We start from the raw sequence: 199675 nt of genomic DNA, 5'->3' as shown, positions 1-199675 counted from the left end.
AATGGTGACTCGTATGGGATTCGAACCCATGTTACCTCCGTGAAAGGGAGGTGTCTTAACCCCTTGACCAACGAGCCAAATTTAAAGTTTTTCTTTGTGACAACAAAAATGAGTATATCAAACGTCGGCGGATTTGACAAGCCTTTTTTTGAAGGTCGCATTTCCCGGAAAATACGGGGAGAACTGCAGTGTGCAGCCTCTGCTTCTCCCCTCTTAAGATCAGCTATCCCGGCCCGCAGCCAGCACCTGGATTCCATCCGTATATTCATACCCCAGACTCCCGGCCACCGCAGCATTGGTCACTTGTCCTGCCACTACATTCAGGCCGCGCGCAAGCGCCGCGTTATTCACCGCAGCCTCACGGATGCCACGGTTAGCAATCTGCAGCGCATAAGGAATAGTCACATTGGTCAGCGCCAGTGTCGAGGTCCTGGCGACCGCTCCAGGCATGTTGGCTACGGCGTAATGAACTACGCCATGCTTCACATACGTCGGGTTCTCATGGGTGGTGATCCGGTCAATCGTCTCGATCGACCCGCCCTGATCAATCGCAACGTCCACAATTACAGAGCCCTCTTCCATCTGCTGCACCATATACTTTTTGACCAGCTTGGGGGCACGGGCACCGGGAATCAGCACCGCTCCGATCAGCAGATCCGCCCGGCGCACAGCCTGCTCCAGATGATAGGAATCCGACATCACGGTCACCAGCCGCCCGCCAAAAATATCATCCAGCGCGCGCAGACGGCCCGCATTCAGATCCAGCACGGTGACACGTGCCCCCATGCCCAGCGCTATCTTGGCCGCATTGGTGCCAACGATTCCGCCGCCGACAATGACCACCTCACCCGGCTGTACGCCAGGTACCCCGCCCAGCAGAACGCCCTTGCCGCCATGCGGCTTCTCCAGCAGACCGGCGCCGATCTGCACCGCCATCCGTCCGGCGACCTCACTCATCGGAATCAGCAGCGGCAACGAGCCGTCTTCAAGCTGAATCGTCTCATAGCCCACAGCAGTCACACCGCTATCCACCAGTGCTTTGGTCAGCTCTGCTTCAGGTGCCAAGTGCAGATAGGTGAAGAGGATCAGCCCTTTGCGGAAATAACCGTACTCCTCCGGTAGTGGCTCCTTCACTTTGATAATCATCTCCGCCTTGCTCCAGACCTCAGCGGCCGTATCCAGAATCACAGCGCCTTTATCCGAATATTCCATGTCGCTGAAACCGCTGCCTATGCCGGCAGAAGCTTGAATATACACTTCATGCCCTGCCTTCCGGAGCGCTTCCACCCCGGCCGGGGTGATGGCGACGCGGTTCTCGTTATTCTTGATTTCTGCGGGTACGCCAATAATCATGCCGATTCCCCCTCAAAGTTGTGTTAGCATAGTCTTCCTTGATATCTCACCGCCACAACTCGCTTCGGAAGCATCTGCTTAGTTGTGTAAGTATAGTCAACATTCTATCCCTGTGAGATGCGAAAAGAAAGGCTCCCATTCGGGGCCTTCCTCTTCACGGTTAAGGTGAGGCAAGAGACACCCTGGCCTCCTGCGGACCGGCTCCCCGTTCCTTCACCTTAGTATATGCAATTTCGCAGCTTAAGGATTAACCTTGGTTTCAAAGGTTTGCTTCCCGTCCACGAATTTCAGCACAACTGCGGCTTTGACCGGGTCATGCTTGTCGTTCAGGGTGATTTTACCTGTAGCGAGCTGCAGATCCTTAGTTGCTGCCAGTGCTTCTGTAATCTTGGCCGGATCAGCTTCACCCGCACGGGTAATCGCATCAGCCACCAGCTTCAGGGCATCATAGCCCAGGGCCGCCATACCATCGGGAACCGCTCCTCCGTTAGCCGCTTTGTAGGCGTCTACGAAGCTGGTTACTTCAGGAGCTGTATCTTCAGGCGAGTAGTGATTGGACATGAACGTATTCTCCAGCGCTTTGGCACCGGCGATTTCCGCCAGCTGCGGGGAATCCCAGCCGTCGCCGCCGAGGAACGGAACGGTAATGCCCATCTCACGGGCCTGCTTCACAATTTTACCTACTTCTTCATAATAACCAGGCAGGTAGATGACATCCGGGTTCGCTGCTTTGATGCGGGTCAGAACTGCTTTGAAGTCAGAATCCTTCTGCTGGTAAGACTCCTGGCTCAACACTTCGCCGCCTTTGGCCTTGAAGGTCTCTTCGAAGAACTTCTGCAGACCCTTGGAATAGTCGGAGGACGTATCAGTATAGATAACTGCTGTCTTGGCCTTCAGGGAATCGAGCGCAAAGTTAGCCATAACCTCACCCTGGAACGGATCGATGAATGCGGCGCGGAACACATATTCATTCACATTGCCGCTGCGCTCATCCACGGTTACCTTCGGATTCGTAGCGCCTACCGAGACCAGCGGGATCTTCTTCTCCGTAGCTACCGGAACGATCCCAAGTGTGTTGGTCGATGTGGATGCGCCGATAATGGTCACGACCTTGTCATTGGTGATCAGCTTCTGCGCCGCTTGTGTAGCTTCCTCCGACTTCGATGCATTGTCTGCAACTACCAGCTCCAGCTGCTTGCCGAGTACACCGCCTGCGGCGTTGATCTGGTCCACCGCCAGCTTCGCGCCCTTGGAGGCCGAGTCGCCGAAAGAAGCCTGGCCGCCGGTAAGCTCCAGGTCAGCCCCGATTTTGATCGTGCCTCCGGCACTGTTCCCGCCGCTTGCAGAGTTACCGCTGTTCTCTGTGTTGTTGCCGCAGCCGGATGCTAATACCGCAGTCAATACTGTCGACAAGATAATGGCCCCAATTTTCTTCATAGTTTCTCCCAGCCTCCTGATTATTTAGTTTATATATGTTGTTTCTGTGATGCTGCTGTAGTATGGATAGCCTGCTAGTGCCCGAGATAAGCCATTTTGATCTCATCGGAATCGGCCATTTCCTTGGCATCCCCTTCAAGCACTACCCGGCCTGTCTCCAGGACATAGGCACGGTCGGCGATTTTGAGCGCCTGGTGGGCATTCTGCTCAACCAGCAGGACAGTGGTTCCGGCATCGTTGACTTCCTTGATAATCCGGAAAATATCCTGGACCAGCAGCGGCGCCAGCCCCATCGACGGTTCATCCAGCAGCAGCAGCTTCGGGTGGCCCATAATAGCCCGGCCCATTGCCAGCATCTGCTGCTCCCCGCCGGATAAGGTTCCGGCCTGCTGCTTCTTGCGTTCAAGCAAACGCGGGAAGGTGTTGTACACCTTCTCGAAGTCAGCAGCCAGGCTGCTTCCATCCTGCAGGTAAGCGCCTAATTCGAGATTCTCCTCGACAGACATATTGGCGAATACGCGCCGTCCTTCGGGACAATGGATCAGCCCTTCTTTGACAATCGCCTGAACACTTTGATTCGCTATGGATTTATTCAGGAATTCAATACTTCCTGTCTTAGGCTTCAGTAGCCCCGAGAGCGTCTTGAGCAGCGTTGACTTGCCGGCGCCGTTGGCACCGATCAAGGTCACGATCTCTCCCTGCTTCACGGTGATGCTTAGCTCCTTCAAGGCATGAATCGCTCCGTAATAGACATTAATCCCTTGTACTGTAAGCATAGCGTTACGCCTCCTGTCCCAAATACGCTTCGATGACCTTCGGATTGTTGCGGATCTCCGCCGGTGTTCCGTCAGCAATAAGGATTCCGCGGTCCAGCACGTAGATGCGGTTACAGACCCCCATAACCAGTGACATATCATGCTCGATCAGCAGAATGGTCAGGTCGAACTCCTCCCGGATCCAGGCGATCAGATTCATCAGGTCACGTGTCTCATTCGGATTCATCCCGGCTGCCGGCTCATCGAGCAGCAGCAGCTTCGGTCCGGCCGCAAGCGCCCGGGCAATCTCCAGACGCCGCTGATTCCCATAGCTCAGGTTGCTCGCCACCTCTTCACTCTGGTCAGCCAGATTGAAGATTTTGAGAATATCCATCGCCTTCCGGGTAATCTCCTCTTCGCCCTGGAAATGCTTCGGCAGACGTAGCATCGAAGAGAACAACGAGTGCTTCGCATGCTGATGGAAGGCAATCTTGACGTTCTCCAGCACGGTCATAGCCGTAAATAGGCGGATATTCTGGAACGTACGCGCAGCGCCTTTATGATTGATCTTGTAAGGCTTCATCCCGCCGATAGACTCATTGTTCAAAAGAATGCTGCCCGACGAAGGCGGGTACACTCCGGTCAACAGGTTGAACAGTGTTGTTTTACCGGCACCATTGGGTCCGATCAGGCCGATCAGCTCGCCTTTATCAATATGAAGGGATACCTCACTGACCGCCTTCAGTCCTCCGAAGGCCCGGCTGGCCGCTTTTACATCAAGGAGTACCGCTGCTCTCGATTGCGTCATTTGCCTTCGCCTCCTTTTTGCCGAACTTGCCGAGCGAGAATTTGCTTACGCCAAGCAGGCCACTTGGACGGAAGATCATCATCAGAATGAGCACAATTGAGTAGATAATCATGCGCCATTCCGGGAATTCACGTAAGTAGGTGTACAGCAGGGTAACGAACACCGCACCCACGATAGAACCCGCCGTACTGCCCAGCCCCCCAAGAACCACCATGACGATAATTTCAAAAGACTTCAGGAAGTTGAAGCTGCCCGGCGTAATGACATAGAACGTATGGGCCGACAGGCCGCCCGCCATACCAGCAAACAGTGCACCGATGGTGAAGGCGATGATTTTGTAGCGTGTCGTATTAATCCCCATCGCCTCAGCGGCAATCTCATTCTCACGGATCGCAATGCAGGCCCGGCCGTGAGTCGATCTAATGAAATTATTAATCAGTACGACTGAGATCAGAGTGAAGAAGAAGAGCATGGTCCAGGTCGTCTTGGCCGGAATACCGCTGAGCCCTGAAGCTCCGCCGACATATTCCGTATTCAGCATAATAATGCGGATAATCTCACCGAAGCCCAGCGTCGCAATAGCCAGATAGTCCCCGTTAAGCCGGAGCGTAGGCATCCCGATCAATACACCGAATACCGCTGCCAGCAGTCCGCCCGCAAGAATCGCAGGAATGAACGGCACATTGTAGTCAAGGGTAAGAATCGCCGAGGTATACGCACCCACCGACATGAACCCGGCATGACCAATGGAGAACTGCCCGGTAATCCCGGTAATCAGGTTCAGCGACACAGCCAGCATGATATTAACCCCGATGAGCAGCAGCATAGACTGATTTACATCACTAAGTATTCCTGTTGTTAGAAGAACTTTTACGATTCCATAGAACGCAAGGGCAAAAAGAATGCCCAGCCAGAATTTTTTATTTATCTTTTTCACGGCAGCTTCCCCCTACACTTTCTCCCGGACATTCTTGCCGAACAGCCCGGATGGTTTGAAGATAAGGATTAGAATCAGTACCGCAAAGGCTACACCGTCACGCCAGGAGGAGAACCCGAGCGAAGAAATCTCTGTCTCAACCGTTCCCAGCAGTAATCCGCCGACAAGCGCACCCGGTATACTGCCAATTCCTCCAAGCACTGCCGCGACAAAAGCCTTAAGCCCGGGCATTACGCCCATGAGAGGATCAACCGAATTGTACGTCATGCCGAAAATCACGCCCGCCGCAGCGGCCAGCGCCGAACCGATGGCGAAGGTGGCTGAAATGGTGCGGTCTACGTTGATGCCCATCAGCCGCGCCGCTTCTACATCGAAGGATACGGCCCGCATGGCTTTGCCCGTTCGGGTGTACCTGACGATATATTGCAGCACTAGCATAAGAATTATGGTTGTTAGCAGAATCATAATCTGATTGGATTCGACCTGGATGGAAGAACCGAACAGGTGATATTGCTTCTTATCCATAATATCCGGGAAGCCCTTGGCCTGCGGCCCGAGGATCAAGACTCCGGTATATTCGAGCAGGAAGGATACGCCAATCGCAGTAATCAGAGCCGCTATCCGTGTGGACTTACGAAGCGGCTTATACGCCAGACGTTCAATGCTGATACCTAGCAGCGCACTGATCGTCATCGAGATCATCAGCGACAAGAGTAGTACAACGATAGGCGGCAATCCCGCATTCGCCAGGTATTTGGCACTGTACAGTCCGATGAACGACCCTACCATGAATACATCGCCATGCGCAAAATTAATCAGCTTGATGATACCGTACACCATTGTGTAACCAAGGGCGATCAGAGCGTAAATGCTGCCTACGGATATTCCGTTTATTAGTTGCTGAATGAAGTACTCCATCGCCATCCCCTTCTCCCCATATTCATCTTGTATACCCCTTTCTCTGTGCTGCTTCTCTTTTCTTGGATTATGATGTCATTTATATTAACACAAGGTCAGAGAATCGTCACTAATTTTTGTGGGAATTAATACAAAATTCAATAGTTGGTGTTATATTACATAACATGATATATGTAGGATTCGGTAGGTTATTGTAGGTTTACGAAAAATGCGCAGAAAACAGGAGAAAAACAGAGGATTTTTAAGCAGGAACGTTTTAGAAGTTGTTTCCTTTTCTTATACAATACTTTTTTTCTGCGGAATTAATATAACATTTGTCTCTTTACAGCATCATTCCTTCAATTAATTAAAGGGGTAACGGATTGAACCGGTAAATAAGCCGGCCCTCGATCATCGGAGGTCCGGCTTCTTGTCAGATATAGTCTTGCAAGGGTCGTGTAGCGTTAATCCAAATAGACCGCCTTCCCCGTCTGGGCCGATTCATAGATTGCCTCCAGAATCCGGGAGACCACGTAAGCCTGTTCAGGAGTCACGACCGGATCTTTATCCTGTTCGATCGCTTCGATCCACTTTCTTAATTCGATATCCGTAGATTTCTCTTCTTTGCCTTCATAGAAGGCTACTCCCCCGGCGCCAAGCTCAATTTCGTTCGTGTATAGCTTGCTATGCTTCTCCCCGTTAATCCGGAGACCGTCCTTCATGTCCGCACCCGCTTCGGTTCCGCTTAAGCTGCACTTGGCTTCATCCACATCCAGCGAATTCAGCGCCCAGCTAGCTTCCAGCGTAATCGTTGCGCCGTTCTCCATCACAATCATCCCGAACGCCGAGTCTTCGACGGTGAATTTTTTCGGGTCCCAGGGTCCCCAGGCGTTGGCAGCGTCTTCTTTTTGGGAGAGCTCGTGGTATTTGGTCCCCAGCACAACCTTCGGTTTGTAGTTGTCCATCATCCAGAGCGTCAGATCCAGCGCATGGGTTCCAATATCGATAAGCGGGCCGCCCCCCTGCTTCTCCTCATCCAGGAATACACCCCAGGTAGGGACCGCTCTGCGCCGGATGGCATGTGCTTTCGCATAATAGATATGGCCGAGCTCGCCAGCTTCACAGACTTTTTTCAGATACAAGCTGTCTTGCCGGAACCGGTTGTCGTACCCAATGGTCAGCTTCTTCCCTGTACGTTTCGCTGCTTCAGCCATACGTTTGGCGTCTGCTGCTGTTTTGGCCATTGGCTTCTCACACATCACATGCTTGCCCGCTTCCAAAGCCGCAATAGATATTTCCGCATGCGCATCATTGGGAGTAAGGACATGAACAATATCAATGGAAGCATCCTTCAATAATTCCTTGTAATCCGTATAGACAGCAGCTTCTGCACTGCCGTATTGTTCAGCAGCAGCCTCAGCCCGTTCCTTGATAATATCGCAAAAAGCTACCACTTGAACCTTATCCTGTCTGCTTAAGGCAGGCAAATGTTTCCCGTTCGCAATCCCTCCACAGCCGATCACTCCAACACGATACACTTTGCTCATCGCCATCTCATCCTCACTGTTCATGTATTTTTCGGGCCTTGCGGTAGGCAGCCGGGGTCATGCCCAGCCGCTTGCGGAATACCGAATGCAGATAGGTCGCATTGGTGAACCCCTCGGACTCCGCGATGTGTTCGATCGACAGGCTGCTGGCTTCAAGCTTGCTGCACACTGCCTTCAACCGGATCTCTTCAAGAATCCGGCTGAAGGGTTGATCCGGATCAACCTGCTTAAATATCCGCTGTAGCTGCCTCGGGCTGATATTCAGCTTCTCCGCAACATTCTCCAGCGTCACGGCTGCTGAATAATTCGCTTCCATGTACTGAACAGCATATTGATAGCGGTAGGCCAACATATCCCGTACGGGTGCCTCAGCTCCCATCCCGCCTGTATCATAAGCTCTGGTTACCTTGAGCAGGATACTGATCACGAGATGCTTGATGGATGTGTAATATCCCGCAAGCTTGCCGTCACAGGCTTCATAGGCTTCCAGAAAACACTTCATCGCCCTGTGATAATCCTGCGCCGGGATAAGCGGCAGCCTCCTCAGCTTCTCCACACATTCCTCCGCTTCCGCAACCTCCCATGGGTCTGCATCGTCTCTCTGCTTCTCCGCAATATGGATATGCAGACATAGCTCCTCCATCGATTCTTCCGCATCTGCTTCCTGACGATGCATAACGCCCGGTCCGGTCAAATAGAGCATTCCCTCCGATAAAGGATACTGCTGATCGCCAAGAATGACCGTTCCCTTGCCCCGTGGTATGAAATGAAATTCAAATTCAGCATGGTTATGGAAATCAATGACCTTCCCCGGCGGAAAAGAGGTCAAATGAAACCGGAGAACAGAAATTTCATAATGTCCCCATAGGATGGAAATATCCAGTCTTTCCAGCAGATCCATCTTCTCAAACATAATCTCGAAAGGAAAAGGGCTCATGTTAACCTCCTGCTTAAGCTACGTCAGGTATCGGGTAAGTGATCAAGACTTCAGTTCGGCTAACCGGACCACCCGTCCTGCCTTCGCCGAGAGATTCGCCGCCTCCATTAACCGGGTAAGCTCCGTTGCCGCTTGAATATTGTCAGAAGCAAGCGTGTTGTTCTGGATGTGGGCAACCCACTGCTCAAAAGCGTTGTCACGGTTGGCCAGCATAGGCGTATCGTTCCAGGCAGCCCCTTGATCTGCCGCTTTGGTACTTCTGACGAGCAGCTTCGCTTCAGGCGTTCCATAGAGCAGAGTTCCTTCCGTTCCATGCACTTCTATGGTAAAAGGGGAGTAGCTGTTCACAAAGCCGGCTTCCACCACACCGATCGCTCCCGAATCGGTATAGAGCGTCGCTACTGCGTTGTCTTCCACTTCCTTGCCCGTCACATATCCGAAGCTCGCGCTTACTCCGGTCACCTCTTGACCCAGAAACAGTCTGGTCAGGTACATGGGATGACATCCCAGATCAATCAAAGCCCCACCCTGGCATTGCTCCAGGCTATAGAAATGCTCGGGAAGCCAGTTGGCCGTTGCGCCGTTATGGGATAAACGGACTCTGACATAAGTGATCTCCCCAAGCAGTCCCTGGCTTAGAATGTCTGTAACCGATAACGTGTAACCGTCATTTAGCCGCGGCAGAGACACGGTTAGCTTCACTCCATGATCCGCGACCTCGGAGAGGATTTCGTTAACCTCATTCAGCGATGCAGCTACAACCTTTTCGGTAAAGATGTGTTTGCCTGCTCTGGCCGCCGCAATTATGACCTCCCGGTGCATCTGGGTTGGCGCGTCGACAATCACGGCATCGATATCCTTCCGGGCAAGCATGTCCTCCAGAGAATCATAAAACGGGACATTCAAGCTCTCTGCCGCCTTCCTGCCCCGCTCTGCATCCTCATCCCATACCGCAGCAATTTCCGTATCGCCATGCTCCTGAGCCTGCTTCGTATAATCCCAGGCATGTACATGCCAAAAGCTGATCTTGCCAATCCTAATGCTCACCCGCCTGCACCTCCATATACATTATTCTGACATCACCTATAAAGTATCATATAATAAGCAGGATTTTTAGTAGATAAATGCGACATCGACTATATGGAATTACGACATCAGACAGGGAGATCGTATCGTTCAGAGATTCAGCTGCTCCCGCTGGGTGGACGCAAAAAAGGAGCTCGTTATGAGCTCCTTATGTAACGGAGAGAGAGGGATACTCTCGCTACGCGAGAGATTGCGAAGCAAACCTAACGAAGCTTATGCTCCAACGAACCACTGAGGGTTCTCATCCCTAACAGGGAAGTAATATCAAACGGAGAGAGAGGGATTCGAACCCTCGCACCGCTTACGCAGTCTAACCCCTTAGCAGAGGGTCCCCTTATAGCCACTTGGGTATCTCTCCAAGTAATGGCTCCCCGAACAGGACTCGAACCTGTGACAACTCGATTAACAGTCGAGTGCTCTACCAACTGAGCTATCAGGGAACATTAACATGAACAAGGATTAATTTATCATGATTCTACAGGTTAGTCAAGCGGGTAGCGAGAGATTATGAGATCGTTTACAAACTCTACCTATCTGTAGGGTATCCCTATAGGTGTCGCTTATGTCAGACCCACTCTCCATCCAGCGGAACAGCCACGCGGCTCAGTAAGCCCTCCTGTTCAAGGCGTTGCTTCAATAGTTCCCTCGTCACATGGCAGTGGTTAATCGTATCCATATGCACAGCAATTACCGAAGCAGCCGGAGCGGCATGGCATACCTCCACCACATTCTGTTCGTTCATGGTAATGGGGCCTCCGTTCAGGAAGCTGGCACCTCCGGCATTGACTATAATGACCTCCGGTGTCTGCGCCGTTATCACCTGCTGAACCTCTTCGCACCAGATGGTATCTCCCGCCAGGTACAGCACAGGTTCGCCTTCCGCCCGGAAGACGAAGCCGGAGACCTTGCCCATTAATTCCCCGATCTCCCCTGTCCCGTGATGCCCGCCTGTACGTGTCAGGGTCACACCGCCGACGGACACAGAGCCGGTATCCATAATTTCTGTAACACGCCCAAAGCCCTGGGCAGCAATTCGCTCCCCATCACCTTCCTGGCAATACACCGGCAACTCCTTGGACAACTGCTCTACTGCTGCAGCATCCCAGTGATCCTGATGCAGATGCGTGACCAGTACAGCATCCGGCTCCAGCCACTGCTGGACAGGCCCCGGCAGAGGCACCAGCGGATTCCGGCGGTCATCGCCCGAATTCATAATCGGCGGATTCACGCCCTGCGTACTCAGCATGGGATCGATCAGAAACGTCGCACCGCCGTATTCCAGCCATAGGGTGGCGTGGCGGATCAGCTTAATTTTCATCATATGCACCTCTTCCCGGATGTCTTACTTAAGATCAATTTCTGATACAATAAGTATAAATCAGGTCAAGAACAGAAGACATTGTGCCGCGAAAGAGATTCTTACGTTCTGCTTTCAGCCGGAAAGGAATTCATGAATATGCCCCCTAATCTCATCGACAATACCGATTACCACATCCTCCAGCTCCTTATCGGAGACTCCACCTTAAGCCATAAGGATATCGGGGCGATGGTCCATCTGACCGGCCAGGCTGTAGGCGCACGTGTCCGCAGATTGCGGGAGCTTGGCATCATTGAAGGCTACACCATCCGTTATAACCCGCTGCGGATGGGTCAGAACATTCATGCCTTTATAACGGTTTTTCTCAGCAGCAACAAGGATCATCCGCCTTTTCAGGCTTTTGCGAAGACCCATGAGAGTGTCACCGAGCTGTACCGCATCAGCGGGGAAGGCTGTTATTGGATGAGGGTGCGCACTGTGGATCAGGACGCGCTGACCGCTTTTTTGGACGAATTACTGAAGTATGGGAATTACCGGATCAACCTGGACATGGGCCAGATTAAATAGCATTAAGTATAAGAACTGCAAGGAGGCCGACATGAGTAACAAGATTGAACCACCCAGAATCCCAGATCCCGGGCAACTTATGCCGCAGGACGTTCACACCCTTGCTTCCAAAGACGAATTCAGCCGCTGCCTCATTGAAGGAGCGCTCATTGAATATCAGGAGGCTACGAGGGTAGCTTTCGACAAGACTATTTTTAAAAACATCACCATCACGGAATCCTCGCTGCAGCGCATTGAGCTTACCGATGTGGTCTTCGATCATTGCGACCTGTCCAATGTGGATTTCAGCGACGCCTTCATACACCGGACCGAGTTCAGGGATTGCCGCTTGACCGGCACAGACTTCACCAGAGCGCGGTTTCAAAATGTATCCATTACCGGATGTATCGGGGAATTCGCGGTGTTTCGTTTTGCCAATTTCAAAGGAGCTTCCTTCGAGCGCAGCTCGCTGGCCAGCGCAGATTATTACCAGTCCACCCTGAAAAACCTGTATTTCTCGGAATGTAATCTGGAGCAGGCCACGCTGGCAGGATGCAAGCTGAAGGGCGTTGACCTGAGCGACTGCGAGTTCACCGGCCTTCTAGTGGATCTCCAGGATTTGGAGGGCTGTATCATCTCTGCGGAGCAGGCGGCTTCTTTTGCCGGACTACTAGGTCTGGTTATCAAAAATTAAGTAGCCGGACCCGCGCCGGCTTCTAGCGTAATCAGCTTCAGCTTGCCGGAGCATTTACCGCATCGATATCGCCCGGGATCGGCCCGGCGCTTACGCAGATATTCAGTGGCACAGACGATGCATACCAGCTTATACCGGTAAGGCTGCGGCTTACGGGCCTTGGCGCCCGGCAGGGTCTGACAATACCGGCTGCCGCCGACGCGGGCCAGCAGTGTTTTGAAATCGGCATCCCGGTGCATGTACCCCCGCTTCGCCAGATGCAGGTGGTAGTGGCAGAGCTCGTGCTTGATGATCTTCTCCGTCTCCTCCCGTCCGTACATCGCCAGCTGCTGGGGGTTAATCTCTATATTATGGCTCTTGGTAAAATATCGTCCGCCAGTTGTCGTAAGTCTGCTGTTAAAGCTCGCCGTATGCCGGAAAGGCACGCCAAAGCTCTTAAGTGACACCTGCTCAATCCATTGCTGCAGCTCTTCGTTGCTCATACTGGTCATAGCGTTCCTTCACGGTCCTCTCCACCTGAAATTAGATCACTACTTGAATTGTAACTTGCCCATACGCTACACTGTCAAGAAGGAAGACAAGTCCGGAGGGAGAATGAAAGATGCCTAGAATGCGTTACGTAATTATGCAGCAGGATCAGGAATTGCTATTCGTGGAGATGCCGGAGGAATATGCTTACCAGCTAAGTGCCCTCAATCTTCGCCTGAACAAAGAAATCGACAAGCTGACAGCCGAGAATGTACCCGGGCTGCCGCGGGCGGTGGCCGAATGCGAGGCGCTGGAGCTGCTGCGCGAGGAGCATCACCTGGAGTCGGGGCTGGCGTATATTAACCGGCTGGAGCAGGCTTTTGCCTCCATTAAGGAGGAGCATTACCCGCTGATCTCACTATTGACCGAAATCCGGGCGCTCCAGGCCCAGCTCGAACAATGGTATGAAGAGGAAGAAGAACGGGTGCAGTAACGCTGGTTCCGGGCGGCCTTGTGAAATTCGGCTTGGCTACCTGAAACTAACCGTGCACCTTTGGGCGTATTCCCCCATATGCTATCTATACACAGGAAGCATGCAGAGGAGGGGTACCCTTGCCACAATGGCTTCGCCAACAGCTCATGAAGGCCTATTTCAAGAAGGACTGCCGTCAGATTAGACTGCTGAATGAATGCTGGTTCTTTTACCGGAATACCGCCGATTCCCACGAGATGATCCAGAAGAACGTATAGGTTATGTCAAAAAAAAGCCGCGATCCCCTAAGGGGCATCGTGGCTTTTTGGCGTAAATCCGGCCAAGTCTGCGCTTGGCAGCCGGCTTATTTAAACATCGGGAATACGTATTTCACCAGGAAAAACAGAACTCCGAAGGTGATTATAATGTAGGCTGCATATTTAATGAACGTGGATGCGACCAGACTGGAATCCGATTTGCGGTGCACCTCTGTCCGTTCAACCTCAACACTTCTGTCCTTGTAATTCGGCTCCATCTTCAATCTCTCCTCTCGGGGTTTAGCTGCATGTCAACCATTAACCCGGGGATTTGGAGCTGAAACAGTAGTATAGAGACGCAGACTGCTTGTAAAATATGACTGTCGTCTTAATCGAAACGGCGTGTGCCCGGCCAGGAGCCCTGCAGCTTGCGGACCAGTACAATCTGTCCCGTATGATAAGCATCATGCAGAATCAGGCTCATTACCTCTTCCCCCGGCGCATGTCCGGAGCCACCCCATTCATATGCGCCTTCCTCCAGAGCTACAATAATCTCGCGCAGCGAGGCATGAATGGACTTCAGCTTGTCTACCGCCTGCTTCCAGTCCTCTTCCCCGCTTCCTGTTACAGTGAATGTAGCATCATTGCTCTCCAGATCAGGCAATTTCTCCAGTCCCTTAAGCTTACGCAGCAGACGCTCCTTATAATAAGTCAGATGATTCACATTCTCCCAGATTGAATTACCCGCAGCGCCCTCCGGCTTCCAGAGAGCCTGCTCACTGGTCACACCCTCCAGCGCAGCGCTAAGCGGCGGTGCCCAATCCTCAATATCCATCGCATAATCCCAGTTCTCGATCAGCACATCGCTAATTTTGTTTTCCACCTGTATCCCTCCTGTAATTTGTGGGTGTACATGCTTCGGTAACGACTAAACAACCCGAATAACAGTTACATGAGCAATGTAACATATTTGCCGGAGCGGATCAAGTAACTAGCAAAACTTATGTTGAACTGTTACAATCAAGGGAAGGAAGAAACGAAAGGACCGATGAACGTGCTGTGGGTAGATTTCATGAACAGCTATTGGCGGAATTGGCGGACTAGTGACCGGAGCACGGACCAGGACCGGCTGGAGGACCCCAAGTGGCTGGGGGAATGGCTGGAGGAGCATAAGCTGCCGGCGGCCGGGCCTATGTTGCCGGAGGAGCTGGAGCAACTCAAAGGACTGCGCGGATTGTTGTGGGACGAGCTGCAGCGGCTGGTCGCGGGAGAATCTCCGTCTACAGCGCTGCTTGCGCAGCTCAATGTATACATGGGCAACGGGCCGGTTGTTCGCCGTGTGGTCTGGACGCCCGCAGGTGACGCAGAGATCTCCCTCCAGCCTCAGGGTGCGGATTGGGGGCAGGTGATGGCGGAGATTGCCGCCTCTTTTGCGGCTGCGCTGCTGGAGAAGGAGCTCTCTCGCTTCCGCATTTGCGGGAATCCTGACTGTCTCTGGGTCTATTACGACGATACCCGCAACCGCTCGAAGCGGTACTGCGACGACAAGCTGTGCGGGAATCTGATGAAGGTCCGGCGGTTCCGGGCACGCAAAAAAGCAGCGGAGGGTGAAGCTTCAAAGGAGTAATCTACACAGCGTTCCGCTGGGTCATCGGGGTCAGCGTAGTATTTTTGCCGGAGTGCTTGGCGGTATAGAGGAGATTATCGACTTCTTCGAAGAGCGTTTCTTTGGTGGTGCCTTCGTCATAGCTCTTGAGGCCAATGCTGACGGTCACCGCCCCGCGCTCCATCTCTTCATGGAGCGTCTCCGAGAGCTGGTGGCGTATCCAATCCATGAGCGTATAGGCCTCCTCGAAGCTCTTCTCGAACAGCAACACCGCAAACTCCTCGCCGCCGTAGCGGGCAGCAATGTCTGCCGCAGAGAGATGGTCCTTGATGACCTGCGCGACCCGGGCCAGCACCAGATCCCCCGTACGGTGTCCATATTTATCGTTAATTTGCTTGAAATTATCGATATCCACCAGCGCAAGATGGAACGGGGCGCCCTGGCTGCCGTATTCCAGCGCTTTTTCATAGAATTCGTGAAAAGAAATATGGTTATACAGCCCCGTCAGTGCATCGGTGGTCGACAGCTTGCGGATCACCGCGTTCTCGATCATCAGATCCTGCTTGGCCGTTAAGGTAGCTTCCAGATCGCTCGCCAGCTCACGCCCGTTAATGATAATAATCCCCGCGACCAGTGTGCCGACCAGCAGAAAGAGCGGGATCGCAATCAGGTCGAAATCCGTCAGATAATACTTGAACCAGTAATCCCAGCGATACAGAATGAAGAATGCGGCCGCCTGGAGGGCAGACGTAAACAAGGTCAGATCCAGCCGAAAAAAGATCGCCGACGCTATAATCGGCAGCAGCATCAACGCCCCGATAATCCGGATATCCATATTCAGATGAATAATCATCATCGCGATAATCGTCCCCGCCACAAACAGCAGCACGAAGGAATACTTCGGTGCCGCAACATCCACCAGCTGCGTCAACCCGACCACCGCACTCATCAGCAGCGTCGGATAAAGCAGCACATCATAGTAGAATTCATGCGCTCCCATGGGATACGGCAAACATACAAAAGACCCCAGCTGGGCCAGGAAATGCAGAGCAATCACCAGCCAATACGTATACAGAAACCGCTTGACCCACTTCGCCTGCCGGTGTGCAGAAGTCTCCGAAGGGCCCATGTAATCTCTCAATCTCAACGCTCTCACCTGTTGCCCCCCGATTAAATTCACACATTAGATGTACACATTTCTCCTATTTTAACATGCCAGGGTCCGGGTCGGATACTCACTTGTGGGATATGTACGGGGGGGTGGAGGAGTGGAATGGCAAGTCTCTCCACCAGCTGATTCATTGCTGTGAAGGCAAGCTCGATTCACGCTTCTGTATGAGGAGCGATAATTAATCGTATAGCATACCTTTCAATGCATGCTCCTGCACCAGGAACGATCTTACCGGTCTGTGACCGATTGAGATTTCAATCCAAGCCCCTAGAGAAGGAGCGAGACTCCATGTAGTCCATCTCAGGTTTAAAATAGTGGAGCAGACGCAATTCTCCTTCTAATTACATATTTTCCAAGGGGGAGTTGTTCTTCAGTGGGGATTGGCTTAGTGTAACGGACTGACGCGCTCTTATTCAGGAAGAAAGAAAGTCGTCATTTGGGCGAGTAACGGACTCCACAGGCCTTATCCTTCACACTTCGACTCCGAAACGTCTCATAGAGAAACAATAAGGTCGCCTGAGTCCGTTAAGCTGCAAAAAGTGGCGTTTTTGCAAGGATAAGGTCACTCCGGTCCGTTAGATTTTGGGTTGCTAGGGTTCCACAAGCTTATCTATTCTTTTAAATCTGATGCTGTACTAGTTCTTTGGCACAGAGCTTACGTTACTTTCAATGCACGCTCCTGCACGAGGAGCGACCAAATACGACGCAATTGGCAACAACGGCGTTTGTCGTATTTCAATCCACGCACTCATGTAGAGTGCGACAGCGGCAAAGAGCATAACCAATGCCTTTCACACATCGTTTTACTTCTTTTTCCTTAATATTATATCAGAAGAGTATGTATCACACCTTGACATTCAACTAGCACTATCGACCTGTCAGAAATTCGACAAATTCCGAGGTGCGAACCCCCCCGGGATTTCATGGGATCTTGGCATTCGCACCGATTCTCTTTTTCTATTTTAATTCATCGCAAGTAATTCTGCATAAATATAAATCTCTCAATATTGTAGTTTTTTTGTTGTGTCCAAGGTATTACATGTTCATCAATCCATTCGCTATACTAGTGAAGGTACACGTACTAAGCTGAAACACATGAAGAGGAAGGGAATCTGACTCGATGAAAAAACTAATAGTAAGGTCCGTAGGTATTGTTGCCCTTTTAAGCTACATAGTGGGGTGTAACGCTCCTTATCAACTTCAAACTGCGGAGGCAAAAGCAGCGCCAACCCATACCCCAACACCGGAAGCCAAAGCAAATAACATTAATGCACTAATTCCGGCAGGTTGGCACATGTTAGAGTCAAGTCTGGGAGAGAAGGCTATCGCCAAAGGGGATTTGAATAAAGATGGTATCCCCGATCTGGCAATGGTCATTGAGAAAAATGCGCTCAAGGACGAGGCGTCTCCCCGGTCACTCTTAATCGCTTTTGGCAGCAAAAACAATTCTTATACCCTCTCGATCATCGCAGACAATGTCATTCTAAAAGCGGATGAGGGCGGGATATGGGGCGATCCTTTTGATAGCCTTACCATTAATCGGGGGTCTGTCCTGGTTAGCGATTACGGAGGGAGCAACTGGAGATGGTATAACAAATACAGATTCCGGTACCAGGATAAGGATTGGTTTCTAATCGGAGCGACAAGCGGAAGCTACTTCACCGGAGCAGCCACTATGGATCAAGCGGACGAGGATGATATCAATTTTTTGACCGGACAATTTATAGAGCGGAGAACGGACGAACAAGGAAATACCACAACGAAAAAAGGAACTCGGAAGAAAAAGCCTTTGATCCGCCTAAAGGAATTTAACCCGGAAAATATGCAATAACCGAGGGACCCTAGCGAAACAAAGCGGACAACGCAGTTCTACTCAGGCGTGGTCCGCTTTATTGTGCTAACCAACCATTTTGCCGCATCCAGAAGGTCTTTCGCGATGTAATCTGGTTCTGCCTGTTCATACCACAGGTGACGGTATTTATCCAAAGACTGCATCCCCCAGCCTGTCTCTACCAGAATTCTTCTGGCTCCCACTGCTGCCGCTGCAAGCATATCAGTCGAACCCACATCGCCAATCACCGCACACCGGGTTAAATCTAATCCATGATCAGTTGCCGCTTGCTGAAGCATTCCAGGTTGCGGTTTATGGCATACACAGCCGTCTTCGGGTTCATGCGGACATATGTATGCGGCGTCAAATCCGTAACTGTCAAATTCATTCCTAAAGTCTAATTCTGTAGCCCGCCCCTTCGATATATTGTGCTGATTTGTAAGGGCGATAATAGGAATTCCATGTTCTTTGAGTAATTGCAATGCTTCTAATGAGTATGGGTATAATTCAAAATCCCTGGGGTGAATGAAATGGCCGTTCCCGCCCAAGGTCCCATCTCGATCCACAAATACAGCTTGAAGGGTCACGCGGAATCACCTCTAAATTGATCATTTACTAATTCCCAGTTAATCATCCCGTTCTCTATTCCAGTTCGTGTAAAATTCAATTTCTCCAGAACTCTGATAGATGTAATGTTATCGATAAGACATTCAGCCACAATTTTTTGGACTTTTTTTGAAGATAAGGCCCATTCTATAATAGCTCCTACCGACTCAGTGGCTATCCCCTTATTATGCATCTCAGGAATAAGGCCAAATCCAACTTCTACAATTCCTTGATGATCGGGCTTTCCCTTGAATCCAATGTCACCGATAATTTGATGATTATCCGTTAAGGTCACAAACCACGCACCCCAGCCTAATAATTCAGGGTCCCCTTTAAGATTATCCAAATAGTTAATGATATGATTTCTGATACAATAGGTTTCTGATACTTTTATGTAGTTTTCTTGGTTAAAAGCAGCAATGCTAAGGCGTTCTGTCTGTATGTGCATAATTCACTTCTCCTCTTGGCTAGCCGTGTATGGAATAATTATACAAACAGGCATCTTTAAAAACCAGGTGGAAGTTGAATAAAACTAAACTAAACTGCCTGAACTTGGGGGCTTTAATTTAAAGAATATCAATATAAATTCACTCTTCATTAAATTTGATTACGAAATGTTATAATCAAAATTTATCCGGATTTTTAATTCTAATGGAGGCTACTTCTCCGCACTTTTTACAAAATGTATAGATAACCGGGGAGCCAAAAGAAAAAGTTTTACCGATCGGCATCACTCTAGCATCCACTGCGTTCACTTCACCTTTTACAAAGGTAGTACTTCCACATGCTTTGCAAGTTAAATTCTCTGGATTCGTCATATCTTAACACTCCCACCAAACGTAGTAGGTGCCTAGCAGCTCTGTAAGTTGGTTTATCGTGGCGAGGCAGTCTTGTGAATATTCATCTGAATATTCAGTGATCACAACACCACCCTGGATGAGCGGCATTGCAAGATAGAGCTTACTCAAAACTGCCGTTTCCACTGGAAAAGATGGCTTTTCCCGCGACACGCGAATTCGCCATGATTCCATGAGCAACTGCTCATACTCTTCCCGTGTGTCTGGATCACTACAAAGCAACTGCTCGATATGTGTATCCGTCATGGCCGGCAACTTTGCTGCTTCAATTTCATCCTTATGTATTAAGCGGCCAGCCAGTTTCCTCATTATCGCGTTTACGCCGATGTTAGCCGGGGAAGCGTGCATACGGGCTTCTTCCCATATGAGCTCGGTGACCTGCTTGCCAGCTTCCAGTGTGAACTGAAGACTTCCATTTCTATAGCTCATCGCTTCTAAAAGTTCCCCAGTTGTAATAGTCAGATAACCGCCGACAAATGCACTTCTGACCCAGGAGTCCAGATGATCTGCATGAAGAATTCCGTCCTTGTTCCTCAAGAGGCTACGCTTCGAACCATCAATATAGTCCATAACATCTGTCGTATGAATATTTGCACGGGCTAGGATGTCAACGATCTCCTGTGAAAACACGGCCTCCCGCGTCCATTCATGATGATCCACGCCTGGAAGGGATTCTAGTGTATGACTGAAAGGCGCATGTCCGATATCATGCAGCAATGCAGCTGCCCGCAACGTACGATTATCCGGCTCAAAATGCGCTGTAAGCGCAAATACACCTAACGTATGCTGTAAGCGGCTGTAGGTATGGTGGGTATTAATAAAAGAAGCTCCTCCATGCCGAATGTAATGAAGCCGTCGCACCTTTTTGCTTCGGAGCAGTGCTTTTTCTTCATCAGTGAGCTGAATCCTGAGCTTCCATAGAGGTTCATAGATTTCATCTAAAGCACCATCAAGTCTCAACCGAAAGTCCATTCCAAGGTTTCCTCCTGTGTTCTTAAATTCTAGATACGGACCAGTGAACAGTAGACGCAAACTGTGAAGTAGAAGTATTTACGAATTAGATTTCTCTTTGTACTTTGACCAATTTATCCAAGAGATGCATAAAAGACCTAAAGTCATAATAAGAAATTGCATTGGACCTCGATTAATATCGAATACAATTACGATGCCAGCAGTGAGAGGTATTAATATAATACTAATTATGGAGATCCATTTATATATATTTTGATTTTCCTTCTTTTCGTTTTTCATATTTTAACCTCATTTTCAAAAAAAGTAATTAACCTATTATATCATGCTAACTTGATCTGATGTCCACATACTGCACAGTACGAAGATAGGGCTTAGCAGAAAGAGAATTTTTTATGTACTCTACACCAGATACGGCCAGTGAAAACTAGACGCGTATTAATCAGTAAAGAGGCCCCTCCACTCCCTGTGAGAGAAGAGGCCTCTTCGTGCGTAGGATCAGAACTGATTTGCAGCTAAGTTTTGTAGCAGGAGATTGTTATATTTAGTCGCATGTTTTTGCTCATCCAGAATAATGCCATACAGAGTATCCTTGTAAATGCCGTACGGAAGACCGAACCATATCTTTCGATATTTCTCAACAGCAGATAATTCACCTTGGAAGGCTTGTTGCAACCCGGCAATATAAGAATTAACATTATCCGGAGGTTCGTTGCTAACTCCTGTTACTTCATGCCCTGTTAATTCCTTATACATTTGTCGGAACATTTGATTATGTCCTCTTTCATCATTCCGAATAGAGGTAATCACTTCAACTTGTTCTTGGTTCGGGGCAAGTCTGATGAGTTGATCATAAAAAAGTTCATCATTTCGTTCACCTTGTACGGCATTCCTCATTAATTCAAGTGCTTCTTGTGTTGTAGTGGCCCAAACGGGGACGAATTGTGATCTAAACCAATACGGATAAATCCTATGCATGAGCTAAACCTCCAGAAATGCAAATAATCACATCATCAATTATATGCACATAAGCCCAGTATGTGATTATTCGAAGAAAGGTTTAATGCACAGTTCCTAGATTAACACTCCCACCAAACGTAGTATGTGCCTAGCAGCTCTGTAAGCTGGTTAATCGTAGCGAGACAATCTTGCGAATATTCATCTGAATATTCAGTAATCACAACACCCTGGATGAGCGGCATTGCAAGATAGAGCTTACTTAATACTGCCGTTTCCACTGGAAAAGCTGGCTTTTCCCGCGACACGCAAATTCGCCATGATTCCATGAGCAACTGCTCATACTCTTCCCATGTGTCTGGATCACTACAAAGCAACTGCTCAATATGTGTATCCGTCATGGCCGGCAACTTTGCTGCTTCAATTTCATCCTTATGTATTAAGCGGCCAACCAATTTCCTCATGATCGCGTTTATGCCGATATTAGCCGGGGAAGCGTGCATGCGTGCTTCTTCCCATATGAGCTCGGTGACCTGCTTGCCAGCTTCCAGTGTGAACTGGAGACTTCCATTTCTATATCTCATCGCTTCTAAAAGTACATCAGTCGAAATAGGCAGATAACCGCTGATAAATGCACTTCTGACCCAGGAGTCCAGATGATCTGCATGAAGAATTCCGTCCTTGTTCCTCAAGAGGCTACGCTTCGAACCATCAATATAGTCATAACATCTGTCGTACGAATATTCGCATGGGCTAGGATGCCAACGATCTCCTCTGAGAACAAGGCCTCCTGAGTCCATTGATGATGATCCACGCCTGGGAGGGATTCTAGTGTATGACTGAAAGGCGCATGTCCGATATCATGCAGCAATGCAGCTGCCCGCAACGTACGATTATCCGGCTCAAAATGCGCTGTAAGCGCAAATACACCTAACGTATGCTGTAAGCGGCTGTAGGTATGGTGGGTATTGATGAAAGAAGCTCCTCCATGCCGAATGTAATGAAGCCGCCGCACCTTTTTGCTTCGGAGCAGTGCTTTTTCTTCATCAGCGAGCTGAATCCGTAACTGCCATAGCGGTTCATATATTTCGTCTAAAGCACCATCCAGTCTTAACCTAAAGTCCATTCTAATGGTTCCTCCTCAATGTCACCTAGTCATAATTATCATCTATTTCATTAAGTTCTTCTAACAATAACTTTGCTGTATATAGCACATTAGCCTTATATGCTTCAAGTTCATTTAGTCTTTCCCTTAAAGCATCTTTGTTCCACAACTTATATTGGGCAGGTAATGGAATATGAGATAAATTGGTATAATGATCCCCGAAGTCTATTCCAATAAAATCGTGTCCTTGAATCCATAAAGTATCTAGCTCATGACACCCAACAATAATATTTGTCTTTCCATTTAACATATCATTGAGAATCTGAACTACCTTTTTTCTAACGACATCATCTATCATTAGCATACTACCCCTTAATTCATATATTCCATAATATATTTCATCGAAACACAGTCACAGGCTTCCGCTTCATTTACTGTAAAAGCAACGCTTCAATCTCTGACTGTATTTCAATGGTTCCGTCGTTGCTTCGCATACTAACTCGTAATCATACACTTATTTTCTGAATCTTCGAGCGGGATATTAAATATACCGGTCCCATTATTTCGATTGCGCCGTCCTTCACACGCATAGCACTCTCCTGTTCTGCCGCATATACGTCCATCTCCTCCGATAAGGGGAACAGATAACCTTGAACGAACGAGGCGTAATCGCGTTTTGAATGAGATTCATAGGCAAACGGATCAAATCCCAACCCATTCTGAATCGTATCTATTTCAACTGTATGATCGGCGCTCTGCGAGGTTACCCATTTGGCAGCCATGTTCAACGAACCGGCGCTGGCCCCCAAGATAACGGCATTGCTGTTCTTAATCACATCGGTTAATTCATATTCCGCCAAAAAGTTGTTCTGTTGAACAGGATCTCCGCCGCATAAAAAAATGACCGACGCGTTCTGAATCCATTGCCGGGCCTCATCCTTCGGCATGCGGTAATCGATGAAATGGTTCTCCTTAAACATAAGATTAGCCTGATGGAGCCATGTCCATTCCGTTATATCCTCAAAGTGAATCTGCCCGTCTTCATAATCAGAGGGTTGAGCGCTGATCATAACAAGCGATTGTCTGTCTTGTAGATCCTCCTGCAGCCACTCCACCAGCTTCTCTGGCAAACAATCATTAAACCAACTGAAATAATAGTGAGTACTCAAGCTTCATCACCTCCATATGCAGGGTTTGCCCCGTTAAAGCGGTTTAATTTAGCTTCAGCCGCCAGCATGGCGCTGGTAAGTCTCCGATGATTCCCGTCATGCCGGGCAAGTGTTCTGAAATACAGGCTGCGCACCATATTTTTCCCGTTCACTCTGGCAACTCTCTGTGCGCGTGTATCCGGCCATTCCATACACTGCGCCAAACTATGAATCCAGTCGGCAATCTCCTGCTGTGGTAGCAGCGATTCACTGATCATCGTGTCCACAACGTTAGCCATACGTTCGTCTTCCTCCTCGTCAAAAATCCGGACACCGTTATGCAGCATTCCTGTAATCGCCATAAGCACCTCGTGCTGCACCTCAATGTCACTTTCCTTATAGCGGATCAGCTCCTCCAGGGCATCTGCCCCGTGAGCTGCGGCATGAGCCCAGCCTTCGGCTGCCAGATAACCGCGCAGGTCCTTCTCCTCCTGATAGTAGCGAAGCAGCGAGCGCTTTAGATGCTGGAAGTCTTTTGGCGTCAAGAATGGTTGAATCCTGTCCCGTTGCATAATAAGAGCGATCGGCAGAACCGCGAATGCCCTGGTGAGTACGCTGTGGTCATCCACGCTTCCAATCCGGTAGAACAAATACCGGTCGTCCATCAGGACAGTCAATAGATGCCGCATTTCCTCATCTGTGAACTTATTATCGCGCTTCAGCCATATGTAAAAGGTAGAATAAATATGCTCACGAAGCTCAGGCTCCGGGTCACCAATATGCCGCAGCATCAGATCGGTAAAGTCTTGGATGCTTTCTCCCTCTCGCAGGATATACTGTTCTTCCTCCAATCTGTGCAGCTTGTGTATCAGCTCTGTACGCGTGTCCTTCGTACCCCATTCATTGACATCTTCGTCCAAAATGCAGGCTTTCATTTAGTCGGTTCACTCCTAACCCAGTTATAGCGGCGTTATGTATTTCTCCAGCCGATATGACTACTTTAAAACACAATGACTGACACCAGGGGGTCAGTCATTGTAGGATAGAAGCATATTTTGCATATATTGCTGCAGCTCCGCCCGTAATTCACGAGGCTCCAGCAGCTCGCACTCCTTGCCGAAGCTTAAAATGAACTTCAGCAGACCCTCCTCATGAGGAAATGTATCCGTAACGAGATAGAAGCCATCTTCACCCCGGCTAATCTTCTCTTTCTCAAAATACTCGGAAAGCTGCGCGCCAATTCGCGAAGTGAATCTCAACACAACCTGTATGCCCGCCTGCGAATAATTGTGCTCAATGACATCGGCGATCCGCTCTGCCGACAGCTCTCTTTTTTCAAACGGCAGCCCCTGCTCCAATTGCCTGATCCGCACGAGCTTAAATCTGCGGTAGTCCTTTCTGACCCGGCAGAATCCGACCACATACCAATGGCCGTGACGAAAGTCAATCCAGCCCGGCTCTACCGTTCGCTCCAGGTATTCCATATCCCTGTTGATATAATCGAACACTAGCAGCCTGTTATCCGTGATGGCCTCGCTTATGATCCCGAGGTACTCCTTAATCTCTTGCTCCATGCTGAAATGGGACAGATCCAGAGTCAGTTTATCCTTACCCGGCTCCCGCCTATAGGTATGTTCCACCTTGAGCAGGATGTCATTGAAAGCTTCGTTTCGGCCAAACAAGCCGTGTAAATTCTTCATTACAGCTACAAACGTATGAGCTTCATCCCGGTTTAAAAAGAGGCTGCTTATATTATAGCTGTCCATAATATAGTATCCTCCACCCTTGCCGCTGGACGATGCAATAGGTATTCCGGCTTCGCCTATTTTCTCGATATCCCGGTAGATCGTCCGCAAGGATACCTCGAAATGCTCAGCAAGCGCCTTGCCCGTTACCGTACCTTGACCGGAGATGATCAGCAGCATGGAGAGTAATCGATTGACTCGCATGATTGGTGTGTGACGCTAAGTAACGTCTCCTCCTCTGGGTGGGATTTTTTTCATATTACATCTTTGGGAAACACCTTATTCATTATCGACAACGGATTCAAGTTAGACAGATATAACTTTTCTTGCTACATTTCCAACAGCTTTACGTATTAACATTTTAATGTGCATATTCATTGATCTGTATTAAACATTTGTTATACAATTTTGGGAGGTTTGATATGCCTGATTTATTGTTGTTACTATTCTTGTTTAACTTGTCTTTATTTCTGCTGCACGAAATGGATGCAATTCGACGTTCGGAATGGAAACTATTTCTCGTTCTACAAGATATGGATGATGCAAAAGCCTATAAAGTGTTCACCTTTATCCATCTCCCCCTGTACACCATCATACTCGCTTTACTTTTTAGCCAATATCAGACGATTACGTTTTGGGTGCTAGATATCTTTCTCATGATCCATGCGATCCTGCACTTTTTTTTCGAAAAGCACTCCCGCAACGAATTTAAGAATACATTCTCTCGTTTCATCATCTATCCGATGGGAATTATTGCCGCTGTCCATTTATTATTGATTGCGAATCCGTGATTTTCTCGCTTAACTTGCAGCCATCACATATAGTCACATTAAATCGCTTCAACTATCCTGCCAGTTAGCTTAATCACTTCGCTGGTTAGCAACCAAATGGATGTCTTCAAATGGTATGTACTTGTTTTGTCTGAGAGCTTCATTTCTTGCCCCCTATGGTATGGTGGCTTAATTCCGCTTACATAATGATATGTCTTCGTTCAATGCCAGCCACTGCACCGCCAACCCGAACCTGATTGATTTCACCGCTCTCGCTTAGGCGCAGTCCTGCCCTGATTTCAGAAGGACAATCCATCGAATACCCTTGCCTGAACATGACATTCTCTACTTCCCGCAAGGATCGTTGCCCATGTTGGTACAAATAGCTGAGCAGGGCACCGTTGGATGTTCCTGTCGCGCTCTCCTCGGGAATATCGTACAGCGGCGCAAAATTCCGGCATTCCGCAGCAGCATCGTCTGGAGTATCCATCGTGAACAGATGATATCCAACTACATCATATTTTTCGCTGATGGCGGTTATGGCATCAAAATTTGGCTGAACCTCATTCAAGAGCTTCCTGCTGCGGATCGGGATCATAATGTCCCGCAAGCCCGTCGAAACAATCTGGATGGGCAACCCGGTTTCCAGATCCCCGGCGTCCATCCCCAAAGATGGGGCGATTTCTTCACAGGATATCTTTTCAAGAAATTGAGGTAAAGCCTGTGACAAATAAACAAGACCCTCGGAGCTAATATCGACATCCAGAATCCCTGCCTTGGTTTCAATCGAATAGGAGGTCCCTGCCTTTGACAAACCCAGCGAATGCATTAGTCCAAACGCAGCAATCGTGGCGTGTCCGCACAGATCAACTTCGCTGGCGGGGGTGAAATAGCGGATTTTGTAATCCGCAAGCAGGGATTTTTCCATAAAGGCCGTCTCCGAAAAGCCCAATTCCTTCGCTATGAGCTGCATTTGAGCAGCATCCAGAGAAAGGCCATCCTCCAAGACAACGCCTGCCGGATTACCGCCACGCCCCCCTTTCGCAAACGCATTTAACGTATACACTTCCACATTCATGTTCTGATCGTCCTCTCTTTATCTTCGAAAAACTGATGTGCGTAACCGCAATCTTCTCTCTATAACGTCCTAATAGTGCCATTCTTCTTTTGCAAGCAGAACAGTTAATTTCTTACCCACCCTTTCGACTGCTCCCGGACCAGTGAGAGAAATGCTGCCGCCGCTGGCGACAATGCCTCCTGCTTCCGGGTACAGACGGCAATCGGATTCAGCAGCGAAGTGCCGTTAACCATCACACGCTCCACTTCCCCGCGTTCCACATTATCCCTAACCGCCAGGGAGGAGATGAAGATGGCCCCGTAGCCCGCGATGACGGCCCGCACCATCTCGTTCACCCCATTAAATTGTAGACCGACCTTGGGAGGACTCACGTTCAAAGCCCGGCATAAAGAGAAGAGACGCTCCCGGGTAGAACTTCCCTCTTCACGCAGAATGAAGGGAACCTTCATCATCTCCGCTAAAGTAATTTCCTGTCCGCCGTATGGATGGTTTCTCGGGACGATGAACCAGAGCTCGTCCTCCAGAAGTTCTTCCCATTCAATGCCCGGTTGCTCCTCCCAGCCGCCTCCGTATACGGCTACCTCGGCATCGTACTGTAGCAGCCCCTCCACCGCTTCCCGAGAATTTGCAGTATTCAAGACCACCTCTACGGAAGGATGCTCTTGCTTGTAGAGGGCCAGCCATTCCGGCAGCAGCAGATTAGCGGGCAGATAGGTTGCTACAATCCGCAAGATGCCGCTGAACCCGGCCTTGTATTCACGCACTGCCTCATCCAGCTCACGCTCCAATGCAAACAATCGTTTGGCATGGCTGGCCAGCATCTGACCCGCATCGGTCACTAAGATACCACGCCCCTTGGGGGCTAACAGCTGTATGCCTAATTCCTTTTCCAGATTACGGACCTGGGCCGTAACCGCAGGCTGACTGATCCGCAATTCCTCCGCAGCGCGGGTGACTCCGCCTTTTTCAGAAATGGTGTGAAATATTTTAAGGGCATGAAGATTCATAAGATGACCTGCCTCCTACATCAAAATTGATGAAGAACGAAATTATATATATTTTTCTGATGAATCGTTATGCTTTATTGTAAAGATAAGGGAAAATTTTCACAAGGTTAAATAATTTATCAATGAAGGAGAGAATTCCATGAGTAAAACTAAAATCGTCTGTACCATCGGCCCCTCCAGCGAAAGCCCCGAAATGCTCCGTAAGCTGATCCAAGCCGGTATGAATGTCGCCCGCCTGAACTTAGCCCACGGTGAGCTGGAGGAGCACGCGGAGCGCATCCGCCACATCCGGGAAGCAGCCAAGGAACTAAACCAATATGTGGCCGTCCTGCTCGATATCAAAGGTCCGGAAATTCGTATCGGCAAAATGGCCTCGGACTTTGTGGAATTGGTACCAGGAGAAACCGTGGTTCTAACCACAGAGGAAGTGCTCGGCACGAAGGACCGCATCCAAGTCACCTATAAGCAGTTACCCCAAAACGTGAAGCCTGGCAGCAGCATCCTGATCGATGACGGTCTAGTGCGTTTGGAAGTCGTAAATTCCGAAGGCACCGAGATTACCTGCCTCGTCAAGAACGGCGGCAAGCTGAAGCCACGCAAGGGCGTCAACGTTCCCGGCATCAAAACCAGTCTTCCAGGCGTAACTGAGAAGGACATCCTGCACATCAAATTCGGCGTTGAGCAGAATATCGACATCATCGCTCAATCCTTCGTCCGCAAAGCTGCAGATATTCTCGAGATTAAACATATTCTGAGTCAACACAAGGCCGACGATATCCAAGTCATCGCAAAAATTGAAAATGACGAGGGTCTGGAGAACCTGGACGCCATCCTGAGCGTAGCCGACGGACTAATGGTTGCCCGCGGCGATCTGGGCGTGGACTTGCCGGTAGAAGATGTGCCGCTGGTTCAAAAAGACATGATCAAGAAGTGTAACCTGGCTGGAAAACCGGTTATCACCGCCACTCACATGCTGGAGTCCATGCAGATGCACCCGCGTCCGACCCGTGCAGAAGCAAGTGACGTCGCCAACGCTATTTTTGATGGCACCGATTCTGTCATGCTGTCTGGTGAATCTGCCGCAGGTAAATACCCGCTGGAGTCCGTCGAGACCATGGCCCGCATCGCAGCCCGCGCTGAGTCCGTCCTGGGGAGCTATGGCCGCTGTAACTGCATGGGTAATGAGGCTGCCGTCAACGTAACAGGTGCCATCGGCGAATCTGTTGTCCGCACTGCCCTCACGCTCTCCGCCAAAGCTATTCTCGCCCTGACCGAAAGCGGCTTTACCGCCCGGATGATCGCCAAGCATAAGCCCGTTGCACCTGTCATCGCCGTATCCACAAAGAAGAACGTGCTGCACGCCCTTTCCTTGACCTGGGGTGTAATTCCGCTGCTCCGCGACGAATCTGCTTCCAGCACTGATGCAGCCGTAGAAGCTGCCGTTGAACTGGCGAGGTCTGCCGGATACGTGCAAAATGGCGACTTGGTGCTCATCACCGCCGGTGTCCCTGTAGGCTTTGCCGGAACCACTAACCTGCTGCGGGTTCACCGAGTTGGGGAAGGGATATAAATAAAAACGGAGTTTGCATTTTACTCCAGCCTATTAGAAACGCAGATTGCCCCCGATCAAATCTTTGGTCATTGGATCAAAAAACATTGTAATCGGTCCCAGTTGGCCGTTCATTTCCGTATCAAATTGAACGGATACAACAACATCTAACTTTCTGTCATCCATCCAATAGCCAACGTTTTTTCCAGACTCTAGGATCACTTTGGCTTTCTCTTTCGGCGTGGTTAAAGTGCTTCTTTCCTTGTCTGAGATTTGGGCCCAAGCTAGATTCCGAAACTCATCTTCATTTTTAAGTTTGTCATAATGGAAGACATAATAGTACCAGCCGCCGCCCAGATTTTTATAGTCATTCACATAGCTGAATTTCGAAGGATCCCCTTTGGCCATCTCTGGTAGGCTGAGGTAGGTTATGCCTTGTTGATACAAGTTGTCTTCGGCATCAAACAAAAAGTCAATACTTTTACTAGGGTTATCATTTAAGGAGGATATCCTTTGTACAATGCCTTCTTGAAAAAATGTTTGAACGATTTGTCGAATTTCAGGGTCTTGGATCTTCTCTATGGAATAATCTTGTTGAAGTATGACAGGCCGAGACTGGAACACTTTTTCATTCTCTAACAGATAACGGCCTAGAATATCAAAGTCCTCACGACGGTTCTGAAAATATTTAATAACCCCAGTCTCTGGACGCTTCAGCACTTCGCTAACGTTCAGGGGAATAATGAAGTCACTTGCCATAACATGCTCAGTTCCCTTGCTTTTCAAGCCAGCACATCCGCATACCGTCATTGCAAAACAAATTAGAACTGAAATGAATTTCATCGGCCAAAAATTCATAATGCGGCCCCCCATTAAGACAAGAGTTGTGAATTCATGTCACGAAATGGCTTCTAGGTGGTGTTGTAACATTGATGCTCACCTTAGGTATGACGGTTGCAGGGAGCGGGCTTCCTGTATATGATTTCTTCAGTTTCTCTATGGTCAGTATCTATGTGTTCTTGAAATCTACTCTCATTAAATGTAGTTATACCTGCTTTTGTATGCTGCTGGTACCAAGCATCATAAGTGTTCCCGCGTTTTTCAATAACTACTACGCAAACCTGCCCGTAAGCTCAGTGAAGTTATCCACACCAGATCAATATCTACAATGAACTTTACTCCTCAACCTCAAATATCGAATCAATAATGATGGGAAGATTGTCTCTAACCGAAACAGCTCCAAAGACTGAACGGGCATGAATACCTTTTTCTCCGAAAATATCCAGCATCAGATCGGAACAGCCATTAAGCACTTTATGGTGCTCTTCAAAACTGGCGAGCGCATTAACAAAGCCCTGAATTTTAACGACCCGTTTCACTTTATCCAGTGTATCTAAAGCTGTTTGTAGTACAGCCAAAATCTCAATCCCCGTTTGCCGGGCAAACTCATAACCTTCTGCGGTGGTATACTCCTGACCTAACTTACCTTTAGGCGTACCAGCAGGCCCCTTGCCTGAAACGAACAACAACCCGTTCACTTTTACGTAATTTGCGTATTTGGCTGCCGGTTCGCTTGCATGGGGGAGAACGATTCCTAATGTTGCTAATCTACTAGCCACTGTTTGATCAGTCATTTTTCAATCTCCTCACTCATTAGATATGTAAGAATTATAGCAAGGTATCAAGGTATGGCGTACTTCTCTGTAAACTCTTTGATTAATTCATCCCTTTTATCTTTTCCAACTAAAGAACAAGCTCGGAAATATGTCTCGGTTTGCCTAGATGAATGGTGGTTTGGGAGTTGTTTTTGTATGCTGAAATATCATAAAACTCCCGGGAGGTGTGACGATCCTCTTCAGGTGGAGTGACTGCGAAAATGAGCGTGATTTTTGTGGTTTTATCTTCCTTGGGCGAAATATTTAACGTGAGGCGGGAACCACCCACATGCCAGTATACAAAAGGCCGGTCTTGGACGGTTAGCTGTCTGATCTGAGTTTTTACTGTAGGACAATCCCCCTCATCATCTCATTGTTGTATTTTAACATATTAAGGAATCACCGTCGTCCCAATCCCATTAGTAAATAGGGTATCTATCAGCTTGACCAATTCTTCCGACGACAGATCTTTGTCATTCCGTATCCACAGGCGAAACATCGACATTAGTGTGGATATGTAAAACTCAATGATATAGGGTGCTAAAGCTTCATTTGCCGGAAGGTCGACAATTAATCGCTCAAAAGGAATTTCTCTTTTCAGATGTTCGATAAAATGAACAGAACCATAGTCGCCCAAGAGGGCTTTCAGGATTGAAATTTCCTCTGCATTCTCCAGGCATTGAAGTGCATCTTGGAAGGTATGTGTGGAGAACTCTCTGCTTGCCATTTCCTCTTTAATGGATCTAAAAACACGCTCTTCCACGTAATCCAACAACTCATAGATATCCGTAAAATATTGATAAAAGGTACTGCGGTTATATCCTGATCGCTTAGCGATCTCTTGGATGGTTATTTTTTCAATGGGTTTCTGGCTATATAAATCGCAGAATACATTGATGAAGGTTTGTCTTGTTTTATCCGTAATTTCAGGTTGCTTATTCATTATTGGCCTCCAGGTTCTGTACACCGATTACACGACAGATTTTAAAAATCTGATGGTTGATGGTCCTATAGCGCTTCTATACAATAAATTATACAACACGTTGTTGGATAATCAACAAGGATTAATATATAGGCTCAGGAGGCTAATATGAGAATTTTATTTTTCGGCAGAGGTGTCATATCGGTCCAATATGCTTGGGCTTTTGAACAGGCAGGACATACAGTGGAGTTCTACGTTAGACAAGGGAGAAAAGAAACCTTCGGCAGCAGCATCGAGCTTGAAATGTGGGACGCACGAAAAGGGAAACAGCTCATAAAAGAACACTGGAACGTCAAACTGCATGAGGAGATTCGACCTGATTATGACCTCATTATTGTAAGTGTCAACACGGAGCAGCTTCCGGCAGCAGCACAACTATTATCGACTACTGCTGGGAACACGCCTGTCCTCATCTTTAATAACCTTTGGCAGGATTTGAAATCATCGATCTCACCCTTGTCTATGAACAATGTCGTCTTTGGATTCCCGGGAGGCGGCGGTGGCATTGAGGACAACAGGCTTAGAGGCGGCTTTTTAAAAATGCTGTTTCTGGAACAGCCACGGGTAGGCACTGAAACTATTAATAACAAGGTCAAAGAGCTATTGGAAAGTGCCCATTTTAAAATTCGTTGGATCAAGGATATGCAAAACTGGCTATGGAATCACTTTGCCATGAATGCGGCGATGGAGACCGAGGTGTTGAGACGGGGAAGTTTTCCGGCAATCTTGGATCATAGCGACTCCTTCGCAAATGTTGGCAGGAGTATGAGGGAGATGATTCCGGTAATAAAAGCCAGAGGCGGAAAAGCTGATGCGACTTCTCTGCTGCTGACTAAGATCCCGCCGGCACTGCTCGGCACGCTGTTTAACAAGCTGGTTTTTGCAAAGGGCAGCTTAGCACGGCTTTTCATGGAATACAACAATAGCAAAGCAGGCTTTGCGATACATGAAGTTGTGCGGGAAGCGAAAAAATTAGGTATAGCTTTGCCGCGGCTTGCTGCGGCTTTGGAAAACAGTGGGCAACACAAAGAAGACGTATCGGGATAAGAGTGGTTTAAGATATTTATCGAAACAGAGTAATTCTGAGTTCAATCCACGCACTCTACACACGTAGAGTGCGACTGCATCCAAATTAACAAATACATAAACACAAAACACTGCAAATAAGCCGGACCGCATACTTATGAATGCAGGCCGGCTATCTCTGTTACTTTAACTTGACTAGGGCCTCGGTATGGTGCTCTCTTCCACTCTTCCAAGTGGACTCAGAGGCCCTTATTTCGCGAAAAATCCAACTTTTCCAGCATTCGCGGACTACAGGGCGCTTATTGATGGATATGCCACCTGAAAACGCCTCGCAGAGAGACAATAAGCGCACTACAGTCCGCAAACCGGTAAAGAAGTAACCATTCTTTGAAAATAACGTTCCTCAGGTCCGCGAAGGAGCATGGAGCAGCAGAGTTGGGTAACCAGACGGGTTCGCTCCCTCAACAAGCGTATTTCTCAGGAGCCTTACGCCGCAGCCCCTCCAATCCCCCACGAAGCGCCTCATTCCGCCCCCGCTCCCCCATCAAGCATTCATCAACACCTGAATGCGCTCCACATCCTGGCTGAATTTCTTCGCAAGGCGGGCTTTGCCGAGGTTGGACTTCACGATCTTCTGCATCCGCTTGTCATCCGTTACTGCGAACTTGGCGAGCATGCGGAAGCCTTGCTCGGGGGCGCGTTCCACGAAGACGCTAAGTGCGTACTCCAGACCTTTGGAGAGAACGCGGAATGCTTCCGCGCCGTAGCGGGTCTGTCCGGCGGCAATCTGGTCCAGGATCTCCTCAGACAGCTCCAGCGCATACAGGACATTGGCCTGCTCCTTCAGCATCGGCGGGTGGGCCAGGGCGGCAACGAAGGCCCGCTGCTCCAGCGCGTTAGCCGTGCCTTTCATGCCATCGAACAAGGCGCGGAGCGCGCCGAAGTCCTGCTCACCGATGCGCTGCAGCGCCATCGCTGCCGCCTCGCGCATCCGCCAGCGGGCGTCATTCATCGCCGCCCGGCAGCGCTCCAGAATGGTCTCCTGGCGGGCAGGCTCCGCATAACGGTAATAGCTGCCCATCGCCTGGAGCGCGCAGAACGGCAGGAACTCGCGGGGATCGTCCGTCGGCGCTTCCGCCTCCGTCTTGCCGGTCCACTCCACAAGCAGCTCCCAGGCTTCGCTGGCCACCCAGTCCGATGCGAAAGCATCCGCGAAGGTGGAAGCCGCGCCCAGATTCGCCCGGGGTCCCGGCAGGTTCGACTCGCCCATGAGACGCTGCTCCAGTTCCCCGAACCTCCCGGCCTCCTGAAGATCCTCATAGAAGACGTTTTTGGTTACTTTACTATTCATCTCAGTACCCCTCCATCATTTTGGAAAAGCCATCTTGATCTGCTCCTCGCAGAACTCCTTACATACATTGTTGCCCCAGAACAACCCGTGGAAACGCGTGAGCGCAATCGTGTCCTCGCGGATCTCCACCAGCCCTTCCTTCACGAACTTGTCAAACAGCTCGGGGAAATGCTCCTCCGGGAAAACGCCGAATTTGCGGCGGAACTGCTGGCGGTCAATCGCTGTACGGCGCAAGCCCATCGCCAGGAACTGGTTGGGCAGATCCTCTGCCTTCACTTCGTAGCCTAAAGCAATGGGCAGGTCGCCGGATGTAATCTTTTTCACATATTCAGGGAGTAATTTCACATTCTGGTAGGCATACCCGCCCACATCGCCGAACGCCCCCAGTCCCACAGAGAGCAGGTCCAGGTAATCGTCAAAATGCTTGCGGCTATACACATGATGGCCTCCCGGCCGGACGAAATCATAAGTCGATTCCACCGAATAGCCCTGCGACTCCAGATAAAGGCAAGCCTCTATATACATCTGCTGCTCCAGCTCAAGTCCGCCGCAGGCCGGAAGCTCGCCGCTGGCAATGCGCTTCGCCAGACCGAAGCCGGGAATAATCTTCAGCGGAAACAGCGTGACATGACCGATATCCAGCTCCACTACCTTCGCCAGATCCTCAAGCCATTCCTGCATCGTCTGGCCCGGCAGATTGTACATCAGATCCAGGCTGACGTTCGCGATGCCCGCCTCTCTGGAATCCTGAATCGCCCGCAGGGAATCCTCCCCGGTCTGAAGCAGCCCGAGACGTCTGCCCAGCTCATCGTTGAATGTCTGCACCCCGAGACTGATCCGGTTCACCCCAAGCGCCTGAAGCAGCTTCAGCTTGGCAGCGGTGAACGAGGCAGGATTGCCCTCGAATGTGATCTCTTCGATATTATGCATAGGAAGTGTAGCCTGTAGCTGCTCGAATAATGCGGTAATCTCTTCCTCGTCCAGCACGCTTGGCGTCCCGCCGCCGATATATAGCGCCTCCACTGAGCAATTGCGGATCTGCGGCGTCATCCCGTACATCTCCAGCTCGCGGAACAGTGCAGCCAGATAATCCTTGCGGGCTCCCTGCTCGTTGAACGCCTTGGGGTACGGGCAGAACGGGCAGATCGAGTCACAGAAGGGAATATGTACATAGACCAGCTTGGAGCTTGCCGCGGCTTGATTCAAGTTCATGAGTGACGGCAGCCGTTTGCTGTCCTCTGGCGACACCGGTGTGTTCCCCATGGGATAGTGCCCTATCCCGATCTCCCGGAACGGGTACACAGGCTTGTTCATTCTATCAAGTCCTTCCTCCAATTGAATTCATAAGCATATCTTTATAGATGTGGCGTGATGCGGACAGAGCATCGGTGAGCAGGTCAGCGCTGTAGTCCTTGGACTGGTAGTAGGCTGGAAAAAGCAAGTTATCCTCAGCCCGGATCACCTGCTCCTGTAGAGCGATATGGTAGAGTGCGGTGTGAGGGTAGACACGAATGCCTTGGCTGGCCAGAATATACACAGGGTTCATCTGATTGACCACCTGGACCGTCTCTTGCACCGTCTCCGCATTCTCTCCCGGCCCGCCGAACAGCAGCGATACCGAATAGGGAAGCTGATAGTGTTCCAGCAGGTGTCCCAGCTCAACAAGCTGCTCCGTGGTGAATTGCTTGCCCATCCGCCGCAGCATCTGCCGTGAACCCGAGTCGGCCCCGATGTCCACGAAGCGGCAGCCGTTCTCCTTCAGCGAGCGGATCAATTCCTCCGTAACTTGAGCCGGGGTCAAGGCGCAGCTCCATTCCAGCGAGGGGCTTGTGCAGCCGATCAGCTTACAGAACTCTACCGTCTCCTCCACCTCATGATTGAATACCCCGTCTACAAAAGTGATGTTATGCACCTGATAGTCATTCTCCAGGATCTTCATATCTTCACTGAACTGCTCCGCAGGAATCCGGCAGGCACCGGCATTCATGTAGCCCTCCGAGCAATAGATGCAGTGCCGGCTGCAGCCTCTGGAGGCCTGGTAGCCCATCGAGGCTTTTTTGATGCGGGGGTTCGGGATAAAATACTGCGGAGCGAACAGCGGCTTCGGCGGAATACGGCTGTACACCGGATGATAGGCGGGATCTGCATTACGTACCGTACCTGTCTCCGGGGCCTGCCCCCGCTCGATCTCACGGGCCAGCCGCACCGCTTCCGCTTCGCCCCCGCTCCCTTTGATGCCGTAATCCGCCCCCAGCTCCTTCACCAGCTCGCCCGGCATTACCAGCATTGCAGCCCCGCCAAGCAGTACCTTGGCTGAACTGCAGGTACGGCATACCTGCATGACTTGCTGTAAGAAAGAGAGATAGCTCTCCGGCTGCTGGATCACCTGATTATCGATGTTGCGCACCGAGAGGCAGATCAGATCCGCTCCGGTGACCCGCAGCTCCTCGCGGAGCGCCTCCAGCGGCTCAGCCACAAAAGCCAGATCCAGAAAGCGTGCCTTAAATCCGGCAGCGGTGAGGGCCGAGTAGACCATCCCCGCCCCGACAGGCAGGACCGGCAGCGGCTTCAGCAGCGTATTCGTAGACACCACCAGTATTCTCATGCTTCACTCCACCCGCTCTTCCTCATTCAAATGAACATCCAGTCCGGGTTGCGCTCCCGGTACGGCGCACAGATACTGTTCGCCTGCTCCAGGCTCAGCTGCGGGGACATGAAGAATTTCGGATGAAGCAGCTCATCCGGCTCCGGCGAACCTGCATAGCTGTACATATCGGTGGACGGCAGAATACGGATGCCGAACAAGCCGAAGATGCGCTGCACCGCAAGCTCCTCCATCAGATCCAGCGTCTCGTGCAGGGTCTCCGACGTCTCCTCCGGCCCCCCGATCAGCAGGCAGAAGCTGAAGTCCAGCGCCTGATCGCGGCAGAGCTGGACCACCGACCGGATCTCGGCCTGCCGGAAGTTTTTCTTGAACGACCTGAGACAGATATCGCTGCCTGAATCGATGCCGAACTCCACCTCCCTACACCCGGCCTGTTTAAGCAGCCCGGCGAATTCTGCCGTAAAGAACCGCGGATTCAGAAAGCAGCCCCAGGATAACGGAAGTGTCCGCCCGATCAGCTCCCGGCAGATTTCTTCGGCATGCTCCAGGGGATAGTTGAACACACTGTCCACGAAATCAAATGAGTCGATGTCATACTGCACCACCATCTGCTCAATCTCATCAGCCACCCCCTTAGGCGACCGCAGGCGGACGGCCCGGCCCTCCAGTGACGGGTAAGCACAATAGGTACAGCTTAGCGCACAGCCCCTTTTGGTCAATACATTATGACGGACCCTACGGTCCACATCATAGCTGTGCAGAAACCCGCTGCGGCTGGGGTAATACTCCTGATCCAGCTGTTCAGGCGCATACGGCGACCAGTAATTCCATTCCCCGGCCCTTGTCCTGAACATGAGCCCGCTTACTGCGGATGGCACCTGCCCCGCTTCCAGCTGGCTAAGCAGCTCCACGATGCTGTCACAGCCGTCACCGACAATGCCGTAATCGGCTCCCGTCTCCTGCAGCCACTGCCTGGGCAGGAGCGAGAAGCCCGCCCCTCCCAGAATGATACTGGCCCTGCTATTCCATTCCCGGACCCAATCCACCATCAAGCAGACCTGATCCACGAAGCTCCGGGGATACTGCATGCAGCAATTATCCAGGTTACGGATCGACAAGCCGATGTAATCGGGCGCATAGGCGTTAAGGTAATTCGTAACGGCCTCCCGGGTGTACTCCAGCTGAGTCATGTCCAGCATGCCTGCCTCCCAGCCGGAAGCGACAAGACTGGCGTGAATATAGCTAAGACCCAGCGGGAATACAGGGGGCCGCTTCTCCGTATTCGCCGAGATCAGCAGCACTCTGCCCATGCTCACTCCCCCTTAAGAAAAGTGAGCGCGGCAGCAGCTACGTCTTCGCCCGCCTCAAGAAACATAAAGTGTCCAGCGCCTGGAACCGAATGCATCCGGGAGTCCGGCAAATACCGGTTCAGCTCCAAGGCCTTGTGCAGCGGCGTAATCCGGTCCGCCTCACCGGTAATAATCAGCGATCTCTGCCGGATGCCCTGAAGGATCGGCCGGAGATCGGGATGCTTGATCTGAATCATCAGACGGTGGGTCGCGGCAGGCAGCCGGGACCAGCCCTCCAGAATCTGATGCTGAACCTCCTCATGGCCCTCGGTGAAAAAATACGGAACCGCCGCCGCATTCGTCTGCCGCACAGCATCCGGCGTGATCTCTTCCCCATGCTCCGGCCGCTTGAACGGAACCGCGAAGGTGGCGGCGGCCCCCATCAGCACCAGCTTCTTCACCCGGTCCGGCTCACGCGCAGAGAGCAGGAGCGCAAGCGTGCTGCCCAGGGAATGCCCGATGATCGAGACCTGCTTCAGCCCTTGCTCATCCAACAGCCTGAGAATATCATCAACCATGTCCTCCAGGGTGAAGGCCGGACCGGCGTATTCCGATTGGCCGTGTCCGCGCAGGTCCGCGCGGATCACCTGGTAATGAGGCTCCAGTGCCCGGGCCAGGTCCCCGAAGACGAGCGAAGAGTCCCGGTTGCCGTGCAGACACAGCACGGCCTCCCCGGCGCCCTGCCGGCTATAAAATAAAGGTATCCCCTTAGTCTTCAGCATGTAGTGTGTATCCTCCCTTGAACTTCCCGGCCGGGCCGCTCATACGACAGCCTCCTCCAGATAGTCCACGACCTGGTTTATATCCCGGCCGTCTGCTTCATCTACCGCAAACAACCGCCACTCCCCGGGGCTTCTGCCTACCAGAATAGCCGGCTGTCCAGGCGCCAGGGTGCAGCGTGAGGCCAGCTTATCCTCCCAGTCATAGTAGAGCATGAAGCCGGGAACGGTCTGGCTCGTCTTCTCCTTCACGAATTCATGCGTGATGAAGTGGGGCAGTTGCCCCACTCTTGCAATCAGCGCACAGTCTGCGCTCCCGCCGAACTGCTGCTCCAGCTGTTCCAGCAGCGGCCCGCAGCGGAGGCTGGCCTGCTGATCGCCGATAACGAAGATGCGCGGCTGAATCGAAGCCAGTTCACCGAGCGTAACCTCCTCATCCCGGACGTCCTGCACAGTGAAGGCAGACCAGACTTCAGCCTGCACCCCGCGTTCCTGGCTCGGCTCCATAGGGTCCTGGCTCGGCTCCATAGCATCCTGCCCCCCGCTTCCCTGCTCTCGCCCTGCCCCCGACTGCCCGGGAAGGTCGAAGTAAGAGAAGCCCAAGGAGGAGGCCACCCGCATCCCGACCGCCCGGGCCATCATCTTCGCCTCTTCCGCTTCTTCAATCGGCTTGCTCCAGGAGCGCTTGCGGATACCCGGCTGGCCGTCATATTCAATCAGGCTGATGCCCGCGCTGGCAATCATCGACAGCTTGATCGCCGTGAAGCAGGGCATCAGCGAGGCCAGCGCCCATTCATGCCCCGGTCCCGCTGCGACAACAATCTGTCCGGCGACCTTGCCCTTGAACGCTTTGCCCTTCACTCCGGCTACCCGGTCATAATTGTAGTACTCGAAGTCCAGATCCTCGTCACTGCACGGCTCGCAGCGGTCAATCCAGTTCTTCCAGACGGCCGGAAGCGAGAGCGCATAGACCGGGGAGGCAAAGACGAACCCGTCCGCCTCCTTCAGCTTGTCGTACAGCTCCGTCAACTGGTCCTCCGGGTCCTTCAGCAGGTGGCAGTGCTTGCCGTTCATGCAGTTGCCGCAGCCGTCACAGGGCAGAATGTTGTAATCATTCAGCCTCAGCAGCTCCGTCTGCACCCCCTGCTCCGCTGCGGCTTCAAGCGCAACGGAGAGCAGATATTCGCTGGAGCTGTGATGCTTCTTCATGGACCCGGCAAGCCCGATGATCTTCTTCATCCGGCTGCCTCCTCTAAGTCCAGCTCAGCCGTATCGAAGCCCAGTGCCCGCAGATCGCTAAGCGCGAACATCCGGAAGTCTGCCGGGGTGCACAATACATTGGCCTTGGCGACATCCTGCCGTAAGACCTGGGCACTTCCCCGGGCTGCTGCCAGCTCCTCGGCCTTCTTCCGGATCTCAGGCCCGGCCATATCGCGGATGAACTCGGGCTTGCGCCCAATGACCGCACCCAGAAGACTCTCGCCCTCCGCGCTCCAGACCGCCTTCGCCCCGGCCGCTGACTCGAAGAAGCTTCCCGAAGCAAGCGCCGCGAACAGCTGCTCGAATTCCTTCAGCGCCTCATCCCCGGGTTTTGCCATGGACACGGTCCGGCTGGCCCATTCAGCACAGTAGCCGCACTTGTCACAGTCCATCCGGTCGCAGCGCTTCGAGCGGAAGCCCTCCAGGAAGCCTTCCATACTCTTGTTGTCGATGCTGGCCTGGAAGCTGAACAGCAGGCGGTAGACCTGTCTCATTTTGTCGGACGGTGCGAAATCCTCCTTGATGTTCTTCGAGAAGTTCGGCATTTCGAAATCGGCTTCGGCCATCCGCGAATTAAGCAGGCTAAGCAGGTTCCCCTCATACTTCCGCTCGGAGTAGGACTGCGCAGTCGCGGCAATCTTCTCCGTGGTCTTCATCCGCTCGGTCAGCTTGAACTTGTGGTAGCCCAGCTCTTCATAGATATACATGTCCTCCGGGCGAATCCACTGCGACTTCAGCAGCTCCTCCGGGTGCTGGAGCTTACGCTCCGTACAGCGCAGCATATAGTAATCCAGCGCGAAGCCGTCCGTCACATGGTTACACTGCGAGGCATGGCTCTGAAAGTTCGCATGATTCTGGCGCATCGGGCAATCCAGCATACAATCATTGGTCGCAATGAGCTGATAGTCGAGCCGGGTATTCTTGCTCAGGCTCTCCAGGAAGGCGAAGTCACGGTTCCGGCTCTCGGGCAGGGTAATCTCGCTGACACCCTTTTCCTCGAAATACCGGGCTTGTCTGAGCGTATTCACATTAGCAAAGGTAGACAGGCTGATCTTCACATCCGGCAGCGCGGTGCGCACCATATCAATCAGCATCGGGAGCGATACCGTCACATATTCCGGCTGCAGCGTGCCGATCCATTCCAGCAGCTCGCGCAGGCGGTAATGGAAATCCTTCGTGGTCTCCAGGTTATCCAGACAGGTAGCGTTCAGCAGATAATTGAACTTGAACCCGTAGGCATGCAGCAGCTTCACATGCTCCTCCACCCTCGCCCGGTCTATGGTTGGCAGTGCAAAGGTTGGTCTTCCGCCGCCCACCAGATCAGAGGACAGCTTGCCATAGAAAACATCCACATGCGAATCCTTCAGCAGGATAGGCAACCGGTCATCAAAGTTCGTGCCGACAGACAGCTTCATCCCTTCAGCTCCTCTCCGGCAGCCTCAGCCGGCTTTTGTCCGCGTGCCAGCTTCACACGGCTCTCGAAGGTCTGCTGGTTCGCTTCCGAGAAGAATTCCTTGCAGACGTTGTTGCCCCAGACAATACCTCTCGCCGACAGGCGGATCTCATGCTCATCCGTTTCCAGCAGGCCTTTGGCTACCAGCTCGTCGATCGTCGTACCGAAGACCTCCTCCGGCTGGAATCCGAACATGCCGGTGAAATCCTTCCGCTTCACGGACAGCATCCGCAGGCCCTTGGCCATCATCCCGTGCATCGCTTCCAGATCATCCGCCTGGCTGGCGATGAAGACGGACAGGAGCTCCTGCTGGAGCCGGTCACTGTACTCCTGGATATCTCCCTGGTTGATATACATCAGCTTATTGACATAACCGAAGGCGGCCGGGCCGTGCGCGAACAGATCCTTCTGCTGGGTATAGTACAAGAGGACATGCCGGTCCTCGAAGCCCGGCTTGGCGAAATCCCACACGCTGTACTGGACATAACCCTCTTCCTGCAGCAGCCGCTTGGCCTCCAGGTACATATCCACTTCCAGCTCGACACTGCCGGTTGGCGGAATCTTGCCTTCCTTGATCATTTTGAACAGTGCTGTGAAGGGTACTACACACAGAGAGAATACCGTGATATGGTCGATGCCGAGCCGCACCGCTGTTCGCACATCCTCCAGCCACTCCTCCATGGTCTGCTCAGGCAGGTTATACATCAGATCAATCCCGATGTTCTCGAAGCCCGCCTCCTTCGCTTCCTCCAGCACCTCGAAGGCCCGCCGGGAATCATGGCTCATCCGCAGATGATGCCCCATCTTGTCATTGAAGGTCTGGATGCCGATGCTGATCCGGTTCGCCCCCTGGGCGCGGATGGCCTGCATTTTCTCCAGCGTCAGGGTTGCCGGGCTGCCTTCAAAAGAGATCTGCGCATCCGGCGTCACCCGGTAATTCGCCTGGACGCTCTTCAGCATCTCCACCATCCGTTCAGCCGACAGAGCCGAAGGCGTCCCGCCCCCGAACGTCACTGCACTGATCGTGGACTGCGAACCATACGGGGAAGAGGCATAGATGCCGATTTCGGCCTTGACAGCCTCCATGTACTGCTCCACCTGCTTTTCCTGATAGGCCATCTTGTTGAAGGGGCAGAAGATGCAGACCGAGGCGCAGAAGGGAACATGGACATAGACTGCGCCGACATTATGCGCCGGAGGCTGGTCACCAAGGCCCATTGTTCCGTAAATATCAGCCGGGGGAACCTCGGTCACAGGATTGGGATAGTGGGACACACAGATAGGATCTCTATGGGGATAGACGTTGTAGAAGGATTCACGGGTTGTGGTCTTAACTGCCATGATGAACACCCCGCTTGGCTTCCACAGCCGACAATGCCGCAGCCAGACCGGAGGAGACAGCCTCAATCCCTGCCACCGGCAGACAATTCATCACGGTCTCTGTCACTTCCTCCGCGCTCGCACCCAGCTCATAAGCCTTCAGCGCATGCAGCCGGATGCCGTAGGCAGAACGGTCTGTAACTACGCAAGCCAGCCGGATCAATTCCCGCACCTTAGGCTCAAGCGTCCCCGTATCCTCAATCGACTTGCACATGCTATCAAAAGCGGCCCCTACCTGCGGATTAACTCTCATCAACATATCGCTCATCAGCTATACCCTCCTTATGATTGAACCGATTGTACCGATTGCACCGGGCGTCCCTTAGCCAGCTTCATCCGGTGCTGCAGCCCGTAATCCGCATATTTCGCGGAGAAAAATTGCTTACTCACATTGTTGCCCCATATAATGCCGTCGTCTGTCAGCCGAATCCCTTCGGCATCTTGAATCAGCAGCCCGTCCTGCACCAGACGCTCTATCGTCTCCGGGAACAGCTGCTCCGGCTCCTGCCCGAACATCTTCACGAACCCGGCACGGTTAACGGATAGCATTCGCAGCCCCTTGGCCATGGCCCCGTGTGCCAGCTCCCGCTCGTCCGCCTTCTCCCCGCAATTGACCGGCAGCAGCCCGTCCTGCACGCGGGTCATATATTCATTCAGATTGCCGCTGTTGATATACATGTAGCCGTTGATGATGCCAAAAGCAGCCGCGCCGATCCCGATCATATGCGCCTGCTCCGAGAAGTACAGGGTGGCGTGCCGGTCCGTCTTGCCCGGCTTGGCGAAATCAATCACGCTGTACTGCTCATACCCGGCTTCCAGCAGCATCTCCTTGGCGATGGTATACAGCTCGATCTCCCGGTAGACATCCCCTATGCCCGGAATCTTCCCTTCCGCTATACGCGAGGCAATCTGCGTATGCGGGACCACACAGAACGAGATTACGCAGATATGGTCAATCTCCTGCTCAATGGAGGTGAGGATATCCGCCCGCCATTGATCCAGCGTCTGACCTGGCAGATTGTACATCAGATCAATCCCAACATTCTCAATACCGCTGTTACGCGCATTCTTCACTAACGCGAACGAGTCCTCCACACTGTGGTACAGTCCCAGCACCTCGGCCAGCTCCTCCTGGAAGGTCTGCACGCCCACGCTGATCCGGTTCAATCCCTGCAAGGCCAACGTCTCCAGCTTGTCAGCGGTGAAGTTCCGGGGGTTGCCTTCGATGAAGATCATGGCATCGTCGTCCACACGGAAGGACTGCTTCATATATTGCAGGAGTCCGGTCAGCTCCTCCGAGGACAGGCAGGAGGGTGTCCCGCCGCCCAGATTAATGGAGGAGACCGTAATACTGCTGCCGAACGGCGTAGCCGCATAGCTGTCCATCTCCTGCCGGACAGCGACCAGGTAGCGGTCCACCTGATCCTGCCGCTTCAGATAACGGTTGAACGGGCAGAACGAGCAGGTCGCATCGCAAAAGGGAATATGCAGATACAGCGCCACCGGCGTATCCTTGGTATTCACCTGATCCAGCTCCATCAGCGACCGGACCTCAGGCTCTGTGTGCTGCGAAACAGGCACCGGATAATGCGAGACGCAGATCGAATCTCTCTCCTTGAACATTTCAACGTATGGCTTCGCATTATTCATATGGAGCGGTCTCCTTTCATTTGGATTGCAGCATCCGGCCCGCATATGGGGAATCTTCGGACGGCTCCACCGGAATCCGGCGGATCTCCATCGTCATCTGGTTGCGCATATCCGGGCAGGCCGAGTGTACAATATTGCCCTCCGGGTCCCACGGCAGCTTCGCATCCATGTTCAGCGCCAGCAGCATCGGGAAGACCGCATGAAAGGCTGTTCCGCACAGATTGCCTGCGTTCAGCGGGGAGACCTTCATAATATCCCCTTCCTTATGCCCTGCCCGGCAATGCCCCTTAACACCCGTAACCTTAAGCTCAAATTCATAATTCATCCCTAATTCCTCCTCTTGGATTATGTGATTCGTTTCACTTATACTGTAATGACCTACTCTTTAGCCTACTCAACAATCGCTACTGCCCGTACCCAGGCCGCACCGGCCGCTCTGATCTTGATCGGAAAGCAAGCCACCTTGAACCCGTACGGTACCGGAATCTGCTCCAGATTCGCCAGGCGCTCCATGTGGCAATACGTCTGTTCTCTGCCCCAGAAGTGAGCGGGGAACAGATAGGCGTTATCCCCGGTCCGCTTATAATCACTGATCATATGCTTGAACGGACGGTCGAACCCGTAGCTGTCGATGCCCATCAGCCTAATGCCTTGGCCGGTCAGGAATGCCGTAGCCTCCCTGCTCATCCCCGGATAATCCGTGAGATACTTGGAGGTCCCCCAGTGCCGGTCCGCACCTGTACGGATCAGCACAATATCCAGCGGCTTCAGCCGGTAACCGATCCGCTCAAGCGCCTGCTCCACATCCTGCTTTTCAATCGCCCCGCCCGCCTGGATATGGGTGAAATCCAGCACCACCCCGTCGCCGAAGCACCACTCCAGCGGCACCTCGTCAATGGACGCTGCCGGCGCTCCCTCACTCCTGGAGCCGAAGTGCAGGGGGGCATCGAAGTGGGTTCCGGTATGAGTGGACGCGGTGATCATCTCCATATTCAGGAACTCTTCGCCCGGGAAGTCCTTCCGGCTCCCGTCGAATTGGCGGGCGAAGCGGTCCGCCCCCTCCTGATGGCCGGTCTGCTCGAACCCATACGGGGCCAGCTCGCCCGGATTCTGCTCCATAGGCACACTTAAATCAATGAACTGAACTACCATGTCCTCACCTACTTCATAATTCTGAGTGCGTTGCGTCCCAGGATGTTCTGGACATCCTCCCGCTTGATCTCCTTCACCCCCATCATCAGCTTCATGGGCAGCGGGATCACTACCTTTTGCATGTAATTCAGCACCTCGGCGATATTCGGGGTAACCGTCCAGTCCGAGCCCCAGAGGATCTTGTGGCTGCCGCAGACCGAGATCATCTTGGCCAGCTCCATCCGGAATACCTTCGGATTATTGTGAATCAGGATATTGGCTACCGCCGTGATCGTCACATACATATTGTCGTGTCTGCCGACCATGTAATAGCACAGGTCATTCCAGGGATGGCCCATATGCTCCACAATCAGGGTCAGGTCGGGAAAATCCACAGCAACATCATCGAGCAGTATCGGGTAGTTATGCTTCATCCGAAAAATACTGCCCGGCGTAATTCCGGTATGCACGCTGACCGGAACGCCCAGCTCGCTGCACCGCTCATACAGTGGATACAGCAGTTCACGGTCGTTCAATACGAAGCCCCCATAATCATTGGGATTCAGCTTGAAGCCCTGCATGCCCAGCGTCTTAATGGCATAATCCAGCTCCGCCAGCGCTTCCTTCCCCTTATAGGGATTGACGCTGGCGAAGCCGCGCAGCTTGTCGGGGTGGGCACGGACCGCCTCGGCGATTTTCTCATTGGACAGCACCTCATAGCCGTAGACATCCTCGAAGCTCAGCTGATGAACCCAGCTCATGGCGATCTGATTCTCGTCCATACAAGCAAGGTAATCCTCCAGCATATTGTTCTCGTCCACGAAGCCGTCTCCGCCAGCGCCCACCATCTTTTTCAGATATTGCAGGTCATCGAAGCCCTTCTGCTTCTTGTAATCCGGGACGGTCCCGGCCGCGGCCAGGCTAAGCTCCAGGCTCTTATTCTCCTTGACGGCGAAATGGGCATGGGTATCTACAATCACAAGATCACTCTTCACGTTTGTCTTCTCACCACTTTGCTTAGAATTGGTATTGCCTAGAAGGGAGGTCAGACCTCTCTGTGCCCGATCTCCGGCCTGGGGGCCAGCGGCGCTGTAGCGAAGACCAGCTCCAGCTCGCCCGGACCCTCATTGACTACCCGGTGCCGCTCACCCCTCCGCGCAATGAACAGGCTATTCTCCCGGATGGCATGCGGAATATCCTCAATGAACGCCGTTCCCCGGCCCCGGACGACGTAGACATTCTCTTCGCCGTAATCATGAAGATGCTCCTTGATCTCTTCTCCCGGCTGGAGCAGGACATGGCCCATGATCAGCTGGGTGGACCCGACTGTCGCCGGACTCGCCAGTACGCGCATCTGTCCTCCTCTGGAATGAACCACCGGCACTTCATCCATATGGACCACTGTTTTCGTGTAGACCTGGTTCATACTGCACCCCTTATCCCGCAGATTTATATTCGGTGACGCCAGCTTTTTCCTTCTTGCCAAGGCTCAGTGAGATCAGCAGCGTCAGCACCATCAGCCCGGCGGCCACCAGATAGCTGGGATGCGTTCCGATTCTGCTGTAGAAGAATCCGCCAAGCGTGGACCCCAGAGCAATCCCGACCCCCTGAAGAGTCCGGAAGGTTCCCAAGGCCGCGCCCATCTCCATCGGATTAATCTTAATGACCTTATCCGTAATAATCGTATTGACCAGGGTAATAATTGGCCCTTCCGTAAGTCCGATCAGGGCATATCCGAAGGTTAGCAGCCAAGGATTGAAGTCAAGTGCATACAGCAGCACAAGCGCTCCTACACAGATCGACTGGGCCCAGATCAGCGGTGCATGTCTGCCTACCTTGTCTGAGATCCAGCCAACGAAGACTGCTCCGAACGAGGCTACTGCTTCATACGGAATGAAGAGCAGACTGAGCAGCACCAGGGAGATATCCTGTTCCTTAGCCGCGAACGGCACCAGGAAGGTGGTGAAGACCCCCACCATGAAGCACAGGGTTCCGACAATACCCGCCAGCAGAATTTCGCGGACGCCCAGCCATTTGAAGGAGCTTTTGAAGGCTTGCCCGATGCTTCTGCTTGTATTCTTGACCCCGGTCTCCCTCAGCAGCACCGTGGTAACCAGCGTGGACAGCAGCAGCAGTGAAGCCAACACCGCGAAGGAGGTATGCCAGCCGAAATAATTGCTCAGCAGGCCGCTAAGCACATACCCCAGCACCGACCCGGCACCGATGGCCCCGGACACAATGCCCATCGCTCTGCCCCGCTCCTCGGGCTTGCACACATCCATCACCACCGCGAAGATCGGTGTGGACACGAAGCCTCTGGCGAAGCCGAACAGCAGCCACCCCGCCGTGAACAACAGGACTCCGTGGGATGCAGCTACCATGAATACGGCCACGGCCGACAGAGCCATGGAAGCGATAATAATCTTCTTCCGCCCGTAGCGGTCCGCGAACACGCCGGAGGGAATCGACAGAAAGGTCATCACCAGCGAGGCAATCCCCGCTATGGTTCCAATCTCACCGGAGGTCATGCCGAGATCACTGCTGATCAGGGGTGCGATGGGGAAGATGCTGACCATAATTGAAAATACGAGTAGAATGTTGATGGCCAAAAGTGTGAATATTTTGTTGTTGCTCATGTGACTCGTCCTCCTCACAGTCATTGACTGCTCTCAATAATGATGAATGCAGCAGCATAATCACCGTGATGACTGATGCTTACATGGATGGAATCCTGCTGCTGTACATAAGGCTCCAGGCTGCGGCTGCGGACCAGATAGGGCTGGCCGCCGGGATGGTTAAGGAACTCCAGCTCATTCCAGTCCAGCTCACAGTTCATTCCGGTGCCGATGGCCTTCAGCAGCGCTTCTTTGGCGGCGAATCTGCCGGCCAGGAAGTGTTCGGCATGTCTTTTTTTACAGGCGAACAGCTCCCTCTCTTCCATGGAATAATACTGCTGTACGAACAGTTCACCGCATTTCTCCAGCATCTGCTCGACAAAGCTGATACTGACCAGATCCATGCCGATCCCTCTAATCATGCCTTCAAGGCAACGGCTTCGATCACTTGAGCTACAGAATAGGTCTTAAGCACCCTACTCTCAATGAAGATGCCAAACGCCTTCGCAAGTGCTGTAGAGACCAGCGCCAGCTCTGTTGAATCCAGAGCCAAATCGTCATAGAGCCGCGATGATTCGATAATCTCATCCTCAATGCCAATATCCTCAATGATTGCTTTTACCTTCTCGAATACCATTAGATACACCCTCCCGGTTAAGTTAATGTGCCTTAATGTTCATCCTTCACAAGCCTTCAGCGTTCACAACCAGTGCCGAAGAGACACCCCCCCTCCCTCTGGACAGAATCAGCGAAGACTCCACAGCGGTCCGGCGGCTGATCCCCGGCACGAAGTTCAAGCCATTGTCCTGAACCGATTCTGCCAGATACGGAAGGCCGGGCAGCTCCCCGTGATTCATAGCCAGCACGCTCAGTGCGACATCGAACGCCCCTGCCGCTCCAATCGAGTTGCCGAAGACGGTCTTGGGGCAGCCCGCCCACTTGGCTTCTGTACTACTGCCGAACACCTCCTGAATGGCCGAGCATTCAATTCCGTCTTCGCGGGCGGAGGCGGCCCCATCTAGCGACAGATAGCCGACCTGCTCCGGTTGCGTCTCCGAATGCCCGATCGCCAGCCGGATCGCCCTGGCACACTGCGCTATACTCTCCTCAGGCGGAGCGGCAGCCTGGCCGTCATTCGTGAAGCCGAAGCCCTGGATGCTCGCCCGCACCCGGCGGGACGCCTCGCGCTTCTGAAGGCTGCGCTCTGATTCCAGGCAGAGAAACGCGGCTCCTTCAGCCAGGGCCATCCCGCTGCGCCCCTCCACGAACGGCCGGTATGCCGTCTGCGGGCGGTCCGCACTCAGATTCAGCAGCCCCTCCGTGTTATAGAAGGACAGCGCCCACGGATCGAGCGGCGTCTCAGCTCCGCCCACAATTGCCGCATCGATGATCCCGCTGCGGATGGCTCTGGCCGCATACGCAATGGCGAGCAGCCCGCTGCTCCGGTCGGCGATCACCGTCTTGCTGTAGCCCTTGATATCGAAGGCCAGGGACATATGCCCTTGTGCCGCCGCCGGGAACCAGTTGCTCGCCAGATTCGGGTCAATGAAGGGCGCCCCTTCGGTATGCAGGACACGCAGACCGTTCCGCGCACTCTCCCAGCCCCCCGAGTTGTTGCCGACGAAGATCCCGATCCGCTCGCGGCTCATCTGATCAAGCTCCCAGTGCGCATCATCCATGGCATCCTTCGCAGCCAGGATCGACATGACAGAGAAGCGGGAGCATTTCTTGAGCAGACGCTTCGAGATGATCTGCTCCGGCTCCATTCCGCGGACTTGTCCAGCGAAGGGAGGCGCGTTACCAGTCGTACCCTCAAGCTGGAGCGGAGTCATATAATTACGGCCGCTCAGGAGTCCTTCCCAGAAGGCCCCGGCACTATTCCCGCACGGCCCCACCATCCCTACTCCGGTTACGAATACTGTATTCTTCATAGGCTGCACATCCATTGTTCAGTCTGAAGCTTGCCTGCCCGATTGCTGTATTCGTTCGCGGCCAGAATCATCGCGGAGTGAATCCCGGAGAATCCGCTGGCATTGGTCAGAATATGGTACAGGTCGCGCTGGATCGCCTCTTTCGGCACATAATTCAAATCACAGGCCGGGTCCGGCTCGTCCAGATTGGCGGTTGGCGGGATATAGCCCTCGTTCAAGGCCAGCAGGCAATGCACAATTTCAATGGCACTCGCTGCCGAGAGCGGATGACCTACCATGGATTTCGTGGAGCTGATCGGGATGGAGTAGGCGAGCTCTCCGAACGTTCTTTTATAAGCAGCAGTCTCAAAAGCATCGTTCTGAGGAGTCGAACTACCATGCGCGTTGATATATTGAATGTCCTCCGCTGTCAGGCCCGCGTTGCCCAGCGCCTCGTTCATCGTCAGACTGAGCGCATCCCCGTCCTGTGGCAGATCGGTCATATGAAAAGCGTTATTCGTACTGGCGAATCCGGTCACCTCGCCATAGATCGGCGCCTGCCGCCGGAGCGCATGCTCCAGCTCCTCCAGCACAACGACGGCACACCCCTCGCTGAGAACGAAGCCGCTGCGGTTCTTCTCAAAAGGTCTCGAAGCCCGCTGCGGGTCATCGTTGAACCTGGAGGTCAACGCACCGATGGCATCGAAGGAGGATATGGTCATGGAGCTGACCGGTGCTTCCGCTGCGCCGCAGATCATGACGTCATGTTCCCCGGCTATAATCGACTCATAGCCATATCCGACAGCATCAATGCCGCCCGTGCAGCCTGTAGACATGACCAGTACCTCTCCCTGAAGCCCGAATTCATGCGCCACTTCGAAGGCAATATAAGAGAACATGCCTTTGCGGTACAAATCCTCCTGACAGAGTCCATGATCAATCGGCCCCTGCCCGCCCTCCGTCATCCGCAGGAAGGTCTGCTCCGAGAATGGGGTGTCGGCAATCGCATTGGCGATGCAGACCCCGGAACGCTCCCGCAGCTCCTTCGTGAACGTAAGCCCCGCATCGGCAACCGCCCTTATCGCGGCGTTGACCGCCAGAATACCCGGCCGCCCCATGCCTGCCCGCTGCGCTTCATCAGCCGTCCGGCCCAAATGCTCGAACTGCGGTATGGTGCCGGTAACGCGGCTTTTCAACGCCATATGCTCATAGCCCTGCAAGCGGTCATATCCCACCTTGCCCTGCAGGCTGTTCCTCCAGAACTGCTCCAGCGTATTCCCTAGCGGGGTAAGCAGCCCCATGCCAGTGATCACGACTCTTTTTCTTGTCACATTCTCCATATAAGCCCTCAGCTCCGAACCGTTTGCTTCTCGATATTGTGCTTGATCGCCGTCATCTGCTCCTTGGTCGTGCGGTTCAGATGCGCTTCTACCTGCTCCCCGGTCAGCCCGCTTGCCGGATCTACCTCGAATTCCTGAATCCAGGTCATATACGTCCCTTCGTCCTGCTCCTCATAGAGCCATTCGAGATTCATATGCTTGAACGGCAGCAGCGGCGCCAGGCGTCTGGCCGTAATCCGGAAGTTCGGCCGGTCCAGCCAGCGTTCAGATTCCCACGTGCGCGAAGGCCGGTTCCCCTCGGGATGTGTCGTCAGCTCAAACCGGATGTAGGCCTCCCCTTGCTCCAGCACCCGCGTTTCCTTATATTCCGTGAATAATTCTGTCCAGTGCGCAATATCATTCGTCCGCTCAAATACGGTGATCCGGTCTGCGTGAATCCAGATACTGTTCTGAATCGTTGCCACTTCATCTGCCTCCCCATTCGTATTAATGACATCGTAACGCCTAAGCCCGGAAGGGGACATAACCCGGCTGTTAAGCTTGCGTTAATTTACAGTTATTGTTGATTTATGGGAGGATACGGAAGAGTACAATCTATTTATTTCCCGGGCACAAAAAAAGACCTGACAGAACTCTGTCAGATCAATGGGTTCACCGAATATCCGATCCCCCGGCGAAACAGGATGATGTCGCTTCGTCCGGAGATGATCTCGATTTTGTGCCTCAGCTTGTATACGTACTGCCTCACAATTTCAGGGGATGTATACCTGTCCCACAGCTGGTGCAGAATCTGCTCGGTGGGGATGTACTGGCCTTGGCATTCCAGCAGCAGCTCCAGGAGTTCGAACTCTTTACAGGTAAGCTCAATGACGAATTCTCCGACCTTCAGGGATTTGGAGTGCAGATGAAGGGCGATATCCTTGATTTGTCTGGTGTGGTGTGTGTGAGGGGCCAGTCCTTCGTCGAACCAGCAGCGCAACCGGCTGAACAATTCCTCCTGGAAGCCGTTGCGCTCAAAGCTGCTGATGTACATATGATTGGAAGGAAAAGGGACAGGTGTACCCTGCGCGCTGATCTCCTCTACAATGAAGAATATTCTCAGCGTAAGCATCTGTTGCAGATACTGCATCGTGTGAATGAAGCCCGGGTTGAAATCAGGGGTGCTGATCACTACACCATCCAGCTGTAGGCCTTCCTTCACAATATCGACCAGCGCCTCAAGCTCCTTGAAATGCAATACCTTACAACCGTACACCTGTGAAAAAAAAGAATGAACATTCTTAAACCTGCAATCCTCACAAGGCTCTGTGGAATCTGCACAACACACCAGCGCAACACGCATGAACTTCTCTCCAATCCCATTCTTCTCAAATACTACCGGTTTCACAAAGATTACATTTTCTATAATATAGTATTTTTTGGGATATAAAAGGAAAAATATCATAGCTTCTTACTTGAAAAATGAACAAAAAAGGGCCGCGCATTTTCGCTACGGTCCTCAGTTTTACGGACAACCCTCTATCTGCATTACTTACCCGCTGTTTCTCCCCCCTCTGCCTGCTTAGCTACAGGGTAGTCGAAGCGTAGACGAAGCGCTACCAAGGCCGCCAGCATCAAAATCAAACCGGATAGCATATAGACAAAGATAAGCGAGCTTTGCGCCACCAGCATACCAGAAAGTCCTGTCCCGATCAGCGTACACCCGATAAAAATTGGAGTGATGAGGCCATTAATCCGTCCGATATATTCAGCTCGAACCAAAGTCAGCATATACGTGCCAATTACAGTCTGCGTTAAAGCCAGGAACAGACCGGTAATCAGCCGCATCCCGCCGGTTAGAATGGGCCAGACCGACCATACTTCAATCATCGTCCCCGCCCCGAGCAAAATCAAACCGGCGAAAACCACCCCTTTGCCCTTCAGGCGACCGGACAGGCTGGCCGCGATTATTGCCCCGATCAGGAGGCCCAAGCCGGACAAGGCGGTAAACCACTGCAAGTCTGCTTCTGCCAATCCCAGCCGCTCCGTAACCAGAAAGATGTCAAGCGGAGCGGTCAGACCAGCTCCCAGAGCAAGGACGCCAAACATCACCATCAACACTTTCAAGTTGGCATGTTCCCGCAGGTAGAGCAGTCCGCCGCGTAAATCCCTGACCACAGCCTGCACTGACAACCTTTCCATGGAGCGCGGCGAATCCGGCAGGAAGAGCAAAAAACAAGCGGAAAGCGCAAAGATTACCAGCAGGCTGCTCAAGGAAACCATAACTCCGAAGGTGTAGTAAACAAAGGTGCCGAGGATGGGGCCCAGAATGATAAACAGCGAGCCGACCATCTGGGTCATCGCCATGGCAGCCGTCAACTCTTGTTCAGGAACATGGGTTTTAAGCAATTTGGCCGAGGATGGTTGGGAGAACTGCGACACAATCGCGGAGATCATCGTCACAATAAAAACCGCCTGCCAGTATCCCCATGCCACCACAAATAAAATTGGCACAATGGAGAGAAAGCTTAGAACATCGCCCCAGATCATGGTGCGCTTAGGGCGCCAACGGTCAGCCAGCACACCGCCCACCAGGGAAAATAAGAAAATCGGCGCGTATTCCACCACCGTAAGCAAGGACACAGCCACCGGGTCACCCTGCGTCTGCTGCACCACATAATAGAGCAAAGCCATATTTCGCACCCAAATCCCCACCTGCTGCAGCACATCCGAGGCCATCACCAGCAGAAATACCCGATTTCGCAACAATTCTTTCATCGTATTACCTCCTTTTTCAATAAAACTGACCGTTCGGTTTAATAATTCTCAAATAAAGCGTGCCTGCCCGAGTAGTGCGGTTCAACGACTCGAACAGGCTGCGCTTCATTCATTTCTTCTTAATTCCCTCCAATAACACAGCCACCGCTTCTTGCGTATGCTGGTGCATCCCGTCTTTGGGGAACACTTGGGGGTACAGCGTCAAGCCGCTTAACATACTGGTGAATAACACAGCCAGTCGGCTCGAGTCCGCCTTAGTAAAAACCTGCTGCTCCATTCCCTCCCGGAAGATCTCGGTAAATACTTCAATCTGCACCATTGAGATCTCAATCAGCCGCTGATGTATCTCCTGGTAACCATCCTGCATATTCATGGAGAACTCTTCAGCCACCTTCGTCAGAGGACTCTGGAAGCTGTTCACAAAATGCAAGCTTGCTCCCATCAGTCTGCTTCCGACCTCCGGAAATTGGCGGCGAATCTCCGACCACTCCTCCACCCATTCGCGGTTGATTTTTTCGACCATACTCACAAACAAATCATCTTTGCTGGAAAAGTGGTAATAAATGCTGCCCTTGCTGACCCCGGTGTGCTTGACGATATCCTCCATCGAGGTGGCGGCATATCCCTTCTGCACAAAAAGCTCCAACGCCTGGTCTAGGATCATACTCCGCTTTACCGAACCTTTTGGTGTACTCATTTCATTCCTCCTAAAAAACCGACTGTTCGGTTTAATTATATGGGTTCATATTTGGGAATGCAAGCCTGATTATTATACGGAGTGCGACAGCGGAGAAAAGAGCATAATCCATGCTATCTCCGGATTATTTTTTTGCTTTTCTCATAAAAATCCTACGAAGTGCATCCGTCTCGATTTTCTTTCCCAATGATGATTCGTTGCCTTCTTATGCTATAATCGTTGACCAAGAGGGCTGGTTATACGAACTCAAACGGAAAGGAAGATGCGAAATGGAACATTTCGTTTTGAATAACGGAGTCCAGATGCCGAAGGTGGGTCTGGGTGTGTATAACATCAAAGACAATAATGAAGACGCTCTAGTATGGGCGCTTCAGAACGGGTACCGGCATCTGGATACGGCGGCAGCTTACCGCAACGAGGAGCTGATAGCCAGGGCTATTCAGAAATCGGGTGTACCTCGAAGCGAGCTCTTTATTACGACCAAAGTATGGAGCACGGACCTGGGGCGAAAGACCCGTAAAGCCTTTGAAGCCAGTCTTCAAAAACTCCAAACGGATTATGTCGATCTCTACCTGATCCACTGGCCCGCCAAGCACTATCTGGAAAGCTGGCATGTCCTGGAGTCTTTATACAAGGAGGGGAAGATCCGGGCGATCGGGGTATCCAATTTTGAGCCGGAGCATCTGGACAAGGTCATGAAGCAGGGAACGATTGTCCCCGCAGTGAATCAAATTCAGACGAACCCGCTGCTCCAGCAAGGGTCGCTTCATGATTATATGAGGGGGCACGGTATCCAGCATGTTGCATGGAGCCCTTTTGGACACGGTAACCTGGAGATGCTTGCGCACCCTGTACTCACCGAAATGGCAGAGAGGTATGATAAAACAGCGGCGCAAGTCATCCTGAGGTGGAATCTGGAGCGGGATATCGCTGTGATTCCGAAGTCGGTTACTCCTGCCAGGCTGAAACAGAATCTGGAGCTGTTTGATTTCTCCCTGTCCGCTGAAGAGATGAAGAGAATCGCAGCCCTGGATCAGAATAAAAGAGGATTTACCGATCCGCAAAATAAATTTTACCTGTGGACCACCCGGTTTACCCCGTTGTCCTAAGTTTTTTCGTATTATTTTCCGGACAACTGCAACCTTTCGCCGTAAAGAACCATCTGAGTATATAGAGGTGATGCACAATGAAACCAACTAATCTAACGAAGCACGCAAAAAAAATGAGCATCGCGTGCGGAATCCTGGCTGCCAGCTTATCCTTCGGAGCGTCCGCATTTGCCTTTTCGGACCTCAAGGGAAATTCAGCCGAAACCAAGATCAATACACTGCATAGCGCTGGTGTAATTAACGGAATTACGAACGACCTGTTTGCTCCCAATGCCAAAGTGACGAATGCGCAAGCCGTACAGTTCCTGGTAAAAGGATTGGCGCTTGCACCGAAAGCCGGTTCCGACAGCAGTACTAAGGCCAGCCAGCTTTTTGACAATGTAAAAGATAATGCCTGGTACGCCTCCTCCTTCGCCCTTGCGAAGCAGAGTGGCCTGACGCTGGCCAAGGATATCAACCCGAATGCACCGATGACCCGCGCGGAATTCGCCCATCTATTGACCCAAGCCTTGCAGAGCAAGGGCAATTTCCCGGTAACCAAGATGTTCTTCATGATTGAGGATGGCGATAAACTTACTCCAGAGGTTAATTACAGCCTGCAGGTGCTGCTGAACACGAAGGTGCTCACACTGGATAACGGGAAATTCCGCCCGTCCGATGCGATTACCCGCGCTGAAGCCGCTGTTATGATCCATGATGCCGCTGAATTCGCCGACCGGGTGATTACGCCGAACAATCCGGGCAATGAGCCTTCTGAGCCGGAGCCGGTTCCGGCTAACAATTACGTCTCTGATGTAGTCCTGGACAAAGTCGCTGAAGGCGTTAACAAAGCCACCATCACCGTTGACAATCTGCCGAACCCCGGCTACGGTCTCGCGGTAGAGCGTATCGAGTTCACCAGCGCCACTAAGGCGGTAATCTACTTCAAGGTAACCCTGCCTGACCCGGATAAAATGTATCCGCAAGTGATCACCAAAGGCTCGGTATCCACATACCTGCCCGCAGGCTACACTGCAACGGCTGAGCCTGTAATGGGTTCGCGCTGGCTTGAGCCGTCGGCTCCAGCGAAGTAAGCTTCTCTATCTATAGGTAGATAAAAGCAGTTCCCGTATAGGGAACTGCTTTTTCTTGTTTTACGCCTACTTACTCAACCGCAGCCGGTTCCGGTAATCCATCGGGCGGCAGCCGTAGGTCTTCTTGAACATCTCCGTGAACCGGTTCACATTGCTGAAGCCGGTCATGCCGGAGATCTCCATGATCTTCTTATCCGTGGTCTCCAGCAGGCTGACCGCCTCCGAGATCCGGTATTCGTTCAGGAAGTCCATCGGGGACAGGTCGAACTGCTTCTTCATGAACCGGCAAAAGTAAGACGGGCTCATGTTGACCTGCTGCGCCATATCGGAGAGCGTGATCCGCTTACTGTAGTTCTGCTGGACGTAGGCCAGCGTTTTTTTGGCCAGCATCGAGCTGTTGCCGCCCCGGGACTGCCCGGGCAGTCCTGCCTGCGGATGCTCAGCCGCACACTTTTCCAACCGGTACAGCACCTCGAACAGCCTGGCCTTAATCAGCATCTCATAGCCGTGCGCCTCCTGCTGATAGAGATCCCGCACCTCCTCCAGCAGTGGAATCAGCCGCAGCTTCTCCTCCAGCTCCCGCCCGATCAGCAGCGGATAACGCCGGTTGTCCAGAAAGAGCGGGAAGACATACTGCTGCTGAATCTGGTCATTCTCCAGGCTCGAGAGGAAATTGAAATGCACCAGCACCGCGCAGAAAATAATCTCCTCCTGATCCACCCGGATCGCCGAATGCAGCATATTGGGCTGAATGAAGACCGCCTCTCCGCTCTGGACGACCAGCTTCTCCTGCCCCACATGGAATTTGGCCGTGCCCTTGATCATGAACAGCAGCTCCAGCTCTTCATGCCAGTGGGAATACAGCACCAGATTATTGAGCGAGGATAGCTTGGTTACATGCACACTCATGCGGAATTGTCTGCTGCCATGCATAAGCTTTTCCTTCATATCCTGAGATACGGGTTCGCCGATGGAATCGAGCAGTTCAAGACTTTTTTTCACTGAGGTTCCCTCCTCCCGGCCCACTGGATGCTGCACGCAGCGTCAGCTATACGCTCAGCCCTTCACCGCACCGATCATTACGCCCTTCTCGAAGTACTTCTGGATAAACGGATAGATAATCAGCACCGGCACCGTCGATACGATAATGACCGCATATTTGATCTGATCCGCGAACTGCTGGGCATAGCTGCCCGCACCGGCCCCGGCACCTGATCCGGCTCCGCCCGCAAACGCCTGATTGGATAATAGAATATTGCGCAGGACGATCTGCAGCGGCTGTAAGCTATCCGTATTGATATAGAGCAAGGCGTTGAAGAAGTCGTTCCAGTGCCCCACCATATAATAGAGCGTGATGACGGAGATCACCGCCTTGGACAGCGGAACCACCACCGAGATGAAGTAGCGGAAGTGCGAGCAGCCATCCAGGGTAGCCGCTTCGTGCAGCTCCTCCGGTATAGAAGTCTCGAAGAAGGTTCTTGTAATAATCAGATTGTATACACTAATGGCGCCGTTCACAATCATTACCCAGGGCGTATTCAACAGATTCAGGTCACGGATAAGCAGATAGGTAGGAATCATCCCCCCGCCAAAATACATCGTGATCACAAACAGCGGCATAATGAACCTGCGTGCCCGGAATTTCCGCTGGGACAAGGCATACGCTGCAGGGAGCGTGACCAGCAGATTGAGCAGCGTGCCCAGCACCGTGTAGATAATCGTATTTTTATACCCTTGCCAGATCCGGGTGTCCTTGAATATCTGCTCATAGCCGTACAGATTAATGTCCTTAGGCCATAGAATAACCTGTCCCTGGTTCACCATGGTGGAGTTGCTGACGGAAGCTATGATGATGAAATACAGCGGGTACGCGACCATGATGAACGCGGCGATGCTTATAACCGCAACCACCAGCGTATACAGCCTGTCTGCGATACCGCCCGAATGCTGTATCTTTTGCGAATGAGCGGCTTGACTGTTTGACATCCCATTTCCTCCTCACATCAGACTGATTTTTGAAGTTTTTTTGGCCAGTGCATTCGCCAGCATCAGGAACGTGAAGTTGATCAGGGTATTGAATAGTCCGACCGCTGAACCGAAGCTGAACTGGTTGGATTTCACGCCCACATTGAAGACATACGTGGAGATGACCTCCGAGACGGGCTTGTTAAGACTATTTTGCATAAGAAAAGTCTTCTCGAAGCCCACACTGAGTATGCTGCCCATATTCATAATCAATAAAATAATAATCGTCGGCAGGATGGCCGGAAGCTCCACGTGCCAGACGGTCTGCCAGCGGTTAGCCCCGTCAATCCGGGCGGCGTCATACTGCTGCGCATCCACCGAGGACAGGGCGGCGATGAAGATAATGCTGTTCCAGCCGCAGGCCTGCCAGATGGCAGAGATGACATACACCGGAACGAAGGCACCAGGGTCACCTATCAGATTCGTATCCGCAGGGATCAGGTGCAAGGCCTTCAGGAAGCCGTCGATCAGTCCGGTGGTAGGAGACAGCATAATCTGCAGCAACGCAACCAGAACAACGGTAGAAATGAAGTAAGGCATATACACCGTAGTCTGCAGGATACGCTTGCGTCTGTTGCTGCGGATCGAGTTAACCACCAGCGCCAGCAGAATCGGCATCGGGAAGCCTAGCAGGATGGAGAAAAACGCAATGATAAACGTATTTCGCAGCGTAGGCCAGAACATCGGGCTGTTGAAATACTGCTCGAAATATTTGAACCCGGCCCATTCCCCGCCCGTCAGTCCTTTACTGAAATCAAATTCACGAAAAGCAAGCTGGATACCATACATCGGACCATAACAGAAAATGGCGATGTAAATGACCGCAGGAAGCACCATCAGCCATAGCTGATAATGCCCCGCTTGCCTACGAAGCCATCCGTTCCCGCGCAGCGTCTGATGCGGCACCGTGGTCTGTGCTGGTTTCATTTGGGAGCGCCCCTTCCATTCAAATCCACTATTTCAAGGTCGAGAGGTATTCGTCATAAGCCTTTTGGCGGATTTGCAGGTTCTGTTCAAGACCGGAGCTATTGACGGAGGCGACATACGCAGTCCACTCCTTCTCAATGTCAACCTTGGTGGTCAGCCAGTTGGCCCACTTTTGATCCGTGATATTATTGACGTTCGCCTGATTCATTGCCAGGGTGTTGGTGTCCTCCGTGCTGTACTTCATGAAGTTCTGCGGGTAGACATTGCTCTTCTCGTCCGCCTTATTCAACAGCTCATCATAGACAGCCTTCTCCTTCAGCACATTCTGCATATCCGAGCCAAGCGTCACCTTGTCCTTCAGCGCATCGGCAATGTACATCGGACCATTATCCGCGAACGAATTCGTCCATTTCCACGAGCCCGGGTCGAGGGATGCATCCGCCGGAGGAAGAATCGCATACGTGCCGTCCCCGTTATCCTTGATTCCCTTATCTGTGTCATTCATCCCGCCGAACAGGACCTGCAGACTAACCTCCGGCTCATAAAAAGCATCAATGAACCGCATCGCGGCTTCCTTGTTCTTGGAGCGGGCACTGACCGACACCGCATTGGAGCCGTAATTCTGGTAGTAGTAGTCATTGCTCCAGTACAGCTCATTCGTAGAGTCTGCATGCTGCTTCAGCTGCGGCAGGGTAACATATTGATCCTTCAGCTCATTGCCGAATCGGTCTCCTGTCTCCCAGCCCCAGGTGAATCCGACCTTGGCTGTAGTTCCATTCCCGCGGGCAACGGACTGGTATTTGGAGTAATCCTGCGTGACCACTTCCTTGCTGATCAGGTTCTGGCTGTACAGCTTCTGCAGGAATTGCATGAGTGTCTTGAACCGCTCATCTACATAGAAATTCTTAACCTGCGCCCCTTCTGTAAAATAGCCGTCGCTCGCCCCGTTGGACAGAGGCAGCCCAAGGCTGCCCAGCAGCAGCTTCGGTGTGAAATCCCAGCCGATCGGGTTGAAGTCCATCGGAATCTCATCCGTCTTGTCCCCGTTCTGATTCGGGTCTCCCTCGCGGAAGGCAAGCAGCACAGTCTCTAGCTCATCCCAAGTCGTAGGCACCTGAAGGCCGAGATTGTCGAGCCAGGTTTTGTTAATGAACATTGAGGCGGTGGAGCCGGGCCAGATCCCCTTATAACGCGGAGTACCGTAGAGCTTCCCGTCAATTTGAGTAGCAAGCGTTTTCAATTCCGGGTGCTCGCTGAACATCTTTTGAATATTAGGAGCGTCCTTCTCAATCAGCGGGCCCAGATCCTCGAACAACCCGTTGAATTGCACAAAATCGGAGTTAGAGGTCGCATTGAACAGCAAATCCGGAATTTCACCGCTGGCAAACAGGGCACTTTTCTTCTGATCCCAGTCCGCAGAGATTTGCTGCCATTCAATTTCGACATTCGCCTTCTCTTCTATTTCAGCGAGCCATTTCATTTGCGTGACATCTTTGGTCAGTGAATGCTTCACGATAATCGCCTTCAGCTTCGTCTTCCCCTCCGGCGTGTTGCTGCCGTCGTTCCCCGCATCCGGGCTGTTCCCCTTACTGCTGCAGCCTGTGAGTGATAGTCCTGCCAAAGCGCCTGCCAGCATCAAGGCAAGAATACTCTTTTTTCTCATTTGACTTACCCCCTTAGTAGGAATTCATAAATGATCTATGCTTAAGAGCGAAGCTCTGTTAGCCGGGAGACTTGGAACTATTAGGTCACAAAACACTCAGGTAATACAAGCTATTCCTGCTTCGCATTATTCACGAAAGCGTTATCATTATTATAATTTTTCTTCCGCACCCTGTCTCACCGTATATTACCTTTTAATCATCGTATATTGACCTTTTTGGCTGCAAAAGTAGCTGAATTCAGGCGAAGATTCGACTTTCGGTAGGTGAAAATTGACACATGATGAATTTTTTTCGAGTGTGGAGAATCAGTGCTGCGGGGTTAGAGAATAATAATTCCATCTATGGAGTGACGGGCTGCAACCTTTTGCTCCTAAATCCCATCTAAGAGGATACGAGGTGATGTACAATGAAGAATACATTAACCCGGATGCGCACGGCCAAAATCTCGCTGGCCTGTAGCATTCTGGCGGCAACCTTAGCTATCGGGGCACCGGCTTCCGCTTTCTCAGATTTGAAGGGCCATGCGGCCGAAGCCAAAATCAATGCCCTTCATCAGGAGGGCATCCTTAACGGAGTGACCAGCGACAAGTTCGCGCCGAAGTCCAGCCTTACGTATGCGCAAGGCGTGCAGTTCATGGTGAGCGGCCTGAAGCTTGTTCCGCAGCAACCCTCTGGCAAGAAGGCCAGCGATTATTTTGACAACGTAAAAAATACCGCCTGGTATGCTTCCGCATTCCTGAAGGCCAAAGAAAGCGGCTTGTCGCTGGAGCGCTCGGTTGACCCTAATGCTGTGATGACACGGGTACAGTTCGCACAATTGCTGCTTCAAGCGCTTCAGAACAAAGGGGACTTCGCCTATACGGAGATGTATGCCAACATTACAGACGGCGGCAAGCTATCCCCTGCGGAGATGAACAGCCTGCAGATTCTGATCAACACCGGACTGGTCACGCTGGAGAAGAATAACACCTTCCGTCCGAATGAGGCGGTTACCCGTGCAGAAGCTGCCGTCCTGGTCTACGATGCCGCCAAATTCGTGAAGGAAGTGATTATGATGGATGAGAACATTTCGGCCCCGTCCACCACATACGATGCCGCCGTTACGCTGGACAAAGCCGCCGCTGGTGTGAACAAAGCTACGGTGACTGTATCCAATCTGCCGAACCCGGGATATGGCCTGGTCATTGAACGGATTGAGTTCGGTGCTGACAAAACCGCAGTGATCTACTTCAAGGTCACCTCACCGAAGCCCGGTTCCATGAACCCGCAGGTCATCTCGGCAGGCACCGCCGTCACCTATCTGCCGGAAGGCTATACCGCAGTAGCCCAAGCTACACCAGGCTCGGCAACCTCGGCTGCTTCCAGAGTGACAAAGTAACAGCCTCCACCTAACTAGATGCATCACAAAGAGCGCACCGCCGGATACCCGGCCGGTGCGCTCTTTGTGGTGCTTGATTTCACAATATCCATGAACCAGTAAGTCCACCCGTTGCGGACTGAAGATCTCACACTCTGGATCGGCTGGTTAGCGCGGCCTGCGGCTGGCTGGTTAGCGCTTAGTCCAGCTCCTTATAGTACCGGATCTCCTGACGCCCGGTCTGGAACCCGGCTGACCGGTACAGAGACAGCGCGGAATCATTCGTGGTCAGTGCGACCAGCTGCACCTGCTCCAGCCCTTTCTCCTGAAGATACATTAACGCATGATTCAGCAGCGCCTTGGCAATGCCCCTTCTTCTCCAGGGCTTGCAGACAAATACATCTTCAATGATGCCAAGCTCCTCTTCCTGCCAGACCATCAGACTGCCCGCCACCCGGCCTGCATCCCGCACAACCATCCATGTCCAGAGCGGATGCTCCTGATATTCCAGCAGACGCTCCATTCCGAGCGGGGTCTCCGGCCAGATCTCCGCCTCCAGATCCAGGTAAGCCGCCCGCTGCTCCGGCGAATCCATAGGCGCATTGGTCAATTCAAGGCCTTCCTCCAGCTCTACCGCATGGACGGGTTCACGAAGGTCGCGCTGGAGCGTATACAAGCAGCTATCCGGCAGGTAACCAAGATGCTCTGCGAAATAAGCATGGTAGCTCTCCTCCGGCGCATAATTGCCTGTGCACAGGAGGGTTCCATATTCCGGGGGCAGCGTACGCTTCAGCACCTGGGCCCGTTCCAGCAGAAGGGCGTAGACGCTGTCACGCAGCTCCAGATCCTTTTCCCGTCCGGGCCATGTCTTCAGATTCACGAAAATCTTGTGTTTACTCTCCGCCGCGCGTCCCGGGGGCACCACATTAAAGAGCTGCAGCTGGCCCTTGGCCACCATCTGCTCCCCTTCAAAAGCGCAGAAGACATTCTCCCAGTTGTCCGCATCCCCGACCCACCAGAACAGCACATCCTCCTGCGCCGACACCTGCTCGTACATCGCGCCAAGCGCCGCCATATCCCTCTCTTCAAACTGCCGGATCACTCTTTTGCTCAATTCCCAACCGCCACCTTCTGTTTCTGTCCATCATAACACCACCTGGCAAAGGGCTTCCGTTCTTGAATAACTATAGTTGTTTTATACTGCTGAGCTGAATCTCCAGCTCAAATTCATAAGACCCATCCTAGAATAAAATCACCCTTACGGGTGAATGAGATTACCTGCGCGCCAGCAGATGTATGCTGTTTTTCGCATACATTCGGATCGTGTGCCTACTTGCGAGCACAATGTATGCTGTTTTTCACATACATTCAGGTCGTGGACTGCGTGCAAACACATTACTATTTTTCATATACATTTGGTCCATATGCCGCTGTACCAGCCAATTGTATACGATTTCAAGCAATTTACACTCACCTTTTCCACAGCAGCAGGATACTATAGTTTCCTATACAATAAAAAACTGTGCAATCCTGTTGAAGGAAAGCACAGCTTATTTGCATTCTCCGGTCTTTGCGGACCAGGAGGCCGTTATTTGCAATAAAATGCCTCTTTTGTCAGCCTAAACGGACTCAGAAGACGCTAATGAGGCTGTCAGGCCTATTTACAGGCTCCGAAGCCTGACTTAACGGCTCCTGAGTCCGCAAACGATCAGCACAACGCCGATTTCAGCGAAATAAGGTCCTCTGAGTCCGTAACGTCCTCTACTTCTACTCCCCGCTGCCCGCCGCCTCACGCGGCTGACGCATCGTCAGGCTGACGCGGCCCTTCTTCACATCCACGCCGAGTACCCATACGGTGACATTGTCGCCGACGGAGACCACGTCCATCGGATGCTTCACATAGCTGCCGCTAAGCTGGGAGATATGGACCAGCCCGTCGTTCTTGATCCCGATGTCGACGAAGGCACCGAAGTCGATTACGTTGCGCACCGTGCCCTGCATCTCCATGCCGGGCAGCAGGTCTTCCATCTTCAGCACATCCTTGCGGAAGATGGGCAGCGGCAGCTCCTCGCGCGGGTCGCGGCCCGGACGCTGAAGACTCTCCAGGATGTCGCGCAGCGTAGGCACGCCCACCGCAAGCTTCACCGCAAGCTCCTCCGCATCCTGAGCGCTTAGCTGCTCTGCAACCTCCTTGCTGCCGAGCTGCTTCACATCCAGCCCCAGCTCGCGGAACAACTTGTCGACCACCGCGTAGGATTCCGGGTGGATCGGCGTGCGGTCCAGCGTATTGTCGCCTCCGGGGATACGCAGGAACCCGATGCACTGCTCGTAGGATTTCGCGCCCAGGCGCGGCACCTTCTGCAGTGCCTTGCGCGTAGTGAACTTGCCGTTCTCCTCGCGGAACTTCACAATATTCTTGGCAATCGTCGTATTCACTCCTGCCACATAGGAGAGCAGCGAGGCCGAAGCGGTATTCACGTCGACGCCGACATGGTTAACCGCCGACTCCACGACGCCCCTCAGGCTCTCTTCCAGATGCTTCTGCGACACATCGTGCTGGTACTGCCCGACACCGATGGCCTTCGGGTCGATCTTGACCAGCTCCGCGAGCGGGTCCTGCACGCGGCGGGCGATGGAGGCGGCGCTGCGCTCCGCCACATCCAGATCCGGGAACTCCTCCTGCGCCAGCTTGGAGGCCGAATACACACTGGCCCCTGCCTCGTTAACGATCAGGTAGGCCAGCTCAGGGTCGCCGACCTCGGCAATCACCTCGGCCGTGAACTGCTCCGTCTCCCGCGAGCCGGTGCCGTTGCCGATCACGATGAGCTGGATGCCATATTTGGCGATCAGCTCCTTGAACTTGGCCGACGCCTCGCGCTTCTTGTTGTTCGGCGGCGTCGGATACGTGACCGCTACCTCCAGCAGCTTGCCGGTATCGTCCACTACGGCCAGCTTGCAGCCGGTACGGTAGGCCGGGTCAACGCCCAGAACATGCCGTCCCTTCACCGGAGGCTGCAGCAGCAGGCTGCGCAGATTGCCCGAGAAGATGGAGATCGCCTGCGTCTCCCCCTTCTCTGTCATCTCCCCGCGCACCTCGCGCTCAACGGAAGGGGCAATCAGCCGCTTGTAGGCATCCTCGGTCACCGCTTCCAGCAGCTCCTTGACCGGAGAAGGCCCCTTCACCAGCTTGCGGATGATGAACGTATGAATCTTGTCCGGCACCACCTCGATGCCGACCTTGAGGATATTCTCCCGCTCCCCGCGGTTGATCGCGAGAATACGGTGCGGCGGGATCCGGTGCACAGGCTCCCGGTACGCATAATAATTCTCGTATACACTTTCCTGCTGGGCATCCTTGGCTTCGGAGACCAGAATCCCCTGACTCGCTGTATACTGGCGTACCCAGGAACGGATGGCCGGGTCATCGGCAATATTCTCGGCAATGATGTCCATCGCCCCTTGCAGCGCCAGCTCGGCACTCTCCACACCTTGGTCCGCATTGATATACTTCGCAGCCTCTTCCAGCGGTACTCCTTGGCGTCTCTGCTCCATCACCCAATCCGCCAGCGGTTCAAGTCCCCGTTCCTTGGCAACACTGGCCCGTGTCTTGCGCTTCTGCTTGAACGGACGGTACAGATCCTCCACTTCCTGCAGCTTCACCGCCTTCATGATGCTCGCCTGCAGCTCAGGAGTAAGCTTGCCCTGCTCCTCGATGCTGCGGATCACATCCTTCTTGCGGTCACCGAGGTTACGCAGATATCCTAGCCGTTCTTCGACATCGCGGAGGACATTCTCGTCCAGCTCCCCGGTCATTTCCTTGCGGTATCTGGCGATGAACGGAATGGTGTTGCCCTCATCTAGCAGCCCCACCGTAGTTCTTACCTGCTTCAGACTGATGCCCAGCTCCTTCGCAATAGCTGCAAGTATCAGTTCCTGCTCCTGACGGGCAGCGGCATCTTCCGCCGCCTTCGCCGCCTGATTCGTATCAACGCTCAAGTAGATCCCTCTTTCTATACACAGTCTGAGTTCATAACTCTCTACTGAAATACTATCACAGTTTGCCGCAGGACCAAAGTTTGTCCCGTACACAAGAAGAAGCGGCTGCACCGTCCCCACCGGGATAGCGCAGCCGCAATCATAATCATAAGTCCGTTATTCTATTCACGCTCCGGATACTAGCGCACCGCAGTAACCTGCTTGCTTCTTCTCCGCCGGGCATAGCCAACCGACAACATGAAGCTGATGAACAAGACCAGCGCAGCCACCGCATAAGGGAAATTGATATCCAGGTCGAACAGGACCCCCGCCACAATCGGGCCGGCAATGTTGCCAAGGCTCGTATACGCGGAATTCATTCCCATCACCAGGCCTTGCTGCGAATCATCTGCCATCTTGGAGAGCTGGGTGCCGACCGCCGGGCGAAGAATATCCATAGCCAGAAAAACAACAAAGGTCACAGAAACAATCGCTACGAAGCCATGCACGAACAGGGTCAGGAGAATCGACAGGCCCGCGATCAGCAGACAGGCGGAAATGACCCGGCTCTCCCCGAATTTGTTCAGAATCCAGCTGAAGGCGGTAATCTGCACCACCGCCCCGGCAATGGAGCCGAAGGTCAGAACAAACGCAATATCCTTAGGGGTGAACGCGAATTTATGATCTACGAACAGTCCGAATACCGTCTCATAATTGGCCAATCCGAAGGACAGCACGAATACAATAATTAATCCGAAAAAATAAGGCTCACGATACGAGCGCATGAGCTGCATGATTAGACTATCATTATTCCCTTCCATCGTTCTTGATTCTTCGCGCAGCTCCGCTGAACGCGATTCCGGCAGGACTAACAGGGTGATAACCGCAACAATGGCGGCTGCCCCCGCAGCGACGAAGAAGGGGACGCGAATGCCCAGCTCCGCAAGATAGCCGCCGATTCCCGGCCCGATGATGAAGCCGGTGGTAATGGCTGCGTTAATAAAGCCCATGCCCTTGGCCCGCTCCTCTGAAGTCGTGGTGTCTGCCACATAAGCCATAACCGCAGGCATAATCATCGCCGCACCGATACCGCCAAGCATTCTGGATACGAACAGCACCCAGGAGGCATTGGCCAGACCGAACAGAAGCTCCGAGAAGGCGAATACGGCCAGCCCGCCGACAATGATTTTTTTGCGGCCCATCTTATCCGACAGTCTTCCGGCGAAGGGCGAGACCAGCAGCTGCGTCAGCGAGAAGGCTGCCACCAGCAGTCCGACCACACTCCCGCCAATGCCCAGCTCGTTCATATAGGTAGGCATAATAGGGACAACCAGACCAATCCCCGTGAACGCCAAAAAGATATTCAACATCAGGAGCAGCATCGCTCCCCGGTTTTTTAACAGTAATGACATGGTGTTTCCCTCCGTATATCCAGAGCCTTGCTGTATGCTCTAGTTGCAATTCATCAGTTATCTCTATTCATTGCTCAATCTTCCCGGACCCAATCCCCTGAAGCAGGATCTGAATTCCCGCACGGTAGTATGCCCTGATCGTCTCCGGGGTATCGGTCTTACCTGTGATCTCATGGACCCTGCTGATTCCCTCCAGCATAGCGCTAAGCGTGATCACATAGTTATCCAGGTCACCACGGATCAAGTAACCGGAATCCATCCCCTCCTGCAGCAGCACACGGCAGGCCTCTGTTACCGATTCGAAAATATGTGAAAGGCGCTCGCTGATCTCCTTCGACAGTGTATGGGATCTGCCGTATTCCTCCAAGGCATGAATCAGCGGATTCTGGATATCCTTTGCATAGTGATCCCCCAACGCGTATAGACGGGCCTCCGTTCCGCTAATCCCGCTCCGCAGCTCCTCCCACTCATTGAGCCAATTCTGGGTATCCACCTCCACCACGTACAGGAACAATTCATCCTTGCCCGGAAAATGGTGATACAGACTGCCCTTGCTGACCTTCGCGGCTGTGCAGACCTCGTTCATGCTTACAGCGCCGTAGCCCTTTTGCGCAAATAAACTGGTGGCATGCTCCAGAATCCGGCTCTTCGTTTCTTCTCCATCTGAACGTCCCTTAATAGTTAACCCTCCTCTAGACCGACCGATCGGTCCAATTATAGCACGCAGTTATGCCCTCGCACAACCCCCATCATCATCACTCATCTATCCTCGGGTATATCAATAAGTATATATCGGTTAGGCGCCAAAAAACCCCACCAAGTGGGGTTTTAGCTTCGATAACTCAGGTACTTTGCGGGGACCCCAAAACATCAAAAAGGCAGCACCGGAGTTGATCCGGCCTGCCTTTTGTTACGATGATTGATGTTATATCCCCGTAGGGTTCAGAAATCAATCAGCCCCAGGCTGATTTGCAGCGAATCATCCACCAGCTTCATGGTCTCATCGTCCAGGTGGGTGATTTTATCCGTTAAGCGTTGCTTGTCAATGGTACGAACCTGCTCCAGCAGAATCACGGAATCCCGGTCAAAGCCATGTGCAGCCGCATCAATCTCCACGTGAGTCGGCAGCTTGGCCTTCTGGATCTGGGCAGTGATAGCTGCCACAATCACAGTCGGGCTGAAACGATTGCCAATATCGTTCTGAATAATCAGTACCGGCCTTACTCCACCTTGCTCAGAACCCACAACCGGTGAAAGGTCGGCAAAAAAAACGTCGCCGCGTTTAACAATCAATAGTTACACCCCGCTTACTAAGCGGCCAAGAGTACTGTCTGCATCTTCCTCAGCGAGAAAGGCCTCGCATGCCATGGTCAAATTAATCTTAGCCATTTCCATATAGCCCCGCTGCATGGACTCGCGGATGGTGCGTTTCCTCCGATCGCTCAAGTACAGCTTCATGGCCTGCCTGATCAATTCACTACGGTTAGAGTTCTCCAGTTGAACGATCCCATCTACTTCCTGCAAGAGATGATCGGGCAAGCTGATCATGATTCTTTTGGTGTTCTGCAAATTGGCCACCTTCTCTTCCACCCCCACAAACCTTCTGCCCTTGTGTTCCAGTGTTACAATATACAAGGAATTTTATACAAGGAATATATGCCGCCAGTATATCAAGTATGCTGCATCCCATTATAAACTAGAAATGGCGGTTCGTATAGACTATAAGTCACAAGCTCTATACGGTACGTTCCTTATATTCAGTTCCTGTACTAGGTATCTAGTCAGGGTATTAGGCTTGCAGCAAGGGATTAACGAGGTTGGGTAGCATACCTTGGCGTACATACACGCGCGGTACCCGGTGAGCCAGCATACAGATTACTTCGTAGTGGATCGTCCCTAAATGGAGCGCCAGTTCATCTGCCGTGATCGACTCGGTGCCCTGGCGGCCGATGAGTACAACCTCTTCGCCTGCTTTGATTTGTTCCGCTTCTAGAGCGAAAGATTTCAGTGATACCATACACTGGTCCATGCAGATCGTTCCGACGACAGGAACGCGGCGTCCGCGTATTAGCACCTCCGCTTTGCCTGTTAGCATGCGGGAATATCCGTCAGCGTACCCCACGGGGAGCGTAGCGATAACCTCATCGCCTGCCGTGAAGTACCGGGTGCCGTAGCTGATGCCTGAGTCAGGCGGCAGGGTTTTGACATATACAGCCTGCGTCTTCAGCGTCATTACCGGGTGCAAGGCCACCAGCTCACGGTTCACCTCAGCCGAGGGGTAGAATCCGTACAAGCTTATGCCTACACGCACCATGTTAATGGATAGTAGAGGTGTATCAATGGCCGTAGCGCTATTGCCCGTATGTATGATCGGGATGGTAATGTTCATGTCCCGAAGCGCTTCAACCACGCTCATGAAACGTCGGTGCTGCATTAGTGTATAGCTTTTGTTGTGTTCGTCTGCTCTGGCAAAATGGGTGAACATGCCCTCCAGCTCCGCCTGTTCCACCGCATGCACCTCAGCGATGAATGCGGGCGCATCCTCCGGCAATAATCCCAGTCTGCCCATTCCGCTGTCAATCTTGATGTGTACCTTCAGCCGGTGCTCCTTCTCAACAGGAAGGGCGCTAACCGCTTCCAGTACCTCCGGTGTGAACAGTGTAACGGTAATATTGTTCTCCCAGGCTACGGCAATGCCTTCCGGTGAAGTATAGCCCAGCACCAGGATAGGAAGTAGTATTCCCGCCTGACGCAGCTCCAATGCCTCATCGAGAAAAGCAACACTGACGTAGTCCGCTCCAAGCCGCTCCAGCTCCCGCGTCACTTCCACTGCCCCATGTCCATACGCATTTCCTTTGACGCATCCCATGAACTTGGTCTCCTGCGGCAATACGCCGCGAAAAGCTTCGTAGTTGGCACGCAAATCATCCAGGTTAATCTCGGCTGCTGTCGGCCGATAGCTTGCCTTCACTTCAGGTCACCTTCTTACATTGTAGTAAAACATCTCTGCCTTATTCGCACAGATCAGAAGTCTTACTGCCAATGGTAATGCTCGTGAAGGCCGCTGTCAATGTGAGCAGATGTAGACAAAAAACGGATACCGCGGGTAGAGGAATGATTCCCACCTTGCGCAGTATCCGCCCACTGTTTTTTATTTACCCGATTGTTCCTCCATAGAAGCGGCTATTTGCATCATTTCCGTAACTGGCAGATTTGCGCTTGTAATCCGGTACTCTACACCCTCGCTCATCCAGGTCAGTGTCTTCTGCTCATCCCCGCTAAGCAGGCCTGCCGTGAAGCCCAGATCGACCAATGTTCCGGGAGCCAGAGACACCGCACGGTCCAGCGGACGGGCTTCCATAATCGTATACTGGTAGACGCCGTCATAGCGGATCAGCACCGCATGGTCCTTACTGCCTTCAATTTTGTTCGTGTCCTTCAGCTTCACACCGGCCGGAATGTAAGCCGGCTCAATGATCCCGAAGTCGCCCAGCTCGGCCGTAACCGGCTCACCGGCCTGTTCACCATCTTCAGAGACCACCGGATTACCTTCTTGGTCCACTTCCGCCATCGTGTTCTCGGAAGGGCTGCCAGCCGCCATATTCTTCTGCATATCGAAGGAATCTGCTGTGAATTCCGGATCGAACTTGAAGCTGTCGAAGGTCACATTCACCACAACCTTGGCTTCGGAATCCGATACCTGCACCTGCTTCGGCTCATAGGTCTTTTTGTTCAGCCAGATCTTCTGGCGGACCAGCGCACTGCTCTGATAGTTCGCAGCGACCTCGAACACATAATTATCCCCGTCCTCCACGAACTGCCGGTTGTTGTCGGAGACAATTCCCTTCAGCAGCGTCTGGTACAGATACACCTGACCCTGGCTGTCCGGCCAGTCGCTCTGGAAGCGGAAGCTTTTGCCCAGGCTTGGGGTAAGGACGAATACGCCCTCATCATTGCGCAGCACAATCTGCTTCACATCCTTCTGGACGTTCGACAGGCTGATCCGGTAATACGAAGGATTCTTATACCATACCTCCACCTTGTAATCCTGCGGCTGCTCCCCGGTGTACAAGGTCATCGTGCCTGAGCCCTGATAAGCTCCCTGCTTGCTCTCCAGCTTGTCAGACACTTGATTCAGATCCTTGACCACAGAGGCGGCATCCTTCTTCCCGCACCCCGCCAATACTAAGGCCACGCTCATAATGATCGCGAGTACCCATGTTATCCGGCGCATGACATCATCCCCTTAACCTGTTTTGAATGCATTGATTAGTACATGTCTATGAAGGACTTGGCCTCAATATGCAGACGGGCATGACAAGCATGAAGAGAAGTGTTATTCCAGCCACGAATCCGCTCCCGCCACCCGGGCATCTAACAATCTATGTATGGTTCCTCTTATTTCCTTCTATATAGTAGAAACACTATTGCAAAAAGCACCAGCCCGCGATCCCCGCCACGCTCCGGGGTTGCAGTCTGGTGCTCTGATTCATCCCATGCCTGTCTATGCCTCTTACCTGTTCCCTTATCCGCTGCTCAGCGGCTTACCAGTTAATGGATTCTGCAATCTTCAGGACCTCTGCACGGTCAAGGCCGCGGGTGCTGAGAACGTACAACACGCCATTTGCTTCCCAGTCCAGGCTTCTGTCACTGACCAGAGCCGCATCTGTCCCCTTAATCTTCACTTGCTCCACCTTATCATCCGTTGCCATTGAAAAGGCATTCTCCTCATTGGCCAAGCGCAGCTGCATCCAGATTCGCTTATCCTTATCTTTGCTAGCGAAGAACAGTTCAACAATCTGCCCGCTTACACCCGCCTCGTCCTTATAGAACTCCCCGTGGTCAAAGGCAAAGCCCTCTGGCAGGTATTCCGGCAGCTTCACCTTGAAGAGAGCGTATTGATCCAGCTTAACTGCCTCCTTGACGGTAAACTTCTGCTCTGAAGCTTCCTTGTCAAGCTGCTCCTGCTCGCTCAGGGTAATCAGCTTATCCCCGTCGAAATTGACGATGGCCTCCCCGGCAGCATTGAAGATGGCTTCCGGCATGGGGTTAAACGAAGTGACGGGATTCCCCTCCTGGTCAAATATCTTGCCCTTCCAGGCATCCGGGAACTCCTTAGGGTGACTCCCGTCCATCTGAGCGACCTCAATATGTCCCAGATGGACTGAATTCAGCACACGCTCCAGCATTTCCTGTGCGAACGAGGGTCTGACGAAGGACACGCTCACCACGGCTGCCACCAGCAGAGAAGCTGCAATCATCACCGGACGTCTGATTCGTTGTTTGTTCTTCATTCTATCATCCTCCTGTTGTTTCTGAATGGAGCGGCTCCTCACCTGGCTGAGAACCTCCGCCGGATCGGACTCCCGTGAGAAGTCCTGGCGGGCCAGATAGTCCCCCAGCTCCTGAAGCTCAAGCTCATCTGCCTGTGCGGCGCTCTTCTTGTTATTCATAGCTCTTCCACACTCCCTATTTCAGATTTCAGTTTTCGCATGCTGCGATAGAGAATGACTCCGACATTGCTCTCCGAGATTCCGGTAATCCGGGCAATCTCCGTATTCTTCAGATCCGCCCCGAATTTCAGAGCGATGAGGTTACGTTCCTTCGGGCTGAGCGTATCCAGCGCATCCTGTAGCCTATCGCTGCGCTCTCTGCCGAGGATGAGCGTCTCCGGCTCTTTTTTGCCCGACACCAGCTCCCGGATACTGTCCAGTGAGAAGAAGCGCTGCCGCGCGCGGCTCCGGTAATAATCATTCACTACGTTGCGGGCAATGGCGAACAGCCACACTTCCAGCGGCGCTTTCTCCGGGGAGTAGGCGGGCAGCTTGGATAGCGTCTTCTGGAACACCTGGCTGGCCAGATCCTCGGCGGTGTAACGGCAGCTCACCCGGTAGGCGATATAGTTGAATATCCGTTTATAATAGACTTCGAAAACGGCTGAAAACTCCAGCTCTGTCTCTATATGGGATGAAACCCTGTCATGTATCAAAGGCAGCAATGCGCGCTCTTGCATTCCTTAAGCCCTCCCTTCCAGGCTGAATTTACTTGGCCAAGTATTTTACATGAGCTAATACGCTCTATCTATCAAATCCATTACATATGCAGACGTAAAAAGACAGAGGATCGAGCTCCTCTGCCGAGGCCACTGAAAAACTACCTATTCCGCGAAAATACCAACATTTTAGGGGGTCAAATATGATCCCCGAAATGCGAAACGAGCCTTAGAAGCGATTCTAGCGGCTCGTTTTTTTTGACGTTTTTAAAAAAGAGACTTTTTCAGTGGCCTCCCTCTGCCTACTGTAGTTTTTTTAGGAATGACTGGCTATGCGGATTATTGCTGAACGCCATGTCTGCTTTTCTCAAGCGTGCTCCTTCTTCTCGGTCAAAAAGTAGATCAGCGCCAGCACTGGCAGTGCCAGCCCGATTAGAGTTGTCAGACTCCAGCCGCCGTAAGCATATGCCCAGCCCCCGAGTGATGATCCCACGGCTCCTCCAATGAAGAAGATCGCCATGAACAAGCCGTTCAGCCGCCCCCGGGTCTCATTGCCAAGTGAATAGATCGCACGCTGCCCCAGCACCAGATTACCGGACACGCTCATATCGAGCAGAATGGCCGTCAGCACCAGCAGGCCTAGAGTAAGATTGGAGGTATCCCGCAGCAGGTAAGCCAGGATAAAGGAGAGAACGGCCAGTGAAATGCCAAGACCAGTCAATAGCCGGGTCCAGCCCTTGTCAGCCAATCTGCCCGCAATCGGCGCAGCTACGGCTCCGCCCACACCTGCCAGGGCAAACAGGGCGATTCCTTGCTGGGACAGGTGATACTCACTGGACAAGTGCAGCGGAACAGTCGTCCAGAACAGACTGAAGGCACCGAACAGGCTGGCCTGGTATAAGGCGCGGCGCCGCAGCACCGGCGTATGCATGAGCAATGTGCCCAGAGAGCGGAGCAATTGTCCGTATCTCAAGCCGGGAGCGGGCTTCCGGGCGGGCAGGACACGGGCTAGTAGCAGCGTCAGCAGCGCAGTTACGACAGCCGAGACGATGAAGATGGACTGCCAGCCCCAGAGTCCGGCCATGAAGCTGGCAACCGGGCGGGCGAACATAATGCCCAGCAAGAGGCCGCTCATCACATTGCCGACGACGCGGCCGCGATCTTCCTCAGTGGCCAGATAGGAGGCATACGGCACCAGGACCTGTGCGGCTACCGAGCCCAGCCCAATCAGCAAGGAGGCGGCCAGGAACAGCGGTGCATTTGGTGCCAGAACGGACAGCACCAGGGCGGCCACCACCAGAATCAGCGACATCACAGTCAGCCGGCGGTTCTCGATAATATCACTGAGCGGGACAATGAACAGTAGCCCGGCTACGTAACCGATCTGCGTCAGGGTAACGATTAGCCCTGTCGCTCCGGCGGACAGATGAATGGCCTGCCCGATGGGCCCAACCAGCGTCTGGGTATAATAGAGATTCGCCACGATCAGTCCGCAGGATACAGCGAGCATAAAAGTGATCCAGCCGGGGACAACTTTTGGGATAACGGGGGATACTGTTTGTTGTTGCGCAGGAATTCCATCTTTCATTTGAAGCGCCACCTTCCAGTTTTTAAATAGTGAACGTCAAGTACATTAATTAACCATGACCAAATAATATACTAAACGTTCAGTATTGTAAATAGGCAGTTTTATGGTATACTCCAATTATAGTTGAACTAGCACTGTCAGGAGGAATCACCATGGAGAAAAAAAGAGGCCGCCCGCGCAATACCGAGGCCAAGAACGCTATTCTGAACGCTTCATATGAATTATTGCTGGAGACGGGCTTCGGCGCAGTTACAGTAGAGAGGATCGCGGAGCGGGCCCAGGTCAGTAAAGCAACCATCTATAAATGGTGGCCGAATAAGGCGGCCGTGGTCATGGATGGATATTTGTACGCCGCTAACGCCAGACTGCCAATCCCGGATACAGGTTCCGCCAAGGAGGACATTCTGATTCATGCGGGAACGCTCGCGCAGTTCCTCACCAGCCGGGAAGGTAAAGTCATTACGGAGCTGATCGGTGAAGGGCAATCCGATGCCGGACTGGCGGAGGCGTACCGGAGCAGATATTTCGGCCCGCGCCGCGAGGAAGCCCGGAAGCTGTTTGAACGGGGGATTGCCCAGGGGGAACTGAAGCAGGGACTCGATATCGGGAGTTGTATCGATTTGATCTACGGCCCAATTTTTTACCGGCTGCTGCTGACCGGGGGAGAGCTGAGCGAAGACTCTGTCAGAGCGCTGGTGTTACTTGCCCTTCAGGCGCTTGAAGCTTGAGGTTTCTGCAAGTCTTCTATTAGGATATGGCAAATTGCATTTGTCCAGGCACAATGCAGTATGGGCAGTATAAGCTAGGGCTGTAACAGGCTTGTCTTATCTTTGTTAACAGAACGTGACCCGCAGGCGGAGTTTTTCATTTATAATACAAGAGATTGGAATTTCCAGACTCCGGAGGTTATCTTATGAAAAAATTAATTACCGCTGCCGCTATTGCCCTGCTCCTCGCAGGCCATGCGGCGGGTTCATCCATAGATATTGCCCATTCTGCTGCTGCTCCTCTATCCCTTGTTGTGGACGGACAAGCCGTTCTCCCCGGGGCTCCCCCCTTCCACTCCGGCGGCACATTATACGTACCTGCCCGCGCGCTGCTGGAATACTTCCCGATAGAGCTGCAATGGAATAACACCCTCAAGCAACTAACCCTGTCCACAAGCTGGGACAAGACTATTCTCACGCCCGGCAGCGCTTCCATGCAAGTGACTTATACGCAAACGGACGGAGGATACCAAGAGGATCTGGACGCCCCTGTGCTGCTGAAGGCAGGCCGTGTATACATCGCGGCAGCTGCTCTGGATTCCCTTACGGGAGCTGTTACAGAGCTGAATCCGGGAGGAAGCCGGGTTAATATTACCCCAGGCAGTCTTAGCACAACCGTCAGAGTACCCGCTGCCCCCCTTGCCGTTGCAGAGAATAATTCCAAGGTGAAGCTGTACGCCGCGCTTAAGGACGGCGATACCTACAAAGGATTCATCCTTGAAGTGAACGGGAAAAAGCAACACTTCAACTGGACGGTATCCAGAGACTACTCGCATCCGCCTCAGCTCTTCTATGCTGATATAGATTCTGACGGCAAACCGGAGGCTACGGTTGTGTTCACCCTGGGAACCGGAACCTCGCTGGTTGCACAGGAGGTTCATGTCGTGAAGCCGGAGCAGGGGAAGGAGCTCTCCGTGCCTGCTGCGGACGAGGCCGCCCGCGCAGCAGTCTCATCCAGTATTGTGCTGGATCAAAAGGACGTCCTGCTGAAGCTTGAGCTTACAGGACTCAAGCCGTCCAAGATGACGCTCAGAATTCCCGGCCGCGCCGGAGACGGCCTGAAGTATTTCGGCAGCAAAGCGGCTATTGGCGCAGTGACCTACTACTCAGTAGAGAATAACAAACTGCTTGCGGACACCAGCTTAATGGTCGGCATGACCGAGAGTGTCGGTACCCTGAAGCTGGAATATAAGGCAGGCAAGACGGGGATGGAGCTGGGGTCTATTGCTTTTGAGCCGGATGAACGCGGTGAAGCCATTTTGGAGAAATAAGAAGGTTGCCGGGGAAGGAGCTTAGCCATGATTGATGCCCATATTCATCTAGACCAATATGAGGATCACGTAGTGTCCTCGCTGCTGGAGGGACTGCCAGAGCAGGGCATAGAGTCGCTGATAGCCGTCTCGATGAATCTCGCTTCGAGCAAGCGAACTCTGGAGTTAGCAGCCAGCTATCCGGGCCTCGTGAAGCCTGCGTATGGCTTCCATCCAGAGCAGGCGCTGCCTGCGGAGAAAGAACTGAACGTGCTACTGAAATGGATTACAGACCATGCTGGAAGTATGGCCGCTATTGGTGAAATCGGCCTTCCCTACTACTCCCGGACCGAGGCTGTGGAGCGTGGCGAAGCTTGGGATATGGCACCCTATATTCAGCTTCTGGACAGACTTCTTGGACTGGCTGCACGTTTGGGCAAGCCTGTAGTACTACATGCCGTCTATGAGGATGCGTGGACCGTATGCGATCTGCTGGAGCAGCATGGCCTTACGCAGGCCCATTTCCACTGGTTCAAGGGCCCCGCCGCTACCGTTGACCGGATGATTAGCCACGGTTACTACATTTCCTTCACTCCCGACATCCTCTACGAACCGGAGATTCAGGAGCTGGCACGCCGCTATCCGCCGGAGCTGGTCATGGCAGAGACGGACGGCCCGTGGCCGTTTGAAGGACCGTTCGCCGGGCGCACCACCCATCCGGCTATGGTCCATGACGTTGCTGCCGCCTGGGGGGCGCTGCATGGATATTCCGTTCCAGAGGCCCAGGCCCTGCTGACGGCCAACACAAAACGATTCTATGGGCTATAGGGTTAGCAGTTCCACTTAAATACAGCACCAGACTTAAATCTGTTAAGGTACAAACTAAGCTATATACTTAAGTGCATTCCGTACAACTAAAACGTTTGATTCACTGCCAAATATACGTTTAGTTGTATTTCATACATTTAAAATAGCTCATTATCGGAGATCTCGCCCACTCGGGCAGATTTAGTTGTACAAACTACAGTTAGAAGAGCAAATCCTTCCTTTTGACTGTTTTTAAATGTACATAATACAACTAGCCCTGAATGTTAGCTTCGACCAAACTAATCCAATTTCCCTTAGGGCCCGTAACGCTGGTCCCGATAATCAATTAACAGCTGCTGCATTTTTTCCACCGTGCCGTCTTGATGAGGAACATGGATGGATACGGTCAAATTTGAGTCGTTCAAATACTGAAACGATACAAGATCGAAATTCAATTTCCCGAGATTCGGACAATGCAGCGTCTTCGGAGCATCTATGGCATCGAGAATCTCATGAGAGTCCCAAAATTCACGAAACTCACTGCTAACCTTGGACAGTGCCTCGAACTGCTCAGACCACCAAGGGTCTTCGCCGTGACGGGCGTACCCGGCATGGAAAGTAGCAACGATTCGCCTGGCATGCATTTCCCATTGCTCTCCCTTAACGTAGCGGAAACGGGCAGAAGTAAACGTCATCCAGACAAAATTCCGTTCACGCTCCGACATAGCCGCGAGATCCCCATTCATTGCACAGTAGGCTTCATTCCAGGCAATGATATTCATATGCGCATCCATGACATTCGAAGGTGACAGGGTTTGGCTATCCAAAAAACGTTGAAGTTCCGCTGTTACCTTGGAGGGTTGATGAGTATTGATCAAGGGAAATTGCTTTCGAGCCAGATGGTACAGATGCCTGCGTTCTGCTTCATCTAACCGAAGCACTTCTGATATTCGGTCAAGTACCTCAGCGGATACGTTAATAGGACGCCCTTGTTCCAAGTAGGTGTACCAGTCCAATCCTACATCTGCCAGCTGGGCTACCTCGCTTCGGCGAAGTCCAGGTGTACGTCTGCGTCCGGTTTCCGGCAAACCCGCTTGCTTAGGAGTCATTCGTTCACGGCGTAAGCGCAAAAAACGAGACAATTCCTCGTAACGGTCCAATCTGTCCGCCATAATCTCCTCATGCCTCCTATCTATTCTTGAATGTAGGATTTCCAATCCTACGATAACCAGATATCTCCCTAACCTCGTTAGGCTCATGTACACTAGTCTATGTCTTCCATAGGAGAAGAGCAAGAATGGTTAGGACAAGTTGATATTAGTTTTGGGGGGATTAAGATGTTTGAGCATATGGTGCTATTGAAATTCAAGCCTGATGTTTCTATTGCAGAGCAAGAAGACGCTGTTAGGCGCGCGCAGAACTTTAAGGGGGAAATTCCAGGTATCGTAGATCTTAGCGCGGGGATTAACGTGACTGAGGAAATCGAGCACACCCAGGGGTTCACGCTGGGGATCAGAGTTACTTTTGAGAATCAGCAAGCTTGCCGTGAATATATTCAACACCCGCTACATCAAAATTTATTGCAATCCATAGGCCCATTTGTTGATGGAATCATCGTTATTGATTATCCGTTTGCGGCCAGTTGATCACGAAAAGCTAAAGAGGCAGCCACCACATTGGTCGGCTGCCTTCTTGAGATTATTATTGAGTATCATTCAGCTTCGGCTGTTTCAAACCCTTTATAACATTGTGGAATCACCTCGGACTCTACTCAGCTTAAAGCGACATCCGCCGGACCGACACTTCATCTTCTCCGAACTCCATGACATAAATATCCGGCTTGGTCGTCTGTAGTAAGAAGTCCAGACCGTATCCCGGGGCAAAATGGCCCATCATCAAGGACATCACCATGCCGTGGGTTCCGATGACCACCCGCTCCCCTGCATGGGTCCGCAGGATTTCCTGTAGTGCCTTCACAGCACGTGCCTGGCACTCCCGGTTCGATTCCCCGCCCGGCAGGGCATAATCGGGATCGGTGTACATCTTCTGGAGTTCATCGTATAAGCCTTCGTCGGATAGCTGCTGGTTGCCCTCCATCCAGACCTTTTCTCTAAGATCATCGATCAGAATGATTTCCTGCTCCAGTTGATCCGCCAAATCCGCAATCGTATCGACCGCCCGGATATACGGGCTGCTGTACAACACATCTATCCCTTCATCCTTCAGGCATTCCGTGACCTGCAGGGCATCCTCCTCCCCCTTGGGCGACAGGCCGCGCGTCCATTCATCCACCCCGGTACGGAGCGAGTCTCCGTGCCTTACCATGTAGATATAAGTTGTCATAAGCTCCTCCTAATCGTACATACAGAAATTAGTGATCCGTTAACCTTCTTAGCTACTCTCTACCGCTGGCTGAGCGGCTTTCGCTGTAGACCTCGCCACCGGCCAGAGCTGCCGTCTGAACGCCACACCCATCAGACCCAGGAGCAGCTGCAGTAAGCCAATGTTAACAAAAATGCGGGCCGGACCTGCATATTGCACAAGCACGCCGCCCAGCAAAGGTGCCACAATGAGTACCGTGCTGAGGACGGTGTTCTGAATGCCGAAGATGCGGCCGGTCATGTGCGGCGGGGTTTCTTTTTGCAGACAGTAATTGAAGGTAATCATGAATACCCCGTTGCCGATCCCCAGCACAAACCCGATCAGCAGCACCCAAATCATAGATGCCCCTGGCTGAAGCATACCCAGCGCCGCAATTGATCCGCCGATCAGGACATACCCAGATCCCAGCTTCCAGCCATAACCGGCTTCCAATTTCAGCTTGTTCAGGATTAGGATGATGAGCACAGCTCCAGCTCCGGTAGCAGCTACCATCCAGCCGAGGAGGGATTCCCGGTCTGGTGCGAATACCCGGAACAGGCTGGTGAATTGAAAGTCGACGACCTGAATCACTAACGACCCGGCAAGCCCGAACAGCATCGTATTCAGCAGCAGCCGGCTGCGGAGCATGAAGCTCCAGCCTTCCCGCCACATGGTACGGAGCGGAATTTTGTTGTCCGGCGCTTCCGGCTGCTTGCTGTCTTCTTCCTCCGTATGGATGTTTTTTACGGACAACAGCAGCAGATAAGAACAGCTGCGCAGCAAGGCATTGAGCAGGATGCACCACTGCGGCGTAAGGAAGGCGAGCGCCAGACCTCCGAGCAGCGGACCGGCGATTTTGGAGCCTTGGTTGACCAGTCCGTTGAGTGACGAGGCATGCAGCAGCTGGTCCTCTCTCACAAGACTGCGGGTCAATGACTGCTGGGCCGGCATATTCAGCGTGGACAGCGCGGAGCGCAGGGCCAGCAGCGGCAGCAGCCAGACCATGCTCGGTGCGAACAGCACCAGCAGGGTCAAGAGCGCTGTCAGCAGGTCGCAGATGCGCATCAGCTTCAGCTTGTTCAGCCGGTCGGCGGCTACCCCGGCAATCGAGCCGAGCAGAATACTCGGCAGCGCCAGCGCTACCGGAATGAGGGCCAGCATCAGCGGCCCGGCCTGCCAGCGGTAACCGACCAGCACCTGAATCGCCAGTGCATCGAACCAGTCGCCGAAGCTCGCTGTGGCAAAAGCGCTGTACACCCGCATATACGTTTTGTTATGAAGCAGACTGTTTCCCTGCTTGGTTGATCGTTCCATCTGACACTCCTCCAGGTTACCTAAGATCGTAGATGAAGCTCCATCTATGATTCTAAAGTAACGGAGAATTGTCAGAGAATTATCATGGGGTCTCCAGCAGCGGCAGCAGGATGCGCTCCAGAGTGTGTTCCAGTCTGTCCAGGCCACAAGCTTCAAGCTCGGCCGCAAACAGGCTACTATACTTTCGGTCCAAGGCACTTCCGGTCAGGAACATCCGGCTAAAATGATGAATCTTGTACAGTGCATAGAAGCGCAGCGGCACGAATCCCGACATATCCAGCACCTGCAATCCCTCATTGATGAGCCGCTCCCCCTCTGCCCACTGTTCACGGCGCAGCTTCCAGAGTCCCTTCACTACCTTGTAGTTGCCAATCTCCCGCAAAAAGGGCTTGTCCTGCAAAATCCGGCTGACGGCTTCATCCATCCGTTCCAGCTCTTCATCGCAAGCTCCCGCTGAGAGATGGATGAACAGCTCTGTAATTACCGTGACCGGGATGAAATTCTCGAAGCCGGGTCCGGCGATCACCTGGTAGGAACGCTTCAGACGTTCCAATGCTTTTTCCGTCTGACCTGCAAGGGTGTACATGTCCAGCATCGTCAGAATCTCAAGCTCGGTTTGTTCTGGCGGGTTCAGCAGATTCCGCGCAATCAGGCGCTCGGCGTACGCCACCTTCTCCCTGGGATCACCAATGAAGAAGTAGAACAGATTGAGGTAAAAGAGCCGGTCCTTCAGCGGAATCTCGTCCGTGTGGACCAACCAATCCAAATCTCCCTGCACAAAATGAACAACCATAGAATAATGCGGGTCCAGCTCGTAGCCGAGGATGTCCTGCTGGCGGGCAAGAGTGAGCATGGAGTTCCCCTGACCGTAGACATGGAACTTCATGAACACCTCACGCATCGTGTCGCGCAGCTCCGGGTCATTCGTTGCCGGATTTACCGCTACGCCCGCAAGGCCGCCCGGAATTGCCAGACTGTACCCGAATCCGCGAATCGTCTTAATGTCAATCCCGCCCAGTAACCGCAGCTTCTTGCGCAGCCTGTAGATATGATCGTCAACGGTCCGCTCCACCGGATACTCCATGGGCCAGACTTTATCCAGCAGCTGCTCCCGGCTGAAGGTCCGCCCCCGGTTACGGTACAGAAACTGCAGCAGCGCGAACTCCTTGGGCAGCAGCTCTACCGTTAATCCTCCGGCGGATACCTTATATTCACTTCCGTTCAACTCCAGATGCATGGCGGTGCCTCTTTTCTTCTTCTGCTAATGAATCCACAAGTCGATTATATCAGCTTGCACTTGCTTGCACGATATCCCACTCACCCTCTCACTGGCCTATTGTATTCGATTCACAAAAAATCCCCCTACAGTTGCCGCTGTAAGGGGATTTCTCATTACAATATTGATGTGACTACAGTCGCTCTAATCGGCCCACCTGTTGACGCGAGGCTAGCCTGCCATATTATTAATGGAGTCCTGCTCCGAGAACACCGAGATATGATCTACCGTTCCTGTTGATTCCGGGATGATGAATTTGAGCTGATACTGCTTGTTGGCCTGATAAATATAGATATTATGCTCGCCATTCACGGTAGTAGCATCCGGCTTGCCGAGGACTTCTTCAATCTGCTTCAGTGTCAGGTTACGCAGGTCCGGGGCGCTGGAGCGCACATCAAAAATCTTCATACCCTTGTTAAAACCAAACACCACACTCTTCTTGGAGTAGGTGGAATAGACTCCCTTGCCTGCCGATTCCTTGAGGTCCGGCTCTCCCCACGCGGCTTCCACCTCATCAATAAGTCCGGTGTGTGCAGCATATTCGACGCCGGGCACCTTGCCCTGCTTAGCAAGCTCCAGCAGCTCCTTCAGCTGCTTGCTCCGTTCCTGCGGGGTGGCTCGAGCTACGGTATCTGCTTCAGCCCCTGCAACCTCAGTAACCGTAGACTCTGTTGAGGCTCCCGCTGCGGCTTCAGAGTCAGCAGTTACAGGCTCTGCGCCCGCAGCAGCGCCGTCATCTGTACCGGATTCGCTTACCTGCGCACCTTCTGCTGCCGATGAAGCGCTATCCCCTGGCTGTACAGTTGCTGTAGCCGCAGCCGTATTGTTAAGCGATGGTTCCGTTTTGCCGGAATTACAGGCTGTAAGGCTGAGCATCGCCCCAACGATAAGAATACCTGTGATTGTTCTAATTAATGTAGTCATGCTGCCATCTCCTTCGTTATGGGAACCATCCTCTTTTGTCTAAACTGTACCCTATGACGCAGGGGCTGTAACAAAGGTTGCAGGTGCAGACCTCCTGTTTCAGGTATTATACGCATTGCCTTATGCTATGAATTTCCCTGTCTGATAACGGTCCAGCGCCGTTTTGTTCACCACATAAGTTCGGGCCATCAGATCATGCAGCGCCCGCTTGCGCTGGGTGAATGCGACGAACAGGCAATCCACAATCACTACCCAGCCAAAAAACACATTTATATCGGCCGCAAGCGGACTCCAGTTCACGAGACTGCTTGGTATGGCAGATAACGCCTCCGTATTCAGACTCACAACCACTGCCAGGAAGCTGTTAACAATAATAAAACTATCCCTGATCAAAGCCTGCCGGAGCACCGGGTATCTTCCATTCTCATCAACGATTCTTGCCCCCAGAAGCAGCCTGCCCGGCGTCCCGCCGTATCGGACAACCATAAATATATTGAACACCATAAGCAGTGCAAACTGTATAAAAAGCGGGAACGCTGACCCTGCCGACTCTGCCGCCGGCACTGAAATCCTGGTCAGTAAATAGGTAGGAAGAATAAGAATAAGTGAGTCAATGATATTAATCAGCACTCTTTTCCAAAAGCCTACAAATTCGTATAAATTAAGTTCTTCCTCAATCCACGGCTCCATACTTTCACCCCTTACGCAAAAGTAGTCTCATCATTCATGTTAATCACTCGTTTCCCGCACACTCTTCCCCTGCACATACCTGCCCACATGCTGCAAAATCTCATGATTCTGCTGCACGATGATCCGCTTAGCCTGATACTGTTCGGTTAATGCCATGATCGCAGGAATCCCCTCTCTCCTGAAGCTGCGGTTCCATTCCAGCAGCATCACCCGGAGATACTTGAACGACTGCTTATAATTCCCTTGCTCCAGCCCCAGCCTGGTCTTCATGAACCTGCTGATGACCCGGGCATCCTGTACATAAGGCTTAGGCCGAATCAGAAAAATCAGATCCGCTTGCCGGAAGCTTTCGGTTCCCCACTGGTAATGTACGCCCTCTATGATCCATGACTCCGCATCCATAGCTTCCGCGAGCTTGCCATCCCGTACCTCCGGGGAGTTCTTGGTGTTGTCCCTGCGATCCCAGACAAAATTATCCGTTTCATAGCACGGAATTCCGTAACTTTGAGCTAATTTCCGGGCGATATACGTCTTCCCGCTCCCGCAGCCGCCTATAATACGTACTCTAATCTTCAGTCCCTCCCCTGGAAGATCAAGAATATAACAAATCTCTCTCATATTACTATTCTCTATGTATCCTGTCACTCTACTCCACCCGGTTAAACACTGAAGCCAGCCCATCAATAATCGATCGGCTGGCTTCTGGAGCCGCAGTATACGGCGGCATCTTGGTTGGATAATCTGGCCTTGTGCAGCCACTACTACTTTACAGCTTCACTGCTCCCTCTTTAGCATTCCAGGTGAACGGCAGGCCGAACAACGGCGTTAAGCTGCCCAGCGGAATGTACAGGCGGCCGTCTACACTTTTGGAGGCTAGCATCTCTACTGTTTTGCCGTTCACTTTGGCCTTCGTGCTAAGCGGCTTGTGAACTGCTGTCTTCTTGCCGATTGTGATGATAAGCGCTCCGGTTCCCGCCTCCTGCATCAGGCTTCCGCCCAGCAGCTTCACGGATTCACTCAGTGGAATGTATACCCGCGAATCCTCCAGCAGGAAGGAATTCTTCACCGGCAGCTTCTCCCCGCCCTTGACAAAAGCTCCCGCAATCATCGTAGATCCCAGACGGTAGCCGTTCTTCTCGGCAATGGCCGCCATCTCTAGCCCGGAGGTTGTAATGATGACCCGGGTGTTCTTCGCAATCTTCGGATACAGCCAGTGAATATCGTCATTGTGCATGCGGATGCATCCGGCGCTGACATATTTACCGATAGAAGATTCATTGTTGTTACCGTGAATGGCGTAGGTGGTGCCGTAAGTGTCATTGACCTCCAGCCCCAGCCAGCGGTCCCCCAGCGGATTGGCCGGATCGCCTCCGGGAATCTTCTCCTTGTAGTAGGGTCTGTTTTTGATTTTGACCACCATCTTGAAGCTGCCTTCAGGCGTCAGGCTTTTCGTTTTGCCGGTAGCGACCGGAAAAATCTTCACCAGCTTGCCATCGCTGTAATACGCCAGTTTGTTCGTTTTTTTGTTCACAATGATCAGATCTGAGGAAGACGATGCCGCCGCAGCCGATCCTGTGAAGCATGCGGTCAAAAGCATTACAAATACCAGTATTAGTGCGATGCTTTTGGGAAAATACGTTTGAATCCGGCTTACCTGTTCACGCTGACTCATAGTTGCCCCACCTCCAGGTTATGGATGATTCTGGATTGTCTTTTCTACATAGACGTTCATTTGCCGCAATAGTTGCAGAGCAGCCTGTACCTATTCTTATCAACTCGTCCTGCCCGGAGTGACGCAACGTTTGCAATATTGTAACCGTTCTGGGCGGAAGCGCCTCCCTTGCACACCGAAGCATGAATATTCGCCAGCGCCATCAGAGATAATAAGCCCGCATGACCATAACACCCATCTCAAGGAGGCCAACTATTTTGAATACCAACTCATCTGCACAGATCCGGGAATGCGAGCAAATCGTTCAGCAGCTGATGGCACAGACCCAGCAGGGAACGCAGAATTACCAGCAGCTTCTTCAGCAGGAGCAGCAGGATGCCGCCAAGCTCCAGGAGCTTAGCCAGCATAACAGCAAGGCCATTCAGATGATCCAGCAGGCGCTGCAGGGCCATCAGACCGCGATGCAGCAGCTACAGCAGATCTCGCAGTCGGTCAGATCGATGGAGCAGTTCCCGCAGACTTCCGGCTTCAATACCCATACAAGCATTCCAAGCTTCAATTCGGGGAACCAGATGGGACTAATGCATTCTATGGGACAGAACCAGCCAATGGGCCAGAGCCACAATACAGGAATGGGAGGGTATAACTCCTCCTTCAGCCCGTCCTTCACTTCAAACAGCCAGCCGGTGAACTCACTGCATAGCCCGATCAACGCGGGGATTAACCACCAGCCGATGCATACGCCAATGCAGACACAGATGTCCGCAGGCTCCTCTTATAACGCTCCAATGAACCAGGGACGAAGCTTCCAGTAGGAAGAGCGGGGAGCATAGGCAGCTTCGCTTGAACGGCTGTTTTGTATGCTAAAAAGGGTTCTCTCAGACCGCAGCAGCGGAAGCTGAGAGAACCCTTTTGGCGTACCCGCCACGCCATGAACGGTCCGCGCCTCGTCTAGACTACCAGCCTGCCGGTCTTCTCCGCGAGCCCAACCGTCGCTTCCACCCCGGAGTTGAACTCCAGATAATCGCTCTCTACTCCGTCGCTGAAGATCACGCCATCCTCTGGCATCTGCGACGTAATGCGCAGCGGCAGACTGCTGCTGATTCTCCCGAATACCAGCTCTGCTGAAGTCGTCCGGCTTGGAAAAGGCTCCCGCACAGTGAAATACAGCTCGGGATGATTCCAGGCCAGCCCGCTGCCCGCACTGACTGCAGCAACCTCCGCAGACACCCGGGCTGTCCGTTCAGCAGCTGAATCCTGCATTTGTGCGGCACGGCTGACGATACCTGCGGCTCCGGCGAGCACACTCTTGAGCCAGCCCGTGGAGCCCAGACCGGTCGAGACAATGATGCCGCTGGAGGATTGCTGCTCCAGCTGCCCGTTCAGCTCCAGCTGATACCGGGCTGAGACATGGGTCCGGCGGCCGATGAACAGATCGTTCACCCCGTACAGGCTCTGGCCGTCATTCAGCTCCACCTTGGCAAGGGTAACCTCACGGACCTGGCGCTGGGCGCGCAGCACCTCACTCACCACTTGCCGCACCTCCTTGACTCTGAAGGGCAGCAGCACGCCATCCCAGCGCAGCGGGTCAGGATTCACTCCGATCAGCGGCTGCTCCTGAAGGTATTTCAGCGTATTGGCGACCAGACCGTCCTGGCCCAGGACCACTACGGTATCCTTAGCCCCGAAGATGAAATTCGGCACATGCTGCCGCTCCAGCACCTGGAGCCGGCCGATGGCGCTGAGCTCGGTTACTGCGGTCTCCACCGCTTTGCGGTATTGGAAATCCTCGCTTAAGTAGTCGCTGAAATCGGCTCCCAGCCGTTCAATATAGAACTGGGCCTGCTGGATTGTGTTGTAGCGGACCACCAGCTCCTCCAGGCGTGTCTTGCGCTTGATCAGTATGATTTTGTTCTCCGAACCCCGGCTGCTCATCGTCCGTTACCTCCTCTGTCTGCTCCGGCTCCACCTCCTGCCGAGCCGGCCATGATTCCTTGCAGCAGATCCGGTGTAATGTTAAGCTGGCCGATCTTCCCGGCATTCACCGCTAGCTCCTGGAAGGCGATGGCGATCAGCTTATCCGGGTTCATGCCGACATTCGTCAGCGCCTGCAGGACGTTAGGCGATACATTTTGCAGCGAATTCATTACCGCCGTCAGCTCGTAAGCCTTGGCATCCGCTTCGGCTCTCTTATTCGCTATGGCCAGCTCAATCAGCGCCTGCTTCTTCTCCTCCAGCTCCGTATCAAAAATCAGCTGCTCTTCCTTCATCTCATTCTGCTTCTGCTTCGCTGACCGGTCAGAATCAAGCAGCGCCTCACGCATCTGTCTCTTCTTCGTCTGAACGGCGATCTCCGTATTCAGCTCATTCTCCTTCACCCGCCGCTCCTGCTCAATCGAAGCATTGCGCCGCTCATATAGCGCGTTATCCGCGCTGCGGAGCATCTCCTCCCTGGCCTGCGCTTCCAGGGCCCGCAGCGTCTCCTTATTCGGTACAATCGCCAGAATGGACAGGCCCATCAGCTCAATGCCCAGCTTCTCAATCTCCGCACTCTGGCCGATTTCATGGGTAATCATCTTGGCAAGACGTTCACTCGACTGGATAGCCTCCTTCAGCGGGAGCTGCCCGAGCTGCTTCTTGGTCAGGACCTTGGCGATATTAATTACCCGCTGGGCCAGCTTGTGCGGATCGTCGGAGAGATAGGTGTTCTTTTTGAGATTATAGGTGTAGTTGAGGATCTGGGTGGTCTTGCGGTAATCAACAATCCGGTAGGTCAGCTGCCCCTGGACGGTTACCGTCTGATAGTCCGCCGTAATTTCCTCGAACATGAATGGAACATCGATCGAGGAGACAGGCACGACAACCACCGAAGTTGTCGGCGCATAATAATGAAAAGAAAGCCCGACCCCTTCACGCACTACCTTGCCATTCTTCACCTTGAGCACATAATCACTAGGCTGAAATTTCACGAACCGGAATCCAAACATGGTCATTACCTCCTAGGGGTTGTATTCTGAGTCATCTGTTGAGCAAAGGTGAACTCAGTTATTAATTAATTGTTATTATTAATTTGTTATTAACAACATCATAGCAGACCTCCTTGATATTATCAATATGTTATTAACAAAACAAGCAAAAAAATATTGTACAAATTCAAATCCTGCCTCGTGTTTTGTCCATTGAGTAACAACTGGCTATAATTTATGATGGTCTAAACGATAATGATTATCATTATTGGTAATCACAATACCTTTGGGAGGCATACATACAATGAACAAGACTCGACAACCCTTCGCTATCCTGGGCATGCTCTTCCTGATGGGCACTTTACTGCTCGCCTGCAGCAGCAATAAGAATAATCAGGAGAGTAGTGCAGCAACCACCGCACCTGACGCGCAAACCACTGCTGAAGCTGCAGCTACTACCCGTTCACACACGGATTACAAAGGCCATACGGCAGAGATTCCAGTGAATCCGCAGCGGATTATCTATTCCGGAGAAACGTATGGCGATCTGCTGGCACTTGGTGTACAAGCCATCGGCTATCCGCTCTCCATGGGGCAGGGCCAGGTCTTCGAGGACAAGCTGACCGGAATTGCAGATGTCGGGTTCCCGATCAATCTGGAGAAGACGCTGGAGCTTCAGCCCGATCTGATTATCTACGCCGGTATTGATGAAGCTGATTACGACGCTCTCTCCAAAATCGCTCCAACGATTATCTTCGATACCTTCGCCCCCCTGAAGGAGCGGATGCTGGATATTGGAGATATTTTAGGCAAGAAGCAGGAAGCGGAGGCTTGGCTGGCCCAGTATCAGGCGAAGGAGGATGCGATGTGGGCCCAGCTTAAGGCTTCAGGGATAAAGGACGGTGAGACCGCTTCGGTCTTCACTTATTATCCGGGGGACCGGCTGTTCGTAATGGCAACAACGGGCCTCTCGCAGGTACTGTACGGAGAGCAAGGCTTCAAGCCTACCCCGGCTATTCAAAAGGTGCTGGATGCCGATATGGGCTTCCAGGAAATCTCGCTGGAAGTGCTCCGGGAATACGCCGGAGATCGTATCTTCCTGCTGACTCCGGTAGCAGACGAAGCCAAGCAATCGACCGGCAATCTGCTGAAGAGCGCGGTGTGGAACAGCCTGCCTGCCGTTAAGAACGGCTACGTCTACACGCAGGACATCACGAAGACCTCCAGTGATGCTACCACCAGAGAGTGGCTGCTCGGCGAGATTCCTACCATGCTGGGCAAGCAATAATTCCGGGGCAGACAGACTGAAAAGCAGCTTATCAACGCCTGTTGATAAGCTGCTTTATTTTATATACAATATTGTTTATTGATAATCGTTCTCAATATAATTCAATTCTAAGCTGTCTGAAAGGAGTGCCTGCCTTGCGCGAGCCTGACCACGACCACCTGCCTGCACTCCCGTCCGCCCCTCTCCGTTCCCTGCTGTTTCAATTCAGGAGCATTGAACTGGTGATGCAGAGCGCTGACACTATATCGGCTGTGCAGACAGCGGAGCAGCATACGCTACTGCTGTTTACGGGCGGGCGCGGTGAACTCGGAATCACTGAGCAGACCTCACTCTCTGTGCATGCGGACAAGTGCTGCCTGCTGCCTCCCGGAACCTCATACAGTCTGGATAACCGGGAGCTGACGCTTTATTTTTATGTGTTGACTTTTGCCGCTTTGACTACAGAGGATTCCCCTGCGTTCTACGTAGATGAACTGCTCCCGGGGCAAAAAGAGCTGATTGTCCACCCCTTCACCAGAGTGATCCGGCTGGCGGAAGAGCTGCTTGCGCATCATAATGGCAGGGATGAGCTCCAGCATGTCAGACAACAGCTCCAATTCCAAGAGCTGCTGCTCCTGCTGCTTGAACAGAACTACTCCACCCGCCAGCTGCCAAGTCCGGCGCAATCGGTGGAGAGTACGATACACTTCATGCAGCAGCATTATAGGGAGAGTATCACGGTGAAGCAGCTCGCGGAGCTGGCCGGTGTCTCCCCCTGGCAATACACTCCGATCTTCCAGAAACTGACCGGACAGCGCCCGCTCGATTATCTGACGGATCTGCGCATTGGGCACTCGAAGACTTATCTGCTTGAAGCCGCCGAGCCGCTGCGCGAGATTGCCCTGCGGGTAGGCTTCTCCGACGAATACTACTTCAGCCGCCGCTTCCGGCAGAAGACGGGAATGACTCCCGGGCAATATGCCCGGTCGCAGCAACGCCGGATTACGGTCACGGACTGGACCGGACATTCGGTGGACATCCCTGAGCGTCCGAAGCGTGTTGTCTACCACGGGGAGACACTGGGCGATGTGCTGGCGCTGGGGGTGAAGCCTGTCGGCGGTGACGAAGCGTTCGCCCGGGGCAGTGTCTATAGCCACCGGGTCAAGCGCTTAGCCAATGTCGGATTTCCGCTGGACCCGCAGCTGACCCGGTCCATCCGGCCTGACCTGATTATCCTCGCAAGCCCGGATGAACAGATCTACCGGGGTGTATCCGGCATTGCCCCAACACTCACCTTCGACTCCTTCGCACCGCTGGAGCAGCGGCTGCGGATTCTTGGAGAGTGGCTCGGGAAGCAGCGCGAAGCTGAGGTCTGGCTGCAAGCCTATCATGCCAAGAACGCAGCCATGTGGCAGCATCTGTACGCCGGGGGACTCTTGAAGGGTGAAACAGCTTCGGCGCTGTTCTATGACCATGGCAACCATCTATACGCCATGGGAATGACCGGCTTGTCCACGGCCTTGTATGCCCCTGGCGGCCTGCAGCCGACAGCGGAGATCAAGGACATTCTGGACAAGGATCTGGGGTTCCGCGAAGTGGACCCGGCGATGCTGCACAGCTACGCAGGGGACCGTGTCTTCATGCTGATTCCAGAACGGGAGGACTCCCGGGAGGCCATGGAGCAGCTGCTCCAGACGGAGCTCTGGAGCAGTCTGCCTGCCGTGGAGCAGGGCCATGCCTATATGCTGGATGGAGCCAAATGGAATTCCGGCGATGCGCTGACCCGGGAGCGGCTGCTGACGCTGCTGCCCAGACTGCTGGGCCTCTAACAGGGCTTGAGAAGCGCACGGATGGCTTCAAGCCGCTCCGGGTCAATAGGCTTCAGCGGATCGCCCTCCTCCCGGACCGCCGATCCGAAGTGTACCCGGCGGACTCCGGTCCTTGTAACGAAATCCTTCAGATCTGCGGCATTCAGACCGCTGCCTGCCAGGATGGAGAGCGAAGAACCGGCAGACAGCCGTTCCAATACGGCGAGCCTTACCATACCGCCGGGTGTATTGGCCGCAGCAGTCCCGCCGGAGGTCAGGATATCGGTAATCTGCGGATACCGCTTCAAGACCTCAAGGGCTTCAAGCTGGTCCTGCACCTCGTCGAACGCACGGTGGAAGGTAACCTCCATCCCCCCTGCCCGCTCCAGCAGCCGATTCAGCAGTTCTTCATCTATTGTCCGGTCCTGGCGGAGCATGCCCATAACCAAAGACAGCCCGCCTACCCCGGCTATATGCCGGATATCGCGCAGCATGGTCTCCACATCGGGTGCGTCATACACGAAGGAGCGGGCGTGCGGTCTGACCATCACTCTCACAGGAATACTGACCTTCTCCCGGACCGCTTCGATCAGTCCCAGACTGGGCGTTAATCCGCCCTCCCGGATACCCGTGACCAGTTCAATCCGGTCAGCACCATAACGCTCTGCTATGACCGCATCATTTACTGTAGTTGCTATAACCTCTAACAGCATAAATTGCTACACTCCCCTTCTTAGTCGTAATCCTTATAAACCGCTCTACCCTTAGTATAAAGATAAACATTGTAAATAGCAGGAAGATTCCTGACTATGTCAGTACTAGACCTGCGACCAGGAATTTTCCCGCCTTTTGGAGAGTGTGTTCTCTGGATGAAGCCTCTATACTGAAGAAGTTGAAATTTGGAAATCCGGAATGGAGCGCCCTGAATGATAAGACAAAGTATACACGCGTGGAAAATGCTGATCCTCTCTCTGCCCAAAGGAATCATCGCCTTCGTAATTGCTGTTACAGGTATATGTGCAAGCCTGCCCTTGATTATTGTATGGGTAGGTCTGCCGCTGCTGGCCCTGACCTTGGCCTGGTGCCGCAGCATGATGTCCAGTGAACACAAAACAGTTGAAGCCTGGTCCAGCGGCAACAGCCGACGTGGAACAGGGCTGCATGCTGCCGCAGATCATGCTCCCGCCTTCCGCTGGGAGGGGCTGCGGGCATTAGGACACCAGCTCCGCGAAAGGGAGTCGTACCGGGGAATCCTGTACAGTCTCCTCCAGCTGCCCGCAGGTATTCTGGGGTTCACACTAGCACTGGTTCTGCCTGCGGTGGCCTTCAGTGCTCTTATGTCACCTGTGGCCCAGCGAATCAGTTCATCCGTATTCTCCTATGATCTGAATATGCTGGACCCGGAGTTCTTCTTCTTCCTGTCCGGCACAACCTCAGATGAACGCTCGTGGATTCTATGCGGAACCGGATTTGTACTGCTGCTGATTCTGCCGCTGCTGCTTGTGGGTCTTGGACGTCTGTACGCGGCCTGGATCAACGCAGTTTCAGGAACACCTGTGAATTCCGCCAGTACCCCGCTTGAAGTCATACATACCTGATCTCTTCCCGCATATCTATTAATAGTTCACTTGCCAAAGCTTACGAAGCGGGTTGTGCCCGAAGTGATTGCAGGAAGGGCAGCCCGCACAACCTTGTGAGGAGGCGGTTCAGTGCTCATGATCCTGGTGTATCTGTTTGCTGTGCTTGGCGTGTCTCTCCTGCTGTTGGCTGCGGTTCTTCAGTACAGACTCTCCCGTCCCAGGGCTGCGGGCCATAGCGGGGCTACCCATGCCCTGTCCGCCTTCAGCCTGAAATTCCCCCAGCGGTTCATAACTCCAGACGAATCCCATCTGATTGCCCTGGACGAAGAAGGCCAGGCGCTCGCCATCGGGCTGCTGCATCCGGGGAAGCCGGAGCCGGCGACAGCCACCCTGTATACGTTCGATGCCATCCTTGGAGCAGAGATTGTCGAGAATGCTCTGACTCTCAGCAAGGTAAGCAAGACCAGCCGGATTACCACCAGTGCACCGAGAATACGGGCAGGTGCCGCCGCAAGCTATGAATTCACAGAGCCTGTCCAGGGCGGCAGTCCTGCCGAAGAGATCCGCGAGCTGACGCTCAGAATCTATTTTAGCAGCGCAGATACGCCTGTGGTATCCATTCCTTTTCTCCCGGCGCGCCTGCCGGCCCGCAAAACAGATCTTCAATATTCCGCAGCCTTCCTGGAGGCGCAGCAGGTACATGAGAGAATCCGCGACATCGTCTCTGCATAAGGGAAGCCTTAGCCTTCAGAACTCGCAATTACCGGACAACCGCTGTAAAATCCTCCAGAGCCCTCCCCTGTCTCAGCTTATCAATAATTGTAAGCAGGAAGCTCTCCGCGAGGCTGCCTGGTAATATGGCGTCCGCAGCTTCATCCAGGGTGAACCAGGCTGCGTGGTCCAGCTCGTCGCTCATGGCACTCAGGTCCTCCGTGTCAGCCACACTAATGTAATTGAGCATTAATGTATTAGACGGGGCGAAATACTGGCTGCGCATATATTCATAAGCAATTACCTCAAGCCCCGCTTCTTCCTTCACTTCACGGATCAGGGCCGCTTCGGCGTTCTCTCCCTTATTCACGTACCCGGCGAGCAGAATGTAATCCTTGCGCTTATACTGCTGTATAAGCAGGATTCTATCGAGTCCCCGGTTCAGTACGGCTGTACTCATCGCTGTGCTGAACACAGGGAATCTGAAGACGGCGCATGAATCACAGTAGGGTACCTCACCTTCTCCATTGCATTCCTTCATTACCAAGCGTCTTCCGCATTCCAGACAAAACTTCAAGCTTTATCGCTTCTTTCTGTAGGTAGTATAGTTGTTGTCTATTCTAAGCGATTGCTTCCGAACGTACCACGGTAAAATTCAAGAAACCCGTCCTTTATAGAACAGGGGACAGGGTTTCTTGACGTGATGTGGAATATACTATAAGGGGCCCGGACACTACGGGCTGCATTACATCATAGAAATGGAGGGAACTACTCGACATGAACATCATTAATTTCGCGCATCGCGGCGCATCCGCAGCCGCCCCGGAGAACACAATGGCGGCCTTCCGCAAGGGTCTAGAGCTTGGTGCAACCGGCATTGAGACCGACGTACAAATGACCAGTGACGGAGCAGTAGTAGTGATCCATGATGAGAGTCTTAACCGCACCACTTCAGGCAGCGGTTATGTGAAGGATAAGACGCTTCGTGAGGTGCTGGAGGTGGACGCAGGCTCCTGGTTCAGCCCTGAGTTCGCAGGAGAACGGATTCCGACACTGGACGAGCTGCTGGATCTGCTGCAGGGCCGGGAGACGATTCTGAATATAGAGCTGAAGAACGGGACCTTCCTCTATCCCGGCATGGAAGAGAAGGTAATCGCCGCTGTCCGGGAGCAGGGTATGAGTGAGCGGGTGGTAATCTCCAGCTTCAATCATTATTCCCTGGCCTACTGCAAGTCGCTGGCACCGGAGATCCGTACGGGTATTCTCTACGGCGAGGGGCTGTACCGTCCTTGGAATTACGCGGCTACCCTGCAGGCGGATGCACTGCATGCCCATCATTCCTCGGTCCTGCCGGAGTTCGTGAATGCTGCTGCGGAGAAAGGCATTGTCTATCATCCGTGGACGGTTAATGATCCCGAGCGGATGCAGGCTCTAATCGATGCTGAGGTGGCGGGGATCATTACCGATCATCCGGATGTTCTGGCCGGGCTGCTGGCTGCCAGAAGCGTCTGACTGATGTAACACGGCTGCGCTGTCCATAGGATGGCGCAGCCGCTATTGTCAAAAAAGCCCCACAAAGTGGGGCTTTAGACGAAATATTTATTGTGCCCTTGAGCTGCTGACCAGCTTCACGGAAGGAATACGGCTCTCCTGCTTGTATACGGCATAACGCCCGCTTCCCAGCTGCTTGGCACTGTACATAGCCGAATCCGCCTCCTGAAGCAGCTGCTTCGGGTCAATCCGGCCCTGGCTAATCGTCACGCCTACACTGGCGGACACGAATAATTCATGGCTCTCCAGCTTATAGGTCCGGGTGATGCGCTCCAGAACCTTAAGGGCAAGCTGCTCTGACTCCTTACGGCTGCAGCGTTTGGCGATAATGACGAATTCATCTCCGCCCACCCGGAAAATATGCCGCTTGCCTTTGCAGGTAAATTGCTGCAGGCTGGTTCCTACGGCCTCCAGTAAAAGATCCCCTGTATGATGGCCGAGGGTATCGTTAATCGATTTGAACCGGTTCAGGTCCAGATATAATACCGACAGCTGCTCGCTCAATTTGCAGTGATCCCAGAAATGATCCATTCCGTTCTTGTTCAGCAGGCCGGTAAGCGTATCCCGGTATGCCAACTCCTTGAGCTGGTCACGCTCTCCAAGGATCATGCGGATCCGCAGGAACAGATACAGAATACCGGCAAGTGTCAGCATGTACAGGAACAAAGAGATCAGCAGGCTTCTGCCTTCTGTAGTGAAGCCGGTTATGGCTCTTCTGCCCAGCAGATGCATGCCGCCAAGTCCGGCACTGATTACCAGCACCACAAGACTCGAGCGGACCGCCCGGGTTCTTTGCGTTTGTCTGGAGAAATCCTTTGTCAATCTGAGCGTGCTATATACGGTCAGGACCCCTATAAGTATGGATAGAATCGTCAGCATATAATTGCGGGCCTCTTCCACTAGTCTTACGCCCTCCTTCAGCCTATCAATGAATTTATGGTTTTATCGCTTTCAAGCGCTACTGTACAGGATCCGACTGAACATATTCTGAACAACTCCGGCAGGGGATGCTGGACATTAATACCCCCACCGGATCAGCACTAAGCATATTATCGGCAGGACCGGCGCTTTATTGTAATGAAATGCTCGGAAATATCCCGTCCTATCGGTCCATATGCTCCGCGCTGTTGTACAATTCACAGCTCCAGCTGTCATTCTCATTGACCAGGCAGGTGATAGAGGTGTTCTTCAGCAGCACGCTCACATCCAGGGAAGGCACAAGTCCGGCCAGCGTACTCCGCAGAATAGCCCCGTGGCTGACTACCAGCACATTGCTGCCGGGATGGCGGGCAGCAAGCTCTTCAATCGCCCGGACTCCCCGTTCGCGGGCCAGTTCCTGGCTCTCCAGCTTCAGATCCATCGTCTTCCACTGGCTGCCGAAGCGCTCGATCCGCTCGCTCTCTGTGGTTCCTTCAATCAATCCGCCGTTCATCTCCCGGATGTCCGGAAGGAGACCGGCCAGCGGGATGCCCAGCCTCCCGGCGATAGTCTCCGCCGTCTGTCTGGCCCGCAGCAGGTCGCTTGAATAGATATAATCCCACGCTTCGCCGCTAAGCCGCTCCGCAAGCACGCCGGCCTGCCGGAAGCCTTCCTCGTCCAGAGGATTATCCGTGTGGCCCTGGACCCGGCCCTCCTGATTCCAGCGAGTGCTGCCGTGCCGGATTAAGCCTATTCTTGTCATGATCGCTACCACCCTTATATGCAGATATTCTAATGTGTTCCCATTATAAACTAACCCGCTGCTGGATGCATGCTCCATTGACGGTAACGGAAGACGATTATATGATGGTAGCTCAAGTGCTGCATTCTGGGGCCTGTTCCAGAATCATCCTAACCTGCAGATCAACCTGCTATAAGCAAAGGAGATTTTGTGTATCATGAAAAAACTGCTCACCCTCTTTACCGCCTTCTGTCTGCTGGCTGTCCTTCTTCCAGCACTGCAATCCGGTGCCGCTGCGGCGCCGCAGGCCAAGCTTGCCGTATATGTGGACAAGGAGAATCACTCCTTCATCCCGGCCCGCTTCCTGAACGGCTTCGCCGGTATCCAGTCTGTGCTTACCGCTTCCGGCGGCCAGATTGAGATATCACGCGGCGAGAATTCCATTAGCTTCACTCCAGGCAAGCCCGGGGCTTCCGTCAACGGCAAGCCCGTTACCGCAAGTGTACGGCCCTTCAGTGAGAACGGGACTACCTACGTTCCCTTATCTCTTGTAAGCCAGACACTTGGCATACAGCTCCAGTGGAACAAGGAGGCCGGTTCACTTACGCTGACAAGCGGGGCTGAAACAGGCACCGCTGAGACAGCCACCCTGCCTGTACAGAACGGCAGCCTGATCAAAAGCGGATCGCCCGCTGTAGTAAGCGGACATCATACCTACAAGGTCGGCGGCCGCTCCTTCAGCGTCCAGACCGTCACGGTCTCCCTGCTGCATCCTTCAGTGAAGCTGGATGCCGTTCTGGCCGGGAATACCGTCGGCAAGACAGAAGCTCTTGCCAGCATCGCCAAGCGCAGCAATGCCGCTGCAGCGATCAACGGCACATTCTTCGCCGCCTATACTGACGGCGCCTTCAAGGTTCCTTACGGCTACATCATCAGCGGCGGGAAGATGCTGAAGAACAGCTCCGGAGATAAACGGGCTGTCTTCGCTTACGACAGTAATATGCTGGCTGAGCTGATTCCGGGCAGTGAATTCAAGGCACGCTTCGATTCCGGTTCCGTTCTCGGCGCACTCCAGGCGGGACCACGGCTGTTGGTCAACGGGAAAGTCGCGCTGAATGTGGCGGCCGAAGGCTTCCGGGACCCCAAAATCCTGACTGGCGGTGGCGCCCGCAGCGCATTGGGCATCACCCGCGATCATAAGCTGATTCTGCTCACCTCCGGAGGGGCAACTATTCCCCAGCTGGCGGAAATTATGAAGCAGGCCGGAGCCTACCAGGCGATGAACCTGGATGGCGGTGCCTCCAGCGGCCTGTACTATAACGGCAAGTACTTGACGACTCCGGGACGCCTGATCAGCAACGCGCTGGTCGTACAGACTAAATAATGCACCAAGCTTAGAATGTAAATCTTAAGTGTGTTGATGAAACTGCCTTTATGGAATGCTGCAAAGCTACCATTAAGGGGCAGTTTCTTTTTTTGATCCAGCGGCTCCTCAAGCGGGCTCAGTTCAGTCTGTAATCAGGCAGAATAAGGAATACGCCTATGGGGGATAATACACCAACACATCCAGATTTCAGCAGAAGGGAGCCCCCGAGATGCCTCAAGAGCCGAAGAAGAGCCGCCAGACTACCAAAGATCCTGTAGAAACCTCCGTGCCTGCACCGCTTCCGCTGAAGCTCTCCCTTGAGGATAATTTACAGGAGTTCAGCCGCCGGATCGGCAGCAGCTCGGATATTGTTATCCGCCATTATAAGAGTGAAGCCAAGCCTCCACTTACCCTTGCCTTCATTTATATTGACGGTCTGGTCAACGCAGATACGGTCAACCAGGCGGTGCTCCAGTCTTTGATGGAGAACAGCACGCTGAACGGAGATAGCATTACCACAGAAGCTGCCTTCAACCTAATCAAGGAGCACATTCTGCCGGTTGGGGGAGTGAAGGAGGCCCGGACCCTGGAGGTGCTGCTGCCCCTGCTTTTTGACGGCTATACCCTGATTCTGTTCGAGGGGCTTCAGGTCGCATTGGCCGCCGACACCTCCGGCTGGGAGAAAAGAAGCATTAATGAGCCGACCTCCCAGGGGGTTATCCGCGGGCCCAAGGAAGGCTTCACCGAGAGCCTGCGCACCGGGACCGCCATGCTGCGCCGCCGCCTGAAAACTGCTGATCTGCGGATTGAGGAATATACCATCGGACAGCGTACCGGAACCGGAATTGCCCTCGTCTATCTGAAGGGCCTCGCCAGTGAACAGGTGCTGACCGAAATCCGCCGCCGGCTGAACGCCATCAATACCGACGCCATTCTGGAGAGCAATTATATTGAAGAATTCATACAGGACGGCGGATTGACGCCTTTTCCCACCATTCAGAATACCGAACGTCCCGACGCCATGGCCGGGGGCATTCTGGAAGGCCAGGTGGGGATTGTCATTGACGGCACCCCCTTTGCCCTGCTGGCCCCGTCCACCTTCTTCAACTTTTTTCAATCCAGCGAGGATTACTACCAGCGGTATGATATTTCCTCCTTTCTGCGGCTGATCCGCTACGGTGCGTTCTTCGTCTCTATGCTGCTGCCTGCACTCTATATTGCCGTTACTACCTTTCACCAGGAGATGCTGCCGACCACGCTGCTGATCAGTCTGGCTGCCCAGCGGGAAGGCGTTCCGCTCCCCGCCTTCGCAGAGGCACTGCTGATGGAGCTGACCTTCGACGTCCTGCGTGAAGCGGGGGTACGTATGCCGCGGACCATCGGACCGGCTATCTCTATCGTCGGTGCGCTGGTGCTGGGGCAGGCTGCTGTTCAGGCCGGGCTGGTCTCGGCGGCGATGGTCATTGTGGTTTCTTTTACCGCCATCTCGAACTTCGTGATTCCGTCACTGGCCATCGCCAACTCCATCCGGCTGATCCGCTTCGTGATGATGTTCATCGCTGCCTCGCTCGGCCTGTTCGGCATTATGTCCTTCCTGATGGTGCTGCTGATTCACATGGCGGGCCTGCGCTCCTTTGGTGTGCCTTATCTGTCTCCGGTGGCGCCGATGATTCCGCGTTATCTGAAGGATATCTTCATCCGCGTTCCGCTATGGGGCATGAATATGCGTCCCAAGACCAATCTGGGCAAGGAGACCCGCAGACAATCACCGCACCAGAAGCCGCAGCCCGTTGACAACGCAGCTAATCCATCACCGCCACAGCCTAAGCCACAGGGAGAGGGTCCAGCATGAATGGAAAAATCGGCACCACCCAAGCCGCCATGCTTGTCGTCAATACCATCCTGCCGACGGCCACTGTCGTACTGCCTATCATTATCAGCACCTATGCAGAACAAGACGCTCCGCTGGCGATCATCATGTCTACTGTGGCGGGGCTGCTTATTGCGTGGATCGTAGGGGCGGTGATTCAGAGCAGCAACGGTGCACCTTTTCTGGAGTGGGTGGGGGAGAAAAGCTCCCCTGTAGCTGCAGTGATCCTGGGTCTGCTGATGCTCCAGTTCTACCTGGACACCACTGCAACCATCCTGCGGGAATTCGTCAATTTCCTGAAAGAAAACGTTCTGATCAACACCCCCATCACGGTGCTGGTCATACTCATTCTCTTCATCACTATCTATATGGTTAGGCAGGGCATTGAAGCGATCGCCAGAGTGAACAGTCTGGTGATTCTGCTCTATCTGTTCTTCGTACCGCTGTACCTGTTCGGGCTCTACAATGATCTGAATGTGCATCATCTGCTGCCCATGTTCGATCATAATCTGGCTGAAATCACCCTGGCGAGCCTGACACCGACAGCATGGATGTCTGAGGTGGCGGTGCTGCTGTTCCTGGCCCCTTACCTGCAATATCCGCAGCGGGCCAAGATTATCGGCTGGACAGGCCTACTGTTCGTTGCTGCACTGATGATGTTCTCCCTGATCACAGCCCTGATGGTCTTCGGCCCGGAATTCATTAAGCTCAGCAGCTACCCTGGCTTCGCTACCGTCAGTATCCTCCGGATCGGCCGGTTCATAGAGAAGCTGGACATTCTCTTCATCTCTTATTGGGTGCTGTCGATCTACCTTAAATTTGCGATCTTCCTGTTCGTCACGGTGGAGTGCTTCAAGCAGACCTTCCGGGTCAGCAGCAGCAGGCCCTTCATTGGCGCTCTGGGTCTGATCATTGCCCTGGAGTGCCTATTCTCCTGGCAAAGCTCTGCCAAGCTGAATGTCTATAACGAGGAAGGGCGGTTCGTGGTCTTCTTCCTGTTCAACGTGCTGGTGCCGTTGGGCGCCGTCTTGCTGAGCAGGGTACACAAGGCCCGATCTAAGCGGAAGGGGCTGGAGACATGATGAACAAACCGGGCAATCTGTTGCGCCTCCTGCTCACCTTCCCGCTTCTCACCCTCCTGCTCTCCGGCTGCTGGGATGACCGGGAGCTTAACGAGCTGGGCATTACCTCCGGCTCCGCCTACGACTGGGAGGATAATCAATGGAAGGCGACCTATCAGGTCATTAACCCCTCCTCAGGCGCCAGCGGGATGGGCAGCAGCGGAGGAGGCAGCACCAGCTCGCCGCCCTTCCTCACGTTCACCGTCAAGGGCCGGACGATTATGGAGGCCATTGAACGAACCAATCTGACCAGTACGCGGGAGATGTTCTTCTCCCACTCCCGGATTGCCGTAATCGGCGAGAGCCTGGCCAGGCACGGAATCAATCAGCTAATTGATATCTTCCTGCGCAAGCAGGATGCCAGAGAAACAGTGTATGTATTCATATCTGAGGGGGAGGCCGGTGTCATTCTGGATCAGCTGATGCAAATGACTAAGAATCAAGGGGCAGGCATCCAGCTTATGATTGAACAAGAATCACGGCTCTTGTCCTACTATCCGGGAATCCGCCTGTATGAGCTGGCAATGGCGCTGTCCTCCGAGTCCAAATGCGCGGTATTGCCGGAGATTCTGCTGACCGGCCCCCGGACGATGGATGAGACCAGTGAGACAGCGGTTACCGATCTGCCCTCGCGGTTGGCACTGGGAAGGCTGGGCGTCATTAAGGGGGACACGTTCGCGGGCTGGCTCAGCCAGAAGCAGGCGTTCGGGCTTTCTTTTCTGACCGATAACATTGATTCTGCCACCATCGCCTTCCCCTCCCGGCCGGCAACAAGCGACAAGCTGGATGCTTCATTCATCCTGCAGAATTCGGCCACCACCGTCCACCCTGTCTGGGACAAGGATCATTATGTGATGGAGGTTAACGTCAAGGGCAGCGGTGTGCTGACGGAGCTTGGCAGTGTCATGGATCTGAACGACCGCAAGGCGATCAGTGAAATGGAGGCCTCGCTGGAGCAGCGGGTGCTGGAGCTAATGAATAACGCCTGGGCGGAGGTCAAACGGCTGGGGGCAGACGTCACCGGATTTGCTGTGAGAGTACACCGGAGCGATCCGAAGCGCTGGAAGCAGATTGAGAAGGCGAAGAGCTGGGATAGCGTCTTTCAGGAGATCGAGCTCCGCCCGCAGGTCTCCATCGAGATGGAACGGACCGGACTCAGCAATAAATCGTTCAAGTCTGTCCAGCAGAAGTAAAGGGGCATATCTATGAAAATAGCTATTACTCTTATACTCTATGCGCTTGCCTATGGTTGGGGGTGGACGAAGCTACGCGGAGAAGAGCGCCGCCGGCGACGGCTCTTACTTGGCTGCATTATGGGGTACGGGGCGTATCTTAATCTATGCGGAATTACCAATACCCCTCATGTATCGCTGGGCAGCCTGTATACGGCGTTCTTCCAGCCTGTCGGCAGAGCCATTATCTATTGGTTAGGAGGCTAAAGATGCAATCATGGTGAACAAAGAACAGGTCTCTTCCCTGCAGATTGCGTTCATGATTATGCTGTTTGAAATCGGCAGCACGCCGCTGTTCCTGCTTGGGGGCACCGCTAAGCAGGATTCCTGGCTGGCGATGTGTGCAGGTTCAGCGGCGGGCTTCGCCCTTCTCCTGGTGCTGATGTGGATTCAGCACCGGTCTCCGGGCACGGACCTGATCGGAATGCTTAAAGCTCATTTTGGCACAGCTCCAGGGGCGTTCATCGGCGCGGTCTACAGCCTGTATTTCGCCTATCAGTCCATGCGCAATGTCCGCGACCTCGGCGAGCTGACGGCGATGACCATGCTGCCGAGAACCCCGATGGCCATTACGATGCTGGTGTTCGTGCTGCTGGCCCTATATGCGATCTGGAAGGGGGCGGAGGTTGTCTTCAGGCTGCCTGAGGTGCTGCTGCCGGTCATGCTGTTCTTCTATTTCCTGCTTGTTGTGATGCTGAGCATCATGGGGGCGATTGATCTCAGCCGTCTGGCGCCGGTTATGGAGGGCGGGCTGATGCCGGTCCTGCAAGCGGCACTGCCGGAGATCGTCTCATTTCCCTTCGGGCAGATGATTGTTTTTCTGATGCTGTGGACGCTATGGGAGAAGCCCGGTGTGCCTGTAAAATACACAGTGAACGCCTATCTGCTCATCAGCGCATTCCTGATCTTCATGAACGCGCTGAATGTGGCCGTCCTCGGCCCGGCGATAGCGGGAGTGAGCCAGCTGCCTTTTCTCAAAACCGTCCGGGTGCTGTCCAATCTCAAATTTGTCGAGCGGCTTGATATTCTGGTCACGATCCAGCTCTTCCTGGGGCTGCTGATCAAGATGATGCTCTTCTACTTCTGTTCCGTAAAAGCTCTTGCAGAGCTGACCGGCAAACCGGCCAAATGGTGGGTCTTCCCTGTGGGGGCAGTCATCTACGGCTCCTCATTCCTGGAACGGGATTACACCCAGCATATCGCCGTCGGCCTGGGGCCGAGTCTGAAGCTTGACCCGCTCTTCCAGGTTGCCATTCCGCTGCTGCTGGCCCTGTCGATCTGGGTGCGGGGCCGGTTACAGCGTTCAGCTTGAAGCAGAGTGCTCCGGCTGCTGGTCGAACTTCAGATTCTGCGGCCCGGACGGAAGGTTCTCCGCACCTGTAGAGCCATCCGTTACGGGAACATCCTTGCCTACTTCCTCGAATTCACATTCCCCCAGCCATACCTGTCCGCTTCCGCTCAGCAGAATTCCGATATTGATCACATCGGCTTCGGACGGAATATCCATGACGCAGGCATAGTGGTTCCATTCTGTGGTTCCTTGTATGCTCCGGTTCTGCATGTTGTCAAATGCCAGCATATTCTGCTGATGATCATCCACCCTCATCCACAGGCCGCTCCAGCCGGTGACATCCTCCGTTCTAACGAACCCGGAGAAGCGCATCCGTCTCCCCCGATACTCTCTTGCCTGAAACTGCTGCATCAAGGTTCCAAAACCATTGTCGTCCTGCGCAGCCTCTTCTTTGGAGTGAAGATGCATCGAGGGACTTGTCTTATAGCAGACGCGGGGATCAATCTCGACCTTATATTTCTCCTGGTGGGTACCTGTAATATACCAGCCTGTAATCTCTGACATTGTCAATACCTCTCTTTCTTGAATCAATAGTCTCACCTGCGATCTGTACTGAGCAGGCGGCAAATCATAAATTTCCTTGAAAGCTCTTGTAAAAGCCTCCTGGCTCTCAAAGCCGCACTGCAGCGCAATCTCAAGAATACGTGTCTCGGAGTACAGCAGGAGATTGGCTGCTTGGCTGAGACGGCGGGCCCGGATATATTCATGGACATTTTTATTCACATATTTCCGAAAAATCCGGTGAAAATGATATTTGGACAACCCTGCTGCCTTAGCCACCTTCTCCAAATCCAACTCCTCTTCCAAATGCTGCTCAATAAATTCGATGCTCTTGTGAATCAACTGATAGTGCATGACTCTCACCCCCTCCACAACTCAAAGTATATAGCAGACACCGGAAATACTTTTGATAAATCTTGCTGTATCTATCTTTCCCTAGGGAAACATTATTGTTGCAAGGACAAATTTATTTACGTATACTAATCTTGTGGCAGGATGCAATATTCTGTGCCGTGCACAATATACTATACAAGTGCATATTTCATACTTAAGGATAACTATAACTATTCATTCATTATTCATACGAAAGTGGGAGAGCTTATGGCCGGAGCCGTAATTCCATTGTCTGAAGCTACGAACGGCAGCACGCTGCGGATCAGCGGCATCGAGGTCCAGGGTGTGCTGCGGAGAAGACTGCTTGATCTCGGATTTGTTGCCGGGAACCGCGTAGAAGTGCTGCGGCGCAGCCCGCTTGGAGACCCTACGGCTTACCGGATCAGCAATACGACCATTGCCCTGCGGCGGGAAGAGAGTTCCCTCATTTATGGCGAACTGATTGGAGGCGGAGAAGGATGAGTGAGTATACCGTAGCTTTTGCCGGCAACCCCAATACAGGCAAGAGCACGCTGTTCAACCTGCTGACCGGGATGCGCCAGCATACCGGCAACTGGGCCGGTAAAACTGTAGTCACCGCCGAAGGGCGGTTCACCCACAAGGAGCATACTTACCGGGCCGTTGACCTTCCCGGCACCTATTCGCTCTACTCCAATTCCGCCGATGAAGAGGCGGCCCGGGACTATATTATTTTCGAGGAGCCGGATGTCACGCTCGTGGTTCTGGATGCAACGTCGCTGGAGCGCAACCTCAATCTGGCCCTGCAGGTGCTGGAGATAACGGGACGCGCCGTAGTCTGCATCAATCTGATCGATGAAGCCAAGCGGCTGGGCATTGATATTAATCTGAAGCGGATTGCGGAGCGGCTCGGGGTGCCTGTCACGGCCATTTCGGCCCGCAACGGGATCGGTATTGAAGCGCTGCTGGATCAGATCGCACGCGTAGCGACCGGTGAATTCAAGGCTGAGCCGCTGAAGATCACCTACAACGATGAGATTGAGCGGGGCATTGCCGAGCTGATCCCGATGGTGGAGCAGACGGTCGGCGCAAGGTATCCGGCACGCTGGATTGCCCTGCGCCTGCTGGACGGTGACCACAGTCTGCTGGCTTCCCTTGCGTCCCATATGGGACGCAAGGGAATATCTGTAACGAAGGAGGTGGCCCGTCATGGAGTCACCGCATGCCATTAACGGCCAAGACCCGCTCGATTCCCTGCTCGCTACCGCGAAGAAGCTGGCAGACAAAGGGGCGGTCCGCGACGAGATCGTCAGCGGAATCTACGGCGTATCGGCTGGAATCTGTAGCGATGCCGTTACTTATCACGACAAGAAGAAGCTGGGCAGCACCTACAAGCTGGATAATATCGTCACCTCGAAGATCTGGGGCTTCCCTATTATGCTCGCCGGTCTTGGCTTGGTATTCTGGATTACCATTGCCGGAGCCAACTACCCTTCCGGCTGGATTGCCTCCCTCTTCAGCTGGATCGAAGGCTATCTGACCGCCGGCTTCGAGGCTGTTCATGCCCCGGCCTGGCTGCACGGCGTCCTTGTGCTGGGACTGTATCGCGGAACCTCATGGGTCATCAGCGTCATGCTGCCGCCTATGATGATTTTCTTCCCGGTGTTCGCGCTGCTTGAAAATTTCGGCTATCTGCCCCGGGTCGCTTTTAATATGGACCGCTTGTTCAAGAAATCCGGGGGGCACGGCAAGCAGGCCTTGACGATGTCGATGGGCTTCGGCTGCAACGCTGCTGCTATTCTGTCCACCCGCATTATTGAATCGCCCCGCGAACGGATGCTGGCCATTCTGACCAACAACTTCGTCCCGTGCAACGGCCGCTGGCCTACGCTTATTCTGCTCTCCTCCATGTTCATGGTCGGGGCGGCAACCACCGGAGCACTGCGCACCTTCGCGACTGCGCTGGTGTTAATGGGCATCGTACTGGTCGGAATTATCGTCACCCTGAGTGTATCGTGGATCATGTCCAAAACCGCGCTGCGCGGTGTGCCTACCCACTATACCTTGGAACTGCCGCCTTACCGCCGCCCGCAGATCTGGAAGACCATTGTCCGCTCCTCCAAGGAAAAATCCCTCAATGTGCTGACCCGCGCCATCATCGTGGCCGCTCCGGCAGGGATCATCACCTGGATTCTCGGCAATGTGTTTGTCGGCGGTGAGAGTGTGCTGAATCATATGGCGGCCTGGTTCGATCCGTTCGCGCAGCTGCTCGGCATGGACGGCTTCATTATTATGGCCTTCATCCTCGGCCTGCCCGCCAATGAAATTGTGCTGCCTATCCTGCTGATGGGCTACATGTCCTCGGGGGCCATGGTAGATATCGAAGGTCTCGGCAGCATTAAGGACATCTTCCTGAGTCACGGCTGGACCTGGCTGACGGCGCTTAATATGATGCTCTTCTCCCTGCTCCACTATCCTTGCGGCACCACACTCGTGAACATCTACAAGGAGACCAAAAGCCTGAAGTGGGCCGTGCTCTCCGCTGTAATCCCGCTCGCTATCGCTATCGGCGTAACCTTCGCGGTGGCTTCGGCAGCCCGGCTGTTCGGTTGGGTTTGAGCGCAGGGGAGCTGCGGGCGGCGGTAGGGCAGAAGCTTACGTCAAGTACCGGCTCCTTCAAACAGAGCACTATCTCCCGTCCGGGCGGATAGTGCTCTTTTGCGCTTTTGTGCGCGCGGCGGTTCATATCGGCTGGGGTGTGAGCGCGGGCCTGGGGCGCATTCTTCGCGGTAAGCCCTGGCACGCCTGCCACATTCTCTGCAGCCCCCGATTGTGATCGGTTTTTCGATTATATTCCGCTCATTCGCCTCCGCCACGCCCAATGTGATCGGTTTTTCGATTACATTCCGCCCACGCGCCTCCGCTACGCCCAATGTGATCGGTTTTTCGATTACATTCCGCCCACGTGCCTCTGCCATGCCCAATGTGATCGGTTTTTCGATTACATTCGGTCCACGGGCCCTGCGCTGGCACATTGTATGCTGTTTTTCGCCTATATTTGGTCCACTCGCCCCCCGCACTGCCCATTGTGTTCGGTTTTTCGACTACATTCGGCCCACTCACCTCGCGCCTGCCCATTGTGTTCGGTTTTTCGACTATATTTGGTACACTCGCCGCACTGCCCATTGTGATCGGTTTTTCGACTACATTCCGCCCACGTGCCTCTGCCACGCCCATTGTGTTCGGTTTTTCGACTACATTCCGCCCACGTGCCTCTGCTACGCCCAATGTGATCGGTTTTTCGACTACATTCCGCCCACGTGCCTCTGCCACGCCCAATGTGATCGGTTTTTCGATTACATTCCGCTCACATGCCTCTGCCATGCCCAATGTGATCGATTTTTCGACTATATTTGGTCCGCACACCCCCGTGGTTACAGGAGTTAACGGGCAAATAGGGACACCTGCTCCTCTGCTATTTGACTCTCCCTCTCCCTACATGTTAGGGTGATTTGGAAGCTATTATTTTCCGGGAGGGATTGTTCATGACAGCAGTGAAGCTCAGTATTGATTACGATGGATTTGAGGAAGGCAAACGGATGGAGACGGAGATTGAACGCTTAAGCGAAAATCCTGAAGCCGCCGGGCTGACCAGCCTTACGATTGGCGACTGGGGACAAGCTTACGAGAACACCTCGGAGGAAGCCGTCCAGGCCCTGGTGAAGCACAGCGCCAGCTTCCCTGCGCTGCGCAAGCTGTTCATCGGGGACATGAGCTATGAGGAATGTGAAATCTCGTGGATTAACCAGACCGATCTCTCGCCGCTGCTGCCCGCTTATCCTGAGCTGCAATCCCTGACTGCACAAGGCGGTACCGATCTGCGTCTGAGCCAACTGCAGCATGACAAGCTCGAAGAACTCATTATTATTACCGGCGGACTCAGTAAGGCCGTGCTGGCGGACATTGCCGCTTCTCGCCTGCCGAATCTGCGCAAGCTGGAATTATACCTTGGGGTGGACAATTACGGCTTCGACGGCGGGCTGGAGGACCTTCTGCCGCTGATCGAGCCCGGTAAATTCCCTAATCTAACTTATCTTGGACTCAAAAACAGTGAGATCCAGGACGAAATTGCCGCAGCCCTGGCGGATGCGCCGATTCTGGACCAGCTCCATACCCTGGACATGTCACTGGGAACGCTTAGCGATATCGGCGCAGAGGCGCTGCTCGCCAGCGAGCGGGTGAAGGGACTGAAGCTGCTCAACCTGAGCCATCACTACATGTCTGACGAGATGATGCTGCGCCTGAAGAACAGCGGATTGCCGGTGGATGTCAGCGACCAGCAGCAGGCCGATGACGATGATGACTGGCGCTATCCGTCGATCACAGAATAATGCAGCCCGCAGCACCGCTGATTGTCTTCTGCCAGCCCGGCGACCGGCGCTCAGCCGGTATCCAGCAGGCGCGCTCGCGTCTCGGGATGCCACCGGCGCTGCTGATTCCCTACGCCGGGCTGCTGGAGGGCCAGCCGCTGGCTGATCTGCTTACGCTGGCTGTGCAGCGGCAGATTCAGGACGGAGGCCCGGGGCAACCGCTGCTGGAACAGTGGGAATCCCTGCGCGACTACAGCAGCGGGCCCTCCGAGCGGGAGTCCGCTGGCGGCAGCTCCAGCGGGCATCCCACGAAAGAGTCCGCTGGCGGCAGCTTCAGCAGGCATCCCACACAAGAGCCCGCTGGCGGCAGCTTCAGCAGATCCTCCGAAGCGAAAGCGCAGCACCTGCTGCCGGATTCTCCGGGCGGCAGCTTCAGCAGGCACGCTGCGCCGGAATCTGCAGCGTGCCCGCCACTGCTGCGGCTGGAGTCCCCCGGCGGCAGCTTCGCGCTGGAGCGGGCGCTGATCGCGCTGGGCGCACCGGATGCGCCGGACGCGGATGACTCGCTGCACCCGTTCGGGCAGCAGCCGGACCTGAGGCCGCTCAGCTTCAAAGCGGCCTCAGCCCTGAAGGACCTGCCTGGCGTGCTGCATCACCCGTCCCAGTGGTTCCGCGGCTACTGCCGCCTGCTGGCGCGGCTCCGGCAGGAGGCCGGGCAGCTACTGCCCGCCTCCCGCTGGACCAACGATCCGGCGGAGATCGCAGCCATGACGGACAAGCGCCGGACCCAGCAGATTCTCGCCGAGTCCGGCGTGTTTGTTCCCCGGCCGCTTCGCGGCAGCGGCGGACAAGTCCCTGTGGACTATGCCTCCATGCGCGAGATGATGCTGTCGCAGCGGATGCACCGCGTGTTCATCAAGCTGGCCAGCGGCTCCGCCGCCTCCGGCGTGATCGCTTATCAGCTGAACCCGGCCACGGGAGCTGAGTCGGCAGTTACCACCATCGGGGTCGAGAGCTATATCACCCGGCCCCCGGTGTATTTTAATTCCGGCAAGCTGCAGCGTTATACCGATTCTGCCCGCCTTGCCGGAATCATTAACTGGCTCTACCGCCACGGCGCCTATGCCGAGCAGTGGATTCCGAAGCCCGGCAAGGACGGACATTCCTTCGACATCCGTCAGCTGGTTGTCGCTGGTGAAGCCTGCCATGCAGTCGCTAGAGTCAGCACCACACCGATTACGAATCTGCATCTGCGCAGCCGGCGGATGACTCCGGCGGAGGCCGGGCTGAGCGAGGCACAGCAGGCAGAAGTACGCCGGACAGCGGAGGCTTCGCTGGCCGCTTTTCCAAATTGCTCGGTTGCGGGCATCGATGTGCTGGCGGGAAGCTCCGGGCGGATGTATACGGCGGATGTGAATCCTTTTGGCGACTTGTTGTACGATGTTGAATACCAAGGCTGCAGCACCTACGAATGGGAAATGAAGCAGCTGTCTTAGGAGGAATCCGGCCCCATGACCGATATGAACGCCATTGTCGGCACCCACGATATCTTAATGATTACGCTCGATACTTTGCGCTACGATGCGGCTGTGCTGGAGGAGGAGAATTGCCCCAACCTGTGCGGCAGCGGTCCCTGGGAGAAGCGGCATACCCCCGGCAGCTTCACTTATGCGGCCCATCATGCCTTCTTCGGCGGCTTCCTGCCCACTCCGGCTAACACGAATAAGGCTGAGCATGTGCGGCTGTTCCACTCCAGGAATACCGGGCTGAAGACCCATCCCCATACCTGGCTGTTCGATACACCGGATATGGTGTCGGGGCTGGCAACGGCGGGTTATCAGACGGTGTGTATAGGAGGCGTAATCTTTTTCAGTAAAAAAGTGCCCCTCGCCCGCGTCCTCCCCGGTTATTTCCAGCAGAGCTATTGGCGGATGACCTTCGGGGTCACGAACCCGCGCTCGACGGAGCATCAGGTGAATCACGCGCTCAAGCTGCTAGGCAACACCCCGCTGGACAAGCGGCTGTTCCTGTTCATGAATGTCTCGGCGATCCATGGCCCGAACCATATGTTCCTGCCGGGTGCCCGCAAGGATTCGGTGGACAGCCAGCGGGCTGCGCTGCGTTATGCCGACGGAGAGCTTGGGCGTCTGTTCGATGCGTTCCGGAAGCGGGGTAATCCGGTGTTCTGTCTGGTTTTTTCCGATCACGGCACAGCTTACGGCGAGGACGGCTATCAGGGCCACCGGCTCGCGCATGACACGGTATGGAATGTTCCGTACCGGGAATTTATTTTATAAGCATGGAACTGAAATTCGATCCCGCACAAGGAAGGAGAACGTATGACGTCCATCCGGCAATCTCTGCATCACATGAACCAAGACGGACACCCTCCCTTCTCCGCTGGGGAGCTTCAGCAATGGACGGAGCAGATCACGGCCCATCCTTACCGCAATTATCTCTATTCCTATCCGCACAAAACCGCTTACCGCGAGTTCGCGTCCCCCCTTCCTTTAGAGGAGCTGTGGCGTGACGAGCCTGCGGAGAGTTTGTTCTTATACATGCATATTCCGTTCTGCGGCGCGCGCTGCGGCTTCTGCAATCTGTTCACGCTGCCTGATAAAAGAGCGAATGTGCACGCCGAATACGTGGATGCACTGGAGCGGCAGGCGAGGGAGTGGGCGGTCTTCACGGGACATAAGCCTTACGCGCGCTTCGCCATCGGCGGCGGGACGCCCAGCCTTCTCGCTCCCGCACAGCTGAACCGGCTGTTCAGGATTGCAACGGATATCATGGGAGTTGATCTTAGAACCACCTCTATCTCCGTGGAGACCTCACCCGAAACGCTGACGGAGGAGAAGCTAACGATTCTGAAAGATCATACCGTGGACCGCGTCAGTATGGGCATCCAGAGCTTCGTAGCCGCCGAGTCGGCTGCGATCTACCGCCCGCAGGACCCCGAGGTGGTCTACCGTGCGCTGGAGCTGCTGGGGCAGTTTGATTTTCCCATTCTCAATCTGGATCTGATCTACGGACTCCCGGGGCAGACGGTGGACTCCTGGCTCTATTCGCTGAACCAGGCGCTATTGCATGAACCGGAGGAAATCTTCCTCTATCCGCTCTACACCCGTGAGCATACGATTGTGAAGCCGGGCGACCTGGTGAACCAGCTGGATATCCGTCACGAATGCTATGAAGCGGCACGTGCAGTGCTGGCAGAGCGTGGCTATCGCCAATACTCGATGCGCCGGTTCGCCAAGGAGGATGCCGGGACCGGCAAGAATATTCTCGACTACAGCTGCCAGGAGGAAGGGATGGTCGGCCTCGGGTGCGGCGCGCGTTCCTATACCCGGAATGTTCATTATGCCTCCCGCTACGGCGTCAGCCGCAAGGCCACGGAGAGCATTATCGCGGATTATGTTGCAGCCGAGCGTTATGATACAGCCGATTATGGCATCGTGCTGAGCCTGGACGAGCAGAAACGGCGGTTCATTCTAAAAGCAATCCTGCACAGCGAAGGACTGACAATTGCGGACTATAACCAGCGGTTCGGGACTACCCTATGGGAGGATCACCCCGAGCTTGGCCTCTTGGTACAGAGCGGGTTCGCCACGGATGATGAGGGCATTCTGCGGCTGACTCCTGATGGGCTGGGCTACTCCGATTCCATCGGTGACTGGTTCATCTCCGGTGAGATCCGCGAGCAGATGAAGGAGTTCGTCCTGCCATGAAGGCAGTCCTCTACTACAGGGGTTCCCTCTCCTCCTGTAATTATGACTGCCCATACTGCCCCTTCGGCAAAACCAAAGACAGCGCCGCCACCCTCGCCAAAGACCGCGCAGGTCTTGAGACCTTCGTCCGCTGGGTGGCGGAGCAGGGGGCTGCAGGCCACCGCCTGTCTATTTTTTTCAATCCGTATGGCGAGGGCTTGACGCACCGCTGGTACCGGGATGCGCTGATCACGCTGTCCCATATGGAGCATGTGGACAAGGTCGCCATCCAGACCAATCTGTCTGCCCGGCTTGATTTCACCGCTGAACTGAACCCGGCCAAGGCCGCCTTCTGGGCAACCTATCATCCGGGTCAGGTCAGTGAGGAGCGGTTCCTGGCACAGTGTATGAGCGTATACCGCCGGGGAATTCCTTTTAGCGTAGGCAGTGTGGGGGTGCATAGTGCCTTCCCGGCTATCGCCTCGCTGCGTGCGGCCTTGCCGGAGGACGTGTATCTGTGGGTTAACGCCTACAAGGACAAGCGGGATTATTATACGGCGGAGGATATAAGCTTCCTGAGCGGGATAGACCCGCATTTCCAGATTAATGCCATGGACTACGACAGCCTCGGCGCCAGCTGTAATGCCGGCAGCAGCGTATTCTACGTGCAAGGCCCCGGCCTGGTGAAGCGCTGCTACAAGGACCGTGCGGTCATCGGCAACCTCTATCGTGACGGACTGGAAGGGCTGGCGGCCCAGCGTAGCTGCCGCATGAAGGTCTGTGACTGTTATATCGGCTATATTCATATGCCGGAGCTTGGCCTGGAGCAGATCTACGGCTCCGGCCTGCTGGAGCGGATTCCTTACGGCGCAGGGAGGACAGAGTAATGACTACTGGTAAGCTACAGGCACACAAGACCTCTGCCGGGTTAACGATTTGGCTTACCGGTCTGTCGGGAGCGGGCAAGTCTACGCTTGCCGCGCTGCTGACAGACCGGCTCCGGGAGCAGGGGCAGGCGGTGGAATGGCTGGACGGCGATGAACTGCGGCGCAGCTCGGGCCGTGGACTCGGCTTCAGCCGTGAGGACCGGTTCGAGAACATCCGCAGAGCGGTCTACCTCGCAGGAATGCTGAACCGGCATGGCGTGATTACCGTGGTCTCGGTAATCAGTCCTTATGCTGAGATGCGCAGCTATGCCCGGCAGGAATTGCCGGGCTTCGTCGAGGTCTATGTGGACTGCCCGCTTCCCGTCTGTGAAGCAAGGGATGTCAAAGGGCTGTACGCCAAGGCCCGCTCCGGTGAGCTTCCGGCCTTCACCGGGATCTCAGACCCTTATGAAGCTCCGGCTGACCCGGAACTAACGCTGCACACAGCGGAGCGTACACCGGAACAGTGCATGGAAGAGCTGATCAGCTGGCTCACAGAGCATCGGCTGTATCGGCTATGATGGAATAGGTGTATACGGAATAAGGAGGGGCATTATGCCCCTCCTTTGTTTATTTAGCGTGTATCCGGGGAATTCAAGCGCACTAGTGCACCTCATTTGCTCGTTTAGCCAGCATCTGGGGGATTCAGGGGCACTAGTGCACCTCATTTGCTCGTTTAGTGCGCATCTGGGGAATTCAGGGGCACCAGGCACCTCATTCGCTCATTTAGCCCACGTCTGCTGAATTCAGGGGCACCAGGCATCTCACTCGCTCATTTAGCAAACACCCAGATAATTCAGATGCACTTCAGTCCTTCCTATGCACGTCACTCCCCATCCGCTGCATTCTGGAGTTACGGATACTGCCGGTACTCCAGATTATTTGCGCGAGTTAGATTGGCGGCGCAGGAGAATCACTGCGGCGGCTCCAAGGACTACTATACCGATACCTGCTCCAGCGTAAATCAGCCAAGCTGCAGAGTTTGTTTCAGGCACGGCCGTTGGATTATTTTCAGTTGTTGGGTTATTTTCAGAAACTGGAGGGTTTGCTGAGGTTGGGTTGTTACCAGAGACCGCCCCTGGATCATCAGCGATCCCGGGCGGCTCCGTGGGAGAGCCCCCTGACATTCCGGCGCCAAGCTCATTCAGATCCTCCTGGGCACCAGAGAATAATGCGGTCCGGCTGCACAAGCTGACTGTAAGCTTAGCTGTCCCTCCTTCACCCGCTGTTTCCTCTCCGCCTGCATACACGATGTAGCGTTCCCCCTTGGTGAACTCGAACCCGCAGCTCGCCCCCGACAATGCCGTAGTTACAGTAACCTTCTCTCCCACTTCACCCTTCCAGCGGGAACCTACTTGAAAGGTTACTGACACCGGGTCCATACTGGACTGCATCGGCTTAACTTCCTCTTTAATCGAAACTACTGTTCCCTCAAAAACAGCTGCACTCTTCTCCATTGCTTCCAGCGGTGAAGGAGACACTACGCAAGAACAGGCATAGGTTACCTGCGGGCGTACAGTCAGCAGTGTCATGAAGACAATCAGCGTACAGAGAGTCATCAGACAGGCGCTCCGTATTTTCCTTCTCGTTACCATCATCATCACGCTCCTCATAACCCTCAGACGGAAATTTCCAGAGAAAGGTTACACACGCCCGCTATCTACTCCCCCGCTTCAATCTCCCGCGCAATGGCAGTGAGCCGCCGCATTCCCTCGCGCAGCAAGGCTTCACTGGCAAATGAGTAGCTGAGGCGCAGCCAGGACTTCATCTCCCCCAGCGGATCGCAGAGCTCACCGGGAACGAAGGAGATGGACTGCTCCAGACAACGGGCCAGCAGCTTAGCTACCGGAACACTGTCCGGCAGCTTGACCCACAGATTAAGCCCACCTTGCGGAGTTGTCCATTCCCAGCCGGTGGCGGCGAGCTCCTCCTCCATAATCTCCCTGTGCACCTGAAGGGCAATCCGCAGCTTGCCGAGATGCTGCTGTAAGCGCGGCGAGGTGTAATAATGCAGGAAAATCTTCTGATTCAGCAGGGGCGTCCCGTTATCCGCCAAGGACTTGGCGGCGATCAGCCGCTCCATGAACGGATAACGGCAGGCCACCGCACAGATCCGTAGGCCGGGGGCCACATACTTGCTGAAGCTGCTGATATACATGACCCAGCCCTCTGTATCATAAGCGAAGAACGGCGGGGGCGGCTCCTCTAGGAAGTACATGTCACGGAACGGATCATCCTCCACGAGCAGACAGCGGTAGCGCTCTGCAAGCTCCACCAGCAGCTTGCGCTGCTTCGCCGGAATCGTATACCCCGTCGGGTTATGATGGGTCGGGTTGATATAGAACATCCGCGGCTTATTCTTACGCATCAGCTCCTCCACCGCCGCCAGATCATAGCCCTGCGGCGTGATATCCACAGCTACCAGCCGCGCCCCTGCCCGCCGAAAAATATCCAGCGCCACACTATACGTAGGCCGCTCCACCAGCACCGCATCCATCGGACCGAGCATGATCCCGGCAATCAGATTGATGGCCTGTTGTGCCCCTGAAGTAATCAGCAGCTCACGGGCCGACAACTGGAGCTTATACCGCTCCTCGAAATGGCTGCTCAGCGTAACACGCAGCTCTTCATCCCCTTCCACGGAGGAGTAGGTGCCCATGACCTTCGGGTAGAGATCGAATACTTTTTTGACATAATCGGACAGGAACAGGTTCGGCAGCAGCCCCGGATCAATCAAGGCCTGAGAGAACTGGTACGTGACCGGCATCCGCTGAATGTCCGACATCGGGCTCCTGACCATATACCCCGGTACTGCCGCCCCTTCGTCCACCGTAGGGTCCAGCCTGCTGCCCAGGGCCACATAATAACCGGATTTGTCTTTGACATACAGCTTGCCGCTCTCGGTCAGCGCACGGTAGGCCTTGAACACTGTCAGCCGGTGAACTCCCAGCTCCTCCGCCAGCAGCCGGATCGACGGCAGCTTATCACCGGCCTTCCACTCCCCGCGCTCCATCCGGTTCAGCATGAACTCATAGACTTGGCGGAATAAGGGATTATTCTGCTCGGCACCCGCTATTTTTTTCATCAACCTGCCGCCTTTCTGCAACATATACCGGGGTCGCCCCCGCTCCATCGCTCAATCTTCACTCGACACAGCTCCCTCTGACGCTTGCTGACTTCTACACATCCGCGCACACCCAGCAGCTAACTTCTCTTTGCCCTATTGTACAGCATTCCCTCCCGCAACTGTTCTACTATCTCCAATCTGTTCTGTGGCTATGAGGCTATGATTAACTGAAATATTGTAAGAGGGTGGCACATTACCACCGCAAAGGGGAACTGAACCATGATTCTGTTAGCTTATTCACTTGTCTGTCTGATCTTCGGCACTACCTTCCTGGCCATCAAAATCGGCGTAGATGCCGGAGCGCCGCCATTCTTCTCTGCGGGTCTGCGTTTTTTCACGGCGGGTGCGGTGCTGTTCCTGTTCATGGTTCTGCGGGGCAAAGCCCGCTTCTCCCTGCTGCTGCGCAAAGAAATGCTGCTCACAGGAGCAGCCCTGACCTTCGGCACCTTCGCCGCGCTCTACTGGGCGGAACAATATGTATCTTCCGGGCTTGCTGCCGTATTGTCAGCCACCGGACCGATGATGATTCTGCTGATGCAGACGGTCTTCATGCGCCAAAAAGCTCCCGCCTACTCCCTGCTCGGCTGTATTATCGGGTTCACTGGAGTCCTGCTGCTGGTGCTGCCCAGCCTGGCGGCTGACGTCACTCCGCTCTGGCTGATCGGCTGTGTGGTGGTGCTGATGGGGGAACTCTGCTACGCGGCGGGGGCGATCTATTCCAAAAAAGTAATCACCACCTTCTCCGCCGAGTCCCCCGTGGCTCTGAACGCTGCCCAGATGATGTACGGCGGGGCGCTGCTGTTCATCATTTCCCTGTTCACAGAGCCGCTGCACCCGTCCTTCCTGTTGTCATTCAAGACCGCAAGTTCCCTGCTCTACCTGACCGTTGTCGGCTCCATGGTCGGACATACCCTGTTCTACTGGCTTGTCTCCAAGACGAATCCGGTTTTTCCATCCACCTGGCTGTATATCTCTCCGCCGATTGCCGTCGGGGTAGGCTTCCTGTTCTATAACGAGACCGTGACCTGGGTAACGCTGCTTGGCGTGTTCACGATTATATTGGGAACCATCCTTGTGAATGCCGGCGCACTGAAGCAGCTGTTCTTCAAGCCTAAACCGGTAATACCCGTTCTTCCAAAAGCAAGCGTTGAACCCCTGGTTCAGGAGTAACTGCTGCGCTTCTCCCCGAACACAAACAGCCTGCACCCTGACTTAAAGGGATCCAGGCTGTTCTGTTATTTTCACACACTTCACGCCAATGGGCGTCTACGGCTGCTCTTCTGAACTGAAATACAAATTCAGCGGCAATTCCTTATCGCTCTCGGAGCTATTGACCATTCTGTAGGTGATGAATAGCTTATTCTCACCCTCGCCGTGCGTCCAGGACTCTTCTACTGCCCCTGTCAGCGGCTTCAACGGAAAGGTCATCCCGTCAATCGACTGGAGTGATTCCTCTACTTTGTCAGCCTCTGCCTCATCCCCTGGTTTGTATTGGCTCAGGAAAGCACGTACCAGTTCTCTCGCATCCTCATACCCGCTGTCCGATCTGGGAAAAACCGTCCCGATCCGGTAACCGGTAATCTTACCGTTTGTGACATCTGCTGTCATCTGCTGGATGAATTCTTTTTGATTGACGGTCAGTTTTTCGTCCAGCATCAGTGTACCCAAGGTTGTATCGTACGCTTGAGCAGCATCCTTCATTCCCAGAGTAGTAAGCCCTTCTTCAATCGGTTGCTTGAATACGGCCCGGTGCTTCTCTACCTGTGCGAACAGCTCGTTATATTGGGGTGTATCCTTGCTGCAGCCCGCTGTTAATAAGGAAAGAACCACTATTCCACAGATGAGCAAAAAGTATGATCGTCTCAAATGAACCTACCTCCTTCCAAGGATACCGCCGGTCGCCGCCCCGGATGCCATACCATGTTCATCCCAGCTTTATGATTCTACTGCATTTTTCAGTAACATATTGATCATGAGTAACGATTATAATCGTTTTCCCTTCGTCATTGAGCTCCTTTAGAATCCTCATGATTTCATTTCTATTCTCCGCATCCAACGAACCTGTAGGTTCATCAGCTAATATCATTTCGGAAGGTTTTAATAGAATTCTTGCGATAGCAACCCTTTGCTGTTCTCCACCCGAAAGTTCATGTATCTTTTGTTTAAGTGAAATCTCTAGACCCATCCGCTTAAGGACAGCCATTTTCATTTTCCGCTTTTCTTTCTTTCCTACTTTAGAATACATAAGTGGTATTTCCAAATTATACTCAACGGTTTCATTATCAATTAATGCATAATTTTGAAACAGATACGAGATCTTTGTCCGGAGAAGCCTGTTTCTACGGAGGGGACCAATTCTCTGATCTTTCTCGTCAAACAATTTGATCCTGCCGCTATCAGGTTTTTCAAGTAACCCAAGGATATTCAATAGGGTCGTCTTCCCCGAACCGCTTTTCCCCGTAATAGCTACCATCTCCCCTTTTGAGACGGTCATATTGATATTATCTATGACTTTATGATTATTATACTTTTTACATATATCAACAAGTTCACATATAGTATTCATATCTTTAATTCCCCCCCTTTAAAACTTTCACTTTGTTTTTCTTTTCTATGAGTAAAATCGCTACGGAAGAAGCTATAAAATCGAACAATAGCAGAATAGCTGCAACTATAAGCATTCTAGGCTCAATTCCTTTATCCATGACACCACAGATCACTATTTGGACTAACCATACGAGTGAGAATAAAATGGCGTATTCCTTATAAGTTTTGAAAAACCCTGTACCAAATAATCTTCGAACGATAAGCTTATGCTGGTTTTTGTTAAAATAGATGATAATATTCTGAGTTGTAAGCAATATGAAGCCTGACGCTAGTCCCAACATAGTAAGGAGGCTTTCCTTCATCGCATTTTGCTTTTGATAAATTTCCTCTAAAATATATTGATCAATCGTAACCAAGTGTTTTAAATTATCATCCACTTTCAATTCTTTAAACTTTGGCTCCAGCGTTTTATACGTTAACAGCGGATCTCTGTTCATCAGCTTTATTTTTAACGGATCTCCCGGTCCCCGCCCTAATATGGAATCTCTGTCTGTGAGCACACTGTTGGACTCGGTTACAACCTCAATAATGGGATCAACTATCACATTGTTCTCAGAAGGAATTACTTTCGGATTAAAACTAAATATCCTTTGATTATTACTAATCCACTTGATGTCAATTTTTTGATTTTGGATCCGATCAGGAATCACCTTTTTGTAAAACTCCTGATCATTTCCCATATTATTTTTTCTCATTTGTAGAAAGAAACTTACAATCTCTTCTTCCTTGTCCCGATATTTTTCAGGCACCAACAACACCCAGTCGCTAATATCCTCAGAGATTTGCACAGCCTCATTATTGATATCAAAAACCGGAAACTCTTGCAGGTAGTTATTGTTTGCCTTTATAGAACGTATTCCTTTCCAATTCCTGTCTAAAAGAAGCTGATCCTCCTCATAACTTTGGGTTTCTATTAATATAGCCCCCATCTTATTCAGCAAGAAATAAAGCTCATCATGCGAAGTTAATTCAAATAAGGAATCCCTTCCAAATATTCTATCTCCGTCGTAGCCATTGTTTACCGGATAAAGTACTCCGTAGTCCTTACTATGCTCCCAATTTTTCAACTCATGCTGCTTATCATTAATAGATGTATATTCCGACCATGTTGAAAGTCCTACTAAGACCAAAAGGATGGAACAACCAATCTTGATAAGCATATTTAACACAAAGATAGGATTGGTGTATTTGTAATGTTTGATAATACTAATGATCTTAATCCTCATAATATACAAATGTGAAACTAGGGAAAGGATGATCAGTAGAAGAAAAACTTTAAGCTGGTTTGAAATCACTGTGTATATAAATATGTAAGATGTATTTTTTACTAAAAGGGCAAGAAGAAATGAAACGGTTACAGAAAATATAAACACAGAGGTTATAAGTTTTCCTACCAGCACAAACCATACACGAATATTTGATACGCCATGCATTTTCAATATTCCTATTCTTCTGGACTCATTGAATAAGTAATAGATAAGTAAAACTACTGCACATCCATAAATGGCATAGCTTAAATAGGTTAAAATGGTGATCCAGGGAAAGGTAACCATGTGCATTTCATCACCATTTGAATCTTTTACAAAATCCTCAGCAGTAAAAATACTATCATTTTTGTTATAATACTTATTCGCCTTATCCACAAATAGGTTTATAAAATCATTAAAAGCTTTGTCGTCAGCTGCTTCTGCATAGTATGTTCCTTGAACAGGAAAAATCTCATAAGATGATTTTAACGGCTTTATGCTGATTCTGTTGTTATCTCCGAAATCTCTAATTTCACCAATCTGATGACTACCTTCTAAATGAACTGTGGATAAATAGAAATTAGTTTGTTTGGTGTCTGCTTGTGTTAGATATCTTCCCTGGGTAAGCTTAAAATGATTAAAAAGATCTGTGCTGGCTGTCAGCAATATATATTTAAAAATCTCTACTTCATCGTTCTCTTTATAATTAATACCGGCCCGTAAAATATTCACTTTGGAAGCTTCTGCTGCTGAAGCTAATATCGGGTAAACCTCCTTAGGGCTTGCAAGTCCGGGTAAATTCGGAATTACAAATTCCTTGCCCACGGTTTGTTCTATATTCTTAACCTTCTCAAATTCTTCATAATCCGTTCGAAGATATGCAGTATAATAAGAAAACAAAAATGCCGCTACTAGAAATAGTAAGGATATTTTTTTCAAGTTCAACAATCTCCTTATAAGAAAAAAGTGTGATACTCCACTTCAAAAGTGGAATATCACATCATTTTAATGATGACTTTTATCTAAATCCCAATTATTTTTTATAAACATCCCAGTATGCATATCCTGTGCTGCTTTTGTTACCATAGATCTCGGATTTAGCTGTGGTTTTTGCATATTTCCAACCACTTGTATGAGATTCACTTCCTAATTTGGTCGAAGCTTTATGCGACAACTCAGAATGGTCATATTGTGACCATACATGCTTTTGATTTCCAACTTTTTCAGTTCCGTAGTTCCAGGTTCCGCCACCCACACTTGTACTTGCGAACGGAGTAATCATTGCATTGGTTAATTTCACTGAACCACTTGTTGCTCCATTTGCACTGGCAGCCATAGCTGGTGTTAGTGATGATAAGGTAAGTACTCCTGCTATTACTATTGAACTTAATGTATGTTTTTTGAACATTTATGAACCTCTCCTTATAAATTTTTGAGTTTACACAGATAAAGTTAAAATGTAAAATGCTACATAGGTTCTTAGATACCCACCCAATCAAAAACTTTCTCAGGGTCAAGATATGGAGGTATATAGGAACCCTTTTTCCTCATTCGGCGGCCTAATATTTGACATAATTCTTCTCACCTCCTTTCATTATCAATAAAACTAAATTATAAATAAAAGAAAAGATATGTTATATCATTCCATTTTTTCCTTTCAAAAAGCTTAACACACCAAATTTTGTTATTCAATACTTTGGTGTCTAATCATGGGCAAAAACATCATTTCATGTTATATCAGACAATAGCGAATTCCCCGGTTCAGTTACGATCCACATCACAAAACAAGGGTCTCCCTAAAGTCCGGCAGGACTTCGGGAAACCCTTGTCTTTTATCAACTTATGCTTATGCGTCATCCGCTGCTCTTGCGCCGCTTAGCGAATGCGCCCGTGATTTCGGAGCAGCTCGCTGTTATCCTTCTCAGTCACTTCACCGAAGCTTCCAGGCCGGGTGCCTTCCTGTCTGGCGGCTTCCTGGGCCTGCCGTTCCTCCAGATCCTGGAGCCTGCGGTCGGCTGTATGATCCGGGATCTTATCGATGCCGTTACGCGTGCCGGAATACAGATCTCCTGTCATTCCCGGCCGCTTCATATCCTCCACTGCGCTTCGCTCCGGGAGATCATGCTCCGTGGCTGAATTCATCGTGTCCAGCCCCGTATCATGTCTGCCTTCGAGACCTGAGCCATTGAACGCGGCATCCACCGCGTCTGTTACGGAGTCCCGTGGAGCATTCACATCCGCATCCGTAGCCGTACCGGCAGTGCCGGCATCCCTCATATAGCGGTCAGCATTCGCCGAATTATGGTTGCGGAATACAGTGTATACGTCCTTTTCGCGGGAGATATCTGCATCCACCATGACCAAAATGCGGCCTTCGTCCACATAGTTGTCATAGCTCGCAGCTTCATCCTCCGGAATGCCTAATCCGATCAGCCCGCCGACCAGACCACCCGTTCCAGCCCCTACCGCAACGCCTGTTAAGGTGGCTGCAATCGGCCCCGCTGCGATAATCGGCCCGATTCCCGGAATCGCCAGGGCGCCGATGCCTGCCAGCAGTCCGGTCACACCACCAAGGATACCGCCGGTCGCCGCCCCGGAAGCTATACCCTCCGGCACCTTCGTCCCGGTCTCATCATTGATCGCTTCCACATCGCGTTTATTTCTCGCTATCACTGAGATATCCTCTGTCAGAAAGCCGTGCGCCTTCAAGTCTTCAATAGCCCGTGAAGCTTCATGCTCTGTATGGAACACACCTACAATTTTCTTATTCATAACGATTCCCTCCTGGTAGCTGATTTAGGTTGTTAATGGTTTGACTCTCGCTTTACTTTCACATCCCTTACTTAACCAAACCCTTCTCCGCGAAACTGGTAACTTTCGATCTTGAGCCGGGTTCCGCAAAAAAATTTATGAAACAGGAAATTGCCCGCCGGACACATTTTCCACAAATTCAGTGATTTGAAGTCAGCTTAGATCACACTGAATTCTCCAATTGATGACAGTTATTAAGCCTTTGGGAACAATGCTCCAATCTCCTTACAGCGCGGCCAAAAGAGACTATACTCCTCGTATAACAGGTAAGCTACTCTTATAGAATCCAGGGGGAAACCGCGATGAATATGCGTCTGAAGGTACTCAAGAAACATCTGCTCTTCTGCTGCAGTGAGCACTGCAATAACCAGGATGTCCTGGATGTCATGCAGGAATTCAAAGAGCAACTAGTGGAGCAAGGGATCAACAAGACGGTCAAAATCAACAAAACCAGCTGTCTCGGCCTATGCGGCAACGGCCCTTTTGTCATCGTGTATCCGGACGGGGTCTGGTATTACAATGTAACGACGGAGAATGTGGCCCGTATCGTGGAGGAGCATCTGGTGAACGGACAGCCGGTAGAAGAGCTGGTTATGCTCAAAATGGAAGCCTGATTCCCAGCAGCCCCAGCCTGCCTTCAGCCTCATACTCCTAGTCCCTCCCCTCCCCGGGCTGGGACTATTTGCGGTTGTCCGGTCCTCCTCCTTCTGAGGTATACTAGAGGTATATGTTCATTAGGAGTGTCATCATCCTTTTAGGAAATGAGGCTGCACGCATGACTGTATTCAAATATAACGCCCATCGCCCTCACCGGGCCAATCCTGACTTATACCTGCATTACTGGGGCCAGGAGCAGTGCGCACCCGGTCATTCATTCGGACCCGGAGTACGCAACCTGTACAAAGTCCACTTCATTCACGCCGGAACCGGCAAGGTAACCGTCGGTGAAGCCACCCATACATTGAACGCAGGGCAGGCCTTCCTCACTTATCCGCATGTGGTCACGCATTATGCCGCAGATCAGGATGATCCTTGGCTGTATTCCTGGATTGCTTTTACCGGGGAGGAGGCAAGTTATCTGCTGGGACGGACTTCCCTTACCCCGGAGCAGCCGGTGTTCCCGATGGACCAGGTGCTGATGCCCTCGCTGTCTGCCAGGTTATCGGAGACGGGAAGCAGCGGGGAGCTGCTGGACCTGCCGCTGAAGGTGATGCTCTATGAGTTCTTCGCCCTGCTGCTGCGCACGGTCCCGGCTGCCGACAGCCCGGCTCCGCGCAGCAGAAGTGTCTATGTGGAGCAGTGCCTGCATTACCTCCAAGCCCACTACGCCGAGAATGTGACGATGGAGAGTCTGTCCGCTTCCCTGAAGCTGGACCGCAAATATATGTCGGCGCTGTTCAAGCGGACGGTCGGCTTGCCGCCGCAGCAATATCTGCTCCAATTCCGTATGTCCAAAGCCTGCGAGCTGCTGACAGAGACAGGCTGCACCATCGGGGAGATCTCGCAATCCGTGGGGTATCAGGATGCTTTGCTCTTTTCCCGGATGTTCAAGAAGGTGAAGGGCTGCTCGCCCAAAGAATACCGGCTCCGCCATGCAGATACGGACATTGTGCTATAAAAATCATCCTTGCTGACATACGATTGAAAGCGTTTATCCGCTACAATTAGGGGGGTATGAAGTCCCGCACAACTTAAATTTAGGAGGAATCCAATATGTATATCGCCAATCCTGAACGTTATGACACGATGAAATATAACCGCACCGGACGCAGCGGCCTGCTGCTCCCGGCCATCTCCCTCGGGCTGTGGCATAATTTCGGCGGCAATGATGTCTTTGAGAACGGCCGCGCTATGGTCCGCCGGGCATTTGACTTAGGAATCACCCACTTCGACCTCGCTAATAACTACGGTCCGCCCGCCGGCTCTGCCGAAGAGAGCTTCGGGCAGATGCTGAAGAAGGATCTTGCCCCTTACCGCGATGAGCTGATCATCTCCAGCAAAGCAGGATACTATATGTGGCCCGGCCCTTACGGTGAATGGGGCTCCAAGAAGTATCTCGTCTCCAGTCTGGATCAGAGCCTGAAGCGGATGGGGCTGGATTATGTAGACATCTACTACCACCACCGTCCAGACCCGAATACGCCGCTGGAAGAAACCATGTCCGCCCTCGACCTGCTGGTACGCCAGGGCAAGGCGCTGTATGTGGGCCTCTCGAACTATAGACCGGAGGAAGCGCGTGAAGCCGCGCAGATTCTCCGCCGCCTGGGCACGCCTTGCCTGATCCATCAGCCGAACTATTCGATGATGTCGCGCTGGATCGAGGACGGCCTGCAGGATGTGCTGGAGGAAGAGGGCATCGGCACCATCGCCTTCTCCCCGCTGCAAAAAGGGATTCTGACGGACCGCTACCTGAACGGCATCGCAGCCGATTCCCGCGCAGCCGGACCGAGTGTCTTCCTCTCGGAGAAGGAGCTCACGCCTGAGGTGCTTGCCAAGGTTGGCAAGCTGAACGAGATTGCGGCGGCACGCGGACAGAAGATGTCCCAGCTCGCCTTATCGTGGGTACTGCGCGGCGGCAAGGTGACCTCTGCACTGATCGGGGCAAGCAAGATCAGCCAGATCGAGGATGCCGTAGCTTCACTGAATGCGCCTGAGCTAAGCGCGGAAGAGCTGGAGCAGATTGAGACGATTCTGCGCGGATAAGCCGGGGCGGATACTGCACCTGCCGAACCTACAGATCATAGATCATAGATTATGACGGCAATCCTGCCCACCGCTCGCGGTGGTGCAGGATTCTTTTTTTGTGCAGATCTCCCTAACACATTGAACCTTGAAGCATTCCCTCCCGAGTGCTTACGGTATGCGTGAATGCTATAATGAACTCATTCATAACCATCACTGCGTAACGAAAGGACATCCGATGAAGACTAACCGATTGGGGCAATCCGATTTACATGTAAGTGCCATGGGGCTTGGCTGCATGTCGCTGGGGACAGAGGAAGCGCAGGCCACCGCCATTATCCACGAAGCGCTCGAACGCGGAATTAACTTCCTGGATACCGCCGACCTCTACGATGAGGGCCGCAATGAGGAGATTGTCGGTCAGGCCATCCGGCACCGCCGCGCCGATGTGATCCTGGCGACCAAGGTGGGCAACCGCAGAATTCCCGGCAAGGAAGGCTGGAGCTGGGATGCCTCCAAGGCCTATATCCGCTCCGCTGTGAAGGAGAGTCTGCGCAGGCTGCAGACCGATTATATTGACCTGTATCAGCTGCACGGAGGAACGCTGGAGGATGATATCGATGAGACGATTGAGGCCTTCGAGGAGCTGAAGCGGGAAGGGGTAATACGGCATTACGGCATCTCCTCCATCCGGCCGAATGTGATCCGGGAATATGTGCAGCGCTCCGGTATCGTCAGCGTGATGAGCCAGTATAGCATTCTCGACAGACGCCCGGAGGAGAGCATTCTTCCGCTGCTGGGCCGCGCGGGCATCAGCCTGATTGCACGGGGGCCGCTGGCTAGCGGCATTCTGACCGATCATGGCCGCACCAAGGCGCAGCGGGCGTATCTCGACTATACGGAGGCAGAGCTTACGGAGCTGCATGATCAACTGATGAGCCAGACTACCCTTACCCGGACGCTGACGCAGACCGCGCTGCAATATCCGCTGGCCGATCCAGCGGTTGCCGCCGTGATCCCGGGGGCCAGCAGCCTGGAGCAGCTGCGGCAGAATATTGCGGCTGCCCGCTCGCAGCCGCTCTCTGCACTGGAGCTTGAAGCTGTTCGGGATTCCAGCAAGACAGGACGGTATACCCTGCACGTTTAGAGCGTGCTTACAGCCAAGTGGAAACGGCTTCGCCGTCCTTTTAAAAGACGGTACCGTTTCAGCGAGAAATAGAAGGATAATTTATATCGTAAAATATATAAATTCTTATATTTTAACAGAAGAAGCTGTCCGGAAACTGTAGGCATTACAGTCTCTGGACAGCTTCTTATTTTTTGCTTAGCTTCTTAATTTTCTACCTATGAGCGCGATTCCTTGCCTTAACTATCCACGTAATTAATGCAGCCACAAACACCACTGCGGTAATGAGCCAGGTCAGCAGGAACGCCATGCCCAGCCCGATATTGGCATCCAGCGCTTCCCTTCTGCTCTCCAGAATCAGCATCACTGCCAGCGGTGCTCCGCTGGCTATCAGGAGAACCGTCATGCTGTAGCGGGCGAAATTCGTCCGCTTCTGAATAGCCGCGTATAAGCACAGGTATGAAGCAATCAATAATACGAAGGATAATACAGCTTCCCATTCCAGTCTAACCATCCTGTCATCACTCCTTCTCCATAGGAACCGGGGATTGCGTTATAGTATAGCGGCTGCGGCAGGCAGATGCAAATGACACTGCCGCTGAAGCAGCCTAGCCAAAAAACTGCGTAATATAGACCATCGCCAGCAGCCCGAAGATAAACGAATACGTCGAGGGCCGTTCAAATCCGTGGCCGTGGCTCTCCGGGATCAGCTCCTTATACACGATGAAGAGCATTGCCCCGGCAGCAAATGCCAGCCCGTATCCAACCACATTCTGTACATAGCTGGCTGTAAAATACCCGATCACAGCCGACACCATCTCCATCAGTCCGGTCAACGCGGCTATGATTAGGGCCTTGCGCCGGCTGGCGCGGGCATTCATGAGGAAAATCGCAAGAATCAGCCCTTCCGGCATATTCTGAGCGCCGATCGCAATCGCCACCATTGGGCCGAGGCTTGTCTGCTCGCTGGCATAGCTGAAGCCTGTGCTGAGCCCTTCAGGGATGTTATGAATGAACAGCGCAATCATGACGAGCAGCGCTTTGGAATCCAGATTGCTGAGGCCGGGCTTATTCTCCACATCGATATGCGGAATATGACTCTCGATCAGATCGAGCAGCAATACGCCGGTAATCAGCCCCAGAGTCAGCGCGGTAATACCCGATTCCTTAATGGCTTGCGGCATCAGCCCGAAGGTGCTTGCAGAGACCATGATCCCGGCGGTGAAGGCCACCAGCACATCCTTCCACAGCTCGGACAGCCGCCTTACGAACAGAATAGGAATAACGCCCAGCACCGTTGCCATTGCAGACAAAAAGCTGCCTAAAAGTGCACCCGCCAAATCTTCAACCCCTTTTGTGGACAGGACTATAGATCAAGCATATGCTCAAGGCAGCTATAAATAGACCCAAGCTTCAAAGTCTCACATACCGTCCCAGCCCCCGGTCTTCAAGCTCTGCCTTCGGGACGAACAGAAGGGCGGCAGAATAGATATGATAATGCTGCTTCGCCGGCTCCGGTCCGTCAAAGGTTAGATACCCCAGATAAGCTCCGCTTAACCTGCTGCGCAGCACAGTCCGCACCTGTCCGCCGCTATAATCGGCTTCCCGCCGGATTATCCCCTCTTCCACCGGACCCGTGAAGCTGGGCCAGCCTGTGCCGGAATCGAATTTGGCTGCCGAGCTGAACAGCGGATCACCGCTGATCACATCCGTGTAAAGGCCCTCCTCGAAGTGGTCCCAATACGCATTCTGGTAGGCAGGCTCCGCGCCTTTGTTCTGGGTGACCTCATATTGCAGCTCCGTGAGCTGCCCCCGCAGCCGCTTCTTATCCTCACGGCTGTTCCAGTGCAGCGCTGTGAAGTCGTCACGGCCCGAGCCCTTCTGATATAGCTTATAATCCAGCGGATGGGTCCGGTAATAGTGCTGATGCTCCGCTTCCGCAGGATAGAACGGCGCAGCCGGCAGGATGGGCGTCACAATCGGCGCCTTGAAGCGCTTGCTGGCCTTCAGCCTCTCCTTCGACAGCTCCGCCTGCTTCCGCTGCTCTTCATTATGAATGAAGATTGCCGGAGCGTAAGAATGCCCCCGGTCCATGAACTGCCCGCCGTCATCCGTCGGATCGATCAGCTGCCAATAGATGTCCAGCAGCCGTTCATACGGGAACAGCTCCGGATCATAGACAATCTGCACCGCCTCCCGGTGTCCGGTAGTTTCCGATCCTACCTCTTCATAGGTCGGATTCTCCGTATGCCCTCCTGTATAACCCGACACCACCGAGACGATGCCCGGCAGCTCGTCGAACGGCTTGACCATACACCAGAAGCAGCCGCCGGCGAAGGTCGCCAGCTGCAGCGTATCATTCGTAGTCAAACAGACCGCCTCCCTGCATGCTTTTCCCCTATTATATCTGAATATCCCGCTTCTCCAAAACGGTCAGGGCGATGGTTAGAGACAGCAAGATCCAAGCTGCAGGAATCCACAACGCGCGGATATAATCCCCCGTCCCCGAGAGCAGAATCAGCTGTGAGTTCTCCACGTATATCCCCGAGAATTTGAAAATCTGCGTCATCAGGGAATGCTCAGAAATTGCGCGAAGAACCGCAGAGGAGGTATCCTTGAGATACCCGCTGAGCAGCAGGTTACCGAAGATGAAGAAGAATGCGGCCACCACCGCCGAAGCCGGTTTGCGGATCAGCATCCCCAGCATCATGATTGCTGCACAATAAGCTGCCAGATAGAGCAGATTCAGTCCCAAGGCTGTCAGACCAGCCGCCAGATCCTCTGTATATCCGGCATGTCCTACCGGCGCTCCTGTGATCAGCGCTGCCGCAAGAGAGAACAGATAGAACAAACCGTAGAACTCCAGCAGCCATCCCAGAACGGCAAGCAGCTCCAGCACATATTTACCGGTGAAGTATTTCGCCTTGCTATGCCCGGCAGCAATAATATTCTGCACCGAGCCATGCTCGAAGCCCTCCGTTGCGAAAAAGCAGGCATGCAGCGGAATAACCAAATAGAACAGAATGGAGAACGAAGCAGCCGTCTGGAGCGGCTCTGCATAACTGCTTAAGGAATAACCGCCTTTGCTGCCCAGAATTAGAACAAGTGCGAGGCTGGCTAAGGCGAAGACTGCGGTGACGCTTTTAAAGGCCAAATCTTTACGCAAATAATAGATTTCAGCCTGCCAGAGGTTCCTCATCTTCCTCCGCCCCCGATCAAATCCATATAATACTGCTCCAGATTAGGCGCAGTCAGCTGAAAGCCGTCAACCGGGATCTCCCGCTGCACGAGAAGAGACATCAGGCGCTCCAGATCCACCCCGCTTCGGGGAAGCTCGATCTCTCCGGTCTGCTTGATCCGGATATCCCCGCGCCTAAGCTCCTGCCTCAGCATCTCAGCTACGGCTGCTGCCGGAGAAGATGTGCTAATACAGATCATCACCTGTGCAGTCTGCTGCAATTCAGCAGCCGAAATCTCCTGAATCAACCGGCCTTGATGAATGAAGCCGTATTTACCAGCCAGCAGTTGCAGTTCACTCAGAATATGGCTGGAGATCAGAAGAGTCACGCCTTGTTCCCGGGATAGTTGCTCCAGGATATGCCTGACCTCCACAATTCCCGCAGGGTCCAGTCCATTCACCGGCTCATCCAGCACCAGGAACTCCGGCCGGTTCAGCAGGGCGACGGCAATTCCCAGCCGCTGGCGCATGCCAAGCGAATACTCGCCCGCCTTCTTCGGTCCCGCCTCATCCAGACCTACAAGCTTCAGCACTTCAGCACTTCTGCCCTTATCCCTGATTCCGAAGATCCGGCAGTAAAAGCACAGATTCTCCATCGCATTCATATGAGGATAGAGCGAAGGCCGTTCAATCAGGAAGCCGACACGGCGTCTGGCCGCAATCTGTCTCTCCTTGCTCTGCTCTCCGAATAAGGCCATCCTTCCGGCTGTCGGATGCACCAGACCACCGATGATTCTCATCAGCGTTGTTTTGCCCGCCCCGTTCTCCCCTACGAATCCGTACACATCCCCAGCCTCAATGCTCATGCAGAGCTGATCCAGCGCAACCCCTGAAGGGTACTCCTTGGATAAGCCCTCAGCCTCAAATACTGTTGCCGTCAAAGCAAACACTCCTTTTCCCTCTCAAATCTGTTGATGGCATAACGATACCATCCGTTGTCCCCTCCGCTAACGCAGGTGTCATATTCACGCGAGATCATGTCGTTTTTGAGGATGAAAATGTATAATGTAGGGATTAATGCAAAGGTGGAGAAGCCGATGATTCATATTGCTGTGTGTGACGATGAGCCCCGCGCAGCCGGAGAGGCCGAGCGCCTGATTCTGGAAACCGGAGAAGACTTGAACGAACCTATTGAGATTTCCCTATATTATTCCGGTGAAAGCTTCGCCCGGGCCCTCCGGGACGGAAGCCAGTTTGATATTATCTTGATGGACATTGAGCTGGGCGGTCTTGACGGCATTGCGGCGGGACAGCTCCTGAGGGAGGATGACGGCAATGATCCGGTGCAGCTTATCTATATTTCCAGTCATGAAGAATACCATATGCAGCTGTTTGACCTGCGTCCTTCAGGATTCCTGAAGAAGCCGATTGAGCCGGAGGGCTTCAGGAAGAAGCTGGCCCGGGCCATACATAAGACCCTCCGTCTCCGGCAGCAGGGCCGGATCAACTTCCTTGCGGTACAGCTGAAGAACCAGGAACTAAGGATTCCTCACAGGGACATTCATTATCTGGAGAGCTGCATCAGGCAGATTACACTGGTTACTCAGGATAGGACACTACAATACTACGGGAAGCTGGTAGAGGAGGAGCAGAAGCTGACGGCCAGCCATTTCGTACGGATTCACCAGTCCTATATTGTGAACTTCTATTCAATCCAGGCCATTAGCGCCAAAAAAATCATTCTTACCACCGGCTGTGAACTGCCGGTCAGCAGCAAATATAGCCCCGCTGTGCGCAGGGCCTATCTTCATTTCAGGGGGGAGCTGGTATGAATTCCGTACTCCTCGATGAAATCATTTATCTCGCTGTACTACCGCTCCTGTCAGTCATACTGCATCTCTTCTTCAGCCGCTTCTTCCCCTGTCGTGTGGAATCACGGCTGCGGCTGACCGCATTTTACATTCTGTACATAGGTGTTCATGCTCTGCTCCATCACAGCTCACTGTCCGCTCTCCCGCTGATGGCTGGCAATATCGGACTGATCCTGGGTCTGTCCCTGCTCTACAAGGGCAGCCTTGCTTGGCGGTTATACGCTGCGGTGTTTATCTCTGCTGTGATTATCCTCAGCGATGCGGCGGTTCCACTGCCACATACTGACTTCGGTTACAGGCTCGGCCTGCTGCTCTCGAAGCTGCTGATGCTATTGCTCGTTCTGCTGCTGCGCAGGCTGGTGAAAGACGAGGGCCGGGGCCAGCCAACCGGGTGGTTAGGGTCTGTTGTCTTGCTCTTTCCTTGTCTTAGCATTGCGTTATTACTGCAGTTATCCGGCAGTCCCTTCTTCCAGCTATATCCGCAGTTATTCCCTGTCGTTCCCGCCTTGCTGCTCGCTATTAATCTTCTGGTATTCCTGCTGATTGACCGTGTGCTGAGCGCACAGTCTGAACGCAGCCAGCGCCTGCTGCTGGAGCAGCAGAACAGCTATTATGTGAACCAGTACCACCGGAACCGGGAATTTCAGGAGGAAGCCCTCCGGTTCCGTCATGACTTCAACCATATTCTGCTGGGCCTGCGCTCCAGAATTCTCAGCGGAGAAGAAGCCGCCTCTACAGCCGAGCTGGACGCTCTGCTTGGCTCGACTGGACAAGCCCAAGCTTACTGCAACACGGGCAACCCGGTTATTGACTCCATCCTGGATTACAAACGGCAGGAGGCATCCGCAGCAGAGATTGATCTCCGTCTGGAGCTGAGCCTTCCACCCCGGATGATGCTGGATACCGCTGTCATCAGCGTTATTCTGGGCAATGCCCTTGATAACGCCCTGGAAGCAGTCAGACTGATCCCCAAGGAACAGGGAACAGAACGATACATCGCGGTACATATGCATTACCTGAATGCCAGCTTATTTATACGGATTCAGAATCCCTACTCCGGTTCTGTCCTCCAAGGCCCAGGCGGTGAGCTGCTGACCACCAAAAGCGATAAGCGCTCCCACGGGATCGGACTGCGGAATATCCGCCAGACGATGGAGCGGGCCGGCGGGCTGTTTCAGCTTGCTTACAGCGGCCAGCTGTTTCAGCTGGAGCTGGTGCTTTTTCATATTGAGAGAGATGAACGTGGCGGAGGACGGGTGTCCGAGGGGGAATGATGGGGAATGGGGCTTGCTATTTCAGTTTCTTGCGCTCACGGCGGGGCTTGTGCCTATGGTTGCTGTCCCATAACTCCTTGTGCATCAAGCCTGCGAATACAAGCATGACAAGCGTCAGCACCAGCACATACTCCCGCAGAATATCGGATAAGCTGCCGGACAGATTCAGCCCGAGAATAATGTTCAGCCTTCCCCACAGCAGATTGAGACACAGTAGCGCTACTGCCCCATAAGTTACCCATACACTGCGGAGGTACAAATTATAGGTGCGCATAGGCCCCCGTCCGATGAAATATTTGCTGTAACGGATAACATATGCGGTAAAAGCGATCAAGGCGATCAGTTCCAGTGTAATCAGTACCAAGTCAATAATGTCCATGCAGATCATCTCCCCTTCTACCTAAGCCAGTGCGGTGCAGATCAATAAGCCTCTCTAGATCATTGGATTCATACGCCTCCTGAATTTGGCCCAGGGTCTCAATTTCCCGTTTGACCCGGCTGGGCTTCAGCTCGTGCTTGCGAAAGATATCGAGGAGCTTCACTTGTTGACGACCTCCTCATCATTAGGTTTTCTCTCTGCGGTTCCTCTCTCAATCAGCAGCTTCACGAGCGTACGGTTATATTCGCTAAGCTGCTTCTCATTCTCCTCATCGCGTTTCTGATAATTCTGAATCACTTTCTCTTTATTCGCAATTTGCTTAACACTCCAGATCAAGGCAGTAGATAACAGAACATTCAGCACGACTGAACCGTTGTTATCTACGAAAAGGCCAGTCAATGCACTGAAATCCATCTGTATCCCCCCATTTCCTAATGTAATCGGAACGGATTCGCGCCTTTACCCCTGTCCACATTTTTGGCGAAATTTCTTGCCGCCACTCTAACAGAATCACCCTCAAGCTAATCTACTCTAGCAATTGCCATTCTGATTGGGTTGAGCAGCAAAAAAAAAACGGAGGACCCGTAATCCGGGCCCTCCGGAGAAGGCTGAAACAAAGATTATTTGAGTTCCGAGATCCGCCGGACCAGGGAATCATACAGATAGATCAGATCGCCGGAGGGCTTGATGCCAAGCTCGCGGCTTAGCAGCCGCACGTAGTCTGTGTAGACGGCATTGAGGCCTTTTTTGTCTCCGGCCAGTTCGTGTACGGCCATCAGCTGGCGGATCACCGATTCATCGAGCGGATTCCGCTTGTTCAGCTTCAGCAGCAGCTTGGAGGCCGCAGCGGAATCCCGGCTGGCAATGAGCGCTGCGGCCAGCCGTTTGACGAAGGAGGCATACAATTCCGCATAACGCTCCGTCTCATGGATGGCCCACACATAAGCCTTGTCGCCGAACAGCTCCCCTGTATAGAGCTGCTCGATACGCATAGCCCGCTCTATATCCGGGGGTTCTATAGTGTGCAAGGCTGCAGCCTCCTGTTCAAATTCCAGATAGTCGATAACCGGCGCCTGAAGCTCAAGCGCGTACCCGTCGTTCTCCGAGCGGATCGCTTCACGCAGGCCCAGCGGCTCCAGAGATTTGCGCAGTTGATAGACGGTAGTGTTAAGATAGCTCTCCGCATTGGCCTTATGCATGCCGCCGAAGATATCCGCAACCAGCCTGGAACGGGGGACACGCTTTCCCCGGAGCAGCAGCAGATAGGCAAACAGCTCAGCACATTTACGGGAGGTCCATTTGACCCGGCCTGCCCCGCTGCTCACGGCAACATCCCCGAGCATCGTGAGCCTTACCCGCCCGGAACCGGCCGGAGCCTGCACCTCCGGCAGAGGGGAGAGCCGTGCCGGAGCAGCCCGCCGCTGGGTAAGCACCCGGTTCACCGTACGCGCAAGCCGCTCCTGGGAGACCGGCTTGACCAGATAGTCCAGCACGGACAAGTCGTAAGCCTCCAGGGCAAATTCCTTATGAGAGGTCACGAACACAATTTGCACTGGAGAACCGGCAGCCGCCAGCCTGGCTGCAAAGGCCATGCCGCCCTCTCCCGGCATAGAGAGGTCTACGAAGGCAAGCTCCACATCCGGGTGCTCCTCCAGAAAGGCAGCAGCCGGCTTCGTATCTGTGAACGTACCCGCAAGCTCGACTTCAGGCAGCTTAAGCAGCATAGTGCTAAGAATCAGATGCATCATCCGTTCATCATCGACCAGTATAACCTTCATTTATATATCCTCCCTCCCGCTGCCCGTTACTCCATCCGTTCTCCTCCTGCCGATCCCGGCAACGTGAAGTAGAAAATCGTTCCACTTCCCGGCTTGCTCTCAAACCACAGGCTCCCGCCATGGATGCGCACGAATTCACGCGCGAGCGCCAGGCCGAAGCGGGCATCTCCTGCCTCCTCCCCCAGCGGCGCCTTCAGAATCGGCTCCTCCAGGCGCAGCATGTCTGCGGTCGCTTCATCAATACCAATCCCGTCATCGCGTACAGACAAGATAACCTTCTCCTCTTCAAGCACGGCATCAACCTCAATAGAGCCGCCTATTCCCGTGAATTTGATTGCGTTAGAGAGCAGATTACGCAGGATCAGATCCAGCATCTCTTTATCCGCCCGGACGGTCAGTTCGCTGCCGATACGCTCCGTCAGGCGGATCTGTTTCATCCCGGCCTTCGTACCTGCCAGCATCAGGGCCTGCCAGACCACCTGCTGTACACTCCAGGCCTGCGGATGGAAGGAGACCTTTCCCTTCTGGCTGCGGTACCAGTCCAGCAGATTATCAACGAGCTGGAATGTATTACGGACCTGCCCTTTGATCTCCCGCACCACCTCCGCGTGCTCAGCATCCGCAGCCGTCAGCTCGTCGCCCAGCAGCTCTGTCAGGCTGACCAGCAGTGCTACCGGATCGCGGATATCATGGGCCACAATGGTGAACAGCTTGTCCTTGAAGGCATTCAGCTCGGACAGCTGCCGGGCATTCTCGCGCAGCCGGACCTCGCTCTCCTTCAGCTCCGTAATGTCGCTGAACAAGAGGATTTTGCCGATAGGGGTGCTGCCTGTATCATGAATGAAGGACAGACTGCAATTATAGTACAGGCGTCTTCCGGCCTGAAGCCGCTCGTAGGCAAACCGCTCGTCCTCATCGCTTAAGCCCCTGAGACGTTCAAGCAGCTCCCCGCTGCCGGCAAGCACCTCCGTCATATCCGCCGGGTAGCGCCTCCTGCTCCCAAGCTCGGGAAACATCTTCTCTGCGGCACGGTTGTAGCTGACGATCTGGTTCTCATAATCGAACAGAAGGACACCGTCCCGGATCGTCTCGAACACCTGCGCCATCGCCAGCGGAGTCAGGCGGAGCAGGTTGAATCTGAGGATACCCCAGGCGTAGGCGATGCCCGACACTGCAAATCCGAACGGTGTGAGATCAATCCGGGTTCCGGTCCACAGGAACAGATTGAGCAGCATAGGCGCAACCGCACCCAGAAGCAGAACAGCAATCTGTTTGCGTACAATCGGCAGCGCCCGCACAAACATGGATATGAACAGCGCAATCCCGCCAAGCAGCACCAGATAATTATACGCAGCATGGATGTTATACCACAGCCCCTTGACGGTGTAATACAAGGAGACCGAAGGGTCCGTATTCAACAGAAAATCCCGGTAGATTAGATGATGCCAGTCATTGGTGAGCTGCAGGATGAAGATGACGGCGGGGATCAGGAACAGCAGGGCGATCAGTCGCTTGCGGAAGCGCACAGCGGCTCCGGTGAATTGAATCGCTTGTACCAGCCATAAGGTGGAGACAAAAGGAATACCCAGATATTGAATGTGCAGCGCCAGCTTCACCTGGCTTAAGTTCCCGCTAAGCAGCTCAAGACCATAGCCGAAGGCGTAGAAGGCTGCTGTCAGCATAATCAGAATCATCGTTCTGGCAACAGGAAGATGTCTTTTCTGGTACGACAGGAATGACACAAACAGCATCAGTGCTGCTGCAATAAAAAGCATAATCGACATCCAGTGCCTACTTTCCACGGCTGCGTCTCCCTTAATAACAAATTCTATTAAGTTAGGATAGCACCTTCCGGGTCGGGGTGTCCACGCCTTGATTTTCCATTACAGGTTACCGGCAAAGGCCGGTCCTTATGCGGACCGGCCTTTGCTGCAGCCTCATTTCTTACTTGGATAATTTATAAATAATCTTGGATAATGTCATGACCAGCTTGTAGTAATTTTTGAAGTCACTAATATACTGACCTGCCGCCTTTTCGAACATCTTCAGGACAATCTTCGCCCCGATGTAATCGCGGTAGACATCCCATACGGCTCCTGCCGAATCCAGCACGTTGGCTCCGGATACAATCAGCACCTTCAGTGCATCCTCCGGTTCAATCCCTTCCGTCACCTTCAGCTGATTGGTGGCATCGGAGATACTAATCCTTCCGTTGCGCATGGCGGATACGACAACAATCATGGCGATTTCATTGTTGTCCAGCAATTTGCGTTCCAGGGAATCGAGACTGTCATAGAATTCCCGCTGTTTGGCGGTGGATACCTTTTTGAGAATTCGGTAGGTCTCCTTGAGCACGCCGCCCGTGGCCATCTGAATCGCAGTGCCCAGATCCACGAGTGAGATCAGACCGGAATCCAGCATTCCCTGGGCGATGTCATCCATTGTCCAGCCGCCAATTCCCACCAGCAATCCCAGCAGCCAGACCGGCTGATAATTGATCGAGATCAGAGCACCCGCAACCTCACTGACCTGTGTAAATCCTCCGTCATACAGCGCTTTGGCTAAAGAGTAGTGGCTCATACTGCCCTTATACTTGTTCAGCAGCTTGGCAACATCAATTGCGGACAGGCCGAGCTGCTGCCTCAGAACTGCAATAGTGTTGTCGGTCTGCACATTCCGATAAGCAATGTATTCGCTTGGTGTGTAGTCATTGCGGATCAGCCATTGCAGCTGCTCGTCCACGGGCCAGTCTCTCAGGAAGACCAGCGCCTGCGGTACTGAGAGTCCAAGCTTTTTGAGAATCGCGGCAATTGCATCCCCGCCTTCGCCTACTGCATCAAGCCCTCCCATAATCGCCGTACCCGTATATCCGTACTCACGCATGGCAAGAGCAATCTCTGCGATTGGCGCATTCGGCAGTCCTGCCTTGACAATCTTAATGACCTTGTACGGGAGCAGATTCCACTTCCGCAAATATTGAACGATAGCGGCTGGCGTATTAACACCCAATTGTACCAGCTGTGTTCCCTGCTCCTCTTCCGTACCTGCATTCTGGCGCGTTTCGTTGAAGTAATTGTAGCGCATCTTCAGAATGCTGGTATTGTCATAACCCAGGCTCCGCAGCGTATCCACCAGGTAGCTGGACGGTGCCAGCTCAAGCAGCCCCCGCAGATACAGCTCGGCAGCCACATCATTGGCATTTGCTCCCCGGTCCTTCATACGCTTCAGATAGGCGTAGAGCGGATCAGCGCCGAACACTTCAGTCACCGCTGCACGTACACGCTCCGCAGACATGATCGTAGTGGAGATCGCATCCTGCACACCCAACGCATCCAGATTGAAAATCACCCTCAGCGCAAGCACGATATCGGTATCCCTGAATTTCGCCTTCATATAACTCGCAACCGTTCCCGGGCTGCCCATAGAGGTTGCCGGAATCAACTTCGCGAGGTAGCCGATATTCGTGCTGCTGTAATACACCGTAGTGACGGCCAGACCAAGCTCCGGACCTTTGACATGCACTGCCAGCAGGGCGGTTGCTTCATCGGCACCCAAGTTATAAGCATCCTTCAAATACTGGAGGATGTCCTGTATCGCTGTACCTTGCTTATAGAGCAGGCTTACAGCAGCTTCTGCACCCGTGATTCCATACAGATCAAGCAATTGCTGAAGAGTTCCAGAGGATGTGCCCACTGCAAAATACACCTCAGCCACTGTCTTCTGTACCGCATCCGCTGTGTAAATACCCAGTCCGTTCAGGATCTCCTTCGCCTCCGCCTCCGTCTTGCCGTAGCTCTTCTTCAATAGTTCTGCGATATACGCCATCCGGTAGCCGCTTGTGCTCAAGACCTGCGCCGCTTGCGGGGCATCTGTGAAAATACCCTGCGCTCTGAAGAACTCCATTGTGGCGGCATCATACGTGGTCCCATAAATGGCGCTGATGCTGCTCAGAACTGCTGAAGCACTGAACGATCCGTCTGCAATCAGCAGTGCTGCGGCAGCCGCCGCTGATTGGCCGTTATACTCTTTGAGCATTTTGACAATATCCTGGAGCGGGTAGCCCGCAGTCCATAGATAGGCAATGGCCGCTTGCTCTCCTATAATTCCGGCTTCCTGCAGGATAGATTGAGGCGTTGCAGCCGTATTGCCTTCCTCCACAGCTGTGCCGTAGACCTGCCGCACCGTCCATTCTATAATGCTGGCGTCTTCCAATTGGAGCGACAGCAAAGCATCCCGAGTAGCCTGTAGCGAATTTCCATAATAGCTCTTGGATACTTCGGTCACATCCTGCAGCGTGTAGCCCAGCGAACGAAGATATGGCGCTGCATCCTGGATGGAGGCAATGCCGCTGCGGTTCAGCAGCTCCTCCACGCTCTCATTCACCGGTTTGCCGTAGTATTCCGCCACAGCAGCCAGAATGTCAGCCACCGGATAGCGCCCGGATTGCAGCAGGCTGTAAGTCGTCTCTCCGGCGCTAAGATTGTAGTGCGTCTTGCCTGCAAGCACCAGGTCGGTGATTGCAAATCCGGCGCTTCTCAGCTCCGGCACAGCATCGGCGAACACGGTGATCCCCAGCGCATTCAGCGTATCCAGCCGGGTCTGCGTCAGATTCTGCCCGTATACATAGGACACCGAATTCTGTATGTCCTCATCACCATAAGATCCCTCGACTGTCAGAGCGGCGGCAGTCTCTCCGGCCTTTAACCGGTAATGCTCCTTGCCCACCCTGACGATCCCGTTCAGATCGAACTTCATGTTGCGCAGGAAGGATACAGCAGATTCCAGGGTGACCAGCCCGCTGGCTGCCAGTGAATCCACGATACTCTCACGCTGCGAGGTCCGGTAGATATCCGTCACACCCGCAAGGATATCCTCCTGGCGGTATAGCCGGGAATCTGTGAGCAGCTGCAAGGCTGTTCCCGCAGATAATCCGTATTCTGTCTTGGCCAGCCTGATGCTGTTCGCCAGACTGAACCGGGCCTGGAACACAAAGGCAATGGCTTCCTCGAAGGAGGGAGCTCCCTGCCGGACAAGCAGTGCATGAATCACTTGTTCAACAGATTGTCCATAGACTGCGGCAAGGGTCGTTACCAGCACATTCCTGTCAGCCAGAATATTCTTCTGCACGAAGAGCAGCGCCGTCTGACCTGCGTCCTGGTGGAAGGCGTCTTTGGCTGAGCTGGCAATATCTCTAGGCGCAAATCCCGCATTCCACAGATATTCAACAGCTGCGCTTACTTCAGTAATTCCCTTCTCCTGCAGTGCTTCTGCTATCGTACTTCCGAGCGTCTGTCCGTATACGGAAGCAAGCCCGGATAGAATAAGACTCTGATCATTCGGATATGCGGCGGTAAGCAGCTTGGCAGCTTCTCCGGCCGTAAGCCCGTAATAATCCTTGAGTGCGCGGGCCATATCCGGCAGCTTGTAGCCGCCCTTCTGCAGAAATTCCAGCCCGTCCTCCGGCGATACGAGCTTGGCAGCGCTCAGGAGCTGGGCAATGGTAATTTGCTGCTGGCTATAGAGCGACTGCAGCAGCGCAAGCGTTGCCTGCAGGTTGCCCCGCACTCCGGCATGGATCAGCAGCCCCCGCATGACCTCGTCCTGGCTGAATCCGCCCTGAATCAGGGCCGGACCCACCTTGTCCGATTGCCAGTAGGCAGGGTAACGCGCAGCAAGCGTGTTAATCACGGAGGCAGCCGTAGCCCCTTGTGCCCGCAGCGTCTGAATCCACAGCGAGATTGGATCGCTGCCGTAGGCCCAGGCCGCCGCCCGGCCGATATCCTCCTGATCCTCGTCAGTCTGCTGGAGCAGCAGTGCCATCGCAGCAGCGCTATCCAGCCCGTAGGCTTCACGCAGGACCAGCGCCCGGTCCTTCAGCGGATACGGAGCCAGCCGGTCAATGACCTGGCTCATGGTAAGACCTTTTGTAACCAGATAAGCAGTCACATCATTTGCTGCAATTCCGTATGTGCTGAAAGCGGCCACCCATTCACTCCACCCCTGACTGTCGAATTCAGCAGCGACCTCTTCGAAGGAATACCCCGCATTTTTCAGCGCAGAGATCAGGTAAGGCATTCCTTTCGCTCTGACACCCCCTGTAGGGTAGAGATTAATCGTCCCTTCCACGATCCTATTCAAGGTATACCGGCTGGATAAGCTCATGGCAACAGTGATATCCGGCAGCGTCGCACCAGCGAATAAATACTGGGTATCCTTCACCACCGTCCGCACATCACAGGCGCAGCCAAATCGGGAAAAGGCCTCGGTGCGCTCCAGCTCCACCCAATCCTGCATCGTGAGGCCCATCTGCCGGATAAGCGGCTTGGCAATCTCAAGCTTATCCCACAGCCTGGAGTTACTCATAACAGCCGCTATCGCGGTAGCATCCGCCTTCTCATCTGCATCCTGGGCGAACACGGTACGCAGCGCCGTCAGGACCTGGTCTGCTTCGTAACGGTTATTGTAATCATGGTAGAACAGATCCATTGCACCGCTCAGCGTGAGTGCTGTTCCTGCTTGTCTGTAAGCATCATACATTGTCTGCAGCGATTGTACCGGCGTTTTGCCTGCCAGCCTGAACTGTCTGAACAGTTCATAGGAATTGCTGCCCTGCTTCAGATAATAGTCCGCCAGCTGAACCGGATCATATCCCCCATCCAAAAGGTATTTCAGTACATGCTCCCGCTGGGTTTGGGTAAGCCCTGGAGAGAGAGCCGCAATCGCTGCCGGGAGTTCTGCACCGAACTGTTCACGTAACAGCGCGGCCTGTGCTGAAGCCTGATACCCGCTGGCGGCGAATTGAGCGAGTACCTCGCTTAACGTGACACCTGCCGACACCCATAAATCATTCACGATGATGGCAATTTCCTGCACCTCATAGTGCTTGGCCATTAAGGCGCTAATGATCACGGAGGCACCATCTCCGGCCGATTTAACCGCTTCGGCCACTTCCCGTGCAGACACCTTCGCGTTCAGCAGCTCTGTCGCCGCATCCTGCTGCGAATATTCCCGGCGCAGCAGAGAATACGTATACGCCGCCGGGAAGCCAGCGCCCATGAAGGCCCGCAGCATTTCTGCCGCGCCAGCAAAGCTGTATTGCTCTGCAATCGCCTTGCTCACATCCGCCGCCGAATATCCCGCTTGGGACAGCCAAGTCGCACTGGTAACGGCATCGCCCGAGTACAGCTCCTTGATGACCGCTGCCGATTCCGTTGCCGGTTGCTTGCCTTCGGCCATGGCGGACACGGCCTGTGCATGGCTCAGACCGTATGCACTCTGGACAGCTCCGGCAATCCCGAGGCTGTCATAACCTGTCAACCGGAGTAACTGTACGGTATTGCCGCTTGTTTCATTCCAGTTACCCTTTAGGACCTTCGCCGCTTCTGTAACGGATACATTGTAGCGCTTCAGATATCCCAGGATGCCTTTGCTGGACAGACCGAATCTCTGAAGGACCGGACCGATCTCACTGGCCGAATACCCTGCCGAGAGAAGCTCTCCTGTAATCAATCCATCATACGCAGCCGTAGCCGGCTTAAGGGAATTGTAGGCATCATAGACCGAAGACGCATCCGCGTTCATTGCATACAGGATCGGCGTCAGTTCTGAGCGGATCATCCCATACTCGATCAGAACCGCACGGTACAGATTCGCTGCCTTGAAGCCGCCGTCCCGCAGAAGCTCCGCCGTCTCCAGCGCCGTCTTGCCGTATTGCTTGTGAAGTATTTGAGCCGGGTAGGCTGCATCGTTCTTATAGGCATAGCTGGAGACGAACCCGAGCAGGGTCGCCACATTAGCCACCGGCAATTCGTCAAAGACAGCCAGGAACGTCTGATTGACCGCTTTCACCCGGTTCACACCGGTGTAAACTACCGATACCGTGGAGGCTGAACCAATTACCCGGCCGCTGCTGTTCCAGCTCAAGAAGATCTGCGCCGGATCTGCCCCGAGTGCCGCAGTCACGGAGCTTTGCCATTGACCATCGATCTTGACGGAGAAGGACCCGCTTGAAATCACGCTGGCCAGCGGTTTGTCAAACGTAAGGATAACCTGGGTCCCATTCTCCGAAGAGGTCGCATCCATCAGGAGCGGCGGCGTGCTTACATTATTCACCGTCAGCTCCGCACCGAGATCATACCCCGCTGCATCCAGCCGCAGCTTGAATTCCTTATTGTAAGCCAGGTTCGCTGCCACCTTGTACGTCTGTCCGAAGTCTGCAGTGGATACCGGACCCAGTGTTGCCGGGTTGTTGCCGGCATCCTGCAAGCTGAACTGTACACCTTGAACCGGTGTACTGAAGCTTACAGTGAAGCCATTCTCATTCACACCTGTGATACTTGAAGTGACACGGTAAGCCACATACACCTTAACCGCTGCCCCAAAGTCATACCCCGCCTTCTTCAGAGTCAGCGAATACGTACTGCCTTCGGCAAGCTGGGTTTGAATGATGTAGGTACCTGCGTCTGTTCCCGCAGCGATCCCCGTCACCTTGATCCTATCGCCTGCCGCCGTAAGAAGCTCCACATCCTCAGGCTGCACATCAATTCCCTTACGGCCCAGCAGCACACTTATTCCGCCGGCATCCGCACGGGTGACCTGGCTCGTAACCGCAACTGGCAGCACCACTTCGAGAGGCCCTTCTACCGGGTGGGACGGATCTTGCACCATCAGCGTATACGTTTGACCGGCGGCTATAGGCACACGCACCAGATAGATTTTGCCCGCATCGGCTGTACCCGGATTAGCATCATAGAATAAGCTTGCGGTGAGGGTTACACTCTGCCCGCCGGGTCCACTGAGGTGCACGGAGGACAGATTCAGGTCAGGCACGGCCGTGCTCAGATGCAGACTGAAGCCGGAGGTATTAATGCTGCTCGCTGTCAATTGCAGCATTGGAAGAACATCCACATGAACCGACGGTCCAAAATCATACCCCTTAGCTGTCAGCGCCAGTCGGTACGCCGCCCCTTCCGTCAGCTTCGCCGCCGCTTGATACGTCAGCCCGCCGTCCGCCGTCACCAGGGAATCTAGCGCAACAGCCTCGCCGCTGCTGTCCTTCAGCAGAATGTGGCTGACCTTCAAATCCGGGACTGCGGCTTGCAGCCGCAGGGTGAACCCGTTCTTGGACAGCGCCTCGATAGACTTGGCGACAGGCTGCAGCACCGTGAACGGCAGGACCGCGCCGAAATCATAACCGGCTGCCGCTATATTCAGACTGTAGGTGGCCCTGTCTTGCAGCGCCGCCCGTATGGCGTAGGTCGCACCTCCATCTGAGGTGGTTGCCGCAGACACAACGCTCTGATTGCCCTCCGCATCCTTCAAGATGAAGCTGGCTGCGCTAAGTCCCGGAATAGCCGGGTCCAGCTTCACCGTCAGCCCGTCATTCTGAATTTTGTCATAGCTGAGTGCAACTTGTACCGGCACCTTCACCGTAAGAGCTGCCCCAAAGTCATAGCCTGTCCCGGCCACAGTCAGCGTATAGACCGCTCCATCTGCAAGATTAGCAGACAATACATAACCGGCCCCCCCGTTCAGCTCCTTGACGGCTGTAACCGGAGTGGACTGCCCGGCAGCATTAACCAGCTTGAAGCTGCCAGCCTTAAGCCCGCCAACAGCCGGGTTCAGGAGAACACTCACGCCTTGCCCGTTAACAGGACCAACCTCACTTGCAATCACACTCGGCAGCGTAGCCGACAAGACTTCCCCGAAGTCATGACCCGTCTGTTGCAGCGCAATCGTATAGGTCTGGCCTCCGGCAAATGCTGCCTTCAGGCGGTAAGTCAAGCCATGGTCGTCCGTCACCGCAGAGGACACAGGCAACACTTGCCCTGTGCTATCCTTCACCGTGAAATCAGCGGCACTCATTCCAAAGACACCGGGATTCAGTCCGATCTCCACGTAGTCCGCTCCTATTCTCAACACTGCCGCGCTTATCCTAGCCGGAACGTCAATGAAGATCGGGGTGCCAAAGTCATACCCGTGCTTGACAATACGCAGCGAGTAACGCTCTGTTCCCCAGAAGCTCGCTTCTACCTTATAAGTGAATCCCCCGTCCGCTGTCGATATTTTCATAGGATGGTAGACTGTAGCGTTGTCTCCTTGCTTGATGTTCAAATCACCCGGCAGCAGGCTTGGCATCGCCTGATCGAAGCGTACAGTGAACGCCTGATTGTTCCCGGTCTCCATCCCCTCGAACGCAGTCGCTACAGCCTGGATGGACAACGGCAGCTCCGTACCCAGGTCGTATCCCGCCACATGCAGGCCCAGCTTGTACTGCACACCCGCCTTCAGATAGACACTAATCTCATAAGACCGGCCCGCATCCCGGGTAATGACCGATCTTAAGTTGACGGTTTGGCCTTGGTCATCCGTCAGGCTGACATTTCCGGGGTCCAGACTGAGCGGTGAGGACAGGCTCAGCTTGAAGCCGGTCACAGACAACTGATCCACCGTGGCCGAAGCCGCATTCAAGGTGAACGGGTCAATGCTGTCAAAAACATACGGCGCCTTCGCAGCAATCTTCACCGTGTACGTCTTGCCTCCGGCCAGCGGAACAAGCACGTTATAGCTCCCTGGAGCAGTGGAAGCCTGGAGGGATTGTACCGCAGCGATATTACCCTCTTTATCAGTGACGGTAATATCCGCAGCACTTAGACCGGGCACCTCCGAGCTCAAAACAAGCTTGAAGCCGCTCCGCGACTGGCCGTGAATGATTGCATATACCCCTACTTGGAAGCCCACCGTAAGCGGAGCCCCGAACAGATAGCCGGGATACTTGGCTTGCAGGGTATACGTCTCGAAGGCGTCGAATTTCCCTTCAATATTGTACATCGCGCTTGCCGGACCTTGAGAAGTCACCGTAATCGCGATCTTGCGGCCTTTGCTGTCATACAACGCGAAATGCTCTTCGGTCATATCCGGCAGATTCGGAGAGACAGACACCACAATCTTGTTCAGCACCGTGCCCACCAGCCGGAGGGCAGCCGACGCCGAGATATCGAAGGAGACCGGAGAAGCCAGCCGGAAGTCCTCTCGCGCCAGATCCAGAGTGTACCCCTTGCCCGCGGCCACCGCATTCAGCGTCACCTGGTAGCTTAGGCCCTGATCCGTTGTCTTGAGTGAATACTCATTCACAGGGATTGGATTCCCGCTCGGATCACGGAGGATCACTTGCTGCGGGGTCAATCCGGCAACCTTGGAGCTGAATTGAAGCTTGAACCCCAGTACCGTTATATTGCTGAGCGCAGCCGTAATGATTTTCGATATTGGAAAAGCTACGGGTTCATTCACCTGATAAGTTACATCCGGCTTGTACTGTACCGTATACGTTTGCCCTCCGGCAAAGGTACCGGCAAGGGTGTAGTGAGCGCCTGCATCCGCTGTTGCCGCTGAAGTCAGTGCAATGCTGTCACCAGCGGCATTTCGGATTACAAAATGCCGCTGGGCCAGCCCCGGAACCGGCGCATCCAGCTGCACCTTCACACCTGCTGTTGTCGCCTCCATAACTGTCAGCGTTGGCGGCAGCCGGAAGGAGACTGGATTCATTGAGAATTCATCCTTGTCCAGCTTGACCATGTAGGCCATACCCGGCTTCAACTGATTGCCCGGCACTCGAAGCTGGTAGCTCGCCCCGCCGTCTGCCGACTCGAACAGATTCGGATAATAGAGCGTGCCGGCTTCATCCGTTAACGACAGCCCCAGATAATTCTCAATCTCCGGGAACGCGGGAGCGAACTTCAAGGTGAACTGCCCGTCCTTCGTTACATCCGCTATGCTGGCGGCAATCCACTTATTCACATGGAACGTGACCGGCGAGTCGAAGAGGATGTACCCTTTCTTCAGCACAATCGTGTAGTCCGCATTCTCCGCAAGCGTTACCCGCACTTGATAGGTCCCGCCATTATCACTCGTGGTTAACGTAACTCCGTTCAGCTTGTTATTCTGCGCATCCGTGATCGTAAGGTCATCAGGCAGCAGGCCCGGCACCAGGTTGGCAAAAGAAAGCTCGAAGCCCGCACTCGTGATCTTCGAGACACTGGTTGTCCCTGCGTCTGTGGTCGCTGCAACCTTGAAATTCACCCCTGCTTCCGGTAGATGCCCGGTCAGCTTCAGAGTATAGCTGCCTCCCGCCAGGTGGGCCGACAGCCGGTAGCTTGCGCCCTGGTCCGCCGTTGTTGCTGAGGATATCACTACGGGATCTCCTGTATCGTTGTTCAACAATACGAAATTCCCTGCACCCAGCCCATCCACGGCATAATCGAGCGTCGCAAGCAGCCCACTGTTCTCAATCTCATCGACAGAGACTGTAGCAATTAGCGGAACCGCAAAGGAGACCACATTCGGGTCCACATCTGCATCCAGCGCGAGACTATAGTAGCCCGGGGTCAGGGCGGCTGAGAACTGATAGCTTCCGCCTTCCGGGTCATTCATGACAACCTTCTGGATAGGAACCACTGTGCCTTCAAAGGCCCGGGTTAACTTAAAGCCGTATTGCATATTGATCTTCATCGCAGGTGACATCACCAGCGTGAAGCCGCCGTATGTCGGAACTACTACCGTGTTCTGGGCATACACATAAATTTTCTTCGGCGCGCCGAAGTCATACCCGTCCGCCTGAACCGATACGTAATAACTCTGACCGCCCTCTCCGTCAAAAGCCACTACATAGATCCGCTGCTGGTTATCCCAAGTGACACCTGTAATCGCAACCTCATGGCCTGCCAGATCCGTGGCCCTGAAATGTTCAGCGGTCAAATCCGGCACGCGCGGATTCAGTCCGGCCATGAATTGGGTCGGCTTCCGCCCCGCGCCCCACACATTCAGAGTCGCGTTCACCAGTGTGGCCGGCTTCCCGAAGCTGTAGCCCGGAGCCGTAATGCCAAGTACAAATGGGCCTCCGGCATTAATCTGCGTAGTAAGCAGCTTGTAGGTACGGCCTCCGTCACTGGAGCCCGCCGAGTCCAATACAACCGCCCCGCCGCTGCTAGTCTTAAGCTCAAAGGCTGAGACTGTCAACCCCGGTACCGCCCGCCCGAAGTGAACCGTAAGGCCGCTATAAGCACCGGGGTACCCGTCGAAGGTCGTATACTTACTGATCTCCACGGTCTCAGGAACAACTAGGGTCCCTTGTATGAACCGTCCGTCATAGAGATTGACATGGTAAGCATAACTTCCTGCTGCGGGCAAATCCGCAGCTATCACCGCAGATTTCCTGTCCAGACCAAGCTGGACTTCATCCACGGCTACGGCCCCTCCGCCCAGAGCCTGTAGAGTCATATCGCCTGCCGAGAAGTCTGGCGTACCTTGCGCAAACTGCAGCTCAAATCCGCTATGCGTCACCCAGCCTGCCGAAGAGGGAACTTCCTCTGCCCGGACCGCCAGAGCCGCCGGTTCCGTGAACTCATACCCCTCCATATCAAGCGAAAGGGTATACGAATCCTTCGGGGCCAGGCTGGCCCACACTTCATATTGCTGGCCGGGAACCACTGTACTGAGCATATCGATACTGACCTGCCCGCCCGCCGCGTTCTCCAGCACCAGGCTCAGAGAATCTATCTCCGGCACTGTCTTATCCATGGACAGGATAAAGCCGTAAGTACGCACGGTGCCAATCGAAGGTTCAACCTTCACCTTGCCTACGGCTGGTACAGTCACTTCAAGCGCTGTCCCGAAGCTATAGCCGCTCCGTTCCATACTAAGCGTGTAGGTGCTGCCCGGGGCAAGTCCTGCAGTAATCGTGTATACACCGCCATCCTCTGCGGAGGCCGCTCCGTCCACCGGAATGCTGCTGCCATCCCCCGCTGTCAAAGCGAAATGAGCTGGGGTTAATCCCGCAACCGGTGGATTCAAGGATACCTGGAAGCCCGTCTCCGTGATGCCGTAGACCTCAGCAGATACCGAGATCACTACCGGGTCCGTGACCGGAACGAATACGTACACAACCCCGCCGAAGTGGTAGCCCGCCTTCGTCACGCTTAACAAGTAGGTAGCCCCTTCCTGCAAGGCAGCTGTCAGCTGGTAAGAGCTTCCGCCGTTATGGGCAGCAGCCTCTTGAATAGCGACAGCTTCGCCCGTCCCGCTGCGCTTCAGGGTGAAGCCAGACAGCAGCAAATCGGCTACCGGCTGATCGAACTGGACCTCCAAGCCCGCTACGCTGATATTCTGCACCGCCGTGGCCACCCGAATATCCTCCGGTGTAGTCACCGGAATAACTAAGGTTACCGGGGCGCCGAAGGCATACCCTGCCTTGGAGAGTGTAACAGTGTAGGTCTCCCCCTCCTTCAAGGCTGCGGCAACCCGGTAAGAGCTTCCCCCGTTCAGTGAGCCAATGAAGGATATCTCTATGGCCTGTCCCGCTGCATCCTTCAGCGAGAGCTCTGCTGCTGTCAGGTTCGCAACAGGCTTGCTGAAGCTGAGCATGAAGCCGCTCGGAGTACCGAGCGCAGCAGTAACTGCCACCTCAAGCGGCTGCTCTGCAGGCGGCAGGGTTGGATGAGGTGTTGGGGATGGAGTAGATGTTGGAGATGGCGGGGTCGTCGGGTTGCTTCCGCCACCGCCACCACCGCCACCACCACTTCCTCCGCCAGTTCCACCCGCTCCACCTGCTCCGGCAGGAGCCGTGCTTGCAGCCGGAGCAGTAACCGTATACTCTCCGCGTGTCGTAGTTTCCACGCTGCGGGGGGAACGTTCAAACACTACTTTTGGAGCATCTACCAGTGCCTTCACGATTTCTCCCGCGCCTGATACACTTGCTGTGCCATGCAGCTCCAGATCACTTACCTTCACGCCTTCGTTCAGCGTAATGGACGAAGCGCTGACTCCCCCGGCAACGCTTAAGCGGCCTATGGTCCCCGAGGTGACCACAACCTTGACGTTGCTCTTAATCTCCACCGAGCTGAAGTCCCCGCTCAGGGTGACTTCACCCGCTCCTGAAATAACAACCCCCTCAATACCGCCGGAAGCTGTCCCGCTCTGCTCTGACTCAAGCTTAGCATCGGACTGGACATTCAACTGCCTGATGATCGTTGTCCCGCCGACCACAACCCGTACCAGACCGTCCGCCCGATCCACGGTTACAACACCGAGCTGCGAATGATTGATATGTACACTATGGGCACCGCCGCCTTGAATATTTGTGCTGCCCTGTACCGTCACCTGTTCAAGGTAGATCTCTCCGTCTCCAACCTTGGAGCCGATGAGCAGATTTCCTTGAACCTGAACGTTGCGCAGCGTTATGCCCGGCGCATTCAGGGTAAGATCACCGGCAACGGTGAACGAGCCTGTAGCAGGACCATAAGTGCCGCCCGTCTCCAGAGTCTTCGCTGGAAGAATGATCCCTCCCTCTGCATGGCTGCCGGACTGCTGCTTCAGACGATCCAGCAGCACAACGGCTTCGGCCCGTGTAAGCTGCCGTGAAGCTGCAATCGTTCCATCCGGGAAACCCTTCATGTAACCGGCACTTAGCACAGCACCCAGCGCATCACGGCCATAGCCCGGAATACTGCCGGCATCCTTGAATACCTTCAGCGGATCTTCGCCGTCCTTCATCAGCACAGGCGTAAGCTTGGCGAGCATTACGGCCGCCTCCACCCGTGACAACGGCTTGTCCGGCTGGAAGGTCCCGTCAGGAAATCCCTTCACATATCCGGCCTGGACCGCTGCCTGCACCTGTGAGACGAACCAGGCCGCAGAGGAAACATCCTTGAAACTGATCTTTCCCGTTCCCTGGTAAGCAAACAAGCGGTTCACTAACGCCACAAACTCTATACGTGAGATAGTCTGATCAGGCCGGAAGCTTCCATCCTGGAAGCCTTTGATATACCCGTCTCCTATCCATTCGCTTAGTTGCAGCTCCGCCCAATGACCGTTAATATCGCTCGCAGCAGAGGCTGTCCCGTTCACAGCCGCAGCCTTTGCCTGGCCTGTCTGCCAAAGTCCGGGACTCCACAGCCCCGCAATTAGACTGACAATCAACAGCCAATGGAGCAAGAGCCTTATTCTCTGTTTTGCCCGGTGGTTCTTCACGCCAATTCCCCCTTCATCACAGCACCCTTGTTTTTCGACAATCTATGAGATTTTTCTCATAGACAGAATCATATCTTGTATATTTGAGTCTACAGGAAGGGAATAAAAGAATAATGAAAGCTTTGGAGAGCAAACATAGAAAAACCGCGAAGCAGCAAGGCTTCGCGGTTTTTTATTTAATGAGATAAATATTTCGGGGCAGTTTGTATTTATTTGAAATTCAGTCCAACTCACTAAACCTTTCGAGCATAGCGGCAACCTCTGCTCTGGTTGCAAGACCAGAAGGATTTATAGTCAAATCCGTGTTGCCCTTCATAATGCCCTTAGACACAGCCCAAGTAATGGACTCTTTGGCATAGCCTGAAATTTGATTTGCATCTTTGAAGCTCAGGCTTGCAGTTTTAGCTTGAAGGTCAACACCCTTAACCTTTGTGTATCTATGCAGCATAACAGCAATTTGCTCACGGGTGATGGCATCATTGGGAGCGAATTTACCCTTATCATACCCGTTAACAATGTTACTTTGATTTGCCCAAGTCACCGGATCTGAATACCAACGGCCACTTTGAACATCAGAGAATACATTTGCAAATGTAACATTTGGCTTATTTTCCATACGATAGATTACAGTGGCCAGCATGGCACGGCTCATTTTCCCGGAGGGTGAGAATTCCGTCTCAGAGGTTCCCGTGAATAGTCCTTTGTTGTAAACATATCTTACAGAAGGATAGAACCAATCGTCATGTGCTATATCTGTAAAAGGAGTTTTCTTAGCAAAGGTTACAACCACAATGGTGTCACGGCTAACCTCTGGAATGGTGTAAATGTCATGGCCTATAAATTTGTCACCGTTGACAAAGATATATTCGGTCTCAAACCCTTCATCCGGAATCATTCTGATGGTTGCAGAGGTTGTGGCACGAATGGTCTGAGCTTCAAAGCCCTCGGCAATTTTGCCATTTCCGCCTTTAACAGAAGCTTTAACGGAATAGTACAGATCAACTGCGGTGTTATTGACTGTGGTATTGTCGGCCGGAGCAGCCCAACGTTTCGGGCCGACAATTTTGGAGTTCCCGAAATCGGAAACACCAGTGCTAAGCTTTTCAATAGCTTCAGTGATTTCCGACGCCAGCGCATCCTTGTTATTAAAAACAGCCTCAGCCCCGGCAATCACCTCTCTCAGTTTTTGAGCGGATTTTGTCGGATACCAATGATCCGGATAGTAGATGTTTTTGGGATTATCCGCAATAGTAACTGAAGCAAGTAAAGCTTTTGCAGCAACAATGTTTTCATATAATAGAGATTTTGAGGGGTCCTTTACTCCATCGCCCACAATAATTTGCACATCTTCAACCGGTTCAATGTACCGGTGTGTCGCATCTTTGTTCGTTAGAATGAAGCCGCTTGAAGAGATGCTGAACGTGCCGCTGTTCTTAGCTTGAAATACAGCCGTTCCAATATTTTTCAGTATGGAATCCTCTTTTCCCTTGGCGGTCATATCCAGATAGACATAGTTGATGGCACCATCGGAATATTTCATTGAAATGTCCTTTTCCACATTCACACCGGTATTTTCCAGTACATAAGAATCAAACTGCAGCTTTCCTTGAAAGCCATATACAGGCGCCCTTCCGGCACCCGTATAGGAAAGACTTAGCTTAACAAATATTTTTTCTCCAACTTCAAATGATGATTTTAAGGAATCTGAGCTGTCCGTTACTGTGATGTCCACACGATAACTAAGGTCTGCAGCATCATTTGCGCCATAGGCATATGAGGGTAGGGCAGCCCCTAGAAGCATGATGCACAAAATGATTTTTAAGTATTTGATCATCTTTTAAGTGCCTCCATTAGTGTGAGCTGCGCATCTACAATATCAACAATGCCGTCACCGTTTGTATCAGCTCTCATCCAATTTTCTACAGAACTAAAACCGTTGTAAACATTGTCTAAAATAGCATTCAATGTTGCCAAAACGTCGACTTTATCAATAGCACCACTGCCATCGGTGTCTCCACGCAGAAGAACAGGAGATTTCACCGTTGGTTCAAAACCAAGCTTGGCTGTTAATTGCTCGCCTGTGACAAGTTCCTTTGAAGCACCAATATATGCTTTCTTAAGATTGTCATATAACAGAGTTTGTTTGTTGCCTCCAATCACAACCGTTGCCTTGCCCATGTTCATTTCAGTGTATATGGTGTACAACGAGAACCCTTGTGTCTGACGAACTTCATAACGGTAACCATAATCTTTTACTTTGATTTTGATAACGTCTGACAGTTCTTTATAGACCGTCTTCCCGTCCTGGCCTTCAAAGGCAGACAGTCTATAACTAACCTTGATGGCAGTTTCGCCTGGAGCTAATGCTTCAATGGTCCCATCTTGCGAGAGTCTGATGATGTTCTGATTATAAAGAACGTCCCACACAACGTCTTCTGCTTTTAGAACGGTGCCGTTAACTGTACGGAGAGCTTTCACAGATAGCGCCGTTGTCCCGCCTATGCCAAGCTCGATCGAATCAGGCTGATCCTCGGAGCCTTCCAGGTCAGAGATTAGTTTAATGCTTTCATACTCTGACAAAACACGATTCACAAGATACACTGGAACAGCCGTTTCGTTACCGGCATCATCAACCGCTTTAAGCATCAGGGTTTGGTTCGGGTCCTCACTCGAGGCCTTACGATTGACAACGAAGGTTCCGTCCGGACTGATAACAATTCCGTCTGAAGTGCCGTCTAGCGTTAATGTTGCGGATGGATCTGTTAGACCACGGAAGCTGTAGCTTGAGTCTGCGCCAACAAAAACAACTTGATTGCTGACGGTGTTATCAACGTTTTCCCCGTCAAGGCTGGTTTGAACATCTTCATCAAGGAGTAACGCAGGTGCTTTTGTATCAACAGTAAATCCAATAGCCCCTGATGACCTGCTGCCTTGGATGGTGTCACGGTTTTCAGCCACCGCTACAAAGTCAATCAGCTGCTGGCCGTCTTCAACACTTTCTTCAAATGACCAGACCTTCTTATACTCTTGAGGCGTGTTTTTATCTTCGGTATTAAGGTTGAATGTCATTTTAACAGGTCTGTCGAAGGTGTACGTTGCCTTTACTTGGTCAGTGTTTAAGTAATACCGGTCTTTGGATCTGTCAATGTTTGTCTCAACGCTTACAAGCTGAGGTTTATCCGTTGAAGGCATAACAAAGCCTGGCGATGATGCAACTTCGGTTGAACGATAATATTCCGCCTGTTTCAGGGCAGACTCCACAATTCTAGCAGCCTGAACTTTAACAAAATAAGTCTTGCCTTCCTCTAATAGAGGCCGGTTGGTTTGGTTTTCTAATGGTTTCAGAATGATGTCACTGCCCACTTTAAATTGACCGAAGGAATTCTCGACCTCAACCCCATCTTCGTCTTGGATCGCCACAAGATAATGGGTTGCAGTGTCGTCGCTTCCCGTTATGCCAACCTTCACATAGCCGTCACCACTGTAGACCGCAGACACAGATTTAGGGTTTCGAGGGAGCAATGGATTGGTGAAAGTGAATGTTGAAGCAGTGATTTTCTTGCTCATTCCGCCTTGATGGTTAACAAGCATTGCAACCACATGATATTTCCCTTCAGGGAAGGACTCAGGAAGCGTGAATACATGAGAACCTGATTCAATTTCATCTAACTCCAGGTTGCCGATACTAATTAAGGATGAAGTATCTTGAATGTTAGAGGATTCGATGGTTTTCATGATTGACGGGTCTTTCGTGACATAGACATTAAGTGCACCCGAATATTGGCCTTGCTTGTCCGTTGTCCAAGAAACGTTAAGTTCACGGCTTGTATTTGTGCTAGTAGTAGCACTAACTCCTGTAAGCTCTGGCATATAGTCAACACTGTTTACTGCAAAGTTGTCTATATAAACGTCAGGTGTTGAAACTGAAATGGACCAGTTCCCCCCAACAATCAGAGAGGGATCAGTGACTGAAATGTACAAATAATTAGCGCCATCTAAAGATTGAACAAGATAGTTTCCGTTGCCCTTATTATCGTCTTCAACCATGGTCAATCTTTTTCCATTTGGATTGGTAATATTAATTTCTGATGCAGAAGGCTTGATTAAACCACGAAGTGGAATTTCAAAGAGAAGTGCATCCTTTGTTGCCGGGTTAATCTCTTTTGTAACCCCATTCCCGGCCCTTGTCTTAGCGACGGCCTCCGTACTTAGTCTTCTCATATTCGTTCCATAGATCATGGTGGTTGGCACAAGGTTGCCGCTCTCGTCCAGCGCTTCCGAGTGGACATAGTGAACGGCGTCTCCTCTTGAAGAGAGGTCGATGGACCCGCCAAAGCTTAGGTCACCGTTCCAATAATAGATAAAGCCCAGCTTCACCCCAATGACCTTAAAGTTTGCACCCACAAAGTCAGATGAGACGGCTGCCTCAACACCTGCGATCTCCTTGCCCCCGAGCAGCGGGATGGAGTCTGGAATGAACAGCCCTGCATAAACATATCCATAAAAATAATCTTCCGTAATTTTAATCGTTATCCCGCCACGAATGGCTCCGGCATGAATACTGATGCTGCCGAAGGCATTGAGCTGAAACGGCGAGATCCATTGAACATTCATTCCCGCTTGAATATTAAGAAGTCTTCCTTCTTCATCTTTTTCTAACCGGCCGGTACCTTCAATGGCAAGACCCGATAGTTTTGCATCCAGCTTAAAGTCACCTACAATAATCGCATTAATTAAAAGCCTCGTTTGAAGATGAATGGTAAGGGGTGGAAGTTCACCTGCCGGTTCTCCGGCAACGGTGTCTGCAAGGTTCGAAATCCCTCCGCCAAGGCCTGTGATAAATACATAAGGTGCAACCACAGGAACCTTCATTGTAGTAGGCGCTAAAAAGAAGGTGAGTTTATCAAGCATCATCTTGGGAACTTCGTTAATAGGAACCTTCTTCAGTGCCAGTGACCCTTCTACTTCCAGCATGGTAACGGAAACACCGGCATCAATGCTATAAATATCATCAATGGTGTTAATGGTTATATCCGCCTTAACACCGGCCTCGTTTCCTACTAATGGGCCTAATATATCTTTGGGCAGGGCTACAGATAGTGTTGTGTTAATGCCAACAAAACCAATTTCGCTGTCTTTACTGCCATAGAGAACATCTTGAACATTCGCTGTCAGTGAGCCTTTATAATCATAATGCTCCTCACCCTTCGCTGGATCAGCAGCTTTTAAAGGCATTGAAATCCTTCCGCCAAAGCTGATTCCGAAATCATCATCGTCCTGGGTCATCACACCATATTTAATATTGATCAAAAAACCGGCAATATTTTGCAGCATAGAACCGGCATCTCCAAGCTGAAGTTCAAAGGCCTGAGCAGTCTTCTCGGAAACAGCCTCCCGATTCAGAGTATATTTGGTTCCATTATTGGCTTCAAAATGCCACTTATTATGCCAAATATTAATCGAGTTGATCACTTTGACGGTACCATCGCCTTCCAGCTTTGCACCCTTGTTGTCAACGGTCATCTTAAGAGCTTCGTTGCTGTCATAGGTCAGGATGCTGTTGATGGTAATATCGCCATCGGCTCTGCTGGCAGAGTAATATTTTTCTTTACCCGTATCCATAAGCCTGATTTTTCCGCGAAGGGTCAACAGAATTTCTGTTTTATTTTCTTCAAATGCTATTTCTTTGTGAAGAATGCCATCTTTTTTCACGCCGCCGGATATAAATTTCTTCATTACATCTTCGTTTGTAAAACTAATATAATCATATAACTGTCTGTTGTTTGCAGCGTCTGTGAACCGGACTAGCGAAACAATACCGTAGCTTGCACTTTTATCCGCTAAATTATTGGTGACATCCACTGTAGTTGTTGCTTTAATTTTGGTACCGAAGGCATCGATCAGCTGTTGATTCGTAAATCTAAATTCAATGTCATACTTTCCAACCGCCAACGTCTGATTCGTTGAGAAGGCAAGCGTTTGACCTTCATCAATAAAACTTATTTTTCTTTTGTCAATCAGAACAGCCTCAGCGCCGGATGCTGGAACAAGGTACAGACTCCATCCGTCACTTCCCGAAAGGGCCTCCATCAGAACCTTCATATCGCCGGAAACGGTGATATTTTTGTCGCCTTCATAATAAACTGCCGCCGGGAAAACATGCTTCATTGAAACTTCCGGGAGCTTTCCTTCCACTGCTGGAATCAAAATGTTCGTGTTTGCACTATAGTCAACCACTTTATTGGTGCTAGCATCAATAATTTCTGTTGCGTTTAATGAAACGACCAGACGTTTTGATGTGATCATAGACTGTGTCTCTGCAATAATGTCAACATCCGGAATATCAAACACCGTTCCAATGTTAAGACCGCCCGAAATCTTCACCGTGTATTCCCGTGTATTCGTGGCTGCAAACACAAGTCCCTCTTCGAGGCTAAGCTTCACAATGGGTTCTATAAGTTCTTTTGCTCCTGAGACACTGTTGTCAATGGTTACCTTCGCTTTAAAAACACCGTTGTTTTCATATCCTTTTTTGTCGTTAGCCAAGTATACATTTCCGGTGTGGATACCTATTGAAACATGTTCTTTTTTGGTTTGATCAGCAAAGTTGCCGATACCATAGAGCATTTCAGAAATTCTGACTTGACCCGGTTCAATGGTTTTTTCATTCCAATAATAAGCCGTTGCAGTGTCAGGAACTAAATATTTGTTGGAGTAATTCGTAAAGTCGACACTAGGGTTTGGTGTATAATCGTATCTTGTGTTTGCAAGATTAATCCAGTGTCCCACAATCACTTTATCAACGTTCACATCCTTGTTGCCGCTCCAGCCGGACAAGAGGGCATAAGCCGTCTTGTTCGAAGCTGAAAGCGAATCAACATATCTGATTTGCTGCGGAAGGTTGTCACCGCTATATTCGGTTTCAACGATTGTCGGCTGCGACGGGTCAACCAATGCATAAGGTGCATCAATTTCTGAACCAAGCGCGTTGTCTAGTAGAAGCCGGATCCCCACCGTTCCGGCTGTGGCATTGTTATTTTTCACATCATATGAAATACCAATGTTTCCAGCTCTGGAGTTGTTAGGGTCAATCGAAATGGACACCTTTTGTGTGATGGTATAGCCCTTAATGTCCCATGCAATGGTTAAAAGCCTGTTTTGCTCTGAAACGACAGGTTCATGAAGCTTTGTATCGATGCCAAACCAGCCATACTCCTGACCGAAAACAAAATCCTTTCCGTCGATACGAACGGTTGTGAAGGATGTTCCATTGCTCCTTGCCGCATCTTCCTTATAAAGAAGCGGAAGGTTGTTGTCAAACGCTTTTTGTGGATGACCGTCAATGGTTTCAATGGAGAAACCACCCGTTTTTGAATTGATTGAATATTTCATAAATTCGTTCGCAATGGAATAATCCGCATTGCTGGCGTCAGCATGAACAGGGAAACTGGCAAAAGTGAAAAGCATGGATAGAATAATAGCTGCAGCGATGCTGCGTTTCATTGTTCTATAGAACGTCATTGCCTATTTCCCTCCTTGATTTGAGACATATACATGAATGTTGAAATAGTCGCGTTTATCCGTTTGGATATATACGGTGTACCAGCCGCTCGTAACATTATCGAGGGTATACACTCCGCTTTTCTCCCGAAGGACCGTTCCTTTTGTTTTCATCTGACCTTGTGTTAAGACACCTTTTTCATAACGTGCATACGAGATCCCGGAAAAATTTTTCAATGAGATTTCAACTTTGTTGCCAAGAACCGACGCAGCATTGGAACTGTCTGGCATCACGCCGTTCACAAGGGCTATGGTGTCATACAGACCTACCAGGCGAACGGTTCGGCGAATAGTGGTCTGATTCCCTGCATCATCTCTTACCGTATAGTCGATATAGTACGGGTTCGAGCGGACAAATTCATTTGCCGAGATGTTGTCAGGGTTAAACACCCGTCCGCCTGATCCATAGCTTATGGTGACCCGGTTCGTCAGGTCCACCTTTTTACCCGCAACCATATCCCATGCTTCGAAGTCTAGAAGCTTGGACTTGTCATAGGCAATGGAGGCATCTTTTTTAGGCGTCATGCCTTCGATGAAGATTAGCTCTTCCCCATTTTTAAGTTTTAGCTCTGGGGGTGTTTTATCGATTAGACCAATGTCGACACCATACGAGGTATAGGTCCCTGTTCTTCCTTCAAGGTTGAAATTGTATAGTCCATTTTCTCTATAGTTCATTGACTTCTCTTGTTCCCAAGGATCGTTTCCGCCCACGAGTTTAGCATCTTTATCCGTGATTACCGTGACATTCACATTCTGGTTTGTTGCCGGGTTCTTGTCGATTCCCACAACATATCCTTCTTCTTTTCCAGAGGTGTCCACACCAACAACAATCTTGTTTTGATGATCCTTTTCCACCCACTCACCACTTTGGTTCTTTTCGAGATATTTGTATGTCCAGCGAACTTCTTTAACCCTTGGGCCACCCACTTCAATGCCTTCAACCGTTACGAGAATTTTTTGCGTGATGCCTGTTTGGTCCCTAACTTGAAAGACGTGCTCTCCGTTAGTTTTAACGTTGATTACTGCCTCTTTATAGGACAGGGCATCGCCGGACTCGTCCTTCACTTCAGTCAGAAGTGCATGTTCATATCCACGATAAGAAACGGTAAGGTCTGTTAGTTTTCTAAGAATGTCCAGCGGAACGCCGTCACTGTCACGGATTTGGTCAAAGGTTACATTCACGCTCAGCTTATCTTCAGCTAATGTGGCAGTGGCTTTGATTTGCGGCGGTGTGGACACAATATTGGATACGGTAATCACTTCCTGTCCTTCGTTGCCATAGTCGTCAACAAAGAACATGGACACTGTACCATTTTTTCTAAAGCGAACAGCTTTTGTGCCGGGGATATGTACGATATCGTTGGCAGTTAGGCTTCCGGCAGGTTCTACGCCGGTGACTGTTATCGTTTTGATGTCCTTGCTGAACTGTGTCAACTCCACATTCACGCTTTGTGCAGTAATGGTGGCTGGAGGCGTGCTGTAAGTCCTTGCGATTGCAGTAGGCGCTACCTTGTTAATGTTTGAGACGGTGATCGGAGTTGTCCAACGGTTTCCAGCATAGTCATAGGCTGTCACATTATAAATTCCTGAGCTGTCCAGTTCAACGACATATTCATTTTCGAGCGGCTCCCCTTTGAAGGGATAAACCACATCGCCCTTCTTCACCTCAGCAAATGCGATTTCACCGGAATCATCCGTTAAAGTGATCGTGGCAAAGATATTTTTGTTGGTCTTGGCCGTATTGGATAACACATAGGATGTTTGTCCAATGGTGTTGTCAAACTGGTTATAGCTAACCGTATGAGAACCTGTGTTGCCCGATTGATCCCTAAACTCAAATGTGAAGGTGTTATTATCCTCAGTTAGAGTCCTTGAGAAGGCTGCGTTGTTGTTTGTCATCGAAAGAGTTTTTCCGCCTCCGGTAAACTTGAGCGTTGCCATAACCCTTCTATAGGCTTTTCCTTCTGTGATTGGAACCCAGTTCCCAAGATAGTTCTCGTAGCTGTATTCCACCGTGTAGTGCTTGTCTTGCGTGATCGGCGTTTTATCAATATTCGAGACGGTGACCGGCAGTACCGTTGCTATTCCGGCTTTGTTTGTCACTTTGAAATATACCGTTGCATTCTGCTCGAAGGTTTCGGTATGCGAAACAACGGAGTCAATAGGGCTGAAGCTTATGCCGTCATACGAACGTTCAAATTTTAATATCCCGCTTTCCGGGTCATAGACAGACAGTGTTGCGGTAACATTTTGGTTGGTTGGCTCCGTGCTTGAATAGTCCACCTTGGCAACAGGTGCAGTTTCATCAACCACAGTAATTGCAACATATTCAGCTTCCATCCGGTCAGCTTCCATACCTTCTGCCGTGTATGACTCGAAATAAGCTGATTTTGTTGTTTTGCCGTCTCTTAGCGCTTCGAATACCAGCTTTGAATAAGCTGTTCTTCCTTCCTCTTCTGTAAATGAAGGGTCCGGAACACTTAGCTCTGTATTGAGTTCTAATCCGGATAACACTGCATTTTCAACAAAGAAATATTGTCCGGAATACTTTGGATCCGGAACGACAACATAATACAGCTTATCGCCCTGGTTATAGGATATAAACCCGCCGTTTTGGATGGTTTGACCATTTTTCTCTACACGACCGGAAATGTCGAATCCTGTAACGAAATTAACATCAGGTGTGAATTCTAGAACGCTATCCCTTCCAACCTCGTCCTGAATATAGAGGCTGATTGTATTATTGTTTTGAATTACAACCTCGTAGTCCATGACATAGTCAGCCGATGTTGTTAGAAGTCCTGTATACAGAAGGTTCGACCTTGCCATTTCACCCACAACATCACCCTCTACAGGTGCGTTAGGCATCACGGTGACTGGAACGTTAAAATAAACGCTAACCGTTGCGGTGGTTTTTGTTGTTGCAGGGTTTGCGCTGACACTTACAATTGCTGCCTCCGCGTCAACCAGGTCTAGTTTTGAGTCAAAGAACACTATTTCAGTCACATTTCCTGCTGTGTCGACAGCTTTGACCCCAATGGCATAGCTTCCACTAAGCCCCTTCAAGTCAATGGTGTAGGTTCTCTGTTTGTTGCCTGCGCCATTAATGATTACCGGACTACTCTGCATTTCCACGGATGGGCTTGATTGAAACAACGCATAGTCCGCTTCGGTTAGAATATGGTTGTCTGCCGGGTCTTGAATAAGCGCGAATGAAACGGTTGTATCGTTCTTGTCTGACACTTCAACGGTAATCACACCATCTTGTCTTGCTCCTTTGGTCACGATGTTACTTGAAGCAAGCGCAGAGGGAGCTGCCCGGTCAATGTTAGATACCGAAATAGGAACCAGAACATGATTTCCAAGCTCGTCAGACAGGGTCAGGTTTGTTGATATATTTTCGCTTACCGTTACTGTGAATGCACCGTCTGTATACGGAGAAACCGTGATTTTGTCTGCATCCTCTGGTGCAACTGTCAGTTTGCTAATCCCTGTCCCAGCATCACTTGCGATGATTGTTGCTGTCACGGAGGCGTTGGTTGGCTGAATGGTGCTATAGTCCGGCAATTCAAAGGTTGGTGCCTGGCTATCATAAAGAATGGTGAGCGGCTTTGCTTCTGTTAAAAATTCAGGTTTGTCGTCCGCAGGAGCATTGATGAGTCCAAACTGGAAATAGATCGTGTTGACACCTTCTTGAAGCGGAACCGGTGTGTCGAGTGTAAATGCATAATTCCCGCCGGAATTGTTGCTCGCTGTAAACTCAGGAACTAAAGCGCCGTTATCTGTTGGCATGCCGTCCGTTGTTGCATAATATACCGGGTTTTGATATTTCAATGCGCTATCAGAAGTCCATGCTGCATGCGGTTCATTCAAGACAGCATAGACACTATAGGTTCCATCCGTTGTTGTACCCATTCCGTTTACAGTCTTTGACTCCGTAAATTTCAATGTGTCAATGATCGCAGCTTCTGACCTCATGCCAAAGTAGGGGGAAACCTTCTTGCTCTGTCGTCCATGCGGATCTTGTGCCACAACAACAATGCTGTACGCACCTGATGGAAGTCCTGTTAGAGTCAAGGTCTGATTAACCTGTGCTATATTGTCACTGTCCAGCGTCAGAGTCAGCGGATAGTTGGGCATAGCTTCAATTCTGATCTCTGAGTCTGGCTTAGATAAATAGTAATATGCACTTGCAATTCCACTGCGGTCTGTCACTTTCACGTTAAACTGTTGTGATGATTTGAAATGATCGTGCTGACTTATTGCGGTATATTTAATCTCCGGGGAATAGGCGTCATACGTGTAGACTTGTGAAAATTCAGCAGTGTTACCAGACTGTTTATTTTTCACACGATATTCCAGTATATATTTCCCGTCCATCAAAACTTTGGTTCCGCTAAGATTCGATTTTTCAGCTGCACCAACATCTTGGCTTGATTCATAAACTCTAAAGTTTTGTGTAAAGCTTTTGTCATTGCCAGGAGCAGAAATCCACCGGTAACTCGTTTCAAAGTTTGGATTGCTTACGTCAAAGCTAATGTCAAAATACGGCTTTGGAAGACTGGAATCCTCCGTATGGAGGGTGTCGGCAACATTTCCATTGAACATACTCACAGGCTTTTTATAGTATCTAGAGGCTTGCTCGTTTCTAGAATCGTTTCCAAGTGAGTCTACTGTGAAATAATAGAGCGTTCCCTCAAAGTTGTCCCCTTTTGGAATGGATAGAATGGTAGTTGTGCTGTCACCTTCTGAGTCTACAAATGCCCACAGCCCTTGAGTTGAAGCAATTTCTTTGGAGGCAGGTTTAATTTGATTGATTGGCGTGTCAGGCGGCGCCGCAATTCCGTCTACAAAGGTATAATAAGTCCTTGACCAGCCGTTGTTGCTTTGCTCAAGGTCGTTCATTTCAAAGCGGTATTCATTTCTTTTGCGAAGCTGCGCATCTTGCGGATGTACAGTTTCATGTACGGTCACCCGCGGAGCCAGGTTGTCGATTTTGATATTTTCAATTTCTGCATAGCCGGCATCTCCGCCCAGCGGATTGTCAGCTTGATCCCATCCATACAGACGAAGCTTGAATTCGCCTTCCGTAGGGTCGATCGGACTTAGCTTTATGCTGACTCCATTGATGACCTGCGTGTTAATAGGTGCGGTAACTCTTGTTCTGTTTCCTGTACCGTCAAAGTTTGTTATTCGGGTCACGGCCGGTTCATAGGAATCGCCGGTTTTCTTGTACAGCTCATAATTCAAATAGTTTTGATTCGACTCGCTGTGGGCGACATTTCCCTCTGGATAGAGTGTTTCGCTGGCAACCATATAAAATTCATGCAGCTTTTTGATGTTGTTTTGAATGGAATTTGCCCCCAGCAGGTCATTTCCATTTTGGTCGGTCACTCTTACAGTTGGGGTTTTTGTGTCCACTTTATGAGTTGAGAAATAAAAACTTTGTGATGTCGGTGATTCTGGAGTTGGATTCTCTAAATAATAGGCCTGAGCGCGCCCCTTTTTCATTAGATAGGTAGATACGTTGTTAAGCTGAAGCCTTATGCCCTCGCTTTCAACTGCGCTAACATCCAGCGGAACTTTTCCAGTGAACTGAAGTTTGCCGTTTGGTTTGCCGTCATTGCCCTGCAGTTTGGTCATGGTAAGGTCGGCAAGCGGTGTTTCCGTACTGTTGCCAAGATATAACACAGGCGTTGCCTGGAAGTTTGTGATGAGCTCCGTTTTAATTTCTTGCGTCATAGCCTTTTTATGAATGGAAACCGCTTCAACTGTGATGTTAACATCTGTCAATTTCCGATTCAGATACCGGTTGTCCTGGCTCGGCGAATAGGTAACCGTCTGATTGATATCGGGGTTGCCGAGGTTATATATACTACGATAGAACGTATAAGTTACATCTTTATAATAGTAATTCGCTTGCCCTATCTTTGTTGTTAAATAGGTTTTAACCTCGGGATCGCCTGAGCTTGTATGGGCAAAGGTCCCCCCGAGGCTTTCAGCATTGGTAGACTGGGCAAGCAGCGCCACCCTGTAGGTTAGCGAAATCTCTGCTTTGTTCTGTGCAACCATTTGATCGTGAAGCTTCTTGCGGTCAATATTGAGCTGAAACGTTTTTGTTTTTGTAGGCTCCTCAAATGTTAACCAATCCCTGCCTACAGCGTCGTCCGAAACAGAATAGCTGAATACAGGAGCATCCTCATATTGCATGATGTCATAGTAACCATATTGATCTCTGACATATTTGTTCCACTCTGCATGTTCTGAGCCTGCCGAATTCGCATCCAGGTAGAACTCTCCGCCGAGCTCATCAACATAACCTATATCTGTGAATTTTCTTTTGGTTACGTCCGAAATGTCACGGTAAAGTCTGCCCTGGTCTCTTGTCCAGGAATCTATTTTAATGGTCTGTACCTTAGCCGGATTGGTATTCCCCTCAAGATAGGGAAGATACAAATCCACAGATTTACCGTACCAGTCATCACTGCCCACCAGCCAAAAAACGAGCTCATTCATTCTCCATGGTGGAATATTTTCCATTTTAAAGGTATGTCTTATATCAGACCAAGCGGGAGCTCCGCCAAAATTTGCTGCATAATCAGAGGCTGGTCCAGATTCATAGGTACTCACGCCCATGTAAATATCATCACCTGTTCCGCCGTCATCGTTTCCTCCTGTTTTCACACCAAACTCATAATTGTACTCTGTTGCTACATTCGCATAAACAGGCGTTACTGATGCGAGAAGCGATATTACCAGCATCAAGCTTAAAATCTTCTTCATATAATACCTCCTCGTTATAAGACCACATTCTGGACAACGATCAGCCTTTACAGCTAGTTTCCACTACAAATAGTTTCTATATATTTTGAGCTAAGGCCAATGGCTTTCAGCTCTTCTTTCATTTCATGTGTTTGTGCGATTTTTCTGTTAGGTACATATACAGCCACGCCGTTGCGATTTTTATAGCCTGCTGAATTTCTTACTTCGAAGGCAAGCGCTTGGGCTGCAGCAGTGATTTCTGATGATTGGCCCATGATCTCTATAAGATCATATTGATCAAATATCCCATCGTTTTTGCCTAACAGCTCTGAGCGGTTTGCAAGGTCTGTTAGTGAGCGATCAAATTTTGCCTTTTCTATGGCCTTAACCAAGGATTCAGCCTGAGAAAGCTTCATAATTGACATGGTTGTCTGCATCTTAGCTTCCATCCCCGAATGAAGGGTAAAGGAATCTAAAATTAACCGCCCTATTCTTTCCGTGCTGATCTGCGGGTTTCGCTCTAGCGCACCTATCCATGTGGTATAGTACAAGCCTGCTGCGGGGGTTGAATCTTCAGAAGCTATGAGATATTTGCCCTGATCTCTAAGTGCATAGGCAGTTTCAACGGTGCCCATAAGACATGCATCAAAGACGATTAAGTCGAAATACAGATCTGATGAACCGATTGCTTTGGAAAGCTCCGAAACCTTCATCGTTTTTCGTTCGTTTAGCTCGTCTGCGCCAAATCCGCCCATTGTTCCATACCCATGGTCCCATAGAATCAGGATATAACGCTCACTTGGTGCAACGGCTTTGCCCCACACAAGAAAATCCCTTAGTGTCCTAGGGTCTGATGCGGCAGTTTGGATATGACTTTCGTGCTTTTGAAGTTGTCCATGGCTAACTTCAAAGCGTTCGGACGCTCCATCGGCCATATATTTGTTCTGATATTTGAGCGTTCCGCCTGTTTGCATCAGGATTTTCGTATTTTGGTTTGGTTGACCACGTAAAATTTCTTCCAAATCATCGGTTAGCCGGCCTTGCTGAGATTCAAGGTCAGAACCCACTGCATAGATTAAAATCGTCGCTCCATTCAACTTTTTATCCTGCTCCCAAAGTGTCCTTGCCTCGTTTAAAGCTTGCGTGGTGAACACATCTGTTGCACTAAGGGTTTGACCTAGCGTGGCAAGTTGGTTTTTGGGTCTTGTGTTTAGAACATAACTGCTTATTTTTGCAAGAGTTCCCCGATTGAATTCGCGTTCTTTGGTAAGGTCTATTCCTAGAACTATGGAGGCGAAAGAAACCGCAGATCCATAGGTAAAGTCGCCCTTGGTTTCTGAATATCCCAACACCCTTAATACCATTGAACAATATTGGTTAAGAGAGATGGGCCGGTTACCGCCAAAACGATATTCATCAATTCCGTTAACTACACCCTTGGTATAGGCATACGACACGTAGCGGCCTTCCCACCCCGTATCAGTGAATGGATTTTTATAGGTGCTTTTCAGGGCCTCTTCTTCCTTCCCCCACAGACGCAGCATCATTACAAGGGATTCTGCCCGGGTAGGCACCCGCGACAGTTCATATCCATGCTCCGTTCCACTGAACAATCCCAAGCGATTAAGTCCTTCTGCATAGTTGGAGCTTTGTGCCGCTGCTGATGCTGATGGCGTTGTTGCGAGAAGAAAGATTAAAAAAATGATAAAACCTCGGATTTTCCCCATCAAGTTCCGGCCTTTCAATTTGAAATCCTATCAAGCTATTACTCTATCATGGCGGATTAACCCCTGTGTGAAAGTTAAAGAAATCTTTAAGTTCTCACTTGCCGCTCGACTTTGGCAGACACCACAAATGTGTCCGTCGCTCACACCATTGATTCTGTGCATCAAACGAAAAATAATGATACTATGTATGATGGGTAAAAGACTTTGCTATAGACTATATCGTTTTTATATGTTGCAACAGGAGAAGATAATATGCGTAACGAACCAAACTTTTGGCTGGATTTACCGAAACCGTTTTTTATATTAGCTCCAATGGAAGACGTCACAGATATTGTATTTCGTCACGTCATTAGTGAAGCTGCAAAGCCTGACGTATTTTTCACAGAATTCACAAGCGCAGAAAATTATTGTCACCCTGTTGGAAAAGAAAATGTAGGTGGCCGGTTAATGTTCACAGCTGATGAGCAACCGATTGTCGCTCATATTTGGGGCAATAAACCTGCACTTTTTGAACAGATGAGTATTGATATGAAAAAACTTGGTTTTCGTGGTATCGATATAAACATGGGATGCCCGGCACAAAACGCCGCAGCCAGTGGAAAAGGGGCCGGATTAATACGTCATCCTGAAGTTGCAGCAGAAATTATTCAAGCAGCAAAAGCAGGTGGATTGCCAGTTAGTGTTAAAACAAGATTAGGTTACTCTAAAATTGATGAGTGGCGCGATTGGTTAGGACATATATTGAAACAAGATATTGCGAATCTTTCCATTCACCTTCGTACCAAAAAAGAAAAGAGTAAAGTAGCTGCACACTGGGAACTAATTCCTGAAATAAAAAAATTGCGCGATGAAATTGCCCCAAATACGTTGTTAACCATTAATGGAGATATTCCGGACCGCGCAACAGGATTAAAAATAGTTGAACAATACGGCGTTGATGGTATCATGATTGGCCGCGGCATTTTCACTAATCCATTTGCTTTTGAGAAAGACTCTAAAGAACATAGCGCGAAGGATTTTCTCAATTTACTTCTTTTACAGTTGGATCTTCACGATAAATATTCAACAGAAACCTTGCCACGTTCATTTAGACCCCTTCTTCGCTATTTCAAAATCTATGTTCGTGGATTTAGTGGCGCAGGCGAACTAAGAGACCAATTAATGGAAACCACTTCAACAGACGAAGTGCGTCGTTTAGTAAAACCTCTTTTAGATCAAGAATTAGATTGAAGAATATTAAAAGATTTGAGCTATGAAAAAGAGGCTTCCCACAAGTTCAATGAACTCATAGGAAGCCTCTTATTTTTGCATCATGTGGTCAAACGGTGTTTCCTTCTCAGGAAACACTTGATGCAAAAGGGTTTGTCACCCTTATTACATCATGCCGCCCATACCGCCCATGCCGCCCATATCTGGCATTCCGCCACCAGCAGCGGCTGGTTCTGGCTTGTCAGCGATAACCGCTTCAGTGGTCAGGAACATAGCAGCTACGGAAGCTGCATTCTGCAGAGCATAACGTGTTACCTTGGCAGGGTCAACGATCCCTGCTTCGAACATGTTAACCCACTCATCGGTAGCAGCGTTGTAGCCGATGCCGATAGCTTCTTTTTTCAGACGGTCCACGATAACGGAACCTTCCTGGCCTGCGTTAGCAGCGATGGTACGAACAGGCTCTTCCAGTGCGCGCAGCACGAGGTTCACACCCGTTCTTTCGTCGCCTTCAGCTACAACAGCAGCTACAGCAGCATATACGTTCACAAGAGCTGTACCCCCACCGGATACGATACCTTCTTCAACCGCAGCGCGGGTTGCGTTCAGGGCATCTTCGATGCGAAGCTTGCGCTCTTTCAGTTCAGTTTCAGTAGCAGCACCGACTTTGACAACGGCTACGCCGCCAGCCAATTTAGCCAGACGCTCCTGCAGTTTTTCTTTGTCGAACTCGGAAGTGGTTTCTTCCAGCTGGGAACGGATTTGGCTAACGCGTGCATTAATGTCCGCCTTGTCGCCGCTTCCGTCTACAATTGTAGTGTTTTCTTTGGTTACACGCACTTGACGGGCGTTACCCAGTTGCTCGATAGAAGTGCTCTTGAGATCCAGTCCAAGCTTCTCAGTGATCACTTGGCCGCCTGTCAGAGCAGCGATATCCTGCAGCATAGCTTCACGGCGGTCGCCGAAGCCAGGAGCTTTAACCGCTACTGCATTGAACGTTCCGCGCAGCTTGTTCACGATCAGCATCGCCTGAGCTTCGCCTTCGATGTCTTCAGCGATGATTACCAGCGGACGCGCCTGTTGAACGATCTTCTCCAAGAGTGGAAGAATTTCTTGAGTGCTGCTGATTTTCTTGTCTGTAATCAGGATGTACGGGTTCTCCAGAACGGCTTCCATCTTGTCCGTATCGGTGATCATGTACGGGGAGATGTAACCACGGTCGAACTGCATACCTTCCACCACTTCAAGCTCTGTGAGGAATCCGCGGGATTCTTCAACGGTGATAACGCCGTCCTTGCCCACTTTTTCCATAGCTTCAGCAATCAGTTGGCCCACTTCTTCGTCAGCAGCGGAGATTGCAGCTACTTGTGCGATCGCTTGGGAATCCACAATCGGCTTAGCGATATTCTGCAGTTCAGCGACAGCAGCCTTCACTGCTTTGTCGATCCCTTTACGCATAACCATCGGGTTAGCGCCTGCAGTTACGTTCTTCAGACCTTCGCGGATCATAGCCTGAGCCAGAACCGTTGCAGTTGTAGTACCGTCACCAGCCACATCGTTAGTCTTGGTTGCTACTTCTTTAACGAGCTGTGCGCCCATGTTCTCGAAGGCATCTTCGAGTTCGATTTCCTTGGCGATGGTTACACCGTCATTCGTGATCAGCGGGCTGCCGAATTTCTTCTCCAGCACCACGTTGCGGCCTTTTGGACCCAGTGTAACTTTTACTGCATTTGCCAAAGCGTCAACCCCGCGCAGCATTGCACGGCGAGCATCTTCACTGAACTTAATTTCTTTTGCCATTGTATAGTTAACCTCCTAATATAATTTGTGAATGTATTCTGAATCTGAGTTATGAGAGACGCTTAAGACTAGTCAAGAATAGCGTGAATGTCGCTTTCTTTCATAATCAGATATTCTTTGCCTTCGTATTTGATTTCAGTTCCGGCATATTTCGAGAAAAGCACACGGTCGCCTTCTTTCACTTCCAGCGCTACACGGACTCCGTCTTTCAAAGCTCCGCTGCCTACAGCGATAATAGTACCTTCTTGCGGCTTCTCTTTGGAAGAGTCCGGAAGCACGATCCCGAAAGAAGTGGTTTCCTGTTGCTCGCTTGGTTCTACCAATACGCGTTCACCTAGTGGTTTAATCATGAAAAAATAGCCTCCTTTGAAATTATGTGATTTGCCTTGAAAACATAGATTGAGCTGCGGGGATCTGCCGTCAGGGCGGCAATATAGCGGATCAGCATCTTGATAAGGGATGTTGCTCCGGCTATTCCCGGTTTTTTCGCAGCGTTAGCACTCAACCCTCTGTAGTGCTAACAACAATTTTTATGATACTCAACTTGAAGGCGAATTTCAAGTCCTTTTACGTAAAATCGTATTTGTTTTTGCCAAAATTATGGTTTCAGCGCTTGTCCGGCACACACTCTCCTACATTCTATCCAGCAAGGGGCATATTATGCCCCCTTCCCACTAATCTGCCTTCACATACCGCGACTCCCGCTTAGCGTCCTCAGCCAATTGCCTGCGGTAGACGAATGCGGACAGAAACACACTGAATTCATACAGCACCAGCAGCGGAATCGTCACCAGAAAGTCCGAGATGAAATCAGGCGGTGTAATGACCACAGCAATGAACACAAGCGCGAAATAGGCATAACGGCGCATCTTGCGCAGACGCAGCGGGTTCAGCACCCTGAGCTTAGTCAGGAACATGACAATCAGCGGCAGCTCGAAGAGCAGGGCCAGCGGAATCACCAGACTGAACAGGAAATCGAAGTATTCGGCGATGCCGTAGGTCTCCTCAAGCCCCATATTCCGCGTAATCGAAATCGTGAAGGATAAGGCCATAGGGAATACTATGTAATAGGCAAAAGCAATGCCGGCAATAAACAACACAAACACATAAGGCACATAACGCAGGGCAGCGCTCCGCTCCACAGGCCGCAGGCCGGGGCTGATAAACGCCCATAGCTGAAAGGCAATAAACGGCACGGAGAAGACCAGTGAGACCGCCATAGCGATCTTCATATACATCCCGATTCCGTCCCAGAAGGAGAACGCATGCAGGACGAAGCCCTGCGCAGCATCGGCGCTGATCAGGTACAGATAGATTGGCTTGGCGACGAATAAGCCGAGCACAAGTCCTGCTACGAACACGATCAGCACGTAGATAAGACGTCTGCGCAGCTCCGTCAGATGATCGACGAGGGACATTTCTTCCGCTTCCAGAGACATGACTGACACCACCCGGATTGACATTTTTTCATCTTCAAAAAAAGGGCGCCGCCCCGGTCTAAAAGCAGACCTGGGAAAGACGCCCCTGCGTGGGAACCTTAAAATTATTCCGGCAGACGGCGGTCCTGCGGAAGTTCTGCTGCTGCCGTCTGCGCAGCCGCAGGAGCAACAGTCTCGCTCCGCTTGGCCGCTTCCGGCTCGTTCACAATCTCCCGAGCACCGTCCTTGAATTCACGGAAGGTACGCCCGACTGCCCGCCCCAGCTCAGGAAGCTTATTGGGACCGAAGAGCAGCAATGCCAAGATAACCAACAAGATAATTCCGGGTGTGCCAATACCACCTAACATACCGGTTTCCTCCCATCCTTCTGTCCGTTCATGACAATAGTTAACGATAAAACAATAATACCATAACTTATATCACACATCCATTGTGTATCCTGAACGATTTAGACAAAAGTGAAGAGAGCAGAGTCCGATTACTGGCGGTATTGTCCCGTAACCATTAACAGAGCTTCCGGAAGCTGATCCATAATCGCCGCCAGATTCTCATGTACCCCCTTCGGGGTACCGGGCAGATTGACAATCAGAGTTCTTCCGCGGATGCCGCAGATTCCCCGGAACAGCATAGCTGCGCGGTTCTTCTGCATCACCGTACTGCGCATCGCCTCGGAGAGTCCGGGCACTTCGCGTTCAATGACCCGCCGCGTCGCCTCCGGCGTAACATCGCGGATGGCCAGATCGGTTCCGCCGGTTGTCAGCACCAGATCCGCCTGGAAATAATCCGTAAGCTCAATCAATGCAGCAATAATCTCATCCTGCTCATCAGGCACGATCCGGTATTCAATGATCTCGCCGCCCAGCTCCTCCTCCACCAGCTCCCGAATCACCTGGGCGCTCGTGTCTTCCCGTTCGCCCCTGGCCCCTTTATCGCTGGCCGTCAGGATTGCTGTTTTCCACGCCATAGGTTGTCCCTCCCTCTCTATGTACTATGTATATCCGGCTGCTGAAGCAGCTGCCGCTGCGCCTTCGGCTGTATCATTCCCTGCTGCTCTATTCTGCTTCCAGCGCGTAATCCCCATTCTTACCGCCGCTCTTGGACACCAGCATCGTAGGTCCGATAATCATGTCCTTCTGCAGCGCCTTGCACATATCATATACGGTCAGCGCCGCTGCCGATACGGCAGTCAGCGCCTCCATCTCCACCCCGGTCTTACCGGTAGTGCTGACGGTTGCTTCTATATATAGTTCATCTTTGTTGTTATCCATGAAGCGGATATCCACTCCGGTAAGCGGCAGCGGGTGGCACATGGGAATCCAGCTTGCGGTCTGCTTCGCCGCCATGATTCCTGCAACCTGAGCTACCGCTAGCACATCGCCCTTGCGGACCGTTCCCGCCTTAATGGCGCTCAGCGTCTCCGGGGCCATATGCACCTGGCTTCTAGCTGCCGCTGTCCGCCTGGTAACCTCCTTGTCGCTCACATCCACCATGCGGGCTCTGCCCTGCTCGTTGAAATGAGTTAATTCCATGTAGCCCTCTCCTTCCGGCAATCCATGATGCCGTTCTCCGTAATCAGCAGATCCATTAAGGCATCATGCTCCTCAAGCGGTACTTCCGGTACCAGCTGGAGGCCGTAGGCCAGACCAATCCACATAGGCTTGGCAGCCGTACCGGGGACTCCTGCCTCCAATGCGGTGTGCAGGCGGTCATAATATCCTCGTCCGTAGCCGAGGCGTCCGCCCCGCCGGTCAAAGGCCAGTCCGGGCACGAAGATAACCTCCGGGCAGCCGGTTCCCCGTCCTGCTTGCGCGATGGGGCCGGCAAGTGCCGCACTCCCGGCTGGAGGCTCCATGATCCCGTAGGTTCCAGGGACAAGCTCATCCCAGGAGCTTACCTGGTGAAGGCTTAAGTCCCCGCTCTCCCGGTTAACGCGGGGAAGCAGCACCTTATGCCCTTCCGCCCATGCCGCCGTAAGAAGCGGACGGCAGTCCAGCTCGGAGCGAAACGGCGCATACGCAAGCAGTGAAGCTGCGCCTTCCTGTGAGAACCAGCTCCAGGCATGGGCGCACACCCGGGCGGATAACAGCTCCCGCTGCTCCATGGGCAAGGCATCGCGGAGCGCGGTATTCCCGGTGCGAAGCTCGCGCTTCCGCCCGGCAAGCTGCATGCTGTGCTCCTGCATAGGCAGCCTCCTCCTTCACTTGTTCCTAGCTTATCATAGTTTGTAAGCTCAGTTTACCACTCTTCTCACCGGTTCGCCAAGGTTGATTCATTCCCCTTGTTAGAAGAATGAACCTCGCACGCCCCACCTTTTTCATGTAAACTGGAGAATAAGATTAGACAATCGCCTGGGCGCAAGCCGCCGAGGCCAATTTGCAAGGGCGGAGGTTTCATCAGAATGCTTCTTCAAGCGACAGGAATTACGAAATCATACGGTATACAAAGCGTGCTGGACGGCATTAGCCTAATGGTGAACGAGAGGGAGAGAGTCGGGCTGGTTGGCGTCAACGGAGCAGGCAAATCGACCTTTCTGCAGATTCTCGCGGGTGAGATGTCTTATGACAGCGGACAAATTCATAAGTCTAAAGAGACTACGATTGGCTATCTGGCCCAGAACAGCGGCCTGCAGTCGGATAACACCATACAGGAAGAGATGCTCGCGGTATTTGCGCCGCTGCTGGAGGCAGAGGCCGAGCTGCGGCAGCTGGAGACCGATATCGCCGATCCGGCACTTGCCGAAGATCCGAAGCGTTATGAGGATCTGCTGGAGCGCTATGCCAGACGCTCCGACTGGTTCAAGGATCACGGCGGCTATGAGATCAATACGCGTATCCGCAGCGTGCTGCACGGGATGGGCTTCGGAGAGTTCGCACCGGATACTCCGATCTCAACGTTAAGCGGAGGCCAGAAGACACGTCTGGCACTGGCCCGCATTCTGCTTCAAGCTCCTGATCTGCTCATGCTCGATGAGCCGACCAACCATCTGGACATTGAGACGCTCACCTGGCTGGAGGATTATCTGCGCGGCTACGCAGGCGGTATTCTGGTCGTATCCCATGACCGGTATTTCCTCGACCGCCTGGTGACGACCATTGTGGAGATTGAGCGGCACCAATCGCGCAGATACACAGGTAACTACAGCCGTTATATGGAGCTGAAGGCTGCGGAATACGAGATTCGTATGAAGCAGTATGAGAAGCAGCAGGACGAAATTTCGCGGATGGAGGATTTCGTGCAGCGCAACATTGTCCGGGCCTCCACCACCAAGCGGGCACAGAGCCGCCGCAAGGCGCTCGACAAAATGGAGCGCATCGACAAGCCGCTGGGCGACCTGAAGAAGGCCAGCTTCTCCTTCGAGCCTGACTTCATGTCCGGCAAGGAAGTGCTGCAGGTCCGGGAGGTCGCAGTCTCTTTCAGTCCTGAGGCTGCACCGCTCTTCCGCAATGCCTCCTTCGAGCTGCGGCGCGGCGAGACAGCGGCGCTGATCGGACCAAACGGGATCGGGAAGTCCACACTACTGCAATGCATGACCGGCACCCGCGAGCCTTCCCGCGGAACCGTGAACTGGGGAACCAAGGTGAAGATCGCCTACTACGACCAGGAGCAGACCCGGCTGAATCCGCGCAATACTGTGCTGGAGGAGCTGTGGAGTGAATATCCGATGCTGGAGGAGGCCAGAATCCGTACGATTCTCGGCAACTTCCTGTTCAGCGGCGAGGATGTGCTTAAGAAGGTAGCTGCGCTGAGCGGCGGCGAGAAGGCCCGGGTGGCCCTGTCCAAGCTAATGCTTCGCGGAGCCAATATGCTGATTCTCGATGAGCCTACCAACCATTTGGATCTTGTCAGCCGTGAGGTGCTCGAATCGGCCCTGATCGATTTTGAAGGCACATTGCTGTTCATTTCCCATGACCGTTATTTCCTCAACAAGATGGCTGAACGGGTACTGGAGCTGCACCCGGACGGAATTGATCAGTATTTGGGCAATTATGACGACTATATCGAGAAAAAGCTCGAGCTCAAGGCGATTGCCGAAGAGGAAGCCGAGCTTGCCGCCGCCAAGTCCTCCCGCAGTGCCGACAACGAGGCGGTATCCGCCGAGAAAGGAAGCTCCCTCTCCTATGAGGCGGAGAAGCAGGCCAAACGCGAGGAGCGGAACCGCCAGCGCCGCATCTCCGAACTGGAGGAGAATATCGCGAAGCTGGAGGAAGCCATCGCGGGGATTGAGCATGAAATGACTAAGCCTGAGGTGTATCAGGATTATATGGCGCTTCAGGAGCATGAAAGTGAGCTTAAGGACAAAAAACGCGAGCTGGGAGATTTATTTAGCGAATGGGAGAAACTGGCTGAGGAATAATGTAAAGGCGCATCAAAAAAATTTTTAACAGTTTCCAATTTGTTCAAATCTAGTTATCCACAGGCTCATCCACAGTTTCCGTGCATAACTATCGTCTAAAATTAGCCCTTCGGGGCTTTTTTCATGCGTAAAATGGCTACTTTGCTTGTCAAGGACTTTTTATCCACCGAATTATCCACATTATCCACAATTCTCACAATTTTGTTTCATAGCATAACCTCCTGTTTATGGTGCTCGCAAAAAAGGCGTTATTGCTGATTTTACACGGTTTTTACACAACTCGTGCGGAATATGTGGATAACGTTGTCCACAGGTTGACAAATGCCGCAATTGGCAAAAATCATGTTAGGTTTAGGCGATATGTACGTTCACTTGTGCGCCATCCGGCACACTCCCAGGCAACGCCGAACGTGGTCTGTTTGCGATTACATTTGGCTCGCGCACCCTCACCCGGCGCATTGTGGTCGGTTTTTCGACTACATTCGGCCATACGCCGCTTTGCTAGCCCCTGACAGCAAAAATGCCCCTGCCGATGTTGGTGACATGGCAGAGGCATCCGGTCCTTGAAAAGCGTTGAACCCGCGCGGTAACTTCGCTCTGTTCTTGGGTCTCTAGCTTTTTAGCTATTCACCGCCGAGCCGGGAGAGGGCATCTCCGATTCCGACAGCAGTGCCGCATTACAAGCGGCGATGTAAGCAATGCCTGCGGCCATTACGATATCGTGATGGATGGCCGTGCCCCGGAACTTGGTGTCCTTCCACTCCACCATGACGGCGGCCTCGGCCTGGGCATTCCCGCCGCTGCCGAGGGAATGCAGCTCCAGCCCGTCGAAGCGGATATCCTCGGCAATCCCTTGCCCTATAGCGGCAATGATTGCTTCCAGCGGACCGTCTCCGGTGCTGGTCTGGGTCGTCTCTGCGCCGCTCTGCAGATGGCGCACTGTCACTGCGGCCACGCGGCTCGGCGCGCTGCCGGCCAGGACCTGGACCTCGCCGAGCGCATAGACCTGCGCCTGCTGTCCTGTGGTGCTGCTGACCATCCGCAGCAGCTCATCATCGCTGACGGCCTTCTGGCGGTCAGCCGTCTCCTTGAAGGATTCGTAGAGCGCGTCCAGCTCCGCCGAATCCAGGGCAATGCCGTACTTCGCGGCGCGGTCCTTCAGCGCATGCCTGCCGGAATGCTTGCCGAGGATAATCATGCTGCGCGGGATGCCCAGCCGCTCCGGGTCCATAATCTCGTAGGTGCTGCGGTCCTTCAGCAGGCCGTCCTGATGGATGCCGGATTCATGCTGGAAGGCATTGCGCCCGACCACCGGCTTGTTGAAGGCAATCGGGAAATGCATCGCCCCGCTGATCATCCGTGAGGTGTCATATAGCTTATCCAGCACGATTCCAGTCTCGGCGCCGATAGAGTCTCCGCGTGTCTCCAGCGCCATGACCAGCTCCTCCAGCGCACAGTTGCCGGTCCGCTCGCCCACTCCGTTGACGGTAACCTCAATCTGTGTGGCGCCGCCTTCAATGGCCGCCAGGCTGTTCGCTACGGCGAGGCCCAGATCGTTGTGGCAGTGGGCGCTGTAGATGACCTTGTCTCCGCCCCTGGCTCCAAGCCGCACACGCCGGAACATCTCTCCGTATTCCTGAGGCAGCGCATAACCTACCGTATCCGGCAGATTGATAATCGAAGCGCCCTCTTCAATCACCGCCTCGACCATCTCGATCAGATCGTCGATGCCCGTCCGCGCAGCGTCCATTGCAGTGAACTCTACCACATCGCAGAACTGGCGGGCATAAGCCGTCATCTCTCTGGCAACCGCTACAACCTCAGGGCGGCTCATGCGCAGCTGATGGCGCAGATGGATGTCGGAGGAGGAGATGAACAGATGAATCCGCCGCCGCGCGGCATCCCGGGTAGCCCGAACAGCAGCATCGATATCCCCCTTGACTGCCCGTGCGAAGCCGCAGATCTCCACGCCCTGAATGTTGCGGGAGATCGTCTCCACCGCAGCGAAATCCCCCGGACTGGATACAGGGAATCCCGGCTCCATGACATCCACTCCCAGGTCCGCCAGCTTGCCGGCCAGAATAATCTTTTGCTCAGGGGTAAGACTGGCTCCCGGGGCCTGCTCCCCGTCACGCAGCGTCGTGTCAAAAATCTGAATTCGTTTCTTTACCGGAATAATCATTGTAATTCCTCCTCAAATTAGGTTTATCTAATGGAGGGCTGCCTCCTAAAAAGCACAAAGACCCCCCGTCTCTTATAAAGAGACGGGGGGTCAGCCCTCCGCGGTACCACTCTTTTTGACGCATAGGCTCCCTGATGTCAGAAGTCCTGGCTGCGTCCAGCTTAGATCAGATCTCCCAGCTCCGATAACGGAAGCTATAAAGATCTGAAGGGTCCGGTAACGGGGACATCCGTAGCAGCGTACCTGTAGCTCTTTCCGCCGCTCCGCTCACGGGCGAGATTCGCCGGCCTCTGGTGTCTGCGTCGCACCTCCCCGCAGCTCTCTGTTCACCTTAGCCGTCTACTGCTCCCGATCCTTGCGTGTCATTCCTATATAACTTCTCACAAAATGTGCACAAAAAAAGCCTGCCGTCTCATTCAAGAGACGACAGGCTGTTCACTGTCGCGGTACCACTCTTGTTGATATCCGAACCCGCTAACCTTCCAGCTGTTCTGCGATACCCACTCCATGTCTGCAAGGTTCCCGGAATGTTCCCACTCCGCCAGCCTTGACTGACCACCCTCTCACGGAGGTTAACCGTAACGGTGTACCTAAGGTTGCCGGATTACATCCTGTACCGGCCAGCGCTCCTGTTCAAAGAGCTCCCTGCTTCCACCGCTCCGCTCCCGGACGAGTTCAGGTCTCCATCGACTGCGTCGCACCTTCCCGCAGCTCTCTTATCCCGGAGTGACCTTACTGCTTCCGATCATTGCGTTTGTTCAAATATAAGATGATTGAATTGAACTGATTATACCCGGCGGCATCTGCAAAAGTCAATAGGCAGATACCGACCATTTCTCCAGCGAATAACCGGGATCGGCGACCATATCCAGCGGAATCCCGCCTTCATGTCTCCATTTCACGTAAGCTGCGGCACCAATCATGGCTGCATTATCCGTACAATATACGGGAGGAGGGATAACCAGCTCAATTCCCTCTGTTCCGCAGCGCCGGATCAGGGCTTCGCGCAGCCCCTTGTTCGCCGCTACCCCTCCGCAGAGCAGAAGCTGCTCCGCGTGGTATTCACGGACGGCACGGATCGCCTTCTCGACCAGCACTTCAACTACGGATTCCTGGAAGCCGCGCGCAATGCCCGCGACATCCGGCACAAGCCCCTTCATCTTACTCTGATTCACCGCGTTCAGCACCGCAGACTTCAGACCGCTGAAGCTGAAGTCATACGAGCCCGGCTCCAGCCACACACGCGGCAGAGCGAAGGCTTCCTCCGCTTCATGCGCCAGCTTGTCCACATGCGGCCCTCCCGGATAAGGGAAGCCCAGGGCCCGTGCCACTTTGTCATATGCTTCGCCGACGGCATCGTCACGGGTGCGCCCGATGATCCGGAAAGCTCCTTCCCGCTCCATATACACCAGCTCCGTATGCCCCCCTGATACCACCAGCGTCATGCCCGGATACTTCAATTCCTTGACCAGCCGGTTAGCATAGATATGACCGGCAATATGATGCGTGCCGATGAGCGGCTTGCCCCAGGCCAGCGCCAGGCTTTTGGCAGCCACGACTCCGACCAGCAGCGCCCCCACCAGTCCCGGACCCTGCGTTACCGCCACAGCCGTCAGCTCCTGCGGACGTACGCCGGCTACGCTTAAGGCTTCTTCAATGACCAGCGTTATCACCTCGACATGCTTGCGGGAGGCCACTTCAGGCACCACTCCCCCGAATGCCCGGTGGGTCTCAATCTGGCTGGAGATGATGTTGGACAACACCTCACAGCCATCCTTCACTACAGCTACAGAGGTCTCGTCACAGCTGGTTTCAATCGCCAGAATCAATACAGGCTCCCTTGCGCCCGTGTCTGTCTTCATTTCAAGTCCACACTTCCTTCCGTTACAGCTTGCTCCCCGTACTCCGGCAGATCGGCCCACATGATGAGCGCATCCTCGCGGTTGTCCGAATAATAGCCCTTGCGGGTACCCGCAGGCTTGAAGCCTTTTTTGCGGTATAAATTCTGGGCCACCTCATTGGAGACCCGTACTTCAAGCGTGATCGACTGCATGCCGAGATAAGCCGCCGTCTTCATCAGCTCGTCCAGGAGCCGCTCGCCCCATTTACGTCCCCGGTATGCCTCCAGCAGTGCAATATTGGTGACATGCGCCTCATCGACAATCGCCCACATTCCTGCGTATCCAATAATATGCCCTGCCAGCTCCATTACCATATATTTAGCAAAATGATTGTGGGTCAGCTCGTTGCGGAAGGCTTCCTCTGTCCAAGGCATGGTGAAGGCCTCCCGTTCAATCACAAGAATCGCAGGCACATCCTCCAGCCGCATCAGGCGAAAAACAAGCTCAGTCCCCTGAGCTGGTCTACGTTCCGGTTCGATCATCGTGTATTCAGGCTCCCTTCGCTGCTGCGGCGCAAATTCGCCTCCGCCTCCGACAGCTGCGTATAATTGGGAATCAGCGTATGCAAATTTCCGCTCTCTTCGTAGAGACCCGCTTCCGCCAGAAATCCAGTCCAGCGTCCTTCCAGCTCATAAGGCACTGCCTGGACGTTGGCAGCTTCCATCAGCGGAGCCAGCATGTCCGCACTTCCGTGCAGCGCCGTCTCGCCTACGAACCACAGTGTGTCCGGCAGATTGCCCTCAGCTGCGGCTTCCTTCAGCCGTACCGCCAGCTCCTGCACCCAGTCGGCCATCAGCCTGATGGCATCCGGCGCCAGCCGCCGGGGAGGCTTGTCCCCGTCCGCCGCGAATACAGCGGTGTATGCCTGCCCCCGCCGGGCATCGATCAGCGGAATGATCCAGTCTGTTCCTGCCGTGCCGTTCGGGGACGTTATGGAGCCTTGCTCCTGCTGCGCAGAAGCCGCATGGTATCCGCCCCAGGCCAGCGCATGCAGGCTGGATACACCGGTAACCGGTACGTTCCAGGCCCAGGCCAGCGTCTTGGCTGCAGTCACAGCGATCCGTGTTCCGGTATAGGAGCCCGGGCCGATCCCGACCGAGATTCCGCCGATTCTTTCGGCCGTAGTGGCAGACGCCTGAAGTGCCTGCTCAATAATAGGCAGCAGATGAACCGAATGGTTCCGCTCCCCGGAAGCATTAATCTCATGCAACAGCTCCCCGCCGCCAGTCACGGCCACTCCCAGAACTGCCGTTGATGTATCCAGCGCCAAAAACCGCTTACGCGGCTCATTATTCGAGTTCGTCATATTTCTTTACCCCACTTCTGGATCAGCATCCGGCACACTTCGCCGTAAGGCTCTCCGATTCCGGTCACCGTAATCTCCCGTTCATCCGGGCCGGCGGTCTTCAGCTCTATATGGAGATGCCGCGGCGGCATCAGATCAGCAATGATTCGGCTCCATTCCACCAGACACACACCCTGACCGTAGAAATACTCTTCCAGTCCCAGCTCGTCCGCTTCCTGCAGCGATATCCGGTATACATCCATATGATACAGCGGCAGACGTCCTTCATACTCTTTGATAATGGTAAAAGTAGGACTATTCACAATACCTTCCACACCCAAATGGCGTGCATAGCACTGCGAGAACGCTGTTTTGCCCGCACCTAGATCCCCGTCAAGTCCGATAACCATCCCCGCCGATGACGCGGCAGCAATGGCGGCGGCAAGTGCCTCCGTATCCTGAAGGCCGAATGAACGGGTTGTAAACACCGTTTGTGTATTATTGTCCAAAGCTGCAACTACCACCTTTTTGAAGATCCCTTAACAGTTAACAATACTTTTAATTATATCGGTATGCTACTTGCACCGCAACAGCCTGTCAGTCCGTTGTGAACGCCGGAGCCGCCGCAGGCTTCCCCGGATGCCGGGAGAACAGGCTATGCAGCACCATACCACCAATAATGACCGCAATCCCCGCCCATGACAGGAGGGATGGCAGCGGCGAGGCCAGCAGGAGCATCTCCCCCAGCAAGGCGAACAGCACCTCCAGTGACTGGGTCGCTTCCACGGCTGCCAGACTGCTCATGCTATCCCTGACCAGATCGGTAGCCCGGAAAAACAGCACCGTTGCCACAACTCCCGAACTGAGTGCAACAATGACTGATTGTCCTATTTGCGAGGAGGAGGGCAGGCCTGTATCTGCCATACCATACAGAGCGACAGCCAGCCAGAAGGGCAGGCTGGCAAGCGTCATACCAAGAATCCGCTGGAATACATCCAGCTGGCCGCCGCACAGCTCCATCATCTTACGGTTTCCGAGCGGATAAGCGAAGGAAGCGATAAGAATCGGGACAATGCCCAGCAGGACCTGGGATGGGGCAAGCTGCCGCGCCTGCTCCACTTGCAGCAGCGCTACTCCGGCGAGAATAATCAGGGAGAGCAGCAGCCCGCCCAGCGGGATTTTACCTCTTATGTATACTTGTTCTCCCGGTCCGCCAACCCATTCTCCGAAGAACGGAGCCAGCAGCGAACCGGAGATAATGGTGATCTGCCACGTTCCAGCGCTCAGCCAGCCCGGTGCATAGGTAGCGGCGAAGCAGATGGGCGCGTAGAACAAACCGAACCCGACAGTTCCCCACAGCAGCCAGGCTCCAGGCCGTTCTCTCATCGCAGCCAGCAGCGGCTTCAGCCTCCCTCTTCCGGCCACAATCGCCAGCAGCAGCGGGAGCGTGAACAAGTACCGCAGCGAGGCGCTCCACGCCCAGCTTCCTCCCGCAAGCTCCATCCTCCGGTTCAGCACAAACGTCACCGCAAAAAACAGCGCCGAGCACACACCCAGCAATATCGGACGCACTTTCATCATCTCTTTTCGTCAAAATTCTTCTTCCAAATATAGGGGGTCACCACGCCCGGCGTCAATATCTGTGTCAGCTATTATTAGAGGCTACAGCTCCATACCCCGGCCCTGAGCATAACGTGTGTAGGAGGTCAGGCCACACAAAAAGCAGGAGACTCCCGCGATGGTGTCACCGCCAAGAGAACGCCTGCTCTAATTAGTATTTTACCTGGATACCTACCAGGACTTATTGTGCTGACCCGCTACTTCCTCTGTTCCTCCAGCCGCTCAACACCAACAGTCTGTGTATTCGTCGGCCGGGAGCCTACCTGAACCGTTGCCATACCGTTATCCGAATCTACATGCTCAATCCAAACCGGTTCTCCGTCGAGATGCACCGCAATCTTGTCCTTGGAAGCGTAAATATCCTGCGCACGTGTTATATCCATTCTTTTCTTGCCCCCCTATTCCTCTTCATCTTCCGCTGGAAGCTCCCCGATCGTTGCATCAGCATCCAGCAGTACTGCGTCCTCGTCCAGTCCGGCATCCTCCGGATCGGCAATAATATTGTCCCAATTGACCGCCTCAGCCGGAATATCCTGCTCGGATAACACATCGCTCCAGTGATAGTGCTCCTTGTCCATAATGCCTCCTCTTCTCGCTTTGGGTCTGTGCAAGCTGAGCAGCATTTATTTTTTCCCATGACTCTCAAAACATGCATCCGGCTAGAAAAAGCCCTGCCTCCCCATACTAAGCCATACCACATCCCATCAGGAGGCGATTCTCATGCATACCGTTTGGAAAGGAGCCATCAGCTTCGGGCTTGTGCATGTTCCGGTCAAGATGTTCTCCGCTACGGAGGATAAAGACATCTCGCTGCGCTACATCCACAAAGAATGCGGCAGTCCGCTGTCTTATGTACGTAAATGTCCTGTCTGTGACAAGGAAGTCACCTGGGAGGAGATCGGCAAGGGGTACGAATATGAGAAGGGCAAGTTTGTTCTGTTCGACAAGGAGGAGCTGGATCAGCTAAGCGAGGAGAGCAGTAAGAGCATCACCATACTGGATTTCGTGGATTTGACGGAGATTGACCCGATTTATTTCCAGAAGACCTACTATTTATCGCCAGACCAGGCAGGCGCCAATGCTTACCGTTTGCTGATGGAGGCGATGCGTCAGACCGGGAAGATCGGTATTGCCAAGATCTCCATCCGCTCCAAAAGCAGTCTGGCCGCCATCCGCGTCCTGGCGGACTGCTTGGCGATTGAAACGATCTATTACCCGGACGAGGTCCGTCCGGTATCGCAGGTTCCCGGCCTGCCGGAGCCGGGCAGCGTGAACGACAAAGAGCTGGATATGGCCAAGCTGCTGATCTCACAGCTGTCCACCCCGTTCGAGCCTGCCAAATACACCGATGATTACCGCCAGCGGATGCTTGATCTGATTACACATAAGATTGCAGGCGAAGAGTTCCATATTGCTCCGGCCCGCCAGGAGAACAATGTTATCGATCTGATGGCTGCCCTGCAGGCCAGTATCGAGGCTGTGCAGCATATTCCTTCCGATCCCGGACCGGCTAAGGGAGGCAGCGGGTCTAAGCCAAGGACAGCCGCCGGTGCGAAGAAACGTCCGGCCAAGGCCACTGCCGCAGGGACTTCAACCGATACAGCCGCCGCTCCGGTTGTAGATGAAGCTACCGGACCAATTCCGGTGATTGCCCCGAAGCCGAAGCGCCGGAGCGCGAAGAGCAAGGTCACCGGTGCCTAGGGGACGGACTTCTGCGCCTGCTGCAAGGCCAGCCGGTTCCCTTCAGCTTAAGACCATCACTCCGTTTGAGCCTGTGCTGGCCTCTGTGCTTCCAAGCGGAGAACAGTGGATCGCCCAGATCAAATGGGACGGCGTGCGGATGATCTCCTATTACGACGGGAGCCATGCCGAACTGATTAACCGCCGTGGCAACCGGCGCACGCTCCAATATCCTGAGCTGGCCGAACCAGGAAGCTATTGCCGGGCCGGCTCCTTCATTCTGGATGGCGAGATCATTGCACTCAGCGGCGGCAAGCCCTCCTTCCATGAGGTCATGCGGCGGGACAGCCTGAAGAACGAGGCGGCGATCCGGGCAGTGCAGCCGCAGGTTCCGGTGCTGTATATGGTTTTTGATATGCTGTATTGTGACGGCATCTGGCTGCTGGATGAACCGCTGTCCCGGCGGCAGGAGCTGCTGAAGGAGATGCTGCTGCCCCATCCCCATATGCAGCAGGTGCCCAGCTACCCGGATCCCGTCCAGCTGCTCGCTGCGGCGCGGCAGGGCAGTCTGGAGGGGATCGTCTGCAAGGATCTGGACAGCACTTATGCGCCGGGCGGCAAGGACAAGCGCTGGCAGAAGCTCAAGATCATCTCCGATGTCACCGCTGTCGCCGGGGGCGTCACCTTCCGGGACGGCATCGTGAATGCGTTGCTGTTCGGCCTGTATGATGATGCCGGCAGGCTGCATTATATCGGACATGCCGGAGCAGGCAGAATGACCGTCCAGGACTGGCGGACACTGACCGGACGGATTCCTGGACTTGCCACAGAGCATATGCCGTTTGCCGCACTCCCGCAGCGAAGCTCAGGCTCCGTTTGGATTAAGCCTGAGCTGGTGTTTAAGCTGCATTTTCTGGAATGGAATCCCTCCGGCACCTTCCGCCAGCCTGTGATTCAGGCTCAGGTCGAACTGCCCGCCCATTCCTGTTCTTTAAGCCAGAGGGGGTTCTAGCTGCCTATTGCGGAGTAAGGCTTCCGGCAAGTTTCAGCAGTTCAGCCTTACTCTGCACAGTGTTCCGGGTATCCGTTAATGTGTACTCTCTGCTGCCGTCCGCACTGCTCCACTGCAATTGCGATTTGAGGTTGCCGTGATGCGGCCCGAAGGAGGTGAACATCATCTCCTGCCCGTTAACCTGCACCTGCTCATCCTTGTCCCCCGGCAATACGGCCAGTGTAACTCCAGCCGGAAGCTTGCTTGCAGGCTCGGCACGCAGGCTGAGCACCTCTCCCTTGCGGGTATACGTCAACGTGGTGACATGACCGCTCCAGGGGAGCATTTTGGTGATAACCTTTTTACCAGCTGCTGTGGATTGCCCCTTGAGTTTCTCCCTGAGCTGCATATATTCTTCCTCATAGGAAAAAGGAATGTCAGGGCTGATGATTGCCTCCTTCAGCACATAATCTTTCGGGAGCGAAGCTGGAGCCATTAATACACCTCCGCCCATTGACGTTAATTTCTGCGCCGCTTTGCTTACAGACGTATAACTAAACGGCAAGTAACTGATATCCAGACTGTCCAGCGTATTGATTTTGACGTCATTCACATACACAGCCCGGATTTCCCCTGCGTTCAAGGGAGCCTCGTTCGCTTTGGACAGCAAAGCGTCCAGCGGGGATGGCGCAGCCGGCTTGGCGGTTTCTGTAGCCATAATGCCGTTGCTTTTATTTTTTAATTTATCAGGCAGCCTTCCCGCTGCTCCCACCGACCCCGCTGCTGCGCTCAGCAGCATGGACAGGCATATTGCGGCAACCGCCGCTTTCTTATGCTGATTCATAATTCGATCCCTTCCTTCCGATTCATTTGTTGTTCCCTCACCGCTGAACCATCCCGGCGGCAATGCTCTCCCATTGCTCCCGGGTCAACCGCTTATCCGGCGGGTCCGTCATCAAAGCAAGCCCTCCATAGGCGTTATCATACCAATACAGTCTGCTTACTGAACTTCCGTTCTCTTCTCCGGCGCCTGCCCCCGGAATGAACAGCAGCTCCTTATCCTCGTAGGTCCATAGTTCAGCCGTTTGGCCGGGGGATACGTGAATTTGCGAAGGACCGGTTGTTGCTGCGTTATTCCAGAATAACTGAAGCTTCAGCTGCTGGCTGCCATCCCGATAGATCACCTCGGCGCTTGCGAGATTCTCCAAGGGCCATAAAGTTGCAGCCAGCGGATTCCCGTCCGGAGCAGCTTCCGTTTTGGCCTTCAATGCCTCCAGTGCCAGCCTATACTCCGGCTCAAACGCAGAGGGGGTTTTGGCGAACAGCCGGCCCTCCGCAAACTGTAACCCGCCTATTCGCTCAGGCGGCAGTGCAAAGCTCCACTTGCCCGTTTGCTCCCGGGCGGCTGACAGCTTCGCGTAGCTGGTATACGTAACCGTTCTGCTGGTGAAAAATAGCGGTTTTCCATACCCCAGCCCGTTCATCAATGCAATCAATTCACTGTCATTGACATAATAAGCTGCTGTCTCTCCCGGCTGTAAATTTGCTTGCGCCTGTTGTTCATATTGCTCCCTTAGCTTAAAGTAACGTTCCCGGGCGGAGCTAGAGCCAATGTAAGGCGTGTATACCTTCGATTCAGCGTACCTAAGCTGCGCCACAACTCTGCCGCCGCTGTCCTTCAAGACCAGAGGCTGCCCCTCCGTCTGCCGGATGACCGCAAAGATTGGGTGTGCCTTCCCGGTAACTCCTTCATCCGTCATATTGCGGAGAACGCTGAACCCAGCCAGCCCCAGCAGCGCAACCGCACAGAGTCCGGCGGCCAGCCTTCTGCCCCGCTGTACCGCAGGACGCAGCGAAGGTATCGGCTGCCTGGTCATCACAGGCCCCTGCCTAACCATTTCTGGCACCGCTTGCCCCGGTGAAGCTGGCGTTCCGCCGCCCTCTGATGCAAGCCGCTGTGCATGGATGACCCGTACCCGCTCCATAACGGATGACTTAACATCAATGCTGCCCGCTGCCTCACCTGCGCCCATTCGTCTTATCCTTTTTTCTTCAGCAGCGAAGTGCTCGTCCATTGTGGTTCCTCCCCCTCTCTTTGCGATTTCAGCAGGTTGGTGAGTTTAATAATCGTGCGCTGATATCTTTTTTTGACCGCATCCTGATTCTTGCCCAGAATCACGGCGATTTCGGCAAAGCTCTGCTCTTCAAAAATCCTCAGCAAAAGCAGGTTCCGCTCCTCCACCTTCAGCCGGGAAAGCGCTACAGCGAGCGGTTCATCGAAAAGGAAGCGGTCCATCTGCTGCTCCGGGCTTTCCGCGTATTTCTGCGGCCGCAGCAGCAGCATCAACCGGCTCTGCCGCTGACGCTGGCGGATAACCGCCAGGCAATGATGATAAGCGATTTTATACAGCCATGAAGAGAAGCTGACCAGCGGACGGTACTTGCCGATATTTTGATAGGCTTTGACCAGAATCTCCTGCACGGCATCCTCCGCCTCTGCCCCGCTGCCTAGCAGACGGCTGCAATAACGGTACATCGGCTGCTGAACAGCTTCAACGATCCGCCCGTACTGCTCCACGTCGCCGTTTTGAACCTTAACAACGAGGTGTTCCATTTCATCCAAAATCGTAAAACGCTCCTCTCTTCTAGCTAACACCCTTATAAGCACCTGCCCGGGCCAAAAGGGACATTTTGCGCAAAAAAAAGTGTGAACTGCTCTTATCCCGGACCGGAACCCCGACTGAAAACCGGCAGCACGGCAAATACTAGGCAGACATACACAAGCCTAAGGAGGGATGTCCCATGCCAACGGCCACCAAAGGAACCATTACCGTAGACGGGCACCAAATCAGCATCACCAATCCCGACAAACCGCTCTGGCCCGAGATGGGCATCACCAAGCAGATCTATCTGCAAAAGCTGGCGGCTCTCTCGCCCTACCTGCTGCGCTATTGCAAGGACCGGCTGCTCACGGTGATCCGCTATCCCCATGGCGTTCCCGGAATGTCCTTCTATCAGAAGAACGCCCCGGAGCCGCTGCCGGAATTCGTCCGCACGGCGGTGCAGGACAATATCACCTACATTGTGCTGCAGGGCCTGCCGGAGCTGCTCTGGCTGGGCAATCTGGCTGCGCTCGAATTCCATCCCTCCCTCCATTATGCCGGCAGTACACTGCCCTGCGAATGGATGATTGATCTGGACCCTTCGCTTGAGGTCGAACCGCGGATTATGGAAGCTGCTGCTGTGGTAGGGGAGGTGCTGAGATCGCTCGGACTGGACTCCGTTCCCAAAACCTCGGGAGCCACCGGAGTGCAGATCATTGTTCCGGTTAAGCCGGGGGTGACCTTCGATGAACTGCGCCGGATCGGGCATTTCGTAGGCCGTTATGTCACCGAGAAGCGGCCCGATCTCTTCACCCTGGAGCGTCTGAAGAAGCATCGCGGGGATAAAATATATTTCGATTATCTCCAGCATTACGGCGGCAAAACACTCGCTGCCCCGTACACCCCGCGCGCCCGGCCGCTGGCTACTGTCTCCACTCCCCTCCTGTGGGAGGAGGTTGAACGGGGTGTCAAGCCTACAGATTTCAACCTGCTGAATATAGAAGAGCGTCTCAGCCGGTTAGGAGATCTGATTGCCAAGGTTCCTCCTCAGCCGGTCGATGCGATTATTGCCAAGCTGCCCTCAGGACAGCAATAAGCCCGCAAATGCCTTTCTCAGGCTGCGGGCTTATCTGGCGTCCAGAATCAGGACGGAAGGTATTATTATATATGGGCATACGGCGCAACAAGTCAGGACCGCCGTATGGGTTACTCTGTCGTTCGTAAATATACCTTCCTTCGAAGCGTTCCGGCTGAACCGGTTACGCTAATGCTAATGAATTGCTTTTTTCTTGAAGCGGCCGCCCTTAACATCATGGATATTGCCGATCGCGATGAACGCGTCAGAATCCCAATCTTCTACGATAGACTTCAGCTTCGCTTCTTCCAGACGGGTAATGACAACAAAAATCACTTTCTTGTTATCGCCGGAGAATCCGCCCTCACCATCAAGATAAGTCACTCCGCGTCCCAGACGCTCCGTCAGAGCTTCGCCGATATCACGGAATTTATCACTGATAATCCATACCGACTTGGACTGGTCCAGACCTTCAAGTGTAATATCGATCAGTTTGAAAGCAATGTAATACGCAATGAGCGAGAACATCGCATTATTCCAGCCGAACACAAAGCCTGCACCGGACAGGATGAACAGGTTGAAGAACATAACGACTTCCCCTACAGAGAACGGAAGCCTCTTGGATACAAGAATGGCTACAATCTCAGTACCATCGAGCGATCCGCCGTAACGGACAACGAGCCCGACCCCAACGCCGAGAATTACCCCTCCGAATACTGCTGCGAGCAGCGGCTCAACCGTAATGGGATGAACAGGATGGAGCAACTGGGTACCGATGGACATTACAATTACAGCAAATAGAGTAGATAAGGCAAATGTCTTACCGATCTGCTTATACCCGATAACCAGGAACGGCAGGTTAAGCAGGGTCAATAGAATACCGAGCGGTATATTGAAAATATGGGACAACATAATGGAAATACCGGTGATTCCGCCATCAATCAACTTATTGGGAACAAGAAAAATTTCAAGGGCAACAGACATCATGGCCGCTCCGATGACAATCATCACAATCCGCTGGGCCAGTCTTGCCGTCTTGAACACTCCAGACTTCTCCGGCTTCTTCTGTTCTTCATTCGTAAAGATATGTTGGCTTACAGTCATAGAACTCCCCCTATAAATAGTATATCTAAGAAGCTTACGAAAGCGAACGTACAGTCGTGCCTTCTCCCCTGTTCTTCTTATATTTCCATTATATCATAAAAGAAAGTCAAATAACGCATGTAAATTGATATAACCTTCGATAATCGATGATTCGGCCATCTTTTCTGTCATAATAGCGGAGATAAGAGCTGACACAGACTTTCTATGCGTTTGACATTACGGCTGCGCTCCCGGAACTTTTTCGGATCAATGAATTCACTCTGCTCCAGATCTCTGCTGAAGTCCTCAGCCAGCTCTGTAATTGTCTCCGGACGGAACAGCACCGCCGTCAGCTCGAAGTTGGAATAGAAGCTGCGCATGTCCAGATTGGCACTGCCGACGGTGGCCAGCAGGCTGTCGATAATCATTACCTTGGCATGCATGAACCCTCTGGTATAGCGGTAAAATTTCACGCCGGCGTCCTGCAGATTCTCCAGATACGCCAGCGTGGCATAATAGACCAGCTTGTTATCCGGCTTCGCCGGGATAATAATCCTTACGTCCACACCGCTAAGGACTGCATTCTTCAGCGCCCTGCAAATCGCGGGGTCGGGGATGAAGTATGGTGAGGTCATCCAGATACGTTGCCTCGCGGCACAGATGGAAGAAAAATACATCTCCTGGGTGGCATCTATGCCCGCATCAGGACCGCTGGCGACAATCTGCACGGCTTCCCTTCCGCTACAGTCATGATCCGGAAAGAAGCGCGGATGGCTGAGAGCTTCACCGGCCGCCAGCCGCCAGTCCTTGAGAAACACATACTGCAGATGATAGACGGCATCCCCTTCAAGCCGCAGATGTGTATCCCGCCAGTACCCCATTTCCGGATTTTTGCCCAGATAATCATCGCCGATGTTCATGCCTCCGGTGAATCCGGTCAGTCCGTCCACCACCAGGATCTTCCGGTGATTGCGGTAGTTGAACCGGCGGTCCGGCAGTGCAGTCAGCGGCGGCAGAAAAAAATAAACCTGCACTCCCGCGTTCTTCAGTGTATTCACAAAGCCCCGGCTAAGTTTATGGCTGCCCAGGCCATCGCACAGCAGGCGCACCCTCACCCCCTGGCGTACCTTGCGGATCATCAGCTCCTGGAACTGCCGGCCGATCCCGTCCTCCCGGAAAATATAAAATTCCATGTGGATATGCTCCTGCGCACCTTCCATCACCTCCAGCATGGACTTATACGCTGCCTGTGCGCTGGACAGCACTTCACACCGGTTGTGGCTTGTAACCGGACTGTCCGCCAGTTCAGAGAACAGATGCAGCAGCTCAGAGCGGTGTTCAAATCCGGGGTTGCCGGTATCCTCCGCCTGCTTGACCTTATGAATCTTGCCGGCAACATGAATACGGATTTCCCGCAGCAGGGAGACGCACCGGTTCACGAGCTTGCGGCTCTGCCAGTAATCGCGCCCCAGGAAATAGTAGAACAGCAGACCCAGCGGCGGGCAACAGAAGGTAATACATATCCAGGCAAGCGCCCGCTGCGGACGGCGGAATTCGGAAGCGGTAATAATGGCAAGCTGCACAATAAAAAGACATAAGATCACGGCAAATATCCTCATTCCGGGCCTCCTGATCAGCTGAATGAACTATTACTATCTCTGCGGGCATAGACAGCGCCTGCTAACTTTCATGAGAAATCTGCGGCGGCAGAAGCCTGCGCTTACTACAGGTTTTGCCTTAACTCTCCTTCTTTATTCAAGTAAACCGTTGTCATGTTCACCTTAGTTATGGAATACATAGAGTAGTAGGACGAATCGGATAAGCCCCCTGCACCCCGACAGATGATTTCAGTCAGTTCATACCCAGCGGCTGCCATGGCCGCAGTAAGGAGACGTTATGAAGAGTCAGCCAAGTCAGGAAAAGATTACGCTGCTCGTTATGCGTGAGGCCGGACGGCCTGTGAAGCAGCTGCAAATGTCAAAGCCCTTCGCTCTGGCGCTGCCTGCCGCGGCCGCGCTGTCCCTCTCCAGTCTGGTCACCTCTATGCATATCCATGCCTCCCGGTCCATCGCAGAGCTGGAGGCCGAAGCGGCCGCCTTATCACTGACCAATATCCGCATGGAGCTGAAGGTTGCCGATAAGGATCAGGCGCTACAGCAGCTGCGCGGCCAGGTAAGCGAGCTCTCGGAGGAAGCGGAGAGCATTAAAGACAAGCTGAAGAGTGTGACTGAGCTGGAAGAGCAACTGCAATCACTGATCAACAAAGAAACCACCTCTTCTGCTGCCGGTAGCGGTTCTAGTGCGGCTATCCGCACTGAAAATGCTGGCGCCAAGACCTACAGCGCGGATACGTCAACCTCAGCAGCTTCCTTCAAAGGCAGCCAGCCGGTAGTGGCAGATTTGCCTGATACCAGAGCAGGAACCGCAGCCGCCGGAAGCTATGGCAAGGTCAGCCGGTTAAGCGCCGGCCCGTTCATCCGGGAACAGCCGGAAGCTCTCTCTGCTGCCGTATCGCCTGCCCTCAACTTCCGGATCAGGGCTGCTGCTACAGCACTGAGCCTGCCTGCCAATCCGCAGGTCGGCGGTGAATATGTCGCCGTCTACGAGAATGATCCGCAGCGGCTGGTTGAGGAGACAAAGGACGACTTCGAGGAGATCCACAGCATCATGGATGAGATGATCAGCAGTATCTCAAGCACGATTACACAGGCCGAGAAGGCACACAAGACAAGAGCGGATTTTCAGGCAAAACAAGCCCAGGAGAAGCAAGCCCGGCTGGCACGGGCCGTGATGTGGCCTACCGGCTCGAAGGTCATTACCTCCAGCTTCGGTTACCGCTCCGATCCTTTCAAGGGCGTCTCTGCTTATCATTCCGGGATTGATATTGCCGGAAATATCGGAGATGCAGTATACGCAGCACTGGGCGGCGTCGTTACCTCTGCAGAACAAATGGGAGCCCGGGGCAAATACATCATCATCAAGCATGACAATGGACTGGAGACCTGGTACATGCATTTGAACCAGATGATAGTCACCCCCGGTGAGCGGGTCGGCAAAGGGGAGCAGATCGGCATGCTGGGCAGCACCGGGCGCAGCACGGGCCCCCATCTGCATTTTCAGGTCGTGAAGCAGAACAAGCCGGTGAATCCGCTCAACTATGTTAAGCCTTCATAATATTAAGAATATAAGGAGGAATGCGGGAATGTGGAACAGACGTCAACCGGGTGCTTCACCCAAGTCAACCGACTCGCTGATCGGCCATGGCGGCACGCTCGAAGGGAAAGTGCATTGCGATACGAACCTGCGTATTGAAGGGAATTTCAGCGGGGAGATTCTGTGTGAGGGTACAGTGACGGTTGGTGAACAAGGCACCGTCCACTCCAGCATTGAGGCGCAGGAGATCATTATCGCCGGCAAGGTCTATGGAGACGTAACCGCCCAGCGGAAGCTCATTCTCACCGGAACAGGACAGCTGCATGGTAACATTGCCGCCGGTTCCCTGAGCATTACTGAAGGCAGCCTGCTGAACGGGGCTGTGGCCATGACCGAACAGCCCGCCCCTGAGACAGCGGGCGGGCTGCATACGGTCAATACCAAGAAGACTGCAGGCAAGCGCAGAGAGAGCAAGCAGAGTAAGCTGGAGGGCGCATGAGCCGTAAGCTCTCAGCCTGTACGGTTACACTAGCCAGCCCTATCTTGCTACTTACGCTGCTACATCCCTTTTACGGAACACAATCCATGATACCGCCATGAATACCACATAATACACAGCCAGGACGGCAATCGCGAACCCCAGCGTCGCTCCCCCGGGACCGGTATCCGACACCACATAATTGCTAAGATTCATATGGGCAAAAATCAGATAGTTCGCCCACTCATACCGGTCGGGGTTGAAGATGGCGATAAAGATATCCTTGGTGAACATGATCGACAGCGACAGCACAATCGCCAGGCCGCTGGAACGGAATACGCTGGAGATCATGAAGGCAATGGCTGCTGTCAGGAACAGCTCAATGTAGCTGCACAGAATCAGCATGAAGACATATTCCCCTTGCCCCCAGCCCATCACCATTTCCCCAGTATTCCCTGCAGCCCCGGAAGAGAAAATGAAGGCGGAGCCATAGCCGAACAGGATCAGCACTCCCGTGCTGACAAGGCTGAAGATAACCAGCGAAATATACTTCGAGAGCAGAATCTTGGAGCGGCTCCAAGGGCGGATCAGCAGCAGCTTAATCGTTCCCCAGGTGAATTCGCCCGCTACGGAGTCGGCAGCCACTAAGGCAGTGAAGATGGTATTCAGGAAAAATGCGATGGTTACGGTGGTCCGGAAGCTGTCCCACAGCCCGACTACATTACTTCCGTTCGTGGTGAAATGAATTAGCGCCGGAAACAGCGCACTCATCAGTGCCAGCAGAACCAGCATAATCCATGTCCGCAGACGTCTGAATATTTTGATATTCTCATTATGTATGAGAGAAGCGAACTCACCCAATGCCTTCACCTCCTGTAATTTCCAAGAATTGATCTTCAAGCGAACGGGACATCGCCTTGATGCTGTAGACCTTAATCCCGGCAGCTACCAGCTTGGCATTCAGCTCAGCAATCTCCTCCCGTACCGCATCTACTGCTAATCCGCCTTCCATGATTACACCTTGGCCGATCTGCGCCAGTGCAGCCTCAGGGTTATCTACCTCGAAGAACGTCTGGCTTACCGGTACCGCTGCATCCCCGACCGTCTTAAGCTGCTTCACATCGATCAGCCGGCCGTTCTGGATAATCGCCACACTATCGCACATCAGCTCCATCTCCGACAGCAGGTGACTGGAGACAAACACGGTTGTCCCCTCAGTCTGACACAGCTTGCGCAGATAATCACGCAGCTCGCGGATACCCTGCGGGTCCAGTCCGTTGGTCGGCTCATCCAGAATCAGCAGCTTCGGCCGGTGCAGCAGAGCCTGGGCTACCCCCAGCCGCTGGCGCATCCCTAAGGAATAGGTCTTGACCCGGTCATTGATCCGCTGGCTGAGGCCGACCAGCTCAACTACTTCATTGATGCGCTCTTTGGTCACGCCTGGCACCATGCGGGCATACTGGCGAAGATTCTGGTATCCGGTTAGGAACTTGTACATTTCAGGATTCTCTACGATGGCCCCCACATTAGCTATGGCCTCTTCAAAATGGTCTTTGATGCTTCGTCCGCAGATCAGGATATCCCCGCGGCTAATGGAGATCAGTCCTACCATCATACGGATGGTAGTGGTTTTACCGGCTCCGTTCGGCCCGAGGAATCCGAAGATTTGCCCGGGTGGAATGTCGAGTGTCAAGTCGCTGATCAGCGTTTTGGAGCCTATTCTTTTGGTAACCCCCATCAGGCTGGCTACAGGCTTCACCACTTCTGCCGTATTCGGCATAACTTCACTTCCTTTCGTCGGTTTGGTGTGAAAAAGGCATGCGCTTTCGGATAAGACGCTTTCATAGCAGAACTGAAGAGACTCTAATCTAGATGTAGCCGTAACTGCGGAGAACGTTTGGACTTCCGGCCGCTGTTGTCTCCCGATTTCTTGATTCATACCGCTTTTAGCGGTTGAAATCCGCAGACAAAGGCGGACGCTGCCGCTCCTCCAGTTCCAAACTTCCCCTCCGTTACCCCATCTTATTATTGTCTTTTTCAGTTCAACCTATTATTAACCTTATCAGTGCATCAACAACCCATTTTCAACCATTTATATATTTTACCACACCTTCCCTTTTCCCTGAAATTAGGGAAGAAATGCAGTGAAAGGATAGAAAGGAAACAAAATCATCCTGCCGGATGAATGGTAAACCTGTAAGCCAGCAAAATTAAGCCAGAACAATTTATGAATTTGGTTTAATACGAAAATAAAAGTCGGGATGCGACTGATGCACCCGACTTTTATTTTCATTCCTGGGGGTGACAAGGCCTCTGTCTTGTCATGCCTGTTTTTCGCCTACATTTGATCTACACGCC

The 199675-nt window shown here is 52.7% G+C and carries 177 protein-coding genes, 3 tRNA genes, 1 pseudogene and 2 other annotated features; of the genes and pseudogenes, 51 read left to right on the top strand and 130 right to left on the bottom strand.

From position 1 onward, the window contains the following. Positions 1–2: 2 nt before the first annotated feature. From C173_RS06515 to C173_RS06455, 13 genes are all read right to left on the bottom strand, one after another. Positions 3–77: transfer RNA gene (locus C173_RS06515), tRNA-Glu, on the bottom strand. A 142-nt stretch (positions 78–219) separates the two neighbouring features. Continuing rightward, positions 220–1353 carry an alanine dehydrogenase gene (ald, locus tag C173_RS06510; protein WP_036723352.1) on the bottom strand — a complete coding sequence of 378 codons (1134 nt, stop codon included), beginning with the start codon at positions 1351–1353 and terminating at the stop codon, positions 220–222. A gap of 240 nt (positions 1354–1593) precedes the next feature. Beyond that, positions 1594–2790, bottom strand: coding sequence for an ABC transporter substrate-binding protein (locus C173_RS06505; protein WP_036723351.1), 1197 nt, complete (start codon positions 2788–2790; stop codon positions 1594–1596). Positions 2791–2864: 74 nt separating this feature from the next. Further along, the gene (locus C173_RS06500; RefSeq protein ID WP_036723349.1) at positions 2865–3566 is read right to left on the bottom strand and encodes an ABC transporter ATP-binding protein; all 702 of its coding nucleotides are present in this window, start codon (positions 3564–3566) and stop codon (positions 2865–2867) included. Positions 3567–3570: 4 nt separating this feature from the next. Then, positions 3571–4353: an ABC transporter ATP-binding protein gene (locus C173_RS06495; RefSeq protein WP_036723347.1), complete on the bottom strand. Its 783-nt coding sequence runs from the start codon at positions 4351–4353 to the stop codon at positions 3571–3573. Beyond that, the gene (locus C173_RS06490; RefSeq protein ID WP_036723346.1) at positions 4322–5290 is read right to left on the bottom strand and encodes a branched-chain amino acid ABC transporter permease; all 969 of its coding nucleotides are present in this window, start codon (positions 5288–5290) and stop codon (positions 4322–4324) included. Before C173_RS06490 ends, C173_RS06495 begins: the two co-directional genes overlap by 32 nt. A 12-nt stretch (positions 5291–5302) precedes the next feature. Continuing rightward, on the bottom strand, positions 5303–6208 hold the full coding sequence (locus C173_RS06485) for a branched-chain amino acid ABC transporter permease (RefSeq protein ID WP_036723345.1): 906 nt from the start codon (positions 6206–6208) through the stop codon (positions 5303–5305). A gap of 443 nt (positions 6209–6651) precedes the next feature. Next, the gene (locus tag C173_RS06480) at positions 6652–7734 is read right to left on the bottom strand and encodes a Gfo/Idh/MocA family protein (protein WP_036723343.1); all 1083 of its coding nucleotides are present in this window, start codon (positions 7732–7734) and stop codon (positions 6652–6654) included. A gap of 13 nt (positions 7735–7747) precedes the next feature. Continuing rightward, positions 7748–8671 (bottom strand): helix-turn-helix domain-containing protein, encoded by a 924-nt coding sequence (locus tag C173_RS06475; protein ID WP_036723342.1) that lies wholly within the window; start codon positions 8669–8671, stop codon positions 7748–7750. 42 nt (positions 8672–8713) lie between these two features. Next, on the bottom strand, positions 8714–9718 hold the full coding sequence (locus tag C173_RS06470) for a Gfo/Idh/MocA family protein (RefSeq protein ID WP_036723340.1): 1005 nt from the start codon (positions 9716–9718) through the stop codon (positions 8714–8716). A 308-nt stretch (positions 9719–10026) separates the two neighbouring features. After that, positions 10027–10115, bottom strand: a tRNA-Ser gene (locus C173_RS06465). Positions 10116–10121: 6 nt separating this feature from the next. Continuing rightward, positions 10122–10197: transfer RNA gene (locus C173_RS06460), tRNA-Asn, on the bottom strand. Positions 10198–10322: 125 nt separating this feature from the next. Continuing rightward, positions 10323–11075, bottom strand: coding sequence for an MBL fold metallo-hydrolase (locus tag C173_RS06455; RefSeq protein ID WP_036723339.1), 753 nt, complete (start codon positions 11073–11075; stop codon positions 10323–10325). Positions 11076–11207: 132 nt separating this feature from the next. Here C173_RS06455 and C173_RS06450 point away from each other — a divergent pair, with 132 nt between their 5' ends. Continuing rightward, positions 11208–11642 (top strand): Lrp/AsnC family transcriptional regulator, encoded by a 435-nt coding sequence (locus tag C173_RS06450; RefSeq protein WP_442792615.1) that lies wholly within the window; start codon positions 11208–11210, stop codon positions 11640–11642. 31 nt (positions 11643–11673) lie between these two features. Next, positions 11674–12315 (top strand): pentapeptide repeat-containing protein, encoded by a 642-nt coding sequence (locus tag C173_RS06445; protein ID WP_036723334.1) that lies wholly within the window; start codon positions 11674–11676, stop codon positions 12313–12315. On the opposite strand, the gene C173_RS06440 is transcribed toward C173_RS06445, so the two are convergent. Next, complete coding sequence (locus C173_RS06440) at positions 12312–12797, bottom strand: SprT family protein (RefSeq protein WP_051477864.1); 486 nt, start codon at positions 12795–12797, stop codon at positions 12312–12314. The genes C173_RS06445 and C173_RS06440 overlap by 4 nt on opposite strands. Positions 12798–12916: 119 nt before the next feature. Here C173_RS06440 and C173_RS06435 point away from each other — a divergent pair, with 119 nt between their 5' ends. Together C173_RS06435 and cmpA are read left to right on the top strand one after the other, a co-directional pair. Continuing rightward, on the top strand, positions 12917–13276 hold the full coding sequence (locus tag C173_RS06435; RefSeq protein ID WP_036697237.1) for a hypothetical protein: 360 nt from the start codon (positions 12917–12919) through the stop codon (positions 13274–13276). Positions 13277–13395: 119 nt separating this feature from the next. Beyond that, on the top strand, positions 13396–13533 hold the full coding sequence (gene cmpA, locus C173_RS34165; protein ID WP_143803736.1) for a cortex morphogenetic protein CmpA: 138 nt from the start codon (positions 13396–13398) through the stop codon (positions 13531–13533). Between the two features lie 86 nt (positions 13534–13619). Here the strand turns inward: cmpA and C173_RS34615 are convergent, their stop codons facing one another. Together C173_RS34615 and C173_RS06430 are read right to left on the bottom strand one after the other, a co-directional pair. Beyond that, entirely contained in the window at positions 13620–13790 is a 171-nt protein-coding gene (locus tag C173_RS34615) for a hypothetical protein (protein ID WP_200869223.1), read from the bottom strand. A gap of 110 nt (positions 13791–13900) precedes the next feature. Next, complete coding sequence (locus tag C173_RS06430; protein ID WP_036723331.1) at positions 13901–14395, bottom strand: DinB family protein; 495 nt, start codon at positions 14393–14395, stop codon at positions 13901–13903. A 165-nt stretch (positions 14396–14560) separates the two neighbouring features. Between C173_RS06430 and C173_RS06425 the strand changes: the two genes are divergently transcribed. Further along, positions 14561–15139: a CGNR zinc finger domain-containing protein gene (locus C173_RS06425; protein ID WP_327196436.1), complete on the top strand. Its 579-nt coding sequence runs from the start codon at positions 14561–14563 to the stop codon at positions 15137–15139. A 1-nt stretch (position 15140) separates the two neighbouring features. On the opposite strand, the gene C173_RS06420 is transcribed toward C173_RS06425, so the two are convergent. Next, positions 15141–16259: a GGDEF domain-containing protein gene (locus C173_RS06420; protein ID WP_327196434.1), complete on the bottom strand. Its 1119-nt coding sequence runs from the start codon at positions 16257–16259 to the stop codon at positions 15141–15143. A 1150-nt stretch (positions 16260–17409) separates the two neighbouring features. Here C173_RS06420 and C173_RS06415 point away from each other — a divergent pair. Then, complete coding sequence (locus C173_RS06415) at positions 17410–18120, top strand: hypothetical protein (RefSeq protein ID WP_036723328.1); 711 nt, start codon at positions 17410–17412, stop codon at positions 18118–18120. Between the two features lie 38 nt (positions 18121–18158). Here the strand turns inward: C173_RS06415 and C173_RS06410 are convergent, their stop codons facing one another. From C173_RS06410 to C173_RS06360, 11 genes are all read right to left on the bottom strand, one after another. Further along, positions 18159–18707: an HAD-IIIA family hydrolase gene (locus tag C173_RS06410; RefSeq protein ID WP_036723327.1), complete on the bottom strand. Its 549-nt coding sequence runs from the start codon at positions 18705–18707 to the stop codon at positions 18159–18161. Further along, positions 18704–19174 (bottom strand): GNAT family N-acetyltransferase, encoded by a 471-nt coding sequence (locus C173_RS06405; protein WP_036723325.1) that lies wholly within the window; start codon positions 19172–19174, stop codon positions 18704–18706. Before C173_RS06405 ends, C173_RS06410 begins: the two co-directional genes overlap by 4 nt. A 175-nt stretch (positions 19175–19349) precedes the next feature. Beyond that, positions 19350–19544, bottom strand: coding sequence for a hypothetical protein (locus tag C173_RS34160; protein ID WP_155991303.1), 195 nt, complete (start codon positions 19542–19544; stop codon positions 19350–19352). A gap of 3 nt (positions 19545–19547) precedes the next feature. Next, on the bottom strand, positions 19548–20555 hold the full coding sequence (locus C173_RS06400) for an HD domain-containing protein (protein ID WP_036723324.1): 1008 nt from the start codon (positions 20553–20555) through the stop codon (positions 19548–19550). A gap of 495 nt (positions 20556–21050) precedes the next feature. Continuing rightward, positions 21051–21530: a ferritin-like domain-containing protein gene (locus tag C173_RS06390; protein WP_036723321.1), complete on the bottom strand. Its 480-nt coding sequence runs from the start codon at positions 21528–21530 to the stop codon at positions 21051–21053. 101 nt (positions 21531–21631) lie between these two features. Beyond that, positions 21632–22201 (bottom strand): hypothetical protein, encoded by a 570-nt coding sequence (locus C173_RS06385; protein ID WP_036723320.1) that lies wholly within the window; start codon positions 22199–22201, stop codon positions 21632–21634. Further along, complete coding sequence (locus tag C173_RS06380) at positions 22198–22635, bottom strand: HD domain-containing protein (RefSeq protein ID WP_036723319.1); 438 nt, start codon at positions 22633–22635, stop codon at positions 22198–22200. Before C173_RS06380 ends, C173_RS06385 begins: the two co-directional genes overlap by 4 nt. A 25-nt stretch (positions 22636–22660) precedes the next feature. Then, entirely contained in the window at positions 22661–22972 is a 312-nt protein-coding gene (locus C173_RS06375) for a hypothetical protein (protein ID WP_036723318.1), read from the bottom strand. Between the two features lie 148 nt (positions 22973–23120). Beyond that, positions 23121–23783, bottom strand: a complete 663-nt coding sequence (locus C173_RS06370; protein WP_036723317.1) for a Type 1 glutamine amidotransferase-like domain-containing protein — start codon at positions 23781–23783, stop codon at positions 23121–23123. After that, positions 23780–24697 (bottom strand): DUF2785 domain-containing protein, encoded by a 918-nt coding sequence (locus tag C173_RS06365; RefSeq protein WP_051477857.1) that lies wholly within the window; start codon positions 24695–24697, stop codon positions 23780–23782. The genes C173_RS06370 and C173_RS06365 overlap by 4 nt, the downstream gene beginning before the upstream one ends. Before the next feature lie 93 nt (positions 24698–24790). Further along, positions 24791–25711 (bottom strand): helix-turn-helix transcriptional regulator, encoded by a 921-nt coding sequence (locus C173_RS06360; protein WP_036723315.1) that lies wholly within the window; start codon positions 25709–25711, stop codon positions 24791–24793. Positions 25712–25929: 218 nt separating this feature from the next. Here C173_RS06360 and C173_RS06355 point away from each other — a divergent pair, with 218 nt between their 5' ends. Continuing rightward, entirely contained in the window at positions 25930–26298 is a 369-nt protein-coding gene (locus C173_RS06355; RefSeq protein ID WP_036723313.1) for a DUF6713 family protein, read from the top strand. A 178-nt stretch (positions 26299–26476) separates the two neighbouring features. On the opposite strand, the gene C173_RS06350 is transcribed toward C173_RS06355, so the two are convergent. Continuing rightward, positions 26477–27355 carry a PhzF family phenazine biosynthesis protein gene (locus C173_RS06350; RefSeq protein ID WP_036723312.1) on the bottom strand — a complete coding sequence of 293 codons (879 nt, stop codon included), beginning with the start codon at positions 27353–27355 and terminating at the stop codon, positions 26477–26479. A gap of 104 nt (positions 27356–27459) precedes the next feature. Further along, positions 27460–28362: a LysR family transcriptional regulator gene (locus C173_RS06345; RefSeq protein ID WP_036723310.1), complete on the bottom strand. Its 903-nt coding sequence runs from the start codon at positions 28360–28362 to the stop codon at positions 27460–27462. A 139-nt stretch (positions 28363–28501) separates the two neighbouring features. Between C173_RS06345 and pyk the strand changes: the two genes are divergently transcribed. Continuing rightward, positions 28502–29932, top strand: coding sequence for a pyruvate kinase (gene pyk / locus C173_RS06340; RefSeq protein WP_036723308.1), 1431 nt, complete (start codon positions 28502–28504; stop codon positions 29930–29932). 33 nt (positions 29933–29965) lie between these two features. Here pyk and C173_RS06335 read toward each other — a convergent pair whose 3' ends face one another. From C173_RS06335 to C173_RS06325, 3 genes are all read right to left on the bottom strand, one after another. Continuing rightward, positions 29966–30769 carry a hypothetical protein gene (locus tag C173_RS06335; protein WP_036723307.1) on the bottom strand — a complete coding sequence of 268 codons (804 nt, stop codon included), beginning with the start codon at positions 30767–30769 and terminating at the stop codon, positions 29966–29968. Between the two features lie 317 nt (positions 30770–31086). Continuing rightward, the gene (locus C173_RS06330; protein WP_036723306.1) at positions 31087–31545 is read right to left on the bottom strand and encodes a RidA family protein; all 459 of its coding nucleotides are present in this window, start codon (positions 31543–31545) and stop codon (positions 31087–31089) included. Between the two features lie 412 nt (positions 31546–31957). After that, positions 31958–32509 carry a TetR/AcrR family transcriptional regulator gene (locus C173_RS06325; RefSeq protein ID WP_036723305.1) on the bottom strand — a complete coding sequence of 184 codons (552 nt, stop codon included), beginning with the start codon at positions 32507–32509 and terminating at the stop codon, positions 31958–31960. Positions 32510–32656: 147 nt separating this feature from the next. Here C173_RS06325 and C173_RS06320 point away from each other — a divergent pair, with 147 nt between their 5' ends. Continuing rightward, on the top strand, positions 32657–33595 hold the full coding sequence (locus C173_RS06320; RefSeq protein WP_036723303.1) for a ketopantoate reductase family protein: 939 nt from the start codon (positions 32657–32659) through the stop codon (positions 33593–33595). A 523-nt stretch (positions 33596–34118) separates the two neighbouring features. On the opposite strand, the gene C173_RS06315 is transcribed toward C173_RS06320, so the two are convergent. The 23 genes from C173_RS06315 to C173_RS06205 form a co-directional block, all read right to left on the bottom strand. Further along, entirely contained in the window at positions 34119–34925 is an 807-nt protein-coding gene (locus C173_RS06315) for a hypothetical protein (RefSeq protein ID WP_051477856.1), read from the bottom strand. Between the two features lie 15 nt (positions 34926–34940). After that, positions 34941–36239 (bottom strand): radical SAM family heme chaperone HemW, encoded by a 1299-nt coding sequence (gene hemW, locus C173_RS06310; protein WP_036723302.1) that lies wholly within the window; start codon positions 36237–36239, stop codon positions 34941–34943. Positions 36240–36243: 4 nt separating this feature from the next. Beyond that, positions 36244–37530, bottom strand: coding sequence for a B12-binding domain-containing radical SAM protein (locus C173_RS06305; RefSeq protein ID WP_036723300.1), 1287 nt, complete (start codon positions 37528–37530; stop codon positions 36244–36246). 26 nt (positions 37531–37556) lie between these two features. Continuing rightward, entirely contained in the window at positions 37557–38840 is a 1284-nt protein-coding gene (locus C173_RS06300) for a B12-binding domain-containing radical SAM protein (protein WP_036723298.1), read from the bottom strand. 2 nt (positions 38841–38842) lie between these two features. Continuing rightward, positions 38843–39601 (bottom strand): alpha/beta fold hydrolase, encoded by a 759-nt coding sequence (locus C173_RS06295; protein ID WP_036723297.1) that lies wholly within the window; start codon positions 39599–39601, stop codon positions 38843–38845. A 39-nt stretch (positions 39602–39640) separates the two neighbouring features. Beyond that, positions 39641–40837 carry a flavodoxin family protein gene (locus C173_RS32700; RefSeq protein WP_051477855.1) on the bottom strand — a complete coding sequence of 399 codons (1197 nt, stop codon included), beginning with the start codon at positions 40835–40837 and terminating at the stop codon, positions 39641–39643. After that, the gene (locus C173_RS06285) at positions 40834–42273 is read right to left on the bottom strand and encodes a U32 family peptidase (protein WP_036723296.1); all 1440 of its coding nucleotides are present in this window, start codon (positions 42271–42273) and stop codon (positions 40834–40836) included. Before C173_RS06285 ends, C173_RS32700 begins: the two co-directional genes overlap by 4 nt. Further along, positions 42270–43652, bottom strand: a complete 1383-nt coding sequence (gene hemW, locus C173_RS06280) for a radical SAM family heme chaperone HemW (protein WP_036723294.1) — start codon at positions 43650–43652, stop codon at positions 42270–42272. Before hemW (C173_RS06280) ends, C173_RS06285 begins: the two co-directional genes overlap by 4 nt. Then, positions 43642–43959 (bottom strand): carboxymuconolactone decarboxylase family protein, encoded by a 318-nt coding sequence (locus tag C173_RS06275; RefSeq protein ID WP_036723292.1) that lies wholly within the window; start codon positions 43957–43959, stop codon positions 43642–43644. Before C173_RS06275 ends, hemW (C173_RS06280) begins: the two co-directional genes overlap by 11 nt. 14 nt (positions 43960–43973) lie before the next feature. Beyond that, positions 43974–45341, bottom strand: coding sequence for a radical SAM family heme chaperone HemW (hemW, locus tag C173_RS06270; RefSeq protein WP_036723291.1), 1368 nt, complete (start codon positions 45339–45341; stop codon positions 43974–43976). A 16-nt stretch (positions 45342–45357) separates the two neighbouring features. Beyond that, positions 45358–45666, bottom strand: a complete 309-nt coding sequence (locus C173_RS06265; protein ID WP_036723289.1) for a TIGR04076 family protein — start codon at positions 45664–45666, stop codon at positions 45358–45360. A 65-nt stretch (positions 45667–45731) separates the two neighbouring features. After that, positions 45732–46493 carry a cyclase family protein gene (locus C173_RS06260; protein ID WP_036723288.1) on the bottom strand — a complete coding sequence of 254 codons (762 nt, stop codon included), beginning with the start codon at positions 46491–46493 and terminating at the stop codon, positions 45732–45734. 8 nt (positions 46494–46501) lie between these two features. Continuing rightward, a complete protein-coding gene (locus tag C173_RS32695) occupies positions 46502–47467 on the bottom strand; it encodes an amidohydrolase family protein (RefSeq protein WP_051477854.1) in 966 nt (321 codons plus the stop codon). A gap of 50 nt (positions 47468–47517) precedes the next feature. Further along, positions 47518–47898 carry a cupin domain-containing protein gene (locus C173_RS06250; protein ID WP_036723287.1) on the bottom strand — a complete coding sequence of 127 codons (381 nt, stop codon included), beginning with the start codon at positions 47896–47898 and terminating at the stop codon, positions 47518–47520. Positions 47899–47908: 10 nt separating this feature from the next. Next, on the bottom strand, positions 47909–49108 hold the full coding sequence (locus C173_RS06245) for an MFS transporter (RefSeq protein WP_036723285.1): 1200 nt from the start codon (positions 49106–49108) through the stop codon (positions 47909–47911). A 20-nt stretch (positions 49109–49128) separates the two neighbouring features. Then, positions 49129–49509: a holo-ACP synthase gene (gene acpS, locus C173_RS06240; protein WP_036723284.1), complete on the bottom strand. Its 381-nt coding sequence runs from the start codon at positions 49507–49509 to the stop codon at positions 49129–49131. Next, a complete protein-coding gene (locus C173_RS06235) occupies positions 49506–49724 on the bottom strand; it encodes a phosphopantetheine-binding protein (RefSeq protein ID WP_036723283.1) in 219 nt (72 codons plus the stop codon). Before C173_RS06235 ends, acpS begins: the two co-directional genes overlap by 4 nt. 46 nt (positions 49725–49770) lie before the next feature. Continuing rightward, positions 49771–51018 carry a beta-ketoacyl-[acyl-carrier-protein] synthase family protein gene (locus tag C173_RS06230; RefSeq protein WP_036723281.1) on the bottom strand — a complete coding sequence of 416 codons (1248 nt, stop codon included), beginning with the start codon at positions 51016–51018 and terminating at the stop codon, positions 49771–49773. Next, complete coding sequence (locus C173_RS06225; RefSeq protein WP_235191802.1) at positions 51015–52328, bottom strand: beta-ketoacyl-[acyl-carrier-protein] synthase family protein; 1314 nt, start codon at positions 52326–52328, stop codon at positions 51015–51017. Before C173_RS06225 ends, C173_RS06230 begins: the two co-directional genes overlap by 4 nt. 17 nt (positions 52329–52345) lie before the next feature. Continuing rightward, entirely contained in the window at positions 52346–52801 is a 456-nt protein-coding gene (locus C173_RS06220) for an SRPBCC family protein (protein ID WP_036723279.1), read from the bottom strand. 173 nt (positions 52802–52974) lie between these two features. Continuing rightward, positions 52975–53592, bottom strand: coding sequence for a winged helix-turn-helix domain-containing protein (locus tag C173_RS06215; RefSeq protein ID WP_235191801.1), 618 nt, complete (start codon positions 53590–53592; stop codon positions 52975–52977). A 272-nt stretch (positions 53593–53864) separates the two neighbouring features. Further along, positions 53865–55094 (bottom strand): MFS transporter, encoded by a 1230-nt coding sequence (locus C173_RS06210; RefSeq protein ID WP_036723276.1) that lies wholly within the window; start codon positions 55092–55094, stop codon positions 53865–53867. A 109-nt stretch (positions 55095–55203) separates the two neighbouring features. Beyond that, positions 55204–55791, bottom strand: a complete 588-nt coding sequence (locus C173_RS06205) for a TetR/AcrR family transcriptional regulator (RefSeq protein ID WP_036723275.1) — start codon at positions 55789–55791, stop codon at positions 55204–55206. Between the two features lie 269 nt (positions 55792–56060). Between C173_RS06205 and C173_RS06200 the strand changes: the two genes are divergently transcribed. Together C173_RS06200 and C173_RS06195 are read left to right on the top strand one after the other, a co-directional pair. Beyond that, positions 56061–56900, top strand: a complete 840-nt coding sequence (locus C173_RS06200) for an aldo/keto reductase (RefSeq protein ID WP_036723274.1) — start codon at positions 56061–56063, stop codon at positions 56898–56900. A 77-nt stretch (positions 56901–56977) separates the two neighbouring features. Continuing rightward, positions 56978–57973: an S-layer homology domain-containing protein gene (locus tag C173_RS06195; RefSeq protein WP_081751039.1), complete on the top strand. Its 996-nt coding sequence runs from the start codon at positions 56978–56980 to the stop codon at positions 57971–57973. Positions 57974–58039: 66 nt separating this feature from the next. Here the strand turns inward: C173_RS06195 and C173_RS06190 are convergent, their stop codons facing one another. Genes C173_RS06190 through C173_RS06175 form a run of 4 tightly spaced genes read right to left on the bottom strand, consistent with a single transcriptional unit; the run spans position 58040 to position 62588 of the window. Next, the gene (locus C173_RS06190; RefSeq protein WP_036723272.1) at positions 58040–58975 is read right to left on the bottom strand and encodes a helix-turn-helix domain-containing protein; all 936 of its coding nucleotides are present in this window, start codon (positions 58973–58975) and stop codon (positions 58040–58042) included. Positions 58976–59029: 54 nt separating this feature from the next. After that, entirely contained in the window at positions 59030–59959 is a 930-nt protein-coding gene (locus tag C173_RS06185; protein ID WP_051477850.1) for a carbohydrate ABC transporter permease, read from the bottom strand. Positions 59960–59971: 12 nt separating this feature from the next. Continuing rightward, the gene (locus C173_RS06180; protein WP_081751038.1) at positions 59972–60925 is read right to left on the bottom strand and encodes an ABC transporter permease; all 954 of its coding nucleotides are present in this window, start codon (positions 60923–60925) and stop codon (positions 59972–59974) included. 28 nt (positions 60926–60953) lie between these two features. Next, positions 60954–62588: an extracellular solute-binding protein gene (locus C173_RS06175; RefSeq protein WP_051477849.1), complete on the bottom strand. Its 1635-nt coding sequence runs from the start codon at positions 62586–62588 to the stop codon at positions 60954–60956. Positions 62589–62995: 407 nt separating this feature from the next. On the opposite strand from C173_RS06175, the gene C173_RS06170 reads away from it, so the two are divergent. Then, positions 62996–63967: an S-layer homology domain-containing protein gene (locus C173_RS06170; RefSeq protein WP_051477848.1), complete on the top strand. Its 972-nt coding sequence runs from the start codon at positions 62996–62998 to the stop codon at positions 63965–63967. 178 nt (positions 63968–64145) lie between these two features. On the opposite strand, the gene C173_RS06165 is transcribed toward C173_RS06170, so the two are convergent. The 11 genes from C173_RS06165 to C173_RS06115 form a co-directional block, all read right to left on the bottom strand. Next, complete coding sequence (locus C173_RS06165) at positions 64146–65060, bottom strand: GNAT family N-acetyltransferase (RefSeq protein ID WP_036723271.1); 915 nt, start codon at positions 65058–65060, stop codon at positions 64146–64148. A gap of 653 nt (positions 65061–65713) precedes the next feature. Then, the gene (locus tag C173_RS06160; protein ID WP_051477847.1) at positions 65714–67942 is read right to left on the bottom strand and encodes a Tex family protein; all 2229 of its coding nucleotides are present in this window, start codon (positions 67940–67942) and stop codon (positions 65714–65716) included. 179 nt (positions 67943–68121) lie between these two features. Next, positions 68122–69333, bottom strand: coding sequence for an MFS transporter (locus C173_RS06155; RefSeq protein ID WP_036723269.1), 1212 nt, complete (start codon positions 69331–69333; stop codon positions 68122–68124). Between the two features lie 67 nt (positions 69334–69400). Next, a complete protein-coding gene (locus tag C173_RS06150; RefSeq protein ID WP_268748437.1) occupies positions 69401–69970 on the bottom strand; it encodes a TetR/AcrR family transcriptional regulator in 570 nt (189 codons plus the stop codon). A gap of 305 nt (positions 69971–70275) precedes the next feature. Continuing rightward, positions 70276–70626, bottom strand: coding sequence for a type II toxin-antitoxin system PemK/MazF family toxin (locus tag C173_RS06145; RefSeq protein ID WP_036697332.1), 351 nt, complete (start codon positions 70624–70626; stop codon positions 70276–70278). 3 nt (positions 70627–70629) lie between these two features. Then, entirely contained in the window at positions 70630–70911 is a 282-nt protein-coding gene (locus C173_RS06140) for a CopG family ribbon-helix-helix protein (RefSeq protein WP_036697455.1), read from the bottom strand. Positions 70912–71122: 211 nt separating this feature from the next. Next, complete coding sequence (alr, locus tag C173_RS06135; RefSeq protein WP_036723267.1) at positions 71123–72304, bottom strand: alanine racemase; 1182 nt, start codon at positions 72302–72304, stop codon at positions 71123–71125. Positions 72305–72484: 180 nt separating this feature from the next. Next, positions 72485–73567, bottom strand: a complete 1083-nt coding sequence (locus C173_RS06130) for a LolA family protein (protein ID WP_036723266.1) — start codon at positions 73565–73567, stop codon at positions 72485–72487. A 310-nt stretch (positions 73568–73877) separates the two neighbouring features. Next, complete coding sequence (locus C173_RS06125; RefSeq protein WP_036723264.1) at positions 73878–74786, bottom strand: DUF4367 domain-containing protein; 909 nt, start codon at positions 74784–74786, stop codon at positions 73878–73880. Further along, positions 74783–75346 carry a sigma-70 family RNA polymerase sigma factor gene (locus tag C173_RS06120; RefSeq protein ID WP_036723262.1) on the bottom strand — a complete coding sequence of 188 codons (564 nt, stop codon included), beginning with the start codon at positions 75344–75346 and terminating at the stop codon, positions 74783–74785. The genes C173_RS06125 and C173_RS06120 overlap by 4 nt, the downstream gene beginning before the upstream one ends. A 346-nt stretch (positions 75347–75692) precedes the next feature. Beyond that, positions 75693–76835: an MFS transporter gene (locus tag C173_RS06115; RefSeq protein ID WP_051477860.1), complete on the bottom strand. Its 1143-nt coding sequence runs from the start codon at positions 76833–76835 to the stop codon at positions 75693–75695. Between the two features lie 230 nt (positions 76836–77065). On the opposite strand from C173_RS06115, the gene C173_RS06110 reads away from it, so the two are divergent. From C173_RS06110 to C173_RS06100, 3 genes are all read left to right on the top strand, one after another. Continuing rightward, positions 77066–77641, top strand: coding sequence for a TetR/AcrR family transcriptional regulator (locus C173_RS06110; protein ID WP_036723260.1), 576 nt, complete (start codon positions 77066–77068; stop codon positions 77639–77641). A gap of 185 nt (positions 77642–77826) precedes the next feature. Continuing rightward, entirely contained in the window at positions 77827–78951 is a 1125-nt protein-coding gene (locus C173_RS32690; protein WP_051477846.1) for a stalk domain-containing protein, read from the top strand. Between the two features lie 27 nt (positions 78952–78978). Next, on the top strand, positions 78979–79758 hold the full coding sequence (locus C173_RS06100; RefSeq protein ID WP_036723259.1) for a TatD family hydrolase: 780 nt from the start codon (positions 78979–78981) through the stop codon (positions 79756–79758). A 293-nt stretch (positions 79759–80051) separates the two neighbouring features. Here C173_RS06100 and C173_RS06095 read toward each other — a convergent pair whose 3' ends face one another. Next, entirely contained in the window at positions 80052–80909 is an 858-nt protein-coding gene (locus tag C173_RS06095) for a helix-turn-helix transcriptional regulator (protein ID WP_036723258.1), read from the bottom strand. 165 nt (positions 80910–81074) lie between these two features. Between C173_RS06095 and C173_RS06090 the strand changes: the two genes are divergently transcribed. After that, positions 81075–81383: a Dabb family protein gene (locus C173_RS06090; RefSeq protein WP_036723257.1), complete on the top strand. Its 309-nt coding sequence runs from the start codon at positions 81075–81077 to the stop codon at positions 81381–81383. Between the two features lie 130 nt (positions 81384–81513). On the opposite strand, the gene C173_RS06085 is transcribed toward C173_RS06090, so the two are convergent. From C173_RS06085 to C173_RS35475, 7 genes are all read right to left on the bottom strand, one after another. Continuing rightward, entirely contained in the window at positions 81514–82080 is a 567-nt protein-coding gene (locus C173_RS06085; RefSeq protein ID WP_036723256.1) for a histidine phosphatase family protein, read from the bottom strand. 48 nt (positions 82081–82128) lie between these two features. Beyond that, positions 82129–83412, bottom strand: a complete 1284-nt coding sequence (locus tag C173_RS06080; protein WP_051477845.1) for an MFS transporter — start codon at positions 83410–83412, stop codon at positions 82129–82131. 82 nt (positions 83413–83494) lie between these two features. Continuing rightward, positions 83495–84649 (bottom strand): winged helix-turn-helix domain-containing protein, encoded by a 1155-nt coding sequence (locus C173_RS35310; RefSeq protein ID WP_036723255.1) that lies wholly within the window; start codon positions 84647–84649, stop codon positions 83495–83497. Between the two features lie 210 nt (positions 84650–84859). Continuing rightward, complete coding sequence (locus tag C173_RS06070) at positions 84860–85612, bottom strand: DUF4309 domain-containing protein (protein WP_036723254.1); 753 nt, start codon at positions 85610–85612, stop codon at positions 84860–84862. A gap of 120 nt (positions 85613–85732) precedes the next feature. Further along, positions 85733–86302 carry an RDD family protein gene (locus C173_RS06065; RefSeq protein WP_036723253.1) on the bottom strand — a complete coding sequence of 190 codons (570 nt, stop codon included), beginning with the start codon at positions 86300–86302 and terminating at the stop codon, positions 85733–85735. A 39-nt stretch (positions 86303–86341) separates the two neighbouring features. Further along, a complete protein-coding gene (locus C173_RS06060; protein ID WP_235191800.1) occupies positions 86342–86947 on the bottom strand; it encodes a hypothetical protein in 606 nt (201 codons plus the stop codon). Positions 86948–87068: 121 nt separating this feature from the next. Further along, positions 87069–87974, bottom strand: coding sequence for a L,D-transpeptidase family protein (locus C173_RS35475; RefSeq protein ID WP_051477844.1), 906 nt, complete (start codon positions 87972–87974; stop codon positions 87069–87071). A gap of 257 nt (positions 87975–88231) precedes the next feature. Between C173_RS35475 and C173_RS35470 the strand changes: the two genes are divergently transcribed. After that, positions 88232–88789 carry a hypothetical protein gene (locus tag C173_RS35470; RefSeq protein ID WP_063830884.1) on the top strand — a complete coding sequence of 186 codons (558 nt, stop codon included), beginning with the start codon at positions 88232–88234 and terminating at the stop codon, positions 88787–88789. 136 nt (positions 88790–88925) lie between these two features. On the opposite strand, the gene C173_RS06045 is transcribed toward C173_RS35470, so the two are convergent. Then, the gene (locus C173_RS06045; protein WP_036723251.1) at positions 88926–89909 is read right to left on the bottom strand and encodes an NAD(+)/NADH kinase; all 984 of its coding nucleotides are present in this window, start codon (positions 89907–89909) and stop codon (positions 88926–88928) included. After that, positions 89906–90961, bottom strand: a complete 1056-nt coding sequence (locus C173_RS06040; RefSeq protein WP_036723250.1) for an SPFH domain-containing protein — start codon at positions 90959–90961, stop codon at positions 89906–89908. Before C173_RS06040 ends, C173_RS06045 begins: the two co-directional genes overlap by 4 nt. A gap of 283 nt (positions 90962–91244) precedes the next feature. On the opposite strand from C173_RS06040, the gene C173_RS06035 reads away from it, so the two are divergent. Both C173_RS06035 and C173_RS06030 read left to right on the top strand, forming a co-directional pair. After that, on the top strand, positions 91245–92228 hold the full coding sequence (locus tag C173_RS06035) for an ABC transporter substrate-binding protein (protein WP_036723249.1): 984 nt from the start codon (positions 91245–91247) through the stop codon (positions 92226–92228). Positions 92229–92362: 134 nt separating this feature from the next. Continuing rightward, positions 92363–94036 (top strand): helix-turn-helix domain-containing protein, encoded by a 1674-nt coding sequence (locus tag C173_RS06030; RefSeq protein WP_235191799.1) that lies wholly within the window; start codon positions 92363–92365, stop codon positions 94034–94036. On the opposite strand, the gene C173_RS06025 is transcribed toward C173_RS06030, so the two are convergent. Beyond that, entirely contained in the window at positions 94033–94728 is a 696-nt protein-coding gene (locus tag C173_RS06025; RefSeq protein ID WP_036723247.1) for a copper homeostasis protein CutC, read from the bottom strand. The genes C173_RS06030 and C173_RS06025 overlap by 4 nt on opposite strands. A 213-nt stretch (positions 94729–94941) precedes the next feature. On the opposite strand from C173_RS06025, the gene C173_RS06020 reads away from it, so the two are divergent. Next, positions 94942–95613 (top strand): sensor domain-containing protein, encoded by a 672-nt coding sequence (locus C173_RS06020; RefSeq protein WP_081751036.1) that lies wholly within the window; start codon positions 94942–94944, stop codon positions 95611–95613. Between the two features lie 111 nt (positions 95614–95724). Next, positions 95725–96327 carry a hypothetical protein gene (locus tag C173_RS06015; RefSeq protein ID WP_076079548.1) on the top strand — a complete coding sequence of 201 codons (603 nt, stop codon included), beginning with the start codon at positions 95725–95727 and terminating at the stop codon, positions 96325–96327. Between the two features lie 28 nt (positions 96328–96355). Here C173_RS06015 and C173_RS06010 read toward each other — a convergent pair whose 3' ends face one another. After that, the gene (locus C173_RS06010) at positions 96356–96766 is read right to left on the bottom strand and encodes an NAD(+) diphosphatase (protein ID WP_235191798.1); all 411 of its coding nucleotides are present in this window, start codon (positions 96764–96766) and stop codon (positions 96356–96358) included. Between the two features lie 317 nt (positions 96767–97083). Here C173_RS06010 and C173_RS06005 point away from each other — a divergent pair, with 317 nt between their 5' ends. Continuing rightward, positions 97084–97818 carry a glycerophosphodiester phosphodiesterase gene (locus C173_RS06005; RefSeq protein ID WP_036723244.1) on the top strand — a complete coding sequence of 245 codons (735 nt, stop codon included), beginning with the start codon at positions 97084–97086 and terminating at the stop codon, positions 97816–97818. Positions 97819–97905: 87 nt separating this feature from the next. On the opposite strand, the gene C173_RS06000 is transcribed toward C173_RS06005, so the two are convergent. Together C173_RS06000 and C173_RS05995 are read right to left on the bottom strand one after the other, a co-directional pair. After that, positions 97906–98757, bottom strand: a complete 852-nt coding sequence (locus C173_RS06000) for a GGDEF domain-containing protein (RefSeq protein ID WP_051477842.1) — start codon at positions 98755–98757, stop codon at positions 97906–97908. A 202-nt stretch (positions 98758–98959) separates the two neighbouring features. Then, positions 98960–99538 (bottom strand): histidine phosphatase family protein, encoded by a 579-nt coding sequence (locus tag C173_RS05995; protein WP_036723243.1) that lies wholly within the window; start codon positions 99536–99538, stop codon positions 98960–98962. Between the two features lie 196 nt (positions 99539–99734). Between C173_RS05995 and C173_RS05990 the strand changes: the two genes are divergently transcribed. The 6 genes from C173_RS05990 (at position 99735) to C173_RS05970 (ending at position 106418) form a co-directional block, all read left to right on the top strand. Beyond that, on the top strand, positions 99735–100901 hold the full coding sequence (locus C173_RS05990) for a phosphodiester glycosidase family protein (RefSeq protein ID WP_036723241.1): 1167 nt from the start codon (positions 99735–99737) through the stop codon (positions 100899–100901). A 211-nt stretch (positions 100902–101112) separates the two neighbouring features. After that, positions 101113–102735, top strand: a complete 1623-nt coding sequence (locus C173_RS05985) for a spore germination protein (RefSeq protein ID WP_051477841.1) — start codon at positions 101113–101115, stop codon at positions 102733–102735. Beyond that, positions 102732–103835 (top strand): GerAB/ArcD/ProY family transporter, encoded by a 1104-nt coding sequence (locus C173_RS05980; RefSeq protein WP_036723240.1) that lies wholly within the window; start codon positions 102732–102734, stop codon positions 103833–103835. Before C173_RS05985 ends, C173_RS05980 begins: the two co-directional genes overlap by 4 nt. Further along, positions 103832–105067 (top strand): Ger(x)C family spore germination protein, encoded by a 1236-nt coding sequence (locus C173_RS05975; protein ID WP_235191797.1) that lies wholly within the window; start codon positions 103832–103834, stop codon positions 105065–105067. Before C173_RS05980 ends, C173_RS05975 begins: the two co-directional genes overlap by 4 nt. A gap of 12 nt (positions 105068–105079) precedes the next feature. Continuing rightward, positions 105080–105313, top strand: coding sequence for a hypothetical protein (locus tag C173_RS34155; RefSeq protein WP_155991300.1), 234 nt, complete (start codon positions 105080–105082; stop codon positions 105311–105313). A 10-nt stretch (positions 105314–105323) separates the two neighbouring features. Then, complete coding sequence (locus C173_RS05970; RefSeq protein ID WP_036723239.1) at positions 105324–106418, top strand: GerAB/ArcD/ProY family transporter; 1095 nt, start codon at positions 105324–105326, stop codon at positions 106416–106418. Here the strand turns inward: C173_RS05970 and C173_RS05965 are convergent. Beyond that, positions 106410–107312, bottom strand: a complete 903-nt coding sequence (locus tag C173_RS05965) for a helix-turn-helix transcriptional regulator (RefSeq protein ID WP_036723238.1) — start codon at positions 107310–107312, stop codon at positions 106410–106412. The genes C173_RS05970 and C173_RS05965 overlap by 9 nt on opposite strands. Before the next feature lie 246 nt (positions 107313–107558). On the opposite strand from C173_RS05965, the gene C173_RS05960 reads away from it, so the two are divergent. The 9 genes from C173_RS05960 to cysC all read left to right on the top strand — a co-directional run bounded on the left by C173_RS05960 (position 107559) and on the right by cysC (position 116833). Continuing rightward, positions 107559–107813: a FeoA family protein gene (locus tag C173_RS05960; RefSeq protein ID WP_036723378.1), complete on the top strand. Its 255-nt coding sequence runs from the start codon at positions 107559–107561 to the stop codon at positions 107811–107813. Then, the gene (locus tag C173_RS05955; RefSeq protein WP_036723237.1) at positions 107810–108541 is read left to right on the top strand and encodes a FeoB small GTPase domain-containing protein; all 732 of its coding nucleotides are present in this window, start codon (positions 107810–107812) and stop codon (positions 108539–108541) included. The genes C173_RS05960 and C173_RS05955 overlap by 4 nt, the downstream gene beginning before the upstream one ends. Continuing rightward, positions 108519–109928 (top strand): nucleoside recognition domain-containing protein, encoded by a 1410-nt coding sequence (locus C173_RS05950; protein ID WP_036723236.1) that lies wholly within the window; start codon positions 108519–108521, stop codon positions 109926–109928. The genes C173_RS05955 and C173_RS05950 overlap by 23 nt, the downstream gene beginning before the upstream one ends. Positions 109929–110854: 926 nt before the next feature. Next, positions 110855–111700 (top strand): STM4015 family protein, encoded by an 846-nt coding sequence (locus tag C173_RS05940; RefSeq protein WP_036723234.1) that lies wholly within the window; start codon positions 110855–110857, stop codon positions 111698–111700. Then, on the top strand, positions 111700–113175 hold the full coding sequence (locus tag C173_RS05935) for an STM4014 family protein (RefSeq protein ID WP_155991297.1): 1476 nt from the start codon (positions 111700–111702) through the stop codon (positions 113173–113175). Before C173_RS05940 ends, C173_RS05935 begins: the two co-directional genes overlap by 1 nt. Positions 113176–113190: 15 nt before the next feature. Next, positions 113191–113976 carry an STM4013/SEN3800 family hydrolase gene (locus C173_RS05930; protein WP_036723232.1) on the top strand — a complete coding sequence of 262 codons (786 nt, stop codon included), beginning with the start codon at positions 113191–113193 and terminating at the stop codon, positions 113974–113976. 72 nt (positions 113977–114048) lie between these two features. Continuing rightward, entirely contained in the window at positions 114049–115407 is a 1359-nt protein-coding gene (locus C173_RS05925) for an STM4012 family radical SAM protein (protein ID WP_036723375.1), read from the top strand. Continuing rightward, complete coding sequence (locus C173_RS05920; protein WP_036723230.1) at positions 115404–116273, top strand: STM4011 family radical SAM protein; 870 nt, start codon at positions 115404–115406, stop codon at positions 116271–116273. Before C173_RS05925 ends, C173_RS05920 begins: the two co-directional genes overlap by 4 nt. Then, a complete protein-coding gene (cysC, locus tag C173_RS05915) occupies positions 116273–116833 on the top strand; it encodes an adenylyl-sulfate kinase (protein ID WP_036723229.1) in 561 nt (186 codons plus the stop codon). Before C173_RS05920 ends, cysC begins: the two co-directional genes overlap by 1 nt. A gap of 357 nt (positions 116834–117190) precedes the next feature. Here cysC and C173_RS32685 read toward each other — a convergent pair whose 3' ends face one another. After that, positions 117191–117907 carry a hypothetical protein gene (locus C173_RS32685; RefSeq protein WP_235191796.1) on the bottom strand — a complete coding sequence of 239 codons (717 nt, stop codon included), beginning with the start codon at positions 117905–117907 and terminating at the stop codon, positions 117191–117193. Positions 117908–117972: 65 nt separating this feature from the next. Next, a complete protein-coding gene (locus C173_RS05905) occupies positions 117973–119397 on the bottom strand; it encodes an aminotransferase-like domain-containing protein (protein ID WP_036723228.1) in 1425 nt (474 codons plus the stop codon). A 261-nt stretch (positions 119398–119658) separates the two neighbouring features. On the opposite strand from C173_RS05905, the gene C173_RS05900 reads away from it, so the two are divergent. Continuing rightward, a complete protein-coding gene (locus C173_RS05900) occupies positions 119659–120609 on the top strand; it encodes a DMT family transporter (RefSeq protein ID WP_036723227.1) in 951 nt (316 codons plus the stop codon). Between the two features lie 96 nt (positions 120610–120705). On the opposite strand, the gene C173_RS05895 is transcribed toward C173_RS05900, so the two are convergent. The 5 genes and pseudogenes from C173_RS05895 to C173_RS35465 form a co-directional block, all read right to left on the bottom strand. After that, the gene (locus C173_RS05895; protein ID WP_155991291.1) at positions 120706–121305 is read right to left on the bottom strand and encodes a hypothetical protein; all 600 of its coding nucleotides are present in this window, start codon (positions 121303–121305) and stop codon (positions 120706–120708) included. A gap of 58 nt (positions 121306–121363) precedes the next feature. Beyond that, positions 121364–122005, bottom strand: a complete 642-nt coding sequence (locus C173_RS05890; RefSeq protein WP_036723224.1) for an ABC transporter ATP-binding protein — start codon at positions 122003–122005, stop codon at positions 121364–121366. A gap of 4 nt (positions 122006–122009) precedes the next feature. Beyond that, a complete protein-coding gene (locus C173_RS05885) occupies positions 122010–124232 on the bottom strand; it encodes a DUF1430 domain-containing protein (protein ID WP_036723223.1) in 2223 nt (740 codons plus the stop codon). Positions 124233–124326: 94 nt separating this feature from the next. Next, positions 124327–124701 carry a lactococcin 972 family bacteriocin gene (locus C173_RS33550; RefSeq protein WP_076079484.1) on the bottom strand — a complete coding sequence of 125 codons (375 nt, stop codon included), beginning with the start codon at positions 124699–124701 and terminating at the stop codon, positions 124327–124329. An 869-nt stretch (positions 124702–125570) separates the two neighbouring features. Beyond that, positions 125571–126065: pseudogene (locus tag C173_RS35465) on the bottom strand (general stress protein); the annotation flags it as partial. A gap of 341 nt (positions 126066–126406) precedes the next feature. Here C173_RS35465 and C173_RS05875 point away from each other — a divergent pair. The 4 genes from C173_RS05875 to C173_RS05860 all read left to right on the top strand — a co-directional run bounded on the left by C173_RS05875 (position 126407) and on the right by C173_RS05860 (position 129933). Next, positions 126407–126718, top strand: a complete 312-nt coding sequence (locus C173_RS05875; protein WP_051477839.1) for a (2Fe-2S) ferredoxin domain-containing protein — start codon at positions 126407–126409, stop codon at positions 126716–126718. 161 nt (positions 126719–126879) lie between these two features. Then, complete coding sequence (locus C173_RS05870; RefSeq protein ID WP_036723222.1) at positions 126880–127722, top strand: AraC family transcriptional regulator; 843 nt, start codon at positions 126880–126882, stop codon at positions 127720–127722. 95 nt (positions 127723–127817) lie between these two features. Then, positions 127818–128807, top strand: coding sequence for an aldo/keto reductase (locus C173_RS05865; protein ID WP_036723221.1), 990 nt, complete (start codon positions 127818–127820; stop codon positions 128805–128807). A 217-nt stretch (positions 128808–129024) separates the two neighbouring features. Next, positions 129025–129933 carry an aldo/keto reductase gene (locus C173_RS05860; RefSeq protein ID WP_036723220.1) on the top strand — a complete coding sequence of 303 codons (909 nt, stop codon included), beginning with the start codon at positions 129025–129027 and terminating at the stop codon, positions 129931–129933. Between the two features lie 193 nt (positions 129934–130126). Here the strand turns inward: C173_RS05860 and C173_RS05855 are convergent, their stop codons facing one another. The 5 genes from C173_RS05855 to C173_RS05835 form a co-directional block, all read right to left on the bottom strand. Beyond that, positions 130127–130426: a hypothetical protein gene (locus C173_RS05855; RefSeq protein WP_036723218.1), complete on the bottom strand. Its 300-nt coding sequence runs from the start codon at positions 130424–130426 to the stop codon at positions 130127–130129. A 94-nt stretch (positions 130427–130520) separates the two neighbouring features. Further along, entirely contained in the window at positions 130521–131252 is a 732-nt protein-coding gene (locus C173_RS05850; protein WP_036723217.1) for a ZIP family metal transporter, read from the bottom strand. Positions 131253–131325: 73 nt separating this feature from the next. Further along, positions 131326–132282, bottom strand: coding sequence for a peptide-methionine (S)-S-oxide reductase MsrA (gene msrA, locus C173_RS05845; RefSeq protein WP_036723216.1), 957 nt, complete (start codon positions 132280–132282; stop codon positions 131326–131328). A 31-nt stretch (positions 132283–132313) separates the two neighbouring features. Then, positions 132314–133111 (bottom strand): ABC transporter permease, encoded by a 798-nt coding sequence (locus C173_RS05840; protein ID WP_036723214.1) that lies wholly within the window; start codon positions 133109–133111, stop codon positions 132314–132316. Further along, positions 133108–134031 carry an ABC transporter ATP-binding protein gene (locus C173_RS05835; RefSeq protein WP_036723212.1) on the bottom strand — a complete coding sequence of 308 codons (924 nt, stop codon included), beginning with the start codon at positions 134029–134031 and terminating at the stop codon, positions 133108–133110. The genes C173_RS05840 and C173_RS05835 overlap by 4 nt, the downstream gene beginning before the upstream one ends. Before the next feature lie 111 nt (positions 134032–134142). Between C173_RS05835 and C173_RS05830 the strand changes: the two genes are divergently transcribed. Further along, positions 134143–134922 (top strand): LytR/AlgR family response regulator transcription factor, encoded by a 780-nt coding sequence (locus C173_RS05830; protein ID WP_235191795.1) that lies wholly within the window; start codon positions 134143–134145, stop codon positions 134920–134922. After that, positions 134919–136235: an ATP-binding protein gene (locus C173_RS05825; RefSeq protein ID WP_036723210.1), complete on the top strand. Its 1317-nt coding sequence runs from the start codon at positions 134919–134921 to the stop codon at positions 136233–136235. The genes C173_RS05830 and C173_RS05825 overlap by 4 nt, the downstream gene beginning before the upstream one ends. Positions 136236–136251: 16 nt before the next feature. Here the strand turns inward: C173_RS05825 and C173_RS05820 are convergent, their stop codons facing one another. The 10 genes from C173_RS05820 to C173_RS05780 form a co-directional block, all read right to left on the bottom strand. After that, positions 136252–136614 (bottom strand): hypothetical protein, encoded by a 363-nt coding sequence (locus C173_RS05820; protein ID WP_036723208.1) that lies wholly within the window; start codon positions 136612–136614, stop codon positions 136252–136254. Next, a complete protein-coding gene (locus tag C173_RS34150; RefSeq protein ID WP_155991288.1) occupies positions 136601–136777 on the bottom strand; it encodes a hypothetical protein in 177 nt (58 codons plus the stop codon). The genes C173_RS05820 and C173_RS34150 overlap by 14 nt, the downstream gene beginning before the upstream one ends. Further along, the gene (locus tag C173_RS05815; protein WP_036723207.1) at positions 136774–137028 is read right to left on the bottom strand and encodes a hypothetical protein; all 255 of its coding nucleotides are present in this window, start codon (positions 137026–137028) and stop codon (positions 136774–136776) included. Before C173_RS05815 ends, C173_RS34150 begins: the two co-directional genes overlap by 4 nt. Before the next feature lie 206 nt (positions 137029–137234). Beyond that, positions 137235–138392, bottom strand: a complete 1158-nt coding sequence (locus C173_RS05810; RefSeq protein WP_036723206.1) for a response regulator — start codon at positions 138390–138392, stop codon at positions 137235–137237. A 26-nt stretch (positions 138393–138418) separates the two neighbouring features. Further along, positions 138419–140167, bottom strand: a complete 1749-nt coding sequence (locus C173_RS05805) for a sensor histidine kinase (RefSeq protein ID WP_235191794.1) — start codon at positions 140165–140167, stop codon at positions 138419–138421. Between the two features lie 169 nt (positions 140168–140336). Next, the gene (locus C173_RS05800) at positions 140337–154415 is read right to left on the bottom strand and encodes an S-layer homology domain-containing protein (protein ID WP_036723204.1); all 14079 of its coding nucleotides are present in this window, start codon (positions 154413–154415) and stop codon (positions 140337–140339) included. A gap of 220 nt (positions 154416–154635) precedes the next feature. Continuing rightward, on the bottom strand, positions 154636–156249 hold the full coding sequence (locus C173_RS05795; protein WP_036723202.1) for an S-layer homology domain-containing protein: 1614 nt from the start codon (positions 156247–156249) through the stop codon (positions 154636–154638). Further along, a complete protein-coding gene (locus C173_RS05790; protein WP_235191793.1) occupies positions 156246–161918 on the bottom strand; it encodes a hypothetical protein in 5673 nt (1890 codons plus the stop codon). Before C173_RS05790 ends, C173_RS05795 begins: the two co-directional genes overlap by 4 nt. 21 nt (positions 161919–161939) lie before the next feature. Next, entirely contained in the window at positions 161940–168758 is a 6819-nt protein-coding gene (locus C173_RS05785) for a hypothetical protein (protein ID WP_036723198.1), read from the bottom strand. Between the two features lie 53 nt (positions 168759–168811). Next, positions 168812–170464: a clostripain-related cysteine peptidase gene (locus C173_RS05780; protein ID WP_081751032.1), complete on the bottom strand. Its 1653-nt coding sequence runs from the start codon at positions 170462–170464 to the stop codon at positions 168812–168814. A 252-nt stretch (positions 170465–170716) separates the two neighbouring features. On the opposite strand from C173_RS05780, the gene C173_RS05775 reads away from it, so the two are divergent. Next, a complete protein-coding gene (locus C173_RS05775) occupies positions 170717–171694 on the top strand; it encodes a tRNA dihydrouridine synthase (protein ID WP_036723195.1) in 978 nt (325 codons plus the stop codon). Between the two features lie 144 nt (positions 171695–171838). Here C173_RS05775 and groL read toward each other — a convergent pair whose 3' ends face one another. The 7 genes from groL to C173_RS05740 form a co-directional block, all read right to left on the bottom strand. Continuing rightward, on the bottom strand, positions 171839–173473 hold the full coding sequence (gene groL, locus C173_RS05770) for a chaperonin GroEL (protein WP_036723193.1): 1635 nt from the start codon (positions 173471–173473) through the stop codon (positions 171839–171841). A gap of 68 nt (positions 173474–173541) precedes the next feature. Further along, a complete protein-coding gene (gene groES / locus C173_RS05765; protein ID WP_036723192.1) occupies positions 173542–173823 on the bottom strand; it encodes a co-chaperone GroES in 282 nt (93 codons plus the stop codon). Between the two features lie 324 nt (positions 173824–174147). Further along, entirely contained in the window at positions 174148–174912 is a 765-nt protein-coding gene (gene tatC, locus C173_RS05760) for a twin-arginine translocase subunit TatC (protein WP_036723191.1), read from the bottom strand. A 104-nt stretch (positions 174913–175016) separates the two neighbouring features. Then, complete coding sequence (gene tatA / locus C173_RS05755; RefSeq protein WP_036723189.1) at positions 175017–175259, bottom strand: twin-arginine translocase TatA/TatE family subunit; 243 nt, start codon at positions 175257–175259, stop codon at positions 175017–175019. Between the two features lie 131 nt (positions 175260–175390). Further along, positions 175391–175876: a MogA/MoaB family molybdenum cofactor biosynthesis protein gene (locus C173_RS05750; protein ID WP_036693720.1), complete on the bottom strand. Its 486-nt coding sequence runs from the start codon at positions 175874–175876 to the stop codon at positions 175391–175393. A gap of 88 nt (positions 175877–175964) precedes the next feature. Then, positions 175965–176441 (bottom strand): cyclic pyranopterin monophosphate synthase MoaC, encoded by a 477-nt coding sequence (moaC, locus tag C173_RS05745; protein WP_036723188.1) that lies wholly within the window; start codon positions 176439–176441, stop codon positions 175965–175967. Continuing rightward, positions 176432–177094 (bottom strand): 5-formyltetrahydrofolate cyclo-ligase, encoded by a 663-nt coding sequence (locus tag C173_RS05740; RefSeq protein WP_051477837.1) that lies wholly within the window; start codon positions 177092–177094, stop codon positions 176432–176434. Before C173_RS05740 ends, moaC begins: the two co-directional genes overlap by 10 nt. Positions 177095–177310: 216 nt before the next feature. Here C173_RS05740 and C173_RS05735 point away from each other — a divergent pair, with 216 nt between their 5' ends. Continuing rightward, positions 177311–179266: an ABC-F family ATP-binding cassette domain-containing protein gene (locus tag C173_RS05735; protein ID WP_036723187.1), complete on the top strand. Its 1956-nt coding sequence runs from the start codon at positions 177311–177313 to the stop codon at positions 179264–179266. A 619-nt stretch (positions 179267–179885) separates the two neighbouring features. Here C173_RS05735 and C173_RS05730 read toward each other — a convergent pair. The 8 genes from C173_RS05730 to C173_RS05695 all read right to left on the bottom strand — a co-directional run bounded on the left by C173_RS05730 (position 179886) and on the right by C173_RS05695 (position 186832). Then, positions 179886–181448 carry a 2-isopropylmalate synthase gene (locus tag C173_RS05730; RefSeq protein WP_036723186.1) on the bottom strand — a complete coding sequence of 521 codons (1563 nt, stop codon included), beginning with the start codon at positions 181446–181448 and terminating at the stop codon, positions 179886–179888. 75 nt (positions 181449–181523) lie between these two features. Continuing rightward, positions 181524–181813, bottom strand: a binding site (T-box leader). A gap of 51 nt (positions 181814–181864) precedes the next feature. After that, positions 181865–182206, bottom strand: a binding site (T-box leader). Between the two features lie 54 nt (positions 182207–182260). Then, complete coding sequence (gene tsaD, locus C173_RS05725; protein WP_036723185.1) at positions 182261–183310, bottom strand: tRNA (adenosine(37)-N6)-threonylcarbamoyltransferase complex transferase subunit TsaD; 1050 nt, start codon at positions 183308–183310, stop codon at positions 182261–182263. After that, positions 183307–183831, bottom strand: a complete 525-nt coding sequence (gene rimI / locus C173_RS05720) for a ribosomal protein S18-alanine N-acetyltransferase (protein WP_051477836.1) — start codon at positions 183829–183831, stop codon at positions 183307–183309. The genes tsaD and rimI overlap by 4 nt, the downstream gene beginning before the upstream one ends. Next, positions 183828–184655 (bottom strand): tRNA (adenosine(37)-N6)-threonylcarbamoyltransferase complex dimerization subunit type 1 TsaB, encoded by an 828-nt coding sequence (tsaB, locus tag C173_RS05715; protein WP_036723183.1) that lies wholly within the window; start codon positions 184653–184655, stop codon positions 183828–183830. Before tsaB ends, rimI begins: the two co-directional genes overlap by 4 nt. After that, positions 184652–185122, bottom strand: a complete 471-nt coding sequence (tsaE, locus tag C173_RS05710) for a tRNA (adenosine(37)-N6)-threonylcarbamoyltransferase complex ATPase subunit type 1 TsaE (protein ID WP_036723368.1) — start codon at positions 185120–185122, stop codon at positions 184652–184654. Before tsaE ends, tsaB begins: the two co-directional genes overlap by 4 nt. A gap of 109 nt (positions 185123–185231) precedes the next feature. Continuing rightward, on the bottom strand, positions 185232–186206 hold the full coding sequence (locus tag C173_RS05705; protein ID WP_036723367.1) for a DMT family transporter: 975 nt from the start codon (positions 186204–186206) through the stop codon (positions 185232–185234). 245 nt (positions 186207–186451) lie between these two features. After that, positions 186452–186637 carry an H-type small acid-soluble spore protein gene (locus tag C173_RS05700; protein ID WP_036723178.1) on the bottom strand — a complete coding sequence of 62 codons (186 nt, stop codon included), beginning with the start codon at positions 186635–186637 and terminating at the stop codon, positions 186452–186454. A gap of 15 nt (positions 186638–186652) precedes the next feature. Then, on the bottom strand, positions 186653–186832 hold the full coding sequence (locus C173_RS05695; protein WP_036723176.1) for a hypothetical protein: 180 nt from the start codon (positions 186830–186832) through the stop codon (positions 186653–186655). A gap of 142 nt (positions 186833–186974) precedes the next feature. Between C173_RS05695 and ku the strand changes: the two genes are divergently transcribed. Both ku and C173_RS05685 read left to right on the top strand, forming a co-directional pair. After that, positions 186975–187955, top strand: coding sequence for a non-homologous end joining protein Ku (ku, locus tag C173_RS05690; RefSeq protein ID WP_036723174.1), 981 nt, complete (start codon positions 186975–186977; stop codon positions 187953–187955). Continuing rightward, positions 187903–188946, top strand: coding sequence for an ATP-dependent DNA ligase (locus tag C173_RS05685; protein WP_235191792.1), 1044 nt, complete (start codon positions 187903–187905; stop codon positions 188944–188946). Before ku ends, C173_RS05685 begins: the two co-directional genes overlap by 53 nt. A 4-nt stretch (positions 188947–188950) precedes the next feature. On the opposite strand, the gene C173_RS05680 is transcribed toward C173_RS05685, so the two are convergent. Genes C173_RS05680 through C173_RS05670 form a run of 3 tightly spaced genes read right to left on the bottom strand, consistent with a single transcriptional unit; the run spans position 188951 to position 191539 of the window. After that, positions 188951–189769: a hypothetical protein gene (locus C173_RS05680; protein WP_036723173.1), complete on the bottom strand. Its 819-nt coding sequence runs from the start codon at positions 189767–189769 to the stop codon at positions 188951–188953. Positions 189770–189806: 37 nt separating this feature from the next. Then, positions 189807–191000 carry a hypothetical protein gene (locus C173_RS05675; protein ID WP_155991276.1) on the bottom strand — a complete coding sequence of 398 codons (1194 nt, stop codon included), beginning with the start codon at positions 190998–191000 and terminating at the stop codon, positions 189807–189809. Then, positions 190964–191539 (bottom strand): RNA polymerase sigma factor, encoded by a 576-nt coding sequence (locus C173_RS05670; RefSeq protein WP_200869514.1) that lies wholly within the window; start codon positions 191537–191539, stop codon positions 190964–190966. The genes C173_RS05675 and C173_RS05670 overlap by 37 nt, the downstream gene beginning before the upstream one ends. Positions 191540–191727: 188 nt before the next feature. Between C173_RS05670 and ligD the strand changes: the two genes are divergently transcribed. Continuing rightward, a complete protein-coding gene (gene ligD / locus C173_RS05665; RefSeq protein ID WP_036723170.1) occupies positions 191728–192624 on the top strand; it encodes a non-homologous end-joining DNA ligase in 897 nt (298 codons plus the stop codon). A 174-nt stretch (positions 192625–192798) separates the two neighbouring features. Here the strand turns inward: ligD and C173_RS05660 are convergent, their stop codons facing one another. Continuing rightward, positions 192799–193707, bottom strand: a complete 909-nt coding sequence (locus C173_RS05660; RefSeq protein ID WP_036723169.1) for a YitT family protein — start codon at positions 193705–193707, stop codon at positions 192799–192801. A gap of 167 nt (positions 193708–193874) precedes the next feature. After that, positions 193875–195305 carry a cardiolipin synthase gene (cls, locus tag C173_RS05655; protein ID WP_036723168.1) on the bottom strand — a complete coding sequence of 477 codons (1431 nt, stop codon included), beginning with the start codon at positions 195303–195305 and terminating at the stop codon, positions 193875–193877. A gap of 277 nt (positions 195306–195582) precedes the next feature. Here cls and C173_RS32680 point away from each other — a divergent pair, with 277 nt between their 5' ends. Both C173_RS32680 and C173_RS05640 read left to right on the top strand, forming a co-directional pair. Next, entirely contained in the window at positions 195583–196860 is a 1278-nt protein-coding gene (locus tag C173_RS32680; protein ID WP_051477834.1) for a M23 family metallopeptidase, read from the top strand. 28 nt (positions 196861–196888) lie between these two features. Continuing rightward, positions 196889–197338 (top strand): bactofilin family protein, encoded by a 450-nt coding sequence (locus tag C173_RS05640; RefSeq protein ID WP_036723167.1) that lies wholly within the window; start codon positions 196889–196891, stop codon positions 197336–197338. Between the two features lie 51 nt (positions 197339–197389). On the opposite strand, the gene C173_RS05635 is transcribed toward C173_RS05640, so the two are convergent. Both C173_RS05635 and C173_RS05630 read right to left on the bottom strand, forming a co-directional pair. Further along, on the bottom strand, positions 197390–198178 hold the full coding sequence (locus C173_RS05635; RefSeq protein WP_036723165.1) for an ABC transporter permease: 789 nt from the start codon (positions 198176–198178) through the stop codon (positions 197390–197392). Next, positions 198171–199097, bottom strand: coding sequence for an ABC transporter ATP-binding protein (locus C173_RS05630; protein WP_036723164.1), 927 nt, complete (start codon positions 199095–199097; stop codon positions 198171–198173). The genes C173_RS05635 and C173_RS05630 overlap by 8 nt, the downstream gene beginning before the upstream one ends. Positions 199098–199675: the final 578 nt, after the last annotated feature.

The sequence above is a fragment of the Paenibacillus sp. FSL R7-277 genome (genome assembly GCF_000517965.1).
GTDB classification, from domain to species: Bacteria; Bacillota; Bacilli; order Paenibacillales; family Paenibacillaceae; genus Paenibacillus_AQ; species Paenibacillus_AQ silagei.
The sequence above is the reverse complement of the archived record's forward strand: the minus strand, read 5'-3'. Positions and strand labels throughout refer to the sequence as shown.

Excerpts from the sequence above, each read along its gene's own strand:
- C173_RS06485 (WP_036723345.1), bottom strand. The coding sequence starts at position 6,208 with ATGGAGTACTTCATTCAGCAACTAATAAACGGAATATCCGTAGGCAGC.
- C173_RS06120 (WP_036723262.1), bottom strand. The coding sequence starts at position 75,346 with ATGCAAGAGCGCGCATTGCTGCCTTTGATACATGACAGGGTTTCATCC.
- C173_RS06195 (WP_081751039.1), top strand. The coding sequence starts at position 56,978 with ATGAAACCAACTAATCTAACGAAGCACGCAAAAAAAATGAGCATCGCG.
- C173_RS05865 (WP_036723221.1), top strand. The coding sequence starts at position 127,818 with ATGTATATCGCCAATCCTGAACGTTATGACACGATGAAATATAACCGC.
- C173_RS05775 (WP_036723195.1), top strand. The coding sequence starts at position 170,717 with ATGCGTAACGAACCAAACTTTTGGCTGGATTTACCGAAACCGTTTTTT.
- C173_RS34615 (WP_200869223.1), bottom strand. The coding sequence starts at position 13,790 with ATGGAGCCGAATTACAAGGACAGAAGTGTTGAGGTTGAACGGACAGAG.
- C173_RS06300 (WP_036723298.1), bottom strand. The coding sequence starts at position 38,840 with ATGGGCAGAGTGCTGCTGATCTCGGCGAATACGGAGAAGCGGCCCCCT.
- C173_RS05965 (WP_036723238.1), bottom strand. The coding sequence starts at position 107,312 with ATGCACTATCAGTTGATTCACAAGAGCATCGAATTTATTGAGCAGCAT.
- C173_RS06375 (WP_036723318.1), bottom strand. The coding sequence starts at position 22,972 with ATGATAGATGATGTCGTTAGAAAAAAGGTAGTTCAGATTCTCAATGAT.
- C173_RS06185 (WP_051477850.1), bottom strand. The coding sequence starts at position 59,959 with ATGTCAAACAGTCAAGCCGCTCATTCGCAAAAGATACAGCATTCGGGC.
- C173_RS05860 (WP_036723220.1), top strand. The coding sequence starts at position 129,025 with ATGAAGACTAACCGATTGGGGCAATCCGATTTACATGTAAGTGCCATG.
- C173_RS06360 (WP_036723315.1), bottom strand. The coding sequence starts at position 25,711 with ATGCGAGTCAATCGATTACTCTCCATGCTGCTGATCATCTCCGGTCAA.
- C173_RS32680 (WP_051477834.1), top strand. The coding sequence starts at position 195,583 with ATGAAGAGTCAGCCAAGTCAGGAAAAGATTACGCTGCTCGTTATGCGT.
- C173_RS06080 (WP_051477845.1), bottom strand. The coding sequence starts at position 83,412 with ATGGAACGATCAACCAAGCAGGGAAACAGTCTGCTTCATAACAAAACG.
- C173_RS06400 (WP_036723324.1), bottom strand. The coding sequence starts at position 20,555 with ATGGACTTTCGGTTGAGACTTGATGGTGCTTTAGATGAAATCTATGAA.
- C173_RS05955 (WP_036723237.1), top strand. The coding sequence starts at position 107,810 with ATGAGTGAGTATACCGTAGCTTTTGCCGGCAACCCCAATACAGGCAAG.
- C173_RS06005 (WP_036723244.1), top strand. The coding sequence starts at position 97,084 with ATGAACATCATTAATTTCGCGCATCGCGGCGCATCCGCAGCCGCCCCG.
- C173_RS35475 (WP_051477844.1), bottom strand. The coding sequence starts at position 87,974 with ATGAGTCAGCGTGAACAGGTAAGCCGGATTCAAACGTATTTTCCCAAA.
- C173_RS06415 (WP_036723328.1), top strand. The coding sequence starts at position 17,410 with ATGAAAAAACTAATAGTAAGGTCCGTAGGTATTGTTGCCCTTTTAAGC.
- C173_RS05830 (WP_235191795.1), top strand. The coding sequence starts at position 134,143 with ATGAAAATGTATAATGTAGGGATTAATGCAAAGGTGGAGAAGCCGATG.
- C173_RS05970 (WP_036723239.1), top strand. The coding sequence starts at position 105,324 with ATGGTGAACAAAGAACAGGTCTCTTCCCTGCAGATTGCGTTCATGATT.
- C173_RS05905 (WP_036723228.1), bottom strand. The coding sequence starts at position 119,397 with ATGAAAAAAATAGCGGGTGCCGAGCAGAATAATCCCTTATTCCGCCAA.
- C173_RS05930 (WP_036723232.1), top strand. The coding sequence starts at position 113,191 with ATGACCGATATGAACGCCATTGTCGGCACCCACGATATCTTAATGATT.
- C173_RS06405 (WP_036723325.1), bottom strand. The coding sequence starts at position 19,174 with ATGCACATACAGACAGAACGCCTTAGCATTGCTGCTTTTAACCAAGAA.
- C173_RS05700 (WP_036723178.1), bottom strand. The coding sequence starts at position 186,637 with ATGGATATAACACGTGCGCAGGATATTTACGCTTCCAAGGACAAGATT.
- C173_RS06505 (WP_036723351.1), bottom strand. The coding sequence starts at position 2,790 with ATGAAGAAAATTGGGGCCATTATCTTGTCGACAGTATTGACTGCGGTA.
- C173_RS06355 (WP_036723313.1), top strand. The coding sequence starts at position 25,930 with ATGCCTGATTTATTGTTGTTACTATTCTTGTTTAACTTGTCTTTATTT.
- C173_RS06180 (WP_081751038.1), bottom strand. The coding sequence starts at position 60,925 with ATGAAACCAGCACAGACCACGGTGCCGCATCAGACGCTGCGCGGGAAC.
- C173_RS06210 (WP_036723276.1), bottom strand. The coding sequence starts at position 55,094 with ATGAAAGAATTGTTGCGAAATCGGGTATTTCTGCTGGTGATGGCCTCG.
- C173_RS06175 (WP_051477849.1), bottom strand. The coding sequence starts at position 62,588 with ATGAGAAAAAAGAGTATTCTTGCCTTGATGCTGGCAGGCGCTTTGGCA.
- C173_RS32700 (WP_051477855.1), bottom strand. The coding sequence starts at position 40,837 with ATGAAGAAGATCATCGGGCTTGCCGGGTCCATGAAGAAGCATCACAGC.
- C173_RS05825 (WP_036723210.1), top strand. The coding sequence starts at position 134,919 with ATGAATTCCGTACTCCTCGATGAAATCATTTATCTCGCTGTACTACCG.
- C173_RS05840 (WP_036723214.1), bottom strand. The coding sequence starts at position 133,111 with ATGAGGAACCTCTGGCAGGCTGAAATCTATTATTTGCGTAAAGATTTG.
- C173_RS06110 (WP_036723260.1), top strand. The coding sequence starts at position 77,066 with ATGGAGAAAAAAAGAGGCCGCCCGCGCAATACCGAGGCCAAGAACGCT.
- C173_RS32685 (WP_235191796.1), bottom strand. The coding sequence starts at position 117,907 with ATGGTAACGAGAAGGAAAATACGGAGCGCCTGTCTGATGACTCTCTGT.
- C173_RS06130 (WP_036723266.1), bottom strand. The coding sequence starts at position 73,567 with ATGCGCCGGATAACATGGGTACTCGCGATCATTATGAGCGTGGCCTTA.
- C173_RS05990 (WP_036723241.1), top strand. The coding sequence starts at position 99,735 with ATGAAAAAACTGCTCACCCTCTTTACCGCCTTCTGTCTGCTGGCTGTC.
- C173_RS06170 (WP_051477848.1), top strand. The coding sequence starts at position 62,996 with ATGAAGAATACATTAACCCGGATGCGCACGGCCAAAATCTCGCTGGCC.
- C173_RS06045 (WP_036723251.1), bottom strand. The coding sequence starts at position 89,909 with ATGAGCAGCCGGGGTTCGGAGAACAAAATCATACTGATCAAGCGCAAG.
- C173_RS06235 (WP_036723283.1), bottom strand. The coding sequence starts at position 49,724 with ATGGTATTCGAGAAGGTAAAAGCAATCATTGAGGATATTGGCATTGAG.
- C173_RS06115 (WP_051477860.1), bottom strand. The coding sequence starts at position 76,835 with ATGCTCGCTGTATCCTGCGGACTGATCGTGGCGAATCTCTATTATACC.
- C173_RS06035 (WP_036723249.1), top strand. The coding sequence starts at position 91,245 with ATGAACAAGACTCGACAACCCTTCGCTATCCTGGGCATGCTCTTCCTG.
- C173_RS05995 (WP_036723243.1), bottom strand. The coding sequence starts at position 99,538 with ATGACAAGAATAGGCTTAATCCGGCACGGCAGCACTCGCTGGAATCAG.
- ku (WP_036723174.1), top strand. The coding sequence starts at position 186,975 with ATGCATACCGTTTGGAAAGGAGCCATCAGCTTCGGGCTTGTGCATGTT.
- C173_RS05900 (WP_036723227.1), top strand. The coding sequence starts at position 119,659 with ATGATTCTGTTAGCTTATTCACTTGTCTGTCTGATCTTCGGCACTACC.
- hemW (WP_036723294.1), bottom strand. The coding sequence starts at position 43,652 with ATGGCAGTTAAGACCACAACCCGTGAATCCTTCTACAACGTCTATCCC.
- C173_RS05960 (WP_036723378.1), top strand. The coding sequence starts at position 107,559 with ATGGCCGGAGCCGTAATTCCATTGTCTGAAGCTACGAACGGCAGCACG.
- tsaB (WP_036723183.1), bottom strand. The coding sequence starts at position 184,655 with ATGACGAACTCGAATAATGAGCCGCGTAAGCGGTTTTTGGCGCTGGAT.
- C173_RS06450 (WP_442792615.1), top strand. The coding sequence starts at position 11,208 with ATGAATATGCCCCCTAATCTCATCGACAATACCGATTACCACATCCTC.
- C173_RS06040 (WP_036723250.1), bottom strand. The coding sequence starts at position 90,961 with ATGTTTGGATTCCGGTTCGTGAAATTTCAGCCTAGTGATTATGTGCTC.
- groES (WP_036723192.1), bottom strand. The coding sequence starts at position 173,823 with ATGATTAAACCACTAGGTGAACGCGTATTGGTAGAACCAAGCGAGCAA.
- C173_RS06275 (WP_036723292.1), bottom strand. The coding sequence starts at position 43,959 with ATGAGCGATATGTTGATGAGAGTTAATCCGCAGGTAGGGGCCGCTTTT.
- C173_RS06090 (WP_036723257.1), top strand. The coding sequence starts at position 81,075 with ATGTTTGAGCATATGGTGCTATTGAAATTCAAGCCTGATGTTTCTATT.
- C173_RS06495 (WP_036723347.1), bottom strand. The coding sequence starts at position 4,353 with ATGACGCAATCGAGAGCAGCGGTACTCCTTGATGTAAAAGCGGCCAGC.
- C173_RS06200 (WP_036723274.1), top strand. The coding sequence starts at position 56,061 with ATGGAACATTTCGTTTTGAATAACGGAGTCCAGATGCCGAAGGTGGGT.
- groL (WP_036723193.1), bottom strand. The coding sequence starts at position 173,473 with ATGGCAAAAGAAATTAAGTTCAGTGAAGATGCTCGCCGTGCAATGCTG.
- C173_RS06445 (WP_036723334.1), top strand. The coding sequence starts at position 11,674 with ATGAGTAACAAGATTGAACCACCCAGAATCCCAGATCCCGGGCAACTT.
- C173_RS06320 (WP_036723303.1), top strand. The coding sequence starts at position 32,657 with ATGAGAATTTTATTTTTCGGCAGAGGTGTCATATCGGTCCAATATGCT.
- C173_RS05985 (WP_051477841.1), top strand. The coding sequence starts at position 101,113 with ATGCCTCAAGAGCCGAAGAAGAGCCGCCAGACTACCAAAGATCCTGTA.
- tatC (WP_036723191.1), bottom strand. The coding sequence starts at position 174,912 with ATGTCTCTGGAAGCGGAAGAAATGTCCCTCGTCGATCATCTGACGGAG.
- C173_RS06230 (WP_036723281.1), bottom strand. The coding sequence starts at position 51,018 with ATGAAGAATACAGTATTCGTAACCGGAGTAGGGATGGTGGGGCCGTGC.
- C173_RS06390 (WP_036723321.1), bottom strand. The coding sequence starts at position 21,530 with ATGCATAGGATTTATCCGTATTGGTTTAGATCACAATTCGTCCCCGTT.
- C173_RS06250 (WP_036723287.1), bottom strand. The coding sequence starts at position 47,898 with ATGAACCAGGTCTACACGAAAACAGTGGTCCATATGGATGAAGTGCCG.
- acpS (WP_036723284.1), bottom strand. The coding sequence starts at position 49,509 with ATGATTAGAGGGATCGGCATGGATCTGGTCAGTATCAGCTTTGTCGAG.
- pyk (WP_036723308.1), top strand. The coding sequence starts at position 28,502 with ATGAGTAAAACTAAAATCGTCTGTACCATCGGCCCCTCCAGCGAAAGC.
- C173_RS05670 (WP_200869514.1), bottom strand. The coding sequence starts at position 191,539 with ATGGAACACCTCGTTGTTAAGGTTCAAAACGGCGACGTGGAGCAGTAC.
- C173_RS06065 (WP_036723253.1), bottom strand. The coding sequence starts at position 86,302 with ATGGAGCCGTGGATTGAGGAAGAACTTAATTTATACGAATTTGTAGGC.
- C173_RS05680 (WP_036723173.1), bottom strand. The coding sequence starts at position 189,769 with ATGAATCAGCATAAGAAAGCGGCGGTTGCCGCAATATGCCTGTCCATG.
- C173_RS05815 (WP_036723207.1), bottom strand. The coding sequence starts at position 137,028 with ATGGATTTCAGTGCATTGACTGGCCTTTTCGTAGATAACAACGGTTCA.
- C173_RS06325 (WP_036723305.1), bottom strand. The coding sequence starts at position 32,509 with ATGAATAAGCAACCTGAAATTACGGATAAAACAAGACAAACCTTCATC.
- C173_RS06085 (WP_036723256.1), bottom strand. The coding sequence starts at position 82,080 with ATGACAACTTATATCTACATGGTAAGGCACGGAGACTCGCTCCGTACC.
- C173_RS06440 (WP_051477864.1), bottom strand. The coding sequence starts at position 12,797 with ATGAGCAACGAAGAGCTGCAGCAATGGATTGAGCAGGTGTCACTTAAG.
- tatA (WP_036723189.1), bottom strand. The coding sequence starts at position 175,259 with ATGTTAGGTGGTATTGGCACACCCGGAATTATCTTGTTGGTTATCTTG.
- moaC (WP_036723188.1), bottom strand. The coding sequence starts at position 176,441 with ATGGAATTAACTCATTTCAACGAGCAGGGCAGAGCCCGCATGGTGGAT.
- C173_RS05660 (WP_036723169.1), bottom strand. The coding sequence starts at position 193,707 with ATGACTGTAAGCCAACATATCTTTACGAATGAAGAACAGAAGAAGCCG.
- hemW (WP_036723291.1), bottom strand. The coding sequence starts at position 45,341 with ATGAATAATGCGAAGCCATACGTTGAAATGTTCAAGGAGAGAGATTCG.
- C173_RS06025 (WP_036723247.1), bottom strand. The coding sequence starts at position 94,728 with ATGCTGTTAGAGGTTATAGCAACTACAGTAAATGATGCGGTCATAGCA.
- C173_RS05870 (WP_036723222.1), top strand. The coding sequence starts at position 126,880 with ATGACTGTATTCAAATATAACGCCCATCGCCCTCACCGGGCCAATCCT.
- C173_RS05935 (WP_155991297.1), top strand. The coding sequence starts at position 111,700 with ATGCAGCCCGCAGCACCGCTGATTGTCTTCTGCCAGCCCGGCGACCGG.
- C173_RS06500 (WP_036723349.1), bottom strand. The coding sequence starts at position 3,566 with ATGCTTACAGTACAAGGGATTAATGTCTATTACGGAGCGATTCATGCC.
- tsaD (WP_036723185.1), bottom strand. The coding sequence starts at position 183,310 with ATGAAGACAGACACGGGCGCAAGGGAGCCTGTATTGATTCTGGCGATT.
- C173_RS05750 (WP_036693720.1), bottom strand. The coding sequence starts at position 175,876 with ATGGCGTGGAAAACAGCAATCCTGACGGCCAGCGATAAAGGGGCCAGG.
- C173_RS05810 (WP_036723206.1), bottom strand. The coding sequence starts at position 138,392 with ATGAAGGTTATACTGGTCGATGATGAACGGATGATGCATCTGATTCTT.
- C173_RS06425 (WP_327196436.1), top strand. The coding sequence starts at position 14,561 with ATGAACGTGCTGTGGGTAGATTTCATGAACAGCTATTGGCGGAATTGG.
- C173_RS05780 (WP_081751032.1), bottom strand. The coding sequence starts at position 170,464 with ATGGGGAAAATCCGAGGTTTTATCATTTTTTTAATCTTTCTTCTCGCA.
- C173_RS05925 (WP_036723375.1), top strand. The coding sequence starts at position 114,049 with ATGAACCAAGACGGACACCCTCCCTTCTCCGCTGGGGAGCTTCAGCAA.
- C173_RS05675 (WP_155991276.1), bottom strand. The coding sequence starts at position 191,000 with ATGGACGAGCACTTCGCTGCTGAAGAAAAAAGGATAAGACGAATGGGC.
- C173_RS05695 (WP_036723176.1), bottom strand. The coding sequence starts at position 186,832 with ATGGACAAGGAGCACTATCACTGGAGCGATGTGTTATCCGAGCAGGAT.
- C173_RS35310 (WP_036723255.1), bottom strand. The coding sequence starts at position 84,649 with ATGCATCTGGAGTTGAACGGAAGTGAATATAAGGTATCCGCCGGAGGA.
- hemW (WP_036723302.1), bottom strand. The coding sequence starts at position 36,239 with ATGAACAAGCCTGTGTACCCGTTCCGGGAGATCGGGATAGGGCACTAT.
- C173_RS06435 (WP_036697237.1), top strand. The coding sequence starts at position 12,917 with ATGCCTAGAATGCGTTACGTAATTATGCAGCAGGATCAGGAATTGCTA.
- cls (WP_036723168.1), bottom strand. The coding sequence starts at position 195,305 with ATGAGGATATTTGCCGTGATCTTATGTCTTTTTATTGTGCAGCTTGCC.
- C173_RS06070 (WP_036723254.1), bottom strand. The coding sequence starts at position 85,612 with ATGACTACATTAATTAGAACAATCACAGGTATTCTTATCGTTGGGGCG.
- C173_RS06020 (WP_081751036.1), top strand. The coding sequence starts at position 94,942 with ATGATAAGACAAAGTATACACGCGTGGAAAATGCTGATCCTCTCTCTG.
- C173_RS06155 (WP_036723269.1), bottom strand. The coding sequence starts at position 69,333 with ATGTCATTACTGTTAAAAAACCGGGGAGCGATGCTGCTCCTGATGTTG.
- C173_RS06205 (WP_036723275.1), bottom strand. The coding sequence starts at position 55,791 with ATGAGTACACCAAAAGGTTCGGTAAAGCGGAGTATGATCCTAGACCAG.
- C173_RS05875 (WP_051477839.1), top strand. The coding sequence starts at position 126,407 with ATGAATATGCGTCTGAAGGTACTCAAGAAACATCTGCTCTTCTGCTGC.
- C173_RS05640 (WP_036723167.1), top strand. The coding sequence starts at position 196,889 with ATGTGGAACAGACGTCAACCGGGTGCTTCACCCAAGTCAACCGACTCG.
- C173_RS34160 (WP_155991303.1), bottom strand. The coding sequence starts at position 19,544 with ATGACGAATCCAGAGAATTTAACTTGCAAAGCATGTGGAAGTACTACC.
- C173_RS06265 (WP_036723289.1), bottom strand. The coding sequence starts at position 45,666 with ATGAATTATGAATTTGAGCTTAAGGTTACGGGTGTTAAGGGGCATTGC.
- C173_RS05975 (WP_235191797.1), top strand. The coding sequence starts at position 103,832 with ATGATGAACAAACCGGGCAATCTGTTGCGCCTCCTGCTCACCTTCCCG.
- C173_RS33550 (WP_076079484.1), bottom strand. The coding sequence starts at position 124,701 with ATGTTCAAAAAACATACATTAAGTTCAATAGTAATAGCAGGAGTACTT.
- C173_RS06475 (WP_036723342.1), bottom strand. The coding sequence starts at position 8,671 with ATGAGCCCTTTTCCTTTCGAGATTATGTTTGAGAAGATGGATCTGCTG.
- C173_RS06365 (WP_051477857.1), bottom strand. The coding sequence starts at position 24,697 with ATGAAAGCCTGCATTTTGGACGAAGATGTCAATGAATGGGGTACGAAG.
- C173_RS05950 (WP_036723236.1), top strand. The coding sequence starts at position 108,519 with ATGGAGTCACCGCATGCCATTAACGGCCAAGACCCGCTCGATTCCCTG.
- C173_RS05890 (WP_036723224.1), bottom strand. The coding sequence starts at position 122,005 with ATGAATACTATATGTGAACTTGTTGATATATGTAAAAAGTATAATAAT.
- C173_RS05820 (WP_036723208.1), bottom strand. The coding sequence starts at position 136,614 with ATGGACATTATTGACTTGGTACTGATTACACTGGAACTGATCGCCTTG.
- C173_RS06380 (WP_036723319.1), bottom strand. The coding sequence starts at position 22,635 with ATGGACTTTAGGTTAAGACTGGATGGTGCTTTAGACGAAATATATGAA.
- C173_RS32690 (WP_051477846.1), top strand. The coding sequence starts at position 77,827 with ATGAAAAAATTAATTACCGCTGCCGCTATTGCCCTGCTCCTCGCAGGC.
- C173_RS06260 (WP_036723288.1), bottom strand. The coding sequence starts at position 46,493 with ATGGTAGTTCAGTTCATTGATTTAAGTGTGCCTATGGAGCAGAATCCG.
- C173_RS06295 (WP_036723297.1), bottom strand. The coding sequence starts at position 39,601 with ATGCTGAAGACTAAGGGGATACCTTTATTTTATAGCCGGCAGGGCGCC.
- C173_RS06330 (WP_036723306.1), bottom strand. The coding sequence starts at position 31,545 with ATGACTGATCAAACAGTGGCTAGTAGATTAGCAACATTAGGAATCGTT.
- rimI (WP_051477836.1), bottom strand. The coding sequence starts at position 183,831 with ATGATCGAACCGGAACGTAGACCAGCTCAGGGGACTGAGCTTGTTTTT.
- C173_RS05740 (WP_051477837.1), bottom strand. The coding sequence starts at position 177,094 with ATGCAGGAGCACAGCATGCAGCTTGCCGGGCGGAAGCGCGAGCTTCGC.
- C173_RS06245 (WP_036723285.1), bottom strand. The coding sequence starts at position 49,108 with ATGAGCAACAACAAAATATTCACACTTTTGGCCATCAACATTCTACTC.
- C173_RS06345 (WP_036723310.1), bottom strand. The coding sequence starts at position 28,362 with ATGAATCTTCATGCCCTTAAAATATTTCACACCATTTCTGAAAAAGGC.
- C173_RS05785 (WP_036723198.1), bottom strand. The coding sequence starts at position 168,758 with ATGAAGAAGATTTTAAGCTTGATGCTGGTAATATCGCTTCTCGCATCA.
- ligD (WP_036723170.1), top strand. The coding sequence starts at position 191,728 with ATGCCAACGGCCACCAAAGGAACCATTACCGTAGACGGGCACCAAATC.
- C173_RS06100 (WP_036723259.1), top strand. The coding sequence starts at position 78,979 with ATGATTGATGCCCATATTCATCTAGACCAATATGAGGATCACGTAGTG.
- cysC (WP_036723229.1), top strand. The coding sequence starts at position 116,273 with ATGACTACTGGTAAGCTACAGGCACACAAGACCTCTGCCGGGTTAACG.
- C173_RS06335 (WP_036723307.1), bottom strand. The coding sequence starts at position 30,769 with ATGAATTTTTGGCCGATGAAATTCATTTCAGTTCTAATTTGTTTTGCA.
- C173_RS06285 (WP_036723296.1), bottom strand. The coding sequence starts at position 42,273 with ATGAAGCTGTCTGTCGGCACGAACTTTGATGACCGGTTGCCTATCCTG.
- C173_RS06010 (WP_235191798.1), bottom strand. The coding sequence starts at position 96,766 with ATGAGTACAGCCGTACTGAACCGGGGACTCGATAGAATCCTGCTTATA.
- C173_RS06095 (WP_036723258.1), bottom strand. The coding sequence starts at position 80,909 with ATGGCGGACAGATTGGACCGTTACGAGGAATTGTCTCGTTTTTTGCGC.
- C173_RS05630 (WP_036723164.1), bottom strand. The coding sequence starts at position 199,097 with ATGCCGAATACGGCAGAAGTGGTGAAGCCTGTAGCCAGCCTGATGGGG.
- C173_RS06315 (WP_051477856.1), bottom strand. The coding sequence starts at position 34,925 with ATGAATAGTAAAGTAACCAAAAACGTCTTCTATGAGGATCTTCAGGAG.
- C173_RS05795 (WP_036723202.1), bottom strand. The coding sequence starts at position 156,249 with ATGATCAAATACTTAAAAATCATTTTGTGCATCATGCTTCTAGGGGCT.
- C173_RS05940 (WP_036723234.1), top strand. The coding sequence starts at position 110,855 with ATGACAGCAGTGAAGCTCAGTATTGATTACGATGGATTTGAGGAAGGC.
- C173_RS05920 (WP_036723230.1), top strand. The coding sequence starts at position 115,404 with ATGAAGGCAGTCCTCTACTACAGGGGTTCCCTCTCCTCCTGTAATTAT.
- C173_RS06455 (WP_036723339.1), bottom strand. The coding sequence starts at position 11,075 with ATGAAAATTAAGCTGATCCGCCACGCCACCCTATGGCTGGAATACGGC.
- C173_RS05735 (WP_036723187.1), top strand. The coding sequence starts at position 177,311 with ATGCTTCTTCAAGCGACAGGAATTACGAAATCATACGGTATACAAAGC.
- C173_RS06125 (WP_036723264.1), bottom strand. The coding sequence starts at position 74,786 with ATGAATAACAAGAAGAGCGCCGCACAGGCAGATGAGCTTGAGCTTCAG.
- C173_RS06305 (WP_036723300.1), bottom strand. The coding sequence starts at position 37,530 with ATGAGAATACTGGTGGTGTCTACGAATACGCTGCTGAAGCCGCTGCCG.
- C173_RS05730 (WP_036723186.1), bottom strand. The coding sequence starts at position 181,448 with ATGATTATTCCGGTAAAGAAACGAATTCAGATTTTTGACACGACGCTG.
- ald (WP_036723352.1), bottom strand. The coding sequence starts at position 1,353 with ATGATTATTGGCGTACCCGCAGAAATCAAGAATAACGAGAACCGCGTC.
- C173_RS34155 (WP_155991300.1), top strand. The coding sequence starts at position 105,080 with ATGAAAATAGCTATTACTCTTATACTCTATGCGCTTGCCTATGGTTGG.
- C173_RS05805 (WP_235191794.1), bottom strand. The coding sequence starts at position 140,167 with ATGCTTTTTATTGCAGCAGCACTGATGCTGTTTGTGTCATTCCTGTCG.
- C173_RS06350 (WP_036723312.1), bottom strand. The coding sequence starts at position 27,355 with ATGAATGTGGAAGTGTATACGTTAAATGCGTTTGCGAAAGGGGGGCGT.
- C173_RS05790 (WP_235191793.1), bottom strand. The coding sequence starts at position 161,918 with ATGAAACGCAGCATCGCTGCAGCTATTATTCTATCCATGCTTTTCACT.
- C173_RS06480 (WP_036723343.1), bottom strand. The coding sequence starts at position 7,734 with ATGAGCAAAGTGTATCGTGTTGGAGTGATCGGCTGTGGAGGGATTGCG.
- C173_RS05855 (WP_036723218.1), bottom strand. The coding sequence starts at position 130,426 with ATGGTTAGACTGGAATGGGAAGCTGTATTATCCTTCGTATTATTGATT.
- C173_RS05980 (WP_036723240.1), top strand. The coding sequence starts at position 102,732 with ATGAATGGAAAAATCGGCACCACCCAAGCCGCCATGCTTGTCGTCAAT.